The sequence below is a fragment of the Pseudomonas sp. WS 5412 genome (assembly GCF_012985615.1).
Lineage (GTDB): Bacteria > Pseudomonadota > Gammaproteobacteria > Pseudomonadales > Pseudomonadaceae > Aquipseudomonas > Aquipseudomonas shahriarae.
This window is the reverse complement of sequence record NZ_JAARMB010000006.1, coordinates 109,918-286,531: the sequence shown is the minus strand read 5'-3', so window position 1 is coordinate 286,531 and position 176,614 is coordinate 109,918. Positions and strand designations below refer to the sequence as shown.

The 176,614-nt window shown below is 61.5% G+C and carries 144 protein-coding genes, 1 tRNA gene and 1 pseudogene; 85 read left to right on the top strand and 61 right to left on the bottom strand.

Going from position 1 to position 176,614, the window contains the following annotated elements:
• On the bottom strand, nt 1-3,697 hold a 3,697-nt coding region (locus tag HBR94_RS11360), incomplete at its 3' end, for a retention module-containing protein (protein WP_170044802.1).
• A 339-nt stretch (nt 3,698-4,036) separates the two neighbouring features.
• Between HBR94_RS11360 and HBR94_RS11355 the strand changes: the two genes are divergently transcribed.
• From HBR94_RS11355 to HBR94_RS11290, 14 genes are all read left to right on the top strand, one after another.
• Complete coding sequence (locus HBR94_RS11355) at nt 4,037-5,383, top strand: TolC family outer membrane protein (protein WP_057438932.1); 1,347 nt, start codon at nt 4,037-4,039, stop codon at nt 5,381-5,383.
• A gap of 41 nt (nt 5,384-5,424) precedes the next feature.
• Nucleotides 5,425-7,581 (top strand): type I secretion system permease/ATPase, encoded by a 2,157-nt coding sequence (locus HBR94_RS11350; protein ID WP_057438933.1) that lies wholly within the window; start codon nt 5,425-5,427, stop codon nt 7,579-7,581.
• Entirely contained in the window at nt 7,574-8,932 is a 1,359-nt protein-coding gene (locus HBR94_RS11345; protein WP_115129340.1) for an HlyD family type I secretion periplasmic adaptor subunit, read from the top strand. Before HBR94_RS11350 ends, HBR94_RS11345 begins: the two co-directional genes overlap by 8 nt.
• Nucleotides 8,933-9,165: 233 nt before the next feature.
• The gene (locus HBR94_RS11340) at nt 9,166-10,050 is read left to right on the top strand and encodes a TauD/TfdA family dioxygenase (RefSeq protein WP_057438935.1); all 885 of its coding nucleotides are present in this window, start codon (nt 9,166-9,168) and stop codon (nt 10,048-10,050) included.
• Between the two features lie 14 nt (nt 10,051-10,064).
• Nucleotides 10,065-11,090, top strand: coding sequence for an ABC transporter substrate-binding protein (locus tag HBR94_RS11335; protein ID WP_057438936.1), 1,026 nt, complete (start codon nt 10,065-10,067; stop codon nt 11,088-11,090).
• 1 nt (nt 11,091) lies between these two features.
• Nucleotides 11,092-11,943: an ABC transporter ATP-binding protein gene (locus HBR94_RS11330; protein WP_170044801.1), complete on the top strand. Its 852-nt coding sequence runs from the start codon at nt 11,092-11,094 to the stop codon at nt 11,941-11,943.
• A 12-nt stretch (nt 11,944-11,955) separates the two neighbouring features.
• Nucleotides 11,956-12,804 (top strand): ABC transporter permease, encoded by an 849-nt coding sequence (locus HBR94_RS11325; RefSeq protein ID WP_057438937.1) that lies wholly within the window; start codon nt 11,956-11,958, stop codon nt 12,802-12,804.
• A gap of 54 nt (nt 12,805-12,858) precedes the next feature.
• Entirely contained in the window at nt 12,859-13,779 is a 921-nt protein-coding gene (locus HBR94_RS11320) for a LysR family transcriptional regulator (protein ID WP_057444856.1), read from the top strand.
• A 232-nt stretch (nt 13,780-14,011) separates the two neighbouring features.
• Nucleotides 14,012-15,547, top strand: a complete 1,536-nt coding sequence (locus tag HBR94_RS11315; protein ID WP_170044800.1) for an MFS transporter — start codon at nt 14,012-14,014, stop codon at nt 15,545-15,547.
• 25 nt (nt 15,548-15,572) lie between these two features.
• Complete coding sequence (locus HBR94_RS11310; RefSeq protein WP_057957935.1) at nt 15,573-16,631, top strand: HlyD family secretion protein; 1,059 nt, start codon at nt 15,573-15,575, stop codon at nt 16,629-16,631.
• Nucleotides 16,628-18,073 carry an efflux transporter outer membrane subunit gene (locus tag HBR94_RS11305; protein ID WP_170044799.1) on the top strand — a complete coding sequence of 482 codons (1,446 nt, stop codon included), beginning with the start codon at nt 16,628-16,630 and terminating at the stop codon, nt 18,071-18,073. Before HBR94_RS11310 ends, HBR94_RS11305 begins: the two co-directional genes overlap by 4 nt.
• A gap of 73 nt (nt 18,074-18,146) precedes the next feature.
• The gene (locus HBR94_RS11300; protein WP_170044798.1) at nt 18,147-18,656 is read left to right on the top strand and encodes a sigma-70 family RNA polymerase sigma factor; all 510 of its coding nucleotides are present in this window, start codon (nt 18,147-18,149) and stop codon (nt 18,654-18,656) included.
• On the top strand, nt 18,653-19,609 hold the full coding sequence (locus HBR94_RS11295) for a FecR domain-containing protein (RefSeq protein WP_169960023.1): 957 nt from the start codon (nt 18,653-18,655) through the stop codon (nt 19,607-19,609). Before HBR94_RS11300 ends, HBR94_RS11295 begins: the two co-directional genes overlap by 4 nt.
• A gap of 227 nt (nt 19,610-19,836) precedes the next feature.
• Nucleotides 19,837-22,290 carry a TonB-dependent siderophore receptor gene (locus HBR94_RS11290; RefSeq protein WP_170044797.1) on the top strand — a complete coding sequence of 818 codons (2,454 nt, stop codon included), beginning with the start codon at nt 19,837-19,839 and terminating at the stop codon, nt 22,288-22,290.
• A 45-nt stretch (nt 22,291-22,335) separates the two neighbouring features.
• Here HBR94_RS11290 and HBR94_RS11285 read toward each other — a convergent pair whose 3' ends face one another.
• Together HBR94_RS11285 and HBR94_RS11280 are read right to left on the bottom strand one after the other, a co-directional pair.
• The gene (locus HBR94_RS11285) at nt 22,336-23,043 is read right to left on the bottom strand and encodes a DUF3142 domain-containing protein (RefSeq protein ID WP_170044796.1); all 708 of its coding nucleotides are present in this window, start codon (nt 23,041-23,043) and stop codon (nt 22,336-22,338) included.
• A 4-nt stretch (nt 23,044-23,047) separates the two neighbouring features.
• Nucleotides 23,048-25,204: an outer membrane assembly lipoprotein YfiO gene (locus tag HBR94_RS11280; protein ID WP_170044795.1), complete on the bottom strand. Its 2,157-nt coding sequence runs from the start codon at nt 25,202-25,204 to the stop codon at nt 23,048-23,050.
• A gap of 150 nt (nt 25,205-25,354) precedes the next feature.
• On the opposite strand from HBR94_RS11280, the gene HBR94_RS11275 reads away from it, so the two are divergent.
• The 15 genes from HBR94_RS11275 to HBR94_RS11210 all read left to right on the top strand — a co-directional run bounded on the left by HBR94_RS11275 (nt 25,355) and on the right by HBR94_RS11210 (nt 44,773).
• Nucleotides 25,355-25,597 (top strand): DUF2789 domain-containing protein, encoded by a 243-nt coding sequence (locus tag HBR94_RS11275; RefSeq protein ID WP_057438944.1) that lies wholly within the window; start codon nt 25,355-25,357, stop codon nt 25,595-25,597.
• 254 nt (nt 25,598-25,851) lie between these two features.
• Nucleotides 25,852-26,283 (top strand): MarR family transcriptional regulator, encoded by a 432-nt coding sequence (locus tag HBR94_RS11270; protein ID WP_057438945.1) that lies wholly within the window; start codon nt 25,852-25,854, stop codon nt 26,281-26,283.
• A complete protein-coding gene (locus HBR94_RS11265; RefSeq protein WP_057957942.1) occupies nt 26,280-28,358 on the top strand; it encodes an FUSC family protein in 2,079 nt (692 codons plus the stop codon). The genes HBR94_RS11270 and HBR94_RS11265 overlap by 4 nt, the downstream gene beginning before the upstream one ends.
• On the top strand, nt 28,355-28,564 hold the full coding sequence (locus HBR94_RS11260) for a DUF1656 domain-containing protein (RefSeq protein WP_057438946.1): 210 nt from the start codon (nt 28,355-28,357) through the stop codon (nt 28,562-28,564). The genes HBR94_RS11265 and HBR94_RS11260 overlap by 4 nt, the downstream gene beginning before the upstream one ends.
• A complete protein-coding gene (locus HBR94_RS11255; RefSeq protein ID WP_170044794.1) occupies nt 28,561-29,451 on the top strand; it encodes an efflux RND transporter periplasmic adaptor subunit in 891 nt (296 codons plus the stop codon). The genes HBR94_RS11260 and HBR94_RS11255 overlap by 4 nt, the downstream gene beginning before the upstream one ends.
• On the top strand, nt 29,448-30,890 hold the full coding sequence (locus tag HBR94_RS11250) for an efflux transporter outer membrane subunit (protein WP_169960020.1): 1,443 nt from the start codon (nt 29,448-29,450) through the stop codon (nt 30,888-30,890). Before HBR94_RS11255 ends, HBR94_RS11250 begins: the two co-directional genes overlap by 4 nt.
• 81 nt (nt 30,891-30,971) lie before the next feature.
• Nucleotides 30,972-31,604, top strand: a complete 633-nt coding sequence (locus HBR94_RS11245) for a hypothetical protein (RefSeq protein ID WP_057438948.1) — start codon at nt 30,972-30,974, stop codon at nt 31,602-31,604.
• Between the two features lie 257 nt (nt 31,605-31,861).
• Complete coding sequence (locus tag HBR94_RS11240; RefSeq protein ID WP_057957945.1) at nt 31,862-33,358, top strand: YdgA family protein; 1,497 nt, start codon at nt 31,862-31,864, stop codon at nt 33,356-33,358.
• A gap of 327 nt (nt 33,359-33,685) precedes the next feature.
• The gene (gene pgaA / locus HBR94_RS11235) at nt 33,686-36,136 is read left to right on the top strand and encodes a poly-beta-1,6 N-acetyl-D-glucosamine export porin PgaA (RefSeq protein WP_170044793.1); all 2,451 of its coding nucleotides are present in this window, start codon (nt 33,686-33,688) and stop codon (nt 36,134-36,136) included.
• A 12-nt stretch (nt 36,137-36,148) separates the two neighbouring features.
• Complete coding sequence (gene pgaB, locus HBR94_RS11230) at nt 36,149-38,149, top strand: poly-beta-1,6-N-acetyl-D-glucosamine N-deacetylase PgaB (protein ID WP_170044792.1); 2,001 nt, start codon at nt 36,149-36,151, stop codon at nt 38,147-38,149.
• 3 nt (nt 38,150-38,152) lie between these two features.
• On the top strand, nt 38,153-39,499 hold the full coding sequence (pgaC, locus tag HBR94_RS11225; protein WP_169960017.1) for a poly-beta-1,6-N-acetyl-D-glucosamine synthase: 1,347 nt from the start codon (nt 38,153-38,155) through the stop codon (nt 39,497-39,499).
• A complete protein-coding gene (pgaD, locus tag HBR94_RS11220) occupies nt 39,496-39,963 on the top strand; it encodes a poly-beta-1,6-N-acetyl-D-glucosamine biosynthesis protein PgaD (protein ID WP_169960016.1) in 468 nt (155 codons plus the stop codon). The genes pgaC and pgaD overlap by 4 nt, the downstream gene beginning before the upstream one ends.
• 151 nt (nt 39,964-40,114) lie before the next feature.
• Complete coding sequence (locus HBR94_RS28640; protein ID WP_262377258.1) at nt 40,115-40,243, top strand: hypothetical protein; 129 nt, start codon at nt 40,115-40,117, stop codon at nt 40,241-40,243.
• A gap of 101 nt (nt 40,244-40,344) precedes the next feature.
• Complete coding sequence (locus HBR94_RS11215; RefSeq protein ID WP_170044791.1) at nt 40,345-42,927, top strand: autotransporter outer membrane beta-barrel domain-containing protein; 2,583 nt, start codon at nt 40,345-40,347, stop codon at nt 42,925-42,927.
• Nucleotides 42,928-43,339: 412 nt separating this feature from the next.
• Nucleotides 43,340-44,773 carry a PLP-dependent aminotransferase family protein gene (locus tag HBR94_RS11210; protein WP_115127121.1) on the top strand — a complete coding sequence of 478 codons (1,434 nt, stop codon included), beginning with the start codon at nt 43,340-43,342 and terminating at the stop codon, nt 44,771-44,773.
• 3 nt (nt 44,774-44,776) lie between these two features.
• On the opposite strand, the gene HBR94_RS11205 is transcribed toward HBR94_RS11210, so the two are convergent.
• From HBR94_RS11205 to HBR94_RS11175, 7 genes are all read right to left on the bottom strand, one after another.
• Nucleotides 44,777-45,085, bottom strand: coding sequence for a hypothetical protein (locus HBR94_RS11205; protein ID WP_147283315.1), 309 nt, complete (start codon nt 45,083-45,085; stop codon nt 44,777-44,779).
• Between the two features lie 94 nt (nt 45,086-45,179).
• Nucleotides 45,180-45,959 carry a class I SAM-dependent methyltransferase gene (locus HBR94_RS11200; RefSeq protein WP_169990439.1) on the bottom strand — a complete coding sequence of 260 codons (780 nt, stop codon included), beginning with the start codon at nt 45,957-45,959 and terminating at the stop codon, nt 45,180-45,182.
• A gap of 113 nt (nt 45,960-46,072) precedes the next feature.
• Entirely contained in the window at nt 46,073-46,972 is a 900-nt protein-coding gene (locus HBR94_RS11195; RefSeq protein ID WP_170044790.1) for a DMT family transporter, read from the bottom strand.
• A gap of 62 nt (nt 46,973-47,034) precedes the next feature.
• Nucleotides 47,035-47,658 carry a 2OG-Fe(II) oxygenase gene (locus HBR94_RS11190; RefSeq protein WP_057957953.1) on the bottom strand — a complete coding sequence of 208 codons (624 nt, stop codon included), beginning with the start codon at nt 47,656-47,658 and terminating at the stop codon, nt 47,035-47,037.
• A gap of 2 nt (nt 47,659-47,660) precedes the next feature.
• Complete coding sequence (locus HBR94_RS11185) at nt 47,661-48,686, bottom strand: fatty acid desaturase (protein ID WP_170044789.1); 1,026 nt, start codon at nt 48,684-48,686, stop codon at nt 47,661-47,663.
• Between the two features lie 212 nt (nt 48,687-48,898).
• Nucleotides 48,899-50,098, bottom strand: coding sequence for a hypothetical protein (locus HBR94_RS11180; RefSeq protein WP_169990441.1), 1,200 nt, complete (start codon nt 50,096-50,098; stop codon nt 48,899-48,901).
• Nucleotides 50,099-50,102: 4 nt separating this feature from the next.
• Entirely contained in the window at nt 50,103-50,843 is a 741-nt protein-coding gene (locus HBR94_RS11175; RefSeq protein ID WP_222932002.1) for an SDR family NAD(P)-dependent oxidoreductase, read from the bottom strand.
• 681 nt (nt 50,844-51,524) lie between these two features.
• On the opposite strand from HBR94_RS11175, the gene HBR94_RS11170 reads away from it, so the two are divergent.
• From HBR94_RS11170 to HBR94_RS11110, 13 genes are all read left to right on the top strand, one after another.
• Nucleotides 51,525-53,243, top strand: a complete 1,719-nt coding sequence (locus HBR94_RS11170) for a ShlB/FhaC/HecB family hemolysin secretion/activation protein (RefSeq protein ID WP_170044787.1) — start codon at nt 51,525-51,527, stop codon at nt 53,241-53,243.
• Between the two features lie 30 nt (nt 53,244-53,273).
• Entirely contained in the window at nt 53,274-62,303 is a 9,030-nt protein-coding gene (locus HBR94_RS11165; protein ID WP_170044786.1) for a hemagglutinin repeat-containing protein, read from the top strand.
• The gene (locus HBR94_RS11160; RefSeq protein ID WP_170044785.1) at nt 62,300-63,166 is read left to right on the top strand and encodes a PoNe immunity protein domain-containing protein; all 867 of its coding nucleotides are present in this window, start codon (nt 62,300-62,302) and stop codon (nt 63,164-63,166) included. Before HBR94_RS11165 ends, HBR94_RS11160 begins: the two co-directional genes overlap by 4 nt.
• Nucleotides 63,163-63,444: a hypothetical protein gene (locus tag HBR94_RS11155; protein ID WP_170044784.1), complete on the top strand. Its 282-nt coding sequence runs from the start codon at nt 63,163-63,165 to the stop codon at nt 63,442-63,444. Before HBR94_RS11160 ends, HBR94_RS11155 begins: the two co-directional genes overlap by 4 nt.
• A gap of 46 nt (nt 63,445-63,490) precedes the next feature.
• The gene (locus HBR94_RS11150) at nt 63,491-64,057 is read left to right on the top strand and encodes a hypothetical protein (protein ID WP_169960008.1); all 567 of its coding nucleotides are present in this window, start codon (nt 63,491-63,493) and stop codon (nt 64,055-64,057) included.
• A gap of 62 nt (nt 64,058-64,119) precedes the next feature.
• Nucleotides 64,120-66,693, top strand: coding sequence for an autotransporter outer membrane beta-barrel domain-containing protein (locus tag HBR94_RS11145; RefSeq protein WP_170044783.1), 2,574 nt, complete (start codon nt 64,120-64,122; stop codon nt 66,691-66,693).
• A 140-nt stretch (nt 66,694-66,833) separates the two neighbouring features.
• Nucleotides 66,834-67,415 carry a hypothetical protein gene (locus HBR94_RS11140; protein WP_170044782.1) on the top strand — a complete coding sequence of 194 codons (582 nt, stop codon included), beginning with the start codon at nt 66,834-66,836 and terminating at the stop codon, nt 67,413-67,415.
• Between the two features lie 31 nt (nt 67,416-67,446).
• A complete protein-coding gene (locus HBR94_RS11135; protein WP_057436965.1) occupies nt 67,447-68,127 on the top strand; it encodes a CsgG/HfaB family protein in 681 nt (226 codons plus the stop codon).
• Between the two features lie 29 nt (nt 68,128-68,156).
• Nucleotides 68,157-68,519: a DUF4810 domain-containing protein gene (locus HBR94_RS11130; protein ID WP_057957961.1), complete on the top strand. Its 363-nt coding sequence runs from the start codon at nt 68,157-68,159 to the stop codon at nt 68,517-68,519.
• Entirely contained in the window at nt 68,516-69,166 is a 651-nt protein-coding gene (locus tag HBR94_RS11125; RefSeq protein WP_057436967.1) for a DUF799 domain-containing protein, read from the top strand. The genes HBR94_RS11130 and HBR94_RS11125 overlap by 4 nt, the downstream gene beginning before the upstream one ends.
• A 203-nt stretch (nt 69,167-69,369) precedes the next feature.
• Nucleotides 69,370-71,001, top strand: coding sequence for a VWA domain-containing protein (locus HBR94_RS11120; RefSeq protein ID WP_170044781.1), 1,632 nt, complete (start codon nt 69,370-69,372; stop codon nt 70,999-71,001).
• 94 nt (nt 71,002-71,095) lie between these two features.
• Complete coding sequence (locus HBR94_RS11115; RefSeq protein ID WP_120731200.1) at nt 71,096-71,668, top strand: RNA polymerase sigma factor; 573 nt, start codon at nt 71,096-71,098, stop codon at nt 71,666-71,668.
• Nucleotides 71,665-72,267 carry a hypothetical protein gene (locus HBR94_RS11110; RefSeq protein ID WP_169960005.1) on the top strand — a complete coding sequence of 201 codons (603 nt, stop codon included), beginning with the start codon at nt 71,665-71,667 and terminating at the stop codon, nt 72,265-72,267. The genes HBR94_RS11115 and HBR94_RS11110 overlap by 4 nt, the downstream gene beginning before the upstream one ends.
• 101 nt (nt 72,268-72,368) lie before the next feature.
• Here the strand turns inward: HBR94_RS11110 and HBR94_RS11105 are convergent, their stop codons facing one another.
• Nucleotides 72,369-73,271: a LysR substrate-binding domain-containing protein gene (locus tag HBR94_RS11105; RefSeq protein ID WP_232544802.1), complete on the bottom strand. Its 903-nt coding sequence runs from the start codon at nt 73,269-73,271 to the stop codon at nt 72,369-72,371.
• Nucleotides 73,272-73,379: 108 nt separating this feature from the next.
• Here HBR94_RS11105 and HBR94_RS11100 point away from each other — a divergent pair, with 108 nt between their 5' ends.
• Entirely contained in the window at nt 73,380-73,754 is a 375-nt protein-coding gene (locus HBR94_RS11100; RefSeq protein WP_057436977.1) for a nuclear transport factor 2 family protein, read from the top strand.
• A gap of 184 nt (nt 73,755-73,938) precedes the next feature.
• On the opposite strand, the gene HBR94_RS11095 is transcribed toward HBR94_RS11100, so the two are convergent.
• A tRNA-Arg gene (locus HBR94_RS11095) sits at nt 73,939-74,015 on the bottom strand.
• A 369-nt stretch (nt 74,016-74,384) separates the two neighbouring features.
• On the opposite strand from HBR94_RS11095, the gene gabD reads away from it, so the two are divergent.
• The 3 genes from gabD to HBR94_RS11080 all read left to right on the top strand — a co-directional run bounded on the left by gabD (nt 74,385) and on the right by HBR94_RS11080 (nt 78,635).
• Nucleotides 74,385-75,827: an NADP-dependent succinate-semialdehyde dehydrogenase gene (gene gabD, locus HBR94_RS11090; protein ID WP_057957966.1), complete on the top strand. Its 1,443-nt coding sequence runs from the start codon at nt 74,385-74,387 to the stop codon at nt 75,825-75,827.
• A gap of 180 nt (nt 75,828-76,007) precedes the next feature.
• On the top strand, nt 76,008-77,288 hold the full coding sequence (gabT, locus tag HBR94_RS11085) for a 4-aminobutyrate--2-oxoglutarate transaminase (protein WP_057436980.1): 1,281 nt from the start codon (nt 76,008-76,010) through the stop codon (nt 77,286-77,288).
• Between the two features lie 135 nt (nt 77,289-77,423).
• Nucleotides 77,424-78,635: an HDOD domain-containing protein gene (locus tag HBR94_RS11080; RefSeq protein WP_170044780.1), complete on the top strand. Its 1,212-nt coding sequence runs from the start codon at nt 77,424-77,426 to the stop codon at nt 78,633-78,635.
• Between the two features lie 480 nt (nt 78,636-79,115).
• Here the strand turns inward: HBR94_RS11080 and HBR94_RS11075 are convergent, their stop codons facing one another.
• Nucleotides 79,116-80,120, bottom strand: coding sequence for a sensor domain-containing diguanylate cyclase (locus HBR94_RS11075; protein ID WP_057436982.1), 1,005 nt, complete (start codon nt 80,118-80,120; stop codon nt 79,116-79,118).
• A gap of 208 nt (nt 80,121-80,328) precedes the next feature.
• Nucleotides 80,329-81,513: a delta-9 fatty acid desaturase DesA gene (gene desA, locus HBR94_RS11070; RefSeq protein WP_057436984.1), complete on the bottom strand. Its 1,185-nt coding sequence runs from the start codon at nt 81,511-81,513 to the stop codon at nt 80,329-80,331.
• Nucleotides 81,514-81,678: 165 nt separating this feature from the next.
• On the opposite strand from desA, the gene dibA reads away from it, so the two are divergent.
• The 6 genes from dibA (at nt 81,679) to HBR94_RS11040 (ending at nt 88,003) form a co-directional block, all read left to right on the top strand.
• Nucleotides 81,679-83,589 (top strand): phosphodiesterase DibA, encoded by a 1,911-nt coding sequence (gene dibA, locus HBR94_RS11065; RefSeq protein WP_170044779.1) that lies wholly within the window; start codon nt 81,679-81,681, stop codon nt 83,587-83,589.
• A 289-nt stretch (nt 83,590-83,878) separates the two neighbouring features.
• Entirely contained in the window at nt 83,879-84,061 is a 183-nt protein-coding gene (oscA, locus tag HBR94_RS11060; protein ID WP_057436988.1) for a sulfur starvation response protein OscA, read from the top strand.
• Between the two features lie 75 nt (nt 84,062-84,136).
• A complete protein-coding gene (locus HBR94_RS11055; protein ID WP_057436990.1) occupies nt 84,137-85,147 on the top strand; it encodes a sulfate ABC transporter substrate-binding protein in 1,011 nt (336 codons plus the stop codon).
• A gap of 167 nt (nt 85,148-85,314) precedes the next feature.
• Nucleotides 85,315-86,133, top strand: a complete 819-nt coding sequence (gene cysT, locus HBR94_RS11050; protein ID WP_057436992.1) for a sulfate ABC transporter permease subunit CysT — start codon at nt 85,315-85,317, stop codon at nt 86,131-86,133.
• Nucleotides 86,134-86,146: 13 nt separating this feature from the next.
• Nucleotides 86,147-87,019, top strand: coding sequence for a sulfate ABC transporter permease subunit CysW (cysW, locus tag HBR94_RS11045; protein ID WP_029299486.1), 873 nt, complete (start codon nt 86,147-86,149; stop codon nt 87,017-87,019).
• Between the two features lie 3 nt (nt 87,020-87,022).
• The gene (locus HBR94_RS11040) at nt 87,023-88,003 is read left to right on the top strand and encodes a sulfate ABC transporter ATP-binding protein (protein WP_057436996.1); all 981 of its coding nucleotides are present in this window, start codon (nt 87,023-87,025) and stop codon (nt 88,001-88,003) included.
• 126 nt (nt 88,004-88,129) lie between these two features.
• Here HBR94_RS11040 and HBR94_RS11035 read toward each other — a convergent pair whose 3' ends face one another.
• On the bottom strand, nt 88,130-88,654 hold the full coding sequence (locus tag HBR94_RS11035) for an Mpo1-like protein (RefSeq protein ID WP_170044778.1): 525 nt from the start codon (nt 88,652-88,654) through the stop codon (nt 88,130-88,132).
• Nucleotides 88,655-88,737: 83 nt separating this feature from the next.
• Here HBR94_RS11035 and HBR94_RS11030 point away from each other — a divergent pair, with 83 nt between their 5' ends.
• Complete coding sequence (locus HBR94_RS11030; RefSeq protein WP_057957973.1) at nt 88,738-89,424, top strand: Crp/Fnr family transcriptional regulator; 687 nt, start codon at nt 88,738-88,740, stop codon at nt 89,422-89,424.
• 128 nt (nt 89,425-89,552) lie between these two features.
• Here HBR94_RS11030 and HBR94_RS11025 read toward each other — a convergent pair.
• The 4 genes and pseudogenes from HBR94_RS11025 to HBR94_RS11010 form a co-directional block, all read right to left on the bottom strand.
• Nucleotides 89,553-89,810: pseudogene (locus tag HBR94_RS11025) on the bottom strand (arylsulfatase); the annotation flags it as partial.
• A 20-nt stretch (nt 89,811-89,830) separates the two neighbouring features.
• Nucleotides 89,831-91,003 carry a CynX/NimT family MFS transporter gene (locus HBR94_RS11020; protein WP_057437007.1) on the bottom strand — a complete coding sequence of 391 codons (1,173 nt, stop codon included), beginning with the start codon at nt 91,001-91,003 and terminating at the stop codon, nt 89,831-89,833.
• Nucleotides 90,990-91,457 (bottom strand): nucleoside deaminase, encoded by a 468-nt coding sequence (locus HBR94_RS11015; protein ID WP_057437009.1) that lies wholly within the window; start codon nt 91,455-91,457, stop codon nt 90,990-90,992. Before HBR94_RS11015 ends, HBR94_RS11020 begins: the two co-directional genes overlap by 14 nt.
• Nucleotides 91,454-92,068 carry an ankyrin repeat domain-containing protein gene (locus tag HBR94_RS11010; protein ID WP_225923862.1) on the bottom strand — a complete coding sequence of 205 codons (615 nt, stop codon included), beginning with the start codon at nt 92,066-92,068 and terminating at the stop codon, nt 91,454-91,456. Before HBR94_RS11010 ends, HBR94_RS11015 begins: the two co-directional genes overlap by 4 nt.
• Before the next feature lie 154 nt (nt 92,069-92,222).
• Here HBR94_RS11010 and HBR94_RS11005 point away from each other — a divergent pair, with 154 nt between their 5' ends.
• The 9 genes from HBR94_RS11005 to HBR94_RS10965 all read left to right on the top strand — a co-directional run bounded on the left by HBR94_RS11005 (nt 92,223) and on the right by HBR94_RS10965 (nt 99,382).
• Complete coding sequence (locus HBR94_RS11005) at nt 92,223-93,074, top strand: LysR substrate-binding domain-containing protein (protein WP_057437668.1); 852 nt, start codon at nt 92,223-92,225, stop codon at nt 93,072-93,074.
• A 66-nt stretch (nt 93,075-93,140) separates the two neighbouring features.
• On the top strand, nt 93,141-93,320 hold the full coding sequence (locus HBR94_RS11000) for a hypothetical protein (protein WP_057437013.1): 180 nt from the start codon (nt 93,141-93,143) through the stop codon (nt 93,318-93,320).
• A 102-nt stretch (nt 93,321-93,422) separates the two neighbouring features.
• On the top strand, nt 93,423-94,004 hold the full coding sequence (locus HBR94_RS10995; RefSeq protein ID WP_032856553.1) for an alpha/beta hydrolase: 582 nt from the start codon (nt 93,423-93,425) through the stop codon (nt 94,002-94,004).
• Between the two features lie 50 nt (nt 94,005-94,054).
• Entirely contained in the window at nt 94,055-94,981 is a 927-nt protein-coding gene (locus tag HBR94_RS10990; protein WP_057957978.1) for a sigma 54-interacting transcriptional regulator, read from the top strand.
• Between the two features lie 149 nt (nt 94,982-95,130).
• Nucleotides 95,131-95,913, top strand: coding sequence for a MetQ/NlpA family ABC transporter substrate-binding protein (locus HBR94_RS10985; RefSeq protein WP_170044777.1), 783 nt, complete (start codon nt 95,131-95,133; stop codon nt 95,911-95,913).
• A gap of 527 nt (nt 95,914-96,440) precedes the next feature.
• Complete coding sequence (locus HBR94_RS10980) at nt 96,441-97,106, top strand: amino acid ABC transporter permease (RefSeq protein ID WP_057437020.1); 666 nt, start codon at nt 96,441-96,443, stop codon at nt 97,104-97,106.
• Nucleotides 97,087-97,746 carry an amino acid ABC transporter permease gene (locus HBR94_RS10975; protein ID WP_057437022.1) on the top strand — a complete coding sequence of 220 codons (660 nt, stop codon included), beginning with the start codon at nt 97,087-97,089 and terminating at the stop codon, nt 97,744-97,746. Before HBR94_RS10980 ends, HBR94_RS10975 begins: the two co-directional genes overlap by 20 nt.
• Complete coding sequence (locus HBR94_RS10970; protein WP_115127139.1) at nt 97,743-98,519, top strand: amino acid ABC transporter ATP-binding protein; 777 nt, start codon at nt 97,743-97,745, stop codon at nt 98,517-98,519. Before HBR94_RS10975 ends, HBR94_RS10970 begins: the two co-directional genes overlap by 4 nt.
• Nucleotides 98,516-99,382, top strand: coding sequence for a transporter substrate-binding domain-containing protein (locus HBR94_RS10965; protein WP_057437024.1), 867 nt, complete (start codon nt 98,516-98,518; stop codon nt 99,380-99,382). The genes HBR94_RS10970 and HBR94_RS10965 overlap by 4 nt, the downstream gene beginning before the upstream one ends.
• Before the next feature lie 123 nt (nt 99,383-99,505).
• Here the strand turns inward: HBR94_RS10965 and HBR94_RS10960 are convergent, their stop codons facing one another.
• Nucleotides 99,506-100,666 (bottom strand): AAA family ATPase, encoded by a 1,161-nt coding sequence (locus HBR94_RS10960; protein ID WP_170044776.1) that lies wholly within the window; start codon nt 100,664-100,666, stop codon nt 99,506-99,508.
• A 152-nt stretch (nt 100,667-100,818) separates the two neighbouring features.
• Here HBR94_RS10960 and HBR94_RS10955 point away from each other — a divergent pair, with 152 nt between their 5' ends.
• From HBR94_RS10955 to HBR94_RS10940, 4 genes are all read left to right on the top strand, one after another.
• Nucleotides 100,819-101,922 carry an efflux RND transporter periplasmic adaptor subunit gene (locus tag HBR94_RS10955; RefSeq protein ID WP_169959984.1) on the top strand — a complete coding sequence of 368 codons (1,104 nt, stop codon included), beginning with the start codon at nt 100,819-100,821 and terminating at the stop codon, nt 101,920-101,922.
• The gene (locus HBR94_RS10950) at nt 101,919-102,989 is read left to right on the top strand and encodes an efflux RND transporter periplasmic adaptor subunit (RefSeq protein WP_169959983.1); all 1,071 of its coding nucleotides are present in this window, start codon (nt 101,919-101,921) and stop codon (nt 102,987-102,989) included. Before HBR94_RS10955 ends, HBR94_RS10950 begins: the two co-directional genes overlap by 4 nt.
• Nucleotides 102,986-106,036, top strand: a complete 3,051-nt coding sequence (locus HBR94_RS10945; RefSeq protein WP_170044775.1) for an efflux RND transporter permease subunit — start codon at nt 102,986-102,988, stop codon at nt 106,034-106,036. Before HBR94_RS10950 ends, HBR94_RS10945 begins: the two co-directional genes overlap by 4 nt.
• Before the next feature lie 259 nt (nt 106,037-106,295).
• Nucleotides 106,296-108,533 (top strand): glycoside hydrolase, encoded by a 2,238-nt coding sequence (locus tag HBR94_RS10940; protein ID WP_170044774.1) that lies wholly within the window; start codon nt 106,296-106,298, stop codon nt 108,531-108,533.
• A gap of 533 nt (nt 108,534-109,066) precedes the next feature.
• On the opposite strand, the gene HBR94_RS10935 is transcribed toward HBR94_RS10940, so the two are convergent.
• The 12 genes from HBR94_RS10935 to HBR94_RS10880 form a co-directional block, all read right to left on the bottom strand.
• On the bottom strand, nt 109,067-109,702 hold the full coding sequence (locus tag HBR94_RS10935; RefSeq protein ID WP_170044773.1) for a class I SAM-dependent methyltransferase: 636 nt from the start codon (nt 109,700-109,702) through the stop codon (nt 109,067-109,069).
• Between the two features lie 40 nt (nt 109,703-109,742).
• Nucleotides 109,743-110,387, bottom strand: coding sequence for a methionine ABC transporter permease (locus HBR94_RS10930; protein ID WP_057957985.1), 645 nt, complete (start codon nt 110,385-110,387; stop codon nt 109,743-109,745).
• Nucleotides 110,377-111,492, bottom strand: a complete 1,116-nt coding sequence (locus HBR94_RS10925) for an ATP-binding cassette domain-containing protein (protein WP_115127147.1) — start codon at nt 111,490-111,492, stop codon at nt 110,377-110,379. Before HBR94_RS10925 ends, HBR94_RS10930 begins: the two co-directional genes overlap by 11 nt.
• 2 nt (nt 111,493-111,494) lie before the next feature.
• A complete protein-coding gene (locus HBR94_RS10920; protein ID WP_170044772.1) occupies nt 111,495-112,304 on the bottom strand; it encodes a MetQ/NlpA family ABC transporter substrate-binding protein in 810 nt (269 codons plus the stop codon).
• 43 nt (nt 112,305-112,347) lie between these two features.
• Nucleotides 112,348-113,709 carry an LLM class flavin-dependent oxidoreductase gene (locus HBR94_RS10915; RefSeq protein ID WP_170044771.1) on the bottom strand — a complete coding sequence of 454 codons (1,362 nt, stop codon included), beginning with the start codon at nt 113,707-113,709 and terminating at the stop codon, nt 112,348-112,350.
• A complete protein-coding gene (locus HBR94_RS10910; RefSeq protein WP_170044770.1) occupies nt 113,709-114,902 on the bottom strand; it encodes an SfnB family sulfur acquisition oxidoreductase in 1,194 nt (397 codons plus the stop codon). Before HBR94_RS10910 ends, HBR94_RS10915 begins: the two co-directional genes overlap by 1 nt.
• A gap of 23 nt (nt 114,903-114,925) precedes the next feature.
• The gene (locus HBR94_RS10905; protein ID WP_057957990.1) at nt 114,926-116,167 is read right to left on the bottom strand and encodes an SfnB family sulfur acquisition oxidoreductase; all 1,242 of its coding nucleotides are present in this window, start codon (nt 116,165-116,167) and stop codon (nt 114,926-114,928) included.
• A 184-nt stretch (nt 116,168-116,351) separates the two neighbouring features.
• Complete coding sequence (locus tag HBR94_RS10900; RefSeq protein WP_170044769.1) at nt 116,352-117,128, bottom strand: hypothetical protein; 777 nt, start codon at nt 117,126-117,128, stop codon at nt 116,352-116,354.
• A gap of 305 nt (nt 117,129-117,433) precedes the next feature.
• On the bottom strand, nt 117,434-118,180 hold the full coding sequence (gene tcyN / locus HBR94_RS10895) for an L-cystine ABC transporter ATP-binding protein TcyN (RefSeq protein WP_057437038.1): 747 nt from the start codon (nt 118,178-118,180) through the stop codon (nt 117,434-117,436).
• Between the two features lie 3 nt (nt 118,181-118,183).
• The gene (tcyL, locus tag HBR94_RS10890; protein ID WP_032884921.1) at nt 118,184-118,849 is read right to left on the bottom strand and encodes a cystine ABC transporter permease; all 666 of its coding nucleotides are present in this window, start codon (nt 118,847-118,849) and stop codon (nt 118,184-118,186) included.
• Complete coding sequence (gene tcyJ, locus HBR94_RS10885; protein WP_057437040.1) at nt 118,849-119,643, bottom strand: cystine ABC transporter substrate-binding protein; 795 nt, start codon at nt 119,641-119,643, stop codon at nt 118,849-118,851. Before tcyJ ends, tcyL begins: the two co-directional genes overlap by 1 nt.
• 177 nt (nt 119,644-119,820) lie before the next feature.
• The gene (locus HBR94_RS10880) at nt 119,821-120,813 is read right to left on the bottom strand and encodes a D-cysteine desulfhydrase (RefSeq protein ID WP_057437042.1); all 993 of its coding nucleotides are present in this window, start codon (nt 120,811-120,813) and stop codon (nt 119,821-119,823) included.
• Between the two features lie 166 nt (nt 120,814-120,979).
• Between HBR94_RS10880 and epsC the strand changes: the two genes are divergently transcribed.
• Both epsC and betT read left to right on the top strand, forming a co-directional pair.
• Entirely contained in the window at nt 120,980-121,906 is a 927-nt protein-coding gene (gene epsC / locus HBR94_RS10875; RefSeq protein ID WP_057957992.1) for a serine O-acetyltransferase EpsC, read from the top strand.
• Between the two features lie 392 nt (nt 121,907-122,298).
• Entirely contained in the window at nt 122,299-124,263 is a 1,965-nt protein-coding gene (gene betT / locus HBR94_RS10870) for a choline transporter BetT (RefSeq protein WP_162947780.1), read from the top strand.
• Between the two features lie 49 nt (nt 124,264-124,312).
• On the opposite strand, the gene tauD is transcribed toward betT, so the two are convergent.
• The 7 genes from tauD to HBR94_RS10835 form a co-directional block, all read right to left on the bottom strand.
• Nucleotides 124,313-125,149, bottom strand: coding sequence for a taurine dioxygenase (gene tauD / locus HBR94_RS10865; RefSeq protein ID WP_128593826.1), 837 nt, complete (start codon nt 125,147-125,149; stop codon nt 124,313-124,315).
• A gap of 12 nt (nt 125,150-125,161) precedes the next feature.
• Nucleotides 125,162-125,989 carry a taurine ABC transporter permease TauC gene (gene tauC, locus HBR94_RS10860; protein ID WP_128593827.1) on the bottom strand — a complete coding sequence of 276 codons (828 nt, stop codon included), beginning with the start codon at nt 125,987-125,989 and terminating at the stop codon, nt 125,162-125,164.
• Nucleotides 125,986-126,765 carry a taurine ABC transporter ATP-binding subunit gene (gene tauB / locus HBR94_RS10855; RefSeq protein WP_170044768.1) on the bottom strand — a complete coding sequence of 260 codons (780 nt, stop codon included), beginning with the start codon at nt 126,763-126,765 and terminating at the stop codon, nt 125,986-125,988. Before tauB ends, tauC begins: the two co-directional genes overlap by 4 nt.
• A 16-nt stretch (nt 126,766-126,781) precedes the next feature.
• Nucleotides 126,782-127,759 carry a taurine ABC transporter substrate-binding protein gene (tauA, locus tag HBR94_RS10850; RefSeq protein WP_169990609.1) on the bottom strand — a complete coding sequence of 326 codons (978 nt, stop codon included), beginning with the start codon at nt 127,757-127,759 and terminating at the stop codon, nt 126,782-126,784.
• Between the two features lie 244 nt (nt 127,760-128,003).
• Nucleotides 128,004-129,587 carry a glutamate--cysteine ligase gene (gene gshA, locus HBR94_RS10845; protein WP_169990608.1) on the bottom strand — a complete coding sequence of 528 codons (1,584 nt, stop codon included), beginning with the start codon at nt 129,585-129,587 and terminating at the stop codon, nt 128,004-128,006.
• Nucleotides 129,588-129,802: 215 nt separating this feature from the next.
• On the bottom strand, nt 129,803-130,186 hold the full coding sequence (locus HBR94_RS10840; protein ID WP_057437056.1) for a PaaI family thioesterase: 384 nt from the start codon (nt 130,184-130,186) through the stop codon (nt 129,803-129,805).
• Nucleotides 130,186-132,522 (bottom strand): Tex family protein, encoded by a 2,337-nt coding sequence (locus HBR94_RS10835; RefSeq protein ID WP_115127153.1) that lies wholly within the window; start codon nt 132,520-132,522, stop codon nt 130,186-130,188. The genes HBR94_RS10840 and HBR94_RS10835 overlap by 1 nt, the downstream gene beginning before the upstream one ends.
• Nucleotides 132,523-132,856: 334 nt before the next feature.
• Here HBR94_RS10835 and ompR point away from each other — a divergent pair, with 334 nt between their 5' ends.
• Both ompR and HBR94_RS10825 read left to right on the top strand, forming a co-directional pair.
• On the top strand, nt 132,857-133,597 hold the full coding sequence (gene ompR / locus HBR94_RS10830; protein ID WP_032856582.1) for a two-component system response regulator OmpR: 741 nt from the start codon (nt 132,857-132,859) through the stop codon (nt 133,595-133,597).
• A 116-nt stretch (nt 133,598-133,713) separates the two neighbouring features.
• Nucleotides 133,714-135,027, top strand: a complete 1,314-nt coding sequence (locus HBR94_RS10825; protein WP_170044767.1) for an ATP-binding protein — start codon at nt 133,714-133,716, stop codon at nt 135,025-135,027.
• A gap of 128 nt (nt 135,028-135,155) precedes the next feature.
• On the opposite strand, the gene rimK is transcribed toward HBR94_RS10825, so the two are convergent.
• Together rimK and HBR94_RS10815 are read right to left on the bottom strand one after the other, a co-directional pair.
• On the bottom strand, nt 135,156-136,061 hold the full coding sequence (rimK, locus tag HBR94_RS10820; protein ID WP_057957998.1) for a 30S ribosomal protein S6--L-glutamate ligase: 906 nt from the start codon (nt 136,059-136,061) through the stop codon (nt 135,156-135,158).
• Nucleotides 136,058-136,507, bottom strand: a complete 450-nt coding sequence (locus HBR94_RS10815; protein ID WP_169960036.1) for an ATP-dependent zinc protease — start codon at nt 136,505-136,507, stop codon at nt 136,058-136,060. The genes rimK and HBR94_RS10815 overlap by 4 nt, the downstream gene beginning before the upstream one ends.
• 315 nt (nt 136,508-136,822) lie before the next feature.
• On the opposite strand from HBR94_RS10815, the gene HBR94_RS10810 reads away from it, so the two are divergent.
• On the top strand, nt 136,823-137,230 hold the full coding sequence (locus tag HBR94_RS10810; RefSeq protein ID WP_057437060.1) for a S4 domain-containing protein: 408 nt from the start codon (nt 136,823-136,825) through the stop codon (nt 137,228-137,230).
• A 41-nt stretch (nt 137,231-137,271) separates the two neighbouring features.
• Here the strand turns inward: HBR94_RS10810 and HBR94_RS10805 are convergent, their stop codons facing one another.
• Complete coding sequence (locus HBR94_RS10805) at nt 137,272-138,072, bottom strand: phosphatase PAP2 family protein (RefSeq protein ID WP_170044766.1); 801 nt, start codon at nt 138,070-138,072, stop codon at nt 137,272-137,274.
• A gap of 126 nt (nt 138,073-138,198) precedes the next feature.
• Here HBR94_RS10805 and hslO point away from each other — a divergent pair, with 126 nt between their 5' ends.
• Nucleotides 138,199-139,101: an Hsp33 family molecular chaperone HslO gene (gene hslO, locus HBR94_RS10800; protein ID WP_057437064.1), complete on the top strand. Its 903-nt coding sequence runs from the start codon at nt 138,199-138,201 to the stop codon at nt 139,099-139,101.
• Nucleotides 139,102-139,280: 179 nt separating this feature from the next.
• Complete coding sequence (locus HBR94_RS10795) at nt 139,281-140,822, top strand: phosphoenolpyruvate carboxykinase (RefSeq protein ID WP_057437065.1); 1,542 nt, start codon at nt 139,281-139,283, stop codon at nt 140,820-140,822.
• A gap of 115 nt (nt 140,823-140,937) precedes the next feature.
• Here the strand turns inward: HBR94_RS10795 and HBR94_RS28950 are convergent, their stop codons facing one another.
• Entirely contained in the window at nt 140,938-141,294 is a 357-nt protein-coding gene (locus HBR94_RS28950; RefSeq protein WP_057437676.1) for a DUF1493 family protein, read from the bottom strand.
• A gap of 274 nt (nt 141,295-141,568) precedes the next feature.
• Nucleotides 141,569-142,051 carry a hypothetical protein gene (locus tag HBR94_RS10785; RefSeq protein WP_057958000.1) on the bottom strand — a complete coding sequence of 161 codons (483 nt, stop codon included), beginning with the start codon at nt 142,049-142,051 and terminating at the stop codon, nt 141,569-141,571.
• Between the two features lie 292 nt (nt 142,052-142,343).
• On the opposite strand from HBR94_RS10785, the gene HBR94_RS10780 reads away from it, so the two are divergent.
• The 3 genes from HBR94_RS10780 to HBR94_RS10770 all read left to right on the top strand — a co-directional run bounded on the left by HBR94_RS10780 (nt 142,344) and on the right by HBR94_RS10770 (nt 146,185).
• Nucleotides 142,344-143,519, top strand: coding sequence for a tetratricopeptide repeat protein (locus tag HBR94_RS10780; RefSeq protein WP_057437068.1), 1,176 nt, complete (start codon nt 142,344-142,346; stop codon nt 143,517-143,519).
• A 273-nt stretch (nt 143,520-143,792) separates the two neighbouring features.
• Nucleotides 143,793-145,730, top strand: a complete 1,938-nt coding sequence (locus tag HBR94_RS10775) for an ATP-dependent DNA helicase RecQ (RefSeq protein ID WP_170044765.1) — start codon at nt 143,793-143,795, stop codon at nt 145,728-145,730.
• A gap of 23 nt (nt 145,731-145,753) precedes the next feature.
• Nucleotides 145,754-146,185 (top strand): thioesterase family protein, encoded by a 432-nt coding sequence (locus tag HBR94_RS10770; protein ID WP_057437070.1) that lies wholly within the window; start codon nt 145,754-145,756, stop codon nt 146,183-146,185.
• Nucleotides 146,186-146,319: 134 nt separating this feature from the next.
• Here HBR94_RS10770 and HBR94_RS10765 read toward each other — a convergent pair whose 3' ends face one another.
• The 4 genes from HBR94_RS10765 to HBR94_RS10750 form a co-directional block, all read right to left on the bottom strand.
• Nucleotides 146,320-146,799: a glycine zipper domain-containing protein gene (locus HBR94_RS10765; RefSeq protein ID WP_057437072.1), complete on the bottom strand. Its 480-nt coding sequence runs from the start codon at nt 146,797-146,799 to the stop codon at nt 146,320-146,322.
• 223 nt (nt 146,800-147,022) lie between these two features.
• Nucleotides 147,023-149,371 (bottom strand): FdhF/YdeP family oxidoreductase, encoded by a 2,349-nt coding sequence (locus HBR94_RS10760; protein ID WP_120731248.1) that lies wholly within the window; start codon nt 149,369-149,371, stop codon nt 147,023-147,025.
• The gene (gene fdhD / locus HBR94_RS10755) at nt 149,368-150,207 is read right to left on the bottom strand and encodes a formate dehydrogenase accessory sulfurtransferase FdhD (RefSeq protein WP_170044764.1); all 840 of its coding nucleotides are present in this window, start codon (nt 150,205-150,207) and stop codon (nt 149,368-149,370) included. The genes HBR94_RS10760 and fdhD overlap by 4 nt, the downstream gene beginning before the upstream one ends.
• Before the next feature lie 115 nt (nt 150,208-150,322).
• Nucleotides 150,323-151,192 carry a LysR family transcriptional regulator gene (locus HBR94_RS10750; RefSeq protein WP_057444600.1) on the bottom strand — a complete coding sequence of 290 codons (870 nt, stop codon included), beginning with the start codon at nt 151,190-151,192 and terminating at the stop codon, nt 150,323-150,325.
• Nucleotides 151,193-151,325: 133 nt separating this feature from the next.
• Between HBR94_RS10750 and lysM the strand changes: the two genes are divergently transcribed.
• Nucleotides 151,326-151,766, top strand: coding sequence for a peptidoglycan-binding protein LysM (gene lysM / locus HBR94_RS10745; RefSeq protein WP_057437074.1), 441 nt, complete (start codon nt 151,326-151,328; stop codon nt 151,764-151,766).
• Nucleotides 151,767-151,893: 127 nt separating this feature from the next.
• Here lysM and yrfG read toward each other — a convergent pair whose 3' ends face one another.
• Nucleotides 151,894-152,556 (bottom strand): GMP/IMP nucleotidase, encoded by a 663-nt coding sequence (yrfG, locus tag HBR94_RS10740; protein ID WP_057958005.1) that lies wholly within the window; start codon nt 152,554-152,556, stop codon nt 151,894-151,896.
• Nucleotides 152,557-152,647: 91 nt separating this feature from the next.
• Between yrfG and nudE the strand changes: the two genes are divergently transcribed.
• Together nudE and cysQ are read left to right on the top strand one after the other, a co-directional pair.
• Nucleotides 152,648-153,214, top strand: coding sequence for an ADP compounds hydrolase NudE (nudE, locus tag HBR94_RS10735; protein WP_057958006.1), 567 nt, complete (start codon nt 152,648-152,650; stop codon nt 153,212-153,214).
• On the top strand, nt 153,211-154,047 hold the full coding sequence (gene cysQ / locus HBR94_RS10730) for a 3'(2'),5'-bisphosphate nucleotidase CysQ (protein WP_057958007.1): 837 nt from the start codon (nt 153,211-153,213) through the stop codon (nt 154,045-154,047). The genes nudE and cysQ overlap by 4 nt, the downstream gene beginning before the upstream one ends.
• An 81-nt stretch (nt 154,048-154,128) precedes the next feature.
• Here cysQ and HBR94_RS10725 read toward each other — a convergent pair whose 3' ends face one another.
• Genes HBR94_RS10725 through rfbB form a run of 6 tightly spaced genes read right to left on the bottom strand, consistent with a single transcriptional unit; the run spans nt 154,129 to nt 160,676 of the window.
• Complete coding sequence (locus HBR94_RS10725) at nt 154,129-154,584, bottom strand: thioesterase domain-containing protein (RefSeq protein ID WP_170044763.1); 456 nt, start codon at nt 154,582-154,584, stop codon at nt 154,129-154,131.
• Nucleotides 154,585-154,611: 27 nt separating this feature from the next.
• Nucleotides 154,612-155,994: a sigma-54 dependent transcriptional regulator gene (locus tag HBR94_RS10720; RefSeq protein WP_115127158.1), complete on the bottom strand. Its 1,383-nt coding sequence runs from the start codon at nt 155,992-155,994 to the stop codon at nt 154,612-154,614.
• The gene (locus tag HBR94_RS10715; RefSeq protein WP_057437680.1) at nt 155,991-157,799 is read right to left on the bottom strand and encodes an ATP-binding protein; all 1,809 of its coding nucleotides are present in this window, start codon (nt 157,797-157,799) and stop codon (nt 155,991-155,993) included. Before HBR94_RS10715 ends, HBR94_RS10720 begins: the two co-directional genes overlap by 4 nt.
• A 35-nt stretch (nt 157,800-157,834) precedes the next feature.
• Nucleotides 157,835-158,725 carry a dTDP-4-dehydrorhamnose reductase gene (gene rfbD, locus HBR94_RS10710; protein ID WP_262383385.1) on the bottom strand — a complete coding sequence of 297 codons (891 nt, stop codon included), beginning with the start codon at nt 158,723-158,725 and terminating at the stop codon, nt 157,835-157,837.
• Nucleotides 158,722-159,597, bottom strand: a complete 876-nt coding sequence (gene rfbA, locus HBR94_RS10705; RefSeq protein ID WP_057437086.1) for a glucose-1-phosphate thymidylyltransferase RfbA — start codon at nt 159,595-159,597, stop codon at nt 158,722-158,724. Before rfbA ends, rfbD begins: the two co-directional genes overlap by 4 nt.
• A complete protein-coding gene (gene rfbB, locus HBR94_RS10700; RefSeq protein WP_057958011.1) occupies nt 159,594-160,676 on the bottom strand; it encodes a dTDP-glucose 4,6-dehydratase in 1,083 nt (360 codons plus the stop codon). Before rfbB ends, rfbA begins: the two co-directional genes overlap by 4 nt.
• Nucleotides 160,677-160,874: 198 nt before the next feature.
• Here rfbB and HBR94_RS10695 point away from each other — a divergent pair, with 198 nt between their 5' ends.
• The 4 genes from HBR94_RS10695 to HBR94_RS10680 all read left to right on the top strand — a co-directional run bounded on the left by HBR94_RS10695 (nt 160,875) and on the right by HBR94_RS10680 (nt 166,442).
• Nucleotides 160,875-163,784 (top strand): aminotransferase, encoded by a 2,910-nt coding sequence (locus HBR94_RS10695; RefSeq protein ID WP_170044762.1) that lies wholly within the window; start codon nt 160,875-160,877, stop codon nt 163,782-163,784.
• Between the two features lie 211 nt (nt 163,785-163,995).
• The gene (gene aguB, locus HBR94_RS10690) at nt 163,996-164,874 is read left to right on the top strand and encodes an N-carbamoylputrescine amidase (RefSeq protein ID WP_057437091.1); all 879 of its coding nucleotides are present in this window, start codon (nt 163,996-163,998) and stop codon (nt 164,872-164,874) included.
• Nucleotides 164,875-164,879: 5 nt separating this feature from the next.
• The gene (aguA, locus tag HBR94_RS10685) at nt 164,880-165,986 is read left to right on the top strand and encodes an agmatine deiminase (protein ID WP_170044761.1); all 1,107 of its coding nucleotides are present in this window, start codon (nt 164,880-164,882) and stop codon (nt 165,984-165,986) included.
• A gap of 243 nt (nt 165,987-166,229) precedes the next feature.
• Nucleotides 166,230-166,442, top strand: a complete 213-nt coding sequence (locus tag HBR94_RS10680) for a hypothetical protein (RefSeq protein ID WP_057437095.1) — start codon at nt 166,230-166,232, stop codon at nt 166,440-166,442.
• A 243-nt stretch (nt 166,443-166,685) separates the two neighbouring features.
• Here the strand turns inward: HBR94_RS10680 and HBR94_RS10675 are convergent, their stop codons facing one another.
• On the bottom strand, nt 166,686-168,758 hold the full coding sequence (locus HBR94_RS10675; RefSeq protein ID WP_170044760.1) for a TonB-dependent siderophore receptor: 2,073 nt from the start codon (nt 168,756-168,758) through the stop codon (nt 166,686-166,688).
• A 460-nt stretch (nt 168,759-169,218) separates the two neighbouring features.
• On the opposite strand from HBR94_RS10675, the gene HBR94_RS10670 reads away from it, so the two are divergent.
• Nucleotides 169,219-170,514 (top strand): OprD family porin, encoded by a 1,296-nt coding sequence (locus HBR94_RS10670; RefSeq protein ID WP_057958017.1) that lies wholly within the window; start codon nt 169,219-169,221, stop codon nt 170,512-170,514.
• 75 nt (nt 170,515-170,589) lie between these two features.
• Here the strand turns inward: HBR94_RS10670 and HBR94_RS10665 are convergent, their stop codons facing one another.
• The 4 genes from HBR94_RS10665 to HBR94_RS10650 form a co-directional block, all read right to left on the bottom strand.
• Complete coding sequence (locus tag HBR94_RS10665; protein WP_169959960.1) at nt 170,590-172,155, bottom strand: M48 family metallopeptidase; 1,566 nt, start codon at nt 172,153-172,155, stop codon at nt 170,590-170,592.
• A 12-nt stretch (nt 172,156-172,167) separates the two neighbouring features.
• Complete coding sequence (locus tag HBR94_RS10660; RefSeq protein ID WP_057437096.1) at nt 172,168-172,533, bottom strand: hypothetical protein; 366 nt, start codon at nt 172,531-172,533, stop codon at nt 172,168-172,170.
• A 37-nt stretch (nt 172,534-172,570) separates the two neighbouring features.
• On the bottom strand, nt 172,571-173,917 hold the full coding sequence (locus HBR94_RS10655) for a CHASE2 domain-containing protein (protein ID WP_170044759.1): 1,347 nt from the start codon (nt 173,915-173,917) through the stop codon (nt 172,571-172,573).
• A 136-nt stretch (nt 173,918-174,053) separates the two neighbouring features.
• Nucleotides 174,054-174,932 carry an EamA family transporter gene (locus tag HBR94_RS10650; protein WP_057958020.1) on the bottom strand — a complete coding sequence of 293 codons (879 nt, stop codon included), beginning with the start codon at nt 174,930-174,932 and terminating at the stop codon, nt 174,054-174,056.
• Nucleotides 174,933-175,051: 119 nt separating this feature from the next.
• Here HBR94_RS10650 and HBR94_RS10645 point away from each other — a divergent pair, with 119 nt between their 5' ends.
• Nucleotides 175,052-175,849 (top strand): helix-turn-helix transcriptional regulator, encoded by a 798-nt coding sequence (locus tag HBR94_RS10645; RefSeq protein WP_057958021.1) that lies wholly within the window; start codon nt 175,052-175,054, stop codon nt 175,847-175,849.
• Nucleotides 175,850-175,892: 43 nt separating this feature from the next.
• Here the strand turns inward: HBR94_RS10645 and HBR94_RS10640 are convergent, their stop codons facing one another.
• Nucleotides 175,893-176,183, bottom strand: a complete 291-nt coding sequence (locus tag HBR94_RS10640) for a DUF3077 domain-containing protein (protein WP_120731269.1) — start codon at nt 176,181-176,183, stop codon at nt 175,893-175,895.
• Nucleotides 176,184-176,614: the final 431 nt, after the last annotated feature.

Genomic DNA, 176,614 nt, shown 5'->3' with positions numbered 1-176,614 from the left:
CACCGTTCTTATCCACAAGGGTGGCGGTGTAAACGATCTCGCCGCCTTCGCCCACAGTTTTAGTGGCGGTCAGGACCACATCGACCTTGTCGATGGTGTCGTTGATGGTGGTAGTCGCGCCATTGCCTGCAACCACGAGTTTTTCGAAGTTGCCGCCGTCAGTCCCGGTAATCTGGACAGTCTGGGTGCTCTTATCAACGAACACGTCATCGCCTGGAGCATCTACCGTCACGGTGCCGACAGTTTCACCGGCCTTGATGGTGATGGTTTGTTTGTTATCGAGTGTCAAGGTGACGTCAGTGTCAGCCTTGTTGCTCAAGGTGGCGGTGTAAGTGATCTGGCCACCTTCACTCACTTCCGACGGAGCCGTCAGCGTCACTGTCGTGGTGTTATCGGTACCTGGGGTATCAGTAACAGTCGTAGTGACCTTGTCAGTACCTGGAACCAGGTTTTCAAAGTGCTCGCCGCCGGTGACTTCTTTAATACCGGTCGTGACGGTTTGATCACCTTTGTACACATCATCCGGAGCCACAACCGAGACAGTACCGCTCGACTGGTTCACACCAATGGTGATGACCTGATTGTTATCCAGGGTCACAGTCACAGGGTTGGTGATGTTAGTTACTGGCGCACCGTTTTTATCCACAAGGGTGGCGGTGTAAACGATCTCGCCGCCTTCGCCCACAGTTTTAGTGGCGGTCAGGACCACATCGACCTTGTCGATGGTGTCGTTGATGGTGGTAGTCGCGCCATTGCCTGCAACCACGAGTTTTTCGAAGTTGCCGCCGTCAGTCCCGGTAATCTGGACAGTCTGGGTGCTCTTATCAACGAACACGTCATCGCCTGGAGCATCTACCGTCACGGTGCCGACAGTTTCACCGGCCTTGATGGTGATGGTTTGTTTGTTATCGAGTGTCAAGGTGACGTCAGTGTCAGCCTTGTTGCTCAAGGTGGCGGTGTAAGTGATCTGGCCACCTTCACTCACTTCCGACGGAGCAGTCAGCGTCACTGTCGTGGTGTTATCGGTACCTGGGGTATCAGTAACAGTCGTAGTGACCTTGTCAGTACCTGGAACCAGGTTTTCAAAGTGCTCGCCACCGGTGACTTCTTTAATGCCGGTAGTAACAGTCTGGTCGCCTTTGTACACGTCGTCCGGAGCCACAACCGAGACAGTCCCGCTCGACTGGTTCACACCAATGGTGATGACCTGGTTGTTATCCAGGGTCACGGTCACAGGGCTGGTGATGTTAGTCACCGGCGCGCCGTTTTTATCCACCAAGGTAGCGGTGTAAACGATCTCGCCGCCTTCACCCACAGTTTTGGTGGCGGTCAGGACCACATCAACCTTGTCGATAGTGTCGTTGATCTGCGTCGTCGCCCCACCCGGTGCGATATCAAGCTTCTCGAAGCCACCACCCACGATGTCCGGATTGATCGTGACGTTGATCGGACCTGCATCTTTGAATACGTCGTCGCTCGGTGCCTTGGACGTCACCTGGCCTGTCGTCTCGCCCTTGGCGATAGTGATCACGTCACCATTGCTCAAGGTCAGGGTCAGGTCGCTGCCGGCCTTGTTGCTCAAGGTCGCGGTGTAGGTGATGTTGCCACCTTCGTCGGCCTCGCCTGGTGCGGTCAGGGTGACGGTGGTGGTGTCGGTGGTGCCGGGTGTGTCGGTCACGGTGGTGTTGACCGGCGTGGTGCCCGGTACCAGATTCTCGAAATGCGCGCCGCCGGTCACATTGGTGATAGCGGTGGTGACGGTCTGGTTGCCCTCATACACGTCGTTCGGCGCAACAGTGGTGGCAGTGCCAGCGGATTGGCCGACACCAATGGTGATGGTCTGGCCATTGTCCAGCGTCACGGTCACCGGATTGGTGGTGTTGGTGACCGGGTTACCTGCCTTGTCCACCAGTGACGCGGTGTAGACGATATTACCGCCTTCGCCCACGGTGGTAGTCGCAGTCAGGACCACATCGACCTTGTCGATAGTGTCGTTGACGGTGGTGGTAGCGCCATTACCGGCCACTTCCAGTTTTTCGAAGTTACCGCCAGTAGTCTCGACGATCTTTACGGTTTGCGTGCTTTTGTCGACAAAAACATCATCGCCTGGAGCATCGACGGTGACGGAGCCGACGGTTTCACCCGCCTTGATGATGATGGTCGAACCGTTATCCAGCTTCAGCGTAACGTCAGTGTCGGCTTTATTGGAAAGCGTGGCGATATAGGTAATCTGGCCGCCTTCGCTGACATCGCCTGGCGCAGTCAGGGTTACGGTGGTGGTGTCGACCGAATCGGTGATGGTGGTGACGGCTGGCGTGGTGTTGGGCACCAGGTTTTCAAAGTTGCCACCGGTCGTGCCAGTGATGGTCGTCGTGACGGTGCTGCCGTTGACGTAGACGTCGTTCGCCGGGGTGTCGACCACCACGGTACCGACGGACTCGCCGGCCTTGATGGTGATCACCGAGCCGTTGGACAAGGTCACGGTCACCGGGGTTTGCGCAGGGTTGGTCAGCGTCGCGGTGTAGGTGATCTGGCCGCCTTCGGTGACGGTGTTAGTGGCGGTGAGGGTCACGCCGGTGTCGTCGACCGAATCGGTAATCGTGGTGACGGCTGGTGTGGTGTTGGGCACCAGGTTTTCGAAGTTGCCACCGGTTGCCCCGGTAATGGTGGTGCTGACCGTGCTGCCATTGTTGTAGACGTCGTTGGCCGGTGTCTCGACCACCACTGTACCGGTGGACTTACCTGCCTCGATGTTGATCACCGAGCCGTTGCTCAAGGTAATGGTGACGGGCGTCTGCGCCGGGTTGGTCAAGGTCGCGGTGTAGGTGATCTGACCGCCTTCGGTCACCGTTTCGCCTGCTGTCAGGGTCACGGTGGTGGTGTCGATGGTGTCGGTGATCTGGGTGACGGCCGGCGTCGGGTCGACGGTCACGATCAGGTTGTTACCGCCGGTGGTGCCAGTGACGGTGACGCTGATCTGGCCTGGGTCGATGTACGGGCTGTCATTAGGCGCCAGGGGCACATTCACGGAGCCAGTCACCTGGCCGGCCGGGATGGTGATCACCGCGCCGTTGGACAGGGTGACGGTCAGGTTGCTGGTAGACGGCTGGGTCACCGTGGCGGTGTAGGTCAGCACGCCGCCGGCTTCGGTGATGGTCGGGGTGGCACTCAGGGACAGGGTCGACGGCAAAGGTGCTGCCGTGAGCGGGTCGGTCGGCTGCCCGCCGAGTTCGTTGGTCAGCGCATTGGTACCGAAACCCAGGCCAGCCGTCGGGAAACCAATGGTCGGATCAACCGAGCCTGCGGTCTCATCGAGCATCACAAAGCTGTGACCGCCCCCCGCCGCGCCGGTGCCAGCAGCTGCCGCGCCTGCGGCGGTGGCTTCCAGGTCGGTGGTCGGGTCAGCGCCGGCGGCGATTGCCTGCTGCAGTTCGGCAACCGAAGGTGCAGCCTGTGCGGTGGCTTGTGCCAGGTCCGTGCTGGAGTCGGGCGCGGTGGCGCTCCACTGGGTGTCACGGCCCAGGTCCAGGGTGCGGCCATCGGCCAGCTCCAGGCTGACTGCGCCCGACATACCGGTGTCTATCTGGTCGCCGGCAAAAAGGCGATCACCTTCAACAAGCACCCGGCGGGCCCCTTCCGGAGAAATGACGAAAACTTGGCCAACAATGCTTTTGACGATGGCAACAACACTGCTCATTGAAGATTTCTCCGGCGATCCATTCTGTGGGTGTTCCTAGGGCTGAGATCCGATGGGATTCATCAGCCTGGGAGGTGCGTAGTTTATAAAACGAATGACGTCAAATAATTGGCTGTATTTTTTGGCTATTTACTTTATGCCAAACTATTGACCTTCTTGGCGCCATCCTAAACAATCGCCTCGCTAATGTCACATTGATATTCACGCGGCGAACCGTCCTACATGTGTGAACCAGTTCCGCTTTTGAACTTTCCGACGTACGGTCATTACGGTAGCCATTTTCTAACGCAGCACGCCAAGTTGCTGTGACTTGAGACAAGAAGTCCTGGGGATTCTTAAATGCGTTTGCACCTGCTTAAGGCAATACCGTTCGTTCTCGCCGCCAGTTTCGTTCAAGCCCAAACCCTGCCCCAGGCCATGCAGCAAGCGCTGGATGTGCACCCTGAGATTCAGGCAGGTGTCAATGCTCGTATCGCGGCTGACTATCAGTTGCGTGCGGCCAAGGGCGGTTACCTGCCCCGTGTCGACCTGAACGCCGGTTATGGCCGTGAAGGCACCGACAGCTCGTCCACCCGTGCCCGTGGTGGCCATTGGGACACCCTCAATCGCGGTGAGTCGAGCCTGCGTCTGCAGCAAATGGTTTTTGACGGTTTTGCCACCTCCAGTGAAGTTGGGCGTCAACAAGCCACCGTTAACTCCCGCGCGTTTTCGTTGCTTGGCACTTCCGAGCGCACTGCATTAACGGTAGCTCAGGTTTATCTGGACGTCCTGACCCGTCGTGAATTCGTGCGCCTGGCTGAAGACAACCTGCGTAACCACGAGCGCATTTACGACCAGATCAAGTTGCGCACCCAGCGCGGCGTCGGCAGCGGGGCTGACCTGGACCAGGCCGAAGCCCGTCTGGCCCAGGCCCGCAACAACGTGATCACCGAGCAGACCAACCTGGCCGATGCCCAGACCAACTACCTGAGCGCTGTCGGCCAGGAAGCCGATCAGTTGGAGCGCCCGCCTAGCTTCATGGCGATGCTGCCTGCAGACCTGAACGAAGCACGTCGCCAGATGCTGGATAACAGCCCGATCCTGCGCTCGGCCGAATCCGACATCGCCGCCGCCGAAAAACAATACGAAGCCGCCAAGTCTTCCTTCTACCCACGCTTCGACGCCGAGTTGGGCCGCAACGCCGACAACAACATCGACGGCGACGCCAGCCACAACAATGGCTGGGAAGCGATGCTGCGTATGCGCTTCAACCTGTACGCCGGTGGCAGCAACAAAGCCGAGCTGGAGTCCAAGTCCTACCAGTCCAACCAGGCCCTGGATATCCGCAATAACGCCTTGCGCCAGTTGAACGAAGAACTGGGCCTGGCCTGGAACGCCATGAACAACGCCAATGCCCAGGTGCCGATTGCCCAGCAATACGTCGACCACAGCAGCAAAGTACGCGGCGCCTACCAGAAGCAATTCAGCCTGGGCGAGCGGACCCTGCTCGACTTGCTCGACAGTGAAAACGAACTGTTCACCGCTTCGCGTCGTCTGGAAGAGATAAAAAACGTTCAGTTATTTACTCAGTACCGAATCAAGGCGACCATGGGCGAGTTGCTCAAGAGCCAGGGAGTGGTCGCACCGATGGCCTCCGTCGTCCAGAACGATGTGAAGCCAAAAGTTCAACTGCCGGGGATGAATTGAGCTATTCCTTATAGACCCATCCGTTAGTTGAGAGAGCCCGCGTGGAATCAGAAGTTAGTCGAGTCCATCTCAGTCATGATCCACGCACATTGCACGACGACCCGTTACTCGACGGGTTGTTGGCTCTCTGCGCCCTGCACCAGAAGCCTGCCAGTGCGGCAATGCTGACCACCGGTCTGCCATTGCCGTCACAGCAGCTGACCGCCGATTTGCTGGCCCGGGCCGCGGCCCGCGCCGGTTTGCAAGGCCGGCTGCTGCAACGCAAACTCGATTCGATCCCTGCGATTGCCATGCCGGCGCTGCTGTTGCTCAAGGACGGCCGGAGTGCCGTGCTGCTCGGCTGGCAGGGTGAAGACGAGGCCCAGGTGCTGCTCAGCGAAAGCGATGGCGGTGAAACCATCGTCAAGCGTCAAGCCTTGGCCGATGACTACATCGGCAAAGTGTTTTTTGCCCAGCCCCAGCACAAATTCGATGTCAGCCACGGCACCCTGATCCCTCGGGCCCGTTCGTGGTTTCGCGACACCCTCAAGCGTTCGCGCTGGCTCTACGCCGATGCCATCGCTGCCAGTTTCCTGATCAACCTGATTGCCATGGCCGCGCCGCTGTTCGTGATGAACGTCTACGACCGCGTGGTGCCGAACCAGGCCACCGCCACCCTGTGGGTGCTGGCCACCGGTATTTTCATCGCCTACGTGTTCGACCTGGTCCTCAAGAGCTTGCGCAGTCTGTGCCTGGACCTGGCCGGTAAAAAAACCGACCTGATCATCTCGGCCACGCTGTTCGAGCGGATCGTCGGCATGTCGATGAAGTACCGCCCGGCGCGGGTCGGCAGTTTCGCCCAGAACATCCACGAGTTTCAGAGCCTGCGTGACTTCCTCGCGTCCCTGACCCTCACCAGCCTGATCGACTTGCCGTTCACCCTGCTGATCTTCATGGTGATCGCCATCCTCGGCGGGCACCTGGTGTGGATCCCCATGCTGGCTTTCCCGATTGCCCTGGGCATCGGTTACCTGCTGCAAAAACCGCTGGTCGCCACCATGGAACGCACCATGGCCCTGGCCTCCGAGCGCCAGTCGAGCCTGATCGAAACCCTGGCCGGGCTGGATGCGGTCAAGGTCAACAACGCTGAAAGCGAGCGCCAGTACCAGTGGGAGCAGACCATTGGCACCCTCAGCCGCCTTGAATTGCGGGTGAAAATGCTCTCTGGGCTGTCGATGAACATCACCCTGCTGATCCAGCAACTGGCGGGTGTGATCATGATTGTCTTCGGGGTCTACCAGATCATCGGCGGCAACCTCAGCATGGGCGGCCTGATTGCCTGCTACATGCTCAGTGGCCGCGCCCTCAGCCCCCTGGCGTCGCTGTCGGGCCTGATGACCCGCTACCAGCAGGCCAAAGTCACCATGGTCTCCACCGACCAGATGATGGAACTGCCTCAGGAGCGCAACTTCGAAGAGCGCCCCTTGAGCCGCCGCACCCTGCAAGGGGCCATCGAGTGCCGGGGCCTGAACTTTACCTACCCCAACCAGCAGAACATGGCGCTCAAGAACATCAACCTGGTGATCAAGCCCGGCGAGAAAATCGGCATCATCGGGCGCAGCGGTTCGGGCAAAAGCTCCCTGGCCAAACTGATCGTCGGCCTCTACCAGCCCGACTCCGGCGCCCTGCTGGTGGACGGTGTGGACATTCGCCAGATCGACGTCAGCGAACTGCGCCACAACGTCGGCTATGTGCCTCAGGACATTCAACTGCTGGCCGGCACCCTGCGCGACAACCTGGTCTCCGGCGCCCGCTACGTTGAAGACGAAGTGGTGCTGCAAGCCGCCGAACTGGCCGGCGTCCACGAATTTGCCCGTCTGCACCCGCAAGGCTACGAACTGCAAGTGGGCGAGCGAGGCCAGAACCTCTCTGGCGGTCAGCGACAAAACGTCGCCCTGGCCCGTGCCCTGCTGCTCAACCCGCCTATCCTGCTGCTGGACGAACCGACCAGCGCCATGGACAACACCGGTGAAGAACGCCTTAAACAGCGCCTGCAATCCGTTGTGGAAAACAAGACCGTGGTGCTGGTGACACACCGGGCGTCGCTGTTGTCCCTGGTGGACCGCTTGTTGGTCATCGACCGTGGGCAAATCCTCGCCGATGGTCCGAAAGCCGTAGTGATGGAAGCGTTGAAGAAGGGGCAGATCAGTGTTGCGTAAATTCAAGGACGCAGTCCGTCGTTACTTTATCGGTTCCGATTCGCTGGACGGCCAGCCACTGCCAGAGGTCAAGAAGGCCCTGATCGAAGATGCCCCGCGCGTGGTGCGGCTGACCATCTGGGGGATCATCGGGTTTTTCCTGTGCATGTTGCTGTGGGCCGGCTTTGCCAAGGTCGACGAAGTCACGCGCGGTGACGGCAAGGCCATCCCTTCCTCCAAGCTGCAGAAGATCCAGAACCTGGAAGGCGGCATCGTTGCCGAGCTGTTCGTCAAGGAAGGGCAGATCGTCGAAGCCGGCGCGCCGCTGATTCGCCTGGACGACACACGTTTTGTCTCCAACGCCGGGGAAACCGAGGCCCAGCGCCTGTCCCTGCTGTTGCGTATCGAGCGCTTGAGCGCCCAGGTCGAAGACCGGCCGTTGAACATCCCTGAAGATGTGCGGGCCGCTGCGCCCACCCAGGCCATCAACGAGCAGTCGCTGTACGAAAGCCGGCGCCAGCAGTTCAAGGACGAAATCGGCGGCTTGCAGGAGCAACTGACCCAGCGCCAGCAAGAAATGCGCGAGTACACCTCCAAACAGAGCCAGTACCGTAACCAGCTGTCGTTGCAGCGCCAGGAAATCAACATGTCCGAACCCCTGGTCGCCCAGGGTGCGGTGTCGCCGGTGGAAGTACTGCGCCTCAAGCGCGCAGAAATGGAAACCCGTGGCCAACTGGACGCCACTACCCTGGCCATCCCCCGTGCCGACTCGGCGATCAAGGAAGTACAGCGCAAGATCGACGAGACTCGCGGTAAGTATCGCAGTGAAGCCCTGACCGAGCTCAACGAAGCCCGCACCGACTTGAACAAGGCCCAGGCCACCGGCAAAGCCCTCGAAGACCGGGTGAGCCGGACCCTGGTCACCTCGCCGGTGCGCGGGATCGTCAAGCAACTGCTGGTCAACACCATCGGTGGGGTGATCCAGCCGGGCAGCGACATGGTAGAAATCGTCCCGTTGGACGACACCCTGCTGGTGGAAGCCAAGATCCGCCCGCAAGACATTGCCTTCCTGCACCCGGGGCAAGAGGCCGTGGTCAAGTTCACCGCCTATGACTACACCATCTACGGCGGCCTCAAGGCCAAGCTGGAGCGCATCGGTGCCGACACCATCACCGACGAAGACAAGAAAACCACCTACTACATGATCACCTTGCGCACCGACCGCAGCCACCTGGGTACCGATGAGAAGCCGCTGATCATCATCCCCGGCATGGTCGCCTCGGTCGATATCATCACCGGCAAGAAAACCATCCTCAGCTACCTGCTCAAGCCCATCATCAAGGCCCGGGCGGAGTCGCTGCAGGAGCGTTGATCTTCAGTGTCTGGGCGGGCCTCATCGCGAGCAAGCCCGCTCCCACACTCAACCGCATTCCTATGTTGGAAATCGGTCGAATGTGGGAGCGGGCTTGCTCGCGAAGGGGCCCTCAACTTCACCCCATCCCTCAGCCCTACCGCAAAAAGGCCATATCGTTATTCTCTAAAGATATTTAAATTCCGATTCTTATATCTATAAAGTCACTCTCCTGACTGCCAGGGAGTGATCTCATGTCCACCGCCACAGCCGCCTTGCCCACCGCCCAAACCTTCGACATCCGCCCATTCCCCGGCAGCGTAGGCGCCGAGATCATCGGCCTGGACCTGTCGCGCCCGGTCAACGACCAGGATTTCGCCCGCATCCACCGTGCGCACCTGGACCACCATGTGGTGGTGTTCCGCGACCAGCGCATCACCCCCGAGCAACAGATCGCCTTCAGCCGCCGTTTCGGCGTGTTGCAGATCCATGTGCTCAAACAGTTCCTGCTGGCCAACCACCCGGAAATCCTCATCGTCTCCAACATCATCGAGAACGGCCAATCCATCGGCCTGGGTGATGCGGGCAAGTTTTGGCACTCGGACCTGTCGTACAAGGAACTGCCGAGCCTGGGCTCGATGCTCCACGCCCAGGAGCTGCCGTCCGAAGGCGGCGATACGCTGTTTGCCGACATGCACAAAGCCTGGGACCAGCTGCCCGAGCATCTGCGCAAAGCCGTGGAAGGCCGCAGCGCTGCGCATTCCTACACCGCGCGCTACAGCGAAACCAAATTCGAAGGCAACTGGCGCCCAACCCTGACCCCCGAGCAACTGGCCCAGGTCGCCGAAGTGGTGCACCCCGTGGTGCGTACCCACCCGGAAAACGGCCGTAAGGCACTGTTCGTCAGCGAGGGCTTCACCACGCGCATCGTCGGCCTGCCCGAAGACGAAAGCCGCGACCTGCTGGCCCAGCTCTTCGCCCACAGCATCCATCCGCAAAACATCTACCGCCACCGCTGGCAGCCCCACGACCTGGTGTTCTGGGACAACCGCTCGCTGATCCACCTGGCCGCCGGTTGCCCCAGCCACCTGCGCCGCAAGCTGTTTCGCACCACTATCCAGGGCGACGCCCCCTTCTGATTCGGAGCATGACCATGTCCAGGAAAACCCCCTTTGCACGATTGGCCGCGACTGTGGGCCTTGGCGTCAGCCTGTTGGCCGGCAGTCTGGTTGCCCCGACTGTCGCCCAGGCCGAAGGCGAGATTCGCATTGCCGAGCAGTTCGGCATCGTTTACCTGCTGCTCAACGTGGTGCGCGACCAGAACCTGATCGAGAAATACGGCAAGCAGCAAGGCATCGACATCAAGGTCGACTGGACCCAGTTGTCCGGCGGCGCGGCGGTCAATGACGCGCTGCTCTCCGGTTCCATCGACATCGCCGGTGCCGGTGTCGGCCCGCTGCTGACCATCTGGGACCGCACCCACGGCAAGCAAAACGTCAAGGCCGTGGCCTCCCTGGGCAACTTCCCGTACTACCTGGTCAGCAACAATCCCAAGGTCAAGACCATCGCCGACTTCACCGAGAAAGACCGCATCGCCGTGCCGGCCGTGGGCGTTTCCGTGCAGTCGCGGTTCCTGCAATACGCCGCGGCCAAGCAATGGGGCGACAAGGAGTTCAATCGCCTGGACAAGTACACCATCGCCGTTCCGCACCCGGACGCCACGGCCGCGCTGATCGCCGGCGGTACCGAACTGACCGGGCACTTCTCCAACCCGCCGTTCCAGGACCAGGCCCTGGCCAACCCGAACGTGCATGTGGTGCTCAACACCTATGACCTGCTGGGGCCGAACTCGCCGACCGTGTTGTTCGCCACCGAGAAGTTTCGCAATGACAACCCGAAAACCTACAAAGCCTTTGTCGATGCCCTGACCGAAGCCGCGCAATTCGCCCAGAACGACAAGGGCGCCGCCGCCGACACTTACATTCGGGTAACCAAGGCCAAGATCGACCGTGCCGCGTTGCTGAAAATCATCGATAACCCGCAGTTTGAATTCAGTGTCACCCCGAAAAACACCTATCCGCTGGCCGAATTCCTCTACCGCGTGGGCGCGATCAAGCACAAACCCGAATCGTGGAAGGATTACTTCTTCCAGGATGCCAAACCGCTGCAAGGGAGCTGAGATGAACGCGCCCTTGCAAGGCCACACGGCCAGCAACCTGAGTACCGCCCAAGCCTTGCTCGCGGTGGATCACGTCAGCCTGGAATACCGCACCCCCGAACGGGTGGTGCGGGCCACCCACCAGGTCAGTTTCGAGATCGACCCGGCCGACCGCTTTGTACTGTTGGGGCCTTCGGGCTGCGGCAAGTCCACGTTGCTCAAGGCGGTGGCCGGGTTTATCAAACCCTGTGAAGGCGAGATTCGCCTGCTGGGGCAGAAGGTCGAGCAACCGGGCCCGGATCGCATCGTGGTGTTCCAGGAGTTCGACCAACTGCCGCCCTGGAAAACCGTCAAGCAGAACGTGATGTTCCCGTTGCTGGCGTCCAAGACCCTCAAGCGCCGCGAGGCCGAGGAGCGGGCGTTGTACTACCTCGACAAGGTTGGCTTGAGCGCCTTTGCCGACGCCTATCCGCACACCCTGTCCGGTGGCATGAAGGCGCGGGTGGCGATTGCCCGGGCATTGGCCATGCAGCCGAAAATCCTGTTGATGGATGAGCCCTTCGCCGCCCTCGATGCCCTGACCCGGCGCAAGATGCAGGAGGAGCTGCTGCTGCTGTGGGAAGAGGTGCGCTTCACCCTGTTGTTCGTCACCCACTCCATCGAAGAGGCACTGGTGGTAGGCAACCGCATCCTGCTGCTGTCGCCCCATCCAGGGCGCGTGCGCGCCGAAATCCACAGCCATCAATACGACCTGCACAGCCTCGGGGGTGTGGCGTTCCAGGCGTCGGCGCGGCGTATTCATCGCCTGTTGTTCGATGAGTCGCCCGAGGCAGAAACCGAACTGGATTTCGCCGATATCCGCATCGCTTATTGAAGGACCGTGCCCATGCGCCAGGAATATGAAATCACCCTGCAACCGCTGCCCGGCGTGCCCGTGGAGCGCGCTTTACCCCTGCGCCAACGCCTGTGGCAACAAGGCTGGCTGCGCAAGGGCCTGATCCTGATCGTGCTGGCGATCCTCTGGGAGGCTGCGGCGCGCTATCAGAACAACGATCTGCTGCTGCCCAGCTTCTTGCAGACCTTCCACGCCTTCTACGACGGCATTGCCAGTGGCGAGTTGCTGGGCAAGGTCAGCATTTCCCTGGTGGTGCTGCTCAAGGGCTACCTGATCGGGATTGTCCTGGCATTTGCCCTGACCACCCTGGCAGTCTCGACCCAGATGGGCCGTGACTTGCTGAGCACCCTGACCTCGATGTTCAACCCGCTGCCGGCGATTGCCCTGTTGCCCTTGGCGTTGCTGTGGTTTGGCCTGGGGCAGAACAGCCTGATCTTTGTGCTGGTGCACTCGGTGCTGTGGGCCTTGGCGCTCAACACCTACTCGGGGTTTATGGGGGTGTCGGAAACCCTGCGCATGGCCGGGCGCAATTACGGTCTCAAGGGCATGCGCTTTGTGCTGTTTATCCTGATCCCGGCGGCGCTGCCGTCGATCCTCGCCGGTTTGAAGATCGGCTGGGCCTTTGCCTGGCGCACGTTGATCGCTGCCGAATTGGTGTTCGGCGCCACCAGCGGCAAAGGCGGCCTGGGCTGGTACATCTTCCAGAACCGTAACGAGCTGTACACCGACAAGGTATTTGCCGGGCTGGCGGTGGTGATCCTGATCGGCCTGCTCGTGGAAAACCTGGTGTTCGATACCCTCGAGCGCGTCACCGTGAAGCGCTGGGGCATGCAGCGCTAAAAAGCCTGCTACGATTGCGTGCGCTGTACTCCAAACCCATCACGAGTGCTTGGCATGCAATTACCGGATATGAACCTGCTGGTGGCCCTCGACGCCTTGCTCGACGAGGGCAGCGTGGTGGGTGCCGCGCGGCGGATGAACCTGAGCCCGGCGGCGATGAGCCGCACCCTGACGCGCATTCGCGAAGCGGTGGGCGATCCGATCCTGGTGCGCGCCGGTCGCGGTCTGGTGCCCACGCCCAAGGCCCTGGAGTTGCAAGGCCAGGTGCGCAACGTGGTGGAGCAGGCGGCGTTGTTGTTCCGCTCGGCGGACGAGGTCGACCTGAGCACCTTGCGCCGGCGGTTCAGCGTGCGCGCCAATGACTTTTTTGTCGGCGTGTATGGTGGTCGTTTATTCGACACCATGGAGCGGGTGGCGCCCCATTGCGAGCTGCGCTTTGTCCCGGAAGGCGACAGCGATGACGAAGCCTTGCGCGAAGGGCGCCTGGACCTGCGCGTCGGCAACACCATGCCGATTACCCCGGAAGTGAAGGTGCAGAACCTGTTCTCCACCACCTTCGTCGGCCTGGCCCGCGAAGGCCACCCGTTGTTCGACGAAGAAATCACCGCTGCGCGCTTTGCCAGCTATTCCCATATCAGCATCTCGCGGCGCGGTATCGCCCGAGGACCGATCGACACCGCCCTCAGCGCCCAGGGCCTGGAACGCCGGGTGGCGATGATCGCGCCGGGGTTTCACGGTGCGATGTTTATGCTGCCTGACTCCGACCTGATCCTGCCGGTGCCCAAGGAAGCGCTCTACAGCGCCAATCGCCTGAAACTGCCACTGCGCGCATTTACCCTGCCGATTTCCCTGCCGACCCTGGTCCTGACCCAGGCCTGGCACCCGCGTTTCGACAAAGACCCGGCGCACAAATGGCTGCGCGAAACCATGCGCGAAAGCTGCGCCGCGACCTGGCGCGAAGCCCAACCCACCTGACGCCCACGATCAAAATGTGTGGAGCTAGCCTGGCTTGTGTGGGAGCTGGCTTGCCTGCGATAGCGGTGTGTCAGTGACAGATGCCTTAGCTGACACACCGCTACCGCAGGCAAGCCACCTCCCACATTCAATCATTGCGTCTGGTGCAGTTATAACCTTCCGATAAGTCAGTTTTCGTCATGTCTAAGCCTTATTAAACTGCTCGGGTATTCTATTGCCGAGTTGTACTTTCATGACGTCCCTCGCTGCCCCCGCGCCCTTGGCCACCGCCAAACCCGCCGCCGTCAGCCCCCCTGTGTTCGGCCCACGGATCATCATCGGCCTGGTCGGCGTGCTGCTGGCGGTGCTGGTCTCGGGCCTGAACGAAATGGTGACCAAGGTCGCCCTCGCCGATATTCGCGGTGCGCTGTACATCGGGTTTGACGAAGGCACCTGGCTGGTTGCGGCCTACACCGCCACCTCCGTCTCGGCCATGGCCTTTGCCCCATGGTGTTCGGTGACGTTTTCGCTGCGCCGTTTCACCCTGTGGGCCATCGGCCTGTTTACCCTGCTGGGGGTGCTTTGCCCGCTGGCGCCGAACTACGAAAGCCTGCTGGTGCTGCGCACCCTGCAAGGCCTGGCCGGCGGCGCGTTGCCGCCGATGCTGATGACCGTGGCCCTGCGGTTTTTACCGGCCAACGTCAAACTCTACGGCCTGGCCGGCTACGCCCTGACCGCCACCTTCGGCCCCAGCCTCGGCACGCCGTTGGCGGCGCTGTGGACCGAATACGTCGGCTGGCAGTGGGCGTTCTGGCAGATCGTCGCGCCGTGCCTGCTGGCCATGGCCGCCGTGGCCTATGGCTTGCCCCAGGACCCGTTGCGCCTGGAGCGCCTCAAGCAGTTCAACTGGCGCGGCCTGCTGCTGGGCTTCCCCGCGATCTGCATGCTGGTGATCGGCATCTTGCAGGGCAACCGCCTGGACTGGTTCGAGTCGCCGCTGATCACCACGCTGCTGATTGGCGGGGTGCTGTTGTTGGTGCTGTTCATGCTCAATGAATGGTCACACCCGATGCCGTTCTTCAAGTTGCAGATGCTTGGCCTGCGCAACCTGGCCTTCGCCCTGATCGTGCTGGCCGGGGTGCTGGTGGTGTTGCAGGCGGTGATCATCCTGCCGTCCAGCTACCTGGCGCAGGTGCAGGGCTACCGGCCGCTGCAAACCGCGCCGGTGATGCTGATCATGGCCCTGCCGCAGATGATCGCGCTGCCCCTGGTGGCCGCCCTGTGCAACCTGCGCTGGGTCGACTGCCGCTGGGTGCTGGGGATTGGCCTGGGCATGCTGACCCTGTCGTGCATCGGCGGCGCGCAACTGACCTCGGCGTGGATTCGTGACGAGTTCTACGTGCTGCAACTGCTGCAAATCTTCGGGCAGCCGATGGCGGTTTTGCCGCTGTTGATGTTGTCCACCGGCAGCATCGTGCCCGCCGACGGGCCGTTTGCCTCGGCCTGGTTCAACACGGTCAAGGGCCTGGCGGCGGTGGTCGCCACCGGGGTGATCGAGGTGCTGACCACCCACCGCCTGCATTTCCACTCGACCATGCTGGTGGACGCCCTGGGCAACTCGCCCCTGGTCGACAGCGACGCCACGGGCCTGGCCCACCGGCTGCACCAGCAGGCCGTAGTGCTGACTTCTTCGGATCTTTATTACGTCATGGCCGGTGTCGCGGTGGCGTTGATCCTCCTGATTTTCTGGATGCCGACGCGGATTTTTCCGCCGCGCGCACCCGCTTGATTGCTGACGCAGACCAAGGATTTTTATGAAACGCAAAGACCAGATTGCCGTGACTGTTATCAGCCTATTCGCCGTGGGCGTGCTGGTGTACCTGCTGGCGCCGGGTGTGTTTGGCAGTAAGCGCCAGACCACCAACGACGCCTTCGTCGCCGCCGACTACACCCTGGTGGCGCCACGGGTCGCCGGGTTTATCAAAGAGGTGTTGGTGGAAGACAACCAACAGGTCAAGGCCGGGCAGTTGCTGGCGCTGATCGACGACCGTGACTTGCGCGCCGCGGCTCAGGCCGCCGATGCCGAGACCCTGATGGCCCAGGCCCAGCTGAAAAACGCGGTGGCCACCCTTGAGCGGCAGAGCTCGGTGATCGCCCAGGCCCAGGCCACGGTGGCCGCCGATCGCGCCGAGGTGGCCTTTGCCGAGCACGAATTGAACCGCTACAACCACCTCGCCGGTGTCGGTGCCGGTACGGTGCAGAACGCCCAGCAAGCCAGGACCCGCATCGACCAGGCCACCGCACGCCTGGCCAACGCCACGGCGGTGTTGGCTGCCGAACGCAAGCAGGTGGAGATTCTCAGCGCCCAGCGCGATGCCGCCGAAGGCGGCTTGAAACGCGCCCAGGCGGCGCTGGAAATGGCCAGCTATCAACTGTCGTACACGCGCATCGTCGCGCCGGTGGATGGCATGGTCGGTGAGCGGGCGGTACGGGTCGGCGCCTTTGTCACCCCGGGCAGCAAGATCCTCGCCGTGGTGCCGTTGGCCGACGCCTATGTGGTGGCCAATTTCCAGGAAAACCAACTGTCCCATATGCACGCCGGCCAGGCGGTTGAAGTGCGGGTCGACAGCCTCGACGGTGAAGTCCTCAACGGCCACCTGGAAAGCCTGGCGCCGGCCACGGGCGTGACCTTCGCCTCGGTCAAACCAGACAACGCCACCGGCAACTTCACCAAGGTGGTGCAGCGCATCCCGGTGAAAATCATCCTGGAGCCGGGTCAGGCACAGGTCCATCGCCTGCGGGTCGGGATGTCGGTGGAGGCCAGCGTCAATACCCATCCCAGTGCGCAGCAACGTGAGGTGGCGCAGCAATGAGAAAACTCGCGCTGCTTACTCTCAGCCTGATTAGCTTGGGTGCCTGCACCGTCGGCCCGGATTTTAAACGGCCCGATGCCCAGCCAGCGACGCAATGGGCCGAGCCCCAGGGCCGCCAGGCCGCCAGCCGCGCGGTCAGCGAGCCGTTGGAAGAACAGTGGTGGGATGTGTTCCACGACCCGCAACTGTCAGCCCTGGTGCGCCGGGCATTGACCGACAACCTCGACCTGAAACTGGCCAGCAGCCGCTTGCAACAGAGCCGCGCAGTACGCCAGGTGACGACCGCCGGGCGCTATCCAGAGCTCAGCGCCGATGGCAACTACGGGCGCAAACGCAATAGCGCCAACGGCCTGAGCGATCCATCCGGCAACAACGGCCGTTCGGCCTTCAACCTGTGGGACGCCGGTTTCGCCGCCTCCTGGGAACTGGACTTCTGGGGCCGGGTAAGGCGTGAAACCGAAGCCGCCGACGCCACCCTGCAAGTGGCGGAAAACGACCGCCGCACGGTGCTGCTATCGGTGCTGGCCGAGACCGCCCAGGACTACATCCAACTGCGCGGCGTGCAAAGCACCCGTGCGGTCACCGAGCAAAACCTCGACGTGGCGCGCCGTAGCCTGAAGCTCTCGCAACTGCGTTTGGCCGATGGCGTGGCCACTCACCTGGATGTCGCTGAAGCCGCTGCGCAAGTAGCCGCCATCGAAGCGCGCCTGCCAGATTTGCAACAGCGCCAGGACCAGTTGATCAATGCCCTGAGCCTGTTGATGGGCCAGGCTCCGCAAGCCTTGCATGCGCAGCTGTCGCCGGACGCCGCGGTGCCCCAGACCCAGCGCCAGGTTGCGATTGGCCTGCCGTCGCAACTGGCACAGCGCCGCCCGGATATCCGCCAGGCCGAGGCGCGCCTGCATGCGGCGACCGCCAGCATCGGCGTGGCCAAAGGTGACTTCTACCCACGGATCACCCTGTCGGGCAGCCTCGGTTCCCAGGCCATGCAATTGTCGGATCTGGGCTCCTGGGGCTCGCGCACCTTTGCTTTCGGCCCGTCGCTGAGCCTGCCGCTGTTCAACGGTGGCTGCCTGCAGGGCATGCTCGACCTGCGCGAAGCCCAGCAGCAGGAAGCGGCCTTGGCGTACCAGCAGACCGTGCTGCGCGCCTGGCATGAAATCGACGACCAGTTGACCCGCTACAACGCCAGCCAACTGCGCCGCGACAGCCTGGCCGAAGCAGTGCGCCAGAACCAGATCGCCCTGGACACCGCCCAGCACCAATACGTCGAAGGGGTGGTGGATTTCGTCAACGTCCTCACGGTGCAGAGCGCGTTGCTGGCGACCCAGGAGCAATGGGTGGAAAGCTCCACCGGCGTGTCCCTGGCCATGGTCGGCTTGTACAAGGCGCTGGGCGGGGGCTGGGAGTCGGTGTATCCGGTGCAGACCGCCGGGCGGTAACAGATAAAGTTTTTTGCCAGTCGCGATACAAGCTGTAATGATAATTGCTCTCAATAGTGTATCCGAGCAATTCATGGACACCGCGACTGACGGCCAGCAACAGCTTCATCTCCTGTACCGCGACCATCATGGCTGGCTGCAAGGCTGGTTGCGCAAGCGCCTGGGCGACCGCGAGCACGCCGCCGACGTGGCGCAGGACACCTTCCTGCGCCTGCTGGTGTCGGGTCGTTTTCCCGGTGCCCAAGAAAGCCGCAGCTACCTGACGCAGATCGCCCGCAACCTGGTGATCGACCAATGGCGCCGCTTGCGCATCGAGCGCGCCTACCTGCAAAGCATTGCCCACTTGCCGGAACCCGAGTCGCCGAGCCTGGAAACCCGCGCGTTGATCCTCGAAACCCTGATGCAGATCGACGCCATGCTCGACCGCATGCCCGAGAACGTGCGCCGCGCGTTCCTGCTGTCGCAGTTCGAAGGCCTGACCTACGCGCAGATCGCCGCACGCCTGGGGGTGACGGTCAGCTCGGTGCAGAAGTACATGACCCGCGCGATCATCGCCTGCTACCAGGTGGTCTACGAAGAATGAGAGCCCGCCATGACGCGCCGATTGCCCAGGCTGTGGTCGAGCAGGCCAGCGAGTGGTTGATGCTGCAATGGGGCGGCGAACTCGACGGGGCCCAGCGCCAGGCCTTTGCCCGTTGGCAGGCCGCCGACCCGGAGCATCGTCGTGCCTGGCAGCGTTTGCAGCAGTTGCAGCAGACCTTGGGCGGCGTCCCCGCCGACAGCGCCCGCGCGGTGTTGCGTGACGCGCCGGACCCCCAGCGTCGGGCGGCGTTGAAACTGCTTGGGCTGTTGCTGGTGGCCGGCGGCAGCGGCTACCTGGTCCAGGGCAGCCAGCCGTGGCAGGCGGCGTTTGCCGAGCATCGCACCGCCACCGGCGAGATTCGCCACCTGACCCTGAGCGACGGCACCCAGCTGGACCTCAACAGCGACAGCGCCGTCGATCTGCGCTTCAGTGCCACTGAGCGGCGCATCCGCCTGATTCGCGGCGAGATCCTGCTGACCAGCGGCCACGACCCATCCCGGCCGCTGATCGTCGAAACCACCGCGGGCGATATCCAGGCCCTGGGCACCCGCTTTGCCGTGCGCGAACTGCACGACGGCAGCCGCGTCGACCTCTATGAAGGGCGCGTACAGGTCCGCCCGGTGCAGGGTGTGCCGGTGCTGATGAAGGCGGGTGACAGCCTGTGGTTCAGTGCGACACAGACCTCGGCAGTGACTGCGCTGGATGCCAACGCCAGCAGTTGGACCCAGCACCGTCTGATTGCCGAGCGCCAGCCACTGGGGCGGTTTGTGGCTGAGCTGAGTCGCTATCGCCCGGGGTTGTTGCGCTGTGACGAGGCCATCTCCGGCTTGTTACTGACCGGCGTGTTTCCGCTGAATGACACCGACGCGATCCTCGCCGCCCTTGAGCGCTCACTGCCGGTGCGGGTACAGGCGGTGACCCGCTATTGGGTCACCCTCAAAGCCAGGGTTTGACTCGATCAACTGTAGGCGCTGGCTTGCCTGCGATAGCGGTGGGTCAGTTGGCCCATCTGTCACTGATACACCGCTATCGCAGGCAAGCCAGCTCCCACTTTGATGGGTGTTTTGGTGTGGAAAGTCAGTGGGCGCATTTTTTTTCATTTTCCTTTGTCGGTTTTCCAATCCCGTCCGGGTTACCTCTTGAAAGCCAATCAAGAAGCGTTCTCACGGGGAGTCCTGCAATGCCGCACCATCCAATCCAACCCCTGGCCCGCGCCCTGCGTCGTGGCCTGTTTGTCAGTGTGCTGGCGACTGTGCCGCTCGTCCCGACCCTGGTCCAGGCCCAGGAGAGCGCCGGCGAAGCCTTGCGCCAATACAACATCCCTGCCGGCAGCCTGGACCAGGCGTTGAACCGTTTCGCCAGCGCTTCGGGGATTTTGCTCTCGGTGGATGCGTCACTGACGTCCGGCAAGCGCAGCCCTGGCTTGCAGGGGCGCTATGCCACCGGGCCGGGCTTGGAGCGCTTGTTGGCCGGCAGCGGCCTGGTGGCGCTGCAGGCGGGGAGCGGTTGGTCGGTGCAGGCCCTCGCGGGGGACGGCGCGATGCAACTGGGGGCGACCCAGATCAGCGCCCAGCAGCACCAGGAAAACGCCTGGGGCCCGGTCGACGGCATCGTCGCCACCCGCAGCGCCACGGGCAGCAAGACTGATGCGGCGCTGGTGGAAATCCCTCAGACCATCAACGTGATCAGCGCCGCCGAAATCAAGGCGCGCGGCGCGCAAAGCGTGACCCAGGCGCTGCTCTACACCCCTGGCATGAGTGCCGGCGGCTTCTCCGACCGGGTGAAGCTGTTCGATGAACCGACATCCCGTGGCTTCTCGCCGACACCCTTGTACCTCGACGGTTTGCACCTGCCTTACGGTGGCGGCAGTACAGGCGGAGCGTTGCAGATCGAGCCCTATTCCCTGGAGCGCATTGAGGTGCTCAAAGGCCCGGCGTCGGTGCTGTACGGGCACAACCAGCCCGGCGGCATCGTCAATATGGTCAGCAAGCGTCCCAGCGAGACCCCGGTGCGCCAGGTGGTACTCGAAGCCGGCACCTACGAGCACAAAAGCGCGGCCATCGACCTCAGTGGCCCGCTGGATGATCAAGGGCAGTTGTTCTATCGCCTTACCGGGCGCCTCAAGGACGAGCAAGGCGAGATCGACTACTTCGAAAACCGCCGCCAATTCATTGCGCCAAGCCTGACCTGGCGGCCCAACGACGACACCAGCCTGACCCTGTTCGCCCAGTACCAGAAAGACAAGGGCTTGCCCGAGGCCCAGGGCCTGCCCGCGTCCGGCACGGTCTGGCGCAACCCCAACGGCAAGATCGACCGTGATGTGTTTATCGGCGAGCCGGGCGTCAACAAGTACAACCGTGAACAATTCGCCTTCGGCTACGAGTTGTCCCATCGCTTGAACGACACCTGGACCCTCAAGCAAAACGCGCGCTATGCCGAAGTGGACGACCGCTATGTGGCGCCGTTGCACGGCTACCGCTTTGTCGCCAACCCGACCACTGGCGCCATGGATCAACGCTACCTGCAACGCTTCGGCGTGGACTGGAGGCAGAACAACAAAGTGATTGGCGTGGATAACATCGCCCAGGCCGAATTCACCACTGGCGAGTTCTCCCACACCTTGATCGTGGGTCTGGATTACTACCACTTCAACTCCAGGTTCCTCGGCCTCTACGACCGCACCCCACCGATCATTGATCTATTCAACCCGGTGTATGGCCAGCCGCTGAATTTCGGCCAGCCGTATCGCTGGGACAACACCATCACCCAGACCGGCCTGTACGTGCAGGACCAGATCAAGTGGGACAAATGGGCACTGGTGCTGGGTGGGCGCTATGACTGGGCCAATGTGGTCAACAAGGCGCCGCTGAGCGACGATCGCACCAGCAGCAAGGATCAGGCCTTCACCGGCCGTGCGGGCCTGGTGTACCTATTCGATAACGGCCTGGCGCCGTTTATCAGTTACTCGGAGTCCTTCCTGCCGCTGTCCGGCACCGATGTCAACCATAAGCCTTTCGACCCGTCCACCGGCAACCAGTACGAAGTCGGGGTGAAGTACCAGCCACCGGGCCAGGAAAGTTTTGTGCAGGTCTCGGTCTATCAACTGGACCAGGAAAACATCCTGACGGCCAACCCGCCGAGTAACTTCAGCAGCCAGAGCGGCGCCATGCGTTCGCGCGGCGTCGAGTTCGAAGCCAAGGCGGTGCTGAACGATTCCTGGGATGTGGTCGCTTCGGCGGCGCGCAACGACATCAAGTACACCAAGGACAACGAAGGTCGCGAAGGCCGCCACCCGGCCGGTATCTCACCGCTGACGGCCGCGTTGTGGGTCAACTACACCGTGATCGGTGACACCCCGCTGGCCGGCCTCGGCGCAGGCCTGGGCGCCCGCTACACGCGCAGCAGCATGGGTGACTACGTTGCCGGCGCGTTCACGGTGCCGTCCTACACCGTCTACGATGCCAGCCTGAGCTACGATCTGGGCGCCTCGGCTCTCAAGCTTAAAGGCGTGAAGTTGGCGATGAATGTGCAGAACCTTGCCAATAAAACCTATGTGTCGCAGTGCACCAGCGATCTGGATTGCTACTACGGCGAAGGGCGTACGGTGGTGTCGAGCCTGACTTACGACTGGTAAGACGCTACCCCCTGTAGGAACCGGCAAGCCGGCTCCTACAAGGGGTCAACCCGGATTCTGCAAAAACACCACATACCCCCGAAACCACTCATTTCCCTGCAAATACCCCGGCTCCCGCCACTGCCCGCCCTGGATCAAGCCAATCTTGAACGGCATTCCCAGCCGGTTCATCCGTGGCAGGTACGCCGCGTAATCGGGGATGCTGTGGCGGCCCTGATAGGTCTGCACCACCACTTCATCCACCACGCCCTTGAGCTGGGCGATGGCGGCCGGGTCGGCGTTGCTGCTCCAGTCCATCAGGCCGGTGATGCTCAGGCGCAAATCCTTTGGCAGGCGCTGGCGCAGGTCTTTGAGGAAGTCGGCGTATTCATGCAGGTACTGGGTGCGGGCGTCGAAGTCGATCTGGATGCCCACCACCGGGTTGCCCGCTGCGCGCCAGCGTTGCACCTGGCCGAGCATTTTTGTGTAGACCGGCTCTGGCCAGCGCAAGGTGTGGGCGCGGTAGACAATCCACACCTCGCCCTGGCGGATGCGCGGCACGCTCATGCCCTGGGCGATGAACTGCACGCCGCGTTCGGGCTGGCGGCGGGTCGAGTTGATCTGGCCCTGGAGGATGTACAGCGTCTTGGCCTGCTTGAGCACCGGCTGTGGCGCGACCCCGCTCCACAGCCAGAAGGCCTCATAGTCGCGGGCATCGACCGCGCCGAAGGCCGGGCTCGCCAGTACCAGCAGCGCCAGCCAGAAACCTTTCACCGGCTTACCAGTAGTACTGCAGCGACTTGCCCCACTGGGTGTCGGCAAACCCGGTTTTCAACTGGCGGAACCAGCCCTTGCGCACCGCCTTGTCCACATCTTCGCCGCCGCAGCTGTTGTAGCCCGACGGCGCATAGCAGTTGATCGCCCGGAACAGTGCATAGGCCTTGTCGTCACGGGGCGCCTTGGGGTTGGCGATCACTTGTTTATAACCCTCGAGCCGGGAGAAGGTTTCGCCTTTGAAGGCCGATGCGGTGCTGCCCAGGCTACCGGCCGAGTGCACTTCTTCCAGGGGCATGCCATCCAGGCCGTTGCGCAGGATGAACTCACCCAGGCAGTTGAGGCCGTGGGGGTCTTTCGGCTCGCTCTGCAAGGTGCTGGCGGTTTGCGCGATGGTCGGGCAGGTGTAGCCGGAGGCGGCCTTGTCGCCGCTCCAGCGGAACAGCGTCAGTGCCTGACCGCCGTCGTACACATAGCCCAGGCTGGTGCCGATCTTGTCGGCGGCAGGCGAGGCCGGCAGTTGCTGCAAGTCCTCGGCAAAGGTCGCGAACTGGCCGCGCAGCAGGTCTTTGTAGAGCAAGACAAATTGCGCGGTACTGCGCTCCAGCGGGTCGCTGGCCTGGCTGATCTGCTGGCGCAGCAACTCGGGCCCGGCCACGCTGCGCAGCAGGATATAGCGCACTTGCTTGGTCTGGATCGGCGAGTCGGCGGCGAACACCTTGGCCAATTGGCCGCTGCGTTCGTAGTTCATCGCCAGGGCCAGTTCCAGTTGGTCGCGCTGCAAGGGCTGCTTGGCCAGGGGTAGCAGTTGCAGCCACAGCGCCTCGGCGCCTTTCCAGTCCTGCTTGGCTTCCAGGGCCAGGCCGCGCAGGGTTTGCTGGCTGAAGGCCAAGTAATCCAGGCTCGACGGCAGCTCTTGTGGCAAATGTTTCAACGCGTTGTCTGGCTGGTGCTCGACATACAGGGCGAACGCCGCCTGCAAGTAGTCGTACAGTGCCGGCTCGTTGGCAAACGCGGCCTTTTGCCCGTCGAGGGTGGCGCGGGTCAGCTTGGGCGGGTTGTTGGCGCGCATCCACATCAGGTCGTTGATCGCCAGCAACAATGGGTTGCGGATGGTCTCGGCGTAGCTGGTCAGCAGCTTGTTGTCGGTTTCTTCCACCAGCTCATCAATGGAGCCATTGCGCTCGGCATCGCTGGCCTCGGTCAGTTGCCAGGCGTAATCGTCCGCCAGCTTGCTCGCATCGCCCGCCAACCAGTGCACCCGGCGCAACAGGCCACGGGCTGAAGGGGCGTATTCACCCTGTGGATAAGTTTTCAGGTAGCTGAGGAAACTGTGCTCGGCTTCGTCCAGCGCGGACTTATCCACAGCCTGGCGCTGGGGTAGGCCATATTCATCGAAGGCGTTTTCCTGGGCATGATTGAGGGACGCGCGGGCGATCATGTACACCGCCGTTTCTTTGAGCCATGGCAGTGTGGTCAGGGTCACCGCAGCAAACCCGCGCTCGGCATACACAAAGCGCCCGCTGTAAAAGTCGGAAGCGGCGAGCAGGTAGGTGGTCAGCTCGCGACCCTGGGTGGAAGTGATCAACTGCGGCTCCAGCAGCACTTCCCCCTGCCAGTCGCAGGTGCCGAGCAATTTCAGGCGTGCATTGGCCAGCAGCACTCGCTCATTCGCCGGCACGTCGGCCTTGATCACTTGGCGCACAAAGTCGGTGGCACTCTGCACATTGTTGCTGCGGCAGCGGCTGCCTTCGCCCCACAAAAACTGATCGCCTGCCGCCGCCGTGGCCTCGCGCTGGATGCCCAGCGAGGCCAACAGTTGCGCAAGCTCCGTGCCTTGCTCTTCGCCCGTCTGCCCTTCGGGCGGGTGCGGCACCAGGCGATACACCGGGAACGGCACCGGGCCGAAGCCTTGGGCCAGGTCATCTTCACCCAGCGCATTAGGGGTCAGGGGCGCGTTCTTTTTTGCCGCGAGCAACAGGCGCAGGTTGGTCCGGCTGTCATTGCCGGGGCTCAGGAATGGCATGTTGCTGCAGGCGGTCAGCGAATCCTGGGACACGCGCCAGTCGGGGTAGCACGAGTCGTCGCCGCTGGCCTGGGCCTGCAGGGAAAAGGCGGCACACAGTGCCAGGGTCAGGGATGACAGAAGACCGATGCGCATGAATTGTCCTTATTCCGGGAGTCCGTGAATGCCACTGGGCGAAAGGTGAAGATGATAGCGTGAACATTGCAAAATGTTGCGCGAATGGCGGCCAATCTGTGGGTTTTATCGGTCTAGACTGAGGGCAATCCCTTATTTTCTGGAGTTGCCATGCAATCGCCTGTTCACAGCCTGCCGTCGTTGTTCAAACAGCTCGGGCTGCCCGATGACGCCACCAGCATTGAGCGTTTTGTTGCGGTGCATTCGCCGCTCAAGCCGGAGTTGAAACTCGAAGATGCGTTTTTCTGGACGGGTAGCCAGAAGGCGTTTCTACGCGAAGAAATTCTGGAGGATGCGGATTGGGCGGAAGTGGTGGATGAGTTGAATGTGCTGTTGCGCAGCGGCCGTACTTAAGTGAACTCATTCGAATGTGGCAGCTGTCGAGCCCGAGCGAGGCTGCGATAGCGGTGGATCCAGCAGTGCTACCGCCATCGCAGCCTCGCCAAGGCTCGACAGCTCCCACAGAGGCGGCGCGTTATAGGGGGCCCACCGCCTATCTGTGAATTTGTATCAAAACTTGACGAGATTCCATTCCTCCACCATATTGATAGTTAGCAAACTAACTGTATGCGAATGACCTCGTGCCTCAAACCCTCGAAACCCTTCATATGAGCCTCAGCAGCAGCATGGTGGCGGGCGCCCGTAACTGGCGCAAAATCTGCCAGGCCACGCTGGTGAGCTACGGTATTTCCGAAGCCTGTGCGGTGCCTTTACTGATGATCGGCCGTCTTGGCGACGGCGTGCATCAAGTCAAAGTGGCCCAGGCTTCGGGGATGGAAAGCCCGTCCCTGGTGCGCCTGCTCGACCAACTGTGCAGTGCCGGCCTGGTGTGCCGCAGCGAAGACCTGCACGATCGCCGCGCCAAGGCGTTGAGCCTGACCGAGCGCGGCCGCGAGTTGGTGCAGGCGGTCGAAGCCCAGCTGGTGCGCTTGCGCCATGAAGTGCTGGCAGACATGGCCCCTGCCGATCTGGAAGCCGCGTTGCGCGTGCTGCATGCTTTTGAAGCAGCCAACCACCCACCGTTGGTCGTGGCTTCTTGAACGGATTTTTTACCGGCATGCCGCCGGCCCGGGATTGGTTCTACGGTGTGCGTACTTTCGCGGCGTCGATGATTGCCCTGTATATCGCCATGCTGATGCAAATGCCGCGTCCGTATTGGGCGATGGCCACGGTGTATATCGTCTCCAGCCCGTTTGTCGGGCCCACCAGTTCCAAGGCCTTGTACCGTGCCATCGGCACCTTTCTCGGGGCGATGGCCGCGGTGTTTTTCGTGCCGTTGTTTGTGCAGACACCGTTCCTGCTGGTGGTGGTGATTGCGTTGTGGACTGGCATTTTGCTGTTTCTGTCCCTGCATTTGCGTACCGCCAACAGCTACGCCTTGATGCTGGCGGGCTACACCTTGCCGTTGATCGCCTTGCCGGTGGTGGATAACCCCCTGGCGGTGTGGGATGTGGCCGAGGCGCGTACCGAAGAAATCTTCCTTGGCATCGCCGTGGCGGCGGTGGTCGGCGCGATGTTCTGGCCACGGCGCCTGGCACCGGTGTTCGATGACTCGGTGCGTAAATGGTTTGCCGACGCGACGATCTACAGCCAGCGCTTCCTCAATCGCAACGTACAGCCCGAGGAAGTCAGCAGCCTGCGCGGCGGCATGGTCGCGACTTTTAACACCCTGGAATTGATGATCGGCCAACTGCCCCACGAAGGCGCGCGGCCGCAAACGGTGCGCAACACCAAGGAGCTGCGCGGGCGCATGATCCATCTGTTGCCGGTGGTGGATGCCCTGGATGACGCGCTGTATGCCCTGGAGCGCCGCACCCCGGAGTTGGTCGGCAAGTTCGCGCCGCTGCTGGCGGCCACCACCGAGTGGCTGCAAAGCACCACCGATGAGGCGCCGGTCGAACGCTGGCGCGTCCTGCGTGACCAGCTCGAAGCCCTGCAACCCGACGCCGAGGCCCTGGACGACCGTCATCAGTTGCTGTTTTCCAACGCGCTGTATCGCCTCGGCGAGTGGATCGACCTGTGGCAAGACTGCCGCAGCCTGCAAGCCGCCATCCATAGTGAAAGCCAGGCCCCGTGGCGCGCGGTCTATCGTCACTGGCGCCTGGGCCGGCTGACGCCGTTCCTTGATCGCGGCCTGATGCTCTACTCGGCGTTTTCCACGGTCAGCGCGATCATCGTCGCCTCGGTGCTGTGGATTCTGCTGGGCTGGACCGATGGCGGCAGCGCAGTGATCCTCGCGGCGGTGGCGTGCAGTTTCTTCGCCTCGATGGACGACCCGGCGCCGCAGATCTACCGGTTCTTTTTCTGGACGGCGATGTCGGTGCTGTTCGCCAGCCTCTACCTATTCCTGATCCTGCCCAATCTGCATGATTTTCCGATGCTGGTGCTGGCGTTTGCGGTGCCCTTTATCTGGGTCGGCACCCTGACGGTGCAACCGCGTTTCTACCTGGGCATGCTGCTGACCATCGTCAACACCTCGTCCTTTATCAGCATCCAGGGCGCCTACGACGCGGATTTTCTGAGTTTCGCCAACTCCAACCTCGCCGGCCCGGTGGGCTTGCTGTTTGCCTTTGTCTGGACCCTGATCGCGCGGCCCTTTGGCGCTGAGCTGGCGGCCAAGCGCCTGACCCGTTTCAGCTGGCGCGATATCGTCGGCCTCACGCAGCCGGCCACCCTCGCCGAGCACCGGCGCCTGGGCGTGCAAATGCTCGACCGCCTGATGCAGCACCTGCCGCGCCTGGCCATGACCGGCCAGGACACCGGCGTCGCCCTGCGCGAGCTGCGCGTGGCGCTGAACCTGCTCGACCTGCTGGCCTACGCACCCCGCATCCTCGGCGTGCCGCGAGTGTTGCTCGACCAGGTGGTGGCCGAGGTCGGCGAGTACTTCAAGGCGTGCCTGAAGGCCGGTGAGCGCCTGCCGGCCCCCAGCGGTCTGCTGATGACCCTGGACCGCACCCGCCGCGCCCTCAACGGCCAGGGCCTGCAAGGCGAGGGCGAAACCCGCCTGCACCTGCTGCACGCCCTCAGCGGTTTGCGCCTGGCGCTGTTGCCCGGCGTGGAGTTTGTCAGTACAGGCGAGATGGACGCGCCGTTACCCGATGGAGCGCCTCTATGATCGGTGACCTGGATATCAGCGGGGTGTTCCTGCCCACGCTGCTGGTGCTGATGGGCATTACGTATGGCTTTTACCTGGTGGTGCACGGGTTGTTGACCCGCGTCCACTTCTACCGCCTGGTCTGGCACCGGGCATTATTCAATGTGGCTCTCTACGCGCTGTTGCTGGGCGCTGTGGACTCACTCAGTCGATACCTGATGACATGAAAAAACCTTTTTTGACGATCGGCCGTGTGGTCCTGACGTTGCTGGTAGTGACCTTTGCCTGCGTCGTGGTCTGGCGCATGGTCATGTACTACATGTTCGCCCCCTGGACCCGCGACGGGCATATCCGCGCCGACATCGTGCAGATCGCCCCGGACGTGTCCGGGCTGATCCAGCAAGTGGATGTGCGCGATAACCAACTGGTGACCCGGGGCCAGGTGCTGTTCTCCGTGGACCAGGACCGTTTCAAGCTCGCCCTGCGCCAGGCCCAGGCGGCCGTGGCCGACCGCCAGGAAACCCTGGCCCAGGCCCAGCGCGAAGCCAGGCGCAACCGCGGCCTGGGCAACCTGGTGGCCAGCGAGCAACTGGAAGAAAGCCAGTCCCGCGTGGCCCGCGCCCAGTCGGCCCTGGCCGAGGCGCAGGTGACGGTGGACAGCGCCCAGCTCAACCTCGACCGCTCGGTGATCCGCAGCCCGGTGGACGGCTACGTCAACGACCGTGCGCCTCGGCCCCAGGAGTTCGTGACCGCCGGGCGCCCGGTGTTGTCGGTGGTGGACAGCAACTCCTTCCACATCGACGGCTACTTTGAAGAGACCAAACTGGACGGCATTCATGTCGGCCAGAGCGTGGATATCCGCGTGATTGGCGACAACGCCCGTTTGCGCGGGCATGTGCAGAGCATCGTCGCCGGCATCGAAGACCGCGACCGCACCAGCGGCTCCAACCTGCTGCCCAACGTCAACCCGGCGTTCAGCTGGGTGCGCCTGGCCCAGCGGATCCCGGTGCGTATCGCCTTTGATGATGTGCCGGCGGACTTCCGCATGATTGCCGGGCGCACGGCCACCGTGTCGATCATGGATGACCAGCCCAAGTCCGGAGACCAGCCATGAAGCAACTGCTGGCGACCGCTGGGCTGGGGCTGCTGTTGTCGGCCTGCCAGGTAGTAGGCCCGGATTACCAGTTGCCGGATGCAGCCGCCGTCAACCGTGGCGACCTGCAGGGCCAGTTGGCCGGGCAGGGCAATAATGTAGTCTCGGCGCCGGTGCCCGCCGACTGGTGGAAGTTGTACCAGGACCCGCGCCTGGATGAACTGGTGCGCCAGGCCATGGCCTCCAACACCGACCTGCGGGTGGCGGCGGCCAACCTGCAACGGGCGCGCTTCCAGGTGCAGGAAGCGCAATCGGCGGGCGGCTGGAGCGGCGGGGTCAAGCTCGGCGCCCAGCGTTTGCAGGAGTCCGGCGAGGCCTTTTTGCAGGCGAATAAAGTGCCGGTGGCGAATGTCGGTGATATCGGCATCACCACCTCCTATCAGTTCGACCTGTTCGGCACCTTGCAGCGCGGCATCGAAGGCGCCCAGGCCAATGCCGACGCGACCCAGGCCGCGGTGGATACCGCACGCATCACCCTGGTGGCGGACGTGGTGCGCTCCTACACCCAGGTGTGTGCAGCCAATGAAGAGCTGCACATCGCCCGCCAGTCTCTGGACCTGCAAGCCCAGAGCACGCGCCTGACCCAGCGCCTGCGCGATGCGGGGCGTGGCGATGAAACCCAGGTCACCCGCTCACAAACCCAATTCAAGTCTTTGCGCGCTGAACTGCCGCGCTTTGAGGCGGCGCGCCAGGCCGGTTTGTTCCGCCTGTCGATGCTCCTGGCCAAACCCCTGGACCAATTGCCGGCCGGCACCCGCGATTGCGCCGAGTTGCCGCAGATTGCCCAGTTGCTGCCGGTGGGCGACGGCGCCACCCTGCTCAAGCGCCGCCCTGACGTGCGCCAGGCCGAACGCCGACTGGCGGCGGCGACGGCGGGCATTGGCGTGGCCACCGGCGAGTTGTACCCGGATATCAGCATCGGCGCCTCCATCGGCACCGTGGGCATTATCGACAACCTCGGCAAACCGGCCGCCAACCGCTGGGGCTTCGGCCCGCTGTTGAGCTGGACGGTGCCGTCCAACGGCTCGCGTGCGCGCATCCATGAAGCCGAAGCCGCGACCCAGGGCGCCTTGGCGCACTTCGATGGGGTGGTGCTCAACGCCATCCGTGAGACCCAGACCGGGCTTGCGCAATACACCGCCCAACTGCAGCGCCGCGATGCCCTGGCCGAGGCCGAGCAGTCGGCGCAACAGGCCGCCGACCAGACGCACCGCTTCTTCCAGGCCGGGCGCGAGTCGTTCCTCGCCGACCTGCAAGCCACGCGCACCTACACCGATATGCGTGCGCAACTGGCTCAGGCCAATACCCAGGTGGCGATGAGCCAGATCGACCTGTTCCTGGCCCTGGGCGGTGGCTGGGAAAGCGGACGAACGCAAGGCACACAACCCGGCAAACCCTGAGGCGGTTGCTATGCTTTGATCAGACGGGCTTGCGTGATGGCCCGCTGATCACTGCCTGCGTTGCTCATGGGGATTCCAATAATGAAAAACCCTTATGCTCCCGCGTTCTGGTGCGTGCTCTTCGCACTGGTGTTGTTATCGGCGACTTACTTTTACGGCGTCATGCTGGCCCATCAACTGGATAAGGCCATGGTGTTCCTCGACAGCGCCTGTGCGTTGATCGCCGCGTTGTCCATTGGTGTGGTGGCCTGGGCCTCCTACCAGGGCCAGCGCACCCAGAAAAAAATCCTCGAACAAGGCAAGACGCGGGTGGCGATCTGGGACACCAAGGTCGCCCTGCGCCGGGTCGAAACCGTGTTCGACCGCTATTTCTGGGGCAGCTACTGGCAGCCTGGGCGCACCTTCCAGGAAGTCATGGGCGAACTGACCGGCACGCCCCTGGAAAAAAGCCTCGAAGCCTTGAAGCAACAATGCGTGGTACTCGACCGACAAGTGGCCGAAGGGCGGCACTGGCTGAACAACGCCCGGGAACTGTCCGACGTCGCCACCGCCATGGCCCGCGAGCGTTACCAACTGGACTTCTACGACCCCAAGGCGGATACGCCGGGCAATGCGGTGATTCACCGCGAGTTTGAAGTGCTGGTGTACACCTGGACGGCGCGGCTGAAGAGTTTTGATCACCAACTCGACGAAATCGAGATGGAATACTCCTGACCCAGGGCTGAGTCCGGTGGACCTGATAAAACTCCGTGAGTCTTATTGGGGCTGCTACGCGGCCCAACGGGGGCAAGTCCCCTCGCCACAATGTTCCATTTCCATCCCCTGGGCCGCGTTGTTCGCCACAAGAGATTGCAACGAGCCCCCCCGCCAGTGCTAACCTTGCCCCGATTTTCGGCGGGCTTGAGCCGACGCCCCACTTCGGGGTTCAGGGAAGACAGCCCACTTCGCACAGGATTGGATCAGGACACTTCATGAATAAATCAGCCGTTGTACTTTTGGGTTTTGTTGCCGCCGTCGGCGTGGTCAGTGCCGGCGGTGCCTGGTACACCGGCAGCCAATTGGAAGGTGTGCTTAAAACCACGATCGAAGACGCCAACAAGGAGATGGAACGCTCCCTGGCCGGCGTCGATGGCCGTATGACCCTGGAGATGGTCTCCCTGGATCGCGGCTGGTTCAGCAGCACCGGCCACTTCCGTCTCAAGGCTGAAGGCGCGGTGTTCGGTGAACAGTTCAAAGACAGCGAACTGCTGTTTGTCGACCGTATCGAACACGGTCCGCTGCCGGTCTCACGCCTGGTCACCCTGAAGTGGTGGCCAGTGCTGGCTACCAGTCACCTGGCCCTTGAGAAGAACCCGACCACCGAAAAATGGTTCGCCGCCACCAAGGACGTTTCGCCGGTCAAAGGCGTCGCCAACATCGGTTTCAACCGTTCGGTCACGGGCAACCTGGAGCTGCTGCCCCTGGAGTACAAGGACGGCACCACCAGCGTCACCTTCTCCGGCCTGAACATGGACTACTTCAACACCGAAAAGGCGACAGAGATCAAGGTCGACGGTTACATGGACGCCCTCAAGGTCTCCCTGGTCGACCCCAAGGGGGCGCCGTTCCAGGCAGAGCTCAATGGCTTGACCCTCGCCAGTAACTTGACCAAGAGCAGCTTTGGTTTTTATGTCGGCCAGAATACCGTCGTGTTGAGCAACAGCACGTTCACCTTTGGCCCGGAACAAGCCGTGCTGACCGTCAAAGGGTTCGAGCAGAAAGACAGCAGCGATACCAAGGACAACAACCTGGACGGTCGCGTCGACTACAAAATCACCGAGATCGGTTACCAGGGCAAACCCGTGGGTTCGGCGGCCATGGCCGTGAGCGTCAAGAACATCGACGTGCCATCGACCATGGTGCTGACCAAGCTGTATCAGGACAAGATGCAACCGGTGCAGGCTGCCCAGGCTGCCGGCCAACCGATTCCTGAGCTGCAACTGAGCGAAGCCGAGCAAGTGCTGGCCCAGGCCAACGTTGATCTGCTGCTGGCCGCCAAGCCGCAAGTGGCCCTGGAAAATCTGTCCCTGAAGACCGCCAATGGCGAAAGCCGCTTCAACCTGGTGGTAGACCTGACCAAGCCGTCCACCATGGAGCTGCCGCCGGTTGAACTGGCCAAGCAGATGATCACGCTGCTGGATGCCAACCTGACCCTGTCCAAGCCGATGATCGCTGACGTGGCCGCCCTGCAAGCGCAGATCGGTGGTGTGACTGACCCCAAAGCCATCGAGCAGCAGGCCCAGATGGCCAGCGAGATGGTCAGCGGCATGGCCGTGGGCACGCAACTGGCGACCCTGGAAGGCAACGACATCCTGGCCAAGCTGCATTACGCCAACAATGAAGTGACCTTCAATGGCCAGAAAATGACCGTCGAGCAGTTTATCGGCGGCGTACTGGGCAAGCTGGGTGCGGTCAGCGGCGCGCAATAAGGCTGCCCGACCCCCTGTAGGAATACGGTTTGTGTAGGCGCTGGCTTGCCTGCGATAGCATCACCTCGGTGTGTCAGTGAAACAGAGGTGATGCCATCGCAGGCAAGCCAGCTCCCACAGAGGCCAGCTCCCACACAAACCCCACGTTTGATCTCCACTGGCTTTTAGGACGATTCTGAACAATTGTCCTAATTTGTCCTATTCCATATCCCTCTCAGGGATATTGCGCCCAGGAAAGCTTGGCCGGGTCATCAGACACCGGCGGCCTGATGCGTGTTGTACAGGCGAACCTATCGCTACAGCTTTCCGAGTAAGGAAGCTGACGACATGTTGCGTAATTTCTCTCCCTCTGGCCCTGGCCGCCTGCGTCTACTGATCGGTGCTGCCTTGTTGCTGCCGACCCTGGCCGTGGCCGATCCTGCCTATGATTCCCTGATTCGCCAGGCCCGTACCGGCAACTACACGCCAGCGCTCAACCTGTTGCGCCAATTGCCTGCCGAGCGCCAGACCTCTGGCCAGGTCAGCGATCACCTGTTGATCGCCAGTTGGGCGCGCCAGGATGACGAAGTACTCAAGGTCTATGAGGCCCAGGGGCGCCAGCGCCAACTGACCACCCAAGCGCTGACCACCGTGGCCCGCACCTACCGCAATCAACAGCGCTGGGCCCCCGCCGAGGCGGTGTATCGCCAGGCCTTGCTGCGCGAACCGAGCAACCCGGACCTGCAACTGGGCCTGGCCATGACCCTGGCCGATGGCGGCAAAACCGCCGAAGCCGTGCAGCGTGCCCGCACCCTGGTGGCGACCAAGCCCGAGAATGTCGAGCGGCGTATGGCCCTGGGCTATGCGTTGTCCCGTGCCGGGCAGCCCTATGATTCGCTGTTCGAATTCGACCAGGCGTTTATCCGCGCCGGTAACCAGCCCGAGGTGGTGCGCGAATACCTGATCGCCCTGCAACGTGCACGTATGCCGGAACCGGCCCTGCGCCTGAGCGCCCGCCACCCCGGCTTGCTGGACCCGGTGACCCAGCGCCGCCTGGAAGGCGACCTGGCTGCCGAACGCGTGCGCCTGGCTGAATTCCCGACGCGCAGTGAAAGCGAGCGCTTTGTGATCGCCGACCGCGCCCTCAAGGATTACGACCAACTGCTCGCCACCTGGACCCCGGACGCCAGTGCCCATGACGATGTGGTGCGCTGGCGCATCGACCGCCTGGGCGCGCTCAAGGCCCGCGCACGTACCGCCGAGGTGCTCCACGACTACGAAGCCTTGCAAGCTCAAGGCGTGCAACTGCCCAACTACGCCCTGCGCTGGGTGGCCGCCGCCTACCTCGACCAGCGTTTGCCCGAGAAGGCCGCGCCGCTGTATCGCCAGGCAGTGACCGCGTCGGATGCCGACCCCAGCAACCAGGTGGTCGACAGCACCGCGCTGTACTACTCCCTGCTGGAAAACGACCAGACCCGCGAAGCTCGCGCCGTCGCAAACGACCTGGCGAGCACGCAAAAACCTCGGGTTGAACTCAAGGGGCTGCCCCTCGGTAACCCCAACGACGCGTGGCTGGCCGCCCAGCAACTGGCGGCCCAGGCCGCGACCTACGGCGCCGATCTGCCGACCAGTGAAAAAAGCCTGGAAACCCTGGTGCGCACCTCGCCCGGCAATGTCGGCATGCGCGTGGCCCAGGCGGACATGTTCCGCGCCCGCGCCTGGCCGCGACGTGCCGAAGTTGCCCTCAAGAACGCCGAAAACCAGAACCCGCGCCATATCGACCTGGAAGTCTCCCAAGGCTACAACGCGCTGGATCTGCAGGAGTGGCGCCAACTCGATATGCTCGCCGATGACGTGATCGCCCGCGCCCCGGACAATCGCCAGGTCCAACGCCTCCAGCGCCTGCGCAAAGTGCATGAGATGGCCGAGCTGCGTATCGAAGCCGAGACCGGTAAAAGCCATGGCGGCGGGGCGGTTGCCGGTAGCCGTGACTGGGGGATCGAAACCCTGCTCTACAGCCCGCCCATCGATGAAGACTGGCGGATATTCGGCGGTATCGGCTACGCCACCGCCGACTTTGAAGAAGGCACGGGCCACCACCGCTGGCAGCGCCTGGGTGTGGAGCGGCGTACCCGTGATATGACCCTGGAGGCCGAAGTCTCCAATCACTCCTACGGCAAAGGCACCAAGCAGGGCGCACGCCTGGCGATTGCCCGCGACATCAACGACCACTGGCAGTACGGGGGCAGTCTTGACTACCTGGCCGCCAGCACGCCGTTGCGCGCGCTCAATGCCAACGTCACCGCCAACGGCGGCAGCGGGTTTATCCGCTGGAGCGCCAACGAGAGCCGTGAGTGGAAACTGGCGCTGAGCCCGTCCCACTTCAGTGACGGTAACGACCGTGTCGAAGCGTCGCTCATCGGCCGTGAGGGTGTTTACCGCTCGCCGGGCGTGCAAGTGGACCTTGGCCTGGAAGTCGCCGCCAGCCGCAACAGTAAGGAAGAGGCCGCGTATTTCAACCCGCGCTCAGACTTCAGCGTGCTGCCCACGGTGAGCGTCAACCATGTGCTTTATCACCGCTACGAAACCCAGTGGAGTCAGCAGTTCCAGGCCGGTGCGGGCACTTACAGCCAGCGCGATTACTCCACCGGTGCCATTGGTTTGCTCAGTTACGGCCAGCGTTATCGCTGGAACGACGTACTGGAAACCGGCGCCAACCTGAGCTGGATCAACCGACCTTATGACGGTGAGCGCGAAAGCGATGTGCGCCTGATCGTCGACCTCACTTACCGTTTCTAGAAGAGTCCGATCATGACCCTTGTTTCCCGTTGCCTGCTGGCCCTGGGTTTTTTGCTGAGCAGTGCCTGTGCCCAGTCCCCCGCGCCTTTTACGCCACCTGCTGAACGACTCAAACCGGTCAACGAAGCGCCGTGGCCGAAAAACCATTTCCTGGGCATTGCCTACCACGATGTCAACGACCGTGACCCCGACCAGAGAGTGGTGGCGGTGCGTACCGAACGCCTGATCGAACAGCTGTCCTGGCTGCGCGAGAACGGCTACCAGGCGGTCAGCGTCGACCAGGTCCTCGCCGCCCGTGCCGGCGGGCCAGAGCTGCCGCCCAAAGCCGTCATGCTCAGCTTCGACGACGGTTATTCGAGCTTTTACACCCGCGTTATGCCGATCCTGCGTGCCTACCAGTGGCCGGCCGTGCTGGCGCCAGTGGGCAGTTGGGTCGACACGCCGTTGAATCAGCCGGTGGATTTTGCCGGCGTGCCGCGTAACCGCGGGGAGTTTCTGACCTGGCAACAAGTGCGCGAAGTGGCGCAATCGGGCCTGGTGGAAATCGCCGCCCACACCGACGCCAGCCACAAGGGCGTGCTGGCCAACCCCCAGGGCAACCAGGAACCGGCCGCCGCCACCCGGCGCTATGACCCGGTCACCCGCAGTTATGAGTCCGAAGCGCAGTTCCGGGCGCGGATGCGCGCCGACGTCGCGGCGATTTCCAATAAGATCCGCGCCGTTACCGGCAAGGCCCCGCGTGTGTGGGTATGGCCGTATGGGGCGGCGGATGGCACCTCCCTGGCGGTGGTGGGTGAGCAGGGTTACCAGATGGCCCTGACCCTGGAGGACGGCCTCGACAACCTCGGCAACTTGATGAGCAGCCCGCGCTTTCTGGTGGACAACGACCCGTACGGTGAGGACTTCGCCAACAGCATGGTCTCGGCGCAGGTCAAAGCACCGATGCGCGTGCTGCATGTGGACCTCGATCATGTCTACGACCCGGACAAGGCGCAGGAGGTGCGCAACCTCGACGCGCTGGTCCAGCGTGTGCTGGACATGGGCGTCGACACTGTATTCCTCCAGGCGTTCGCCGACCCCAAGGGTGATGGCCTGGCGCGTTCGCTGTACTTCCCCAACCGCCATCTGCCGATGCGTGCCGACCTGTTCAACCGTGTCAGTTGGCAGCTGCATACCCGTGCCGGCCTGGTCAAAGTCTACGCCTGGATGCCCGTGCTGAGCTTTGCCCTGGATGCCAAGCTACCCCGCGTCAGCCGCTGGGACCCGGCCATCGGCAAGGTGGCCGTCGACCCGAAACAGTACCAGCGCCTGTCGCCGTTCGATCCCCAGGTGCGCAAAGTCATCGGTGAGATCTACGAAGACCTGGCCCGTACCAGCGCTATCCACGGTGTGTTGTTCCACGATGACGCCGTGCTCTCTGACTTTGAAGACGCCAGCCCCCAAGCCCTGAAAACCTACGCCGCCAACGGCCTGCCGGGCAGCATCCAGGCGCTGCGCGCCGACCCTGAAGTGATGCAGCGCTGGACCCGTTTCAAGAGCCGGTACCTGATCGACTTCACCCATGAACTGACCGCCAAGGTCCGCGCCCTGCGCGGCCCGGAAGTGCTCACCGCGCGCAATATCTTCGCCGAGCCGATGCTCAACCCAGCCAGCGAAGCCTGGTTTGCGCAGAACCTCGACGACTTCCTCCAGCACTACGACTGGACCGCGCCGATGGCGATGCCATTGATGGAAGGTCAGTCACTGAAGAACTCCAACGCCTGGCTGGAAAAGCTCGTGGCCACGGTCAAGGCCCGGCCCGGTGCGATGCAGCGCACGGTCTTCGAGCTACAGGCCAAGGATTGGCGCACTCCAGCCGCCCCGGACATTTCCGGCGTGCAAATGGCCGAGTGGATGGGGGTGCTCAAGCGCCAGGGTGCCAGCAGTTTTGGCTACTACCCCGACAACTTCCTGGAGAATTCGCCGGATCTGAACACCGTGCGTCCGGCCCTTTCCAACAAATGGAATCCTTGACTCATGTTCGACAGAATCCTTGCTCTTCTCGTGTTGGCATTGGTGTTGGGTGTGCCCCTGGGCCTGATCTTCCTGGTCACCGGGCAGTTCCTGATGGAGTTCGTGTTTTTCTACCCGTTGTTCATGTCCGGGCTGTGGATCGCCGGCGGCCTGTACTTCTGGCTGCACTGGGAGCGCCACTGGCCGTGGTCCGATGACACCCCGGCGCCGGTGCTCAAAGGCGAGCCGCTGATCTCGATCCTGATCCCTTGCTACAACGAAGGCGACAACGCCGCCGAGACCATCGGCGCGGCGTTGGCCCAGCGCTATCGCAACCTGGAAGTGATTGCGATCAACGACGGCTCCAGCGACAACACCGCCGCTGTGCTCGACGCCCTGGCGCTGCTGGAGCCACGCTTGCGCGTGCTGCACTTGGCGCAAAACCAGGGCAAGGCCGTGGCCTTGCGCATGGGCGCCGTGGCGGCGCGCAGCGAATACCTGGTGTGTATCGACGGTGACGCTTTGCTCGACCACAACGCGGCGGCCTATCTGGTGGCGCCGATGCTCGACAACCCACGGCTTGGCGCGGTCACCGGCAACCCGCGCATCCGCACGCGCTCGACTTTGATTGGTCGGGTACAGGTGGGCGAGTTCTCTTCGATCATTGGTTTGATCAAGCGTACCCAGCGGGTTTTCGGGCGGATCTTCACCGTGTCCGGCGTGGTGGTGGCGTTTCGGCGGGCGGCCCTGGACCGGGTCGACTACTGGAGCACTGACATGATCACCGAAGACATCGACGTGAGCTGGAAGCTGCAACTGGACCACTGGAGCATCTTCTACGAGCCGCGTGCGCTGTGCTGGATCCTCATGCCGGAAACCCTCGGCGGCCTGTGGAAACAGCGTCTGCGCTGGGCCCAGGGCGGCGCCGAAGTGCTGTTCAAGAATATTCGCGGGATCTGGCAATGGCGCCATCGCTACCTGTGGCCGCTGCTGTTCGAGTACTGCCTGTCCACCGGCTGGGCCTTCACTTTCCTGCTGTCGGTGATCTTCTGGGGCGTAGGGAAAGTGGTGCCGTTGCCCGAGGCGATTGCCGTCGGTTCGCTGATGCCGCCGGCCTTCACCGGGTTGCTGCTGGCGGTGGTGTGCCTGGTGCAATTTGCCGTGAGCATCATGATTGACCGGCGCTACGAGCGCGGCCTGTGGAAAACCCTGTTCTGGACCGTCTGGTACCCGCTGGTGTTCTGGCTGGTGAGCCTGTTCACCACCCTGGTCAGCTTCCCCAAAGTCCTGTTCCGCCAACATCAAAAACGCGCGCGCTGGGTCAGCCCGGATCGCGGCATCAAGGCACCTGCCAAGGAAGTTAAGCCATGAACCTGATCCGTACCCCACAGCGGCCTGTGATGCAGGCCATTGATATTTTCCTGACCCTGATGGCCTGGGCCGGCCTGGTGATCCTGCTGGTGCGCGGCCTAGTGCCGATGCTCGATAGCAATGGTGGCCCACGCATCGATGCACCGATTTTTGCCGCGCTGAACACCTTGCAGATCTACCTGTGGATCGCCTTGTTCAACGCGGTGCTGCTGATCGTCTGGGCGCGCTACCAACAACGACGCGGCAAGCAGTTTGCCCAGCGGCGCTCGGCGACCAAGGCGTTGAGCGACCACGGCTTGAGCGAGAGCTTCCGCCTGGCGGCAGGCGAGCTTGAGCAACTGCGCCGGCCGGGGGTGTTGGTGATTCATAACGATCAGGAGGGCGGGGTGCAGGCGGTGACGGCGCATCACTCCCGTGAGGTGCGGCGGCCAGGGTTGAAACTGGTGGTGGGGCAGGAAAACTAGGCGCGTAGGGAAGGCGACCTTTTATTGTGGGAAAATTCGCCAATAGATTTAGGAATACTCCTATTTATCTCGCCTCGGCGGCCCGCTGACAATCACGGAGTTGCGCGCCTTTAAACGTTTGATGAGTAGTTGTTCGTTATAAATCAATGGGTTGGCTGTTAATCAAAATGAGGTCCTCGCTCAATTTGAGAGCCTGTGTGCCGACAACCTGTTCGGCGATGACCGCGAACGCTTGCTCAATCTGCGGGAAATTGAGCTGGCCATTGATCAGCTCAAATGATGCAGGTCGTCGCTCAGTGCAAGGGCTCAACAGGCTGTTTCGGTTTTATACCTGCTGCCGCGAGATCGTGAGCGGAGCCCCAGTCATACATGGAGTTTTACATGAAGCCAAAGCCGTTTAAAAAAAGCCTGCTGGCTTTAATCGTTGGGGCAATCAGCACTCAAGTGCTGGCCGTTGAAGTGGATCTTGGCCAAGGCAAGAGCACCTGGAGCGGTGAGAAGTTTAGTGAATCACTGACCTTCACCGGAACGGTGACTCAACCCACGAATGTGACCGCTAGCCGAGGCATTAGCAATTGGATGGGGGTGAGTGTCGCTGATACGAGCATTCAGGGCTCGTTGATCAATCGTGCAAATATTAATTTGGATGGTCAAGGGCTCGACATTCACGGGTTCGCCGTGGACCCATCTCTGCAACTGACCGCTAATCCAGGAAGTAGCACCATCACGGGGGATGTTATCCAGGCAGCCGACATCACCCAGAGTAACGGGGCGTTTCAAGCCTTTGAGATCGGCGCTACTAATATTGGCGGGAGCGTGATCAACTCCGGGACCATTCAATCCACGGCCCCAGTATCCAATCCCTGGACTTTTCGCGATGGCATCCGGTTGCATGGCACCACGGTGGCGGGGGATGTTTCCAACACTGGCGTGATACGGATGATGGGCGTCAACTCGCTTGCTATGCTGCTTGACCGAGGCGGCGTCTTCCCGATCAGCATAGGTGGCAAGATTCTCAACTCCGGTACGTTGTCTGTGACGGGCGACGACTCCTGGGCTTTCGAGGTGGAAACCTCCACATCTCCCTTGAGGATCGAAAACAGTGGCCTGATTTCCGCGAACGGCGCTGCTTCCGCTGGCGTGGTGTTTCATGACGGCACTGTCGATTACATCCTCAATACCGGCACGATCGAAGCAAAAGGCGAAAAGGCTGATGCTTTTGACTTCCACGGAGCAACTTTCGCTCAGAACAGTGCGCCCGGCTCTCGCGGCATCGTCAACCGAGGCACCATCAGTGCCGATGGCGTAGCCATTTATGCAGATATCGACGAGCAAACCTCCCCCTTCGAAATCAACCAGCAAGCCGGCGAAATCCGCAGCAACTCTGGCACCGCCATCGACGCGGCCAACCTGGCGAGCCTGAACTGGAGCGGCGGCAAAATCGTCGGTGATGTGCTCGGTGTCACGGCTGTGAACATCAACGGCCAGGCCGACTTTACCGGCGCGCGCATTGGCAGCCCGGTATCGGTCAACGCGGGTTCGTTGAACCTGTCCGGCGCCGGCACCACTATCACTGGCGACCTGAATGTAGCCAGCGGCGCTGGGGTTGATATGCGCCTGTCCAATAGCGTCGTACCGACCACGCCTTACCTCACGGTCAGCGGCGCTGCGAACTTCGCCCAGGGCTCCAACGTGACCTTGAGCGCCAAGCCCGGTGATTTCACCGCAGCCCCCAGCGGCACCGAATACACCTTGCTGCAAGCCAGCAGCGTGCAGAACAACGGCCTGACGGTCGCCAGCAGCTCGTCGTTGCTCGATGTGCTCAGCTACTCGGCCGATGCGCAGACGGTCAAGGCCGTGGTGGGCTTGAAGAGTAATCAGCAGGTGCAAGAGGAGCTGACCAATGTCGGCGCCACTGAGCCGGTTATCACTGCCGTTAACGAAGTGAAAAATGACGTGCTTGGGCAACTGGATGAGAGTGATCCGGTGTTCCAGGCCGTGGCCAACGCCGGCAGCGCCCAGCAACTGGCGCAGATTGGCGAACAGCTCAAACCTGACGTAAACCGTGGTGCGCTGGACGTGGCCTTGTCCGGGCAGACCGTGATCAACGGCGCGATCCTCAACCGCCTGGCCGGCCAGCGCGATGGCAGCGAACGCGGCGGTGTGTGGGTGCAAGGCTTGAGCAGCAACATGGACCAGGACGGTCGCGGTGGCGATAACGGTTACTCGGCCAACAGCAGCGGCGTGGCCGTCGGCGTGGACGGGCGTTTGAACGACAGCACCCGCGTGGGCGTGGCGTACAGCTACCTCAACTCCAACATCCACTCGGACCTGGGCAACAAGACTGAAGTGCAGGGCAACGCGCTGTCGCTGTATGGCAACTGGTCGCTGCAGAACTGGTTTGTCGATGGCAGCCTGAGCTACGGCGTCAACGACAACGACAGCAAGCGCCACATCGCCGGTACCACGGCCAAGGGCAGCTACGACAGCCAGGCGTTGTCGGCCAGCGTGATCGGCGGCTACAGCTTCAAAGCGTCGGACAGTGTGCTGATCGAACCGCGTGTCGCCGCGCGTTACTCCAGCGTGCACATGGACAGCCTGCATGAGAAGGGCTCTTCGGCGGCGCTGAACACCGGTTCCCAACGTTACGAAGTCGGTGAGCTGGGCGCCGGCCTGCGTGTGGCAGGCAACCTGGCGCTGGGTGCTGGCACCCTGCAACCGGAAGCGACCTTGATGGCCTATCACGACCTGATGGGTGATCGCGTGGCGCAGACTTCCAGTTTTGTGAACGGTGGTTCGACGTTCAGCGTGACCGGCGCATCGGTAGCGCGTGACAGCTATGAGGCCAGCGTGGGCGTGAACTACCAGGTCTCGGCGTTCAGCGTCGGCGCCAGCTACACCCGCCAGGCTCGCAGCGGGTTTGATGCCGATGGGGTGATGGTTAAGGCGCGGTACGCGTTTTAAGTAGAAAAACCGGGGGCCAGACCACGATTGAATTTTTAATCGGGGTCTGGCCCTTTTTTATTGCTCGTTTTATGTGCTTTGCAGACTCAACCGTCGCCCAATCAAATCGTAGCCATTGCGTAAGGCCAGGTTTTCCAGCCGTTGGGGAAAACAGGCTTAAACCACGATTCAACCGCTACTGATTGTCTGGCCCCCTATTTGCTTCTTCTTTCATCAAAAAAGGCGGGTGCGTCACCTGACACAACGAGAGCAGGTTGTGACAATTTGCCAGCTCTGTGCATTTGGTGAAAACTCCACTTTAAAAGGCCCCAAGAATTTGCTGGGCAGGCATGTGCTGTCAGGGAGGCTGTTGCTCACAGTCTTTACGATGGCCAGTTACCACCAATGGCGATTATTTCTATAAAGGATTGAGATGTTCGAGATAGATCGCGGCAGCAAAGTACTGTTGGTGGACCAGATTCGCAGCGAAATCATCCGCCGCATCGAATCTTTTCAATGGGTGCAAGGTAGCCGTTTGCCGTCAGTCAGGGCACTTTCCAAACAGTTGGGCGTGAGTATTTTTACGGTGAGCAGTGCCTACGAGGATCTCGTTGCCCAACAGGTCATCGAGTCCCGGCCTGGTGCGGGTTACTACATTCTTGCGCCCACTGCTCCGGACGTTTCCAAGGATCTGGACAAGATCATTGCGCCATCCAGTTTGCACGCGGGTTTTCTTTATCGGGCGCTGGATCCTTCCCAATACGATATTCCTGTCAGTTCAGGGTATTTTCCACCTGCCTGGTTGGCGGACGCCGTTCCGGCGTCAGTGACCGGCCGGCTGATTCGCAGCACGCTGTCTTGTAGTGCCCCGGCGCCTGCTGCGGGCAAGCAGGAGTTGCGTTCGGTGATTGCGCGACAGCTGCGGGAAATTCAGATCAATGCCTCCAGCAGCCAGATTGTGGTGACTGTGGGGGCTACCCATGCGTTCTCGCTGATTCGCAGTGTCATGCTTGAGCCTGGTGATTACCTGTTGGTCGAGGATCCAAGTTACCTGCTGCTGCAGTTGCGGCTGATCAAAGACCGGGATTTCAACATCATCACCGTCCCCCGCATGGCAGATGGCCCGGACTTGGAGGCCATGGAAGCCATGTTGATCCAGTATCGACCAAAACTGTTTCTTACCCAGACCCTGATCCACAACCCTACCGGGGGCAATACCTCGCCGGCCAAGGGCTTCAAGATTCTTTCGTTGGCGCAGAAGTATGACTTTCATATTGTCGAGGACGATATCTTCGGTTCGTTATGTGCCCGGCAAACCCTGCGCTTGAGCAGCCTGGATGAATGGAACCGCACCTTCTATATCAGCGGATTCAGCAAGGTACTTAGCCCGGCATTGCGCCTTGGGTATGTGGTGGCGCCGGCGAAGTTTGTCGAGGGGCTGATCGAACAGAAAATGTACAACTTGTTGTGCGGTTCATCACTGGACGAGACGATCGTGACCTACACCCTGGAGTCCGGCCGCTATCGACACCATTTGGATGGTTTGCGCCAGCGGGTGACGCAGGAGCGTGTCCGGGCGCGGGAGTGGTTGGGGAACAAGGGGGTGGTGTTTGACGATGCCAGTGCGCAGGGGGTGTTTTTGTGGGCGCGGTTTCCTCAGCACGTGGATCTACGCCGCCTGATTGAGCGGGCACACGATGCCCGCATTTTCCTGGCGCCTGGATCACTGTTCAGTAACACGCACGATTATGATCAGTACATTCGCTTGAACGTCAGTCATTGCAACGATATCCGGTTCAAGCACTTCATCGATGCCCAACTGGACTGTGAAACTGAGCTCACAGGCAAGACTGAACAAGACGCCTGACCCTCAAGGCTTGATGCGTGACCCGGCATCGTGCGGTGAGTGTTGCGCCGGGTCGAGGTTTCGTTGCCAGCGTTTGAAGTACTCCGCCAGGGTTGCTACCTCTCCCAGGTCTTCATAAGAGTAGATGTTGCCGGTAAGGATCTGCACGTCATCATCGTCGTGGAGCATTTGGATGGATGAATCCTCAGCGATTTCCAATCCATTGACAGCCAAGCTGATGTTGTCGATCCAGTACAACGGTTTCCCGTCCTGGCCGGACCAGACCTGAGCGTCTGCGTAAAACGACTTCAGGGCCAGTCCGTTGGTTTTCATGGGCATAGCGTTAACCCCGTTTACGGCTGGGAGTGTTCTTGGCGCCTGCTGATGGATGACATCAGCCGCACTCGGTTAGATCAGACTGCGTGGGTCATTTTTTTTCAGCCCTGAAGCGCAGCCGTGTGTAGTCCACCGTCCAATGTCCGCTGGAGTCCAGCAGGTCGCTGGCCAGTTCCTCCGTGACCTCCTCCAGAAACTGCGCGTGTGCGTCTACCGGTAAAGCGGCCAAATAGGGGCTGCCATAGGTTTTTATCCATTCGCTGACGGGGTAATCCAGCACCATTGGGCGCTCGAACCAACTGATGAACGTGACGTGGAACCCCACCTGCTCCAACACCTGTTGGTACTCATGGGCGGAGGGCAAATACCAAGGGTCAATGTCCTGCGCATCGACGGACCTGCGTTCCAGGGCCTCATGGATGGCCCGCCGGATCAACAGGGCATTTTTCGCACCGGCAAACTCACCCACAAACCGCCCGCCGGGTTTGAGTGCCATAAAGGCGCCACGGGCTACTTGATCAGCATGACGCATCCAATGCAGGGCGGCATGGCTGAATACCGCATCGAATTCCTGGTGGAAGTAGAGCTCTTCGGCATTGCCCAGTTTCACCTCAAGGTTGCGCGAGCGTGCGGCGTTCACCTTCTCGGGGCTGGAGTCGAACCCCACCACCTCCGCACCCTGGCGAGCGAGTTGTTCACTCCAATAGCCATCACCGCAGCCGATATCCAGCACCCGCTCCCCCGTTTTGATTGCCAGCAACTCGATCGCACCGTTGGCCCGGTGAATCTGCGAACACGTGTTGGTTTCATAAGGCAGGGCGTTCCTTTCCTGCAACTCGAAAAAGGGTCGGAAAAAGCTTGAGGCAGTCATCGGGAGGTCTCCGTTTAGGGGAGGTGATGTGGCTGTCGGGCTGCAAGCCCCTCTAAGCATCACCTTGGGCGAGGTGAAAAAGGGCGCGCCGGTTGCCCGGCGCACGCTCCGGTTCAGATGCGCTTGGACAACCAGACCAGCACGATTACCACGACGCATGCGGCCGGGGTCAACCAGTTCCAGAGCTCACCCATCAGCCAGATCGAAAAGGCAAACGTGAAGAACGGCTGTAGCAACTGCAACTGGCTAATACGTTGGATGCCCCCCAGTGCCAGTGCACGGTTCCATGAAAAGAAGCCCAGCAGCGAGTTGACCAGCGCCAGGAAGAGCAGGGCTGCTACCCCTTGGCCAGGCAGGTTGGCAATAGCTTCGCCGTCATACAGCCAGAGGCTGACCGGAAGTAACACAGGCAGGCTGATGACCAGGGTCCAGCACATGACCTGCCAGCCCGGCAGTTCCTTGGACAGCGCGCCGCCTTGGGCGTAGCCAAAGCCGGCCAGCATGACGGCACCCAGTAGTGCCAAGTCACCGATGTAGATATCCGAGACATTCGAGTTGATCACGGTATAGGTCATGACCACCAGGAAACCCAGGCTCGACACCACCCAGAACATTTTGGAGGGGCGGGTACCTGTGATCAGCGTGCCGAAGATAGCCGTAGACAGTGGCAGCGCCGCGAGCACCACGCCGCCATGGCTCACGGGAAGGTATTGCATGCCAAGGGCGGTAAGGATTGGAAAGCCGTAAACGATCCCGGTGGATGTCAGCAGCATTCGTTTGATTTGCGATCGAGTGGGCAGCTTGGCTCGGCCGAGAATCAGAAATGGAATTGCCGCAAACGCTGCCAGCACCGACCGGAAAAAACCGACTTGCAGGGCGCTTAGATCGCCCGCGAGTATCTTGGCCGCCGGTAGGGTCATCGCGAAAGCTGCGACCGAAATGAGCCCTAGGAAGTAGGCTTGCAAGTCCTGGTTTTTTGATTCTTGAAAGCTGGCGATATTGGTTTGCGTCATGGGACGTTTCCTTTGGTTTCGCCGGTGGTGCATCCGCCCATGCGGGTGGATGCGCAGGCCGGTCAGATCTGTTTGTTATTAAGGTTGGGTTTATCCAGGGGGCTGGTACTCAGGAAAAATACCAACGATGAACGTGTGCCACTTTGTACCTTGCGTACCCCATGGGGGATTTCGCAGCGATTGATCAGCACATCGGCGTAGCCGGTTTTAAACTGCGACTCCTGGCCTTCATGCTCGATAAAGAACTCACCGCCTTCGTATTGCCTGCCGAACTGAATGACCACCGAGTAGCGATATTCCAGGTTGCTGTAGGTATCAATGTGCTTACCGATATAGTTGCCAGCCTCCAGCAGGTTGGATTGGCAACGGCGGATAAAACACTCTCCCTCCATGATGCCGTTGAAAAACTCACGGCTTTTACCTGACGAGAGAATTTCCACCACCCGTTCGCCATACGGTGTGTTCCGATAGACGGGCAACTGGCCTTTTTGGTCTTCCATGAAGCGCCCAACCGCCAAAAAGTTTTCTTCGCCCACATCGCCGATTTTAATGATGGTTTTGGGGATGACCTGGCACGCGGTCTCCAAGTAGTCGATATCTTCATCTGAGAACAGTTGTGAAGCCTTGAGGCGTGCGTAGGCGTCGGTGTGCAACTGTTGATTGGCTGCTTGAATCGTCTCTTGCATGGTCAGGCTCCTTGAGAGGTGGAAGTGGAGAACGGGCAGTTATGAGTGTCCGAGACAGTGGTTTCGAGAGGGCCGAAAGGCTCCTGCACACCTCGGCACAAGTGGTCGCGAATCAGATACAGCCCGGCCATGAACCCCCAGACTTCCAGGAACGGGCCATAGGGCGAGGGTTGTTGCTCGAGACTGGCGCGATAGTTGGCGATGTGCCGGAAGTGCACGTTGGGGCGGCGGTGATGCGCGTCATGGTTCGGCAAGTCTTGCGGGTACACATACATCCGCACGGGGATGTCCAGGCACACGCACTGCAAACCCCAGATCAGATGGGCGATGATGCCGCGCTCCGGCGGTTTGCGGCCCTGGTAGCGACCCCAGGTCAGGCGGCCGTAGTGGTCTTTTTCGCTGCGCCGGGCGTCCCGTTGATAAAACCAAAGGTGCTCGGTAAACAATTGCAGCCACATGGAGTGTTCAAACAGCACGGCGCGAGGAATCACGTACATCAATGCGAAAGCAGGTAACCCGCCCGTCGCCCACAAAAGCACCAGCACCACCCCCCAGAAGCACCAGCGAAACAGCGCTGCGCGGCGGTCAAGACGCACGAAGCAGTCAAGCCATGTCTCCCGCCATTGACGCAGCAGATAAGCAGGGCGAAACGGGGTGCAGCACACTCGCAACCAGTACGCTGTTTCAGGCATTCCCGGGTAGAACCCTTGCGCCCGGATAAAGCGTTGGTCGGGGTCCTCGTCAGAACACAGCACGCGGATGTTGTGGTGCTCGCGCACATGGCTCTGGTTGTAGGTGTCCCAGTCCTGATAGAGCAGCGGTGTGGTCAGAAATAACCTGGCGTAGCGCTGCGCCCGTGTCTTGTCCTTGAGTACGGCACCGTGGGTAAGGTAGTGAAAGGTGGCTTGCAGGCTACGCAGGCGATTGACCATCAAGACCCAGGCCATCAGTACCAGCAGCACCGCAGTAGCGGGTTGAAAAGCGCCCTGCAGAACGGCCTGGCCGAGCATCACCAAGGCGATTATCACGGCCCATGTAAAGCACAGATGAACCACTAGGTAGCGTTCCCCGGTCCTCTCCATTTCACGCTGCAACACCTGCGCTGTCCGCGCCTGACCCTTACCGGTCAGCCACGTCCAGAGCCCCTGAAAGGGCAGGTGGGCATAGGCCGCTCGAACATCGCCCCGTGGCCCGTACTGACAGTAGTGAGTGCGGTGACGTGCACCTTGCCCCGGACTCATCAGTAGACCCTGGTCAAGTAGAGGACGGGGATGGTGCTGTACAGCCAATAGAATGGCTGCATGCGATTGTGATCGGCGCCGATTACTATGGGGTTGGTCCACTGCTGGGCAAACACTTTGCCAATCGCGGCGTACTCTGCCCCCTGGGCATATAGCACCTGCATCAACTCTTCATTACTGCGCTGCTGATGCCAGGCCTGATAGAGCGCCAGCCTCGCATTCAAGATCGCGGCGTAGTCCAGATCGTTGTCGACGATGCAACCGTTATCCCCGATTGCCAGGCGTTGCTGGGCCTGCGCTGTCAGCGCGTTCCAGATGTCCTCCCCACCCGCCGCCTCGGCGATCATGATCGTCTCGGTGTCCCGCCCCAGGCGGTCGAGGATTTTCTGCTGGCTGACTCGCAGTTTGTGGGCGAAACCTTCGCGTGTTTCCTTGAGGCGGCTCAACGTACGCTCGTCGAACCCTTCAAAATCCCCGGCTGCGATGGCGATGCGTGTCTCAATGCCGTGTTTTTGCAACACTGCCTGTAAGTCGGGCAGGGTCTTGACTACACGTCCGGCCACCAGCCCGATGCCTTCGCCCAAATAATCGAAGGTGTAGCGAAGTCGCCCGTTTTTGTTCTCGTAGCCATAATCAGGGCATACGGGGGAAACCAGCGTGACGATTTCTCCGGCAAGCCCCTTGGCCAGGGTCTCGGCGAAACGCGCGATAAAGTGAGGCGCCGATTGGGCGAATGACAGCCGTTTAAACGCCTGCTCCAGGTCCACCACCAGAGCATCTGGCAGCGCTCGCATGGCCGGATAACGTACTTTCAAGGCTGGCGTCGTCGCGGTGTTGTCGTTTACTGCACAGAGCAGCAAGTTCAACAGCGACGGGCGGCTTTGATTGATATACGGCTTGTTCAGAACCAGCGTTTTCTTGTTTTGATGTGTGCGCACTTCCCACTGGAAGCCAGGAAACTTTGACTGGATAAAACGATAAAAGGGCATGTAGCGAGGAAGCCCCGTAACCACATCATCCGAATGTTGAAACTGTGCATATACGGCCGACAGTTTTGTAACTTCTTCTTCGATGCAAAGTGCCTTGACCAAGTCGGATGGCGGCATTTGAGAAAGCGATATCGGCGACAACACACGCTTGCTGATAAGTTTATGCGTAAGTTTGTTTCTGACGTAATAGTGCGCGAGAGATTGGCTCATAGGTTCACCGGTACGAAAGTTCCTGGTCGGCAGGCATTAGTTCAATACTGTTGATGTTGACGTGTTGCGGCTGCTGCAGGGCCCAAAGAACAGAATTTGCAACATCCATTGGCTCAAGTGGCGTCAGGGAGCTATACGCCCGGTCAGCCAGGGACTGGTCGCCTGCACATTGAACCAGGGCAAACTCCGAGCGGGTTTTGCCGGGCGCGATGTTGGTCAGGCGTACTTTGGTACCGACCAATTCCGTACGCAGGCATCGGCCAAAGTGATCGACAAATGCTTTGGAAGCGGCATAAACGTGGCCGCCTTTATAGTGATAATGAGCACCGATCGAAGTCAGGTTGATCACATGCCCGCAGCCACTTTTTATAAGTGCTGGCAATACGGCCCGCGTGACATTGATCAAGCCGTTAATGTTGGTATCCAACATGGTTGATACATGCTCGTCCGAGACATCCAACAGTGTGCCCTGGCCCTGGATCAAACCTGCACAGTTGATAAGTTTACTAATGTCTGCAAATTCGGCAGGAAGGCCTTTCAAGCAAGTCTTGAGCTGTGCACTGTCCCGAACATCATTGGTCAACGGATAGAAGTTTTCGCGCAGCTCATCGGCTATTGCAGATAGCCGTTCGGTACGACGCCCGATGCCGACGACCTTGTTGCCCTGCGCGATCAACTTTCTGGCACATGCCAGCCCAATGCCAGATGTCACCCCAGTTACGACAACCGTCACGTCACTGTTCAATTGAAGCCCCTTTTGATTGTGGTTTTTATGGATAACTGGAGAGCAGACGCGTCGGTGCCTAGTGAGCTCCCGCAGATTAGAAAGCATCCCAGGCGATGTACCGGTACGGCGATGAGGGGGGGCAGCAAACTGTCTGGTGCTGCGACCATGACAGTTGAAGGGGGCTATTTTTGGCGTTCGTGAGGGCGGCACAGCCGCGAAGGCAGATCTGTGATGCCATTCCCGTGCGCGACCCTCTAGGAGCCGACCCGGCGGTGGTCGTTAGCGATGACGCTGGGCAACTGACAGTCGGCGGCGCTGTAACGGCCGTTATCGCTGGCAAGCCAGCTCTCACAGGAGGAGGTGGTGTCAGGGGGCTGCGATGCCTGTCGTCAGAAATGGGATCCAATTCACACAATAGCCGCGAACTTTTCCGCTTATTTGGCTACTAACCCATCTCGGCACAGCATTGATGGCTAACTAGTGGCAACTTTCAAGTTGTGCCGAAAGCTGTATCAAAACTGATACCGCTTGTCGGAATAAAAATTCCGAATACAAGCATTTAATTGTTGCTGATAGTTTTTATCGTTATTAATCAGCAGCTTACGGGTGATTTAATTTTTAGCTTCAACTAGCCGGGAGTTTTGGCTGGGTGGAAGTTCGATGTTAGTTTGCCGCCCCTTGTTACTCGATGGATCGAAAATGCCTTCGTTATTGCCACGGATTCGGTATTCCCTGTGTATTGCCCTGTTCGCCCTCTGTGGGTCAAACAGCGCAGTGGCCGCGACTTCGCCTGGCGATCAGGACCTGATCCGCGAGCGGCAAAACCGCCTGCTCGAAGAGCAGCGCCGGCGCCTCGAAGACCTCAAGGAATTGCCCGGCAAGGAAGTCAAACCCACAGCGCCCACCGCCCCGGTGGATAACCGTTGCTTCCCGATCAAGACCATTGAGCTCAAGGGCGCCGACAGCCTGTCCGCCACCGAGCGTGAGCGCTTGATCAAGCCTTACATCGACCAGTGCCTGGGCGTTTCCCAGCTCAATAAACTGCTCAAGGCCGTCACCGATCACTACATCGACAAGGGCATGGTCACTAGCCGTGCCTACTTGCCGCAGCAGGATTTGTCCAAAGGGCATCTGCAAGTGTTGGTGGTCGAAGGCAAGCTCGAAGGCTTGAATAGCGCCGCCGACAGCAAGCTCTCGGCGCGCGAGTTGGCCATGGCCTTCCCCGGCCAAAACGGCGACCTGCTCAACCTGCGGGAAATCGAGCAGGCCATCGATCAGCTCAACCGTTTGCCCTCCAACCAGGCACAAATGGAACTGGCCCCCGGCGAAGCCGTTGGTGGCAGTTCGGTGCTGGTAAAAAACAATCCGCAAAAGCCCTGGCGCGCCAGCTTGTCGCGCAATAACGACGGGCAAAAAAGCACTGGCGAGCAGCAGTGGGGCGCCGGCCTTGAGTGGGACAGCCCCCTGGGCCTGGCGGACCAGTTGGTGTTGCGCGGCGGCCATGACGCGATCAGCGATCACCAGAAAACTTCGAAAAACGGCATGTTCTATTACAACGTGCCATGGGGCTGGTGGAACTTCAGCTACACCTACAGCGAGAGCGATTACCGCGCGTTGGGCCAGGCCGATACGTTCAGCTTCAAGCAATCGGGTGACAGCCAGAACCACCAACTGCGCGCCGAGCGCGTGGTGCATCGTGATGACGTGAGCAAGACCTCGGTCAACGTCGGCCTGGCTCACCTGCGCACCAATAACTATGTGTTCACCACCCGCCTGGACAGCAGCACTCGCCTGAGTGAAATGCAGGTCGGCATCAACCACGGTCGGCGGGTCGGCAGTGCCTTCGTCAACATGGATTTGGGCATGCAGAATGGCATTGGCCTGCTCGATGCCCAGTCCCAGGACGAACGCGGCGAGTTTGGCAGTCGTCAGCCCAATTCGCGCTACCGCAAATACACCGCCACCGTCAGCTACCTGCAGCCGTTCACCTTGTGGGGCGAGTCGTTCAGTTTCACCAGCCTGGCCACCGGCCAACGCAGCGAAGACATACTGTTCAGCCCGCAGCGCATGAGCCTGGGTGGCTCGTCCTCGGTGCGCGGCTTCAAGGACCAGCAACTCAACGGTGACAGCGGCGGCTACTGGCGCAACGACCTGCGCTGGTCGCGGCCGGTGCTGGTGGATTGGTTGCGCCCGGCCTTCGGCGAGTACGGCGTGAGCCTGGGTTACGACCAGGGCGTGATCCGCAATGACCGCTACAACGACACTGTCCACGGCCGGGTTTCCAGCAACTCCGTGGAGCTGTTCGCCCGTGGCAAGAATGTCAGCACCAGCGTGACCTTTGCCCATTCTTTGGAACGTCCGGCAGTGATGAGCGAGCGCGAAGCGCCGATCTACTTCCGGATGGATTTCTACCTGTAATTCAACGCCTAGCCGCATCGAGAATTTGACATGGACGTCCGCCAGTTTGCCTTCCTCGCCCGCCTGCCTTCTGCTGCCTTGAAGCGTCGTGACGCGTTCTGCGGCCTGCCCAAGCGCGGCCTGGTGCTGATCCTGGCCAACGCGCTGTTCTGGCAGCCGCTGCTGGCCCAGGCCGACGGCATTGTGGTCAGCGGCCCCGGCACGACGGTGGGCGCGGCGGGCAATGGGGTGCCGGTGGTGAACATCGCCACGCCCAATGGCAGCGGCCTGTCCCACAACCACTTCAAGGACTACAACGTCGGCCCCAATGGCGTGATCCTCAACAACGCCGGCGGCCCGTTGCAGTCCACCCAACTGGGCGGGATTATCGTCGGCAACCCCAACCTCAAGGGTGGCTCGGCGAATGTCATCCTCAATGAAGTCAACGGCGGCAGCCCCAGCCAACTGCGCGGCTACACCGAGGTGGCGGGCCAATCGGCCAAGGTTATCGTCGCCAACCCCTATGGCGTGACCTGCAACGGCTGCGGCTTTATCAATACGCCCAACGTGACCCTGACCACCGGCAAACCGATCCTCGATAACGGCCGCCTGGACCGCTACCAGGTCGATGGTGGTGCGGTGACCATCGATGGCCAGGGCTTGAACGCGAGCAATGTCGACCGCTTCGAAATCATCACCCGCACGGCCAAGATCAACGCGCAGATCAATGCCCGCAACCTGACCGTGATTGCCGGGCGCAACGACGTCAATGCACAGACCTTGAATGCCACCGCGCGCGCCGACGATGGCAGCGCCAAGCCGGAGTTGGCGATTGACTCCTCGGCCCTGGGCGGCATGTATGCCGGCGCGATCAAGCTGGTGGGCACCGAGGCCGGTGTCGGGGTGAAACTGGACGGCACGTTGGCGGCCAGCGCGGGCGATATCCAACTCGATGCCAATGGGCACCTGAGCATGGCGCAAGCGGCGGCCAGTGGCGCGATTGACGTCAAGGCGGCAAGCCTCGACGCCCAGGGTCCGGCCTACGCCGGCACCGCCCTGACGGTGAAAACCAGCGGCGACCTGAACACCCAGAAAAGCCTCGCCGCCCGCGACACGGTGCGCCTGAGCAGCGGCGGGCAGTTGACCAACAACGGCATCATCGAAGCCGGCGTGAATCCCGATAACACCCGCACCACCACCGGCGACGTCAGCCTCGACGCCCGCGATATTCGCAATAACGCCAGTGTGGTTGCCAGCCGTACCGCCACCGTCAAGGCCAGCCAGACCGTGGATAACCAGGGCGGCGTCATCAGTGCCAGAAAGGCCCTGGACATCACCGCCAGCACTGTGGATAACCGCAACAAAGGCCGCCTGCTGACCAGCGGCAGCACCCAGTTGACTGCCGCTGCGCTGCATAACAGTCAGGGCGAAATCATCAGCGACGGCGCGTTGCAGGCCAACGTCGCGCAGGTCAATAACCAGGGTGGCGCGGTGGTCAGCCACGACACCCTCAGCGTCACCGGCGACAACCTCGATAACAGCAACAAAGGCGTGATCTCCAGCGCCGGAGCGCAAACCCTGACCCTCAGCGGCGCGCTCAACAACAGCCAGGGCGGCGCCATCGACAGCGCCGCCGCATTCACCCTGCGCGGCAACAGCCTGGACAACAGCGCCGGCAGCCTCACCGGCAACGGCGCGCTGACCCTCGACCTGCTGGCCGACCTGATCAACCGCAACGGCAAGCTGGCCAGCGCCGGCCCGCTGTCGATCGAGCGTGTCGCCGCGCTCGACAACCAGGGCGGCAAACTCACCAGCCAAACCTTGCTGACGGTATTGGCGGCCAGCCTGGACAACCGCAACAGCGGCACCCTGGCGGCAAACGCTGGGCTGACCCTGAACGCCAGCGGCCTGGTGCAAAACGACAACGATGGCCTGATCCACAGCGAAAACGCCGGCCTGAACCTCACCGTCGGCAGCCTGAGCAACGCCGGGGGCAAGCTCTCGGCCAAGGCGGGTGATGCGCTGATCAACGCCGGTGTTTTCAACAACGGCAACGGCGGTGTATTCGCCGGCCAGCGCGTGCGCCTCAGTGGCGGCAGCGTCGATAACGCCGGGCAGATCGCCGGTCAGCAAGTCGACCTCAGCCTGCTGGGCGCCCTCAACAACCGTGGCCTGATCGAAAGCGCCAGCACCCTGGACATCGCCGCCGCCAGCCTGAACAACCAGGGCGGGCAATTGCGCGCCCTGGGGAGCACGGGCAAAAGCCGCCTGGCGATTGGCGGTACCTTGGATAACAGCGGCGGCAAGCTGGAAGCGGCCAATGCCGACTTGAGCCTGGCCGCCGGCACCTTCCAGAACCAGGGCGGCAGCGTGCTGCATGTCGGCACCGGCGTGTTCGATATTGCCGGCATCAACCTCGATAACGTCGGCGGCAGCCTGGTGACCCAGGGCGACCTGAGCCTGGACAAAACCAACTGGACCAACAGCAGCCTGATCCAGGCCGGCAACCTCACGGTCAATGTCGACACCCTCGAGCAAACCACCAGCGGCCAATTGCTCGCGGCCAACCGCATCAAGGGCACCGGCCAGAACTGGTCCACCCAGGGCGTGATTGCCAGTAACGGCAGCCTCGACCTGACCCTGGGCGGCACCCTCAACAACACGGGGCGCCTGACCGCCGCCACGGACTTCAGCCTGGCCAGCGCCGCGCTGAACAACCTCGGCACCCTGGGCAGCGGTCGCACCATGACCCTGACCACTGGCAGCCTGCTTAACCAGAATGGCCTGCTGTTCAGCGGCGGCGATATGAGCCTGCGGGTCGATCGCCTGAAAAACCTCGCTGCCGATATCTATGCCATGGGCAACTTGAGTATCGACCGTGATGGCAAGGGCGCGTTCGCCACTAGCATTATCAACAGCTCGTCGAGCATTCAGAGTGACGGCAACCTGAGCCTGGCCGCAGGCGCCATCCAGAATATCCGCACGGTCCTGACCAGCGAGTCGGGGATCTACAGCGCCTCGATCAGCCCGGTGCAGTGCATTGAAAACGTCAACGGCGGTGACTGCGAAGGCGGCAAGGAAAACCGTCCGTTCCTGATTGCCCAGCGGGAGCGCCTGAGGGTCACCGACGCCAGCGCGGCCTCCAGCATTACCTCCGGCGCCAACCTGCTGCTGGTCGGCGGCGATGTGCTCAACAGCAGCAGTAGCATCGCTGCAGCCGGCAGCCTGACGGCGCGGGTCAACCAGTTGACCAACCTCGGCCTGGAAACCCACGACACCCTGACCGAGCGCGTATTTTCTTCCGAGCGTACCCGTGATCCGTCGGGCTACAACCAGACCGCCGCGCAATTTACCCAGCGTTATTCCATCGGTGGCGCGGCCTACAACCCTAATAACCTGGGAGGCCTGGAAGCGGCCATGGCGTTCTTCATCGGCGCGATGGAGCGCCAATGGGGCGAGACCAAAACCACCCAACTGGCGGCTCCGGACCAGCGCTACGCTGCGGTGATCCAGGCCGGCGGCGCGGTGAATATCCAGGCCCAGGCCGGCATCGACAACAGCGTGGTGCGCGGCGGCTACACCTACGTCGGCAGCGGCGCCAAGACCGACACCAACGCCCCTGGCTTCTCCACCCAGGTGAAGCTCAACGGGCAATTGCCACCGGATGTCGCCCAGCAACAAGTCAACCCGCTGGGCCTGCCGGGCTTCAGCTTGCCCACCGGGCAGAACGGCCTGTTTCACTTCAGCGACGGCAGTGGTGTACAGGGCCTGCCCAACAGCCAGTTTGCCGCCAACCCGCACAAGTACCTGATCGAGACCAACTCGCAGCTGACCAATATGGCTGAGTTCCTGGGCTCGGATTACATGCTGGCCAAGCTGGGCTACGACCCCGACGCCAGCCAGAAGCGCCTGGGCGATGGGTTCTACGAGCAGCGCCTGATCCAGCAAGCCGTACTTGCCCGCACCGGCCAGCGCTTTATCGACGGCCAGACCAGCGACGCCGGTGTGTTCAAGTATCTGATGGACAATGCCATCGGCGTTCGCCAGCAACTGAACCTGGCCGTGGGAGTGAGCCTCACCGCCGAACAAGTGGCGGCCCTGACCCACGATATCGTGTGGCTGGAAAACGCCACCGTTGCCGGTCAAGACGTGTTGGTGCCGGTGCTTTACCTGGCCCAGGCCAGCAACCGCCTGGCACCCAATGGCGCGCTGATTTCCGGCAGCGACCTGAACCTGATGACCGGCGCCAACCTCAACAACGTCGGCACACTGCGCGCTACCAGCAACCTGGGCGCCAATATTGGCGGTGATTTGCACAACAGCGGGTTGATGGAGGCTGGCAACCGCCTCGACCTGCTGACCGGCAAGAACCTCAACAACCGTGCCGGCGGCATCATCGCCGGGCAGCAGGTCAACCTGGTGGCCGGTGCCGACCTGCTCAATGAGCGCAGCGTCACCACGCACCAGAGCGCCAGCGACTACCGCATCGAGCGCAGCGATTTTATCGACAGCGCTGCGCGTATCGAGTCGGCCAGCACTCTGGCGATGCAGGCCGGGCGCGATATCAACAGTGTGGGCGGCGCGCTCAAGAGCGGCGGCGACACCACCGCCCAGGCGGTGCGCGACGTCAATATCGTCGCGGCACAAACCCTGGACAGCGGCGCCATTGGCAGCCGTTCGCGTCACGAGATCATCACCCAGCAAGGCTCGGTGGTTGAAGCCGGGCGTGACTTCCATGTGGTCGCCGGGCGGGATGTGAGCGCGGTGGGCAGCCAGATCGAAGCCAAGCGCGACCTGAGCGTCGGCGGCGTGCGCAATGTGACCCTGGCGGCGGCGGCCAACGAGCAGCATTCGGCGTACAACTCGAAAAAGGTCAAGAGCATCGAGGACCACGTAAGCCAGGTTTCCAGCGTGCTCAAGGCCGGTGGCAACGTGAGCTTGAATGCGGGCGAAGATTTACTGCTGCTCGCCAGTAACGTCAGCGCCGGCAATGAAGCGTACCTGGTGGCCGGCAAGAATCTGGCCCTGCGGGCCGCCGAGGATCAGGACTACAGCTTCTACAGCAAGACCAAGAAAAGCTCCTCGGGGAAAAAATTCCGTCTCGACGAGACCGACACCGTCAACAACGTTGGCAGCAGTGTCAGCTCTGGCGGCAACAGCACCCTGGTAGCCGGTGAAAACCTGCTGCTGGCGGGTAGCACCGTGGCCGCCGACAAAGGCGCGGCAAAACTGGTGGCGGGCAAGGATGTGCAAATTGTCGCGGTGACTGATGCCGAAAGTGCCCGGCATGAGCGCAAGGAAAGCAAAAGCAGTTGGGGCGGGCTGAAGTCGAGCAAGGTCCAGGACAAGGTCGACGAGAAGCGCACCGTGGCCGTGGGCAGCATGGTCTCGGGCGAGACGGTCAGCGTGGTGGCGGGGCAGGATGCGACAGTGACCGGCTCGGCGCTGGTCAGCACCGGCGACCTGGCCGTGCAGGCCGGGCGTGACCTGACGATTGATGCGGCGCAGAACACCTTTTCGCGCACCGACATGCACAAGGAAAAGAACCGCGACCTGACCGGCGTGTTGACCGGCAATAAGCTGGGCCTGGACGACATCACCGGCAATCAGCACCTGTCCATCAGCAGCAGCAAACACAACGGCACCGCCCAGGAAACCACCCTGACCGGCAGCACCATCGGCTCCAGCGAAGGCAACGTTGCGTTGATTGCCGGGCGTGAATTGAACGTGGTCGCCAGTGATCTGGTGAGCACCAAGAACATGGACCTCAGTGGCGCCAACGTGACCATCACCGCTGGTGCTGAAACCGCGCGGCAAACCACCGAAGACAGCTCCAAAAGCCTGGCCGTGGGCCGGGTGATTGGCGGTGCGGTGATCGACACCGCGCGCAGCATTCACGATGCCACCGAGGCGGCGAAGAACGCCGATGACCCGCGCCTCAAGGCGGTGAAAATCGCCCAGGCCGCCCTGGCGGCCTATAACCTGGGTGGCCAGGCCTCGGACGCCAACGGCCAGAGCGCCGGCTTCAAGAACAAGCAGGGCGGCTCACCCAGCAACGGTTCGTTGATCAAGATTGGCACCGAACTGGCCAACACCCGCAGCAAGGCCAGCAGCGAGTACAACAGCCTGACGGCGCGCCAGAGCACGCTCAATGCCGGGCAGGATCTGTCGATTGTCGCCACCGGCGAAGCGCCCGGCACCCAGGGCAATATCGAGATCACCGGCAGCAGCCTGAAAGCCGCCAACACCTTGTTGCTGGCCAAGAACAACGTGTTGCTGCAAAGCGCCCAGGACACCGTCGACCGCAAGAACGATGGCTCGACCAACAAGACTGCAATTGGCGCCAGCTTCAACATCGGCGAGCAGAACGGCTTCACCCTCGACCTCGGCGCCCAGGGCGCGAAAAACAACGGCAATGGCAACTCGGTAACCCAGGTCAATACCACCCTGGACACCGGCTCGCTGCTGCTCAAAAGCGGTGGCGACACCACCCTCGCCGGCGCCCAGGTGCGCGCTGACCGCATCCAGGCCGACATCGGCGGCAACCTCAATATCCTCTCGCGCCAGGACAGCGAATCGTCGCGCAGCAAGCAGAGCAGCGCAGGCTTTGGCGCGAGTATCTGCATCCCGCCGTTCTGCTACGGCTCCACCGTGGCTGGTTCAGCCAGCATTGCCGCCGCCAAGATGAACAGCGACTACAAGGCCGTGACCGACCAGACCGGCCTGTTTGCGGGCACCGGGGGCTACGACATCAATGTCGGCAAGACCACCACCTTGCAGGGCGGGGTGATTGCCAGCGAAGCGGCGGCGGTGAAGAACCGCTTGAGCACCGATCGCTTGATCGTCAGCGATATCAAGAACACCAGCGAGATCCAGAGCCAGTCGGCGGGGCTCTCCGCTTCGTTCAGCAGCAGCGGCGGCACCTCGCCGGGTGGCAGCATTCCGGTGGCGCTCAAGGAAGACGAGCGCAGCCACACTCGCAGTGCGGTCAGCGACGGCACGATTGTGGTCCGCAACCCTGAGGGCGCCAATGACCTAGTGGGGCTGAACCGCGACACCGCCAATGCCAACCAGAAGCTCGAGCGCCCAGATGAAAAGGCCATGCAAGAGCGCATCGACTTGATCCAAAGCTCGGCGCAATTGGCCAGCGGTGTGATCAGTACGGTGGCCAAAGCCAAGGCGGATGAAGCCAAGAAGCTTGGGCAAGAGGCAAAAGACCAGGCCAGCGCGGGCTCGCCAACGGCGGGGGCTGCGGCCCAGGCGTACGAGGCGGCGAATGCCGAGGCGCTGCGCTGGCAGGTGGGTGGCGACAAGAAACTGATGGCTGACATTGCGTCCGGGCTGATTGCGGCCGGGCTGGGCGGCGCTACCGGCGGCACGGCGGTGGGGATCGTGGCCAATACATCGGCCAGCGATATCTTCAATAAAATCGGGAGTTTTGCCGACGAGCAGAAAAACCGCAAAGACATCGACAGTGCGACCAAGGCCGCCTGGGCCGAAGGCGGCGCAGCGCGCGTTATGTTGCACGCATTGGCGGGGGCTGCCCTGGGGCTTTCCAGCGGCAATGTGCAGAGCGGCGCGCTGGGTGCAGGCGCCTCGGCGGCGCTGATGCCCTCGATTCTGCAAGCGCTGGAAGACAGTGGCATGAAAGAGGCCGACCGTAAGGCCGTGGCTACCCTGATTGCCTCCGGCGTGGGTACGGCGGTCGGTTCCGGGCATGGCACCGGCGGCGCCATTGTGGCCGGTGGCACTGCGGCCAGCGTGGATCGGTACAACCGTCAGTTGCACCCGGACGAGATCAAGTTCGCCTCCGACAAAGAGCGCGTCGATCGCTACGCCGCCGAGCAAGGCATCACCGAGCAGCAGGCGCGCATTGAGTTGCTGCGCACCGCTGCGGCGATGGTCGATCGCGGCTGGAATACCGTGTTGGGTGCAGAGGATGGCAACACCACGACTGCCGCCAGTTTCCTGCGCAGCGAGCTTTCGCAGTCCAAAAGCGCTGACCTGTTCCAGGTCAGCCTGGCCGATTACAACAATGAGCGGTTGGGCCTGTCGCGCCTGATGAAAGACCGGAACTCGGTTGAGAACCTGGTCAAGTACATCGAACTGGTCGACCCCTACAAGTACCTGCACGACCCGAAAAACATGGCCGAAATTCTCAATGCCAAGGGCCAGGGCAGTGCCGAGGGTATTGCCAATGCCGTAGAGGATCTGGCCAGTTTCGGTTCCAAGACGGCGCTTTGGGCGATGAGTACCGTCAATTGCCCAAGCTGTGGCGGTCGGCAATTTATCGCGGCGGTAGAGGCGGTGCAGAGCTTGCCCGAAGAGCTGAGGCTCAAGGGCTATCTGGACACCCTGCATATCATGCAGGGCTATGGCGCCGACGTGCTGCGCCAGAACGAGATGATCGCCACCTCTACCGGCGTGGGCCTCGGCCTGGGCGGCGCGGGTGTCGGTAGTGCTGGCGCGACCACTACCCGCCTGACCGGCGAGCTGGCCGGGGCTGTGGGCAAACGCTTCACCGGCATCATCAACGAAGCGGCCGAGCAGGCACTGCTCAAAAGTGGCGGTATCTTTGGCCCTGATGGCAAACCGCTGATGGATCTGAGCGTGTTGACCCGGGAACAGAAAGGGGTCATGGGCGACTTGTTTGGCGAGCGTTCCGTTAAGCAAATCGTGCCAGACGGACAGAAATTGGCACGGGTACCGGGTTTGGGTGAGACGGGGGTTGATGATCTTTACAAGGTCAGCCGCCCGGATGTCGACTTTGTCGTTATCGAATACAAGTTTGTCAGCGCCGACAAAAAGTCCGGATCTTCGGGGCTGGGCAATACGCTGGATGGCAAGCAAGGCTCCACAGCCTGGACGCTGGGCGGTGATCGTCTGATCCGTGCAGTGGGCAGGGAGCAGAGCCGGGATGTTCGGGCTGCCATCGAAATGAACCGTACCGAAACATGGGTCGTCAGATCGCGGCCGGATGGCTCGACAGAAATTGAGGTGTTGGATGCGCTTGGTAAGGTCAAACCGGTAGACACCTCTAGAATACTACCTTCCAAAAATCTGAATGGGGTTCTTCCATGATTCGTGCACCGCTGGGAGATAAGCAGTATTGGGAGGGGCGTGAGTCAAAGGACCAGCAGTGGATTGAGCGGGCCCGTAAGCTGTTGGCGGAGCCCTCAGCCAACCCCGTCTATAGGCCGCAATTTGCGTTCGACGTTGCCAAGGATAGTTTGACCTCAGGCATCAGAGCCTATTCCCAAGGGCGCAATGTCGTAGAGATCGCGACCTGTTTCCCGCTCCTGCTGGACGCCTGGGAGATGTCCAATAGTGCTGCCCACGAAGTCTGTGCACAAAACAATCTTCAGGTTTGCCGAGACTGGACTTTCGAGCTGACGGATCTCAGCCACTACATCTGGTGTTTCTGGTTGGTGAGCCTGGCGCTGGCGCTGCAGATTCCCGACGACCAGTGGCGTCGACTGGTTGCCTTGATCGGCGAAGGTGGGCAGGACGTTCTGCTGGATCGAATCATCGCCGCCCGCGAGCCCGGGCGGGTGATTGGGGAGCAGCTACTGCACGCCAAGCCTTACTCAAGATTGCTCAAGGCAATCGACGCACCCCAGGAACAACAGGCCTTGCTGTTGCTGGCGTTCGTAGAGCATTGGTACCCGGAGTTGAACCGGCGCGGTAAACAGCAACCCTGGTGGTACGTTTATGGTGACCCGGTAAAACACCCCCTTGAGATGGAAGGCTACTTCGGCCGCTGGTGCTTTGAGGCGGTTGCCGCTGTCAAGGCGTTCGGGCTGGATGACAGCGCTTGTATCGGGCATGAACATTACCCTGCCGACTTGCTCCACCCCACTGAAGCCGTTATCCCCGCACCAGCTCCTGCCCGCGTAGAAAAGGCCGGCTGGCTGGCGCGGTTGTTTGGGCGCTCGGATGAATGAGCCGTCACTTGTACCAGTACCGGCATGGCATTGGCGTGGCTTTGGTACTGGCTGCGTTGTTGAGCGGCTTCTTGCGATTTGATGGCAGTTGGAAGCGTTTTTTGACCATGGTGTTAGTGCAGCTGTGGTTTGGCCAGGCGGTTTACAACTATGCGCGTGGCGCCCGGGTGGCCATAGCACCGGGTGGCATGAGCAAGGACGCCGACCCGGAGTGGCGCGCGGCCTTGGCCGGCTTTGCCTTGTTTTTATATGGGGGCGTGTTCTTTTTGAGTTTTTGACTCTTGCAGGGCAACCCCAGCCCTTTATTGCCACGGAAGACCCTTTATGAAAAAAGTTGCCTTTATCCTCGCGGCCCTGGCCCTTGCGGGCTGCCACTCCACTGCCCGCGACTCGTCGCCCAGCCTGTTGAAAGATGGCGTGCAGTTGCAGCAGAACAAAGTCGTGGCGGACGCCGAACACGCCAAAGTGATCATGCGCGCCACCGGCTTTACTTACCCCGTGCAGTTCTCCGTGCGCCGTGGCGGCGATGCCGATCAGCGGCCGGAGATCCTCGGCACGGTGGTGGATTCTGGTCGGGGCAAGGTGTTTGGCTGGATCGCCAAGATGAGCGAGGTGGCCAACAGCGCTGCCGTCAAACGCTTCCCGCAGTTGGAAGTACTGGCCGATCCGGGGCAGACGATCGAGGTGTTGGGCGAGTCGCGAGTGTATGACTCGAACTACTACAGCTACGCCGAAAAAACGGTCTACGCCTGCGGCCCGATGACCTCGGCGTTCAAACCGCAAAAGCAAAAGGTTTACCTAGTGGAATTCGTGATTGTCGGCGCCGGCTGTGAGCAGCATGCCTATGACATCACCGACCCTGCGCAGCGCATCCCCGTCCCCGCGTCCTGAATCATGCACCCTACAACCGCCGGGCACATTGGCGGTGTTGTCCGTAGTAAATGGAGTTTCAAATGAAGCGCAAGCAGTTCCAGAAAACCCTGTTGGCCATGATGGTCAGCGCAGTTGCCGCACAAGTCAGCGCGGTGGAATTTGACGTCAGCACCGGGCAGAACAACGTATGGGCCTCCCAGACGTTCAACGAGCCTGTGACCCTGGTGGGCACGCGCAACGTGGTGTCGACCCAGCCCAGTGCCGATGGTGTGAATATTGCCCTGACGAATATCCAGGGCACGCTGCGCAACGACGCCAACCTCACCCTGGATGCCAGCGGCCGAGCCATCCGTGGCCTGATCGTCGATGGGGCGCTGGATCAAATGCTCACCACCACCGGCAGCAACATCACCGGCGATATCATCCAGGCCGGCAATATTCACCTGAGCAACACCATTTGGGCCGAAGGTTTTGAAGTCGGTGCCAGCAACGTGGGCGGCAGCATCATCAACTCGGGCAACATCACCCTGGTCGAAGTCCCCGGTTCCGGCGATGAATCCGACGCCGAGGGTATCTACCTCAACGGCACCACCGTGGCGGGCGACGTGGTCAACAGCGGTGTGGTGGATGTCACGTCCTACTACGGCTATGGCCTGATCCTCGATACCCACAACAACCTGCCGGTGACCATCGGTGGCAAGCTGCTCAATTCCGGGACCCTCCGCGTTACCGGTGAAGAGGCCCTGGGGATCGAGATCGAAACCGATACCAACCCCCTGCGTATCGAAAACAGCGGCCTGGTTTCCGTCAACGGCGGGCAGGCGATTGCCGTGCAGCTCGATGCGGGCACCTACGATTACCTGCTCAACACCGGCACCATCGAAGCCAGCGGCAGCAACGCCATGGCCTTCAACGTGCAAGGCGCGACCTTTAACACCACCTCGCCGAGCGGTGAGCGCGGCCTGATCAACCGTGGCGTGATCAGCGCCGACGCGACGGCGATCAAGGTCAACCCGAAGTACCAGTTGACGCCGTTCGCGATCAACCAGCAAGCCGGGGAAATCCGCAGCAACTCCGGCACCGCCATCGACGCGGCCAACCTGGCGAGCCTGAACTGGAGCGGCGGCAAAATCGTCGGTGATGTGCTCGGTGTCACGGCTGTGAACATCAACGGCCAGGCCGATTTTACCGGCGCGCGCATTGGCGGCCCGGTATCGGTCAACGCGGGTTCGTTGAACCTGTCCGGCGCCGGCACCACCATCACTGGCGACCTGAATGTAGCCAGCGGCGCTGGGGTTGATATGCGCCTGTCCAATAGCGTCGTACCGACCACGCCTTACCTCACGGTCAGCGGTGCCGCGAACTTCGCCCAGGGCTCCAACGTGACCTTGAGCGCCAAGCCCGGTGATTTCACCGCAGCGCCCAGCGGCACCGAATACACCCTACTGCAAGCCAGCAGCGTGCAAAACAACGGCCTGACGGTCGCCAGCAGCTCGTCGTTGCTCGATGTGCTCAGCTACTCGGCCGATGCGCAGACGGTCAAGGCCGTGGTGGGCTTGAAGCCAGACGAGCAGGTGCAAACCGACCTCGGCGGCGTGGGCGCCAGCACCTCGGCAGTCACCGCCGTGAACCTGCTGAAAAACGAAGTGCTGGGGCAACTGAGCCAGGACGACGCAGTGTTCCAGGCCGTGGCCAACGCCAGCAGCGCCCAGCAACTGGCGCAGATTGGCGAACAGCTCAAACCTGACGTAAACCGTGGCGCGCTGGACGTGGCCTTGTCCGGGCAGACCGTGATCAACGGCACGATCCTCAACCGCCTGGCCGGCCAGCGCGATGGTAGCGAGCGTGGCGGCGTGTGGGTGCAAGGCCTGAGCAGCAACATGGACCAGGACGGTCGCGGTGGCGATAACGGTTACTCGGCCAACAGCAGTGGTGTGGCAGTCGGCGTGGACGGTCGCTTGAACGACAGCACCCGCGTGGGCGTGGCGTACAGCTACCTCAACTCCAATATCCATTCGGACCTGGGCAACAAGACTGAAGTGCAGGGCAACGCGCTGTCGCTGTATGGCAACTGGTCGCTGCAGAACTGGTTTGTCGATGGCAGCCTGAGCTACGGCGTCAACGACAACGACAGCAAGCGCCACATCGCCGGCACCACGGCCAAGGGCAGCTACGACAGCCAGGCGTTGTCGGCCAGCGTGATCGGCGGCTACAGCTTCAAAGCGTCGGACAGTGTGCTGATCGAACCGCGTGTCGCCGCGCGTTACTCCAGCGTGCACATGGACAGCCTGCATGAGAAGGGCTCTTCGGCAGCCCTGAACACCGGTTCCCAACGTTATGAGGTCGGTGAGCTGGGCGCCGGCCTGCGTGTGGCAGGCAACCTGGCGCTGGGTGCTGGCACCCTGCAACCGGAAGCGACCTTGATGGCCTATCACGACCTGATGGGGGATCGCGTGGCGCAGACTTCCAGCTTTGTGAACGACGGTTCGACGTTCAGCGTGACCGGCGCTTCGGTGGCGCGTGACAGCTATGAAGCCAGCGTGGGTGTGAACTACCAGGTCTCGGCGTTCAGCGTCGGCGCCAGCTACACCCGCCAGGCTCGCAGTGGGTTTGATGCCGATGGCGTCATGCTCAAGGCCCGTTACGCGTTCTAAACCGTCCTGGTAGGAGCGAGCTTGTGTGGGAACTGGCAAGCCTGCTCCCACACAAGCCTGCTCCCACCAGTGCGAAACAACTTGAGAACCGCTCTCAACCCCGTAAAATGCGCAGCACTTAATCAGGGATGAATTTGAAGATGCGCATTTTTGCCTTGCTGCTGGCTCTTTCCTTTCTGGCCGGCTGCGCTTCCAAACCCCCGTACTACATCTCTCCAGCACCCGTGACCATTCCCAAGACCGCCACCTTCTGGGTCGATACCTTCGACGTCAAAGTGGTGGGGCAGGGCCGAATTTTCATGTCGGACGCCAAAGTCCGCGAGCAACTGGGCGTCGACTTGGTCGACCGTCTGCTCAAGGCCAAGCGCTACGCCAGCAGCAAGCAGACCGCTGACTACCTGCTGGACGTGGATATCGTCTACGTGCGCCATATCCTCGACTCCAAGGGCGGTATCACCAGCCTGGTGGTCGACGACAACACCATCCTGCAAAGCATCGACTTCGGCTACAAGGTCAAGGTCAAGAAAGCCGACGCCGAGGTGCTGCATTTTGCCCAGGATCGGGGTGGCCTGGTGCCCAATAACTGGGGCGGCCAGGTGCAGCAATGGAAGACCGTTGGTGGGATCCTGACCAATGAAGGCAACGCCAATATCGAGCGCCATTTCACCGGTGGCTTGAGCAATTACATCGTGCACGACCTGCGCGCCATACCCTCACGTTAATACCCCGGATTTATTCACCTAGGAGCACCCTGTGAAATCACTCTGCAAAATCCTGCTGTCCGGCCTTGCCGCCACGGCACTGCTGACCCTGGCCGGTTGCGCCACGGAAAGCTCCCGCGCACTGCCGATCGAAAAAGTCGCCAGCGCCAGCGTCGCCTACTCCGGCGTACGCGTGCCGATTGCCGTGGGCAAGTTCGATAACCGCTCCAGCTACATGCGCGGGATCTTCTCCGATGGCGTGGACCGCCTCGGTGGCCAGGCCAAGACCATCCTGATCACCCACTTGCAGCAGACCAACCGCTTCAGCGTGCTGGACCGCGACAACATGGGCGAAATCTCCCAGGAAGCGAAAATCAAGGGCACCGTCCAGAACCTCAAGGGTGCTGACTACGTGGTGACCGGCGATGTGACCGAGTTCGGCCGCAAAGAAACCGGCGACCGCCAGTTGTTCGGCATTCTCGGCCGTGGCAAGACCCAGGTGGCCTACGCCAAGATCAACCTGAATATCGTCAACATCAGCACCTCCGAAGTGGTGTATTCCACCCAGGGCGCCGGTGAATACGCGCTGTCGAACCGTGAAGTCGTGGGCTTTGGCGGCACCGCCAGCTATGACTCCACCCTCAATGGCAAGGTCCTGGACCTGGCCATGCGCGAAGCGATCAACCGCCTGGTCGACGGTATCAACGCCGGCGCCTGGAACCCGCGTAACTGATTTAAGTGTTTTCAAGGAGCAGTACACGGATGAGCAAGGCAGTTAAGTTAGCGCTGATGCTGACAGCAACCGCGCTGGTTGCAGGGTGCCAGACGGCACCCAAGCCCCTGTATCAATGGGAAAGCTACCAGCCACAGGTTTACGAGTACTTCAAGGGCGAGCCCAAGGAAGCCCAGGTCGAAGCGCTGGAACGCGACCTGCAAAAGATCAACGCCAGTGGCCGCCAGGCCCCGCCGGGCTACCACGCCCACCTGGGCTTGCTGTACCTGAGCATGGGCAAGGATGACCAGATGGTGCAGCAGTTGCGCACCGAGAAGGCGCTGTTCCCCGAGTCTGCTGCCTACATGGACTTTTTGCTCAAGAACGCCAAGGCCCCAGAGGTGAAGAAATGAGCTTTTTGAAACTCACCGGCGCCTTGCTCGCCCTGGCCTTGCTGGGCGGTTGCGCGGCACCCAAGACCGTCGATTACTCGGCCTACAAGCAGGCGCGGCCGAAGTCGATCCTGGTGCTGCCACCGATCAACGAGTCCCCTGAAGTGCAGGCCTCCTACAGCCTGGTATCGCAGGTGACCTACCCGTTAGCGGAAGCCGGCTACTATGTGATGCCGATTGCCCTGGTGGACGAAACCTTCCGCCAGAACGGCCTGACCACCGCCAACGATATCCAGGGCGTGCCGCCGGGCAAGCTGCATGAGATTTTCGGCGCAGACGCGGCGCTGTACATCACCGTCAGCGAGTACGGCACCAAGTACATGCTGATCACCAGCGACACCTCCGTGACAGCCTCGGCCAAACTGGTCGACCTGCGCACCGGCACCACCCTGTGGACCGGCTCGGCACGGGCGTCCAGCGAGGAAGGCAACAACAACGGCGGCGGCCTGGTGGGCATGCTGATCACTGCGGCGGTCAAGCAAGTGATCAACAGCTCCACCGACGCGGCGCATCCGATTGCTGGTATCACCAGCGCGCGCCTGTTGTCGGCCGGCCAACGCACCGGGATCCTGTACGGCCCGCGCTCGCCCAAGTACGGCTCGGACTGATCTGGACCAGTCACTGCCGCTCCAATGTGGGAGCGGGCTTGCCCGCGATAGCGGTAGGTCAGTCACCGTATGTATTGACTCGCCCACCGCTATCGCAGGTCAAGCCAGCTCCCACATAGGTTGAGTGACCAGACGCTAACCCGAATCCCGACGCTCCTACGTCTGACCTTGTGAACGCATCATTCACACACGAGGTTCAGCCCATGTCCCATCCTCTTCTCCTCCTGCGCCCCGCTGCCCAGGGCTTTGCCGTGACCTTGCTGGTGGCACTTGCCGGGTGTGGGCTGTCATCCCGTGACGAGGCCAAGGCGCCCGAAGCGGCTGCCGTCCCCGAACTGCAAAGCGTGCCTGTCCAGGCTCAGGGCGCCATGCTCAAAAGAATGGCGATGCCGGCACCGATGGCCATGCATGACGCTGTGGCGATGGAGTACCGCGCCGAGCCGCGTGAGCAGTATCAAAACCTGCCGGACAACCCAGTGCACAGCGTTGCCGAAACCCCGGTCTCGACCTTCAGCGTCGATGTCGACACGGGCAGCTATGCCAATGTCAGGCGTTTCCTCAACCAAGGCCAGCTGCCGCCCGAAGGTGCCGTGCGACTTGAGGAAATGGTCAATTACTTCCCCTACGACTACCCACTGCCGAGCGATGGCTCACCGTTCGGCGTGACCACCGAAGTCGCCGCCACCCCCTGGAACCCCAACACGCGCCTGCTGCGCGTCGGCATCAAGGCCTCCGAGCGTGCGGTGGCCGAATTGGCGCCGGCCAATCTGGTGTTCCTGGTGGATGTTTCCGGCTCCATGGACCGCCGCGAAGGCCTGCCGCTGGTGAAAAGCACCCTCAAGCTGCTGGTCGACCAACTGCGCGATCAGGACCGCGTGTCGCTGGTGGTATATGCCGGCGAGTCGCGGGTGGTGCTCAAGCCCACGTCCGGGCGTGACAAGGCAAACATCCGCAACGCCATCGAGCAACTGACCGCCGGCGGCTCCACGGCGGGCGCATCGGGCATCGAACTGGCCTATCAGATGGCCCGCGAAGGGTTTATCGACCAGGGTATCAACCGCATCCTGCTGGCCACCGACGGTGACTTCAACGTCGGCATCAGCGACTTCGACAGCCTCAAGCAGATGGCCGTGGACCAGCGCAAAAGCGGGGTATCCCTGACCACCCTGGGGTTTGATGTGGACAACTACAACGAGCACCTGATGGAGCAACTGGCCGACGCGGGCGATGGCAACTACGCCTATATCGACAACCTGCGCGAAGCGCGCAAGGTCCTGGTGGAGCAACTCAGCTCGACCCTGGCCGTGGTGGCGCGGGATGTAAAGCTGCAGGTGGAATTCAACCCGGCCCAGGTCAGCGAATATCGCCTGCTGGGCTATGAAAACCGCGCCTTGAAACGTGAGGATTTCAGCAATGACAAGGTGGACGCCGGCGAAATCGGTGCCGGGCATACCGTGACAGCGCTGTATGAAATCGTACCCAAGGGTTCAAAAGGCTGGCTGGAACCGCTGCGCTATACCCAGGCCAAGGCTGGCGAGGGCAATGCCACAGAACTGGCCATGTTGCGGGTACGCTACAAGCCGGCGGCGGGTGGTAGCAGTCGCCTGATCGAACACCCGATCAAGAGTGCTCAACACACGCCCAGCGACGACCTGCGCTTCTCGGCCGCCGTGGCCGCCTTCGCCCAACAGCTCAAGGGCGATGGCCGCTACACTGGCAGCATGAGCCTAAAAGACACCGCCGCCCTGGCCCGCTCGGCCCGCGGTGATGATCCCTACGGCCTGCGTAATGAATTTGTACAGTTGGTGGAGCTGGCCCAGAGCCTCAAACACTGATCTTGCACACGATACAGCTCTAATGGGGGAGCTGGCTTGCCCGGCTCCCACAGGTAATCTGCAGTGATCCATCGAAAGGAGTTCGCCACTTAACATGGCCGTACCAGATGATCCACCCAGCGACGAATCGCTGCTGGCCCGCTACCGCAGCGGCGATGCAGGCGCCTTCGAAATCCTTTATGCCCGGCACCGCCAGGGCCTTTACCGGTTTCTCGTGGGCCTCTGCAATAAGGCCGAACTGGCTGAGGAAATCTACCAGGACACCTGGCTCAGCCTGATCCGCAGCACTACCCAGCCACAAGGCCGCGCGAGTTTTCGTACCTGGCTGTTCCAGATTGCCCGCAACCGCCTGATCGACCATTGGCGCAAGCACGGCATCCACAACCCGCTGCACGACAGCTACGACGAACAACTGCACGCCCAGCCCGACACCGGCGCCGGCCCCGAGCAGCAACTGAGCCTGAGCCGCGACCAGGGCCGTCTCGATGCAGCGTTGCAAGACCTGCCCGAAGACCAGCGCGAAGTGTTTATGCTGCGCCTGCACGGCGACCTGGAACTGCCGCAAATCGCCGCCCTGACCGGCAGCCCACTGGAAACGGTAAAAAGCCGCTTGCGTTACGCCCAGCAGAAATTGCGTCGGCTGCTGGCCGAGGAGGTACCCGTATGACTGACTCCCGACACCCCCAGGATCCGACTGACGAAGGGCTGATCCAGCACTTTCGCCAACACAGCGCCAGCGAGCCGCCTGCGTCCCTCGACGCCTTCATCCTCGCTGCCGCCCGCCGCGAAGCACCGGCTCCCGGGCCAAACCTGTGGCAACGCTGGCTGCAAGCTTGCCAACGACCACGCTGGCAGATGGCGTTTGCCACCGTGGCCGGGGTCGCACTGATGATTGGCGTGGTAATGCGCTCGCCAGTACCTGATATCGACCTGCCCGAAGCCGCCGAATATGCCGCTGCGCCACCGCCGCAGGCACTGTCTGCCCCAGCCGCCCCCGCGCCCATGGCCCGTATGGCGATGGCACCACAGGCTGACAGCGCGTCGGTCCAGGCCGAGATGGCGGCGGTCGTGGCCGATGAGCCCGTGGCGAAAATGAGCAAGCAGATAGCCGCCAAACCGCAGTCCCTGGAGCAGGGGCTTGAGGAGATTGTGCATCTGCGCGAGGCGGGAGAGAGCAGGGCGGCGGATGAGAAGCTGCTGGCGCTGCACAAGCGCTTTCCTGACGAAGACCTGCCCGCCCGGTTGGAAGCGTTGCAAAAGCGTTGAACCCGCGCCCACCAAAAAGCCCCAGGTCTTGCGACCTGGGGCTTTTCGTCTGTATCTGCGGCTCCCGGCCCGATTTGAACTAAGACCTACAGGCAGCGGTTTTATAGGCTGTCTTGATACGCCACGACTTGGTCTTTGAGCCAGCTGTGCAGGGAGGTTAATTGCGCCGAACGTTTAATCCCCAGTGGCCAGACCAGGTAGTAGCTCGAAGAATGCGCCGGTTCGATGTCGGTGAGTTTGACCAGCTCCCCACGTTGAATCAGTGAATGGGCGATCGAGCGGCGCGTCAATGCGACGCCGTGCCCGAGCCGTACCGCTTCGAGCAGCAAGGTGGAGTCGGTGAACTCCAGCGAGGCGTGAGGGCGTTGCCCCTCCACGCCTGCGGCGCACAGCCAGGTTGCCCAGCTTTCACTGGCGTGTAGCAGTGGCTGCTCGAGGATGGCGTGCGGCGTGTCTGGCAATACACCGTGGTTGAAGTCGCGAGCAGCGACCACCAGCAATGAGTCGCTCATCAGTGTTTCGCAATGCATATCGGGCCATTGGCCGTGACCGAAGCGGATTGCGCAATTGACCAGGCCCTGTTCTAAACCGGCGAACGCCATGGTCGATTCCAATTTCAGGCGCAACCCGGGATGGGCACTCATAAAACCGTGCAAGCGCGGCAATAACCAGTGCATGGCATAGGAGGGCAGCACTGACAGGGTCAGTTGCGGGAAATTGCTTCTCGCCAGAAACTTCTCTGTGACCCCGGCGATTTCACCCAGCGCCTGCCTGATCTGGTAGGCATAAATGCGCCCCTCTTCCGTCAACACCAGGGAACGTCCGCTGCGCATCACCAAGGCAATACCCAAATACTCTTCAAGAGAGCCAATCTGATGGCTGACGGCACTGTGGGTCACGTGCAGCTCAACGGCCGCCAAATTCACCTTGCCCAGCCGGGCCAAAGCCTCGAAGGCGCGCAATGCGGCGAGTGGAGGGAGCTTCAATAGGTGAATTCCTTTCACGGAAAAGTCTAATAATAGCCGCTATACGTGAAGCGAGCGAGATACCGATAATAGCGACGATTTAATTATTTAAATAATGTCATGCTAATAAAGCGGGAGTTGTTCGCCATGATCAATGAAATCCAGTCGTTTCTGAAAAACTACTTTGATGTATTGCAAACCCAGGACTTGAATCTGTTTGATCGGGTCTTTCATCGGGGTTGCGTGTTATATAGCGCACAAGACTCGACCGTGGTCGTCCGGTCTTTTGATGAGTACAGGGCCATGGTTCAAGGCCGTCAGTCGCCACAGGAAGGTGGTTTTCCACAACTTGATGAAGTGTTGATGATTGATGTGATGTCTGCGGAAATGGCCATCGTTAAAGTGCGTTTGCGCCTATTCAATAACGTCATGGTCGACTACTTGAACTTGATGAAAGTCGATGGCCAGTGGATGATCTTCGCCAAGCTCTTTCACAAGGCCGGTGAAGTGACAACTCAGTAAGCTAACGGCCAGATGCAAAATGAGAACAAACTTATGTAGTGCACTCTTCGCGTTGCCAGTTTACGCACTCCAACTTACAACGCAAAAGCGCTTTGCCTAGTTGGATATGGCCGGCAGAAGAGTCTTTGTGACAGCGCCCACAAAAAAGCCCCAGGTCTTGCGACCTGGGGCTTTTTTCTGTATCTGGTGCACCCGGCGGGATTCGAACCCACGACCCCTGCCTTCGGAGGGCAGTACTCTATCCAGCTGAGCTACGGATGCTTGTGCGGGCGCCATCATACCCATGTCGACCTTGGGCGTCCATGCTGGTTTTTGGCCGTCTGCCGGTAGGATTCTGGAGCGGCGAGGCTCTGTACCGGGCGGTGTGCGTCCTTGGCGCTGAATCCGGCTGTTGTGCGCCTGTCAGAATAATTCGGCTAATGCGCCGTTTTCGTTCTTTTTTTCGAACAGACTATTGCCCTGCCCCCCCATTGATCCTAGGATTCGTTTGAGATTTCAAACGCTCTGTCTCCCGTGCGCGATGTTTCAGCTTGCGCCCAGTGACTGATTTCCCTGACGGCAGCCTTCGAGGCGCCTTTCAACAACTCTAATTTGCCCCGCGCGCGCGCGGTGCTGTTAAGGAAAGCCGACATGCAGCTTAAAGACACCCAGTTGTTCCGCCAGCAAGCCTTTATTGATGGCGCTTGGGTCGATGCGGACAACGGTCAAACGATCAAGGTCAACAACCCCGCGACTGGCGAGATCCTGGGCACCGTGCCGAAGATGGGCGCCGCCGAAACCCGTCGTGCCATCGAAGCCGCCGACAAGGCTTTGCCGGCCTGGCGCGCACTGACTGCCAAGGACCGTGCAAACAAGCTGCGTCGCTGGTTCGAGCTGATCATCGAGAACCAGGATGACCTGGCGCGTCTGATGACCCTGGAGCAGGGCAAGCCGCTGGCCGAAGCCAAGGGCGAAATCGTCTACGCCGCTTCGTTTATCGAGTGGTTCGCCGAAGAGGCCAAGCGTATCTACGGGGACGTGATCCCTGGCCATCAGCCAGACAAGCGCCTGATCGTGATGAAGCAGCCGATCGGCGTCACCGCCGCCATCACGCCGTGGAACTTCCCGGCCGCGATGATCACCCGTAAAGCCGGCCCGGCCCTGGCTGCCGGTTGCACCATGGTCCTCAAGCCTGCGTCGCAAACCCCGTTCTCGGCGTTTGCCCTGGCTGAGCTGGCCCAGCGTGCCGGGATTCCAAACGGCGTGTTCAGTGTGGTCTCCGGCAGCGCTGGCGATATCGGCAGCGAGCTGACCAGCAACCCGACCGTGCGTAAATTGTCCTTCACCGGCTCGACCGAAATCGGTCGCCAGTTGATGGCCGAATGCGCCAAGGACATCAAGAAAGTTTCCCTGGAACTGGGCGGCAACGCGCCGTTCATCGTGTTCGACGACGCCGACCTGGATAAGGCCGTCGAAGGCGCGATCATCTCCAAGTACCGCAACAACGGCCAGACGTGCGTGTGCGCCAACCGCCTGTACATCCAGGATTCGGTGTACGACGCGTTCGCGGAAAAACTCAAAGTGGCCGTAGCCAAATTGAAGATCGGCAACGGTCTGGAAGAAGGCACCACGACTGGCCCGCTGATCGACGAAAAAGCCGTGGCCAAGGTCCAGGAACACATCGCCGATGCCTTGAGCAAAGGTGCGACCCTGTTGGCGGGCGGTAAGGTTATGGAAGGCAACTTCTTCGAGCCGACTATCCTCACCAACGTGCCGAAAAACGCTGCCGTGGCCAAGGAAGAAACCTTCGGCCCGCTGGCGCCGTTGTTCCGCTTCAAAGACGAAGCCGAAGTGATCGCGATGTCTAACGACACCGAATTTGGCCTGGCCTCCTACTTCTATGCCCGCGACCTGGGCCGTGTGTTCCGTGTGGCCGAGGCCTTGGAATACGGCATGGTCGGCGTCAACACCGGGCTGATCTCCAACGAAGTGGCGCCGTTCGGCGGTATTAAGGCGTCGGGCCTGGGCCGTGAAGGCTCCAAGTACGGTATCGAGGATTACCTGGAAATCAAATACCTCTGCCTGGGTATCTAACCGGCAAGGTATCGCTGCAAACGCAAAGGGCACGAGAGCGCTGTCCCTTTGCGTGCTTCAAACCGTTATTCGAAGTGGCCGGGAAAGCTGTGGCAGTCGATCATCGCATGCTGCCGTAGTTGCCTCCCCGTCACGTATTCCTTGGACCACGCCACCCGATGAGTGGCGAATGAGGACTTTATGAGCAACAAGACCAACGCTTCCTTGATGAAACGCCGCGAAGCCGCTGTACCGCGCGGTGTTGGCCAGATTCACCCGATCTTCGCCGAATCCGCGAAGAACGCCACCGTGACTGACGTTGAAGGTCGCGAGTTTATCGACTTCGCCGGCGGCATCGCCGTACTGAACACCGGTCACCTGCACCCGAAAATCATCGCGGCCGTGACCGAGCAGTTGAACAAGCTGACCCACACCTGCTTCCAGGTCCTGGCTTACGAGCCGTACGTGGAGCTGTGCGAAAAAGTTAACGCCAAGGTGCCAGGTGATTTCGCCAAGAAAACCCTGCTGGTCACCACCGGTTCCGAAGCCGTGGAAAACGCCGTGAAAATTGCGCGTGCCGCGACTGGCCGTGCCGGCGTGATCGCTTTCACCGGCGCTTACCACGGCCGCACCATGATGACCCTGGGCCTGACCGGCAAGGTTGTACCGTACTCCGCTGGCATGGGCCTGATGCCAGGCGGTATCTTCCGTGCGCTGTACCCGAACGAGTTGCACGGCGTGAGCATCGACGACTCCATCGCTAGCATCGAACGCATCTTCAAGAACGATGCCGAGCCGCGTGATATTGCTGCCATCATCATCGAGCCGGTACAGGGCGAGGGCGGTTTCTACGTAGCGCCTAAAGCCTTCATGAAGCGCCTGCGCGAACTGTGCGACAAGCACGGCATCCTGCTGATCGCCGACGAAGTGCAAACCGGTGCCGGCCGTACCGGGACCTTCTTTGCCATGGAGCAGATGGGCGTTGCTGCCGACCTGACCACCTTTGCCAAATCCATCGCGGGCGGCTTCCCGCTGGCTGGCGTGTGCGGCAAGGCAGAATACATGGACGCCATTGCCCCAGGTGGCCTGGGTGGCACCTATGCCGGTAGCCCGATCGCGTGCGCCGCGGCCCTGGCCGTGATGGAAGTGTTCGAAGAAGAGCATCTGCTGGACCGCTGCAAGGCTGTTGGCGAGCGTCTGGTCACTGGCCTGAAAGCCATCCAGGCCAAGTACCCGGTGATCGGCGAAGTGCGTGCCCTGGGCGCGATGATCGCGGTCGAGCTGTTCGAGGACGGCGACAGCCACAAGCCGAACGCTGCTGCGGTGGCCGCGGTGGTTGCCAAGGCGCGTGACAAGGGCCTGATCCTGCTGTCGTGCGGCACCTACGGCAACGTGTTGCGCGTGCTGGTCCCGCTGACCTCGCCGGACGAGCAGTTGGACAAAGGTTTGGCGATCATCGAAGAGTGCTTCTCCGAGCTGTAAGTGCAGGTTGGCTGGATCGAAAAAAACCCGCTTCGGCGGGTTTTTTTGTGGGCTATGCACCTATTCAGGCCTTGTTCCTTGTACGCAGGCGCTTCCTTTGTCTAATGTGCAAGGATTGCCGATGGAGCGTGCTGCATGACTGCTGTTGATTTACCTGCTGTACCCCGTGTGCTGATTGCCGAGCCCGACCCTTGGTCGCGGGATCTGCTCAAGCAGGTGTTGTTGAATGTGCGCTGCGACGCGCGGCTGGATGTGTGCGCCGACGGGCAGCACGCCGCCGAGCTGCTGCGAGACAAATCCTACGATTTGATCATTGCCGATTGGGAGCTGCCGGGCGTTGACGGCCTGAGCCTGTTGCGCAGTGTGCGTCAGCGTCGGCGGGTGCCCGTGTTGCCGTTCATCCTGCTGAGTACACGCAATGACGGCGCCAGCGTGCGCGAGGTATTGCCGCTGGCGCCCACCGCCTACCTGACCAAGCCACTGAACATGGAGGGTCTTACGCAACGCCTGCAGGATTTGTTGCTCAACGAAGGCGAAACGGTGTATTGCGAACCCCCCGCCCTGGCGGCGGGCATGTCCTTGCCGGTGTTCCTGGAGCAGCGTCGCGAGCTGTCGGACGGCGCGCCGCTGCGGGTTGACGTCAAGGCGGCCGTGCAACGCAGCCTCGCGCCGCAAGGGCTGGATCTCAAGCAATTGGAAGAGCAGGTCAAGGTTGATCCACAGATCACCGCGGTGCTGATCGCCGCCGCCAACAGCGCCGGCCAGCACGGCACACCGGTGCAGACCCTGTCCATGGCGCTGCACAAACTGGCCGCCGGGCAGAGCATGAACCTGATCCTCGGCCTGGCCCTCAAGCACAACGTGATCCTCAGCGATGCCAGCCTGATGGAATACGCTGAGCGTTATTGGCAATTGTCCCAGCGGACTGCGCAATACGGTCGTTCACTGGCGCGCATGCTCGACCTGGAACACGAACGCTGTTACAGCGCCGGTATTCTCCATCGGTTGGGCGACCTCGCCCTGCTGCGCAGCTTGCAGGAGTGGCGCCAGGGTGGTGGTGAACTGGATGAGGCGTTGATTGGCGAGTCATTGGCCACCTTTGGCGCCAGCTATGGCTCGGCGCTGCGCACGCGCTGGCGCTTGCCCCTGGAGCTGCGCCAACTGATCGCGGCGACCTACTCCCTGGAAGGCGGGGTGTATTCCCGTGAGGCGCTGGTGATGAACATCGCGGCGCAACTGGCAGGGCTGACCGAGCATGAAGGGGTCGAGGCGTTGGCCAAGGGCAAGACGGCGAGGTTGCTCAAGGTCGGGTTTGCAGAGCTGACGCGTATCCGCAAGCCTGGGTAGGCGCTGTGTCTGGCAGCAACAATGCTGAATGTGCCGCCGCCATCGTAGCCTCGCTAAAGCTCGACAACTCCCACATTTGATTTGTGGTGTGTCCAGAACTCCCAGCCTGGTCGAGCTCCCACATGGGGTTTGTGGGGTATCCAGAATTCCCAGCCTGGTCGAGCTCCCATATGGGTTTTGTGGGGTATCCAGAACTCCCAGCCTGGTCGAGCTCCCACATGGGGTTTGTTGAGTATCCAGAACTCCCAGCCTGGTCGAGCTCCCACATGAGGTTTGCGGGGTATCCAGAACTCCCAGCCTGGTCGAGCTCCCACATGGGGTTTGTGGAGTATCCAGAACTCCCTGCCTGGTCGAGATCCCACATGGGGTTTGTGGGGTATCCAGAATTCCCAGTCTGGTCGAGATCCCCTGTGGGAGCGGGCTTGCCCGCGATGGCGGTGGTCCAGGCGCTATTTTTTAGGGCCGTGAAAGGGCAGGCATTCAGCCGACAATCACCCGGTTCTTGCCCTGGCGCTTGGCTTCATACATGGCCGCATCAGCCCGGGCGAACAGGCTATCCAGGGTAGCATCTGCGCCGGTGAGGCTGGCCAGACCCTGGCTGACGGTCACGCCATAGGGCCGGCCGTCATGGCTGAATTCCAGTTGGCGCACTTCCTGCCCCAGGCGTTCGGCGACCTGCATGGCCCTTTCCGGTTCGCACCCCGGCAGCACTGCAGCAAATTCCTCGCCGCCAATGCGCCCGAACAGGTCGCCACGGCGCAATACCCCGCGGCCGCTCTCGGCGATACGCAATAACACCTGATCGCCCTCCAGGTGGCCGTAGGTGTCGTTGATGGCCTTGAAGTTATCTATATCCAGCAACAGGAAGGCCAGGGGCAGGCCTTGGGTGCAGGCACGTTCGAATTCGTGATGGGCGCACTCGAAGAAATGGCGACGGTTGCTGCTGCGGGTTAGCACGTCGGTGGTGGCCAGGCGCTGCAGCTCGAGTTCCAGGTGCTTTTTTTCGGTGATGTCCTCAGCGATGCCCACCACAATCAACGGTTTCCCTGGGGTGGCCTGTTGGTTGGTAAAGCACTTGTCGCTGAGCCAGCGGATCTGCCCGTCTGCGGTGATGATGCGGTACTGGCGATTCTCGACCGCCCCCAGCTCCAGCACCTGGGCCAGGCTGTGCTCGGCGTAATGCTGGTCTTCAGGGTGGATGCTGTCGCGCCAGCCACGGTGCTCGGCCAACAGTAGGCTGGCCGAGCGCCCGAAGATGCGCTCATAGGCCGGGCTTACGTACAGCACGCGGCGGGTCTCCCACTCGATGGCCCAGAGCACGGCGTTCACACTGACCAGCAGCGAGCTCAACAGCTGTTCACGCTGGCTCAGACGCTCCACTTCGCCCTGGGCATGCATCAACGCCAGCAAGGTAGCGGCAGCCGGCCGTGACGTATCCGTTGAGTCAGGTGTGGTGGGGATCGGGGAGTCCGTTTCGTGGACCATCGGCACAATTCTCTCTGGACATGCCGCAGCATTGAACAGCAGTCAAAACAAGGCCCGCCAGGATGGCGAAGTGTTGTTTGAGAGAGGGGAATTGCAGCTAAGTTCCGTTATCAGTCGCGATTGAGACGGAATGTTCGGTGACTGTGAAATGGCGCCAAAAAACTGTGGAGCCGGTAAGGACTGGGCGTCCTCCCGGCTCCTGCAACACCTAGGCGTTTGCGGGGCGCAACGAGTAGGTTTTCAACTGGTGGGCAAAGTCGCGCAGGGATTGGATCCCGCTGGCCTCGGCCTCGTGCACCCACTCCTTGATGGCCGCGAGCATGTCATGCCCGTTGCTGCTGGTCTTGAGCCAGATCTGTTGCAGCGCCAGGCGCTTTTCGTAGATCACCTTCAAGGCCTGGCTGTGCTCCAGCATGCTCTGGATGCGCACATGGTGGCGCTCATCCAGCAGACTGGTTTCCCGTGACAGCAGGCGCTTGGCCCGGTGGAACTGGTGGCGTACCGAATGATCGACCTTCTCCAGCTCCTGCTTGACCAGCGGCGCAATCACCAACTTGCGGTACTGGGCCATGATCTGGAAGCGGTTGTTGAGGATCGCCATGGCGGTGTCCATGTCCAGGTGGCCCTTGCCTTCCACTCGATGGGCAATCGGCGCCACGCGCTGCACCTTGGCCAGGCGCAGGAAGCTGAACACTTGGATCCAGGCCCAGCCCAGGTCGAATTCCCACTTCTTCACCGACAGTTTGGCGGAGTTGGGGTAGGTGTGATGATTGTTATGCAGCTCTTCGCCACCGACGATGATGCCCCACGGCACCAGGTTGGTCGCCGCGTCGCGGCATTCGAAGTTGCGATAACCGATGGCATGCCCCAGGCCGTTGATCACGCCGGCGGCCCAGAACGGGATCCACATCATCTGGATCGCCCAGATGGTGATGCCGATGGTGCCGAACAGCAGCACGTCGATAACGCCCATGAGGGCCACGCCCAGCAGCGGATAGCGGGTATAGAGCTTGCGTTCGATCCAGTCGTCCGGGCAGTTCTTGCCGTAGATGCGCAGGGTCTCGGGGTTTTCCGCCTCGGCGCGGTACAGCTCGGCACCTTTGCGCAGGACCGTGGACAGGCCCTTGATCACCGGGCTGTGGGGATCGTCGACGGTTTCGCACTTGGCGTGGTGTTTGCGGTGGATAGCGGTCCATTCGCGAGTATTCTGCGCCGTGGTCAGCCACAGCCAGAAGCGAAAGAAGTGTTTCAGGCCAGCATTGAGCTCCAGGGAGCGGTGGGCTGAATAGCGGTGTAGATAGACCGTGACACCGATAATGGTCACGTGGGTCATCAACAGAGTGACTGCCACCAGTTGCCAGGCTGACAAGTCAAGAAAACCGTTGTACCACATAGGCTGTATGGCCCTCAGATAAAGATAAGAACAACTGACGCATTATCACTTAGCCTACAGATAAAACCAGTCACCCTTTCAGATAGGAGTGACGAGATGTTACTTGTCCTATAATCCGCAGCCTCTGTAGGGCGATTCTGTTTTTTAGTAAGGATTACTAGTCATATGCTGCTTTCATACCGAGGTGCCCTACGTGCAGGGCTGGTGTACTTGTTGCTTTCGGTCTTGTGGATACAGCTCAGTCAGCAGGTATTTAACAATTTTATCGATGAACCCAAGGAAATGATTCACTGGCAGATGCTGCGCGGCTATCTGTGGGTGACCCTCAGCGCCCTGTTTATTTTCCTGTTGTGCGCCCGCAGTGCGCGGGCCCATCGCATCCAGCAACCCTTGACGGAAAATCGCGAGCGCCTGCGCCAGGCGGCGGCGGTGTTCGATTGCACCCGCGAAGGGGTGCTGGTCACCGACGCCCGCGGGCAGATAGTCCACGTCAACCGCGCGTTTATTGAAATCACCGGTTACCAGGTGGAAGACGTGATGGGCCACCAGCCGAGCCTGTTCAAGTCCGGGCGCCATTCGCCGGATTTTTATGAGCAGATGTTTCGCGCCCTCAACCAAGAGGGCGAGTGGAGCGGCGAGATCTGGAACCGCCGTAAAAGCGGGGAAATTTATCCACAGTGGCAAACCATCCGTGTCATCCACGATGACCAGGGCCGGGTCAGCCATTACGTGGCGGTGTTTTCTGACATCAGCGCCATCAAGCACTCCGAGCACGAACTGGCGCACCTGGCCCACCACGACCCGTTGACCGACCTGCCCAACCGCCTGTTGTTCACCGACCGCGCCGAGCAGGCGCTGGCCTCGGCGCAGATTCACAAGCGTGGCTGTGCGCTGTTGATGCTGGATCTGGACCACTTCAAGATCATCAACGACAGCCTGGGTCACAATGTAGGCGACCAGTTGCTCAAGGCTGTGGGCGAGCGCCTGCAGGGCTTGTTCGGTCCCGGCGTGACTTTGGCGCGCCTGGGTGGCGATGAGTTCGCGGTGCTGGCGGAAAGTTGTCCACAGGTGGTCCAGGCGGCCGCCCTGGCCCAGCGCATCATTGACAGCATGAAGCAGCCGTTCGTGTTCAACGGCCACCAGCTGTTTGTCAGCGTCAGTATCGGCATCAGCCTGTTCCCCAGCGATGCCCTGAGTGCCGAACAGCTGCTGCGCAACGCCGACTCCGCGTTGTTCAAGGCCAAGAGTTCCGGGCGCGAAGGCTACGCCCTGTACACCGAGGAACTGACCGCCCACGCCCAGCACCGGATCGAGATCGGCAATGAGCTGCGTCGCGCCCTCGATCAGCAAGAGCTGCGGGTCTACTACCAGCCGGTCCACGACCTGCAAACCAGCCGGATGATTGGTGTGGAAGCCCTGGTGCGCTGGCAGCACCCGCTGCGCGGCCTGGTGTCACCGGCAGAATTTATCCCGATTGCCGAACGCACCGGGTTGATCGCCGAGATTGACGGCTGGGTCATGGAGCAGGCCTGTCGCCAGATGTGCCAGTGGCTGGCAGACGGCAAGAACCTGTCCTTTATGGCGGTCAATATCTCCAGCCGCCTGTTTGCCCGCCACGAATTGTTCGAGCAGGTGGCCAAGGTGCTGCACGACACCGGCCTGGACCCGGCGAAGCTGGAACTGGAAGTCACCGAAAGCGCAGTGATGGACGACCCGGAAGTGGCCCTGGAACAACTGCACCGCCTGCGCGAACTGGGCCTGAGCCTGGCTATCGACGACTTCGGCACTGGCTATTCGTCACTGCTGCGCCTCAAGCGGTTGCCGGTGCAGAAGCTGAAAATCGACCAGGGCTTCGTCGCCGGCCTGCCGTGGGATGAAGACGATGCGGCGATTGTGCGGGTAGTCATCGCCCTGGCGCAGAGCATGGGTATGCAGGTGCAAGCCGAGGGTATCGAGCAGATGGAACAGGCGCGGTTCCTGTTGAATCACCAATGCGACCTGGGCCAGGGCTACTGGTTTGGCCGGCCGATGCTGGCGGCAGAGATTGATTGGGCCCTAGCCCCCGCCATCCACTAACCCCACCCCCCGGGGTTGGAATGCAATAAAAAATGTGGGAGCGGGCTTGCCCGCGATAGCGGTGTATCAGTGCCAGATTTACTGGCTGACACTCCGTCATCGCGGGCAAGCCCGCTCCCACATTTTTATCTGCGCACGCCTTAACGTCGTGTCCTGCCTGAAAATTCTTTCTGGTTATATAAACATTCTTAAATAGTATTTTTAAGAATATCCGCGCTTATCTACTATCGCCCTCACGCCGCAAGCAGTGCCGCCACTGCCAGGCACTTCTCATTTCAGGAGCACGACCATGAGCGCATCTCTACGCAGCGTTGACGGCCAGGACGAAGCAGCCATTTTGCGCGAGATCCAAAGCGCATTGCGTGACCTGCGTTTCGGCGCAGTGGAAATCACCGTACACAACGCCCAAGTGGTGCAGATCGAACGTAAAGAGAAATTCCGCTTGCAGAGCCCGGGCAACAAAACGAGCTGAGCCAAGACGGCGCTTCGATTGCAGGACCCGTACTTATAAGAAAAGCCAACACCCAAGAATTTCAGGAGCTTGTCTATGTCGTCGATTCGCCGTTACGCCCTGGCCGCCCTCGCCAGCGCCGTGTTTGCCGGTTCCGCAGTGGCCAAGGATTACGAGCTGCTTAACGTTTCCTACGATCCGACCCGTGAGCTGTACCAGGAGTACAACGCCGAATTCACCAGTTTCTGGAAAAAGGCGCACCCTGGCGACAACGTCAAGATCCAGCAATCCCACGGTGGTTCGGGCAAGCAAGGCCGGGCGGTGATCGACGGCCTGCGCGCCGACGTGGTGACCCTGGCCCTGGCCGGCGACATCGACGAAATCGCCAAGCTGGGCAAGACCCTGCCAGAGAACTGGCAGACCCGCCTGCCTGAAGCCAGCACGCCATACACCTCGACCATCGTGTTCCTGGTGCGCAAGGGCAACCCCAAGGGCATCAAGGACTGGGGCGACTTGATCAAGAACGACGTCTCGGTGATCACGCCGAACCCGAAAACCTCCGGCGGCGCCCGCTGGAACTTCCTCGCCGCCTGGGCCTATGGCCTCAAGGCCGGTGGCAGCGAAGCCAAGGCCCAGGAATACGTGAAAGCGCTGTTCAAGCACGTGCCGATCCTCGACACCGGTGCGCGCGGTTCGACCATCACCTTCGTCAACAACGGTCAGGGTGACGTGTTGCTGGCCTGGGAAAACGAAGCGTTCCTGGCCCTCAAGGAAGATGGCGGCGCTGACAAGTTCGACATCATCGTGCCGTCCCTGTCGATCCTCGCCGAGCCGCCCGTGGCCGTGGTCGACAAGAACGCCGAGAAAAAGGGCAACACCGAAATCGCTACGGCGTACCTCAACCACCTGTACAGCCCGGCTGGCCAGGAAATCGCGGCGAAGAACTTCTACCGCCCGCGTGACAAGGATGTGGCCGCCAAGTACGCCCAGCAGTTCCCGAAACTGGAGCTGGTGACTATCGACAAAGACTTCGGCGGCTGGAAAACTGCCCAACCGAAATTCTTCAACGACGGTGGCGTGTTCGACCAGATCTACACTGCCCAATAACCAACACGGCCTCCCTGTGGAATGCGGCTTGTGTGGGAGCGGGCTTACTCGCGAAAGCGGTATGTCAGTCACTAAATGCGTTGACTGGCACACCGCTTTCGCGAGCAAGCCCGCTCCCACATGAGTTCGTTCCTGCAGTGGTATTGAACTGTTAACCAAGGACTTTTATGTCGCGTCGTATCTCCCCCGTCATACCCGGCTTCGGGCTGACGCTGGGCTACACCTTGGTGTACCTCAGCCTGATTGTGCTCATACCGCTGGCGGCCATGTTCGTCCACGCCGCCCAACTCACCTGGGATCAGTTCTGGGCCATCATCTCGGCGCCGCGGGTCTGGGCAGCCTTGAAGTTGAGCTTCAGTACCGCCCTGTATGCCGCGCTGATCAACGGCGTGATCGGTACGCTGCTGGCGTGGGTGCTGGTGCGCTACACCTTCCCTGGGCGCAAGATCATCGACGCGATGATCGACCTGCCGTTTGCCCTGCCCACCGCCGTGGCCGGTATTGCGCTGACTGCGCTGTACGCGCCGTCCGGCCTGGTCGGCCAGTTCGCCACCGACATGGGCTTCAAGATCGCCTACACCCCGCTGGGCATCACCCTGGCCCTGACCTTCGTCACGCTGCCTTTCGTGGTGCGTACGGTGCAGCCGGTGCTGGCCGATATCCCCCGGGAAATCGAAGAAGCCGCCGCCTGCCTGGGCGCCAAGCCCTGGCAGGTGTTTCGCTACATCCTCGTGCCGGCGCTGCTGCCGGCCTGGCTGACCGGGTTCGCCCTGGCGTTCGCCCGAGGTGTGGGTGAGTACGGTTCGGTGATTTTCATCGCCGGTAACATGCCGATGAAAACCGAGATCCTGCCGCTGCTGATCATGGTCAAGCTCGACCAATACGACTACACCGGCGCTACCTCCATCGGCGTGCTGATGCTGGTGGTTTCCTTTGTCCTGCTGCTGCTGATCAACTTGTTGCAGCGGCGCATCGAACACCCATAAGGAGGCGCGGAACATGTCCCAATCGTCTATTTCCGCCGCGTCTTCGGCCAATGCTGCCCGCCGTGGCAGTGCGGTGTCGCGACGCATCCTGATCGGCCTTGGCTGGCTGATCTTCGCTTTGTTCCTGCTGTTGCCGCTGTTTATCGTGGTGTCCCAGGGCCTCAAGCTCGGCCTGGGCGCGTTCTTCGCCGCGATCTTCGAGCCGGACGCGCTGTCGGCCTTGAAGCTGACGGTGATTGCGGTGCTGATTTCGGTGCCGCTCAACCTGGTATTCGGCGTCAGTGCGGCCTGGTGCGTGAGCAAGTACTCATTCCGTGGCAAAAGCATGCTGGTGACCCTGATCGACCTGCCGTTCTCGGTCTCGCCGGTCATCGCCGGTCTGGTCTATGTGCTGATGTTCGGTGCCCAGGGGTTCTTCGGCCCGTGGCTGCAGGATCACGATATCCAGATCGTCTTCGCCTTGCCGGGCATCGTGCTGGCGACGATCTTCGTCACCGTGCCGTTCGTGGCCCGTGAACTGATCCCGCTGATGCAGGAGCAGGGCACCCAGGAAGAAGAAGCCGCACGCCTGCTGGGCGCCAATGGCTGGCAGATGTTCTGGCATGTCACCGTGCCCAACATCAAGTGGGGCCTGATCTACGGCGTGGTGCTGTGTACCGCGCGGGCGATGGGTGAGTTTGGCGCGGTGTCGGTGGTGTCCGGGCACATTCGCGGCGTGACCAACACCCTGCCGCTGCACGTCGAGATTCTCTACAACGAATACAACCACGTCGCCGCGTTTGCGGTGGCGAGTCTGTTGCTGATCCTGGCGCTCTTCATCCTGCTGCTCAAGCAGTGGAGCGAGAACCGTATTAACCGCCTGCGCGCCGGTGCGGCTGAGGAATAAGTCATGTCGATCGAAGTCCGTAACGTCAGCAAGAACTTCAACGCCTTCAAGGCCCTGGACAGCATCAACCTGGATATCCAGAGTGGCGAGCTGGTGGCTTTGCTTGGCCCCTCCGGCTGCGGCAAGACCACCTTGCTGCGCATCATTGCCGGCCTGGAAACCCCGGATGCCGGGAGCATCGTGTTCCACGGTGAAGACGTGTCCGGCCACGATGTGCGTGATCGCAACGTCGGCTTTGTGTTCCAGCACTACGCGCTGTTCCGCCACATGACCGTGTTCGACAACGTCGCCTTCGGCCTGCGCATGAAGCCGAAGAACCAGCGCCCGAACGAAACCCAGATCGCCGCCAAGGTCCACGAACTGCTGAACATGGTGCAACTGGACTGGCTGTCGGATCGCTACCCGGAACAACTCTCCGGCGGCCAGCGCCAGCGGATCGCCCTGGCCCGTGCCCTGGCGGTGGAGCCCAAGGTACTGCTGCTCGACGAGCCTTTCGGCGCCCTGGACGCCAAGGTCCGCAAGGAACTGCGCCGCTGGCTGGCACGCCTGCACGAGGACATCAACCTGACCTCGGTGTTCGTGACCCACGACCAGGAAGAAGCCATGGAAGTCGCCGACCGCATCGTGGTGATGAACAAAGGCGTGATCGAGCAGATCGGCTCACCGGGCGACGTCTACGAAAACCCGGCCAGCGATTTCGTCTATCACTTCCTCGGCGACTCCAACCGCCTGCACCTGGGTGAAGACCAGCACCTGCTGTTCCGCCCCCACGAAGTGTCGTTGTCACGCCATGAACTGGAAGACCACCATGCTGCGCAAGTGCGCGACATCCGCCCGCTGGGCGCCACCACGCGGGTCACGCTGAAGGTCGAAGGCCAGAGCGAACTGATCGAAGCGGAAGTGGTGAAGGATCACGACAGCCTGACCGGGCTGGCGCGGGGCGAGACGTTGTTCTTCAAGCCCAAGGTCTGGCAAAAGGCTTAAAAAAATTGCAAAAAATCTGTGGGAGCGGGCTTGCTCGCGAACGCGCAGTGTCAGTCACTGGATGTACCGACTGAACCACCGCTTTCGCGAGCAAGCCCGCTCCCACATTTGGATTACCGGTGCTTCTCAGACCGTGGCGTTCTTGTGACGCGCGCGCACCGGCCCCGCCCGCTCTTCAATCTGCCGCTTGAGCTCATGGCGCAACCCCAGCAGAAACGCCAGCTCCGCCACCACAAACAACGGCCCCACGATCAGCCCGGACACGTCATCGACGAACGCAGGCTTGCGCCCCTCGTAGTAGTGGCCGACAAACTGGATCACCCAGCCCAGCACAAACAGGCCGATACCACTGCTGAGCCACACCAGCGTGCTTTGCGCCGCCAGCACATGCCCGGCCCACACCGACAGGCCCATCAGCACGCTCATCAACACCCCCAGCGCCAGTTCCAGGCGCAGGTAGAACCCCGCAGAAAACAGTGCCAGCAGCACCGCCGGTGACAGCCACAGGCCGGTCACTTGCCATTCGGGGCGTGACAGCAGCACGGCGACGGCCACCACGATCATGGGGATGCCGATAAAGTGGCTGGCGATGTTGCGGGGGTCGCGGTGGTAGGCGGCGTATTGGCTCAGATGGTCGACGAGGCTTTTCATTGTTATTCCTCCTGTAGGATGCTTGATCATGCCCTGTAGGACTGCGACAAACTGTCAACTGGGCGACAATCTTTGGAGTTCTCATGGACGCAGAGTCTTGGCATGGGCGCCTGTCCAGCGGCCACTGGTACCGCCATCTGCCTGCTCCCTTGCAGCATAGCTTGCTGGCCAACGCCCGCGTGCGGCAGCTGGCGGCGGGGCAGGTGCTGTTCAAGCGCGGCGACCCACCGTGCGGCTTGTATGCGGTGCTCGATGGCAGCCTGCGCATCAGCGCGGTGAACGAGCAGGGCAAGGAAGCGTTGTTGAGCCTGGCGCAAGCGCCTTTCTGGTTTGGCGAAATCGCCGTGTTCGACGGCCTGCCACGCACCCACGACGCTTGTGCGGTCGGGCCTTGCACGCTGTTGCAGGTCCCGCAGTCGGCGATCCTGCACTTGCTTGCGCAAAGCCCGGCCTATTGGCGGGACATGGCGTTGTTGATGAGCCAGAAGTTGCGGCTGACCTTTATCAATATCGAGCAGTTGAGCCTTGCGCCCGCGTCGGTGCGGGTGGCCCATCGGTTGTGGATGATTGCCGAGGGTTATGGCGAGATCGACGGCTCGCGGCGTGTGGTGCAATTGGCGCAGGAGGATTTGGCGGCGATGCTGGGGGTGTCGCGCCAGACCACCAATGCGCTGCTCAAGGCGTTGCAAGAGCAGGGCGTTGTGCGGTTGGGGTATGGGGAGATTGAGATACTCGATGCCCAGCGGTTGCGGGAGATGGCGCAGGGGTAGGCGGTGCCTGTAGCGGCCCTTTCGCGAGCAAGCCCGCTCCCACATCCGACCACATTCCAAAGAATGTACTCGGTCAAATGTGGGAGCGGGCTTGCTCGCGAAAGGGCCCTCCCAGGCACTAAATAACCTCAGTCCGGCTGAAACGGCGAAGCACTCAGCACCACCCCGGTCTCCTCCACATACTGTTGCCAATGGCCAATCAAGGTCGCCAGCTTTTCCGGCTGGCTCGACGCCAGGTCATGGATCTCTCCGGGATCCCTGCCCAAGTCATACAGCTGCCAGGTCGCCGGCCCCAAGGGCCCGGGGATGTACACCGCCTTCCACTGCCCCTGGCGAATCGCCCGGCGCCCGAACAGCTCCCAACCGGTGACGGTGTGTTCATCGTGCACCTGGCGCGCTACGACTTCTAGCCAGGGACGGTGGCGCTGCGGTAGGTGGCCGGGCTGAAGACCCGGGTCACCATCAGCATCGCGATCACCGTCACGGCCAGCACCACCCAGGCGCTGACAAAACTGCCGGTGAGTTCGCGCAGCCAACCGGTCATCCATGGCGACACAGCATTGATCAGAAAACCCACGCCCTGCACGAATGCCGCCAGTTGCCCGGCTTCCCGTGGGTCGCGGCGATGGTCCAGGGTCAACAGCAGGCTCAGGGCAAAGCACGCCCCCAGGCCGAAGCCGATCAGCGCCACCCACAGGTGCGGGTATTGCAGCGGCGCCAGCAGCAGGCCGAGGTAGCCCACGGTCTGGGCCAGCAGGCTGATGGTCAGCAAGGGCCTGCGGTCGATACCGCGTTGCGCCAGCGCCGGCATCAACAGTGCGGCGATCACCTGGAAAATCGTCATGAACGCCAGCAGCGAGCCGCTGGGCAGCACGCCCCAACCCAGTTGCTGGTAGTACGCCGGCAGCCACGCCACCATGCTCATGTACCCGCAATTCACCAGGCCGAAATACAGCGCCAGCAACCAGGCACGGCGATTGCGCAGGCCCTTGAGCGGCGCCGTCGCCTGCAGGTTTTTCGCCGCGCCCAACGGCAGCCATGCCCACAGCAGCAACGCGCCGAGCGCCGGCAGCAGCCAGATGCCGAGGCCGGCCTGCCAGTGCTGGAAATGGCTGGCCACCAGCGGGCTGAGCAGCGCCGCCAAGCCACCGCCCCCCATCAACGAGGCCGAATACACCCCCATCGCCAGCGGCACCCGGTGGTGGAACTGGCGCTTGATCATCGCCGGCACCAGCGCCTGGATCAGCGCCACCCCGGCCCCGCCCAGCAAGGCCGTGGCCAGCAGCGCCGGTGCCTGACCCAGCAGCCAGCGCGCCAGGCACGCCAGCAGGATCATCATCAAGCCCAGGGCAATCCCGCGCCGCTCGCCCAACTGCGCTTCGACGCGGATGCCCACCAGCGCCACCAAACCCATGCACACCACCGGCAGGCTGGTGAGCAGGGCACTGCTCTGGAAACTCAAGCCGGTGGCCAGGCGGATTTCCCCGAGCAACGGGCTGATAGAGCTGAGGATCGGCCGCAGGTTGAGGCCCAGCACGACCAGCAGGCCCCAGCCGGCGAGGGATTTATTCAGGGTCATGCAGGGTCTTCCATTGGCGGTAAAGGGCTTGCATGGCCGGCACCGGCAGGTGCTCGACGGGCAGTTGCTGGGCGGTCAATGGCAGGCTCATCTGTTGGTAAATCGCTGCGGTCGACAGGCCAAAAGGTGCCGCCATTTCATTGCTCGCGGCAAACACCACGCGGGACACGCCGCACAGGTACATCGCGCCCAGGCACATCGGGCACGGCTGGCCGCTGGCGTAGATCACACAGCCTTCAAGGCGCGTACCGAGCTGTTGGCTGGCGCGGCGCATGGCGAGCATCTCGGCATGGGCGGTGGGGTCCTGGTCGAGGTGGATCTGGTTGACCGCTTCCACCAGCACTGCACCGTCCTTGACCAGGACGGCGCCAAACGGCCGTCCACCCTGGGCCACGTTGTCCTGCGCCAGGGCCACGGCGCGCTGCAGCCAGGCTTGATCGCTCTGTGAACTCATTGCGCACCTGCTGCTTGCAGGCGTTGGGCGATGGCGACCTGACCACGTTTTTGCGCCTGTTGCAGTGGGCTGACGCCGTCGCGGTCGGGCAGGTTCACGTCGGCGCCGGCAGCGATCAGCATGGCGACGATTTGCTGATGCGGCGGCCCGCCGTCCGAGAGCACGATGGCTTCCATCAGGCCGGTCCAGCCCAGGCGGTTGACGTGGTTGACGTCGACTCCAGCGTCGATCAGCAGGCGCACGGTTTGCACGTGCCCGCGCTCACAGGCAGGAATGAGGGCGGTGCCACCGTAGCGATTGGTGCTCTTGAGATCGGCGCCATGGGCCAGGGTCATGGCCAGGATCTGATCGTGGCCGCTGGCGCCGGCCAGCAGGTAGGGGCTGTCTTGCATCAGGTTCTTGCGGTTCACATCAGCCCCGGCTTCGATCAGGGCGCGGGCGATGTCGATGCGATTGGCCTGGGTGGCCAGCAACAGCGGGGTGCTGCCATCAATGGCGCGGACATCAAGGTCAACGCCCTTGGCCAGCAACTGTTCGACCTGTGCCAACTGCCCGCCGCGCACGGCGTCGAGCAGATCTTTATCGGCCGCCATGGCGCTACTCGCCACCATCAACCCCAGCGCCAGCACGGCGGTTTTGAAAGGAATGGGCCATGCCATGGGAACCTCGCTTCAGTGCAATGAACGCGAAGTATGGCCACCGCCTGGGGTATTCTGAAATTAAATATAACCATGCCAACCAGTGGCAAATGAGATGGTGGTGCCCATGTTCGACCCCGTGCTGTTGCGCAGTTTTGTCGCCGTTGTCGATTGTGCGAATTTCACCCGCGCCGCCGAACGCCTGCACTTGACCCAATCCACGGTCAGCCAGCAATTGCGCCGTCTGGAAGACAGTGTCGGCTGCCGCTTGCTCGACCGCGATCAGCGCCGGGTGGTGGCGACGGTCGAGGGCGAGCGCTTGCTGGCCTATGCACGGCGCATCCTGGCACTCAACGAAGAAGCCGCCGATGTGCTGATCAACCAGCAGAGCGACGGCGTGCTGCGCCTGGGCGTGCCCGAAGACTTCGCCGCCGAGCGCCTGATGCCGTTGCTCTCGGCGTTTGTCGTTGCCTATCCACGGGTGCGCCTGGAGGTCACCAGCGGTCTGGGGCCGGCGCTGCTGCGCCAGTATCGCGGCGGTGAGTTCGATGTGTTGCTGGTCAAGCAGATGGGCGACAGCGACGACTGCCTGGCCTCCTGGCCGGAGCCGTTGTGCTGGGTCGACAGTCGCCACATGCCGGCCCTGGGCCGCGACCCATTGCCCTTGGTGGCGTTCCCGGTGGGCGGTCTGTACCGCAATGAAATGCTCCAGCATCTGGAGGTCGGTGGCTGGCGCTGGCGCATTGGCTATTCCAGCGCGAGCCTGGCCAGTGTGTGTTCGGCGGTGGCGGCGGGGTTGGGCATCAGCCTGCTGCCTGAGCGAGTGGTGCAGGCCGGGCATGTGGTGCTCGGCGCCGACAGTGGTTTGCCCGCGGTGCAGGGCGTGCGGCTGGCGTTGTATGGGCGCAATGGGATGGGGGCGGCGGGGCAGAGCCTGCAGGGGCAATTGTGGGATTTATGCGAGGCCAACCCGCGCTGAGGCATGCCTTTGAGGAATATTTTGCAGGCGCGTAAAGCATCCTGAAGCCGCCGTGAAGGCATTTTAGTGGGCCTGTTGACGCTGGCGCTGCATGGCGCGGTGATCTACTGGGTCAGCCAGAGACCGGTGCCGGTACTGCCGATTGTGCCGCCGGAAGTTCCACCGATGAGCCTCGGTTTTCCCCTGCCGGCGCCGGGGTCTTCAGCCAACGCCGCGTACCTGAAGACCCCGGCTTTATTGAAGTGATTGTGTTTTTGGTTATTAATAAATAGCTTCTTATTCCTTAACGAATATATGCCCCGTCCCTATACTGGTCAGCAACGTTAAACGCTGCAGGAGGGCACACCCATGCACAGCGAGTTGATCCGTTACCTGATCGTGCCGGGCTGGCAAGGATCGCCAGAAGATCATTGGCAAACCCATTGGCAGAACAGCCTGCCCAACAGCGCCCGGGTGGAGCAGGCCGACTGGTTGACCCCGCGCCGTGAAGACTGGGTGGCGGCCCTGGCCGAAGCCATTGCGGCCGACAGTACCCCGGTGATTCTTATCGCCCACAGCCTGGGTTGCATCACGGTGGCGCACTGGGCGGCCAGCGCGCCGTTGCAGTTCCTGCGCCAGGTGCGTGGGGCCTTGCTGGTGGCCCCGGCAGATGTCGAGCGCCCGGCGTGTGCGCCGGCTTTGCGCAACTTTGCACCGATTCCCCGTGACCTGTTGCCGTTTCCCAGCCAGGTCGTCAGCTCCGACAACGACAGTGCGGTCAGCGCCCCTCGGGCCCTGGAGCTGGCGCGTAACTGGGGGGCTGAAGCCGGGATTCTCGCAGGTGCCGGGCATATCAACGTGAAGTCCGGCCACCAGCGCTGGGAGCAGGGTTTCGCCTACCTCTATCGCCTGCAAAACCGTCTGGAGCATCACTCCCGACGCCGCGCCTAATACCTTTTCAACGCCCCGTCCCTTGAATGGAAACGGGGCGGGAGCCTGCCATGAGCCTGCATGAAACCTTCGGCCAGCCGTTGCTGACCTTCCCCGACGCCGAAAAAAGCCCCTTGAGCATCCGCGCCAAGGCGCTGGTATTTGTCGACCCCCGTTCCCGGCAACTGCGCGAAGACCTCGAAAGCCTGGCCCCGCGTGCCTTGCCCGTACTGATTCGCGGCGAAACCGGCAGCGGTAAAGAGCTGCTGGCGCGCCATGTCCATCGCGGCAGTGACCGCAGCGGCTTGTTTGTGTCGGTCAACTGCGGTGCGATCAGCCCGACTTATGCCGATGCCGAACTGTTCGGCTATGCCGCCGGCAGCCACAGCGGCGCGGCCAGCAGCCGGGCCGGTTGGTTCGGCTCGGCCAACGGCGGCACCTTGTACCTCGATGAGATCGGCGACTTGCCGCTGCCGATCCAGATCAAGCTGCTCGCCGCCCTGGAAAACCACGAAGTCACCCGCGTAGGGGCGCATCAACCGAGCCCGGTGGATGTGCGCCTGGTCGCCGCCACCAGCATCGACCTGGCCCAGGCCGTGGCCGTCGGCAAGTTCCACGAGCGCCTATTCCATTACCTCAGCGAAGGCCAACTGGAGCTGCCGGCGCTGCGCGAGCGCGTAGGCGACATCCTGTCCCTGGCCGAGTACTTCCTGGGCATCTACAGCCAGCGCCTGGACTTGCCGGTGCCGCTGATCAGTGAGGACGCGCAGCGGCTGCTGGAGCAACACAGCTGGCCGGGCAATACGCGGGAGCTGGAGAACGTGATCCACTTTGCGCTGCTGGTCAGCAGTGGCGATGAGATCCTGCCGGAGCATCTGAACCTGCCGGTGGCGTCGGTGGCGCAGATTGAGCAGCAGGTGCGACAGATCCTGAGCAGCGGCAGCGAAGTCGAGCGCGCAGCGTTGACGCGTCTGTTTCGGGGCTTGGGCTCTGTATGAACAAAATGGAATATCAACGTGAATAAAAGGTATTGTTCGGGAATAAAAAATATCGGTATTGTCCATTCCACGCCGCGATAGCACATCGCTGGCACCCCCATAAGAAGTGGCCGTCACCGACGTCCCGGATTTTCGATTAAGGACACTGCATGAAAAAGGTTCTGTTGTTCACCGCCCTGGCGGCTGCCCTGACTGCCGGTATCGCTCAAGCCAACGAAAAACTGGTGATCGCGGCCACGCCGGTGCCGCACGCCGAGATCCTTGAGCTGATCAAGCCGACCCTGGCCAAAGAAGGCGTGGACCTGGAAATCAAGGTCTTCACCGACTACGTGCAACCGAACGTGCAAGTGGCCGAGAAGCGCCTGGACGCCAACTACTTCCAGACCCTGCCGTACCTGGAAAACTTCAACAAGGGTAAAGGCACCAACCTGGTCACCGTGATTGGCGTGCACGTAGAACCGTTTGGCGGCTACTCGAAGAAAGTCACAAAGCTTGAAGACCTGAAAGACGGCGCCACCGTGGCCATTCCCAACGAAGGCTCCAACAGCGGTCGCGCCCTGTTGCTGCTGCAAAAGGCCGGCCTGATTACCCTGAAGGACCCGAAAAACGCCCTGTCCACGCCCAAGGATATCGCCAGCAACCCGAAGAACCTGAAGTTCAAGGAGCTGGAATCGGCCCTGCTGCCGCGCGTCCTGGACCAGGTTGACCTGGACATGATCAACACCAACTACGCCCTGGAAGCCGGCCTGAACCCAGCCAAGGATGCACTGATCATTGAAGGCGCCGACTCGCCGTACGTGAACTATCTGGTGGCTCGTCCAGACAACAAGGACAGCGTCGCGATCCAGAAACTGTCCAAGGCCCTGACCAGCCCTGAAGTCAAAGCCTTCATCGAGAAGAAATACAGCGGCGCGGTCTTGCCGGCGTTCTGATTTGCCAAACCCCCTTCAAGAAATGTGGGAGCTGAGCTTGTGTGGGAGCTGGCTTGCCTGCGATAGCATCACCTCGGTAATACTGATAAACCGAGGTGTCTGCATCGCAGGCAAGCCAGCTCCCACACAAGCCTGCTCCCACATTGGGTTGGTGTTATGCCTCTGAATCCCGGCGGTTGATCGCCCGCCGCAGCGCCACCAGCCACTTCACCAAGTCCTGCGGATCAATCGGTTTCGCCTCGTTCATCTGTCATTCCCTCGCTGGTTAAATGGCCCTCAGTCTGGCCATGCGCTGTCCTTCCTTGTGGTTCAGCGCTGAAAAAAGACCCTTCCTACATCCCCCAGAACAATAGCTGTCACCTGCCATCCCGGCGAATCCGCAGGTTAGCTTTTTGGGTGATATCAATATGCTATTTCGGTATTTAAATTTTGGTTTTTATACCTTTAAAGTCAGCGTCTGCCGACGTTACCGCGTCGAACCGGACTGCGTTTACGCCGCATTACCCCTGCGGCGCCCAGGACTTGAAATGACCTTAGACTACGCGTTTATCCTCAGCACCCTGCCGGCGTTTCTCAAAGCCGTGGGGGTAACCCTGCAAGTGGGCTTGATCGCCATTGGCACCTCGCTGCTGGTGGCGCTGATCAACGCGGCCCTGCTGGTGTTTCGCACGCCCTACCTGTCGCGCCTGGTGGCGCTGTATGTGGAACTGGCGCGTAACACGCCGCTGCTGATCCAGCTGTTCTTCGTGTACTTCGCCTTGCCGGCCCTGGGCTTGAATATCTCCGGGTTCTGGGCGGCGATCATCACCATGACCTTTTTGGGCGGCGCCTACCTCACCGAAGTGCTGCGCGCCGGTGTGGAAGCCGTGCCGCTGGCGCAGATCGAGTCGGGCAAGTCCATCGGCCTGTCCGACTGGCAGTTGCTGCGCCATGTGATCCTGCCCCAGGCCGGGATCCTCAGCCTGCCGGCGCTGTTCGCCAATTTCATTTTTTTGCTCAAGGAAACCACGGTGGTTTCGGCAGTGGCGGTGCCAGAGATTCTCTACACCACCAAAAGCTACATCGCCCTCTACTACAAGACTTACGAAATGCTCGCCGTGCTCACGCTGATTTGCGTGCTGCTGTTTTTGCCGCTGTCGCTGCTGCTCAGCCGTCTGGAAAGGAGGCTCCAGCATGGCCAGTTCGGGTCTTGAGTTGTTGTGGGTGTCGTTGCCGCAACTGGGCAAGGGCGCTGCGCAAACCCTGTCGATTTCGTTTTTGAGCATCGCCTTCAGCACGATTGGCGGGGTGCTGTATGGGGTGCTGCGCACCTTGAATGTGCGCGCGATCAACCTGTTGCTGCGCATTTACCTGGAGTTGTTCCGCGCGATTCCGGTGCTGGTGTGGCTGTATCTGCTGTTTTTTGGTCTGCCGATTTTCACCGGTCTGAGCATCCCCAGTTTCTGGTGCGCGGTGCTGGTGTTGTCGCTGTGGGGCGCCAGTGAAGTGGGCGAAGTGGTGCGCGGGGCCTTGCATTCGCTGCCGCGCGGGCAGCGGGAGGCGGGGCTGTCGATTGGCTTGTCGGCGCCGCAGCTCTACGGCTACGTGCTGCTGCCCCAGGCGCTCAAGCGCATGACGCCGCCGACCATCAACGTCTACACGCGGATCATCAAGACCAGCTCCCTGGCGGTGCTGATCGGCGTAGTGGATGTGATCAAGGTCGGCCAGCAAATCATCGAGCGCACCTATGAGTCGGTATTGATCTACGGCGCGCTGTTCCTGTTTTTCTTCTTTATCTGCTACCCGTTGTCGGCCGCCTCCAAGGTGCTGGAACGGCGCTGGGCCCAAGCATGAGCGCATTGATCGAGTTCCAGGGTTTCAATAAATTCTTCGGCGAACAGCAGGTGCTCAATGGCATCGACCTGAGGGTGCAAAGCGGCGAAGTGCTGGTGATCCTCGGCCCCAGCGGCTGCGGCAAAAGCACCTTGCTGCGCTGCCTCAATGGCCTGGAAGTGGCCCACAGCGGCAGCCTGCGCTTTGCCGGCAAACAGCTGTTGGATAAACACACCGACTGGCGCCAGGTGCGCCAGGACGTGGGCATGGTGTTCCAGAGTTACCACCTGTTCCCCCATATGAGCGTGCTCGACAACATCCTGCTGGGCCCGCTGAAAGTACAAAAGCGCGAGCCCCGCGAAGCCCGCGAGCAGGCGCAAAAACTGTTGGAGCGGGTGGGGCTCGCCGACAAGCGCGATGCCTTCCCGCGCCAGCTCTCGGGCGGCCAGCAGCAACGCATCGCCATCGTCCGTTCGCTGTGCATGAACCCCCAGGTCATGCTGTTTGATGAAGTCACCGCCGCCCTCGACCCGGAAATGGTCAAGGAGGTGCTGGAAGTGATTCAGGGCCTGGCCCGCGATGGCATGACCCTGCTGATCGTTACCCACGAAATGGCCTTCGCCCGCGCCGTCGCCGACCGCGTGGTGTTTATGGAGGCCGGCCGCATCCTCGAACACAACACCCCCGAGGCCTTCTTTACGAACCCGCAGACCGCACGCGCGCAGCAGTTCCTCGAGAAATTCTCGTTTGTTTCAACACTGCCCAAGAAAATCAAGGAACTGGAGCTGTCATGAAAACTGCCAAGTTGTTACTGCCGCTGCTCGGCCTGGCCTTACTGGCCGGCTGCAACAAAACTGAAGAACCGGCCAAACCCGCCGCTGCCGCGCCGGCGGCGGTGAGTTATATCGACAAGATCAAGGCTCGCGACAAGCTGATTGTCGGCGTGTTTACCGACAAGCCGCCGTTTGGCTTTGTCGATGAAGCCGGACGCTACGTCGGCTTCGATACCGATATCGGCCGCCGGTTTGCCAAGGACCTGCTGGGCGACGAGAACAAGGTCGAGTTCGTGGCCGTGGAACCGGCCAGCCGCATCCCGTTCCTGCAGAGCGACAAGGTCGACCTGATCCTCGCCAACATGACCGTGACCCCGGAGCGCAAGGAAGCGGTGGAGTTCACCAACCCCAACCTGAAAGTCGCGGTCCAGGCCCTGGTGCCTAACGACAGCGTGGTCAAAAGCCTCGACGACCTGGCGACCCGCACCACCATCGTCACCACCGGCACCACTGCCGATATCTGGCTGACCAAGAACCACCCGGACTGGAAACTGCTCAAGTTCGAGAAAAACACCGAGTCGCTACAAGCCCTCTCGGCTGGGCGTGGCGATGCCTATGCCCAGGACAACCTGGTGCTGTTCAGCTGGGCCAAACAGAACCCGGGCTACCGCGTGCTCGAACAGAAACTGGGTGATGAAGCACCGATTGCGCCGGCAGTGAAGAAGGGCAATATCGAACTGCGCGACTGGGTGAATGCCGAATTGGCGAAGTTGGGCGAAGAGAAGTTCTTGCTCAAGCTGTATGACCAGTACGTGCGCAAAGAACTGAGCGATGAGACCAAGCCTGAGAGTGTGATTGTTGAAGGGGGTAAGTGGCAGGGTTGATCCCCGGCCTCTGTGTTGTTTGATCTACTGCCATCGCGAGCAAGCCCGCTCCCACATTTGCATGTATTCACTAATCAAATGTGGGAGCGGGTTTGCTCGCGATGGCGGCAGTACAGACGCCGCTTACTGAGGCCAATGCCAGGCCGGCTCATCCAACACCCGCTGCCCCACAATCTGCGTCTGCCCCAGCACCTTCTCCAGCACAATCGAATTGCATCCCTCATCCTGCTGCAACGCCGCAATCAAGCGGCTGGCATGGGACACCACCCACACCTGGCAGTGCTTTGATGCCTGGATAATCAGGCGCGCCAAGGCCGGCAACAGGTCCGGGTGCAGGCTGGTTTCCGGTTCGTTGAGTACCATCATCGTCGGCGGGCGTGGCGTCAGCAGGGCGGCGATCAGCAGCAGGTAACGCAAGGTGCCGTCCGATAACTCTGCCGCCGACAGTGGCCGCAGCAAGCCTTCCTGATAAAACTCAATGGCAAAACGTCCGCCCTGCAACGGCTCGATATGCAGGCGTGCGCCGGGAAACGCATCACTCACCGCCTGCTGTAATGCCTCGGGGTTGCCGATTTCGCGGATGGTCTGCAACGCGGCCGCGAGGTCGCGGCCATCGTGATGCAGCACCGGCGTGCGCGTACCCAGTTGCGGCTGGCGCACAGGTGCATCGGCGTCGCTGCGAAAGTGATCGTAGAAGCGCCAGCCACGAATGCTTTCGCGCAGCATCAGCACTTCCGGCGAGCCGCGCAGGCTGCCGACCTGGTCGAACAGGCTGTGGTAGTTCGGCGTGTGCTGGGCCAGCACATCCCAGGCCTGCCCGTCTCGGGCGTGCACCATCGCCCCGGAGCGCTGCACCAGCAGGCTGGCCGGGCGATAGACGTGACCGGCCCAGATGCATTCCTTCTTGATCTCGGGGTCGAGGGAAAAATACGACGAGCTGGGTACTGGCAAGCCCAGGGAAATCGCGTAGCTGAAATCCTCCCCGGCAAAGCCCAGGCGCAAGCGCTTGGCGCCTAGGGCCACGCTGCCTTGTACCGGGATTTCGCCATTGAGCATGCGCCGGCTGACGTTTTCGGGGCCGGCCCAGAACGTCGAATCCAGGCCCCCTTCACGGGCCAGCGCATTGATCACGCCGCCCTGGGCGGTTTCTGCCAGCAGGCGCAAGGCGCGGTACAGGTTGGACTTGCCGCTGCCATTGGGGCCGGTGATCAGGTTCAGCCGATCCAGCGGTACCACCAATTTATTGATCGAGCGGTAATTGGCTACCGCTAAGGTCTTGAGCATTGAGGGCGTTCCGCGCCGGCATGGACCAACATCTTATCGCGTAGAACCGCATCATCGCAGGCCTGTAAATCACTCAGATGAAGGTGGAACCCTGAACTAAGCTCACAGTCGCATACACACTGGCACGTCAGTATTACGCGAAAGGAGTCTGCATGGGCGGTCCCACCTCAACAGTTATTTGTGGCCTTGCCCTGCTGGCATTGCTGAGCGGCTGTGGCCAGGAAAAACCTGAACCCAAGGCCCATTCCAGGGTGTTTGTGCAAACGGTGCAGCCGACCGATTTCGCCGCCGCAGTGACCCTTACCGGAGATATCCAGGCGCGGGTGCAGACCGATTTGTCGTTCCGCGTCGGCGGCAAAATTATCCAGCGCATGGTCGATGTCGGCGACCGCGTGACAGCCCGGCAAGTGCTGGCCAAGCTCGATCCCAAGGATTTGCAGACCAATGTCGATTCCGCCCAGGCCCAGGTGGTGGCGGAACAGGCACGGGTCAAACAGACGGCCGCGGCCTTTGTGCGCCAGGAAAAACTCCTGCCCAAGGGCTACACCAGTCGCAGCGAATACGACGCCGCCCAGGCTGCATTGCGCAGCAGCCAAAGTGCCCTGGCGGCCGCGCAGGCGCAGTTGGCTAACGCCCGTGAGCAACTGGGCTATACGGCGTTGATCGCCGAAGCGCCGGGGGTGATTACCGCGCGGCAGGCTGAAGTCGGCCAGGTGGTGCAGGCCACCGTGCCGATTTTCAGCCTGGCCCGTGATGGCGAGCGCGATGCGGTGTTCAACGTCTACGAATCGCTGCTGGCGGAGCCTGTGCCGGATGTACCAATCACTGTCAGCCTGCTGGACAACCCGGGCATCAAGGCCGTGGGCCGAGTGCGTGAAGTGACCCCGGCCGTCGCCGCCAACAGCGGCACGGTGCAAGTAAAGATCGCCCTGGATGCCTTGCCCAAGGGCATGCAACTGGGGTCGGTCGTCAGTGCCACTGCCAACGGGCAAGCCAAACCCAGCGTCGAGCTGCCCTGGGCGGCACTGACCAAAGACCTCAGCGAGCCTGCCGTGTGGCTGGTGGACGGTGACGGCAAGGCGCAATTGCACAAGGTCACTGTCGCGCGCTACCTGACCGGCAAAGTGATCATCAGCGATGGCCTCAAAGGCGGCGAAAAAGTCGTGGTGGCCGGCGGGCAATTGCTGCACCCAGGCATGTTGGTGGAGATCGCCCAGGCGCCGGACCAGGCCCAGGCCAACGGAGTGCAGCCATGAAGCGCCTGACGCTGATCCTCGCCAGCAGCCTGTTGCTGATCGCCTGTTCCAAGGAAGAGCCGGCGCCGGAGCCTATAAGACCAGTGCTCTGGGTCGAGGTGAAAGCTGAAGACCAGGAAAACCTCGGACGCTTCGCCGGCACGATCCAGGCGCGCTACGAAAGCAACCTGGGCTTCCGAGTGCCCGGTCGTATTGCCCGGCGCGCGGTGGATGTGGGCGCCGAAGTGAGCAAGGGCGCCTTGCTGGCGGTGCTTGACCCCACCGACCAGCAGAACCAGTTGCGCGCCGCCCAGGGCGACCTGGCGCGGGTCCAGGCGCAATTTATCAATGCCCAGGCCAATGCACGCCGCCAGCAGGAACTGTTCAACCGTGGCGTCGGCGCCCAGGCGCAACTGGACATTGCCCAGACCGACCTGAAAACCACCCAGGCCTCTCTCGACCAGGCCAAGGCGTCGGTGGCCCAGGCCAGGGATCAGCTCAACTACGCCGAACTACGCACCGACCACGGCGGCATCGTGACCGCCTGGAATGCCGAAGCCGGCCAGGTGGTCAGCGCCGGCCAGCAAGTAGTGACCCTGGCCCGCCCGGATATCAAGGAAGCGGTGATCGACCTGCCGGCTGGCCTGGCCGAGCGCTTGCCGCCTGATGTGGTGTTTCTGGTGGCCAGCCAGTTGGAGCCCGGCATCAACACCACCGCCACCGTGCGCGAGATCGAGCCTCAGGCACAAAGCGCGACTCGCACCCGTCGCGCGCGCCTGACCCTGGCCAAGACGCCCCCGGCGTTCCGGTTGGGCACGGCGATCAGTGTGACCTTGAGCTCGGCCATCGCCCCACGTATCGAACTGCCCGCCAGCGCGGTGCAGGACGTCGAGGGCAAGACCCGCATCTGGGTCATGGATCTGCAGCAGCAGACCGTGCAGCCCCGTGACGTGACCCTGGTTAGCCGTGATGCCAGCAGTGTTGTGCTCAGCGGTGGGGTGCAGCCTGGCGAGCGTGTGGTCAGCGCCGGCGTCAACAGCCTCAAGCCCGGACAAAAAGTCAAAACCGACGAGGACAGCCCACGATGAAAGGGAGCTTCAACTTATCCGACTGGGCGCTCAAGCATCAGTCCTTCGTCTGGTACCTGATGTTCGTTGCGCTGCTGATGGGCGTGTTTTCCTACATGAACCTGGGGCGCGAGGAAGATCCGTCCTTCACCATCAAGACCATGGTGATCCAGACCCGCTGGCCGGGCGCGACCCAGGAAGAAACCCTCAAGCAGGTCACCGACCGCATCGAGAAAAAGCTCGAAGAGCTGGACTCGCTGGATTACGTGAAAAGCTACACCCGGCCCGGCGAGTCCACGGTTTTCGTGTTCCTCAAAGACACCACTAGCGCCAAGGCGATCCCCGAGATCTGGTACCAGGTGCGCAAGAAGGTCGACGACATTCGCGGCACCTTCCCCCAGGGTTTGCAGGGGCCGTCGTTCAACGACGAGTTCGGTGATGTGTTTGGCTCGGTGTATGCCTTTACCGCCGATGGCATGTCGATGCGCCAGCTGCGCGACTACGTCGAACAGGTGCGCGCCGAGATCCGGGCGGTGCCGGGGTTGGGCAAGGTCGAGATGATCGGCCAGCAGGACGAAGTGATTTACCTGAATTTTTCCACGCGCAAACTCGCCGCCCTGGGGATTGACCAACGGCAAGTGGTGCAGAGCCTGCAATCGCAGAACGCGGTGACCCCGGCCGGGGTGATCGAGGCCGGGCCGGAGCGGATTTCGGTGCGTACCTCCGGGCAATTTGCCTCGGAGAAGGATCTGGCCGACGTCAACCTGCGGCTCAATGACCGCTTTTATCGCCTGGCGGATATCGCGGATATCAGCCGTGGTTATGTGGATCCGGCGCGGCCGATGTTTCGTTTCAATGGCCAGCAAGCCATCGGCCTGGCCATCGCCATGCAGAAGGGCGGCAATATCCAGGAATTCGGCAAGGCGCTCCACCAGCGTATGGATGAGCTGACTGCCGACCTGCCGGTGGGCATCGGCGTGCATAAGGTCTCGGACCAGGCCGAGGTGGTGGAAGAGGCCGTCGGTGGTTTCACCAGTGCGCTGTTCGAAGCGGTGATCATCGTGTTGGTGGTGAGCTTTATCAGCCTCGGCCTGCGCGCCGGGCTGGTGGTGGCGTGCTCGATCCCGCTGGTGCTGGCGCTGGTATTTGTCTTTATGGAGTACAGCGGCATCACCATGCAGCGGGTGTCGCTGGGCGCGTTGATCATCGCCCTCGGTTTGCTGGTGGATGACGCGATGATCACCGTGGAAATGATGATCACGCGCCTGGAAAAGGGCGAGACCCTGGAGCAGGCGGCGACCTTCGCCTACACCTCCACCGCGTTTCCGATGCTCACTGGCACCCTGGTGACCGTGGCCGGCTTCGTACCGATTGGCCTTAACGCCAGCTCGGCGGGTGAGTACACCTTTACCCTGTTTGCGGTGATTGCCGTGGCGATGCTGGTGTCGTGGGTGGTGGCCGTGTTGTTTGCGCCGGTGATCGGCGTGCATATCCTCAGCACCAAGGTCAAACCCCACAGTGACGAGCCGGGGCGGGTCGGGCGGGTGTTCAACGCCGGCATGCTGTGGGCCATGCGCAATCGCTGGTGGGCGATTGGCCTGACGGTGCTGCTGTTTGCGGCGTCGGTGTTTTCCATGCAGTTTGTGCAGAACCAGTTTTTCCCGTCGTCGGATCGCCCGGAGATCCTCGTCGACCTCAACCTGCCGCAAAACGCCTCGATCAATGAAACGCGCAAGGCCGTGGACCGGCTGGAAGCGATCATCAAGGACGACCCGGATATCGCGCGCTGGAGCACCTACATCGGCCAGGGCGCGATCCGTTTCTACCTGCCCCTGGACCAGCAACTGGAGAACCCGTACTACGCGCAGCTGGTGATCGTCAGCAAGGGTCTGGAGGAGCGCGGCGCGTTGATCGAGCGCCTGCAACAGCGCTTGCGCGATGATTTCGTGGGCGTCGGCAGCTTTGTCCAGCCCCTGGAAATGGGCCCGCCGGTCGGGCGGCCGATCCAGTATCGGGTGTCGGGCAAGGACATCGACCAGGTGCGTAAACACGCCATCGAACTGGCGACGTTGCTGGATAAAAACAGCCACCTGGGCGAGATCATCTATGACTGGAACGAGCCGGGCAAAGTGCTGCGGATCGATATTGCCCAGGACAAGGCGCGCCAGCTCGGGCTGTCGTCCGAAGACGTGGCGCAGTTGATGAACAGCGTGGTCAGCGGCTCGGCGGTGACCCAGGTGCACGACGATATCTACCTGATCAACGTGGTGGGTCGTGCCGAAGACGCCGAGCGCGGCACTCCGGAAACCTTGCAGAACCTGCAGATCGTCACGCCCAGCGGCACTTCGATCCCGCTATTGGCCTTTGCCACCGTGCGTTACGAGTTGGAGCAGCCGCTGGTGTGGCGTCGCGATCGCAAGCCGACCATCACCATCAAGGCCGCCGTGCGCGACGAGATGCAGCCGACCGATCTGGTCAAGCAGCTCAAGCCGGAAATCGAGAAATTCAGCGCCGGTTTGCCGGTGGGCTACACGGTCGCTACCGGCGGTACCGTGGAGGAAAGCGGCAAGGCCCAGGGCCCGATTGCCAGCGTGGTGCCGTTGATGCTGTTCTTGATGGCGACCTTCCTGATGATCCAGTTGCACAGCGTGCAGAAGATGTTCCTGGTGGCCAGCGTGGCCCCGCTGGGCCTGATTGGCGTGGTCCTGGCGCTGATTCCCACGGGTACGCCCATGGGCTTTGTGGCGATCCTGGGGATCCTCGCGCTGATCGGCATCATCATCCGCAACTCGGTGATCCTGGTGACCCAGATCGACGCCTATGAACAGGAAGGCTACACGCCATGGGACGCGGTGGTGCAGGCCACCGAGCACCGGCGCCGGCCGATCCTGCTGACGGCGGCGGCGGCCAGCCTGGGCATGATTCCCATTGCCCGGGAAGTGTTCTGGGGGCCGATGGCCTACGCGATGATCGGCGGGATCATCATCGCCACCCTGCTGACGCTGCTGTTTTTGCCGGCGTTGTATGTGGCCTGGTACAAAATCCGCGAGCCCAAGGCCGCGCCATAACCCAAACACGCTGTTGGGCATCACTATTGTGGCGAGGGGGCTTGCCCCCGTTGGGCTGCGAAGCAGCCCCAAAACCGGCCACCTCAGTGTGTCTGATACAACCCGGTGGATCTTACAGGGGCCGCTGCGCAGCCCAACGGGGGCAAGCCCCCTCGCCACAGGGGCAGGCAGTGGGAAAACTCTCTGAATGTGTATTGGATTAGTTCCGGTCAACGAACTGTTTTACCCTCGGGCTTTCGCTCCTCTGAAGGCCCATGTCATGACCCTTAACCTGCGCCGAGCCTTGTGCATCTGCGTGCTGCTGCTGTCGCCACTGGCCGTTGCCGGCACCGTTCTGGAAAACCCCCAATGGCGCATCGAGCTCGACCCGGCGAATCTGGCCGTGCGCGTGACCCCTTCCGGCGGCGAGCCGGTGCAGGCCTCCAGCGGCGTGGCTACCCATAAGGTCAGCCAGTTGCAGCAGTCCACTCAACACGCCAACTGGCAATGGGACAACGGTGCCTATCGGCTGAACGCCACCCTGGACCAGCGTGACCTGATCCTGACCATCACCGCCCGCGAGGCCGGCGAGCTGGAGATCGTCCGCCAGCCGGCCAGCGCCATGGGCAAGGGCCTGATCTGGCCGCTTGCCGAGGGGCATTACGTGCCAGCCGGCAACAGCCTCTGGCAGCGCTTTTTGCTGGAGCAGGGGGATGTCAACAGCACCCAGGACCTGAGCCTGCCGTTATGGGGCGTCGATCACGCAAGCTTCACCCTCAACTGGCTGCTGACCAACCCCTACAACAACCGTTTGCAGTGGCAGGCCGAGGGCCCGCGCCTGGGCTTGTCGTTGCATCATGAATTCACCGCCCTGGACCCCACCGCGCCCATGACCCTGCGCCTGAATCTGGGCGAGGCCGATTTGCTGGCCGGTGCCAAGCGCTACCGCCAATGGCTAGTGGAACAGCGGCTCTACGAGCCGTTGGCCGACAAACTGCAACGCCTGCCGGCCGGCGAAAAGCTACTGGGTGCCAGCCACGTCTACCTGTGGGGCAATGACCTGCTGGGCCTGGGCGATGTGCGCGATTGGGAGCAGTTACGCACCGTGCTGCGTGCGCCCGATGGCTTGGGCGCACAACTCAATGGCCTGCTGGATTCTGAGGCGGCACAGGTGGTGCAAGCCCCCCAGCCGTTTCTGGATCGCTACCAGCAAGCTGTGTTGCTCAGAGGGCTCAACGCGGCGCTCAACAAAAAGGCGCGCCAGGGCTGGCAAGCCACGACCGAGCCCGACATGCCCGCGCTTGCCCAAGGCTACGGCGCACTGCGCCAGCAACTGGCACTGGCGTTTGCCGGTGCCTTGCGTGCCAACCCCGAAACCTGGGGCAGCACGTTATCCGCAACGACGATCAAGACCCTGCAGGAGAGTGGCCTGCCACGCCTGCTGCTGACCCTGGGCGAAGGCTGGGAGGGCGGGCTCTGGCACCCGGAGGCGGTGCGTGACGGGGTCGCGGCCGGGTACTTGATGGCGCCTTACGACTCCTATGAAACTGCCCTGGCAGCCAGCGAAAACCCCGACTGGACCACCGCGCACCTGGGCAGCCGCGCCTATCGCGACTGCGCGATCATGTTGAAGAACGGCCAGCTCAAGACCGGCTTCCAGAAGTCCGGGCACTACACCGACCCGCGCTGCGTCCGCCCATTGCTGGAGGCGCGGGTGACGGCGGTGCAGGCCAAGGCCGGGTTCAATGCCTGGTTCCTCGACGCCTATGCCACCGGCATGCTGTTTGACAGCTATCGCTCGGTGCTGGGCATGACCCAGGCGCAGAACGCCCAAGGCAATATCGACGCCGCCCGCTGGATCGCCAGCCACCTCCAGTTGCCGGTGGGTTCCGAAGATGGCAACGCCACCACCGCCCGCGGCGTGTTATTCGCCCATGGCATGCAAACCCCGGTCATGGGCTGGGGCGACCGTGAGATGACCCAGGACAAGCAATCGCCGTACTACGTGGGGGCCTGGTATCCACCGGAGGAACCGGCGGTGTTCTTCAAACGCGTGCCGCTCAAAGAGCCGCTGCGCAGCGTGTACTTTGCCCCGGCGATGCGCCTGCCGCTGTATCAGGCGGTGTTCCATGGCTCGGTCATTACCAGCCATCACTGGCTGTTCGACAGCCTGAAGCTGAGCAATGTGCAGGCGGAAAACGAGCTGGCCCAACTGCTGTACAACGTGCCGCCGCTCTATCACTTGAGCGCCGCTACCTTGAAGCAGCGCTTGCCGATGATCCAGCGTCAGGATGGGTTCTTCCGGCCGTTGCATGAGCGTCTGGCGACCCAGGCAATGACGGATTTTCGCTGGCTGAGCAACGACCGGCTGGTGCAGCAGACCACGTTTGCCGATGGCACGCGGTTGGTGGCCAACTTTGCGCAGGAGGAGAGGGACGGGTATGCGGGGCAGAGTGTGACGGCGTGGGTGGTGGGTGAAAGTCCGGTGGTGTATCAGGTGGCTCAGCAGCGCCCTTGAGGCCATCGCGGGCAAGCCCGCTCCCACAGGGGGGGGCTCGACCAGGCAGGGAATTCTGGACACACCACAAACCAATGTGGGAGCTGGCTTGCCTGCGATGACGGTATGTCAGCCACCAAAAATAGTGCCTGTACTACCGCCATCGCGGGCAAGCCCGCTCCCACAGGGGGAGCTCGACCAGGCAGGGAATTCTGGACACACCACAAACCAATGTGGGAGCTGGCTTGCCTGCGATGACGGTATGTCAGCCACCAAAGATAGTGCCTGTACTACCGCCATCGCGGGCAAGCCCGCTCCCACAGGGGGGGGCTCGACCAGGCAGGGAATTCTGGACACGCCACAAACCAATGTGGGAGCTGGCTTGCCTGCGATGACGGTTTGTCAGCCACCAAAGATAGTGCCTGTACTACCGCCATCGCGGGCAAGCCCGCTCCCACAGGGGGGGGCTCGACCCGGCAGGGAATTCTGGACACACCACAAACCAATGTGGGAGCTGGCTTGTCGGGTCGCCGCATCGCTGCGATAGCGTCCGCTCAGACACCCCCTACCTTACGCCACACACTGGCCAACCAAGGCTGCTGCTCGCGCGGCAGTCCTGCCGGGCGATAGTAGTGCTCCAACTCCACAAACCCTGCGCTGGTCAGCAGCGCCTGCCAGGCCGCAAGGTCGTGATACGAGCCATAACGCGGGCCGTTCCAGCCCTCCTGGTTTTCCCCCCTGGGGTTGGAGCTGAACAACACCCCACCCGGTTTCAGCGCAGCCTGCAGTTGCTGGAGAATGCGCGGCAGTTCCTGCTTGGGGATATGAAACAGCACCGCATTGGCAAAGATCCCGTCGAAGCGCGCGGCCGGCAGATCCAGTTTGAGGAAGTCCTGGTGCAGTACTTCACAGCCGCTGTCCTGGCGCGCCATCTGCGCGAAACGCTCGGCGCCATCCAGGCCCACGGCGATATGCCCAAGCCGGGTGAAGGTCTGCAAATCCCGCCCCGGCCCGCAGCCGAAGTCCAGCACGGTAAACGGCGCCTGCGCCTGGATATGCCGCAGCAACGCGTCGATGTTCTGGCTCACATCATGGTCGCGGGTACCTTCGCGAAAATCTTCGGCCACCTGGTTGTAGTGACCCAGGGTGGTAGAGGTGATCTGGTCGAGGTCGTCGGGGGCGAGTTTCATGGCAGTCGGCACCAGGGCAAAGAGAGGTGCCGACTATACCTCAGCGCTTGTTCAGCCCGCGCGCCAGGCGATCGCCACCCAGTTGGATCGCGGCCACCAGCAGGACCAGCAACACAATCACCGTGAGCATGATCTGGCTGTCGAAACGCTGGTAGCCGTAGCGGTAGGCAATATCCCCTAGGCCACCGGCGCCAATCGCTCCGGCCATGGCCGACGAGTTGATCATGGTCACCAGAGTAATGGTGAACCCGCCGACAATCCCCGGCAGCGCTTCCGGCAACAGCACATGCCTGACGATATGCCAGCGCCGGCAGCCCATGGCCTGGGCGGCTTCGATCAGGCCATGGTCGACTTCGCGCAGGCTGACCTCGGCGATTCGCGCAAAGAACGGCGTGGCGGCGATGGTCAGTGGTACCACGGCGGCCCACACACCGTAGGTGGTGCCCACAATCAGCCGGGTGAAGGGGATCAGCGCCACCATCAGAATCAGGAACGGGATGGAGCGGAACAGATTGACGAACGCCCCCAGCACCCTATTCAAGGCGGGGGCCTGGTAGATACCGCCCTTGTCGCTGGTGACCAGGAACACCGCCAGCGGGATACCCACCAGCAGCGCGATCAACGACGACACGCCGACCATCAACAAGGTGTCGATGGCGCCCTGCAATAAACGATCAAACCACATAGCCCAGCACCTCCACCTGTTGTGCCCAGCGCGTGGCGCGGGTGCGTAATGTGTCGGCGTCCAGGGCGGAGCCGGTCACTGCCAGCAGCAATTGCCCCAGGGCGTGGCCCTGGATGCGCTCGACCCCGCCTTGCAGCAGGCGCACGCGCCCACCCAGGGCGCTGAACAGTGCGGCGAGGTCCGGTTCATCCGCGCTGGCGCCGGTAAATTGCAGGCGCAGCACCACGGCCGCATCCGCCGACGCTGGCGTGGCCCGCAGGCGCTTTTGCAGTTCCTCGGGCAAGCCATGTTGCAGGGGCGCGAGCAGGGTTTTACTGACCTGATGCTTGGGGTTGCCAAACACTTCCCACACCGGGCCTTGCTCGACGATCCGCCCGTGTTCCAGCACCACCACGCGGTCGCAGATTTCGCGGATCACCGCCATCTCGTGGGTGATCAGCACGATGGTCAGGCCCAGGCGCTGATTGATCTCGCGCAACAGGCCGAGGATCGACTGGGTGGTCTCCGGGTCCAGGGCCGAGGTGGCTTCGTCACACAGCAGGATCTGCGGGTCGTGCACCAGCGAGCGGGCGATGCCCACCCGTTGCTTCTGCCCGCCGGACAACTGCGCCGGGTACGCCTGGTGCTTGTCCTGCAAACCCACCAGCTCCAGCAGCTCGCGGACCTTGTGCTCGCGTTGCGGCTTGGGCACACCGGCGACTTTCAGTGGCAGCTCGACGTTCTGCCACACGGTCTTGGCCGACATCAGGTTGAAGTGCTGGAAGATCATGCCGATGCGTCGCCGCAGGGCCACCAGACGGTCTTCGTCGAAATCGCCGATATCCACCTGGTCGATCAGCACTCGGCCGCTGCTGGGTTGTTCCAGGCGGTTGATGGTGCGGATCAGCGACGACTTGCCGGCGCCGCTGCGGCCGATGATGCCGAACACTTCGCCACGCTGGATCGCCAGGTCGATGCCTTGCAGCGCATGCACCGTGCCGTCGTAGGTTTTGCCCAGGTTGATAAAACGCACATGGGCGTGGTTCAAGTCAGGGTGTAGCTCTGTCTGTTGCGCGTCCCTGGGCAGTGTGCCCAGGTCGCGCAGTTGGGCATTGGCGGCGCTCATATTCAGCCTTCCCAGCCGACTTGGTACAGCGTGCCCAGGGATTTATCCAGGGCCGCGCGGACCACCGGCGAATGCTGGTAGATCTCGACGAACTTGATCACCCGTGGGTCGGTTTTGCCCTTGGGCTGGGTCACGAACTGGATCACGTATTCCGGGTGGTCAAGGCCATCGAACAGCAGCGCCGACTCGGCATTGAAGGTCTTGGACAGGCGGATATAGGCCGGGTAGCCCTGCACCAGGTCGGCGTCGTCATAGGCGCGCACCAGCTGCACCGCTTCGACCTGCAGGATCTTGAGCTGTTTCGGGTTGGCGACGATGTCGTCTTCGGTGGCCTTGTAGCCCACGCCCGGCTTGAGGGTGATCAGGCCGGCCTTGGCCAGCAACTGCAGGCCGCGCCCGCTGTTGATGGGGTCGTTGGCGATGGCCACGCTGGCGCCCTGGGGCAGCTCATCGAAGCTTTTGAATTTTTTCGAGTACAGACCGACGTTATTGATGATCCCCGGCTTGAACGGCACCAGGTCAAAACCGGCGGCGGCCTTGGCGTTTTCCAGGAACGGAATGTGCTGGAAGTAATTCACGTCGATATCGCCGGCGGCGAGGCTGACGTTGGGCGCGATCCAGTCGGTGAACTCCACCAGCTCGACTTTCAGGCCCTGCTTGCCGGCCTCTTCGACGGCGGCTTCGAGGGGAATGGCGAAGGCCGCCGTGGTGCCGACTTTCAGCGGCGCATCGGCGGCAAACACCGCCGAGCTGAACAGGCCGAGGGCCAGGGCCAGTGCTTTGACTGGGTGGGAGAGCAGTGTTGTTTTCATGGTCGATTTCCAGTCATAAGGTGTTGGTATGAGCAATAAAGGTCTAAATGTGGGAGTGGCGGTAGGTGGAACCGGTGTGTTGTTCGGGTAAGTGCGCTTCGCGGTGGAAGACCTTTTCTCGCAAGGTTCCGGTCTCATAAGCAGTCTTGTATGACCCACGCCTTTGCAACTCGGGAATCACCAGCTCGATAAAATCCACATAGCTCTCCGGCGTAACAATGCGCGTCAGGTTGAAGCCATCCAGCCCGGTCTCGCTGATCCAGGATTCCAGCTCATCAGCCACCTGCGCAGGCGAACCCACCAGGGTGATATAGCGCCCACCCAACGCGTGTTGTTCCAACAACTTGCGCCGGGTCCAGTCGTTGTTCTGCAAGGCTTTAGTGGCTGATTGGATCGCGTTGCTCTTCACGTACTGGATCGGTTCGTCCAGCTCGTATTGCGAGAAGTCGATGGCGGTGGAGGCGCTGAAATGTGCCACGCCGGCCTCGGCGCTGGCGTAGCTCAGGTACTCGGCATGCTTGGCCCAGGCCAGCGCCTCGGTGGCGCCGACAATCACGTTGAGCCCCATGAACACCTTGATGTCGTCTGGGTTGCGTCCGGCTGCGACCGCGCTGGCGCGTACCTTGTCCACTTGCACCTTGGTCGCAGCCTTGTTCTGCCCGCTGATAAACACGCACTCGGCATGGCGCCCGGCAAACACCAGGCCGCGTTCCGAACTGCCGGCCTGGAACAGCACTGGCGTGCGCTGCGGCGAGGGCTCGCACAGGTGATAGCCCTGCACCTGATAGAACTCGCCATGGTGCTCGACCTTGTGCACCTTGCCCGGTTGGGCATAGATCCGTTGTTGCGGGTCGTTGAGTACCGCGCCGTCTTCCCAACTGCCTTCCCACAGCTTGTACAGCACCTCCAGGTACTCGTCGGCCTGGTCGTAGCGCCGGTCATGCTCGACCTGCTCGGTGAGGCCCATGGCCTTGGCGGCGCTGTCCAGGTAGCCGGTGACGATGTTCCAGCCCACCCGGCCACGGCTCAGGTGATCGAGCGTGGACATGCGCCGGGCGAACAGATACGGCGGCTCGTAAGTCAGGTTGGCGGTCAGGCCGAAGCCGAGGTTTTTCGTTACGGCGGCCATGGCCGAGACCAGTAGCAGTGGGTCGTTGACTGGCAGTTGGATCGACTCCTTGAGCGGCACCTCGACCGAGCCTTGATAGACGTCGTACACGCCAACGATGTCGGCGATAAACAAGCCGTCGAACAGCCCACGCTCCAGTAGTTGCGCCAGTTCGGTCCAGTATTCGACGGTCTTGTACTGGGTCGAGGTGTCCCGTGGATGCGTCCACAGGCCATGGTTGATATGCCCGATGCAGTTCATGTTGAAGGCATTGAGCAGGATCTTTTTCTTCAACATCAGAGGGTCCCCCGCAGCGGCGGGTTTTCATCGTTGAGGTAATAATTGCCGACGGCGTGGTACTTCCAGCGCACCGGGTCGTGCAGGGTGTGCACCCGGGCGTTGCGCCAGTGGCGGTCCAGGCCATGCTCGGCGAGGGTTGCCTGGCTGCCGGCGAGTTCGAACAGGGTGCTGCCGGCGGCCAGGGAAATCTCGGTGCTCAGGGCGCGTACTTCAGCCACGGCAATCGACGCCGCCGCGACGGTTTGCGCATTGCTGTCGGCCTGGGCGCGGTCGAGGAATTCGCCGGAGCGCTCCAGCAGGGCTTCGGTGGCGTGCAGGCGGATGCTCAGGTGGCCGAAGCTTTTCAGGGTCAGCGGGTCTTCGCTGGCCGTGTCATTGCCCGAGTCGATCCACGGCCGGGTCTTGGTGCGCACAAAATGCAGGGCATCTTCAAAGGCGGCGCGGGCGATGCCGGTGTCGATGGCCGCGTGAAGGATCTGCGCCAGCGGGCCCACGGTGGTCGGGCGCTCGAAGGCGCTCTGGAACGGGATCACGTCTTCGGCTGCGACCCACACATTGTCGAACACCACCGAACCGCTGCCGGTGGTGCGCTGGCCGAAGCCGCTCCAATCGTCGATCACCGTCAGGCCCTGGCTGTCATGCGGCACAAAGGCCAGTTGCTGCACGCCGTGCTCATCCACCACCGAGGTGGGAATGCGCTGGGCGTAGATCGCGCCGGTGGCGTAGAACTTGCGGCCGCTGATGCGAAAATCGTCGCCGTCGCGCACAAGTTTCGTCACCCGGTCATGGGCGGTCTTGGTGCCCAGTTCCGCCAGGGCATTGCCAAAGCGCTGGCCGGCCAGCACCTCGGCATACAGGCGTTGTTGCTGCGCCGGGCTGCCATTGATGCGCAGCACTTCCAGGGCATAAAAATGGTTCTGCGGGATCTGCCCCAACGAGGCATCGGCCTGGGCGATCAGGGCAATGACCTTGGCCAGGGTGACGTTGGACACGCCAGCGCCGCCGTATGCCTTGGGCACGCTGATGCCCCACAGGCCGGAGCGGGAAAAGGCTTCCAGTTCGGCGAGCGGCAGGCGGCGTTCACGGTCGCGCAGGGCGCTGTCGCGGCGAAAGTCTTCGACCAGGTCGCTGGCGACAATCAGGGCTTGTTCATCGCTGGTGATGACCGCGACGGAATGGGAAAGCGTCATGTTTTTCTCCAGAGGTCTGGTCGTCAGATCCAGGAATGCCGGGCCGGCAAGGTTCCGTTGAGGTGCCAGGCGCCCACCGCGTGATACTTCCAGCGCACCGGGTCGTGCAGGGTGTGCACCCGTGCATTGCGCCAGTGGCGGTCGAGGTTGAACTCGGCGAGGGTGGCGCGGCTGCCGGCCAGTTCGAAGAGTTTCTCGCTGACCAGCAGCGAGACTTCGGTGGTCAGCACCTTGGCTTGTGCCACGGCAATCGAGGCCCGGGCGGCGGAGTGTGCGGTGATGGGCGCGGCGCTGACCTGGTCCAGCACCTGGCCGGCCTTGCGCAGCAGGGCTTCGGCGGCGTGCAGTTCGATTTTCAGCTTGCCGATATCGGCGATCACATAGAGGTCGTCGCTGGCCCGTTCGACCTTGGCGTCGATCCACGGCCGCGAGCGTTCACGGACAAAACTGATGGTGTCGTCGAGGGCGCCACGGGCGATGCCGGCGTCGATGGCCGCCTGGATCAATTGCGAGACCGCGCCCTGGATGCCCGGGGTTTGCCCCAGGCGCCAGATCGGTACCACCAGATCGGCGTCCACTGGCACATTGTTCAGCAACACGGTGCCGCTGGCGGTGGTGCGCTGGCCAAAGCCCGACCAGTCATCGACGATGCGCAATCCCGGGGTGCCACGGCGCACAAACGCCATGACCTGGCGGCCTTCGTCGTCCAGGGCCTTGACCGCGACCCAATGGGCAAACAGCGCGCCGGTGGAGTAGAACTTCTGGCCGTTGATGACAAAACCGTCACCCTCGGCGCTGATCCGGGCCTTCACATCCAGGGTGTTTTTGGTACCGCGTTCCGGCCCGCCATTGCCGATGCGCCAGCCGTCGAGCACGCTTTGGAACAGCTGTTTTTTCTGTGATTCGCTGGCGGCGCCTTGCAGCACGTGCAAGATGCCAAAGTGGTTCTGCGGGATCTGCCCCAGGGCTGGGTCGACGGCGCTGATAATCGCGAACACTTCAGCCAGGGTCACAAACGACACTTGCGGGCCGCCGTATTCGCGGGGGATGGAAATGCTCCCCAGGCCACTGCGGGTGAACTGTTCGATTTCGGCCCAGGGCAGTTTGCGCTGGCGGTCGCGCAGCCCGGCTTGCAGGCGGGCGGCCTGGGCAAGCGCGTGGGCAGCGGCGAGGGCTTCACTGTCGTTGCGCAGCACCTGGGTGGGCAACAGCAGCGGGGCGATATCCAGATCGCTCTGGAGGGGCGATTGCGCCAAGTTAGACATCGGTGCGCCCCTGCGTGGCGACCCGTGATGCCCTGGCGTTGTGCACCGGGGTAATGTTGACCATACCTACCTCACATCCGTGGAAAAGCTAAAAATCAGGAATGTCCGGTGGTCCGGTGCATATACCCTAAGCGTGTTTATTTTTTAAATAAACTAACTTTTAGGAATATGCATAGAAGGTCTGTCACCCCGGTTCGCACGGCGAGCCAGGACGTCGGGGCTGGTACACCGACAAAGCATCGGCTGCGCCTGTGGCGTTGGCCTGGGCGATGCTCACGATGCGCCCGGGTGCCCAGCGCGAGTTGTTGCCCACGCGGTCGATCACGCAGTAGGTGACCTCCTGGCGGGCATCGTCCCCGGCCTCCAGGATCAGCGCCGAAGGCACCCAGACCTGCACCGGGCGCCCCACCTCGGCGGCCTGGATCTGGGGCAGGTCCAGGCGCGCATCGCCCCAGCGCAGAGTGATTGCATCACCAGCGGCCATGTTCAGGTAGGGCTCGATGGTCAACGGCACGCCCCGGCGGATCTGGCTGGGGTTGACGCCATGGCGGCGGATGGTTTCGGGCAGGGCGACGGGGGCCAGGTTCTGGTTTTCTTCGGCACACAGCACTGAAGGCTGCCCACCCGGGCAAGCGGTCTTGACCTGCACCCGGGTAATCATGGAGCGCGCCGGGCCGCGCCCCACTTGCATGACCCGGTAATGAATGCGTGCAGCACCGTTTTGCACAAAGCTTTCGGGCACCCGCAGATGGCTGGTCAAGCCGATATCGGCGGCGCCTACACGCTTGGAGGCGGCAAAGCAGTTGTTCCAGAACAACTCGATCAAGTCGCCCTTGCCCATGTCCGGGTAGGGGGCGATATCGACCTGCAAATGAGTGGCGGCCTGCGCGTTGATACCTTGTTTATGAGCTTGGGGTACTGTCGGCGCGGCGAGCATGGTCAGGGGGGTGATGTGCGTCATAAATAATCTCCTTGATGCAGCCAGCAGCGATCGTTCCGAACCTCAGGCGTGGGGTTCGAAAGGAACGATTTTTTTGAAAAGCCAGGATGGGATCCAATCCTTTGAGCCCTAGATAAGAGGGTTGGCCAGGGGGCGTCAATGGCGGCAAAAGGCTAAACGGCGGGTTTGGGATTATTCAGAAGGGTCTTACTGGAGGGTGTTATTAAAGGGGGTTTTGACAGGCACTTTGCCGAATGAATACGGGGATTTTTCCGAAAGTCACAAACCTTGTAGGCGCCGGCAAGCCGGCTCCTACAGGGGGTGGGTCAGTGGGTGAGGAATTTGCTGAGGAACTGCCGGGTGCGTTCTTCCCTGGGGTTGGCAAACAGCGCCTTGGCTTCGCCTTGCTCGACGATCACACCCTTGTCGAAGAAGATCACCCGGTTGGCCACGTCACGGGCAAAGCTCATTTCGTGGGTGACGATGACCATGGTGCGTTTCTCTTCGGCGAGGCTGCGGATGGTCGCCAGGACTTCGCCTACCAACTCCGGGTCGAGGGCCGAGGTCGGTTCATCGAACAGGATCACTTCCGGCTCCATCGCCAAGGCTCGGGCAATGGCCACCCGTTGTTGCTGGCCACCGGACAGGCGCCGGGGGTAGGCGTCTTCCTTGCCCGCCAGGCCAACCTTGGCCAGCAGTGCGCGACCGAGGCGGTCAGCGGCTTCGCGTGGCATCTTCTTGACCACCAGCGGGCCTTCGATGACGTTCTCCAGGGCGGTGCGATGGGGGAACAAGTTAAAGCCCTGGAACACAAAACCCACATGCTGGCGCAGGCGCCGCACCAGGCCTTGTTGCTGGTTGAGCGGGCGGCTGCCGTCGATCTCGATGTCGCCGACCTTGATCCGGCCACTGGTGGGTTCTTCGAGGAAATTCAGGCAGCGCAGGAAGGTGGTCTTGCCCGAGCCGCTGGGGCCAATGATGGCGACAACTTCGCCTTCCTGGACCTCCAGGTCGATCCCGTTGAGCACCACCTGACCCTTGAATTGTTTGGTCAGTTTTTCAACCACGATCATGCTTCAAGACTCCAGGTCATGCCGGTTGACCCGGTCTTCCAGGCGATTCTGAAAATGCGCCAGGATGCTGGCCAGAACCCAGTAGATCAGGGCTGCGGACAGGTACATGGTGAAAATTTCAAAGGTGCGTGCCGATACCAGTTGGGCCTGGCGGAACAGCTCGGGCACCTGGATGGTGGCGGCCAGCGCCGTGTCTTTTACCAGCGAAATAAAGCTGTTGCCCAGGGGCGGCAGGGCCGTGCGCATCGCCTGCGGCAGGATGGCCCGGCGCAAGGTCTGTGCGCGGGTCATGCCGATACTGGCGGCAGCTTCCCACTGGCCACGCTCGATGGAGGCGATGGCGGCGCGCAGGATTTCACAGGCATAGGCCGCCATGTTCAGCGAGAAGCCGATCATCGCTGCCGGGATCGGATCCAGCTCGATGCCCACCTGCGGCAAGCCGTAGTAGATCAAGAACAGCTGCACCAGCAACGGCGTGCCGCGAAAGAACGAGACGTAGACCCTGGCCGTCCAGCTCAAGAGCTTGAAGCGCGACAGGCGCATCAAGGCCAGGCCGAAGCCCAGCAGCAAGCCGAAAAACATCCCGCCGAGGCTGAGAATCACCGTGTAGTACGCGCCCTTGAGCAGAAAGGGCGCGGAATCGAGCGCGAGTTGGAAACCTGCTTCCATTATTGGGTGACGTCAGCGTTGAAGTATTTCTCGGACAGCTTCTTCAAAGTGCCGTCGGCGCGCAGTTTGTCGAGGGCCTGGTTGACCGCTTCAAGCAGCTCAGGCTCGCCTTTGCGCAGGGCAATCCCGGCTTCCTGGCGGGAGAAGGCTTCACCGGCAGCGGCGGTGTCCTTGGCTTTTTTCGCATATTCGAGGGCTGCCAGGCGGTCGATCAGAATCGCGTCGATACGGCCGATGCGCAGGTCCTGGAATTTGGTGGGGTCGTCGTTATAGGTCTTGATGATGGCTTTGGGCTGGTTGTCCTTGAGCCATTGTTCGTAGTTGGTGCCAAGGCCCACCCCGACTTTCTTGCCGGCCAGGTCGTCGGCGGTCTTGATGGTGTCGACGTTTTTCGCCAGGGTCAGCGCCTGGATCCCGGAGACGGTGTAGGGCTTGGAGAAATCGTATTTTTTCTTGCGCTCTTCGGAGATCGTCACCTGGTTGACCACTGCGTCGAGGCGCTTGGATTCCAGGGCGGCGAGGATGCCGTCCCACGGGGTAGCCTGCAGCTTGACCTTGACCCCCAACTCCTTGGCCAGGGCTTCGGACAGCTCGGCTTCAAAGCCACTGAGCTTGCCGTTTTCATCGACGAAACTGAACGGTGGGTAGGTGCCTTCCAGGCCGATTTTGATCTCGCCGGCTTTCTTGATGTTGCCCAGTTGCTCGCCGGCAACTGCCTGGCCCAGCAAGCCGGCGCCAAGCGCCAGGCCCAATGTGCCAACCAGCAACGTGCGACGCAGTACAGAAATAGTCATGACAAGCCCCTGTGTTTTTTATGGTGAGCGAAGCAGGTGACGCAGTGGTCGTATCCTGCCCTAAAAACGCGGTGTGTGGGAGCGCGACTATAGGGCGAGTTTGAAAGCGTTAAAAATAATATAAATTAAATTTTATATTCCATTTTTGCATATGAAGTAGAGATTCAATGTGTCCAATCAGAACACTGAGTCATAGGCAAACAACGCCGGCGCGCCGCCGGTGTGCAGGAAGATGATCGGCCCTTCAGCGAAGGCCTGGCGACCGATACCGTCGAGCAACCCGGCCATGGCCTTGCCGGTGTAGACCGGGTCCAGCAACAGGCCTTCCTGGCTTGCCAGCAGCTTGATTGCCGCCAGGGTGCCGGCGTTGGGTTCGCCGTAGCGCGGGGCGAAGTATTCGTCCCATAAAATCACGTTGAAGGCGTCGGGTACCGCCACCCCCAGCAACTGCGCCGTGCGCTCGGCCAGGCCTTGAACCTTGGGCCGTTGCGCTTCGTCGGTGCGCGACACGGTGACGCCAATCACCGGCAAGTCCGGCAGCACTTCACTCAACGCCAGGGCCAGGCCGCTGTGGGTGCCGGCGCTGCCGGAGGCCAGGACCACTGCCGCGAACTGCAGGCCGCTGTCTTCGATCTGCCCGGCCAGTTCCAGCCCGGCCCGCACATAACCCAGGGCGCCCAGGGCGTTGGAGCCGCCAATGGGCACTATGTAGGGGTTTTTGCCGTTGCTGCGCAGGCGTTCGGCCAGGGCGTTGAGTTGCTCGTCGGCGTTGTCCAGGTTTTCGACCAATTCGACCTTGGCGTCGAACAACTCGACCAACAGGCGGTTGCCGTTGCCCAGGTAGTTGGGGTCGTCGGTGCCCGTGGGATTTTCCAGCAGGGCGACACAGCCCAGGCCCAGCTTGGCGGCGAGGGCTGCGGTCTGGCGCACATGGTTGGACTGGATCGCGCCGGCGGTGATCAACGTGTCGGCGCCTTGGGCCAGGGCATCGGCGGCGAGGTATTCGAGCTTGCGCAGCTTGTTGCCGCCCATGGCCAGCGGCGTGGTGTCATCGCGCTTGATGTAGATATCACGGCCCAGCCAGGTCGACAGTCGTTCGAGTTTTTCCAGGGCGGTGGCGCCGCCCAGCAGGTTCAGACGATTAAAACGGTCGAGCTGTTGTTTGATCATGGTTACGCACGGGTAATAGAAGATGGGGGGGACTATAGGCAGGGCTTTTTGCCGGGGCAACCGCCAGATGCTTATGCCAAAGTGTTATTAGCATCGCACCATTGGTTCTTAAGGGCCGCCCGGTTGCATACCGTAAAGTGTGGCCATTACCTCAGGAGGGAATACCGTGAGTGAGCGTTCCAGTCATTGGCAGTTACAGACCATCGTCAGCCAGTTGCGCGGCGCCCGGGATCAGTGGCGTACCCGCAATGGGCGGGTCAGCGGCGAACAGGGCGGTCGCGAGTTACCGTCGCGCGAGGCCGTGGCGCAAATTCTTGAAGCGCTGTGCGGTGCGCTGTTCCCGATGCGCCTGGGCCCGGTGGATCTGCGTGAGGAAAGTGAGGACTTCTACGTCGGCCATACCCTGGATGTGGCGCTCAACGCCTTGCTCGCCCAGGCCCGCCTGGAGTTGCGCTATGCCGCGCGCCAGGGCGGCAATGCCGATAAGGAAGTCGATGCACTGGCCATCCGCTTGATCCAGGACTTTGCCCTGGCTTTGCCGGCGCTGCGCAGTTTGTTGGACACCGATGTGCTGGCGGCCTATCACGGGGATCCGGCTGCACGCACGGTGGATGAGGTGCTGCTGTGCTATCCGGGCATCCTCGCGGTGATCCACCATCGCCTGGCCCACCATTTGTATCGCGCCGGGCTGCCTCTGCTCGCGCGGATCAGCGCGGAAATCGCGCATTCGGCCACTGGCATCGACATTCACCCAGGCGCGCAGATCGGCCCGAGCTTCTTTATCGACCACGGCACGGGTGTGGTGATTGGCGAAACGGCGATCATTGGCGAGCGGGTGCGTATCTATCAGGCGGTGACCCTGGGCGCCAAGCGTTTCCCGGCGGATGAAGATGGGCAGTTGCAGAAGGGCCATCCACGCCACCCGATTGTCGAGGACGATGTGGTGATCTACGCCGGGGCGACGATCCTGGGGCGAATCACCATCGGCAAGGGTTCGACCATTGGCGGCAACGTGTGGCTGACCCGCAGCGTGCCGGCGGGGGCGAATATCACGCAGGCGAACTTGCAGCATGATGACGGGACGCAGAAGTAGCGACGACCTGATGGGGGAGCGGGCTTGCCCGCGATGACGGTAGGCCAGTCAAATACCTCTAACCTGACACTCCGTTATCGCGGGCAAGCCCGCTCCCACAGGGGATGGCATTTCAATTTAGGCAAGCAATCGCTGAACGTTTTACCTTTCCCACACGTCATACCCTTCCTTGAGCTAGTGTAGGAATTACCTACCACTCAGCCCTGCGATTAGTCCCAGACCGCCTATCCATGTTTAACTTGAACGTTCGTTCAAGTTAAACCGGTGGTTCGCTGCCCGCTCACAACAGGAGGCTTACCTTTGCTGAGTCCGTTTTATACAGCCACATCCAATACCCTCGAGGTGCACCGTTCATGAGTGCATCGTCTGTTCCTTCAAGCGGCCAGGTGCGTATGAATGCACCGGTGTTTTACTTCGCCGCCAGCTTCATCCTGCTGTTTGGTGTCACCGTAATCGCGATCCCCGAGCAGGCCGGCGCCTGGTTGCTGGCCGCGCAAAACTGGGCGGCCAATACGGTCGGCTGGTACTACATGCTGGCGATGACCCTGTATCTGGTCTTCGTGGTGGTCACCGCGTTGTCTGGCTACGGCAAGATCAAACTCGGTGCCGACCACGACGAGCCCGAATTCAGTTACCTGTCCTGGGCCGGCATGCTGTTTGCCGCCGGGATCAGCATCACGCTGTTTTTCTTCTGCGTCTCGGAACCCTTGACCCACCTGGTGCAACCGCCTCAGGGCGAGGCCTTGAACGCCGACGCGGCGCGCCAGGCCATGCAGGTGCTGTTTCTGCATTGGGGCCTGCATGGCTGGGGCGTCTTTGCGTTCGTCGGCATGGCCCTGGCGTACTTCGCCTACCGGCATAACCTGCCGCTGGCCTTGCGTTCGGCGCTGTACCCGCTGATCGGCAAGCGCATCAATGGCCCCATCGGCTATGCGGTGGATGGCTTCGGCATCATCGCCACGGTGTTCGGCCTGGGCGCGGACATGGGTTTTGGGGTGTTGCACCTCAACTCGGGCCTGGACTACCTGTTCGGCATCGCCCACACCCAATGGATCCAGGTCGGCCTGATCACCCTGATGATGGGCGCGGCGATCCTGGTCGCAGTGGCCGGTGTCGACAAGGGTGTGCGGGTCATGTCCGACATCAACATGCTGCTGGCCTGTGCGCTGCTGCTGTTTGTGTTGTTCGCCGGGCCCACCCAGCATTTGCTCAACACCCTGATCCAGAACATCGGTGACTACCTTGGCGCACTGCCGACCAAGAGTTTTGACGTCTACGCCTACAACGAGCCCAGCGATTGGCTCGGCGGCTGGACCGTGTTTTATTGGGCCTGGTGGATCGCATGGTCGCCGTTCGTGGGCCTGTTTATCGCACGCATTTCCCGTGGCCGGACCATCCGCGAATTTGTCTTCGGCGTGCTCCTGATCCCCCTGGGTTTCACCCTGGCCTGGATGTCGATCTTCGGCAACAGTGCGATTGACCAGGTGCTCAACCACGGCATGGCGGCGCTGGGGCAGTCGGCCATCGACAACCCGTCGATGAGCCTGTACCTGCTGCTGGAAACCTATCCATGGAGCAAGACTGTCATCGCGGTCACGGTGTTTATCAGTTTTGTGTTCTTTGTCACCTCGGCCGACTCCGGCACCGTGGTGCTGTCGACCCTGTCGTCCAAGGGCGGCAATGCCGATGAAGACGGGCCGAAGTGGCTGCGGGTGTTCTGGGGCGCCATGACCGCGCTGGTGACCAGCGCCTTGCTGTTCGCCGGTAGCATTGACTCGCTCAAGTCGGCGGTGGTGCTGACGTCGTTACCGTTCTCGTTGATCCTGCTGTTGATGATGTGGGGGCTGCACAAGGCGTTCTACCTCGAATCGCAGAAGCAGATCGCCCGGATGCATTCCCTGGCACCCGTCTCGGCGGCCTCCCGCAGGGGCCGTGGCGGCTGGCGCCAGCGCCTGAGCCAGGCGGTGCATTTCCCGTCGCGCGATGAGGTGTACCGCTTCCTCGAAACCACGGTACGCCCGGCGATTGAAGAAGTGACGGCAGTGTTTGTCGAGAAGGGCCTGAATGTCGTCACCCAGCCTGACCCGTCCAACGACAGTGTCAGCCTGGAAATCGGCCACGGCGAAGAGCGCCCGTTTGTCTATCAGGTGCAGATGCGCGGCTACTTCACGCCGTCCTTTGCCCTCGGTGGCCTGGGCTCGAAGGCAATCAACAACCGTCGCTACTACCGCGCGGAAGTGCACTTGAGCGAAGGCAGCCAGGATTACGACCTGGTGGGCTACACCAAGGAGCAGATCATCAACGACATCCTTGACCAGTACGAACGGCACTTGCAGTTCCTGCATCTGGTCCGCTGATGCAACCTTTGTAGGCGCCGGCTTGCCGGCGCCTACAGGGCGTGTCGGATCAGAACGGCACATCACCCAGAATCGTCGCCCGATGCATCACACGCCGCTGTGGCCGATAGTCGTCCACGGCGTAGTGCTGCGTCACGCGGTTGTCCCAGAAGGCCACGTCGTTGGCTTGCCAGCGCCAGCGCAGGGTGAATTCCGGGCGAGTGGCGTGGGCGAACAACAGCTTGAGGATGACTTCGCTTTCGGCCGGCTCCAGTTCGTTGATCTTGCTGGTGAAACCCTCACTGACAAACAGCGATTTACGCCCGCTGACCGGGTGGGTGCGGATCACCGGGTGGGACAGGGGCGGGTTCTTTTTGCGCGCTTCTTCCCAGCGGGCCAGGTCTTGGGCGGTGTTGCCGTAACGTTCCTGAGGGAACGAGCGGGTGAAGTCATGGGTTGCCGTCAGGCCGGTCAAAAAAACCTTCATCGGTTCCGACAGTGCCTCGTAGGCCGCAATACCGCTGGCCCACAAAGTGTCACCGCCAAAGGCCGGCAGCAGCTTGGCGCTGAGCACCGCGCCCAGGGCCGGGGTGGGCAGGAAGGTCACGTCGGTGTGCCAGATGGCATTGTCGCGCACGTCGGTGACGGCGGTGTCGAGCACCAGCACTTCGGGCTGCTCGGGCACGTTGGGGTAGATCGGATGAATGTGCAGGTCACCGAAATTCGCCGCGAAGCGCGCTTGCTGCTGCGGGGTGATCGGCTGGTCGCGAAAGAACAGCACCGAATGCTGGAGCAGCGCGCGCTCGATGGCGTCGCGCTGTTCGAGGTTCAGCGCCTGGGTGATATCGACGCCACTGATCTGGGCGCCCAGGGCGGTGCTTAAGGGGGTAACGGTCAGGTGGCTCATGTTGTTCTCTTCCTAGTGGGCCTGGCCATGCCAAGGCACCCATTTACGCTGCAGGGCGCGTAGGCCCATTTCCATGGCAAAGGCGATCAGCGCGATCACCAGGATGCCCAGTACCACCACGTCGGTGACCAAAAATTGCGCGGCCGACTGCACCATGAACCCCAGGCCGCTGGTGGCGGCGATCAACTCGGCAGCCACCAGGGTCGACCAACCGACACCCAGGCCGATGCGCACGCCGGTAAGGATATCGGGCAGGGCGCTGGGCAAGATCACATGGCGGATCAACTGCGCCCGCGTGGCGCCCAGGGACTGCGCTGCGCGCAATTTGGCCGGGTCGACCGTGCGCACGCCGGTGGCGGTGGCGATGGCAATCGGGGCGAAGATCGCCAGGTAGATCAGCAACACCTTGGACAGCTCACCGATGCCGCACCAGATCACGATCAAGGGCAGGTAGGCCAGCGGCGGGATCGGCCTGTAAAACTCGATCAGCGGGTCGAGAATGCCGCGGGCGATGCGGTTGGCGCCGATGGCAATGCCGATCGGCACGGCGGTCAGCACTGCAAAGCCCAGGCCCAGGCCGATACGGCCAAGGCTGGCACCCAGGTGCTGCCAGAGGGTGGAGTCCATATAGCCGCTGGTCGCCAGCAGCCAGCCCTTTTGCAGCACGGCAGACGGAGGCGGCAGGAACAGCGGCTCGATCAGCCCGCTGGCGGTCACGGCCCACCACAGCACCAGCAGCGCACCCAGGGTCAGCCCGCTGATCCAGCGTGTGCTCAGGTTGCGGCGCAGCGCCGGGGTGGCTGGGCTGACGGCGGTGGCCGGGATTTCATAACTGCTCATGCGGACTCCTGCCGTTGCGAGAACACTTTGCTCAGCACGTGTTCGCGGGTTTCGATAAACCGGGGGTCGGACTTGATCGCACGGGCCGACTCACCGGCCGCGTAACGCTGGCCAAAGTCCAGGCTCAGGCGCTCGACGATTTGCCCGGGGTTGGGCGCCAGCAGAATCAGGTCGGTGGCGAGGAACACCGCTTCTTCGATGTCATGGGTGATCAGGAATACCGGCTTGGCCGTGCGCCGCCAGACTTGTAGCAGCAGCTCCTGCATCTGTTCACGGGTGAAGGCATCGAGGGCGCCGAAAGGTTCGTCCATCAGCAGCACCCGTGGGTCGGCAGCCAGGGCGCGGGCCAGGCCGACGCGTTGTTTCTGCCCGCCAGACAGCTGCCAGATGCGCCGGCTGTCAAAGCCGGCCAGGTCCACCAGGGCAAGCATTTCCCGGGCGCGGACCTGCCGCTGGGCCTTGGGCACACCGGCCAGCTCCAGGCCGAAGCCGACATTGGCCAGCACGTCTTGCCAGGGCAGCAGGGCGTCGTCCTGGAACACCACGCCACGCTCGGCACTCGGGCCTTGCACGGGCACGCCATCGAGGGTGATGCGTCCGGCGCTGGGTTCGACGAAGCCGGCAATCAGGTTCAACAGCGAAGTCTTGCCACTGCCGGAAGGGCCGAGGGCCACCAGCAATTGCTGGGGGCCGAGGGTCAGGGAAATATCCGCCAGCACGGGCGTGGTTGCGCCTGGGTACTGTGCGCTGATGCGCTCCAGCTGTAGCAAGGCCATCGCGATGAACTCCTGATCAGTTAGTGATGAACTTGGCGCTGACGTAAGGGGCGTAGTCCGGCAGCACGGCCTCGACCTTGCCTTGTTCCTTGAGGAACGCGGCGGTATCGGTCACGGCCTTGGTGGTCGGGGCGCCAAGTAGCGTCACTTGGTCGGCGGCCAGTGGGTAGACGTTGCCTTGCAGCAGCAGCGGGATATCACTGGCCTTGGCGCCGGAGAGCCTCACCAGTTTGTCGACGTTGCCCTTATCGGCCAGCCAGGCTTGTGGGTCTTTACGGTATTGGGCGTAGGCATCAAGGGTGACTTTGGCAAAGGCGCTGACAATTTCCGGGTGCTTCTCGGCAAAGTCCTTACGCACGATCCAGGCATCGAAGGTCGGCGCGCCGAACTTGGCCAGTTCGCCCGAGGTGATCAGCACCTTGCCGTTTTCCTTGGCCACACCCAGGGCCGGATCCCAGACATAAGTGGCGTCGATATCGCCACGCTTCCAGGCGGCGATGATGGCCGGCGGGGCGAGGTTGAGTACGGTGACTTTCGACGGGTCGATGTTCCAGTGCTTGAGCGCGGCCAACAGGCTGTAGTGGCCGGTGGAAACAAACGGCACGGCGATTTTCTTGCCGATCAGGTCCTGCGGGCTGTTGATCCCGGAACCGTTGCGCGCCACCAGGGCTTCGGCGCCACCGATCTGGGTGGCGACGAGGAAGGTCTGCACCGGCACTTTGCGGGTGATGGCTGCGGTCAGCGGGCTGGAACCGAGGTAGCCGATCTGCACATCGCCGGACGCGATGGCGGCGATGATATCGGCGCCATTGTCGAATTTGCGCCAGTCGATAGTGGCGTTCGTGGCTTTTTCATAAGCGCCGTCGGCCTGGGCGACTTTGGCCGGGTCAACGGTGGTCTGGTAGGCGATGGTCACGTCGGCCGCCTGGGCAAACAGGCTGGCGCCGGCCAGGGACAGGGCCGCCAGGAGGCGTAAAGGGGAAGGTCGTAGCATGGAGAGACTCCTCATCAGGCGGCCAGACGTTGGCGTGTGAGGAGACTAAATGATCTAAGAATCCGAAAATAAATAACCTTTTCGAATTAGCTTATGAGGAGAAAAGTGCAAACAGAGCTTCAGGGCCATGAAATTAATGGGGGAGCTGGCTTGCCTGCGATAGCGGTATAACAGCCGACATCTTATTTGGATGTGACGGCCTCATCGCAGGTAAGCCAGCTCCCACTGGGGGCATCGGATGGCGTCAGTTACTGATCGCCAGGATGCTCGCCTGGTACGCCCCGACAAACACGTCGAAATCGCCCACTTCGTTCTGCTCCAGCTCCGCCTGTTGCGCCAGCGATGTACGCGCCAGCTCTTCAAAACGCGCCTGCTCGTCTGCCGGCAACGGTTCGCTACGGAAGTACTCGGCATGCACTTCGCTCTGACGCAGGGAGAACTGCGCAAAGCTTTCCTTGCGCTCCTGCATGGCGGCCAACACTTGGGCCGACGGGGTCAGGGACGAATCCTGGATCTTCGCCAACTGGGCATCCAGTGCCAGGCTGTGTTCGCTGATGCCCTGGCTCTGGTCCAGCAGAGCAGCCAGCGGGGCGATTTTCTCCAGCAGTTCGGCGGCCCATTCCTTCATTTCCACCGCCTGGCCGCGACGCTGCAATTGCAGCCCCGGACGCCGGCCTTCCTTGACCACACTGAGGAAGTTCGACGTGGCATTGCCGCACTCGTTGTTTTCGAACAGCGGGCTGTCGTCCAATGCGCAGTACAGCAGGAACGCGTCGAGGAAGCGCGACTCCGGCAGGTCGATGCCCATCGGCAGGAACGGGTTGATGTCCAGGCAGCGCACTTCGATGTACTGGATGCCACGGGCCATCAGCGCCTGGATCGGCCGTTCGCCGGTGTAGGTCACGCGTTTGGGGCGGATATTGGAGTAGTACTCGTTTTCGATCTGCAGGATGTTGGTGTTGAGCTGTACCCACTCACCATCCTTATGGGTGCCGACTTCGACGTAGGGCGCGTAGGGCGTTGCCACCGCTTCGCGCAGGCTGTCGGTGTAGCTGGCCAGATCGTTATAGCAAGGGGTCAGGCCGGCCTGGGCGTTGCTCTGGTAACCCAGATCGCTCATGCGCAGGCTGGTGGCATAGGGCAGGTACAGGGTGTCGGCATCGAACTGTTCCAGCTGGTGGGAACGCCCGCGCAGGAAACCCGCATCCAGGGCTGGCGAGGCACCGAACAGATACATCAGCAGCCAGCTGTAGCGGCGGAAGTTACGGATCAGCGCGATATAGGCCGTGGACTGGTAGTCACGGTCGGTGCCCACGAAGCCTTCGGCTTCCTTGAGCAACGGCCACAGCTCTTCCGGCAGGGAGAAGTTGTAGTGGATACCGGCGATGCACTGCATGGTCTTGCCGTAGCGCAGGGCCAGGCCCTTGCGATACACGTACTTGAGCTGTCCGATGTTGGAGGTGCCGTAGTAGGCAATCGGAATATCTTCCTCGGCCGGCAACGGGCACGGCATCGATGGACTCCACAGGTACTCGTTGCCGAGCTTGCTGTAGGCAAAACGATGAATTTTGTCGAGGCTGCGCAGGGTATCTGCCGGGTTGGGCAGTGCCGGCGTGATGAACTCCAGCAGCGACTCGGAATAGTCGGTGGTGATCGACTCATGGGTCAATGCGGCGCCCAGGGCCTCTGGATGCGGCGTTTGAGCCAGGCGGCCTTCGCCGGTGACACGCAGGCATTCTCGCTCGATGCCGTGCAGGCAGTGCTCAAGCAAAGAGAGGTGTTCGCGCTTGCCGAGCAGAGCCAGGCGGCGGTTGAGAAGTTCGCTCAAGTTGGATTCCTTCACGCGTCAGTCGCCCCAATATGGGGGTGGGCAAGACGGTCTACAAGGGTGAAGTTAAAACTGGCGTTATCGCCTGGTTTTCGAGCCGGAACAACCTGCTCTGAAAGTGCCGACTTCATTCCCTGAATTTGGCTATCGCGCAGGAAGAAAATTCCGACGCTGTTTTCGCAGCGCCGAAATTAACCCAAATTGATGACAGGGAGCTATAGGACAGCGAAGGTGCCTTGTGCTTTTGCGACGAGTCTTTCGTCCTGATACACCTCGGCCTCGACCACCAGCGTGCGCCGGCCGGGGTGGATGACCCGGGCGGTGCACAGCACGTCACCGTCGGACACGGCACGGATGTAGTTGATTTTGCACTCGATGGTCGCGCTCTGCTGGTCAAAACCGTGGGAGCTGGAACAGGCCAGCCCCATGGCAATGTCCACCAGGCTGAAAATCGCCCCGCCATGGAGCTTGCCCGCGCGGTTGCGCAATTGTGGCTCCAGGCTCAGGGCAACCTCGGCAACGCCTTGGTCCAGGCGTTGCAGGCGGCAGCCGAGCAGCTCGCTGAAGGCGCTGTGGGTCAAGCCGGCTGGCAGCTCCATCAGCGCTTTTTCAACTGCTTGGCGTTGGCGAACAGCGAAGCCATGGCGTTATTGGCCGGGGCTGCGGTGGTGGCTTCCTTACGCGGTGCAGTGTTTTCCGAACGGTTTTGCGACTGGCGCGGTGCTGAACCCGGGCGTGCGCCACGGGCACCGTCGATTTTCTCGCCGGGGGTATCGCTCATGCGCATCGACAGGCCCACGCGTTTGCGCGGGATATCCACTTCCATGACCTTGACCTTGACCACATCCCCGGCCTTCACCGCCTCACGCGGATCCTTGATGAACTTCTCCGAAAGCGCGGAAATATGCACCAAACCGTCCTGATGCACACCGATATCCACAAATGCGCCGAAGTTGGTCACGTTGGTCACCACGCCTTCGAGAATCATCCCCAGTTGCAAGTCCTTGAGGTCTTCGACGCCTTCCTGGAACTCGGCGGTCTTGAACTCCGGACGCGGGTCGCGGCCCGGTTTTTCCAGTTCTTGCAGGATGTCGGTGATGGTCGGCACACCGAAGGTCTCGTCGGTGTACTTCTTCGGATCCAGGCGCTTGAGGAACGCGGCGTCGCCGATCAGCGAGCGGATATCGCGGTCGGTTTCAGCGGCGATGCGCTGTACCAGCGGATAGGCTTCCGGGTGGACTGCCGAGGCGTCGAGCGGGTTGTCACCGTTCATCACGCGCAGGAAGCCGGCGGCCTGTTCGAAGGTTTTTTCGCCAAGGCGTGCGACTTTTTTCAGCGCCGCTCGGGTCTTGAACGCGCCGTTTTCATCGCGATGGGTGACGATATTCTGCGCCAGGGTGGAGTTGAGGCCGGAAATCCGCGCCAGCAGGGCGACCGAGGCAGTGTTGACGTCGACGCCGACCTTGTTCACACAGTCTTCCACCACTGCATCCAGGCCGCGCGCCAGTTTCAGCTGCGACACGTCGTGCTGGTACTGGCCGACGCCAATGGATTTAGGGTCGATCTTCACCAGCTCGGCCAGTGGATCCTGCAGGCGGCGTGCGATGGACACCGCGCCACGGATCGACACGTCGAGGTCCGGGAATTCCTTGGAGGCCAGTTCCGACGCCGAGTACACCGAAGCGCCCGCCTCGGAGACCATGACCTTGGTCATTTTCATGCCTGGGTATTTTTTGATCAGCTCCAGGGCCAGCTTGTCGGTTTCGCGGCTGGCGGTGCCGTTGCCGATGGCAATCAGGTCTACCGCATGCTTGGCGCACAGGGCGGCGAGGATGGCGATGGTCTGGTCCCACTTGTTGTGCGGCACGTGCGGGTACACGGTGGCGTGGTCCAGCAGCTTGCCGGTGGCGTCGACGACGGCGACCTTGCAACCGGTGCGCAGGCCCGGGTCCAGGCCCAGGGTTGCGCGCGGGCCGGCCGGAGCGGCCAGCAGCAGGTCGTGCAGGTTGTGGGCGAATACGTTGATCGCCTCGGTCTCGGCGCCGTCGCGCAGCTCGCCCAGCAGGTCGGTTTCCAGGTGGGTGTAGAGCTTGACCTTCCAGGTCCAGCGCACGACTTCACTGAGCCATTTATCCGCAGGACGATTCTGATTCTGGATGCCGAATTGTTGGCCGATCATGCCTTCGCACGGGTGCATGGTGCCCGGCAGTTCGTCGCCGACCTTCAGCGCGGAGCTGAGAATGCCTTCGTTGCGGCCGCGGAAAATGGCGAGGGCGCGGTGGGACGGCATGCTTTTCAGTGGTTCGTCGTGCTCGAAGTAATCGCGGAACTTGGCGCCTTCTTCCTCTTTGCCAGCGATCACACGGGCGCTGAGAGTGGCTTCCTGTTTCAGGTAGTTACGCAATTTTTCCAGCAGGTTGGCGTCTTCGGCGAAACGCTCCATGAGGATGTACTTGGCGCCTTCGAGGGCGGCCTTGACGTCGGCCACGCCTTTTTCGCCATCGACAAAGCGCGCGGCTTCGGTTTCCGGGGTCAGGGACGGGTCGTTGAACAGACCGTCGGCCAGCTCGCCGAGGCCGGCTTCCAGGGCGATCTGGCCCTTGGTGCGGCGCTTCTGCTTGTACGGCAGGTACAAGTCTTCGAGGCGGGTCTTGGTGTCGGCGAGCTTGATATCGCGTTCGAGTTGCGGGGTCAGCTTGCCCTGCTCCTGGATGCTGGCGAGAATGCTGACACGCCGTTCGTCGAGTTCTCGCAGGTAGCGCAGGCGCTCTTCCAGATGCCGCAGCTGGATATCATCGAGGCTGCCGGTCACTTCTTTACGGTAACGGGCGATGAAGGGCACGGTGGAGCCTTCATCCAGTAGAGCGACGGCCGCTTCGACCTGTTGTGGGCGTACACCGAGTTCCTCGGCGATGCGGCTGTTGATGCTGTCCATAAAACCACCTGAAATTCTTGAAAGCAGTGCGCAGGCCCGGAAAACAAGGCTCTGCGCGGCTGGTTGAGCGGCCCGACTGGCGCCGCTGCCTGGGTCAAGAGGCAGCCTATTGACCCTCGAAATCGAAAAAGTCACGACAAGCAGATGAAAAAACACCAGGCCGGCCACGGTATTGCCCGGCACTGAGGCGCGGCATTATAACCAGCGATCCGTTCTTGGGGGGATTGCGCCAGGCGCCGGCGCACTGGTGGTTGGAGAAAAATCTGCTAACAATGCGTACCGTGCGTATAACGGCAGCTAAGCCATAATGCGCGCCAGATAAGAGGAGCATCCAATGAGCAGCACTGCACAAACTGCTGAAGGCGAAAAAATTCTCATCGTTGATGACGATCCGGGGCTGAGCAGCCTGCTGGAGCGGTTCTTCACCTCCAAGGGCTACCGTGCCCGCGCGGTGCCGAACACCGAGCAGATGGACCGCCTGCTCGGGCGCGAAGTCTTCAACCTGGTCGTGCTCGACCTGATGTTGCCCGGCGAAGACGGCCTGACCGCCTGCAAGCGCCTGCGCAGCACCAACAACCAGATCCCGATCATCATGCTGACCGCCAAGGGCGATGAGCTGAGCCGTATCAAGGGTCTGGAACTGGGCGCCGACGACTACCTGGCCAAGCCATTCAACCCCGACGAGCTGATGGCGCGGGTCAAGGCCGTATTGCGTCGCCAGGCGGCTCCCGTACCGGGCGCGCCAGGCAGCGAAGATGAAAGCGTGACCTTTGGTGACTACGAGCTGTCGCTGGCTACCCGTGAGCTCAAGCGTGGCGAAGAAGTCCACATGCTCACCACGGGCGAATTCGCGGTGCTCAAGGCGCTGGTGATGAACGCTCGCCAACCGCTGACCCGTGACAAGCTGATGAACCTGGCCCGTGGTCGTGAATGGGACGCCCTGGAGCGCTCCATCGATGTGCAGATTTCCCGTCTGCGCCGGATGATCGAGCCGGATCCGTCCAAGCCGCGTTATATCCAGACAGTGTGGGGCGTGGGTTACGTGTTTGTGCCGGATGGCACGGCAACCAAGTAATCGATGATTTGCACATGCGGGTATTCCGGAGTTCGATCCCAAGGGGTCGGCCGGATGCCCGGCGTCTGCAATTCTGCGAGCGTGGCTCGCTCTTGCCAGGTGTCTAGCTGTCTTCTATGAAAACCCCGCTGTGGTTCCCCCAAAGTTTCTTCTCCCGCACCCTTTGGCTGGTGCTGATCGTCGTGCTGTTTTCCAAGGCGCTGACCCTCGTTTATCTGTTGATGAACGAAGACGTGCTGGTGGACCGGCAGTACAGCCATGGTGTTGCGCTGACATTGCGTGGCTACTGGGCTGTGGATCCCGAGAACCGCGAAAAAGTCGCCAAGGCGTCGACGTTGACCCGCGTGGATGGGGCTGGCGTGCCGGAAGGCGAGCAGCATTGGCCTTACAGCGAGATCTACCAGCGCCAGATGCAGGCCGAACTGGGTGAAGACACCGAGGTGCGCTTGCGCATGCATGTATCACCCGCCCTCTGGGTGCGCGCGCCGAGCCTGGGCGATGCATGGATCAAGGTTCCGCTGTATCCGCACCCGCTGCGGGGGCAGAAGATCTGGAACGTACTTGGCTGGTTCCTGGCTATTGGCCTGCTTTCCACCGCGTCGGCCTGGATTTTCGTGCGCCAGCTCAACCAGCCGCTCAAGCGCCTGGTGTTCGCCGCCAGGCAACTGGGGCAGGGGCGCAGCGTGCGCCTGCCGATCAGCGATACGCCCAGCGAAATGACCGAGGTCTATAGCGCGTTCAACCAGATGGCCGAGGATGTCGAACAGGCCGGTCGCGAGCGTGAGCTGATGCTGGCCGGGGTGTCCCACGACCTGCGCACGCCGCTGACACGCTTGCGCCTGTCCCTGGAACTGATGGGCAACCACACCGACCTGACCGATGACATGGTCCGTGATATCGAAGACATGGACGCGATTCTCGACCAGTTCCTGGCGTTTATCCGCGATGGTCGCGATGAGGTGGTGGAAGAAGTGGACCTGACCGACCTGGTCCGCGAGGTCGTGGCGCCCTATAACCAGAATGGTGAGCAGGTGCACATGCGCCTGGAGCCGATCCAGCCCTTTGCGTTGCGCCGGGTCTCGATGAAGCGCCTGTTGAACAACCTGATCGGCAACGCCTTGCATCATGCGGGCACCGAGGTGGAAGTCGCCGCCTATGTGTCTGGTGACACCAACGCGCCCTATGTGGTACTGAGTGTCATGGACCGTGGCGCCGGGATTGATCCGGCGGAGCTGGAGGGCATTTTCAACCCCTTCACCCGTGGCGACCGTGCCCGTGGTGGCAAAGGCACCGGCCTGGGGCTGGCGATTGTGCGGCGGATTGCCTCGATGCATGGTGGCAATGTTGAGCTGCGCAACCGTGCCGATGGCGGGCTGGAAGCGCGGGTGCGCTTGCCGTTGGGGCTGATGTTGCCAAGGGGTGCGGTCTAAGCCACGACGAAAATCAAATGTGGGAGCTGGTTTGCCTGCGAAAAGACTAACAGTGATGTTGAATGTTAGTCAGTCATCGCAGGCAAGCCAGCTCCCACACTGGTTTGTGCTGCCCTAAAGGGCGTATTTCAGCCCTTGCCCTTGGTCCGGGTCAGATTCGGCCCGCTGTTCTTCTCCAGATGCTGAATGATGATCCCCGCCACATCCTTGTTGGTGGTGGTCTCAATTCCTTCCAGGCCTGGTGACGAGTTGACTTCCATCACCAGTGGCCCGTGGTTCGAGCGCAGGATATCCACGCCCGCCACACTCAAGCCCATGACCTTGGCTGCGCGCAGGGCGGTCATGCGTTCTTCCGGGGTGATCTTGATCAGGCTGGCGCTGCCACCCCGATGCAGGTTGGAGCGAAACTCCCCCGGCTTGGCCTGGCGCTTCATCGCGGCAATCACCTTGTCCCCCACCACGAAGCAACGGATATCGGCCCCGCCGGCTTCCTTGATGTATTCCTGGACCATGATGTTCTGCTTGAGGCCCATGAACGCTTCGATCACCGACTCTGCCGCCGTGGCGGTTTCACACAGCACCACGCCAATGCCCTGGGTGCCTTCCAGCACCTTGATCACCAATGGCGCACCGTTGACCATCTCGATCAGGTCGGGAATGTCATCGGGGGAATGGGCAAAACCAGTCACGGGCAAGCCGATGCCCCGGCGCGACAGCAATTGCAGGGAGCGCAGCTTGTCCCGGGAGCGGGCAATGGCCACCGATTCGTTGAGCGGAAACACCCCCATCATTTCAAACTGGCGCAGGACCGCGCAGCCGTAGAACGTCACCGAGGCCCCGATACGCGGGATCACCGCGTCGAAGCCTTCCAGTGGTTTGCCCCGGTAGTGGATCTGCGGCTTATGACTGGCAATGTTCATATAGGCGCGCAACGTATCGATCACCACCATCTCATGGCCCCGTTCGGTGCCGGCCTCGACCAGACGGCGGGTGGAATACAGACGCGGGTTACGCGACAGCACAGCGATCTTCATGCAACACCTGTGGCAGCAATAGTGGAGACCGGGAACACCGGCTTGTCTTGAACGTACTTGAGCCCCGGGTTGACCACTAACTGGCCGTCGATCAGGGCTTTGGAACCTAGCAACAGGCGGTAACGCATGGTTTTGCGGCAAGCCAGGGTGAACTCCACCCTCCATACCCGATCACCCAGGGCCAGGGTGGTGCTGATGACGTAGCGCACCTGCGCCTGGCCGTTGGAGCTTTTAATGGTTTTCATGGCCACCAGCGGTGCTTCGCAGCGCCGGTGACGCAGTTGCACCACGCTGCCCAGGTGCGCCGTAAAGCGCAGCCATTTTTCACCGTCACGCTCAAAAGGCTCGATCTCGGTGGCATGCAGGCTGGAGGTACTGGCGCCGGTGTCGATCTTTGCGCGCAGGCCCGCCACACCCAAATCGGGAAGCGCCACCCATTCACGCAGACCGACAACGGTCAAATGGTCAAATGTCTTCAATATGAACAACCGGCAATCAGGGAAGTTTCTACGTCATACGACACTAGCGTCCAATAGCTCACGGATTGTGACAACCCAGGACCGTTGACGAGCGCTTGGCGCCGAATTCGCGGTATTCACGCAGAATATTCACCAAATGGCGACAGATATCTTCACACCATAAAAAACCACGGCTGAAGGGAAACTGCCTGACACCTGGCGTATCTTAGGTGAGCCTTGGCGTTTGTGCGTCGAAGGGATTCGACTGTTAAGTTGCGACATTTTTCAGAGCGAGGAATTCAAGTGGCTCAAAAGCAGGAAGAGGACGAAAAAGTCCGTTTGGACAAGTGGCTGTGGGCCGCACGTTTCTACAAGACCCGGGCCTTGGCCAAGGCCGCCATCGAGAGCGGCAAGGTGCATTGCCGAGGCGAGCGCTGCAAGCCGGGCAAGGAACCGCGTGTTGGCGACGAGTTGCAGATTCGCATCGGCTTTGATGAGAAAACCGTGTTGGTGGAGGCGCTCTCCATCGTCCGCCGAGGCGCGCCTGAAGCCCAGGCGCTGTACACCGAGACCCCCGCCAGTATTGCCAAGCGCGAGAATGCGGCGGCCATGCGCAAGGCCGGAGCCTTGGGTATGAGCACCGACGGCAAGCCGAGCAAGAAACAGCGCCGCGACCTGTTCAAGTTTCGCGGCAGCGGCAATGATGATTGAGGGGTTACGTGCAGGAGCCGATCAGGCTCCTGCACCAGGGCTCAGGCGTTGCGGATCACGCTCAGGCGATTGATCGCGGGTACCCGTTGAAGCAGCCGGAATAGCGGTTCGGTTATGCGTAGCAGCCAAGCTGAGACCTTCGCCGCAAACGGTGTGTAGTAACCCCAACCCAGCGCTAACAGCGCCAGCAGTACGCCACCGATGTAGTCGTCCTGCCCCCAGTGAGCACCTGCCACCAGGCGCGGCATCATAAACAGCAGTGCCAGGCCCCAGATCAGCAGCACCTGGCCGATCCGCTTGGCAAACACGCTCATGAACATCCCCCAGATCAGCAACACTGAAGCATGATCACCGGGGAAACTCTGGCTGGAACGGTCTTTCAATTCCCAGGTTTTTTCCAGGTTCGGGAAGTAATCGCTCATATGGATCGCTCCACTGATCACCATCGACGGGCTATTGTGCTGCCAGCCCATCTGCGCCGCGAGCTTGGAAAACAGCATACGGATAAACAGCAGTAACAGCAGAATCGCGAGGAAGCCGAAAAACGCCTGGCGTACTTCAATCGCCTTGAACACCCATTCGCCGCGAATCAGCAGCATCAGCAGGATCACCCCGACCACCGCATCAAATGGCCGCAGGCTGGCGATCGCCCATACATGCAGCCAGGTCGGGTTGCTGGCCAGCGGGTCGTTGAGCAGATGAAACAGCCATTCGTCGAATATCACGCAAAGCATCTGGCCTGCGGGCCATAGCCAAAAACACAGCAGCCCCAGAGCGAGTAAATTGCACAGGGCCAATCGCCCGAGGTTCCACTTGGCTTGGAACAAACCCGGATTGTTCATAAACTGTTTCCTCTTCGCTCTAAACTCTCTTCACCTATCAGAAGAAAAGCGCACCAAATTGGTGCTAAAGCGCATAATTTTAGAAACATTGTCATCACTTTGTCATCAATTCAGATACCCAGACCTATGACTGATCTACCGGATACCGACTTCACCCAACGTTTCCTCTTTGACGACAACGACGCTCGTGGCGAGCTGGTTGCCCTGGAGCGCAGCTATGCCGAAGTCCTTGCCAAGCACCCCTATCCGGAGCCGGTCGCGCAGTTGCTTGGCGAACTGATGGCCGCCGCGTCGCTGCTGGTGGGCACCATGAAGTTCGATGGCTTGCTGATCCTCCAGGCGCGCTCCGAAGGCCCGGTGCCGATGCTGATGATCGAGTGCTCTAGTGAGCGGGAAATCCGTGGCCTGGCACGTTATGACGCAGACCAGATCCCGGCGGACGCGACCCTGGCCGACCTGATGCCCAACGGCGTGCTGGCGTTGACCATCGACCCGACCGTTGGCCAGCGTTACCAGGGCATTGTCGATCTGGACGGGGAAACCCTGTCCGACTGCTTCACCAACTATTTCGTCATGTCCCAGCAAGTGGGCACCCGCTTCTGGCTCAATGCGGACGGCAAGCGCGCCCGTGGCCTGCTGTTGCAACAGCTGCCGGCGGACCGTATCAAGGACGAGGATGAGCGCGAGGAAAGCTGGCGTGGCCTCACTGCCCTGGCCGGTACCCTGACCGCTGAAGAGCTGCTGGGCCTGGACAACGAAACCATCCTGCACCGCCTGTACCATGAAGAGGAAGTGCGCCTGTTCGATGCGCAATCGCTGCGTTTCCATTGCAGCTGCTCCCGCGAGCGCTCGGGCAATGCCCTGGTGAGCCTGGGCCTTGAGGATGCGCAGAATCTGGCGGTGGAGCATGGTGGCAGAATCGAGATCGACTGCCAGTTCTGCAACCAGCGCTACCTGTTCGACGCTGCCGATATCGCCCAATTGTTCGCTGGCGCTGGCGTTGACACCCCTTCTGGTACCCACCACTAAAACGTTTAAGCACAGGTAAATCACCTGACAAACGCCGGATTAGAGGTGTTCTGACGGGAGGGCCCTACTTTTTTTGGGCTTTTCTGGCATAATCCGGCCCACTTTTTTCGCGGTAGTAGTGCGCAACTTTCTACTACAAAACGTTTGGAGCACTCGGCCATAGGCCGACGGGGAACCTCATGACGCAAGCCAATAACGCCGTATACACCGATCTGAGTGTTGACGATCTGGTCAAAGAAGCCCTGCAGCGCGGTGAAGGCGTGCTTGCCGATACTGGCGCGCTGGTCGTAGAAACCGGTCACCGTACCGGTCGTTCGCCGGTCGACCGTTTCATCGTTGAAGAGCCATCCACCCAGGCCGCTATTGCCTGGGGCCCGATCAACCGCAAGTTCCCGGCCGACAAGTTCGATGCCCTGTGGGCTCGCGTCGAGGCTTTCAACAACGCGCAAGAGCATTTCGTTTCCCACGTGCATGTAGGTTCTGCCGAAGAACACTACCTGGCCGTGAAAATGACCACTCAGACTGCCTGGCAGAACCTGTTCGGTCGTTGCCTGTTCATCAACCCGGCCCAGTACAACCCGGCCGGGCGTGAAGAGTGGCAAGTGCTCAACGTTGCCAACTTTGAATGTGTGCCTGAGCGTGACGGCACCAATTCCGATGGTTGCGTGATCCTCAACTTCGCCCAGAAAAAAGTCCTGATTGCTGGCATGCGTTACGCCGGCGAGATGAAAAAAGCCATGTTCTCGGTGCAGAACTTCCTGCTGCCGGCCGCTGACGTGCTGCCAATGCACTGCGCTGCCAACATCGGTGAAGAAGGCGACGTGACCTTGTTCTTCGGCCTTTCCGGCACTGGCAAGACCACCCTGTCCGCCGACGAAAGCCGCTACCTGATCGGTGACGACGAACACGGTTGGGGCGAAGGCGTGGTGTTCAACATCGAAGGCGGTTGCTATGCCAAGTGCATCGACCTGTCGGAGAAGAACGAGCCGGTCATCTGGAAAGCCATCAAGCACGGCGCCGTCCTGGAAAACGTGGTGATCGACGATGCCAAGCACGCCGATTACACCAACGTCAGCCTGACCCAGAACAGCCGCGCGGCGTACCCGCTGGAGCACGTTGCCAAGCGTTCCGAGAAGAACCTGGGCGGCGAGCCAAACGCGGTGATCTTCCTGACCTGCGACCTGACTGGCGTACTGCCACCGGTGTCGATCCTCAATGAAGAACAAGCGGCCTACCACTTCCTGTCCGGCTACACCGCACTGGTGGGCTCGACTGAAATGGGTTCGGGCAGCGGCATCAAGTCGACCTTCTCCACCTGCTTCGGCGCACCGTTCTTCCCGCGTCCGGCTGGCGAATACGCAGAGCTGCTGATCAAGCGCATCCGTGGCTTCGGCTCCAAGGTCTACCTGGTCAACACCGGTTGGACCGGCGGTGGCTACGGCGTCGGCAAACGCTTCAACATCCCGACCACCCGTGCGGTGATCGCAGCGATCCAGAGCGGCGCGTTGATCGGTGCGCAAACCGAGCACCTGGACACCATCAACCTCGACGTGCCATTGGCCGTACCGGGCGTTGAGACCGGCCTGTTGAACCCACGCAACACCTGGGCTGACAAGGCTGCCTACGACGAAGCAGCGAAGGCCCTGGCCGGCCTGTTCGTCGAGAACTTCAAGAAATTTGAAGTGAGCGACGCGATCAAGGCAGCGGGTCCGAAGTTGTAAGATTCGCTAGCTGTTGAAAAGCCGCCCCTAGTGGGCGGCTTTTTTGTGCGCGTGGAAATCTCGATGAGCGTAGAGCAGGGCGGCAAAAAGGCCCACATTAACCACTCAGTGTTCTTTAGCTCAGATTTTCCAGCGTCTGTGTATCCCAGCTATGAGTCTTGATCGCCAGGTAGAGCATGCCGATGGTGAGCGGCATTTTCTCGCCCCGGCCCTTGGCGCGGTGTTTGAGGAATACATCGAAGACCGGCGGGTTGAAGTAACGATAAGCATCATAGTCACCCAGGTCGAGATCGAATGTCTGCTCCAGCGCCTCCATAAATTGCCTGGCTTCGGCGCCGTCGCAGCCGAGGTCGAAGTTAAGCGAGGTTTTAAGGCGGAGGGTCTTGTGCTTGGGCAGGCCGATTTCTTCGTGCAGCAATTGCAGGAGCTGCTGCATGACAGGGTCTTCGGGGAAGTGGGGGGCCAGGTTCATGGTGGAAGCACGCAGGAGTGGGTGAGGGGGATGGTCGTGATGATGGCGGTATTTGTTGCGGGTCAGAAAGAGTGCCAAGCCTATCAAGAATAGAGCGAGGGGGAGGAGTTGAATGCTGAGAATGATGGCCACATAAGGTAGCCAGAATGTCAGGATCAAGCCGCTTACGATAAACGTGGCAGCAAAACGCTTTCTGAGTGTGCCGTCGGTGATTTTGTAATGCAGCAATAGATAAAAGGCGAAGAAGATCGCCGTCTGTAGATACAGCATTTGACTATGGCTCATCTGAGTACACATGCATTGAGAGGCTTGAGCGCTGCGGGCCAATTCCCCCGCTGACCCGAGCCTCTAGGCCGATGATGATGTCTGCACGCTGGAAGTTGCGGAGCTGGCGGGATATCAAATCGCGGGTGAAGTTTTCGATCAGTGATTCTGCCTTGCTGGAAATGATCCCAATTGGGGCTGCAACCGCACCTGAAATGGCTTTTTTGACGACGTTATTCCGGTTGTTCAGGCTATCGGCCTGTTTTCTGGTCAATGGTTTTGAAATGGCCACTGTCATGAGGCACGGAAGATCCTGGGCGAGCATTCGCTCATACAGACTTTGTAGTCGCAGGCGAACCTCTGGCGCAGAGGCCTTTGCGTCTAGCAAGCAAAGGCTGGCAAGTGCTTGCTTGTTATCGGGCCGTACAGTGAAACGAATCACGCTGAACGTGACGCCGTAATGGCCGATGTACTGAGTCCTTTCAAGGTTCACGGATTTCTTGCCGAGAAGGTTGCGAGGGCGCTAGTTTCGGTCAGGCTCGGCCGATTCTGTAGAGGGTTGAGTGGGCACCTGAGGCAGTTTGGGAAGCGTATGGTGCCCGACCAAGCAATTTCCTACAGAGTCTTCTGATGTTGGCAATTTGGCTGTGGGGCACCCTGGCGCAGGCGGGATAAAAACCACGTCACATTTTGTATAAAATCCCGGCAAAACCCCTGAATTCAGCGTATGTTTCACCGCAAAATCTTGTAGGGCAATTCCGCCCACTACTTAAAGGGAGTTAAGCATGGGTTTGCTTCGTATCGCCTCGGCGATGTCATTGTGTGCGGTGGCGTTTTCTGTCCAGGCCGAGCAGTTGCCAATTGAAGTGCTCAGTGCGGTGGTCAAGGACCAGAAAATCGCCGACGCTGAAGTCTTGCTGCAACGCAACGGCGCACAGAACGTGGTGGGGCGCACCAACGCCCAGGGCCAGGTCACCCTCACCAGCGAAGTTGCCGATGGCGCCGACAATCTGCTGATCATAAAGAAGCCCGGCTACTCCAACCTGGTGGTGAAGTGCCCGTGCAAAGGCATGACATACGCCATCAGCCCGGTGATGGAAAACCTCGACGGTCTGCGTGTAGTGCTGACCTGGGGGCAATCGCCTTCGGACCTCGACTCCCACATGATCTTCCCCGGCAACAACATCTACTTCAACAGCAAGACCGGCACCGATGCCGAGTTGGATGTGGATGACACCGACAGCTACGGCCCGGAAACCATCACCCTGCAGAAAAAACACTACGGCGAAAGCTACGTCTACGCCGTGCATGACTTCTCCAACCGCACCAATACAGGCTCCACTGCACTGTCCGAGAGCCAGGCCAAGGTGTTTGTGTACATGGGCCAGTCCCTGGTTCGCACCTACTACGTGCCGACCAACCGTACCGGTAACCTGTGGACCGTGTTCCGCATGACCGGCAGCGGCGACTTCCAGGACATCAATACCTTCACCGGCGTACTTGTCGAAGCCAAGGATGTGCTCAACGAAGTCAAACCCCTGCTCAACGATAGCGTTGCCGTGGATGCGGTGGTGGTCAGTTCTGCGGTACAGGGCGATGCGAAGAAGCTGAACCTCAAAGGCGAAGCGGCCTACCAGGCCGGTAACCTGGACCAGGCAATCGACTACTTCCGTCAGGCTATCGAACTGGACAATTCCTTCGGTAAAGCCTACGGCAACCTCGGCCTGGCCTATCAGAAAGCCGGTAACACCGCCGAGTCGATCTGGGCCAACCGCAAGGCAATCGCCCTGGCCAGTGGCCCGACAGCGGCCACCGTGCGCGCCGGTTCCTACTACAACATTGCGCGGATCTACGAAGCGGCCGGGCAGTTTGCCGATGCGCTGCGTCACTATCAGTTGGCCAAGGAACAGAAGGCCAACCCGGTGTATGACAAAGCCATTGAGCGTGTGCAAAACCGCTGATTGAGCTGTAGCAAAGATCTGAAAATGTGGGAGCGGGCTTGCCCGCGATAGCGGTGTAACAGTCAACAGCAGTATCGACTGGGGCACCACCATCGCGGGCAGGCCCGCTCCCACTTTTGTTTTGGGGTGTTTTATAGATTGCCGTTTGCTACCGGCTTCACCCTCGCCGCCTGTGTATCATCCTGTCTCTCTTTTCCACGCGACCTTTCTCGATTCGCTGAAAATCCCGGGCTATGTTTTAGGCCTGTTCAGCGGTCAATGGAGTGACAGCTTATGCACGACACCCTCCAGCAGGTCTTTGGTTATCCACAGTTTCGCCCAGGCCAGGAGGCGGCTGTCAGCGCCGTGCTGGCCGGCCGCTCGGCGGCGGCGATCTTTCCCACCGGCTCCGGCAAATCCCTCTGTTATCAGCTCTCAGCCGTGTTGCTGCCGCACCTGACACTGGTAGTGTCGCCGTTGTTGGCGTTGATGCAGGACCAACTGGACTTTTTGCAGCGCCATGGCATTTCGGCCGGTAGCATTGATTCGACACAAAGCCGTGAGCAGGCCAATGACGTAATGGCCCGCGCTCGCTCCGGCGAATTGAAGATCCTGATGATTTCCGTAGAGCGCCTGAAGAACGAGCGCTTTCGCAACTTTTTGCACAGCGTTTCGATTTCGCTACTGGTGGTGGACGAGGCGCACTGTATTTCCGAGTGGGGCCACAACTTCCGCCCGGACTACCTGAAACTCCCCGACTACCAACACCAGTTCAACATTCCCCAGGCGCTGCTGTTGACGGCCACCGCCACGCCCAAGGTCATTGCGGACATGCAGGCCAAGTTCGCCATCGCCCCCGCCGACGTGATCACCACGGGGTTCTACCGGCCCAACCTCAACCTGTGGGTGGAGCCGGTCAGCGGCGCCGACAAGCGCCGGCGCCTGGCGGAGTGGATGGGCGAGCGGGCCAACCAGCCGAGCATCGTCTATGTCACCTTGCAGAAGACTGCCGAGCAGATCGCCGAGCACCTGAATCGCCATGGCATCCAGGCCGAGGCTTATCACGCAGGTTTACCCCATGATAAGCGCGAAGGCATCCAGCGCCGGTTCATGGGCGGCCAGTCCAATTGCATCGTCGCTACCATTGCCTTCGGCATGGGCATCGACAAGAGCGACATCCGCAATGTGGTGCATTTCGATCTGCCCAAATCCATCGAGAACTACAGCCAGGAAATCGGGCGTGCCGGTCGCGATGGCCAGCCTTCCGAGTGCCTGGTGCTGGCCAACCGCGACAGCCTCAATGTGCTGGAGAACTTTGTGTACGGCGATACGCCGGAGCAGGAAGGCATCCGCCTGGTGCTGGAGGAACTGCTGGCGGCCGGTGATGACGGGCAATGGGAGTTTCTGCTGCGCTCGTTAGCGGAACTGAGCAATATCCGCGAGCTACCGCTCAAGACTTTGCTGGTGCAGTTGGAGCTCAAGGGGGTGATTGCACCGCGCTATGCGTTTTATGCCGAGTATCGCTTCAAGTACCTGGTAGAGCCGGAGGTATTGCTGGCGCGTTTTTCCGGTGAGCGACAGCAGTTTGTCGCCGCGATTATCCAAGCGTGCAAACGGGCCAGGAGCTGGGCCACCGTGGACTTTGATGCGCTTTATCAACAGCACCAGGCCGAACGCGGCCGGGTGGTCAAGGCGCTGGATTATTTCCAGGAGCAGGGCCTGATCGAGCTGGAGAGCAAGCAGATGACCGAGGTCTATAGCCTGCTCGATACCGGGTTTGATCCCCAGGCCTTGAGCGCCGAGTTATACACAGGCTTCAAGCAGCACGAAGCCACGGAAGTGGCGCGGATCCATGGGATGTTGGCGTTGTTCGCCAGTGAGCGTTGCCTGGGCTTTCGGTTGGCCGAGTATTTTGGCGACGCAGCCGCCCCCCGCCAGTGTGGGCATTGCTCGGTTTGTCATGGCCAGGTCGCCCATCTGCCGGCACCACCGGGCCTGGCACCGCTTGTGGATAAAAACTTCCAGGGGCTGTGCGGGGATTTTATCCACAGGCATCATCAACACACTGGCAGCTTGCCAGGGGCCGAGCGCTTGACGCGGTTTTTATGCGGGATCAGCGTGCCACTGTTTACCAAGCTCAAGGCCCGGGGGATTCCAGGGTTTGCGGTGCTGGAAGAGTATCCGTATGCCGAGGTGCGGGATTGGGCCGAGGCCCACCTGAACGACCTGTAAATTCACTTCAACGAGACTTGTCCATGCCTGACTCAATGCCGCAGCGTGCCGATTACCGTCACTTCCAGCCGATCATTACGCGCTGGCACGACAATGATGTGTACGGCCATGTGAATAACGTCACCTACTACAGCTTCTTCGACACGGCAGTGAACACGTACCTGATTGAACAGGGCGGGCTGGATATCCATGACGGCGAAGTGGTGGGGTTTGTGGTGAGTTCGGCGTGCGACTACTTCGCCTCGATTGCTTTCCCCGACCGTATCGAGATTGGCCTGCGGGTGGGCAAATTGGGCAACAGTTCAGTGCAGTACGAATTGGCGGTGTTCAAGGCCGGCGAAGATGAGGCCTGTGCGGCGGGGCGGTTTGTGCATGTGTTTGTGGATCGGGCGACTAACCAGCCGGTGACGATTCCACAGGTACTGCGCGAAGCACTGCAACACCTGGCGGTCTGACGGCGGCCTGCGAAACAATGAAGAGCTAATGTGGGAGCCGGGCTTGCCCGCGCTAGCGCAGTGTCAAGCCACCTATTGGTTGCTGGCATTGCGCTAGCGCAGGCAAGCCAGCTCCCACATTGAGTTTGCTGTGTTTACCGGTGACGGTAGTGATGCTTGTTCTTGCGATGGCCATACGCATGCCCACGGCCACGATGATCATCACGGTCATAGCGGCGGTTATCACGCCCGCGATAGCGACGGTCGTCGTCATCGCTCTTATTGCCCATATAGTTACCCAGCGCGCCGCCCGCGCCACCGCCGGCTGCCGCGCCGATCAGGCTGCCGGTGCTACCGCCGACACTGCGCCCGACCACGTTGCCGCCTGCTGCGCCCAGTGCGCCGCCAATGGCTGCTTCGCCACGGCTGCGTTTGTCTGCGCCCACTGCGCTACCGCCGGCGCCGCCCAGGGCCGCACCAATGGCCGAACCGGTATTGCCGCCGATCTGCTGGCCGACGACCGAACCTAAAACCCCGCCCAATGCGCCGCCTACACCGGCTTCGGTGGTGCCACCGGCCATGGCTGCGCCACTGACCAGGCCAAGGGACAACAAGAGAATCGAGGAGAACTTCATAGGTGAACCTCAAGGGGATGACGGCGCGATCCTGAGGTTGTCGGAATATTCTTACAATCTAATTCCGACCAGTGGTGCAGGTTGTATACAATTAGCTAAGTTGCTGTTTTATCTAGGGAACTTAAGTCGTTTTTGCCGGTCTTTAGCTACTTCGGGAAGGCCGCTTTTATACAAAAGCGGCCTTTTTTGTGCCCGTAAAAATCGTTCCCAGACATGGAGACGATCAGGCGGTCCGGGCCATGATCAGACCATTGTCGCTGGCCGCTTCCAGGCGAATCGCCACGAACTTGGAAGTAGGCGTATGGCTACCATCCCCAGTGCTTTCCAACGGCACCAGCGGGTTGACCTCCGGGTAATAGGCCGCCGCCTGCCCCGCCGGAATATCGAACGCCAGCAAGGTAAAGCCCTTGACCCGGCGTTCACGGCCATCGTCCCAGATCGACACGATATCGGCCTTCTGCCCCGGCTTGAAGCCCAGGCGGATGATGTCGGCTTCGTTGACAAACAACACGTCGCGCTGGCCCTTGACCCCACGATAGCGGTCATCCAGGCCGTAGATAGTGGTGTTGTACTGATCATGGGAGCGCATGGATTGCATGATCAGGTCGGGTAACTGGCCAGTGGCGCGGGTGCGTTCATGCACCAGGTCCTTGGGCAGGATGTTGGCGCGGAAGTTGGCGCGACCTGACGGCGTGTTCCAGCGGCGGGCGCCGGCGCTGTTGCCCAGGTAGAAACCGCCTGGGTGCTGCACGCGCTCATTGAAGTCCTTGAAGCCGGGAATGGTGTCGGCGATCAAGTCGCGGATGCGGCGGTAGTCGGCCACCAGCCAGTTCCAGTCCACCGGTTTGCTGCCCAGGGTGGCGGCGGCGATGCCGGCGACAATGGCCGGTTCCGATTTCATCAGCTTCGACAGCGGCTGCAATTGGCCGTTGGAGGCGTGCACCATGCTGAACGAGTCTTCCACCGTTACCGCTTGCGGGCCATCGGCCTGGATATCAATGTCGGTACGACCCAGGCACGGCAGGATCAAAGCCTGTTTACCGTGGGCCAAGTGGCTGCGATTGAGCTTGGTGCTGATCTGCACGGTCAGGTCGCAGTTGCTCAAGGCCTGGAAGGTGCGGGGGCTGTCAGGCGTGGCTTGGGCGAAGTTGCCGCCCAGGCCGATAAACACCTTGGCGCGGCCCTCAAGCATGGCGTGAATGGCTTCGACCACGTTATGCCCGTTGTCACGGGGTACCTTGAACTGGAAGCGACGCTCCAGGGCATCCAGGAAGGCCACGGGCGGCCGTTCGTTGATGCCCATGGTGCGATCGCCCTGCACGTTGCTATGGCCACGCACCGGGCACAGGCCGGCACCTGGGCGGCCGATGTTGCCGCGCAGCAGCATCAGGTTGGCGATTTCCTGGATGGTCGGCACCGAATGCCGATGCTGGGTGATGCCCATCGCCCAGCACATGATCACGTTCTTGCCTTTGGCGTACATGCGCGCCGCTTGCTCGATCTCCACCAGGCTCAGGCCGGACTGTTCGACGATTTCATCCCAGGAGGTGTCGTCGATCTTGGCCAGGTAATCCAGCACATTGACCGTGTGTTCATTGAGGAAGTCGTGGTCGAACACTGCTTCCTTGCCTTCGGCCTGGGCCTGGCGCTCCCACAGCAGCAGGAACTTGGCCATGCCGCGCAGGATGGCCATGTCGCCCCCCAGCGCCGGACGGAAATACGCGGTGTTGGTCGGTTTATCACCGTTGGTGAGCATTTCCAGTGGGTGTTGCGGGTGCTGGAAGCGTTCCAGGCCACGCTCTTTGAGCGGGTTGATACACACCACCTGGGCGCCGCGTTTCACTGCTTCGCGCAGCGGTTCAAGCATGCGTGGGTGGTTGGTGCCGGGGTTCTGGCCCCAGACAAAAATCGCGTCAGCGTGTTCGAAGTCGTCAAACGTCACGGTGCCTTTGCCGACCCCCACACTTTGCGCCAGGGCTACGCCGCTGGCTTCGTGGCACATGTTCGAGCAGTCCGGGAAGTTGTTGGTGCCATAGGTGCGCACGAACAGCTGATACAAGTATGCCGCTTCATTGCTGGCGCGGCCCGAGGTGTAGAACTCGGCCATGTCCGGGCTTGGCAGGGCTTGCAGGTGCTTGCCGATCAGGTCGAAGGCCGACTCCCAGCTGATTGGCTTGTAGCGGTCGGTCTCGGCGTCATAGCTCATCGGCTCGGTCAGGCGGCCCTGGTATTCGAGCCAGTAATCGCTTTGCTCCAGCAGGGAGCTGACGCTGTGCTTGGCGAAGAACGCCGCATCCACCCGGCGCTTGGTGGCTTCCCAGTTGACCGCCTTGGCGCCGTTCTCGCAGAACTTGACCATGCCGCTTTCCGGCGAGTCACCCCAGGCGCAACCCGGGCAGTCGAAGCCGCCGTTCTGGTTGGTCTTGAGCATCATGCGCAGGTTTTTCAGCGCGTTATCGCTGGTCAGCCACGCCTGTGCCACGCTGATCAGCGCGCCCCAGCCGCCCGCCGGGCCTTTGTAGGGCTTGTAGCGCGGGGTCGGGGTTTGGTCGGCTTGGTGATGATTGCTCATGGCTGGTACTCCATCGCAGGGCTGTAGACCCGCGGCGCGCTTTTTTGCGGCAGGTGGATAAGATTGAGGTTGTGCCGGCGCGCCCATTGCAGGGCCAGGCCGGTGGGTGACGACAGGCTGACCAGGGTCTGGATGCCCGCGCGCAGGACTTTCTGGATCAATTCGAGGCTGCAACGGCTGGTGACAATCGCCACGCCGCCTTCGGTCGGGATGCGCTGGCGCACCAGGGCGCCGATCAGTTTGTCGAGGGCGTTATGCCGGCCGATATCTTCGCGGCCCAGCAGCAGTTCGCCCTGGTTATTCATGAACACCGCCGCATGCACCGCGCCACTGTATTGGCCCAACGGCTGGAAGGCGCTGATGCGCTGGCGCAAGCCCTCGAGCCAGGCGGCAGGCGGCAGCGGTGCGCCCGGCAAAACCTGCAGGTCCGGCAACGCCTGCTCCACGGCTTCCACGCCACACAGGCCGCAGCCGCTGGTGCCGGCCAGTTGCCGGCGCTGTTGCTTGAGGTTCCAGAAGGCGCGGCTGCAGATCTGCACCTGGGCGTATTGGGCCGAGCCTGCGCCGCTCAGTTGCAGGTCATAGATGTCGCTGATGTCGCTGATGATGCCGCTGCCCAGGCTGAAGCCGACGATAAAGTCTTCAAGATCGGTGGGCGTCACCAGCATCACGGCCTGGCTGATGTGGTTGTAGGCAATCGCCAACGCAACTTCCTCGGCCAGCGCGGTGCTGGCCGATTCCGTGTGGTCGAGGCTGCAATATTGATAACTCTGGCTGGCGGCAGGCGCGGGCGTTGTCAGGGCAGGCGCCGCGCACGCTGGGCGCTGGGCGTTCATCAAGTCTAGTCACCGGCGAAGTGTTCAGAGTGAAGACTAGGCGCGACAAAGGGTCGCGTCTAATCGCCAATACTGATCTACCGATAGATGACGTCGATCAATGCTCCGGTAGCGATTACTGATAAAGCGCGAAACATGCCTCGGCCAACGCCGAACGTGGCGCGCTGCGCCGCATGATCAGCCCCAGCTTGGCCAGGGTTTGCGCGTTTTCGATAGGTTGCAGGCGCAGGTGTTCGGTCAGGGCGTCGAGGCCGCCGTCCAGGGGCATCACCGCACAACACAGGCCGCCATGCACGGCCTGCAGCAACTGATGGACGGCATCGGTTTGCAGCAAGGGGTGTGGCGTCAGGCCGCGGCTGTGGAAGTTATGGTCGATGGACTGGCGAAAATGCATGCCGCTGGTGAGCATGCCCAGGGGCAGCTCGATCAGCGCCTCCCAGCTCAGGGGCTTTTCGCCAAAGCTGAAAAAGCGTTGGTCGTACAACAGGCCCATGCGGGTTTCGTCCAGGGCCAGGGAGTCAAAGCGCTCGCTGTCGAGGCGTTCAAGGTAGGACACCCCCAGGTCCAGGCGATTGCTCGCCAGTTGTTCGAGGATCTGCTCGGAGCTCAACGCCGACAGCTCAAAGCGCAGGCTGGGGTGTTGCCTGTGCAACTGTTGCATCAAGGCCAGCGGATCAAAGCTCGACAGCGGCACCACGCCCAGGCGCAATGTCCCCACCAGGTTGCCTCGGCAGGCGGCCGCTTCGGCCTGCAGGCCGTCATAGGCGGCCAGCACCGTACGCGCCCACGCCAGCACCCGCTCGCCAGGGGCGGTAAAACCCTCGAAACGCTGGCCGCGATTGACCAGCGGCAGCTCCAGCTCTTCTTCCAGGCTGCGCAGGCGCATCGACAGGGTTGGCTGGGTGATGTGGCAGCGCGCGGCCGCCTGGCCGAAGTGACGGGTTTCGTCGAGGGCGATGAGGAATTTCAGTTGTTTGATGTCCATCTTCGCTCCGGGGGCTTATTCCAATGGCGCAGGGATTCTAGCGCGTTTGCGTCATTGGTCGGGCTGGAACCAAGGTCTGTAAGACTGGTCTAGTCTTTGGCATCTGGAAACCCAATCCCAAGGAGAGCGCACTATGAGTCTTTTTAGCTTTATCAAAGAAGCCGGCGAGAAAATCGTTGATCTGTTGACGCCGGGTAATGCAAACGCGAGTGAGCAGTTGAAGGATCACGTTGCCAAGGTCGGCCTGGGTAACCCGAATGTGCAGACCACCGTGGAGGGCGACAAGGTGACGGTGACTGGTGAAGTCGCCACCCAGGAGGAGAAAGAGAAGATTCTGCTGGCACTGGGCAACATTGCCGGCGTGGCGACCGTGGATGACCAGATCACTGTGTCGGGCCCTGTTGTTGCGGCTGCCCGTTTTGTCGTGGTGAAAAAGGGCGACACCCTCAGCGCGATTTCCCTGTCGGTCTACGGCAATGCCAATCTGTACAACAAAATCTTCGAGGCCAACAAGCCGATGTTGTCGCACCCGGACAAAATCTACCCAGGGCAGACGCTGCGTATTCCTGAGTAATACCCGGAGCAACTGAATAATGTGGGAGCGGGCTTGCCCGCGATTGCGGTGTGTCAGTCAGCAGATCTAGCTCTGACCCACCGCTATCGCGGGCAAGCCCGCTCCCACAGGGGCCTCACATCTAGTTTTAGAGCCCGCTGATCAATTCCCGGTAATCCCCGACTGCATCAAACTCCGCCGTATCCTTCGGCCCTTTGCGGCTGTCCGGCTCTTTGACCGCCAGCAAATGCCCCACGCCAAAATCCCGCGCACTGCGCAGGATCGGCAGAGTGTCGTCGATAAACAGGCTGCGCGCCGGGTCGAAGTCGATGTCCGCTTGCAGGGCATCCCAGAACTGCGGGTTTTCCTTGGCAAAACCATAGTCGTGAGAGCTGATCAGCCGCTCGAAATACGGCGCCAACTCAATGCGTTCCAGCTTCAACGACAGCGAATCGCGGTGGGCGTTGGTGATCAGGATCACGCGCTTGCCGGCCTGCTTGATGGCCGCCAGAAAGGTATCGGCGTCCGGCCGCAGGGCGATCAAGTGGGCGGTTTCCAGTTTGAGTTCGCGCACCGGGATCTTCAGTTCGGTGCTCCAGAAATCCAGGCAATACCATTGCAACTGGCCGGCGTTACGCTCGAACAGCGGCTGCAACTCCATCTCCGCCAGGGCAAGGCTCACACCGTGCAGTTCGGCATAGCGCCGGGGCAGGTGTTCCATCCAGAAGTGGTTGTCGAAATGCAGGTCAAGCAGGGTGCCGTCCATGTCCAGCAGGACGGTGTCGATATCGGACCAGGGCAGTGGCGGCATGGTGGGTTCTCAAGCAAGTAAGTAAACATATCCGACACAGACAATCGGAAAAGCCACGGTATAGTAACCCGATCACGCCAAGGAGCCCTCTATGCGCCAGAAACCCACTGTCCTCGCCCGCGAAATTGTCGCCAGTAGCCGTTTGTTCCGCGTGGAGGAAGTGCAACTGCGCTTTTCCAATGGCGTTGAACGGACCTACGAGCGCCTGGTGGGCCGGGGTGCAGGGTATGGCGCGGTGATGATCGTGGCGATGATCGACGCTGACCACGCGCTGCTGGTGGAAGAATACTGCGGTGGCACGGATGAGTATGAACTGTCATTGCCCAAGGGCCTGATCGAGCCGGGCGAAGACGTGCTGGCGGCGGCAGACCGCGAGCTCAAGGAAGAGGCGGGCTATGGCGCCCGGCAGTTGGAGCACCTGACCGAACTGTCCCTGTCCCCTGGCTACATGAGCCAGAAAATCCAGGTGGTGCTGGCCACCGAGCTGTACGAAGAGCGCCTGGAAGGCGACGAGCCCGAGCCGATGCGCGTGGACCGGGTCAACCTGCGCGAGCTGGCACAACTGGCGCAGAACCCGCAGTTCAGCGAAGGCCGGGCCCTGGCCGCGTTGTACCTGGTGCGGGACTTGTTGACCCAGCGTGGAGCCTTCCAGCCATGAGCGAATTGTTCCTCGGCCACCCGTACATTGCCCCGGTGATTGAACTGGCCCGCCAGGCCGGCGAGGTCATCCTGCCGTACTGGCGCGCCAATGTAGCCGTGACGGCCAAGGCGGATGATTCGCCGGTGACCGCCGCCGACCTGGCCGCCCATCACCTGATTCTCGCCGGCCTCACTGCGCTGGACCCAAGCATCCCGGTGCTGTCGGAAGAAGATGCCGATATCGACCAGAGCGTGCGTGCCGGTTGGCAGCGTTGGTGGTTGGTGGACCCGCTGGACGGCACCAAGGAATTTATCAGCGGCAGTGAAGAATTTACCGTCAACATCGCCTTGATCGAACAGGGGCAGGTGGTGTTTGGCGTGGTGTCGATGCCCACCAGTGGCCGCTGCTACTTCGGCGGCGCCGGGCTTGGGGCGTGGCGCTCCGACGTGAATGCCGCACCTCGGCCGATTCAGGTGCGCCAGAAGCCGGCCGCAGGCGAGGCGTTCACCGTGGTTGCCAGCCGCCGCCACACCAGCCCCGAACAGGAGCGCTTGCTCGATGGGTTGAGTGAAGGGCTGGGGGAGTTGAAGCTGGCCAATATCGGCAGCTCCTTGAAATTCTGCCTGTTGGCCGAAGGCAGCGCCGATTGCTATCCGCGCCTGGCGCCGACGTCGCAGTGGGACACCGCCGCCGCCCAGGGTGTGCTGGAAGGCGCTGGCGGCGAAGTGCTGGAGTTGAATGGCCAGCCGTTCAGCTACCCGGCACGCGAGTCGCTGTTGAACCCGTTCTTCCTGGCCTTGCCGGCCAAGGCCGCCTGGCGCGAGCGTTTGCTGACTCTGGCCCGTTCTTGAAGGCAATGCAGATCAAATGTGGGAGCGGGCTTGCCTGCTCCCACACAAGCCCGCTCCCAGATAGGCCTTGGATGATCTTGCCTAGCGGTGCAACACGTACTGCCCGGTAAACGCCACCGCCCGCGCTTCAATGCCCTCATTCACGATCCACGCCTGCAACGCCAGCCGCGCCCGGCCATGGCGCCGGTAGGTCGCCAAAAAGCGCTTCCACACCTTGTCCTCCGGGGCCTGGCAAATCGCCGTGGCGTCCTGGGTGACAGGCAATGGGTAGCTGATCTGCCCTTCCTGAATCACGATATGCCCGTCTTCAATCCCTTCCTCGCGCAATTGCAGGTGCAGCCAGCCCCAGCCCGCCAAGACCGCGCCGCAATACAGGCTGCCGCCGAACATGGTGCTCTTGTGGTTGATATTGGCTTGCAACGGTAAGTGCAGGCGCAGTTGCCGGTCCTGCCAGTCGAGCACCTTGAGGCCCATCTCCCGGGTCAGGGGGATGTCATGGTGCAGAATGGATTCCAGGTAACGGCTATCGCGGCTCATGGCAGTCTCTTGGCAGGGGGGAAAAGGTCAATCGTCGTCAGCGTGGGCGTTGCCGCTGTCGGCAAAGTTCAGGCCGTGCTTGCGTAACTTGTCATGCAGGGTTTTGCGCGGCACGCCCAGGGCTTCGGCCAGGCTGCGCACAGAGCTGTGGGGGCGGCCGAGTTCGGCCGCGATCAGGGCTTTTTCAAAGTGCTCGACTTGCTCGCTCAACCCCCCCGTAGACATCGGTACACCCGGCGCCGGGCCGTCCGGTGCGCTGTCCAGGGCCAGTTCCAGGCCAAGGGCGAAGCGCTCGGCGACGTTTTGCAGTTCGCGCACGTTGCCCGGCCAGTTATGGCGCAACAGCATTGCCCGTTGGCCCGGCTGCAGCTCATGCAGCGGCAGGCCGTGGCGGCTGCTGGCCTCGTCGGCGAAGTGCTGGAACAGCATCAGGGCATCTTCGCCCCGCTCGCGCAGCGGCGGAATACGCAGCGGCGCGACGTTCAGGCGGTAGTACAAGTCTGCGCGAAAGCGCCCTTGGTCGGCGGACTGGCGCAGGTCTTCCTTGGTCGCGGCGATGATGCGGATATCCAGCGGGATCTGCTGATTGCCCCCCAGGCGCTCGACCACCCGCTCTTGTAGCAGACGCAACAACTTGACCTGCACATCCAGGCTCATGCTCTCGATTTCATCGAGAAACAACGTGCCGCCGTTGGCAAATTCGAACTTGCCGATGCGCCGTTTCTGCGCACCGGTAAACGCCCCTGGCTCATGGCCGAACAGCTCGCTTTCGACCACGGACTCGGCCAGGGCGCCTGCGTTGATAGCGACGAAGGGCCCGGTGCGGCGGTTCGACAGGTCATGCAGGGCGCGCGCCACCACTTCTTTGCCGGCACCGGTTTCGCCGAGGATCAGCACGTCGGCGCGGGTCGCCGCCAGCGCGCCAATCTGCTCGCGCAGGCGCAGCATCGGCGCCGACTGGCCGACCAGGCGCGTGCTCAATTGCTGGCGGTCACTCAGGGCCAGGCGCAGGCTGCGGTTGTCCAGCACCAGCCGGCGCAGCGACAAGGCGCGGCGCACGCTGTCGAGCAGGGCGTCGCTGGCGAAGGGTTTTTCGAGGAAGTCATAGGCGCCGGCGCGCATTGCTTGCACCGCCAGTGGCACATCGCCGTGGCCGGTGATCAGCAGTACTGGCAACTCTGGGTCGAGGCTGTGGAGTTCGGTGAGCAGCTCCAGGCCGTCCATGCCGGGCATGCGGATATCGCTGACCACCACCCCTGGCCAATCCCGCGTCAGGCGCGCCGTGAGGCCGGTAGCCTCGCCAAGGGGCAGGACTTTCAGCCCGGCCAGGTCCAGGGTCTGGCACAGGGCCTGACGCAGGTGTGGATCATCGTCGATCAACACCACCTGAATCTGGTTTTCGATAGTCATACACTGCGGTCCTCGGACGGTTGCAGACTGACGCCGGGTGCTCCGGCGCGCAGTTTCAAGGTTATCAGTGCGCCGCCTTCCTTGTGGTTGGCGAACAGCAGTTCACCACCAAAGGCACGCATCAGGGTGTCACAAATGGCCAGGCCCAACCCCAGGCCCTGGGTGCGGGTCTTGGTGGTGTAGAAGGGCTCGCCGGCGCGACCCAGGGCTTCCATGCAGAACCCCGGCCCGTTGTCGCGGATGTACAGGTTGACGCCCTGCTCGGTGGATTCGGCACTCAGCCACAATTTGCGCGGCGGACCCTTTTCGGTCAACGCATCCAGGGCATTGGCCAGCAGGTTGCCCAGCACCTGGCGCAGGCGGGTTTCCCCGGCCTCCACCCACAGGGAGGCTTCTGGCAAGTCGCGGATCAGCTCCACTTCCATGGCCCGCCGGCGTTTGGCCAGCAATGCCAGGGCGTCGTCCAGGGCCGGTTGCAGGGCCACGCTTTCCGGGGCATGCCGGTCGCGGCGGGCAAAGGCGCGCAAGTGGGCGATGATCGAGGCCATGCGCCCGGTCAGCTCGCTGATCAGCTTGAGGTTGCCCCGCGCGTCGTCGGTGCGCTGGTGGTCGAGGAGAATCTCGGCGTTTTCTGCGTAACTGCGAATGGCCGCCAGGGGCTGGTTGAGTTCATGGCTGATACTCGCCGACATGGTGCCCAGCGCCGACAGTTTGCCGGCCTGCACCAAGTCATCCTGGGCGCGCACCAATTCCTGCTGGGCATTTTCGCGCTCCAGCACTTCCTGGCGCAGGCGACGGTTGAGGCCTTCGAGGTCGCTGGTGCGTTCGGCCACGCGCATTTCCAGCTCGCGCCGGGCCTTGGCTTCAAAGGCGATGCGTTCCAGGTAGTGGCGACGGCGCTGCATCATCAGGCCGAGCAGCAGCATCAGCACCAGTAAGGTCGCGCCGCCGACGGCAACCACCGTGCGCACAGGGCGGTCGATCAGGGTGCGCGGCGCAAGAATCTCCACTTTCCAGCCGGTTTCGGCGATTTCGGTGGATTGGCGCAGCCAGGCATTGGAGCTGAAAGTCAGGGGCTGTGGATCGCGGGTCGGGTAGGGCTGGATCGCGACGATCGCCTGGTGCTCGGCCTCGGTCAGTGGCCGGGTCGCGCGAAAACGCCATTGTGGGCGTGAGGTCAGGATCACCACGCCGTTGTGGTCGGTGACCAGCAGCTGCTCGGGGGTCTGCCCCCAGAGACTCTCGGTGTGGTCCAGGTCGACCTTGACCACCAGCACGCCAATCACATGTTCGTCTTCGCGCACCGCAGCGGCGAAGAAGTACCCGCGCTTGGCCGAGGTGGTGCCCAGGCCGAAGAAACGCCCCAGGCGCCCGGCCATGGCCTCACTGAAATACGGACGAAAGGAAAAGTTACGGCCGACGAAGCTGTCCTGTTTGTCCCAGTTCGAGGCGGCCAGGGTCTTGCCACGGGTGTCCATCAGGTACATCACTTCCACGCCCGCCTGGGCTGACACCTCCTTGAGCAACTGGTTGGCGGCGACCAGGTTGGTGCTGATGTGAGGCGCTTCCAGGGCGGTACGCAAGGCCGGCAATTCGCCGAGGATTTGCGGCAGCACTTCGTAGCGGTGCAGGGTGCCCAGCAGGTTGGCGACGTACAGGTCGAGGGTCTGGCGGTTCTGCCCGGCCAGCTCGCTGCGGTAGTAACGTTCGGCCAGATGCTCCAGCGGCCACAGCAGCGGTGCCAGGCATAACGCCAGCAACGCCAGGCTGCGCCAGCGGGGTCTTCGTGGAAGGGGTGGAGTCATGTAAGTCTGCGCCTGTGGGTACAGGCGCATTATGCCTAGTGCTGCAGTGCAAGACACTCGCGCAATGCTTCGCGCCATTGCGGTTGGCCGACGTGCCATTGTTGTTGCAGGCGGCTGCAGTCCAGGCGCGAGTTCAACGGGCGCTTGGCGGGCGTGGGGTAGTCGCTGGCGGGAATCCCTTCCAGCTCGGCGCACGCCTTGCCTTCGGCCAGCAGTTGCTCGCCAATGGCCTGGGCAAAGCCGAACCACGAGGTCTCGCCCTGGGCCGTCAAGTGATAGACGCCCCAGTCCCCGGCCTGGCCGTCCTGCCAGCGCTCGATCAGTGCCCGGGTGCTGTTGGCGATGGTCCCGGCCCAGGTCGGCGCACCGATCTGATCGGCGACGATACGCATCTGCGGTTTTTCCTGGAGCAGGCGCTGCATGGTCAGCAGGAAATTCTTGCCGTGGCTCGAATACACCCAACTGGTACGCAGGACCAGGTACTGACCGCCCACCGCCGCGATGGCCTGCTCGCCCGCCAGCTTGCTCTGGCCGTAGACACCCAACGGGTTGGGCGCATCGTCCTCGGTGTAGGGCGTCGACTTGCTACCGTCAAACACATAGTCGGTGGAGTAGTGGATCAACGGGATGCCCAGGGCCTTGGCTTCTTCGGCGAGGATGCCGGGCGCCGTGGCATTGATCGCGAAGGCCACCTCGGGCTCGTTCTCGGCCTGGTCGACAGCAGTATGGGCCGCCGCGTTGATGATCAGCCCAGGGCGATGGCTGCGCACCTGTTGGCGGATCTGCTCGGGGTTGGCCAGGTCGAGCTGGTCGCGACCGAGCACGACCAGTTCACCCAGGCCCTGGAGCCGCAGTTGCAGCTCGCGGGAAACCTGGCCGTGTTGGCCGGTGATGAGGATTTTCAACGGTGTACCGCTCACATTCATTGGGTTTCCCCTGCGAGGGAGAACAGGTACTGGCCATAGCCAGTCTTGCCGAAGTATTTGGCCCGCTCCAGCAGATGGTCGCGGTCGATCCAGCCGTTTTCGTAGGCGATTTCTTCCAGGCAAGCCACTTTCAAGCCCTGGCGGTGCTCGATGGTCTGCACATAGATCGAGGCTTCCAGGAGGCTGTCATGGGTGCCGGTATCGAGCCAGGCGAAGCCACGGCCGAAGCGCTCGACATGCAGGTCGCCGCGCTTGAGGTAGGCATTGTTGACGTCGGTGATCTCCAGCTCGCCGCGTGGCGAGGGCTGGACGGCCTTGGCAATCTTGACCACATCGTTGTCATAGAAGTACAGGCCGGTCACGGCATAGCTGGACTTTGGCTTGGCGGGTTTTTCTTCGATGGAAAGCGCGCGGCCTTCACCGTCGAAATCAATTACGCCGAAGCGCTCCGGGTCCTTGACCCAGTAGCCGAACACTGTGGCGCCGGATGGACGCTTGGCGGCGGCGCGCAGTTGCTCGCTGAAATGCTGGCCGTGGAAGATGTTGTCGCCCAGGATCAGGCATACGGGGTCATTGCCGATGAACGCTTCGCCGATCAGGAAGGCCTGTGCCAAACCATCGGGCGAGGGTTGCTCGGCATAGCTGATCTGCACGCCGAACTGGCTGCCGTCGCCCAGCAGGTTACGGTATTGCGGCAAGTCCACCGGCGTAGAAATCACGAGGATCTCCTTGATTCCGGCGAGCATCAGCACGGAAATCGGGTAGTAGATCATCGGTTTGTCGTACACCGGCAGCAACTGCTTGGAAACCCCCAGGGTAATGGGGTGCAGGCGCGTCCCGGAGCCACCGGCCAGTACGATTCCCTTCATCATGCAATCAGGTCCTTCGCTTCGGTGTTGCCGAGGCGTTCGCCCTGATAACTGCCGTCCTGGACCCGGCGGCACCATTCCAGGTTATCGAGGTACCACTGCACGGTCTTGCGCAGACCGCTCTCGAAGGTTTCTTCCGGGACCCAACCCAGTTCGCGCTCGATCTTGCTGGCGTCGATAGCGTAGCGCTGGTCATGGCCTGGACGGTCCTTGACGAAGGTGATCAGGTCGGTGAACTGGGCAACGCCGGCCGGACGCTGTGGCGCCAGCTCTTCGAGCAGTGCACAGATGCCACGCACCACGTCGATGTTCTTTTGCTCGTTGTGCCCGCCGATGTTGTAGGTCTCGCCCACTACACCTTCGGTGACTACTTTGAGCAGTGCGCGGGCGTGGTCTTCGACAAACAGCCAGTCACGTACTTGCAGGCCATCGCCGTACACCGGCAGGGCCTTGCCTGCCAAGGCATTGAGGATCACCAGCGGGATCAGCTTCTCGGGGAAGTGGAACGGCCCGTAGTTGTTCGAGCAGTTGGTCAGCAGCACCGGCAAACCGTAGGTGCGCTGCCAGGCGCGAACCAGGTGGTCGGACGCGGCCTTGCTCGCAGAGTAAGGCGAGCTGGGCGCGTAAGGCGTGGTTTCGGTGAACAGGTCATCCACACCATGCAGGTCGCCATACACTTCGTCGGTGGAAATGTGATGGAAGCGGAAGGCGCTCTTGGCCGGCTCTGCCAACTGTTGCCAATAGGCGCGAGTGGCTTCAAGCAGGCTGTAGGTGCCGACGATGTTGGTCTGGATAAAGTCCGACGGACCGTCGATGGAGCGGTCGACATGGGACTCGGCCGCCAGGTGCATGATGGCCTGGGGCTGGAAGCGTGCCAGCACTGCGCTGACGGTGGCCTGGTCGATGATGTCGGCCTGGACGAACTCATAGCGGCTGTTGGTCGCGATGCTGGTCAGCGACTCAAGATTGCCCGCGTAGGTCAGCTTGTCGAGGTTGAGAACTTCATGTTCAGTGTTTTGAATCAAATGGCGGATCAGTGCGGAACCGATAAAACCGGCACCACCGGTAACAAGAATACGCATGTCGAGAGGCCTTTTCCTTAGACGGACATTGAGCGAATGGGGCATAGCTTGCGGGCTTGCGATGGGCGGTGCAAGGGGCGGTGGTCAGATTGGCCCGGCTTGCGTGCTCAAAGAAGACCATCACAATGGGCTAGGGTTGCATCCGACCTATTAACAATGGCGATATAAGCGCCGGACAAAAAAACCAGGGGCCGTCACATGTTGCTCGATACATTGATCCACCGCGCCAGTTTGCCGTGCCCTCAAGTCGGGCCGGAGCAAGCCTTGCAGTTGCTTGAGCAACATTACGGCCTCAGTGGCACGCTGCAGTCCCTGGGCAGCCAGCAAGACCTCAATTACCGGGTCGACAGTGACCGGGGCCGCTTCGTCCTGAAAATCTGCCGTGGCGAGTATGCTGCCGTCGAGCTGCACGCCCAGCACGCCGCCCTGGCGCACCTGCAGGCACAGGCGGCGGTTCGGGTGCCCACGGTCATCAGTACCCTTGATGGCGAGCAACTGCTGAGCCTGACGGTCGCCGGGCAGGCGGTGCACCTGCGGTTGCTGGACTATATCGACGGCCAGCCGCTGACCCACCTGCCGCACCTGGGCCGTGAGCTGATCGCCGGGTTTGGCCAGCTGTGCGGGCAGATGAGCCGGGCATTGGCCGGCTTCGCCCATGAGGGCCTGGAGCGCACCCTGCAGTGGGACCCGCGCCACGCCCTGGAACTGATCCGTCATTTACTCTCGACACTCGACAACCTGCCCCAGCGTACGGCCCTGGAACAGGTCGCCGCCCAGGTCGAGCAGCGCCTGCGCCCCCTGGCCGAGCAATTGCCGTGGCAGGCGGTGCATATGGATATCACCGATGACAACGTGGTGTGGCAGCGGGATGCTGAGCGGCATTGGCAGGTGCAGGGCGTTATCGACTTCGGTGATTTGGTGCATACCTGGCGGATTGCCGACCTGTCGGTGACCTGCGCCGCTTTACTGCACCACGCTGACGGCGACCCGTTTGCGATCCTGCCGGCGATCCAGGCCTGTCACGCATTGACCCCTTTGCAACCCCAGGAATTGCAGGCGTTGTGGCCGCTGATTGTGGCCCGTGCGGCGGTTCTAGTCCTGAGCAGCGAACAGCAGCAGCGCCTGGACCCAGATAACTCTTACCTGTTGAAGAATGCCGAGCACGAGTGGGAAATTTTCCACGTTGCCACCTCGGTGCCGTTTGAATTGATGGAGGCGGCGATCCAGGCGTGCGTCGGTGCAACCCCCAAACCAGTGGCCGGCGAAGGCTTTGCCCCGCTGCTGCCGGGCCTGGTGGGGCGCGAGTTCGCGCTGATCGACCTGGGTGTACTCAGTGAACATTTCGAAGCCGGAAACTGGGAAACCCCTGGCATCGACCAACATCTATTGCAGCAGGCTGCAACGGTCCACGGCTTGGCGGCCAGTCGTTATGGCCAGTATCGCTTGTCCCGCACGCGCCCGGACTGCGCGAGCGAACCGCACACGTTCGCTCTGCACGTCGAACTGTATGTGCCCCAGGGCAGCGTCGTAGAGGCGCCGTTCGCCGGCATCCTGCGCTGCACCGCCGATGGCGTATTAAGTCTGCATAGCGCGCAACTGAATGTACGGCTACAGGGCCTGAAAAATGCCTTGCAACCCGGTGCCGCGGTGCTCAAAGGCCAGGTCCTGGGGGAGGCGTGCGGGGCATTGACCGTGCAACTGTGCCGGGTTGACCTTGATCCGCCATTGTTCTGCACGCCGTCCCGCGCTGCGGCCTGGCAGGCGTTGTGCCCATCGCCGGCGACGCTGCTGGGCCTGGCCTGTGACGCCGAGCCGGAGGTGGATCCAGAAGCCTTGCTGGCCCGGCGCGATGCCAGCTTCGCCCGCTCGCAGAAGCACTATTACGTCGACCCGCCGCGCATCGAGCGTGGCTGGCGCAATCATCTGATCGACATGCAGGGCCGCTCGTACCTGGACATGCTCAACAATGTCGCGGTACTGGGCCACGGCCATCCGCGCATGGCCCAGGTGGCGGCGCGGCAGTGGTCGCTGCTCAACACTAACTCGCGTTTTCATTACGCCGCAATTGCCGAGTTTTCCGAGCGTCTGCTGGCGCTGGCGCCCGAGTCCATGGACCGCGTGTTCCTGGTCAACAGTGGCACCGAAGCCAACGACCTGGCGATCCGCCTGGCCTGGGCCTACAGCGGCGGGCGCGACATGCTCAGTGTGCTGGAGGCCTATCACGGCTGGTCGGTGGCGGCCGATGCGGTGTCCACCTCGATCGCCGACAACCCCCAGGCCCTGAGCAGCCGGCCCGACTGGGTGCACCCCGTGACCGCGCCCAATACCTATCGCGGCGAATTCCGTGGCCCGGACACTGCACCGGATTACGTGCGCAGCGTTGAGCACAACCTGGCGAAAATCGCCGCCAGCCAGCGCCAGTTGGCGGGCTTTATCTGCGAACCGGTATATGGCAATGCCGGTGGCATCTCCCTGCCACCGGGCTATTTGCAGCAGGTGTATGCCCTGGTGCGCGCCCAGGGTGGGGTGTGTATCGCCGATGAAGTGCAGGTTGGCTATGGGCGCATGGGCCATTTCTTCTGGGGCTTTGAAGAGCAGGGCGTGGTGCCGGACATCATCACCATGGCCAAGGGCATGGGTAACGGCCAGCCGTTGGGTGCGGTGATTACCCGCCGGGAAATCGCCGAAGCGCTGGAGGCTGAAGGGTACTTCTTCTCGTCCTCCGGCGGCAGCCCGGTCAGTTGCCGGATTGGCCTGGCGGTGCTGGATGTGATGGAGCAAGAAAAACTCTGGGAAAACGCCCAGGTGGTCGGCGGGCACTTCAAGGCGCGGCTCGAGGCGCTGATCGAGCGCCATCCGCTGGTGGGGGCGGTGCATGGCTCGGGCTTTTATCTGGGGCTGGAGTTGGTGCGGGACCGGCAGACTCTGGAGCCGGCGACGCAAGAAACCGCCAAGCTGTGTGATCGCTTGCGTGAGCTGGGGATTTTTATGCAGCCGACCGGGGACTATTTGAACATCCTCAAGATCAAGCCGCCGATGGTCACGTCTAAACGCAGTGTGGATTTCTTTGTCGACATGTTGTCGAAGGTGTTGGATGAAGGGTTGTAACCCCCTTCAATAAATTGAAAAGCTCCCACAGTTGATTGGGGTTTCACTTTTAAAGCCGATTGTTATCGGTAATATTTTGAGTTTTTTAGATAGTCGGATGTTTGCGCGCTTTAAAAGCCGATTTTTATCCGCTATAAAGTCGCGCAGCATTCCCCTTTCTGTCATCGGCTCTGGTTATCCTGGCCGCTGACCACCGCCCAGGAGATGATTCATGAGCCGTATCGTTACCGTCGCCGCTACCCAGATGGCTTGTTCCTGGGACCTTGAAGCCAATATCGAGACCGCTGAAAAGCTGGTCCGTGAGGCCGCCGCCAAAGGCGCGCAGATCATCCTGATCCAGGAACTGTTCGAAAGCCCGTACTTCTGCCAGAAGCCGAACCCGGACTATCTGCAACTGGCGACCTCGGTTGACGACAACGTGGCCATCAAGCACTTCCAGAAAATCGCCAAGGAACTGCAAGTGGTGCTGCCGATCAGCTTCTTCGAACTGGCTGGCCGTGCGCGTTTCAACAGCATCGCGATCATCGACGCCGACGGCTCCAACCTCGGGATTTATCGTAAAAGCCACATCCCGGATGGCCCTGGCTACCACGAAAAGTACTACTTCAACCCGGGCGATACCGGCTTCAAAGTGTGGAACACCCGCTACGCGAAGATCGGCGTGGGCATCTGCTGGGACCAGTGGTTCCCGGAATGCGCCCGCAGCATGGCGCTGCAAGGTGCAGAGATCCTGTTCTACCCGACCGCCATCGGCAGCGAGCCACACGACAAGACCATTTCGTCCCGCGACCACTGGCAGCGCGTGCAACAAGGCCATGCCGGCGCCAACCTGATGCCGCTGATCGCCAGTAACCGCATCGGCAACGAAGAGCAGGACGGCTACGACATTACCTTCTACGGCTCGTCGTTCATTGCCAACCAGTTCGGCGAAAAAGTCGAAGAGCTCAACGAAACCGCAGAAGGCATCCTGGTGCACAGCTTCGACCTCGATGAGCTGGAGCACATCCGCAGCGCGTGGGGCTCGTTCCGTGATCGCCGGCCGAACCTGTACGGCGCGCTCAAGACCCTCGACGGTTCCCTGGAGTCCTGATCGCCATGACCACTTTGCACAGCACGCCTCGCGCTGACGGCTTTTATATGCCAGCCGAGTGGGCGCCCCAGACCCAGGCCTGGATGGTCTGGCCCGAGCGCCCCGACAACTGGCGCCTGGGCGGCAAGCCGGCGCAGGCGGCCCATGCGGCAGTGGCCAAGGCCATTGCGCGTTTTGAACCGGTGACGGTTGCGGTCTCCGCCGGCCAGTACGAAAACGCCCGGGCGCGCCTGGATGTGCCGAATATCCGAGTGGTGGAGATGTCCAGCGACGATGCGTGGGTACGCGACAGCGGGCCGACCTTCGTGATCAATGACCAGGGTGAAGTGCGTGGCGTGAACTGGGATTTCAACGCCTGGGGCGGGTTTGACGGTGGCTTGTATGCGCCGTGGAACCGCGATTCCCAGGTGGGCGGCAAGATCCTTGAGATCGAGCGCAGCCCGCGTTATCGCACCGAAGGTTTTGTGCTGGAGGGCGGCTCGATCCACGTTGATGGTGAAGGCACGCTGATCACCACCGAGGAATGCCTGCTTAATCGTAATCGCAACCCGCACCTGGGCCGCGAAGAGATCGAAGCGGTCCTGAGCGCCAACCTGGCTGTGGATAAGATCATCTGGCTGCCCGACGGTCTGTTCAACGACGAAACCGACGGCCATGTGGATAACTTCTGCTGCTACGTGCGCCCGGGCGAAGTATTGCTGGCGTGGACCGACGACCCGCAAGACCCGAACTATGCGCGCTGCCATGCCGCCATGGACGTGCTGCAAAACAGCACAGACGCCAAGGGCCGCGCGTTTATCGTACATAAAATGCCGATCCCGGGGCCGTTGTACGCCACTGAGGAAGAGTGCGCCGGTGTTGATCCGGTGGACGGTTCCCAGGAGCGTAATCCGACCGTGCGTTTGGCCGGTTCGTACGTCAACTTTCTGATCGTCAACGGCGGCATTATCGCGCCGAGTTTTGATGACCCGCTGGACAGCCGCGCCGAGGAAATCCTTCAGGGCCTGTTCCCGCAACATGAAGTGGTGATGGTGCCAGGTCGTGAACTGTTACTGGGGGGCGGCAATATCCACTGTCTGACCCAACAACAGCCCGCGCCGCACAAAAACTGAGTGCACTTGTAACAGGCGATTTCGCCGTACGACGGCTGATCGCCAGCCACTGCACTGGGCAATAACAGCGAGCCCACGGCCCATTGGGGCCGTGGGCTTTTTTGTGTGTGCAAGCCCGTAAATCGGGCTTATTGGCATAGCTCTTGTATCGGCGTTGTGACAGTGATCGGGGTTTGTGACTGCACAGTTCTGTCATAAACCTTGAGTAAGTTAGCCGCTCAAGCAGTAGGAGAGAGCGCTGAAATGAACGCCGATATCAACCTGGTCTATACACGCGCGCCCCATCCTTCGGTCGTGCGAGGTGACGCGATTCACACGCTGGCACTTTGGTTGAAGGCAAACGGCTCGCGCCGGATCCGGCAGGCTGATCCACGCAGGGTGATGAGTGAGCGCTACCCGCTGGGGTTGTTCAGTGAGGATGAAGTGCAGGTGCTGTGCGAATTGATCCGCAACTGACTGACACTGATCTGCAAGTGTGGGAGCGGGCTAGCCCTAATGCCAGTCAGTTAAGCGCAGATCCCCTGTGGGAGCGGGCTTGCTCGCGAAAGCAGTGGGTCAGTCAACATCAATGTTGGCTGGGCCGACGTCTTCGCGGCGATGCGGCGATCCGACAAGCCCGCTCCCACATTTGATCTTCACTGTTTTGAGCAAACTGATCGGCATTAGGGCTAGCCCGCTCCCCCATGAGCCGCATGTGGCTTAGAAGTTGTACGTCCCCGTTACCACCAGGCTGCGCGGCTCACCAAACTGGATCTGGTTGGCGCTGGTCGCCGACGCGTAGTACGTTTTGTCGCTGATGTTATTGAGCGCCGCCTTCACATCCCAGTCCTTGTGCCGGAACCCGGCCAGGGCGTCCCAGCGGCCATAGCCCGGCAACACCACGGTGTTGGCGTTATCGGCATAACGATCACCCACCAGGGTCAGGCCGGTTTCGGCGTACCAGCCCATTTCCGGTTTCCAGGTAACGAACAGGCTGGCGTTGCGCTTGGCCACGTCGCTGATGCGTTTGCCTTCAAAGCCATTGTTGTCTTTCACCACTTTGGCATCCTGTACGCCGATGCCGCCGCGTACATACCAGTTGCCGACGATTTTGCCGGTGGTGGTCAGCTCGATACCACGGGAACGCTGGATTCCGCTGAGCAGGGTGATCAGTGGCTTCTCCGGGTCGCGGGTGCGGCGGTTGTAGAGCTCCAGTTCATACACGGCGAGGGTGGTGCTCAAGCGGTCGTCGAGCCAGTCGCTCTTGACCCCGATTTCCTTTTGCTTGGTCAGCTCGGGGCTCAGGTCATTGGTATTGTCCGTCGCATTCGGGGTGATGCCGATCAGGCCGCCGCCGGTGGGGGAAAACGTCTTGCTCCACGACGCGTAGAACGAATGGTTCTCCACTGGCGTCCACACCACGCCCAGCCGGGGGCTGGTGTTGTGGCTGTCGACCTTTTTGCCCAGGTTGATGATTTTATTGGTGGTGTCCACTTCAAAACGGTCGTAGCGCAAACCCGCGAGCAACTGCCACTGATCGTTCAGGCGCAGTTGGTCCTGCACATACAGGCCTTGGCTTTCGACCTCGGTGTGATTGTTGCTCGAGATCGTCATCGGCCCGGTATGGCTCAGGTGGCGGTTGGGGTGGTTCAGATCGAGGCCGGGCACTGTGGCCGTTACCGCGCTGTACAACTTCGGATCACGGCGCTGGCTGCCCAGCTCCACGCCGGTCAGCAGGCGGTGTTCCAGGCCAAAGGTATTGAAGCCACCTTCGAGTTCGACGTTATTGAATACGTTGCGCGTCGTCAGGTCTTGCTGCCAGCGCTGGCGCGCGACGGTGTTGGTCTTGGGGGCGTAGCCGTTCAGGTAGGTGTTGTCGAAGTCACTGTCGAGCTTGAACACGCCCAGGGTGTGGCGCAGTTGCCAGCTGTCGTTGAGTTCATAGGCGAGCTTGGAGCGCAGGGACTGAGTGGTGTCGTCGATATAGTCCCGTGGGTCGCCGTAGGTGGTGTCGCGGCTCACATCGGCCGGGCGCCCGCGCACGCCGGGGATGCCACGGTCCGGGGTGCGGTCGTAGCGGCTGTATTCGTATTGCACCAGCCAGTTCAGTTGCGGGGTCAGTTGCCAGCTTATCGACGGCGCGAACAGTTTGCGGTTGCCGCTGATGCCGTCGCGGAAGCTGTCGGTGTCCTCGTTGCCCATGTTCAGGCGCAGGCTGATGTTCTCGGTCGGGTCAGCGCTCAAGTCGGTGTACAGACTGCGCAGCCCGTTCGTGCCGCCCTGGGCCTCGAGGCTGGAAGCACGCCCGGCCTGGGGCATTTTGCTGACGCGGTTGACGATCCCGCCCTGGCCACCACGGCCGTACAACACGGCGGCGGGGCCCTTGAGCACGTCGATGCGTTCGATGTTGTGCAGGTCGCGTACGTACTGGCTGTCGTCGCGGATGCCATCGAGGTAGAAGTCGTTGCTGGCATCGAAGCCACGGATGCGCAAACTGTCGAAGCGCGTGTCGGCGCCGCTGCTGACGTTGGGGATGCCACTCAGGGCCTGGCCCAGATCGTTGGTGCCGTAGGCGCGCAGGTTCTCGGTCTTTACCGAGTCGATCGCCTGGGGCACGTAGCGCACCGGCGTGCTTGTGCGCGTGGCGGTGTTGGTGTCTTTGACGCGCGGGTCGTCCTCGTCAGCTTCGGCGCTGATGGAGGTGGCGGGCAGTGTGGTCGCGGCGCAGGCAAATCCGGCGCACAGCAGTGCGGAAAGCCCAAGGGTTATGGGCGTCAGGCGAGAGGCAGGCATCTAGGGGCGTATCCGTAAGAAGGAGGAAGAAAACGCGCGAATGATAATGCTTGCTATTTGCGCGCGTTAATCATTCCTCGACCTTCCACGAAAACAAATGTTTCAAGATGTGTTTTTTATAGAATTTTACGCCGCAGGGGAAAATGCGTTACCCACCAGCGGCTTATTCAGGCGATGAATTGGCCGAGCGTATATATCGCGTAAATAATGGCTAAATAATATCGCTTAGACTTTTTTTGCCTAAATACAGACGATTCACTAAATTGACATGCGGCTGAGGGCGCGGATAGGATTCGCCTCAACGCCTGTGGCTAACCGCCATGACTTCCCTATAAAAAAAGGCCCGCGGCATATTCGGTCGTCCGCGGGCCTTTTTTTATCCGGGGAAAGTTGATACCAAAAAAGCCAAATGGAGCCAGGTGTCACAGCGCGTACTCAACCAGTAATAAGGAATAAGAAAATGTTGAATAAACGGATGGGTCTGATTGCTCTGGGGATTTTGAGCGCTACTCAGGCAATGGCAAACGACCAGGAGCAATCCAAAGGCTTCGTGGAAGACAGCCACCTGAACATCGCGGCGCGTAATGCGTATATCAGCCGCGATTACAAAGACGGCGGTAAAGATAAAGCTGAATGGGGCCAAGGCTTTATCGGTAAGTTTGAGTCCGGCTTCACCCAAGGCACCGTCGGTGTGGGTGTGGACGTGATCGGCCAATACGCCATCCGTCTGGACGGTGGTAAAGGTCGCAGCGGCGCTGGTGGCATCAACTTCTTCAAGCAAGGCGACAGCGGCGCAGCACCACACGACCTGGCCAAGGGCGGCGCAGCCGTCAAGGCACGCATCTCCAGCACCGTACTGAAGTACGGTGACCAGATGCCAGCCGTGCCGGTCCTGCAGTACGACAACTCCCGTCTGTTGTCGGAAACCTACACCGGTACCTCGATCGTTTCCAAAGAGATCAAGGGTCTGGAGCTGCAAGGCGGTTACTTCACCAAGGAAGCCCAAAAAGGCGCCGAAGGCACCGACAGCGGCAACCTGAAAAACATCGCCTACCTGGGCGGTAGCTACAAATTCACCGAAAGCCTGTCGGCCGCGCTGTACGCATCCGACATGGAAGACGTGCTGAAGAAGCAATACGTCAACGTCAACTACGTGCTGGCCCTGCCGCAAGAGCAGTCCCTGACGTTTGACTTCAACGGCTACAAGACCAAGCTGGACAAGAGCTTCGCCCAGCTGACTCAAGGTGATGCCGACGCTCGCGACAATAAAATCTGGAGTTTGGGCGCCACTTGGGCCTTCGGTCCGCACAGCCTGACCCTGGCACACCAGCGCAGCACCGGTGACACCGGCTACATGTACGGCGGCTACCGTAACAACACCAAGGGTAGTGGTATCGGCGACGGTGGTAACACCATCCTGCTGGCCAACTCCTTCTGGTCTGACTTCAACGGTAAAGACGAGCGCTCCTGGCAGGTCGGCTACGGCATTGACTTCACCACCTTTGGCGTACCGGGCCTGAGCTACAACATCGCTTACGTGCGCGGCACCAACATCGACGACGGTAGCAACCGTGGCGATGGCACCGAGCGTGAAATCTTCAACCAGTTCAAGTACGTGGTACAGAGCGGCCCGGCTAAAGACCTGAGCCTGCGTGCCCGTGCCTCCTGGTTGCGTGTTTCGACCAACGCCAACAACTACAACGTTGGTGGTAACGAAATCCGTCTGTTCGCCGACTACCCGATCAACGTGTTCTAAGATCGTGCGTCGTGCCTGATACCAGGCAATAAAAAACCCCGACGTGTCGGGGTTTTTTTATGGCTGCCTGAAACCTTACGCCTTGACCTGCGCCAACTTCTGGCAGTTGGCCTTGCGTGTCGGGTACTGCCCGCATTTGCGCAGTACGCTTTGCACCTGTTGGGTGTTCTGCAGTTGCTGATTGGCCAGCAGCTTCTCGGTGATAAACAACTCTTCCGAACCCAGGTGGCGCTCGGCTGTGTCGATCATGGCCAGCGCGGCCTTGCCATCGCCGCGCTTGAGGTAGTAGCTGATCATCAAGTCATAGGTCGAAGGCCCGGCCAGGGACCAGTCCCTGATCGCCTGCAATTGCTGGAGCGCCTCGGCGTTTTTGCCCTGGGCCAGGCGCACGGCGTAGGCGGTGCGGCGGATGTTCGGCTGGTCCTTGACCGGCGAGCTCAAGGCGCGCCGGATAAACGCATCGGCCTCGGGCACCTTGTTTTTTGCCAGGGCGGCGGTGGCGGCGTAGGCGTCCTTGTAACCCTGCATGGCCTTGGCCACAGGGGCGGCGTCACGCACCTTCGGCCAGTTCGTGGTGTTGACCCGGGCGCGGCGCTCCTTGCGGTACTCGCGTTGCAGGTACTGGCGCAGCTCGGTGTCACGGTCGATGGCGGACATGTGGGAGCGGTTGAAGTAATCGGTGGTAGCGGTGATGGTATTGGTCAGGCCGTCCTTGACCAGCACGTCCAGCTCCTTGGTAAAGCGGTCGAGGTTGAACTGCTGCAATGAGTCTTGCATCGCGTCCTTGCGGGCGGTGAGAAAGCCCGTCAGCAATGGTTTCTGCTTGCCCTGGAAATCATTCAGGCGCTCTAGGCTGTGGGTGGCCGCACGGGGCGCGTAGCCGGCCCGGATCATCAGGTCGGTGCCGAGCAGATCGGCCTGGTCTTCCTGGCTGCGGCCCCACGCAGTGCTCCACACGTTGTCGGAAAAACTGTTGGCCAGCGAGGTATACAGCACAGTATTGCCGATGGTTTTTTGCGTGCCGGCCGGGTCTTTGCTGAACAGTTTCATGGTGCCCGAACTGCGGTCCACCCCGGTGTTGGCCGCCACGGTTGCCAGGGCCACAGTGGACGCCACGGTGGTGAACATATCCTTCTGCTGCTGGAAGGCAGCGGCGCGGTCATGGTGATGCAACAGCACATGGCTCATTTCGTGGCCGAGCATGGCGGCGATTTCATCTTCGCTGCCGACGTTCTCCAGCATGCCCAGGGGCACGAAGATATTGCCGTACGGGTCCGCCGACGGCCCGAAGGTGTAGCTGTCGGTGATCTTCACCTGCAACAGCGGCAACTGCCCCGGCCAGCCCTTGGACAGGCGCGTGACGATGCCCTGCAAGTACACCTGCAGCATCGGGATATCCACCAGGTTCTGCTGGCGTGCCTCGGCGGCAGGTACGGTGCGCCCGTCGTAGCTCAAGCGCTGCTGGCCCGCGCGCTGCGGGTCGAGCTTGTAGTACTGGCGCACGTCGGCGTTATCCACATAGTGGCCTTCGACGCGCGACTGCGTCGATGGCCCCACCAGGTTCATAAACGCCTGGTCTGCCCCCTTCAAGGTGGCGCAGCCGCTGAGCAATGCACTGGCCAGCAATAGATATCCCTTCACCGCGATACTCCCTTATTGATTGCAGCCGGCACCGTAGCCGAGGGTGGACTTGTTGTTACTGTCCTTGGCCAGGCTTTGGGGCATGAGCTGGCACGGCAGCTCGGTGACGTGGAAGGGCGGCTCGATGCGCAGGTCCCCGGTATCCAGCCAGACTTTCTGCCCAGCCAGCTCCACCTGGACCAGTTCCAGTTCCTTGTTGAGTTTCAACACCTGAACGGGTTGCTTGGGTGTGTCTTTGCGGGCGATTTCCCGCTGCAGCTTGCCCTGCTCGTCCACCACCTCCACCGGGTCGGCCAGGAACTCCTTGATGACGTGGGTTTCGGCCAGCACACCCTGGCTGTAGAGCGCGGCGAGTAACACGATGAGGATTCTGTTCATCCTTGGTTTCCTTGAGTGAGACGACATGGCGGCACCCTCAGCGGCCACGGTCGAAGAAAGCTTCGATCCGCTCGCTGAACAGCGCCAATGACAGCAAAACAATACCCAGCACGTTGACCAGGGTGATGTGGTTCAGATACAGCACCCAGCACACCGCCAGCAGTACCAGCATCACCAGCCCCCACGACGGGTAGGGCGAGGTGAAGAAGCGGGTTTCTTGATCCCGCCAGCGAGTCCAGGTTTGCAAACCGGCCAGGCGCCGGGCATGCAGGGCCTTGAGCACGATAATCAGCGCCAGCAGCCCAAGCTCCAGAAAGTCTACCCAGTGCAGGTTCAACCTCGGGAAATTGGCCGGCTCGCGGTCGTAATCCATGCCCTTGTTGATCAGGTTGTCCAGGGCCATGGCATGCAGGTAAACCCCGGGGATCAGGCCATGCACGGGCGACTGCACCAGGTCGCCGGTGGAGGTGATACTGGCCCCGACCATCACCAGCCGGTCGCGCAGCAACCCGGCCACCAACGCCTGGTCTTCCGGCGAGCTGACCTCCAGGTCGCTGGCCGACAGGGTCAGGCTATACGGGCAACGGGCCTGGGCGGAGTCGTCGAGTTTCCAGAACACCGCCTGGAACAATTGCGCTACCCCATCCAGCACAAAGTTGCGCGGTGGTGCGCAGTGTCGGATATCCGCGATCTGCGCCTGCTGCGGCGCCAGCTTCAAGCCCCACTGCACGGCGATCGGCTGTAGCTGTGCAGCGGCTTCAGCATCCCGCGGCAGTTGGTCGGCACACGGCTGGCCCTTGCAGAACTGGCGGTACAGCGCCAGGGCCGGGGTTTCCATTACCCCCAGCGCGGTCGGCATCGCCAAGGGGTACTTGTCGTCCACACCGTCCCAGACCACCAGCCCTGGCTGGCTGAACGCGGCAAATTGCTCAAGGGTATTGGCCTGCCCATTCTCGCCCCGTGTCACCCCGGTATTGGCCAGCAGCAACGGAATGCCCCGGCGCTGATAGCGCTCGAACACATTCGCCAACAACTGGCTGCCCCGCGTCGGGTCGCCCAGGGAGTGATCGTGGCTGTACAGCAAATCCACAAACACCGCCTTGGGCTTGTAGGCCAGCAAGCGCTTGAACAACTTGCTCTGCTCGCTATACGGCATCGGCCATGAGGTGTTGTTGCGCATCAGGTAGGCGTCGTCGATCAACACCACGGTGATATGTTGCTGGCCGGTGCTCGGGTAATTGCTGGAGAACATCCGGTTGAGCCACTGGGCGGATGCCTTGTCACTGGAACTGGCCAGGCCGAAGGGGTCGAGCACCGCCAGCAACACGATAAAAAACGCGAGCAAATAGCGACGACGATTAAAAAGCGGCGGGTTCTTCGACATCCATGTCTCGATAAAAAACGGCGGGTGCTGTTGGGGGCAGGGTTCCCGCAGCGAATGCATGGGTTTTAAAGGACGGGGAGGGGGGTGTCAATTAGAAATATGGCTAAGTGCCATCTTGCGCGCGTCGCCCTTGGCATCAAGCGGCAGATGACGTCCTCGCTGGGCGCGATTTCACTAGCCCCACTGCCAAGGCCGACAAAATCAGCGCAATCGAGATTCCCTCGTTGAGATCGACCTGATGCCCCAGCAACAGCATGGAGCCGGTGACGCCAAACACCGGGATCAGCAACGACAACGGCGCCACTTTGGAGACCGGGTACTCGCGCAACAGCAGGTTCCAGCCCCAGTAACAAAAGTGCGTGGCCGCGTACACCTGGAACAACAGCGAGAACACCGTCAGCCACTCCATATGGGTGACCAGCGCAGTGAACGGCGCCGATCCATGGGCCAGCCACGTCAGCAGCAGCAACGGCAGCGGCGGGAACAGACTGGCCCACACCACAAAGGCAAACATCTCGCGCACTTTTGATTGCTTGATGATGACGTTGCCCACACTCCAACTGAACGCACTTACCAGCAACAGGCCATAACCCAGGGTTGTCGCCTCGCCCGGACTGCTGGCGATAATACCGACCAGTCCTACAGCCGCCAGCCCCACCCCGAGGATCTGGCCGACGCTCAGTTGCTCGCGAAACAACAACACCCCCCAACCCAGGGTAAAAAACGCACTGAACTGGATCAACAAGGCTGCCGTGCCAGGCGGTACACCCCATTCAATCCCCAGGTTGATCAAGGCCCACATTGCCACCCCGAAAATCAGCCCGTAGGCCACCAACCACTTCATGGCAATGGCCGGGCGCCGCACAAAAAACACCCACGGCAACGCCGCCAACGTAAAGCGCAGCGCAGTCAGCAACAGCGGATCAACCCCCGCCAGCCCCAACTTGGTAATCGGAAAATTCAGCCCCCAGACAGCCGTCACCAACACGGCCAGGGCCAGATGCTTCTTTTGCATGGTGTTCTGATTCCACAAAGCAGCGCCGGCACCTGTGTGCGCCAGCCAAGGCGCAACTATGCGCAATAGGCGCGATGGCTCGCTTGCACTATCAGGTCATAAATCATTAAATTCGGGCCATGCGCCAAACTGACATCGACCCCTACGAAAACACCCCCCGCGACGCCGTGGTCACTGCCAACGACTATGCCGATGGCCAGCACTTTGCGGTGCATACCCATCGCCGCGGGCAATTCGCCTACGCCGCCTGCGGCGTGATCACCGTCTTCACCCAACAGGGCAACTGGGTGGTGCCACCCCACCGCGCCATCTGGGTCCCGGCGGGCGTGCCCCACGAAATGAGCATGAGCGGCCCGGTGACCATGCTCAACACCTACATCCGCCCCCACGCCGCAACCCGCCTGAACCTGCCCGCGCAATGTCAGGTGTTCGGCGTATCGACGCTGCTGCGCGAACTGCTGACCCGCGCCATCGACATACCGGCGCTGTACGAAAAGGACCATCTGCACGGCCGCCTGATGACCCTGCTGCTCGACGAAATAGCCGACATGCGCCCCCTGTCACTCAACGCCCCACTCCCCAACGACCCCCGGCTGGCCCCCATCTGCCGCCACCTGCTGGAACAGCCATCACTGGAAACCAGCATCGACGACATGACCCAACGCCTCGGCATGAGCCGCCGCACCTTCACCCGCTTGTTTCGCCAGCAAACGGGCATCAGCTTTGTGGAATGGCGCCAGCAAGCCTGCCTGTTGGCGGCGGTGGTCAGGTTGGGGAACGGGGAGTCGGTGACCCGGGTGGCGATTGATTTGGGGTATAGCAGCTCGAGTGCGTTTACGAGTGTTTTCAGGCGGGTATTGGGGGAGGTGCCTAGTCGGTACTTTGCGAAGAGTTCGGTTGCTTGGGCTCAGGCCTAATGAGCATTTAGGCGCCCGACGCACAGCATCGGGCGCGAACGGCTTACTGCGGCTCAGGCCCCTCGGGCTGCATGGCCAGGAGCACATCGTCGAGGATCGCTTTACCCATCTCGCCCAGGTAGTGCGAAGAAAACGCATACTTTTCCCCGTCTACATCCATGGCGGCATCGAGCGAGAGAACATTGGCGTAGTAGAGCAGGTGGGAGGCGTGTTCAAGGGCTTCCTGGAGGGGAATGCCGGCATTGACGCGGAAGACCTTCATATCGTGTTTGCTTTCGCCACAGTCTGCGAAGGTTACGGCACCGAGGGTGGTTGCTGGGGGTGAAGTGTTCATTGCTGGCCTCCGGATAGTGGAAGTCGGCAAATGCTACCCAAGGAGCGAATGGTTTCAGGCGGTATTTCGTACGGCATAGCTAACTCCCTTTGCATGAACAAAAAGAGCTGCCCCAGACGTTTCCAGGCGAAAGGTGGCAGCTGTACGCGGGCTGGAAACCGAGGCAAAAGGAACCCGGCAGGCACAAGGCCTCCCACGTACAGCCGCCAAAAAGCACAAACAACAGGCATAAAAAAAGCGCCTGCTGATCGATTGACGACGCTGTAGCGTCCTTAAGCATCGGGTTTCCAGGCCCGGTCACTGATGAGCAGCGACGGGGAGGAGGTTAGCGCGATGGCTTATGGGCTGCAACTTGCAGGGTGTGGGATTTTTCTGGTGGAGCAGTTCTCCGGAATATCGGCGGTTCTGAGGCCCAATTCCCAGAAACAACA

What these genes read in the sequence shown, in the direction of transcription:
- HBR94_RS11190 (WP_057957953.1), bottom strand. Translation starts at nt 47,658, where the DNA reads ATGCAAGAGACGATTCAAGCAGCCAATCAACAGTTGCACACCGACGCC.
- HBR94_RS10880 (WP_057437042.1), bottom strand. Translation starts at nt 120,813, where the DNA reads ATGATCAAACAACAGCTCGACCGTTTTAATCGTCTGAACCTGCTGGGC.
- HBR94_RS11305 (WP_170044799.1), top strand. Translation starts at nt 16,628, where the DNA reads ATGAGAAAACTCGCGCTGCTTACTCTCAGCCTGATTAGCTTGGGTGCC.
- dibA (WP_170044779.1), top strand. Translation starts at nt 81,679, where the DNA reads ATGCTGCTTTCATACCGAGGTGCCCTACGTGCAGGGCTGGTGTACTTG.
- HBR94_RS11015 (WP_057437009.1), bottom strand. Translation starts at nt 91,457, where the DNA reads ATGAGTTCACAGAGCGATCAAGCCTGGCTGCAGCGCGCCGTGGCCCTG.
- tauC (WP_128593827.1), bottom strand. Translation starts at nt 125,989, where the DNA reads ATGAGCAGTTATGAAATCCCGGCCACCGCCGTCAGCCCAGCCACCCCG.
- gabT (WP_057436980.1), top strand. Translation starts at nt 76,008, where the DNA reads ATGAGCAACAAGACCAACGCTTCCTTGATGAAACGCCGCGAAGCCGCT.
- HBR94_RS11170 (WP_170044787.1), top strand. Translation starts at nt 51,525, where the DNA reads ATGCCTTCGTTATTGCCACGGATTCGGTATTCCCTGTGTATTGCCCTG.
- HBR94_RS10925 (WP_115127147.1), bottom strand. Translation starts at nt 111,492, where the DNA reads ATGAGCGCCGCCAATGCCCAACTGCGCGACCTGGGCACACTGCCCAGG.
- HBR94_RS11280 (WP_170044795.1), bottom strand. Translation starts at nt 25,204, where the DNA reads ATGCGCATCGGTCTTCTGTCATCCCTGACCCTGGCACTGTGTGCCGCC.
- HBR94_RS11315 (WP_170044800.1), top strand. Translation starts at nt 14,012, where the DNA reads ATGACGTCCCTCGCTGCCCCCGCGCCCTTGGCCACCGCCAAACCCGCC.
- rfbD (WP_262383385.1), bottom strand. Translation starts at nt 158,725, where the DNA reads ATGAATGTGAGCGGTACACCGTTGAAAATCCTCATCACCGGCCAACAC.
- HBR94_RS10975 (WP_057437022.1), top strand. Translation starts at nt 97,087, where the DNA reads ATGGCCAGTTCGGGTCTTGAGTTGTTGTGGGTGTCGTTGCCGCAACTG.
- HBR94_RS11310 (WP_057957935.1), top strand. Translation starts at nt 15,573, where the DNA reads ATGAAACGCAAAGACCAGATTGCCGTGACTGTTATCAGCCTATTCGCC.
- HBR94_RS10935 (WP_170044773.1), bottom strand. Translation starts at nt 109,702, where the DNA reads ATGAAACTCGCCCCCGACGACCTCGACCAGATCACCTCTACCACCCTG.
- aguA (WP_170044761.1), top strand. Translation starts at nt 164,880, where the DNA reads ATGACCACTTTGCACAGCACGCCTCGCGCTGACGGCTTTTATATGCCA.
- HBR94_RS11320 (WP_057444856.1), top strand. Translation starts at nt 12,859, where the DNA reads ATGCAATTACCGGATATGAACCTGCTGGTGGCCCTCGACGCCTTGCTC.
- pgaC (WP_169960017.1), top strand. Translation starts at nt 38,153, where the DNA reads ATGTTCGACAGAATCCTTGCTCTTCTCGTGTTGGCATTGGTGTTGGGT.
- HBR94_RS11040 (WP_057436996.1), top strand. Translation starts at nt 87,023, where the DNA reads ATGTCGATCGAAGTCCGTAACGTCAGCAAGAACTTCAACGCCTTCAAG.
- HBR94_RS11270 (WP_057438945.1), top strand. Translation starts at nt 25,852, where the DNA reads ATGAGCCTCAGCAGCAGCATGGTGGCGGGCGCCCGTAACTGGCGCAAA.
- ompR (WP_032856582.1), top strand. Translation starts at nt 132,857, where the DNA reads ATGAGCAGCACTGCACAAACTGCTGAAGGCGAAAAAATTCTCATCGTT.
- HBR94_RS10680 (WP_057437095.1), top strand. Translation starts at nt 166,230, where the DNA reads ATGAACGCCGATATCAACCTGGTCTATACACGCGCGCCCCATCCTTCG.
- HBR94_RS11140 (WP_170044782.1), top strand. Translation starts at nt 66,834, where the DNA reads ATGCGCATTTTTGCCTTGCTGCTGGCTCTTTCCTTTCTGGCCGGCTGC.
- HBR94_RS11020 (WP_057437007.1), bottom strand. Translation starts at nt 91,003, where the DNA reads ATGACCCTGAATAAATCCCTCGCCGGCTGGGGCCTGCTGGTCGTGCTG.
- HBR94_RS10920 (WP_170044772.1), bottom strand. Translation starts at nt 112,304, where the DNA reads ATGAAAACAACACTGCTCTCCCACCCAGTCAAAGCACTGGCCCTGGCC.
- HBR94_RS10695 (WP_170044762.1), top strand. Translation starts at nt 160,875, where the DNA reads ATGTTGCTCGATACATTGATCCACCGCGCCAGTTTGCCGTGCCCTCAA.
- HBR94_RS10965 (WP_057437024.1), top strand. Translation starts at nt 98,516, where the DNA reads ATGAAAACTGCCAAGTTGTTACTGCCGCTGCTCGGCCTGGCCTTACTG.
- HBR94_RS11250 (WP_169960020.1), top strand. Translation starts at nt 29,448, where the DNA reads ATGAAGCAACTGCTGGCGACCGCTGGGCTGGGGCTGCTGTTGTCGGCC.
- HBR94_RS10675 (WP_170044760.1), bottom strand. Translation starts at nt 168,758, where the DNA reads ATGCCTGCCTCTCGCCTGACGCCCATAACCCTTGGGCTTTCCGCACTG.
- HBR94_RS10915 (WP_170044771.1), bottom strand. Translation starts at nt 113,709, where the DNA reads ATGTTGAAGAAAAAGATCCTGCTCAATGCCTTCAACATGAACTGCATC.
- HBR94_RS10995 (WP_032856553.1), top strand. Translation starts at nt 93,423, where the DNA reads ATGCACAGCGAGTTGATCCGTTACCTGATCGTGCCGGGCTGGCAAGGA.
- HBR94_RS11035 (WP_170044778.1), bottom strand. Translation starts at nt 88,654, where the DNA reads ATGAAAAGCCTCGTCGACCATCTGAGCCAATACGCCGCCTACCACCGC.
- tcyJ (WP_057437040.1), bottom strand. Translation starts at nt 119,643, where the DNA reads ATGACTATTTCTGTACTGCGTCGCACGTTGCTGGTTGGCACATTGGGC.
- HBR94_RS11130 (WP_057957961.1), top strand. Translation starts at nt 68,157, where the DNA reads ATGAGCAAGGCAGTTAAGTTAGCGCTGATGCTGACAGCAACCGCGCTG.
- oscA (WP_057436988.1), top strand. Translation starts at nt 83,879, where the DNA reads ATGAGCGCATCTCTACGCAGCGTTGACGGCCAGGACGAAGCAGCCATT.
- HBR94_RS11055 (WP_057436990.1), top strand. Translation starts at nt 84,137, where the DNA reads ATGTCGTCGATTCGCCGTTACGCCCTGGCCGCCCTCGCCAGCGCCGTG.
- HBR94_RS10805 (WP_170044766.1), bottom strand. Translation starts at nt 138,072, where the DNA reads ATGAACAATCCGGGTTTGTTCCAAGCCAAGTGGAACCTCGGGCGATTG.
- HBR94_RS10655 (WP_170044759.1), bottom strand. Translation starts at nt 173,917, where the DNA reads ATGTCGAAGAACCCGCCGCTTTTTAATCGTCGTCGCTATTTGCTCGCG.
- HBR94_RS11155 (WP_170044784.1), top strand. Translation starts at nt 63,163, where the DNA reads ATGAGCCGTCACTTGTACCAGTACCGGCATGGCATTGGCGTGGCTTTG.
- pgaD (WP_169960016.1), top strand. Translation starts at nt 39,496, where the DNA reads ATGAACCTGATCCGTACCCCACAGCGGCCTGTGATGCAGGCCATTGAT.
- HBR94_RS11300 (WP_170044798.1), top strand. Translation starts at nt 18,147, where the DNA reads ATGGACACCGCGACTGACGGCCAGCAACAGCTTCATCTCCTGTACCGC.
- HBR94_RS11165 (WP_170044786.1), top strand. Translation starts at nt 53,274, where the DNA reads ATGGACGTCCGCCAGTTTGCCTTCCTCGCCCGCCTGCCTTCTGCTGCC.
- HBR94_RS28950 (WP_057437676.1), bottom strand. Translation starts at nt 141,294, where the DNA reads ATGAACCTGGCCCCCCACTTCCCCGAAGACCCTGTCATGCAGCAGCTC.
- HBR94_RS11110 (WP_169960005.1), top strand. Translation starts at nt 71,665, where the DNA reads ATGACTGACTCCCGACACCCCCAGGATCCGACTGACGAAGGGCTGATC.
- tauA (WP_169990609.1), bottom strand. Translation starts at nt 127,759, where the DNA reads ATGCTACGACCTTCCCCTTTACGCCTCCTGGCGGCCCTGTCCCTGGCC.
- HBR94_RS10980 (WP_057437020.1), top strand. Translation starts at nt 96,441, where the DNA reads ATGACCTTAGACTACGCGTTTATCCTCAGCACCCTGCCGGCGTTTCTC.
- HBR94_RS10900 (WP_170044769.1), bottom strand. Translation starts at nt 117,128, where the DNA reads ATGACGCACATCACCCCCCTGACCATGCTCGCCGCGCCGACAGTACCC.
- HBR94_RS11115 (WP_120731200.1), top strand. Translation starts at nt 71,096, where the DNA reads ATGGCCGTACCAGATGATCCACCCAGCGACGAATCGCTGCTGGCCCGC.
- HBR94_RS11335 (WP_057438936.1), top strand. Translation starts at nt 10,065, where the DNA reads ATGTCCAGGAAAACCCCCTTTGCACGATTGGCCGCGACTGTGGGCCTT.
- HBR94_RS11180 (WP_169990441.1), bottom strand. Translation starts at nt 50,098, where the DNA reads ATGAGCCAATCTCTCGCGCACTATTACGTCAGAAACAAACTTACGCAT.
- pgaA (WP_170044793.1), top strand. Translation starts at nt 33,686, where the DNA reads ATGTTGCGTAATTTCTCTCCCTCTGGCCCTGGCCGCCTGCGTCTACTG.
- HBR94_RS10795 (WP_057437065.1), top strand. Translation starts at nt 139,281, where the DNA reads ATGACGCAAGCCAATAACGCCGTATACACCGATCTGAGTGTTGACGAT.
- pgaB (WP_170044792.1), top strand. Translation starts at nt 36,149, where the DNA reads ATGACCCTTGTTTCCCGTTGCCTGCTGGCCCTGGGTTTTTTGCTGAGC.
- HBR94_RS10960 (WP_170044776.1), bottom strand. Translation starts at nt 100,666, where the DNA reads ATGCTCAAGACCTTAGCGGTAGCCAATTACCGCTCGATCAATAAATTG.
- HBR94_RS11290 (WP_170044797.1), top strand. Translation starts at nt 19,837, where the DNA reads ATGCCGCACCATCCAATCCAACCCCTGGCCCGCGCCCTGCGTCGTGGC.
- HBR94_RS11120 (WP_170044781.1), top strand. Translation starts at nt 69,370, where the DNA reads ATGTCCCATCCTCTTCTCCTCCTGCGCCCCGCTGCCCAGGGCTTTGCC.
- HBR94_RS11245 (WP_057438948.1), top strand. Translation starts at nt 30,972, where the DNA reads ATGAAAAACCCTTATGCTCCCGCGTTCTGGTGCGTGCTCTTCGCACTG.
- HBR94_RS10835 (WP_115127153.1), bottom strand. Translation starts at nt 132,522, where the DNA reads ATGGACAGCATCAACAGCCGCATCGCCGAGGAACTCGGTGTACGCCCA.
- HBR94_RS10905 (WP_057957990.1), bottom strand. Translation starts at nt 116,167, where the DNA reads ATGTCTAACTTGGCGCAATCGCCCCTCCAGAGCGATCTGGATATCGCC.
- HBR94_RS10910 (WP_170044770.1), bottom strand. Translation starts at nt 114,902, where the DNA reads ATGACGCTTTCCCATTCCGTCGCGGTCATCACCAGCGATGAACAAGCC.
- HBR94_RS11150 (WP_169960008.1), top strand. Translation starts at nt 63,491, where the DNA reads ATGAAAAAAGTTGCCTTTATCCTCGCGGCCCTGGCCCTTGCGGGCTGC.
- HBR94_RS11010 (WP_225923862.1), bottom strand. Translation starts at nt 92,068, where the DNA reads ATGGTGGCGAGTAGCGCCATGGCGGCCGATAAAGATCTGCTCGACGCC.
- aguB (WP_057437091.1), top strand. Translation starts at nt 163,996, where the DNA reads ATGAGCCGTATCGTTACCGTCGCCGCTACCCAGATGGCTTGTTCCTGG.
- cysW (WP_029299486.1), top strand. Translation starts at nt 86,147, where the DNA reads ATGTCCCAATCGTCTATTTCCGCCGCGTCTTCGGCCAATGCTGCCCGC.
- HBR94_RS11125 (WP_057436967.1), top strand. Translation starts at nt 68,516, where the DNA reads ATGAGCTTTTTGAAACTCACCGGCGCCTTGCTCGCCCTGGCCTTGCTG.
- HBR94_RS11080 (WP_170044780.1), top strand. Translation starts at nt 77,424, where the DNA reads ATGACTGCTGTTGATTTACCTGCTGTACCCCGTGTGCTGATTGCCGAG.
- HBR94_RS11145 (WP_170044783.1), top strand. Translation starts at nt 64,120, where the DNA reads ATGAAGCGCAAGCAGTTCCAGAAAACCCTGTTGGCCATGATGGTCAGC.
- rimK (WP_057957998.1), bottom strand. Translation starts at nt 136,061, where the DNA reads ATGAAGATCGCTGTGCTGTCGCGTAACCCGCGTCTGTATTCCACCCGC.
- nudE (WP_057958006.1), top strand. Translation starts at nt 152,648, where the DNA reads ATGCGCCAGAAACCCACTGTCCTCGCCCGCGAAATTGTCGCCAGTAGC.
- HBR94_RS11240 (WP_057957945.1), top strand. Translation starts at nt 31,862, where the DNA reads ATGAATAAATCAGCCGTTGTACTTTTGGGTTTTGTTGCCGCCGTCGGC.
- hslO (WP_057437064.1), top strand. Translation starts at nt 138,199, where the DNA reads ATGACTGATCTACCGGATACCGACTTCACCCAACGTTTCCTCTTTGAC.
- HBR94_RS11160 (WP_170044785.1), top strand. Translation starts at nt 62,300, where the DNA reads ATGATTCGTGCACCGCTGGGAGATAAGCAGTATTGGGAGGGGCGTGAG.
- HBR94_RS11260 (WP_057438946.1), top strand. Translation starts at nt 28,355, where the DNA reads ATGATCGGTGACCTGGATATCAGCGGGGTGTTCCTGCCCACGCTGCTG.
- HBR94_RS10950 (WP_169959983.1), top strand. Translation starts at nt 101,919, where the DNA reads ATGAAGCGCCTGACGCTGATCCTCGCCAGCAGCCTGTTGCTGATCGCC.
- HBR94_RS10770 (WP_057437070.1), top strand. Translation starts at nt 145,754, where the DNA reads ATGCCTGACTCAATGCCGCAGCGTGCCGATTACCGTCACTTCCAGCCG.
- HBR94_RS11100 (WP_057436977.1), top strand. Translation starts at nt 73,380, where the DNA reads ATGATCAATGAAATCCAGTCGTTTCTGAAAAACTACTTTGATGTATTG.
- HBR94_RS11195 (WP_170044790.1), bottom strand. Translation starts at nt 46,972, where the DNA reads ATGACGCAAACCAATATCGCCAGCTTTCAAGAATCAAAAAACCAGGAC.
- HBR94_RS11255 (WP_170044794.1), top strand. Translation starts at nt 28,561, where the DNA reads ATGAAAAAACCTTTTTTGACGATCGGCCGTGTGGTCCTGACGTTGCTG.
- HBR94_RS10775 (WP_170044765.1), top strand. Translation starts at nt 143,793, where the DNA reads ATGCACGACACCCTCCAGCAGGTCTTTGGTTATCCACAGTTTCGCCCA.
- HBR94_RS11075 (WP_057436982.1), bottom strand. Translation starts at nt 80,120, where the DNA reads ATGGTCCACGAAACGGACTCCCCGATCCCCACCACACCTGACTCAACG.
- gabD (WP_057957966.1), top strand. Translation starts at nt 74,385, where the DNA reads ATGCAGCTTAAAGACACCCAGTTGTTCCGCCAGCAAGCCTTTATTGAT.
- tcyN (WP_057437038.1), bottom strand. Translation starts at nt 118,180, where the DNA reads ATGATCGTGGTTGAAAAACTGACCAAACAATTCAAGGGTCAGGTGGTG.
- HBR94_RS10840 (WP_057437056.1), bottom strand. Translation starts at nt 130,186, where the DNA reads ATGGAGCTGCCAGCCGGCTTGACCCACAGCGCCTTCAGCGAGCTGCTC.
- lysM (WP_057437074.1), top strand. Translation starts at nt 151,326, where the DNA reads ATGAGTCTTTTTAGCTTTATCAAAGAAGCCGGCGAGAAAATCGTTGAT.
- betT (WP_162947780.1), top strand. Translation starts at nt 122,299, where the DNA reads ATGAATGCACCGGTGTTTTACTTCGCCGCCAGCTTCATCCTGCTGTTT.
- cysQ (WP_057958007.1), top strand. Translation starts at nt 153,211, where the DNA reads ATGAGCGAATTGTTCCTCGGCCACCCGTACATTGCCCCGGTGATTGAA.
- HBR94_RS10720 (WP_115127158.1), bottom strand. Translation starts at nt 155,994, where the DNA reads ATGACTATCGAAAACCAGATTCAGGTGGTGTTGATCGACGATGATCCA.
- HBR94_RS11205 (WP_147283315.1), bottom strand. Translation starts at nt 45,085, where the DNA reads ATGAAAACCAACGGACTGGCCCTGAAGTCGTTTTACGCAGACGCTCAG.
- HBR94_RS10670 (WP_057958017.1), top strand. Translation starts at nt 169,219, where the DNA reads ATGTTGAATAAACGGATGGGTCTGATTGCTCTGGGGATTTTGAGCGCT.
- HBR94_RS10645 (WP_057958021.1), top strand. Translation starts at nt 175,052, where the DNA reads ATGCGCCAAACTGACATCGACCCCTACGAAAACACCCCCCGCGACGCC.
- HBR94_RS10780 (WP_057437068.1), top strand. Translation starts at nt 142,344, where the DNA reads ATGGGTTTGCTTCGTATCGCCTCGGCGATGTCATTGTGTGCGGTGGCG.
- rfbA (WP_057437086.1), bottom strand. Translation starts at nt 159,597, where the DNA reads ATGATGAAGGGAATCGTACTGGCCGGTGGCTCCGGGACGCGCCTGCAC.
- HBR94_RS10660 (WP_057437096.1), bottom strand. Translation starts at nt 172,533, where the DNA reads ATGAACAGAATCCTCATCGTGTTACTCGCCGCGCTCTACAGCCAGGGT.
- tauB (WP_170044768.1), bottom strand. Translation starts at nt 126,765, where the DNA reads ATGGCCTTGCTACAGCTGGAGCGCATCAGCGCACAGTACCCAGGCGCA.
- HBR94_RS11210 (WP_115127121.1), top strand. Translation starts at nt 43,340, where the DNA reads ATGTTCGAGATAGATCGCGGCAGCAAAGTACTGTTGGTGGACCAGATT.
- HBR94_RS10650 (WP_057958020.1), bottom strand. Translation starts at nt 174,932, where the DNA reads ATGCAAAAGAAGCATCTGGCCCTGGCCGTGTTGGTGACGGCTGTCTGG.
- HBR94_RS10715 (WP_057437680.1), bottom strand. Translation starts at nt 157,799, where the DNA reads ATGACTCCACCCCTTCCACGAAGACCCCGCTGGCGCAGCCTGGCGTTG.
- HBR94_RS11295 (WP_169960023.1), top strand. Translation starts at nt 18,653, where the DNA reads ATGAGAGCCCGCCATGACGCGCCGATTGCCCAGGCTGTGGTCGAGCAG.
- rfbB (WP_057958011.1), bottom strand. Translation starts at nt 160,676, where the DNA reads ATGCGTATTCTTGTTACCGGTGGTGCCGGTTTTATCGGTTCCGCACTG.
- HBR94_RS10765 (WP_057437072.1), bottom strand. Translation starts at nt 146,799, where the DNA reads ATGAAGTTCTCCTCGATTCTCTTGTTGTCCCTTGGCCTGGTCAGTGGC.
- HBR94_RS10945 (WP_170044775.1), top strand. Translation starts at nt 102,986, where the DNA reads ATGAAAGGGAGCTTCAACTTATCCGACTGGGCGCTCAAGCATCAGTCC.
- HBR94_RS11275 (WP_057438944.1), top strand. Translation starts at nt 25,355, where the DNA reads ATGCAATCGCCTGTTCACAGCCTGCCGTCGTTGTTCAAACAGCTCGGG.
- HBR94_RS11325 (WP_057438937.1), top strand. Translation starts at nt 11,956, where the DNA reads ATGCGCCAGGAATATGAAATCACCCTGCAACCGCTGCCCGGCGTGCCC.
- tcyL (WP_032884921.1), bottom strand. Translation starts at nt 118,849, where the DNA reads ATGGAAGCAGGTTTCCAACTCGCGCTCGATTCCGCGCCCTTTCTGCTC.
- HBR94_RS11200 (WP_169990439.1), bottom strand. Translation starts at nt 45,959, where the DNA reads ATGACTGCCTCAAGCTTTTTCCGACCCTTTTTCGAGTTGCAGGAAAGG.
- HBR94_RS10940 (WP_170044774.1), top strand. Translation starts at nt 106,296, where the DNA reads ATGACCCTTAACCTGCGCCGAGCCTTGTGCATCTGCGTGCTGCTGCTG.
- cysT (WP_057436992.1), top strand. Translation starts at nt 85,315, where the DNA reads ATGTCGCGTCGTATCTCCCCCGTCATACCCGGCTTCGGGCTGACGCTG.
- HBR94_RS11005 (WP_057437668.1), top strand. Translation starts at nt 92,223, where the DNA reads ATGTTCGACCCCGTGCTGTTGCGCAGTTTTGTCGCCGTTGTCGATTGT.
- desA (WP_057436984.1), bottom strand. Translation starts at nt 81,513, where the DNA reads ATGTGGTACAACGGTTTTCTTGACTTGTCAGCCTGGCAACTGGTGGCA.
- HBR94_RS10825 (WP_170044767.1), top strand. Translation starts at nt 133,714, where the DNA reads ATGAAAACCCCGCTGTGGTTCCCCCAAAGTTTCTTCTCCCGCACCCTT.
- fdhD (WP_170044764.1), bottom strand. Translation starts at nt 150,207, where the DNA reads ATGAACGCCCAGCGCCCAGCGTGCGCGGCGCCTGCCCTGACAACGCCC.
- HBR94_RS11215 (WP_170044791.1), top strand. Translation starts at nt 40,345, where the DNA reads ATGAAGCCAAAGCCGTTTAAAAAAAGCCTGCTGGCTTTAATCGTTGGG.
- HBR94_RS10990 (WP_057957978.1), top strand. Translation starts at nt 94,055, where the DNA reads ATGAGCCTGCATGAAACCTTCGGCCAGCCGTTGCTGACCTTCCCCGAC.
- HBR94_RS11355 (WP_057438932.1), top strand. Translation starts at nt 4,037, where the DNA reads ATGCGTTTGCACCTGCTTAAGGCAATACCGTTCGTTCTCGCCGCCAGT.
- tauD (WP_128593826.1), bottom strand. Translation starts at nt 125,149, where the DNA reads ATGAGCCACCTGACCGTTACCCCCTTAAGCACCGCCCTGGGCGCCCAG.
- HBR94_RS10985 (WP_170044777.1), top strand. Translation starts at nt 95,131, where the DNA reads ATGAAAAAGGTTCTGTTGTTCACCGCCCTGGCGGCTGCCCTGACTGCC.
- HBR94_RS10640 (WP_120731269.1), bottom strand. Translation starts at nt 176,183, where the DNA reads ATGAACACTTCACCCCCAGCAACCACCCTCGGTGCCGTAACCTTCGCA.
- HBR94_RS10750 (WP_057444600.1), bottom strand. Translation starts at nt 151,192, where the DNA reads ATGGACATCAAACAACTGAAATTCCTCATCGCCCTCGACGAAACCCGT.
- HBR94_RS11030 (WP_057957973.1), top strand. Translation starts at nt 88,738, where the DNA reads ATGGACGCAGAGTCTTGGCATGGGCGCCTGTCCAGCGGCCACTGGTAC.
- HBR94_RS10760 (WP_120731248.1), bottom strand. Translation starts at nt 149,371, where the DNA reads ATGAGCAATCATCACCAAGCCGACCAAACCCCGACCCCGCGCTACAAG.
- yrfG (WP_057958005.1), bottom strand. Translation starts at nt 152,556, where the DNA reads ATGCCGCCACTGCCCTGGTCCGATATCGACACCGTCCTGCTGGACATG.
- HBR94_RS11340 (WP_057438935.1), top strand. Translation starts at nt 9,166, where the DNA reads ATGTCCACCGCCACAGCCGCCTTGCCCACCGCCCAAACCTTCGACATC.
- HBR94_RS10955 (WP_169959984.1), top strand. Translation starts at nt 100,819, where the DNA reads ATGGGCGGTCCCACCTCAACAGTTATTTGTGGCCTTGCCCTGCTGGCA.
- HBR94_RS10970 (WP_115127139.1), top strand. Translation starts at nt 97,743, where the DNA reads ATGAGCGCATTGATCGAGTTCCAGGGTTTCAATAAATTCTTCGGCGAA.
- HBR94_RS10930 (WP_057957985.1), bottom strand. Translation starts at nt 110,387, where the DNA reads ATGTGGTTTGATCGTTTATTGCAGGGCGCCATCGACACCTTGTTGATG.
- HBR94_RS11330 (WP_170044801.1), top strand. Translation starts at nt 11,092, where the DNA reads ATGAACGCGCCCTTGCAAGGCCACACGGCCAGCAACCTGAGTACCGCC.
- HBR94_RS10725 (WP_170044763.1), bottom strand. Translation starts at nt 154,584, where the DNA reads ATGAGCCGCGATAGCCGTTACCTGGAATCCATTCTGCACCATGACATC.